We start from the raw sequence: 230,686 nt of genomic DNA on the forward strand, positions 1-230,686 counted from the left end.
ACGATGGACGGCGACGGACAGAATAATCCAGCCTATCTGCCAGCACTTGCAGACGCTTTGATCAATGCAGGCCCGGCTTTTGGTATCGCCGCCGGTCAGCGTCTCAAGCGCACCGACACCAAACTCAAGCAGCTTTCCTCACGCTTTGCCAACAATCTGCGCGGCGCGATCCTGAAGGACAAAACGCGCGATTCCGGTTGCGGCCTCAAAGCACTGCACACTGAACTTTTCCGCCAGTTGCCATTTTTTGACGGCTGGCATCGTTATCTGCCAGCGCTGGCCCTGCGTGAAGGCTTTGATGTCGTCCACATCGATGTCACCGACCGCGAACGCCGCCATGGCAAATCCAACTACGGCATTCTCGACCGTGGCCTGCGCGGCATTCTCGACCTTTATGGCGTATGGTGGCTGCGCAAGCGTCGCAAGGTTGTGCCGCGCGTGACGGAGATTACCCATGACTGATATTTTCAACAGCCTCGCTCAATGGCTGCACGATGTGTTCGTCGCACAATGGGACGGCTGGATCATTCTTGGCTTTATTGCACAGGCCTGTTTCACCATGCGCTTCGTCGTGCAGTGGCTGGCATCTGAGAAGGCCAAGAAAAGTGTTATGCCGGTAGCATTCTGGTTCTTTTCGCTGTTTGGCGGCGCGTTGCTGCTGATTTATGCGATACAGCGCAAGGATCCGGTCTTCATCGCGGGCCAGGCTCTGGGCCTTATCGTTTATGTCCGCAATCTCTGGCTGATTGCCAACGAGAAGAAGCGCGTGGCAGCGGCTGACTAGTTCGCTGTTCACCGCTCAAAATCAAAACGCCGATCTGATGAGTTCAGATCGGCGTTTTTGTTTTAGCTACTGGATTTTTAGAGTCCGCCCCACTGAGCGATAATCAAGTCCGGTTCCGGCCACATCATCGGCTTTATAGACATTGCGAAGATCAATCAGCACATTGCCTTCCATCGCATTGGCGACACGCTTCAGATCCAGTGCGCGATAGGCATTCCATTCGGTGAGCAGCGCCACAACGCCTGCGCCTTTTGCGGCCTCATAGGCGGAGCTGCACCAGGTCACATCCGGCAACACTGCCTTTGCAGCATCCATCGCTTCCGGATCGTGCGCACGAACAGAGAGGCCAGCCTTCTGGATAGCCGCAATGATATCGAGCGACGGCGATTCACGAATATCGTCCGTGTTCGGTTTGAAGGCGACACCAAGCACAGCAACCGTATTCGCGCCGCTTTCGCGAGCCGCTGTAACGATGCGCTCTGCCATTGCTTGCTTGCGCGCCTCGTTGACCGAAATCACTTCCTCGATCAGCGACTGCGGCGCATCGTATTTCTTGCCGGTTGCAGCAAAGGCGCGTGTGTCCTTCGGGAAGCAGGAACCGCCAAAGCCCGGGCCAGCATGGAGGAATTTCGAACCGATGCGGTTATCCATGCCGATGGCGCGCGCGACTTCCTGCACATTACCGCCGGTCTTTTCGCAAAGATCGGCTACCTGATTGATGAAAGTTACCTTCATCGCAAGAAAAGCGTTGGCCGCATATTTGATGATTTCCGCGTTCTCCAGCGACGTGACCACCATCGGCGTTTCACGCAGATAAAGCGGACGATAAAGCCGCTGCATCGCAGCCTTACCACGCTCATCATCAACACCAACGACAACGCGATCAGGGCGCATGAAATCTTCAATCGCAGAGCCTTCACGCAGGAATTCTGGATTTGAAACCATCGAAAAGGCAACGCCCGGACGCGCTTGCGCGATACGATCACGAATGCGCGCATTGGTGCCAACAACAACGGTCGATTTAATGACGACCACCGCCCCCGGCTTCATGGCCGCAGAAATTTCATCAGCAGCTGCCTCAATATATTGCAGGTCTGCTTCGCCATCGCCCCGCCGCGACGGCGTGCCAACGGCGATCAGGATGACATCGGCATCGGCAACGCTGCTCGCCAGATCAGTGCTGAACTCGAGCCGCCCGTCACGAATATTCCGGCCCATAAGCTCATCAAGCCCCGGCTCGAATATCGTAACCTTACCCGCTTCAAGCCGTTCGATGATCGACGGATTCTTGTCGACACAGGTGACGTGAAAGCCAAATTCGGCAAAACACACGCCCGAAACCAGACCCACATAGCCCGTCCCGATCATCGCCAGCTTCATAAGTTTAGACCTTTTTGTTCATCGCAAGCCTGCTGAACCAGTTGAGATTTCGGTTATGGCCTGTCGAAAATGTTGGTTTTCGAGACCCGGAGCGCAGCGTACTTTGGGGTACGTGAGCACCGGAAGCTCAAAAACCGACATTTGCAGACGGCCAGAGCCGGAGTATCGCTAGGTTCAGAGCCACTTATCATAATCTGATACCAGCAGATGTACTGGCTGTTCGTTTTCTTCAATATTGGAAAAACGTCCGATCGGCTCACGGAAAATATTATCCGTCAGATCGTCGTTCACTGTCGATACTTCACCGATCAGCACATCGGCGCCCTCACCCCAAAAAGCGTGCCAGTTGCCCGGCAGAAGCGTAACGCTTTCACCTGGGCTCAGTTTCAGATGAGCACCAGCCTTTTGCGTCACGAGACGGCCATCGGTTGCAACCGTTACATCGGTTTCTTCATCGACGCTGCCATCGGCGCGCGAATTGAAGAGTTCCAGTACCAACGTGCCGCCACCGCGATTAATGATGTCTTCTGCCTTCACCACATGACGATGCATCGGCGAAAGCTGATTCTTGCGCGAGATCATGATCTTTTCGGCATAAAGCATACCGCCACCGCGCTTGAGGTCCTCGGCATTGCCGTTGCGCGTGGTGAAGAGAAACAGGCCAAGATCCGCAAACTTGCCCTGACCGTAATCCGTAATGTCCCAGCCAAGACGACCATCGAGAATGGCCTTTGCATCGCTCGAAGTGCGCGTTTTCAGCTCTTCTGGCGACCAATAAGCAAAAGGAGGCATGACGTAGCCAAAGGAACGGATGAAGGCGTCGCTCTCGCGGATAATCTCATTGATTTCTGAACGTTTCATGGCCTCTGAACCTCCCATGGAATGAAACTGAATATATTTCGCAGTTTGGTAACTGCCTTTTTAGCCTCTTGGCAATCCCACAAGAGAGAGTCTCACACAATTGCGAAGTTCGGCATCATTCTCAGCGCGTCATTTTGGAGCATATCCCGAAAAGTATGGAGCGGTTTTCGGACAAGATACGCGTCTAAACAACGAGTTAGAGCACCGATCAGCTGGACGCGGATCGAAGCACGCTCTGGCGTGTCGTCTTTACGCGAAAATCATGTCGCATCCCAATGCGCGTTTAGAACATTTCGATGATTGAATCATGACAACGGGAGCCAGTCTGAACATCGGCAGATGAACAGACAAGCCATTGAGATAACGGGAAAAGCCGTGCTTCCGGAGGATTAAGGGAACACCGGATCGGGCCAAGGTCGCTGAGAGAACAGCAAAAGGCCAATCCAACGACAGAACACAGAGGGTTCGAGGCTATGGACGTTCGCAACGAAATGCTGGGGCTTTTGACCGGGCGCGACCCAAATTTCAGCCTGGAGCAGAAATTTTATACTGATCCGGATTTCTACAAGCTTGATCTGGAAAACATCTTCTATCGCGATTGGCTGTTTGTCGGCCACGATTGCGAGCTGCCAAAAACCGGCTCTTACATGACCGTTCAGGTCGGCGCATACCCTGTCGTCATCGTGCGCGATGCTCAGGGCGGCATCCGCGCGTTCCACAATTCCTGCCGCCATCGCGGCTCACGCATCTGCTCCGCCGAAAAAGGCACCGCAGCGAAGCTCGTCTGCCCTTACCACCAGTGGACCTACGAACTCGATGGCCGCCTGCTGTTTGCACGTCAGGTCGGCCCGGATTTCAAGCCTGCCGAATATGGTTTGAAGCAGGTTCACTGCGAAAACGTCGCGGGCTATATCTATGTCTGCCTTGCAGACGAAGCGCCGGACTTCAATGGCTTCCGCAATCTCGTTGAGCCTTATCTCGCACCGCACAATATCAAGGATGCAAAGGTCGCCTTTGAAAGCTCGATCATCGAGAAAGGCAACTGGAAGCTCGTATGGGAAAACAACCGCGAGTGCTATCACTGCGCAGCCAACCATCCTGAGCTTTGCCGCACCTATCCTGAAGCACCAAGCGCTACCGGCGTTCAGGGTGTGATGGAAGACCCGGAAATCAACCAGCTCTGGAAAAACTGCGCCTCCATCGGCCTTCCTGCTGAGTTTAACATGTCGGAAGACGGCCGCTACCGCATCACCCGAATCCCGCTTCTGCGCGATGCCGTGAGCTACACCATGTCGGGCAAACCAGCCGTCAAGAAGCCTTTGAGCGATCAGGTAGCGGGTAACACCAATATCGGCGCGATGCTGCTCTTCAACTACCCATCGACCTGGAATCACCTGATGGTCGATCACGCCATCTCGTTCCGCGTGCTGCCAATCAGCGCCGAGGAAACCATGGTGACGACAAAGTGGCTGGTTCACAAGGATGCCGTTGAAGGCGTTGACTACGACCTTGATGAGCTGACCCATGTATGGATTCAGACCAATGACCAGGATCGCCAGATCGTGGAAGAAAATGCGGTCGGTATTCGCTCACCCGCTTACCAGCCCGGCCCTTATTCGGTCGAGCATGAAGGTGGCGTGATGCAGTTCCTCGAATGGTACACCAACACTGTCACACCTCGCCTGAAGGGTGAAACGGCAAAGCTTAGCCGCGTCGCATAAACTGTAATACGTATTGAAGAAGTGAGAAGGCCATGCAGCCTCTGAAATATCTGGACGAGATGCTGCCGTGGAACGACAGGTTGCAGATGCTGCAATGCATCTCGGCCATCGAAGAAGCGCCAGACGTTATGACCTTCTCCTTCAAAACGCTGGAGGACAACTGGTTCCGCTATACGCCGGGTCAGTTCGTCACTCTTGAACTGCCGATTGAACGGGCCGATGGATTGGGGCCGGTGCTGCGGACCTACACGCTGTCATCGACCCCTTCGCGGCCCTATCATATCTCAGTCACCGTTAAAGCGCAGAAAGATAGCATCGGCACGCGCTGGATGCTCGACCATCTGCGCCCGCCGATGACCATCAAGGCCTATGGCCCAAATGGCGACTTTTCGCTCGCCAATCATCCGAGTGAAAAATATCTCTTCATTTCGGCTGGCTCCGGCATCACACCAATGGTTTCGATGACGCGCTGGCTGTTTGACTGCGCACCGGCAACCGATGTCGCCTTCATCAATTGCGCACGCTCCCCTGATGACATCATTTTCCGCAAGGAGCTTGAATTGCTCTCTGGCCGTATGGAAGCCATGCGCCTTGCATTCATCGTCGAGCAATCATCCGCCCGCCATGTCTGGCCCGGCCTGCATGGACGTATCGACCGTGCCCGGCTCGAACTGCTGGCGCCGGATTTTCTACATCGCAAAGTATTCTGCTGCGGTCCTGAGCCGTTCATGAATGGCGTGCGTGGCCTTTTGGAGCAATCCGGCTTCAACATGGCCAATTATCATCAGGAAAGCTTCCAGCCTGCGACCGAAATCTCTGCCGTGCCAGTGGCTTCTGCTCTGGCGGTGGATACACCGGCGGCACCGGTAAAGCCCGCTGTCGCACCAGCCAGCGTCGTCTTCAGCCTGTCCGGCGTTGAAGTCGAATGCACCGAGAATGACACAATCCTGCTGGCAGCGCGCAATGGCGGGCTCAAAATCCCGAGCGCCTGCGAGTTCGGCATCTGTGGCACCTGCAAGGTCAAATGCGTCGGCGGTGAAACCGAAATGAACCACAATGGCGGCATTCGTGACGACGAGATCGCGGAAGGCTACATTCTTGCCTGTTGCAGCCGTCCGCGTGGTCGTGTCGAAATTGATGCCTGATTAGGCTTTTTTCAAAAACTCAGTACGCAGCACGAGGCCTTTGACTTGCTTTGTGCTGCAATCAACTTCGTCTGGATTTCCGGTCAGACGAATGCCCTTGACCAGCGTACCACGCTTGAGCGTGGTTGATGTTCCTTTGACCTTCAAATCCTTAATAAGCGTAACGGAATCGCCGTCGTTCAGCTGCGTTCCGTTGCTGTCGCGCGTGATTTCATCAGTCATAACTACCCCCTATTCACGTAAAAGAAAGCAGGTCGGTAGCACCAAAGACAATGTAATACCAGAACGCGGATAATTGCTGGCAAGCACCCTTGCCGCTGATTATAATCGCATCAAAGCAGTCAGGAGCGTTTTATGATCGGTCATGCCCTTCTCGTCGTTGATGTGCAAAATGATTTCTGCCCCGGCGGTGCACTGGCTGTCGATAAGGGCGATGAAATTCTGCCCGCTATCAACCGGCTGATCGATGAGAGCGAACATGTCATTCTGACACAGGACTGGCACCCTGCGGGTCACTCAAGCTTCGCCACAAGCCATTCTGGTAAGAAGCCATTCGACACCATCGATATGCCTTATGGCCCACAAACATTATGGCCCGATCACTGTGTGCAAGGCACACATGGAGCCGACTTTCATCCAGATTTAAAGTGGACGCGCGCGCAGCTCGTTATTCGCAAGGGCTTCCGCATTGGCGTGGACAGCTATTCATCTTTTTATGAAAACGACCGGCAGACGCCGACCGGTCTTTCCGGATACTTGCGTGATCGCAACATTGGCTCTCTGACAATCGCCGGACTGGCAACCGATTTCTGCGTTGCCTATTCCGCGCTCGACGCCGTTTCGCATGGCTTTCGCGTGCGTGTTCGGCTCGACGCCTGTCGCGGCATAGACATAGGCGGATCGATGGATGCCATGCTCGATCAAATGCAAAAGGCGGGCGTTGAACTCATCAACGAACCCGCCCTTGCATCTCATTTCATCTGATTATTTTTCGATCTCGCCATCTGGCAGGACGACATAAATCAGCACGGCAATGATGGTGATGAAGAAACGGAAAGCGGATTCGATACCGTTCCAGGTAGAAGACATCCACATGCCAAACCATTCGCCGCCAATCGACATGAAGCCTACCTGCCAGACGAGGAAGCCAACAGACAGGCCAGCAATTGCCCATTTCTTAGAGTGATTGAAGCTCTTTGCATCACCACTCAGGCGACCGAACATGGCAAAAGCACCAATCCAGCAAAGAATTGCCGTCAACGTCTCTGCCGCGATAATCAGAATGTATCCGGCATTATGTAGGAAATTGCTATCGATCGCGCGATATTTGATGGTTGCGTCCGGAAAGATCGTATCCATCAGAAGCACATGCTGGACGAAAGCAAAATTGCTTCCGTAGTCTGTGATATTGCCGAACGAAACGAGTGTTGCGAAGAAAGCGATTGCCGCGACAAAGGCGGTTTTGCTCAAACGAGTAACGACCATGGAAGACCCCTCTCCAAAAAAGTCGTAGCCGCTGGCTTATAGGCTTGCGGCATATGCTGATATGCTCCGGCCTATCAGCGCCGGGAGCTCACCAAAGCTCGCTAACTCTGCTGATTCCGTCAAGCCTCAAGAAAAAAGGAGGCTTTCGCCTCCCTTTCTCGTTTCGCTTGTAAGCCGTTTATCAATGCAGTGCCGCTTCATCGGCCTCATTCTGCCACTCGGGGTTTTTCTTGTTGTAGCGAATGGATGACAGCAGCGAGAGACCGATCAGCACTGCGCCGATCAGACCAGTGATGACTTCCGGAATGTGGACAAGCGTCTGCACATACATGATCACGGCCAGCACCATAATCGCGTAAAACGCGCCGTGCTCAAGATAGCGATACTGGCCGAGCGTCTTACGCTCCACCAGCATAATGGTGAGCGAACGCACATAGAACGCACCGATGCCAAGACCAATTGCAATCACAAACAGATTAGTGGTGAGCGCAAAGGCACCGATCACACCATCAAAAGAGAAGCTGGCATCCAGCACTTCAAGATAGATGAAAGCTCCAAGACCGCCGCGATGAACCATGTCCACCTGTTCCTGCGAAGCGTCGAGCACTTCGCCCAAGCCCTCAACTGCAAGGAAGGTCAGCAGGCCGAACAACGCGGCGACTAGAAATGTGTGCGAATGCTCAGCATCAAGCTGATAGGAGAAGAAGAGAATGAGTGCGACGGCAACGCCGATTTCAACACCCTGAACCGACGCGAACTTCGACATGCGGCTCTCGATGATCTTGACCCAATGCACATCTTTCTCGACGTCGAAAAAGTATTTCATGCCAACCATCAGCAGGAATGTGCCGCCAAAGGCTGCGATACCCGTGTGAGACTCGGCAATGACCCGCGCATATTCATTAGGCTGCCAAATGGCGAGTTTCAGTGCGGAAATCGGGTCTGTCCACATGGCAACCGCAACGATTGCCAGCGGGAAGATGATCCGCATACCGAAAACGGCGATGATAATACCCCAGGTCAGGAACCGATGCTGCCACTTGGGCGTCATGTCACGCAGAATGCGTGCATTCACAATGGCATTGTCGAATGAAAGGGAAATTTCGAGAACACTCAGCACCGCACAGATGATGAAGACGGAGACCATGCCCCCGACGGTGCCGGTTGTCGAATAGCCCAGCCAGAGAGCGCAGAGAAGTCCAATGACCGTGAAAATCGCAGGCCAAATGAAATATTTATAAGTGGTCATCGGAAACCATCTGATTTTTATGTTTATGAGGCAGGCCGAACTATCGATCTGGCAAGGAGCCAGACAAACGGCATCCTCCTGCGGGAGTTCTTCTTTATGTAAGAAGCGACACCGCGGCGGACAAGAAAAACAATGGCGAAATTGTGTTCACGAAAAAACGCAAGCTTCAAGATTGCGTGATCGTTAACGGTCGCACTTCATTGCTAGCAAAAAGCCGCATGGTTTTCGTGGTTATTTGTCATAGACTTATCGACATCAGAGGCAGAAACCATGTCATCCGGATAGGAAGTTTACTATGATAACAGGGCCGCAATGCCGTGCAGCACGCGCACTCGTAGAATTCTCTCGCGAGCGACTGGCACAACTATCGGGTATCGACACCGGAACCATTGAACAGTTCGAACGGAAGCTCGGAACGCCTTCCGATAAACAAATACAGGCGCTGCAAGATACGCTGGAGAAGGTGGGCGCTCAGTTTATCTGGGAGAACGGTGGTGGACTTGGCGTGCGTCTGAAATTTAGCCGCTCCGAAGCAAAACGAATTGCCAATCTCGAAAACGAGGGCGGAGTAGTCGGTTACGACGACGTACCATAATTATAGCATTTCCAGCAAAAGTGCGAAGCGGTTTTGCGTCGGATAATGCGTAAAAACAAATAGTTACAGCGGTTCCAACGATTCTTTCCTAACTGGAACCGCTGAAAAAGGGCGACCTGATCGGCCGCCCTCATTTTCAGAGTTCTTACCAGCTTACTTTTTCTCAATAAGTGAAGCTGGCTCAAGCTTAGGATGCATCTTGATCGTCTGCATATCCTTGGCATCGAGGTCCAGATCTTTGAACGAAACGCCGCGAAGAACCGGATCATCGTAAGTCTTGATGTAATAGACCTGGTTCTTCAAATCGCCGATTGTGCTCCACTGTGTATATTCAGCAGGTGTATTCGGCTCTTCGATCCAGCCTTTTGGAATGTCGAAGTTATTGACGATATGCTCAGCAAGTCGCACGCTTTCGACGCCACTGGCAACCGGTTTGGCTGACAGGACATAAGCGCTAGCACGAACGAAACGCGATGGTGGTGTCGTGTCGCCCGGAATGCCCAACATGCCTGAACCCTCGCCAAGCGGCGTGATTTCAGCCCCGAGGATTTTCACAGGCTTCGCATTATTCGGCGACAATTTGACGTAATTCCGGAGATTGGTCATGTGCCAATCGAACGAAGGTGAATTCGTCATCACGCCAAGTGGATTGTCATAAACCTTCAGCTTGCCATCAACTGGCTCGATGACAATGGATGCGCCGGTGGCATCGTGAAGGGTGTAGTGCAGCGGCGGAGCGATGCCCATATTCTTCTGGATAACTGTAACGACTGAAATATTGCTCAGCGCTTCTTTCACTTCTGCAACAGTTGCAAAATTTGTCAAAGCCCAGGTCAGAACATCCCAAGGTGCAAGGCTGTCTTCAGCTTTGGCATCTGCAGGATCGGTGTATTTTGCAAAATCAGGGAAATAAAGAACGCCGCCGGTCAGGCCTTTTTCGTTCATACCATCCGCGAGTGCGGTGACGCCGAAAGCGTTCATGCCCACCGCCGCATATTTGGCTTTCCACGACTTGGCTTCCTTGCCATCTGCCGGTGTGGCTGAAATTTCAAAGTTGCGCGGCAGTACGATCAAATCGGAATCGATTGGGAAAGCGAATTCCATTGTGCGTCCGTAAACGACGCTACCGTCTGTTGTCGGCAATACAAAACTCGTGCAGGCTTGTGCCACCTGCGGGACGATGAGTGCCGAAGCAAGTGTTGCAACCGCTGCACCACGAGCCAACATTCGGTAAGAGGACTTCCAGATAGACCAATTCTTTTGAATGATAAACCTCATCACAAAATTAGATGCCTGGATTGATAAAATGCAGCCACTTGGGAGCTCGGCCACATTCGGAAGCCAGAAACATTCATTAATCCAATTGCATCGGAATAGAACGGTTGCCTCAGAGCAAAGTCAACAGACAAAACCTCTGTATTACATTCATTTTCTGGTTTATTTCTTGTCATGATTAACATAATTATGGATTAAGCCTTTAATGGCCGTGTCTTTTATATGTTTCTAAATTAGGTTCCGAGAGGATAATGCCGTGAACAGAAACAATTCGCGCATCGATAGTAATAATTTACTGAATACTACTTTTAGAAATATTATATTAGCTAGCTCTTTTATATTAACGGCTGCTGGGGCCACCCACGCTGCCGATATCGTCGCTGCTCCTCCTGTTCAGACCGATATTCAGGATCAACAGCGCTGGCGTGTGATTTTCAGCCCCTATGTCTGGGGTGCATCGTTGAACGGTAAAGCAGGCCTACTTGGGCTGAACACGAATGTTGACGTGCCGTTCAAAGACATTCTCGATAATCTCGATATGAGCTTCATGGGCAATGTCGAAGTGACGAATGGTACATTCGGCGCCTATTTTGATGGCCAATATACCAAGACCAGTCAGGGCGCGGATGTTCTTAATGAACAGCTCGACATGGACATCACATCGACAACCCTCTCAGGTGGCGTCTACTATCGCCTCTATGAACAGCAGCTCGAGGGCACTACACTTTTCGGCAGACAGCGCGTCTTCGCAATTGAGCCGACTGTGGGCGTTCGCTGGACCGAACTGAAAGCCAAGGTCAATATCGGACCATTCAGCGCATCTCGTAAAGCAGATTGGACTGATCCGTTCATCGGGACGCGTGTCTTCTACGATATCAATGATCGCTGGAACATCTTCGCAGAAGCGGATATTGGCGGCTTTGGCGCAGGAACCAAGCTGAGTGCGAATGGTCAGATCTATCTTGGCTATCGCACGCTGGTATTTGATGTTCCTACCACCTGGCGCGTCGGCTACCGTGCGCTCTACCAGGATTATCGCGACAATGATGGCGTCGAGAAGTTCAAATATGACGTGACCCAGCACGGCCCTGTCATCGGCCTCTCGGTCCAGTTCTGATACCCATTCAGCAGTTCTGCGATTGGTGAAGCCGTAACTCAAAGCCGCTGGGGTTTCCCGGCGGTTTTTGCTTGTCCATGGAATTGGACAGCCAAATAACCAGGATCGAGCGCAAGCCTTTGTTTAGCAAGAAATAATGGAAAGCCATTTCATACTTGCAAGATTTTCTAATATGGCCTCAACTACCTGAGCAGGTTATAGATTTTGGGGAACAGGGCGCGGGATGACATCAATATTCGAACTATCCGTGTATCTTTCGTTCGTAACGTTCGCGATACTCGGTGTTGCCGTCTATTTTGTGGGCCGCTTGGCACTCCACATACTGTCTCGCCATGCCAATCACGATATTTTATCAATCCCGATCGGTGCTTTCATCAGCACTATTGCCACGGCTTGGGCGCTCTCGCTTGGGTTTGTGGCCGCGGATATCTGGACAGCGAACTCGAAGGCTGATCAGGCTACAAGCGAAGAGCGGTCATCAATCTCGCGACTGATCGGAGCTGCAAGCCCCGACATTCTCAACGCGCCTGTGCTCGTGAATTCGTTGTCCGAATATCGCTCTGCAGTCATTAAGGACGAATGGCAGGGGAACAGTAACATTTATCCCGTTCATTCCGTTGAGGTTGCACTGCAAAATATTCGGCGTGAGATCGTACACCTCGCCAAAACTGACATTCCTGCACCGATCATATCCCAGCTCGTCCGCGATTTTGATGAATTGCAGGATGCGCGCAATGCACGGCTCTCTGTCGGCTCAACTTCGGTTGACATGTATAAGTGGTATCTACTGTTCTCACTAACGGTCCTGACGATAATTACAATTGCCGCAACACATGCGGACAGAGTAACGGCCGGGATAAAAGCTATGGTAATCTATTCGATCACGGCAGCATTTTGTCTATGGATTCTCGCCATTCATGCCAATCCTTATCAGGGGATAGAGCGTCTTGAACCATCGCTCTTGTTTACAAACCAGAAGCAAACCTGATCCGCAGCTTTGAAAGCGAAATAGGAAGTCGTTATGAAACCGCTTGCCGTAGCAATCACTGCACTGACGCTCTTTGTAGCTGCGCCAAAGGCCGAGGCTCAGACTTTCAGTGTTTGTCATGGCTATGAATGCTATTATCGAACCAAGGTGACTTTATCTGCCCAGGATCTGCGCCGAGTTCAAAGCCTCATGCGCCAGGGAGCGCAATCGCCCGCCGCCGAACGTAAAGCGTTGCGGTCAGCAATTGCCTTGTTTGAGCAACGCAGCACGGCTTTCATCGGCGTGCGCGACAAACCGCGAATGCAATTTGGCAAAGCGCGCATCAAAGGCCAGATGGATTGTATCGATGAATCGACCAACACTGATAATTTTATCCGATATCTGGATGCGCGAGGCTGGCTAAAACATCATTCGCCAGCACGCAAAACAACACGCGGCAGCTTTATTGACGGCCGCTATCCACACTGGACCGCCGTAATCCAAGCGAAGGATGGCGAGCGCTGGGCCGTTGATTCCTGGTATGAAGCAGGCGGCGGTCCGCCCGACATCATGCTGCTTGCCGAATGGAAACGCCGTGGTTATGGCGGTGAGAGATAAATACCGATCAAGTGCTGCAAGAGACTGCCGTCATAGGCGTCACGAATGCAGCGCATAAAGTTGAGAAATGCGTCGACCGTTTCAACAAGGGGGTTACCAATGGCTATTCTGAGAAAGTCCTTTGCCGCTGCATGCACCAGCGCTCTCGTCGCCGTCAGTATGTTTGTCGCACCTGTCGTCGAAGCCTGCACACGCGTAGTCTATCTCGGGGCGAATGATCAGGTAATCACTGCCCGCTCCATGGACTGGAAAGTTGATGTCGGCACCAATCTCTGGATTTTCCCCCGCGGAATGGATCGTTCAGGTGAAGCCGGACCAAACTCCGTCAAGTGGAAGTCTAAATACGGAAGCGTCATTTCCTCCGGCTACGACATTTCCACAACCGACGGCATGAACGAAGCCGGTCTTGTGGCCAATGTGTTATGGCTGGTTGAATCTGAGTATCCGAAATATGACGGAACGGGTCCCGGCCTGTCCATCGCGGCCTGGGCGCAATATGTGCTCGACAATTTCGCGACCGTCGATGAAGCCGTTAAAGCGCTCAGTGCCAACCCATTCACAATCGTCACTGACAAGGTTCCCGGTGAAAGCAGGCTAGCAACGCTGCATCTCTCCATGTCAGACGCATCAGGTGACAGCGCCATCATCGAATATATCGACGGCAAACAGGTCATTCATCACAGCCGTGAATATCAGGTAATGACCAATTCGCCGACCTTTGATGAACAGCTGGCACTTCACTCCTATTGGACACAGATCGGCGGAACGGTGATGCTGCCGGGCACCAATCGGGCTTCGGATCGCTTCACACGCGCGGCCTTCTACATCAATGCTATTCCGAAGTCAGAAGAACCGGTCGAAGCACTGGCGAGCGTTTTCAGCGTCATTCGCAACACGTCAGTACCTTTCGGCATCACCACACCTGATCAGCCGAACATTTCATCGACACGCTGGCGCACGGTCGCTGATCACAAACGTAAGCTCTATTTCTTTGAATCTGCGCTTACGCCCAACATCTTCTGGGTCGATCTGAACACAATCGATTTTTCAGCCGATAAAGGGAAGGTTCAGAAACTCGATCTGGGACCAGATCAGCGCAACATCTTTTCCGGCGTCGTAAACAAAGATTTCAAGGATTCCGAACCGTTCAAGTTCCTCGGTCTTTGAGTTCAACGAAACTGCAATCCGGCCAGGAGAGTTTGAAAAACGGCCCAATAATCTGAACCAAACAGCCTTTGACGCGTTGTTTAATCACAACTAACCAGAACGGAGGAAATCCAATGGACTGGAATCGCGTAGAAGGTAATTGGAAACAGGCTAAGGGTAAGGTCAAGGAACAGTGGGGTAAGCTTACTGACGATGATCTTGACCAGATCAATGGTCGCCGCGAACAGTTGGAAGGCAAGATTCAGGAGCGCTACGGTATCGCTAAGGACCGGGTGAAGTCCGACATCGATGACTGGTACAAGCACCAGCAGTGGCTGTCATAGCCCGCCCAAGCTCTAACGAAATGAAGCCCTGCCCTCTGGCGGGGCTTCATTTTTTCTTGCTTAGCAGCGATCAACGCGCTGAAGCGATGCCGACAGTCCCATAAGCGAGAATGTGTAGCGTGTCTGCGTGCCACGAACCGAAGTGGCCTGCACGTTAACCGAGCGGCCAGACCGCATTGCGTTGATAATGCGCGCCTCATCGCCTTCGTTCTGTGCCCAAGCCCGATTCCCTTCAGTGAAAAATGGGAACTGCGCACCGTCCACCATCACCCTCACCGTGCTATCGGCTTTAAGCTGATAACCCATAACGAGCTGGGGGCTGTAACCGCCTCCAGACTTGGAAATAATGATAAAATTATCGCCATGCCTGACGCCTGCCGGAAGGAAACTCGACGGCACAGTCAAAGCATAGCATTTGTTTCCGGGCAGCTGCGTGTTCTGATAAACGCCCCAATCCCGAAACTCACCAACATGACTTGTTTTAGCCGAAGCCGCGAAAGAACTCGCCACCAACCCTGCAAGCGCCAACGCAACAGTGGTTGTTTTTTTAGTCATTGCCTGAAACCTCCATAATATCGCCAATCACGCAGCATAAAAAATTGTTTCATTGCGTTACTATTTCCTTAACAGACCCCTAAAAAATTGTTGAACAGGTAAAATCGTCGCGGCCACGCGTAATTCGCGCATGAGAAAGCCCGCCTGGCGATTAAACCGGGCGGGCTACAACCGTATGAGCTTATGAAATCAACCAGATTAAATTCGGATTGAAATTCAATTCACTGCTTAGAACACGTTTCGCTCTGACTAAAGCGCACCAGCGCTCTAAAAGCGGAACTGAAGACCGAGAGAGTAGCCAACCTGATTTCCGTCGTCATGGCCAAAGCGCGCATTGATTTCGCTAAAGACGCCGACCTGTTCAGTTACAGCGAGCTGAGCACCAAGCTGCGCACGTCCAAAGTCTTTATCAACATTGCCCAAATCGGCGATACGCACACCGCCATCCGAGAGGCTTGTCAGCTGGATGCTGTCAGGACGACCATCTGCAAACTCATGCACCCACTTCACGCTGGAATATGGACGGAGAACCATTCCATTGCCGAGCGCAATTGTGCCATGCAAACGCCAGCCGATACTGGCCTCGAATGAATCAAACGTTTGTTTGTCATAGCTCATGCCGGTGCGGAAATCGCTGTCTTCGTCAAAGCCGTTGATGCGATACCGCATATAATCAAGACCAGCGACCGGGCCGCTTTTTACGCCGCCCAATGTGAAGTCATGGCCACCCTCAACCCGAGCGCCCCAAGACAAGGCTGACGTATCTGACGAAAGTCGTTGATCGAGTAGCACTGGGCCGTCAATCGCCTGTAGGAATATCGAGCGTTTATTATCGAAGCTGCTACGCCCGATATTCAAATCACCCGCAAGCCAATTTGAGGCGCTGTCTTGAAACAACGCATAAATGCCAGCCTGCCAGTTGTCGCTCTCGATGGAACCCTCGTGGTTGAGCTTATCGTGACTGCGTTGAAATCCGATACTGCCGCCGAAGGTCCAGGAATCGTTGTAACGATAATCACCGAGAAGATTGATGCCCAAACGCGTTGCATCGGATACGCCAGGTAGATCGAAGCCGCTACCGGGATAGATATCGCCTTCGATACTCGCTTCGCCCTTAAACGTCCCGACAGCGCGGTCGCTTTCAAGCAAACTAAGCCAGCGGCGGTTATGGAGGTTAACCAGAGCATCATGCTGACGGCCAAGCTGATCCGACATCTGCCTGATCATCGCGCCGCCTGAAGCTGTCGAAGCAAGAAGGTCGGCGTTGGTCAGCTCCAGCACAAGGCGGGTCAACAGCCGTGAATAATCGCGTAGGCGCTGTTCGACACGTTCTTCGCCAAAGGCGTCCGTTAAGACCTGTTCATTATCGCGCGCCGGATTATGCCAGGTGCTGCCTCCCGGGATCGCTGGATTATCGGTCTGTGTATAGCCATCAAGATCGCCAAGTTCCCAATTGGTTGATTCCATGTAGAGGACCGGAATGCCAAGACCAAGAAAACTATCACCGTCACTACAGCAGCCTGTACCGGCCGGATATGCCGGGTCCAATCCAGGATTGGTGAAGAGCGAGATATTCAGCTCATCCGCAATTCTGAAAATCTGCTCGCGATAAGACGCCAGAGCTGGATTAGCGACGCTGTTGCGGCCTGCATGCGCATACATTTTATCGCCGGTCATCAGACTGTCGATATTGATCATGCCGAGCATGTTGGCGCGCGCTTCAGCGCTTAACGAAGCGACGTAGGCACGCGATCCGCGCAAACCTTCTTCTTCCGCACCAAAGCCAACCACTTCCAACCCGTTTTCAAGCTGGATACCGGCCATGTTGCGCGCAATTTCGGTCAGAACGCCAGCGCCCGACGCATTGTCATCCAGACCCTGCAAGGTAGGCCGACCGAAGAACGTGTCGTAATGCGCGCCCACCACGAGATATTTTCCGGTCGTACCAGCTGCCGAAGCGATTACGTTCTTCGACGCACGGCTGGTGCCGCTAGCTGTCCAATTAAAGTTCTGGATTGATGTTTCATATCCCACACCAAGCCGCGACTGCATCCAGCTGGTTGCAGCTTCAAAATTAGCAGTTCCGCGATATCGGCCCGGATAATCATTTATCAGTTTATCGACTGTTTGATTGGCATATTGACCGTAATCATACGCAGCAGCATCGCTGCTCATTGATACGCCAGCGATCCCAACGGCTACAGCAAGAGCACCAGCAGCGCTGGTAAATGCCGAAGCACGCTTCAGTTTCTTACAATCAGACGCAATAATTCCCGCGGCCTGACCCTCGCCAGACCACCGTCCCATTTTATAACTCACTGTGATTCCCACCTGTTTTTATAGTTCACACAGGAATTTCTAATTAATGAAATACAATGCGTCACGCCGTTATTGCATCTAATCAACACTTAAACTGCGACGTTGTTGATTATGACTACCGTGGTCGAAAACTATTTCAAAACAGCTCACAAGGTTCCTTCGCTTGAGTAAGCGAAACCCATTGAAAATCGAGAATAAGTTTTGTGGAGAAAATGGTGGGCCCGGAGGGACTCGAACCCCCAACCAAGCGGTTATGAGCCGCCGGCTCTGACCAATTGAGCTACAGGCCCACGCAACACTGCACCTACCCTAAAGAAAGATACGACACAAGCTGTCAATTACACGAGTTGCCCTAATGCGCACATATTCGATTGTCATTCATGCAACTCAAGACACGATTCATCTGAATTGAACCGCCAGGTTGCAAATCAACTGCGTTTCAGGCCAGATATTGTGGCGTTTTGCTTTAGAGGGAACTTAAATACACTCAATGACAAAGCAGAAATGGCTTCTCAAGGAGTCTGCTTTGCACAAGCTGCCTCAACTTTCTCTACAGGAGATTTTATGAACAACCGCGCTACTACCCTTCTTGCCACTTCATTTTCGGCAATCATGCTTGCAGGTGCATTTTCACTGCCAGCTGCAGCGCAGGAGAATCACATGACGAAGCAGCCAGCACGCATTGCAGTGACCGGCGAAGGCAAGATGAACTCTGCCCCGGACATGGCAATTCTGAACCTCACTGTATTGCGCGATGCTGAAACGGCGCGCGAAGCAATGACGGCCAATAATGAAGCAATGGCCAAGGTGCTGGAAGCAATGAAAAAGGCCGGCGTCGAGGAGCGTGATCTCCAGACCAGCGGTATCAATATTCAGCCGCGTTATGTCTACCCAGACGACAAGAATGGCCTGAAAGAACCAAAAATAAGCGGTTATAGCGTATCCAACAGCCTGAGCGTGCGTGTGCGTGATCTGGCCAAGGTTGGCAATGTTCTCGATGAATCAGTAACGCTTGGCGTCAATCAGGGCGGCGACCTTACCTTCGTGAACGATAATCCAGCTTCCACGATCAACGAAGCCCGTAAGCGTGCCGTTGCTGATGCGATTGCCAAGGCAAAGACCCTTGCTGATGCAGCAGGCGTTGGCCTCGGTCGCGTCGTTGAAATCAACGAACAGAGCCGACCGCCTATGCCGATGCCGATCGCGCGTCAGGCCAAGATGATGGCAGCCGCTGCCCCTGAGGATTCAGTTCCAGTCGCAGCTGGTGAAAACAGCTATAATGTTTCGGTAAACGTCGTTTTCGAGATCAAGGAATAACGACAAAGAAGGGGCGCTCACGCGCCCCTTTACTCTACCAGTCTAAGACAACAGAAAAAGCCAGCCTGAGTTTCAGGCTGGCTTTTTGTTTAGTCACGAGGTCCGACTAACGGATGATTGGGCAACCGCGTACATTGGCGAATACAACGCCGGTCGGGCGACCATGGCGGAAGCCGCGCACCTGCACTGATTTTCCGCGATAAGCAACGCGTGCGTTACGAATACCCATGCGGTGTGCCTTCATCTTGGCGCCTTCAACCGAGCAGGCCGGACCGCGATAGGCAGGACGTCCATGATGACGATTACCACGATAATCGATGTTGATCACAGGCGAATGCGCTGCGGTGCTGACCGCAGGCACTGATGCAGGCGATGCAGCATTTGCCGAAGCACCAGCGGTGAAGACGGCAGCGAAACCGATTGCAGCAGTGACAACGAATGACTTGAGCGACATTGCGGACATCTTAAAACCCTTTCGAACTTTTATCAGGTGATCTTCACCTGAGACATCCGATAAGTAGGCCATCGAACATGAACGGAAAGCCAAGTTCACGTTCATATAGCGTTCAGTTTGGTAAACACCGCCAAGGACCGATACAACGCATCCTCATAAAAATAATATAAAACACTCACTTAAGTTGAAAGTAGCGCCAAACCAAAATCGCCAAAGACCGAACATTAAACTTACTTAATGCACCCTAATAAGACGATTAATCCAATGGCACCATGTGCTGGATGTATTCTTCTTCATCCTTGAGTTCATGATCAAAAGCCGTCACCTTGCCGCGAACGGAGACGCCGGCTTCGTAGATCGTATCTGGCGAACCTGATACCAGTGGGTGCCACCAATAGAGATCAGCACCTTCTGCAACCAAGCGATAAGCACAGGTAGCCGGAAGCCAATTGACTTCATGAACGATCTCAGGCGTCAGGAACACACAATCCGGCACCGTTTTGCGACGGTTCGGATAGTCGCTGCACTTGCAGCTCTCCGCGTCCAGAAGTGTACAGGCAACAGTCGTCCAGTAGACTTCCTCAGTGTCGTCATCCAGCAATTTATGCAGGCAGCACTGACCACATCCATCGCACAGGCTTTCCCATTCCTGTCGGTTGAGCTGCTCTAGAGATTTGGTTTGCCAGAAGGGTTTCTTATCCATGACGCTGCATATAGTGCAATTAGATACTTTTGGGCATGGGCAAATCGCCGCCCTTCCCTATTGAATGCTGAGCATTCTTGCGTTAGACAACCTTCGTCATCCTTATGACCGTAAGCGTCTTACGTTAGGCAACGCATCAATTTAGCTGGGAACGGCTATCCGCTTTGATGTTTCGTTGCGCGTTCCCCGCATAATATTCAGGAATACATATGTCTCAGTTTAACGGGTCACGCCGCAGAAAACTGCCAGCGCGTTATGCATCTATTGTGATGCCATTCATTCTTTCGGTCATGATGACCTTCGTCGTCTCGCTGATCGCAACGGCGAAAAGCCTTGGCTTTGCCCACCCTGATCTGGCCTATAGCTGGATGACTTCGTGGGCTCTGTCCTGGGCAATAGCCTTCCCGGTCCTGCTTGCCATCCTGCCAGTGGTTCGAAAGATGGTCGGCTTCGTCTGCCACCCGCATTAGAGCGCCGTGCGTCCATTCGGACGCACAAAGGACGCTCTAAACTATCGAATCTACGCATCGTGCTTTCCGAAAATCGATTCCGATCTTCGGGCCGATGCTGTGGAGCGCCGTGCGCCCTTTTGCGTAGGATAATGAGATAATAAATAACTAGGGCATACAAAAAAGCCGCGCAGTGTTCATGCGCGGCTTTTTCAATTTATTGTAGTTCGCTTAGCGGAAGATAGCTTCGCCCTGCTCATCCACGATCTGACGACCCTTATTAAGCGAAATGCTCGCGGCATCTTCAATGCCAGGGCAGCGATCAGCGCGCACAAAGCGATGTTCTTTCAGCTCACCATTGATCGTCTTCGAGATAACACCGCAAACCTGATACTGGCCGCCTTCGCTGTAAGGCGTCGCGATGATCAGAAAGTCTTTGTGTTCAAGACGCCCAGCTTCTTTCGGTGCTGCTGGGGTTTCTTCAACAGAGCCACCGCCAAAAAGACGCTTCAGAAAAGACATAACGCTCCCTCTTTATAAAAATCGCCCGAAACCGTATCCGGCATCGGGCGAGGAGTTATTAGCTGTCGAGGAACGAACGCAGCTTGCGCGAGCGGCTCGGATGCTTGAGCTTGCGCAGTGCCTTCGCTTCAATCTGACGGATACGTTCGCGCGTTACCGAGAACTGCTGACCGACTTCTTCAAGCGTATGGTCAGTGTTCATGCCGATACCGAAACGCATACGCAGCACGCGTTCTTCACGCGGTGTAAGCGATGCGAGAACGCGGGTCGTCGTATCGCGAAGGTTTGCCTGAATGGCCGCATCAATTGGCAGCAGCGCATTCTTGTCTTCGATGAAATCGCCCAGGTGTGAATCTTCTTCATCACCAACTGGCGTTTCAAGCGAAATTGGTTCTTTGGCGATTTTCAGAACCTTGCGCACTTTTTCAAGCGGCATGGCCAGCTTTTCAGCCAATTCTTCCGGCGTTGGTTCACGACCGATTTCATGCAGCATCTGGCGCGAGGTACGAACGATCTTGTTGATCGTTTCGATCATATGCACCGGAATACGTATGGTGCGGGCCTGATCGGCAATCGAACGGGTGATCGCCTGACGGATCCACCAGGTCGCATAGGTCGAGAACTTGTAACCACGGCGATATTCGAACTTATCGACCGCCTTCATCAGACCGATATTGCCTTCCTGAATAAGATCAAGGAACTGAAGGCCACGATTGGTGTACTTCTTGGCAATCGAGATAACGAGACGAAGGTTGGCTTCCACCATTTCCTTCTTGGCGATGGTTGCTTCGCGTTCGCCCTTCTGAACCTGATTGACGATGCGACGGAATTCGCCAATCGAAATCGCGGTTTCAGTAGCCAACATCTGAATTTCCGAACGCAGACGATCAATCGTGCGTTCTTCCTTCGTGGCGAAGTCTTTCCAGCCGCGAGCAGCCAGAGTGCCGACGCGCTCAACCCACTTTGGATCAAGTTCGTGACCCTGATATTCCTTCAGGAACTCTTCACGACGCACGCCAAACGATTCAGCCAGACGCAGCAGCTTGCCTTCGTTCTGAACGAGACGCTTGTTGATGTCGTAAAGCTGTTCAACCAGCTGTTCGATACGGTTCTGGTTCAGCGAAAGCGACTTAACCGCCTTGATCAGCTGATCCTTCAGTTCCTTGTAACGACGTTCCTGGCTGGAAGACAGATCAGCGGCAGCAGCCAGACGGCTTTCAACCTGCTGGTCCTGCAGCTTACGCAGCTTGCGATAGGTATCTGCGATCAGATCGAGTGTTTCCATGACCTGTGGGCGCAGTTCGGCTTCCATAGCCGCCAGCGACAGGTTGGCTTCATCCTCGTCTTCTTCTTCCTCTTCCGCAGGCATGTCACCGCCGACATTGGTAATGTCGTCGTCATCACGCGAACGGCGCGGACCCTTGTCATCACGCGGCTTTTCTTCTTCCACGCGCTCGACAATCGGAGCCTGCTTGGCTTCCGGTCCGGCATAAGTGGTTTCAAGGTCGATGATTTCACGCAGCAGAATGTTGGATTCATTCAGCTGTTCACGCCAGATGATGATCGCCTGGAATGTCAGCGGGCTTTCGCAAAGCCCTGCAATCATCGTTTCACGACCGGCTTCAATGCGCTTTGCGATGGCGATTTCGCCTTCGCGTGACAGAAGCTCGACGGAACCCATTTCGCGCAGATACATGCGCACCGGATCGTCCGTACGATCAGTCGGCTCTTTCTTGGTAGTGGTGGCAGCAACAGCCGTTCCGGTCGATTCGACCAGATCGCCACCTTCTTCATTGTCGTCGTCGCTGTTGTCGTCGCGATCGTTTTCCTGTTCGTCGTCTTCAACGACGTTGATACCCATGTCCGAAAGCATGGCCATCGTGTCTTCGATCTGCTCGGATGTCACTTCCTCGGAAGGCAGCACGGCATTCAGCTCGTCCATAGTGACGTAGCCGCGCTTCTTCGCGAGCTTGATCATCTTCTTGACAGCATCGTCAGAAAGGTCGAGAAGCGGCCCGTCGGTCGCACCTTCGCGCTCGACTTCGGCTTCTTCGTTTTCCTTAACCTTCGTTGCCATATTGCTCGTCTCCAGGCGACACCGGTCGCTTCTAAGATATATAGAGTGGTCAAACGGTTTTGCGAGAGCGCCGTTTAACTGTTGATTCTGCGAATAGCTGATTTCACGTTAATGCCGGATTAACCCTGCCGGTATTAACGGACCCTGTCGTCTCCAAATTCTTGTGGGTAGATCCGGGATCAATGGTCGCCTTCAAGGCCCTGCCCGGTCTTTTACTATCGCCCATCAAGGCTGATTTCAGGAGTCCACTTAGGGAACGTTTATCAATATCAGTTCTTTAATCCTTGCTCGAACTGTCGTGATTCCGTCATTTGTGCCGCACGTCAAGAGCGACTCACCTGATTCGGGTCTAAAAAGCGAATCATTTATTGTCGCGGCGCGTTCTCGGCCCTTTTCAACGCCCCAAATTCCCACAAACCCGCCATTTCCGGCAGTTTGAAGTCTTTCGCCGTTTCCAGGTGATTCGGGGTCTGTGACTTTAAACCGTTACGCGTTTACCTGATTGCAGGCAGCATGACTGAAATCACGAACTTCCCGGTGCGCGTCCCGATGAAAGTCCAAACCCGTCAATGAGGGCTTCGGTTGCTTCTGCCTGAGCAATCTGTTTCTGAATATCAATAAGTCGGGCGAAAATTTCACCCGTTTCATCACTATCAAGCGATGCTTCGACAGCGCGCAACTCCCTATGTAGGGTGCGCGCCCGCTGATGCAAGTGAAGCGCCTGTTTTAAGGCTTCACGAACATCATCCTCGGCGGCCTGCGCCGTGGCCGTCCACTCGCGGGTGCGCCTGACAACAGCTTCAAGCGTCTCGATCAATTCGACATGCCCCGCCGCAACCAGCGCCTTGCGCATCGCATAGCCATCTTCAACATGATTGGAGGCCAGCACATCCAGCATTGCCAGATGCAATACCTTCAAAGCATCGTGCTCAAGATCAAGTGCGGCCATCGTCTCAAAATCTTCTTCGATCAGACGAGGATGGTTAAGCAGCATCAAAACGATTGCCGTTTCGCGCAGCGGCGCGTTGCGGCCTTTGACCATGTTGGAGCGCGTCAGACTGTCAGAAAACGACAGACGACCGCCAAAGGCAGCACCGCCGCGACCTTGCTGAGGGCTTCGCGCCTTATCTTTGCCACGATTAAACGTATTTCCGCCATTATTTTGCCGTCGCTGCCCAAAAAATGCCTGAGCTCTGTCACGCATTTCCTGGCTATAATGGCGCCGAATGTCCTCATTTGCGATGCGGCTGGTGATTTCGCGCAAACGCGCTTCCAGTTCCGCACGGCGCTCCGGGGTGTCGTAAACGCCGCTGGCAGTCTCACGCGTCCAGACCATATCGACCAGCGGTTTGGCATCACGCAAAACGGAATAAAACGCTGACGGACCTTCTGCCTTCACCAGATCGTCCGGGTCCTGCCCTTCGGGAAGCATGGCGAAACGCAACGATTTACCCGGCTGCAACGTAGGCAATGCCAGATCAGCCGCACGATAGGCTGCACGAACACCTGCGCCATCGCCGTCAAAGCAGAGGATTGGTTCAGGACTGATGCGCCAGAGCAATTCAAGCTGCTCTTCTGTCAGTGCAGTTCCGAGCGGCGCCACGGCCTGCTCAATGCCCGCCTGTGCCAGCGCAATCACATCCATATAGCCTTCAACAGCGATGATCGGCTTTGCCGGTTCGCCGCCCTGTGGCTGACACGCCTTGCGTGCACGGAGGCCATTATAAAGAATGCGGCCCTTATGAAACAGCTCGGTTTCCGGTGAATTGAGGTATTTTGCAGGGGCATCAGCCGAAAGCGCACGACCACCAAAAGCGACAATGCGTCCGCGCAAATCCTCAATCGGGAACATGATACGATCACGGAAACGATCATAGGAAACCGCAATGCCTTCACCATGGACAACGAGACCGCAGGCTTCGATCTGATCTTTCGCTATACCTTTGCCCGCCAGAAACTCTTTCAACGCATTGCGCGATTCCGGCGCATAGCCAATGCGAAAAGTCTGCTGTGTTGCGCTGGAAAGTCCGCGATCGCGCAGATAAGCACGCGCCTTTGCGCCTGCAGCAACCTGCAGCTGGCTTTCAAAAAACTGCGCTGCAAGTTCCATCACATCATAAAGCGATGCGCGCTGCGCTTCGCGCTTTTCCATTTCCGGATCGCGCGCGGGCATCGGCACACCGGCCATGTCAGCGACGCGCTCCACCGCTTCAGGAAAGCTTGCACCTTCCAGCTCGGTCAGAAATTTGAAGTGATCGCCGGTTACTCCGCAACCGAAACAGTGGTAACGTCCCTTACGGTCTTCGCAGTGGAAGCTTGGCGTTTTTTCGCCATGGAACGGGCAACAGCCCCAGAAATCACCCTTCGGCGGATTGCTCTTTTTCCGATCAAACGAAACGCGCGTTCCGATCAGCGTCGAGATCGGCACGCGATCTCGGATCTCATCGAGAAAGGAAGGCGGAAAACGCATTACGATTGTCTCTTTCAGCTCAGCAGGCAATTTGTTCTTCAGCATATATAGGCGCGCGCGAACACGCAGTCCATGACACAGAAGCGGCCCTCCCCGCTAATCACAGTCCGCAGTACATAAGGACTGCGTCGCCCGATATGTCATAAAACTGTCACATATCTTTCACATTGAAGCGACGCCGCTTGATTTAGAGGGATTTCAGGCTCATATTCCCTCATTAATATAATTAGCCGGAACATATTTTTTCTCTTTTTGTTGTTTAGACTTAATTGAAAAATTTGATCCCCCAATCTCCAACCCGAAAGGAGTTCCAATGAACGGTTCTCTTGTCCTTTTGCATCTTGCTGGTGCTGTTGCTCTCCTTCTTTGGGCGACCCGCATGGTGCGAACGGGTGTGGAGCGCGCCTATGGTGATCGGCTACGCCGTCGTCTGCGCAATCAGATGCAGAACCCGCTGCTGGCGATAGCCTTCGGCCTTGTCATGGCAATTGCCCTGCAAAGTTCCACCGCAGTCACACTTTTGGTCGGCTCTTTTGTCGGATCAGGCATTGTGAGCGGCGTTGCGGGCTTGATGGCTGTGCGCGGTGGCGAACTTGGATCGGCGCTTGTCGTCAAGATCCTGAGCTATGATCTGACCTTGCTTGTGCCGCTCTGCCTTGTTTCGGGCACCGCCATTTTCATGACCACCGAGCGACGGGACTGGCGCCAGATTGGCCGCATCCTCGTCGGCATCGGCCTGCTCATCATGTCTCTGGAAATGACAGGACAGGCCACCGAGCCGCTGCGTCAGAGCGAGCTACTGCCAATTATCGTAGATTATCTCTCCAGCGATCCGGTGACGACTTATCTTCTGGCCGCACTGATGACCTGGTTGTTCCATTCGAGCATTGCAGGCGTCATCCTGCTGACCACATTCGCGTCCCGGGGACTAATCACGCCGGAGCTTGCAGTTATCATGGTGCTGGGTGTCAATCTCGGCTCGTCCATTATTGCCCCAATTCTGACCCGCAACGCGCCACCCGAAACTCGCGTCGTCCCGCTCGGCAATTTGCTGATGCGCGGTGCAGGTTCGATGATCATGCTGGTGCTGTTTGAAAGCTTCAAGCCTTCGCTCGGTTTCCTCGGCGGCGACCCTGTCTCGCAGGTAGTCAACGCGCATATCCTGTTCAATGTCATCATCATGCTTGCGGGCATTCCATTGTCTGGCCTGGTTCTGCGAGCAACAGAAGCATTGGTGCATCTCAACTCGGACAAGAATGCCCCCGTTCAGCCAATCGAGGTCGAAGAGTACAGCGCGCTCGATAATGCCGTTCTTGACCGCCCTTCGCAGGCGCTTGCCAATGCAACGCGCGAAGTTGTGGGCGTCTGCGACACGATTGAAGTAATGCTGCGCCGCATTATCGACCTTTACGAGAAGCCGGATCAGGCCCGCATTAATGAACTCGCAGCACTCGATGATCGGGTCGACAAGAAACATGCGGCGATCAAGCTTTATCTCACCAGGCTTGCAAGCAAGGATCTTGATGAGTTTGAAGCACTCCGTATGCAGGAGCTGATGGGTGCCTGCGTCAAGCTCGAACAGGTAGGCGACATCATCGTCCGCAACATGCTTGCGCATGTGCAAAAGAAGATGGACCACAATCTCGAATTCACCGAGGAAGGCTGGAAGGAGCTGAGCCACTTCCATGCCATGGTGCTGGCCAACGCGCATATGGCTTTCAACGTGATTGTTTCGCGTGATGGTCGCACGGCGCGCCTGTTGGTTCAGGAGAAAGACAACCTGCGCGATCTCGAAAAGCAGACGAGTATGCGTCACTTCTCGCGCCTTCGCGAAGGCTCAACGCGCAGTATCGAAACAAGCACCATCCATCTCGACACCATTCGCGATCTCAAGCAGATCAATTCATTGCTGGCATCGATGGCATATCCGGTTCTCGAAGAACAAGGACTGCTCAGTGCAACCCGCTTGAAGACAGCGAAACAAAGCTAACAAAAAGCCCCGCAGAAGCGGGGCTTTTTTATTCACAACAAAGGCGCTTCTATTGAAGCAGTGTCTTCACCAGAGCGCTGGCTTTGGTGAAGTCCATCTGGCCTGCATAGCGTTCTTTCAATGCGGCCATGACCTTGCCCATATCGCGAAGGCCCTGCGCACCGATATCTGCAATAACCGTTTCACAAGCCGTCTTGATCTCATCATCGCTCATCTGCGTTGGCAGGAAATCATTGAGGATCGCAATTTCCTGACGTTCGCCTTCAGCGAGCTCAATACGATTGCCTTCTTCATAGATGCGCGCGGATTCTTCGCGCTGCTTGACCATCTTTCCGAGAATGCCAAGCAGTTCCTCGTCGCCAACCGGATCTTTGCCAGCGCCGCGATTAGCAATGTCACGGTCCTTAACCGCAGCCATAATCAGACGCAGTGTCGACAAGCGCAGCTTATCCTGTGCCTTCATTGCATTGGTAAGTGCCTGAGAAATCTCCTGGCGAAGCATAACGTCTCTCCTGACGGTTAGGTAAGAAATATAGCTATACAGCAATGCTGCATATCCGCCGAGCTGTCGAAACCATCATCCCACAAGTAAAAACTCGGCAATTATCGCCGATATTACCGGAAACAATGGATCAAGACGATTGACCCCGCGCCCAACTTTCTCTATTGCTCGAGGCTTAGCAGGACATCGGCATGTGCTCACGGCGGAAGGTTTTTAACCCCGCTGCTTTTTGGCGCGTATATGGCTCTAAAAGTTCCAGTTTTCAAGCAGCCTCTCAACTGGCTGGCTGAAAACAGGCGCATGTCGCATACTGATAAACTCGAAACGTGCGCCAGACGGCAGCCGCGAAACCACACAGGAGTGCACCTATGACCGAAGCCACATCGAAAACCGCACCCTGGACGACGACCAAGCGAACCGCCATTCTGGTTCTGGCAGACGGAACCGTTATCGAAGGTCAGGGCCTTGGCGCAACCGGCGCGATTGAAGCAGAAGTGGTCTTCAACACCGCCCTCACCGGTTATGAAGAAATCCTGACCGATCCATCCTATGCCGGACAGATCGTGACCTTCACCTTCCCGCATATCGGCAATGTCGGTGCGAATGCTGAAGACATCGAAGACCTGACGCCAGCCAATCGCTACGGCGCAGTCGGCGCGATCTTCAAGGCAGACATCACAACGCCTTCGAACTTCCGTTCATCGGAAGACCTCAACACCTGGCTCAAAAACCGCGGCGTCATCGCGCTCGCCGGCATCGATACCCGCGCCCTCACATCGCTGATCCGTGAGCGCGGCGCGCAGAATGCCGTCATCGCACATGATCCTGAAGGTAAGTTCGACATCGACGCTCTCAAGGCCCGCGCTGCAAACTGGAGCGGTCTGGAAAATCTCGATCTGGCAAAGGATGTCACCATCGGTCAGAGCCTGACCTGGGACCAGACCCCGTGGACACTGGGCGAAGGCTATAGCGAACAGGCCGACAACCAGTATCATGTCGTAGCACTCGACTTCGGCGTGAAGCGTAACATTCTGCGTCTGCTTTCCGGCCTCGGCGCGAAGGTCACGGTTCTGCCTGCAACCGCTACTGCAGAAGATGTACTGGCCTATAATCCAGACGGCATCTTCCTTTCGAACGGTCCTGGCGATCCGGCTGCCACCGGTGAATATGCTGTGCCAACGATCCAGAAGCTGGTTGATAGCGAACTGCCTGTTTTCGGCATCTGCCTTGGACACCAGATGCTGGCACTGGCACTCGGCGCTAAAACCGAGAAGATGCATCAGGGCCATCACGGCGCAAACCATCCGGTCAAGGATTACACCACCGGTAAGGTTGAGATTGTTTCGATGAACCACGGCTTCGCGGTCGATTCCGACAGCCTGCCAGACCATGTAGAAGAAACGCATGTATCGCTGTTCGACGGCACCAATTGCGGCCTGCGCGTCATCGGCAAGCCGGTGTTCTCCGTACAGCACCATCCGGAAGCTTCTCCCGGCCCGCAGGATAGCCACTATCTCTTCCGTCGCTTCATCAATCTGATCCGCGAAAAGAAGGGCGAAGCTCTTCTGCCAGAACGCGAAGAGGCTGCGTGAATCAACGCTCTAGATTTACTATTTAAAACTCTGTTAAGAAAAGAAAAAGCCGGGATTTGATCCCGGCTTTTTTCGTTGTTTATATCGGCTTAAGCGATCAAACATCGCCGCTAAAAGTATCGCAGGATTCGATCTTGCCGCTCTGAAAACCGCGCTGGAACCACTTGGCGCGCTGTGCAGACGTTCCGTGATTGAAGCTTTCAGGAACGACGTAGCCCTGGCTGCGCTTTTGCAGCGTATCGTCACCAATCTGGTGCGCAGCATTGATCGCTTCTTCAAGATCGCCAGCTTCCAGAATGCCCTTCTGGTTTGTGTAATATCCCCAGACGCCAGCAAAACAATCGGCCTGCAATTCGACGCGAACTGACATCTGGTTGGCCTGAGCCTGACTCATCTGCTGACGCATCTGGTTGAAGCGCGGCAGGATGCCGAGCAGATTCTGAACATGGTGGCCGACCTCATGCGCAATAACATAGGCATTGGCGAAATCACCCGATGCACCGAACTTAGTGGCCAGTTCATTGAAGAAAGTCAGATCGATATAAAGCTTACGATCACCGGGGCAGTAGAATGGCCCCGAAGCCGCCGAAGCCATACCGCAGGCTGAACGAACACCGTCTGAGAATAAAACCATCGTCGGCGGTGTGTATGTCTGCCCGCGCGACTGGAAAATTCCGCTCCATGTATCTTCGGTTTCAGCGAGAATGGTGCGAGCAAATTGTGTCGCCTCGTCATTGGCGACCTTGCCGCCCTCAGCGGGCGTGCGACCACTGCTCTGCTGCGTCTGCGTGGACTGGATACTGCCATCACCAAACAGGAATGGCAGTGGATCAATGCCAATTGCACGCAACACGAAGAACATCACAACGAGAATGAGAATACCGGAAATGCCGCCGCCGCGAACGATGCGAAAGCCCGGTCCGCCGCCCATGCCGCCACCGCGACCAAAGCCGCCGCCGAGGCCGCCACTTTGTTGTCCACGCACATCCTCAACATTATCGCTTTGTCTACGGCCTTGCCAACGCATGGACCAACTCCCCTTCACCGTGCCAGCCGTTAAGAAGGCAGCACCAATCTGTTGCAAGCAATTGTCGCACAAACAGTTGGCGCGGCAACAGAAAAAGTAAATGAGCGAGGATCACAAACAAACACGTATCTGCAACAAACGCACCAATGAGTGGTTGCAATCTCGACGCTTGTTTGTGATTTTCCGTAAATGCCCGCATTTTCTTTTAAATAAGGGCATTTGTGGGGTTCCGCTTTGGGTCATCATTGCCTATAAGGCCAGCTTAGCCCACAGAATTTCTCTCTGCCAACCCGCCGGTAAACCGTGCGGGCTTTTCTGGCAGGCTAAGAACAAGGAAAACGCCCCCATGCCGAAACGTACAGATATCAAATCGATCCTGATTATCGGCGCGGGCCCCATTGTTATCGGCCAGGCTTGCGAGTTCGATTATTCCGGCACGCAGGCCTGTAAAGCGTTGAAAGAGGAAGGCTACCGCATCATCCTCGTCAACTCCAATCCAGCTACGATCATGACCGATCCTGATCTGGCGGACGCGACCTATATCGAACCAATCACGCCTGAAGTCGTCGCCAAGATCATTGCCAAGGAACGTCCTGACGCACTGCTGCCAACCATGGGCGGTCAGACCGCGCTGAACACTGCATTGTCGCTCCGCCGCATGGGCGTTCTTGAGCGCTACAATGTTGAGATGATCGGCGCACATGCAGAAGCCATCGACAAGGCAGAAGACCGCGCCCTTTTCCGCGAAGCAATGGAAAAGATCGGTCTCGACACGCCAGAATCGCGACTGGCCAATGCGACCGAAATTAAGGACGAAGACCGCAAGCGTCACGAAGCCAAGCGCGCTGAAGTGAAGTCGCAGTATTCTGGCGATGATCTCGACAAGGCGCTCGACAAGCTGGAAACCGAATGGCAGCTGGGCGAAGTTGAACGCAAGCAGCGCTACATGAGCCACGCGCTTGCAAAGGCTGCGCAGGCACTCGACGTGGTCGGCCTGCCTGCCATTATCCGCCCAAGCTTCACGCTCGGCGGCACCGGCGGCGGCATCGCTTATAACCGTCAGGAATTTTTTGAGATCATCGAACGTGGTCTGGATGCATCGCCAACCACTGAAGTTCTGATCGAAGAGTCGGTTCTGGGCTGGAAAGAATATGAAATGGAAGTCGTCCGCGACAAGGCGGATAACTGCATCATCATCTGCTCGATCGAAAACCTCGATCCTATGGGCGTCCATACCGGCGACTCGATCACCGTTGCGCCAGCGCTGACGCTGACCGACAAAGAATACCAGATCATGCGTAACGCCTCGATTGCGGTGCTGCGCGAGATCGGCGTTGAAACCGGTGGCTCCAACGTACAGTTCGCGATCAACCCGGCCAATGGCCGCATGATCGTGATTGAAATGAACCCGCGCGTGTCGCGCTCTTCGGCTCTCGCTTCCAAGGCAACCGGCTTCCCAATTGCCAAGGTCGCGGCCAAGCTTGCTGTCGGCTACACGCTGGACGAACTCGACAACGACATCACCGGCGGCGCGACACCTGCATCGTTCGAACCATCGATCGACTATGTCGTCACCAAAATCCCGCGCTTTGCATTCGAAAAATTCCCGGGCTCTTCGCCAATCCTGACCACCGCAATGAAGTCGGTCGGCGAAGTTATGGCCATTGGCCGTACTTTCCAGGAAAGCTTGCAGAAGGCGCTTCGCGGCCTCGAAACCGGCCTGACAGGTCTTGATGAAATCGCCATTCCAAATATTGAAGAAGGCGATGAAAAGAACGCGATCCGCGCCGCCATCGGCACGCCTACGCCAGACCGTCTGCGCATGGTCGCTCAGGCAATGCGCCTTGGTTTGACGACCGAGCAGGTTCACGATGCGTCCAAGATCGATCCTTGGTTCCTCGAACAAATCGAAGCCATTGTGAAGACCGAAGAGCGTGTTCGCGAACACGGTCTGCCACAGGATGCAGAAAACCTGCGTATGCTGAAAGCCATGGGCTTCTCCGATGCGCGCCTCGCCAGCCTGACGGGAAAGGACGCAGAGGATATCGCAAAACTGCGCGGTGAACTTGATGTGCATCCGGTTTACAAGCGCATCGATACCTGCGCTGCAGAATTCGCTTCGCCAACCGCCTACATGTACTCGACCTATGAAACGCCATTCGTCGGTCAGCCTCGCTCCGAGGCACAGGTTTCGGATCGCAAGAAGGTCGTCATTCTCGGCGGTGGTCCAAACCGCATCGGTCAGGGCATCGAATTCGATTATTGCTGCTGTCATGCCGCTTTCGCACTCGGCGATGCCGATTACGAAGCCATCATGATCAACTGCAACCCGGAAACAGTTTCGACCGATTACGACACGTCCGACCGCCTCTACTTTGAACCGCTTACAGCTGAAGATGTGTTGGAAATCCTGCGCGTAGAGCAGGAAAAGGGCACATTGCATGGCGTGATCGTACAGTTTGGTGGCCAGACCCCGCTCAAGCTTGCAAATGCACTGGAAAAGGCAGGCATTCCGATCCTCGGCACTTCGCCTGACGCGATTGATCTTGCAGAAGACCGCGACCGCTTCCAGAAGCTGCTCATCAAGCTCGGTCTCAATCAGCCAAAGAACGGCATTGCCTATTCGGTTGAACAGGCACGCCTGATCGCAGCAGACCTTGGTTTCCCGCTGGTTGTTCGTCCGTCCTATGTTCTGGGTGGCCGCGCCATGCAGATCATCCATGATGAACGCAGCCTGCAGGCCTATCTGCTCGATACCGTTCCGGAACTGGTCCCTGAAGACATCAAGGCCAAGTATCCAAACGACAAGACTGGTCAGATCAACACGCTGCTCGGCAAGAACCCGCTCCTGTTCGATACCTATCTTACACAGGCCATCGAAGTGGACGTCGACTGCCTTTGCGACGGCAAGACCAGCTTCGTTTCCGGCATCATGGAGCATATCGAAGAAGCTGGTATTCACTCGGGCGACAGCGCCTGCTCGCTGCCAGTTCATTCGCTCTCCGCTGAAACCGTTGCTGAGCTGGAACGTCAGACCGAAGCTCTTGCCAAGGCACTCAATGTCGGCGGCCTGATGAACGTCCAGTTCGCGATCAAGGACGGCGAAATCTTCATTCTTGAAGTGAACCCGCGCGCTTCGCGTACGGTTCCGTTCGTTGCCAAGACCATCGGCACGCCGATTGCCAAGGTTGCGGCCCGCATCATGGCTGGCGAAAGCCTTGAAGAAGCGCTCGGCGCGTATGGCGGCAAGCCGCAGGCTCCTTCACGCCCGCACATCGCGGTCAAAGAAGCCGTGTTCCCATTTGCACGCTTCCCGGGCGTCGATACGCTGCTCGGACCTGAAATGCGTTCGACCGGTGAAGTCATGGGCCTCGACTACGACTACGCACTGGCCTTCGCCAAGGCGCAGCTCGGCGCAGGCGTTGAACTGCCGCGCGAAGGAACGGTCTTCGTCTCAGTTCGCGATGAAGACAAGGAACGCGTACTGGGTGCAGTCCGCAAGCTTGCAAGCATCGGCTTCAAGGTAATGGCAACCGGCGGAACACAGCAGTTCCTCGTCGCCAATGGCGTGGAAGCAACCAAGATCAACAAGGTCATAGAAGGCCGTCCGCACGTTGAAGACGCGATCCGCAACCGTCAGATCCATCTGGTCTTCAACACGACCGACAGCGCAAGCGCTGTTTCGGACAGCAAGTCGATCCGCCGTGCAACACTGATGCAGAAGCTGCCTTACTACACCACCATGGCTGGTGCTGAGGCAGCGGCAGAAGCTATTGCAGCGCTTAAGGCCGGGTCGATGGAAGTCCGTCCGCTGCAGGATTACTTCCGCGATTAATTAAACTGAGAGACACGAAAAAGGCCGCAGATGAGAATCTGCGGCCTTTTTCTTTGGTAGCAGCCACCAATATCACGAACTCGACAATGCTCTATCTGTTTGTTTTTGCGCGCATCTTGCACTGAAAACCGCTTCGCACTTTTCTAGATAAGCTCTAGGGTCTGCGGGGAATTAGGTTTCGGGCGTGGCGTGCGACGGATTTTGTTCCTGAACAGGAGAAAAGACCGCCGTAGCTAATTCCCCACAGACCCTAGACCGTTGCTTCTGTTTGATGCGGCAGGCGAAGTGGATCAGCCTGCAAGTCCATCTCAAGATGGAGTTGGCGTGTGAACAAGCCATTATGCCCAAGACCTTTGCCGATATGAATGACGGATGCATCTTTTAATGGGCCGGTCAAAATTGCATAGGCGCGTTTGCGCGCTTCTTCATCCATACCGTCCAATGTGCCATCAATCACGATCCAGCTTGGATTTTGCAGAACAAGCCGCGCGAGTGCCAGGCTTTGCTGCTCGTCATCAGTGAGCGTCCTATCCCAACGCAACGTACGATCAATCTGTGGCTCCAGACGCTCCAGCCCCGCGAATTTCAGCACTTCCGCGACCTGATTTTTAGAGAAATCGGCAGCATTCAGTGGATATACAACGGCGTCATGCAGGTTGCCGGGTGGGATATAGGGAGCATGAGGGATAAACACCACGCGGTCACCAGCGGGCAGACCGATGCGTCCGCTTCCCCACGGCCACAAACCACCAAGAGCACGGAAGAACCGGCTGCGCTCGGTTTCAGTTGCCCCTGTCACAAACAGACGTTCGCCGGGGTTGATCGCTACTTGCTTCTCAACAAGATTGAGGCATCCATCAGGCACCGCAATCGACAAACCATCGATGGTCAAACGCTCGTCTTCGTTCGTTTCGAGCGTGATCTGGCGATCAATATGGCCGATATCATCCATTCGCAAGATGGCCTGACGGAAGCTTGCAACGCGCAAAAGCGTTGCACGCCAGTCTGCAATCGCGCCGAAATTATCGACGAACCAGCGCAGAGAATTATGTACCTGCGTGAAGGCACCCACAGCCATCATAAGGCCACCGAAGGTCAGCCCACCGGAAAAATAGACCGGTGCAGCGACAAGAATCGGCGCAATAATCGTGAACCAGCCATAGCCAGCAGTTACCCATGTGAGGTTCGTTGTCGCAATGACGATCCTCTTGATCGCGCTCAAAACGGCATCGAGATCGCGATCCAGCCTGCGGCGCTCATCAGCTTCACCGCGTGCGAGTGTTACGGCATCGATATGCTCGTTAACCCGCATCAGCGAGAAGCGGAAATCAGCCTCGCGCGCATAGCGATTGGCATTGTGATTGACGAGACTGCGACCGACGAACCACGAAAGCAGCGACGCAGAGCCCGCATAAAAAACAGCCGCCCAGACCATGTAACCGGGAATAGAAAAACTATAACCCCAGACATGGAAGACAAAGCCGCTTGAAAGCGACCATAAGACGCCGACGAAACTCACCAGAATGACTGTCGACTGCAGCAGATTGATGCCGAGATCGCTCGTCGTTTCGGCCAGATGGCGCGCATCTTCCTGCAAGCGCTGATCGGGATTGATGCCAATTTCGCCGGCCTTTGCCAGTCGAAACGCCCTCCCCGGCTGCAACCACTGACCAACCAGATCGCGCGCCAACCCATCTCGCAGCTTCAGCTTGAACATCTGGTTCAGCCAGGTCTGTGACACATTGAGGAGCAGAACTGAGCCCGCAATCGCCAAGAAAATTAATAGCTGATGGAAGAACGCACTCAGATTGCGGTCCGATAGCGCATTATAGAAAGGGACGTTCCAGCGGTTGATTGCAACCTGCCCGATAGCGATGAGAACGATCAGCACAAAGATACCCGTTCCCAAGGCGATCAGCTGATTGCGAACGGGAGACACCCAGAACGCGCTCATCATCATGCGAACTTGCGAGAAAAGATCGCTGCCGTCCTGCTTGCTCTTATCCGGATGACGACGAGGCGGGCGAGTAGCCCTATGCGGCTTATCCTGCTTTGATTTGGACACCACGTCTTTCCTCATCGGGCTTGTGTTTGGCAGATGCAAAACTTTGCTAGTGGATTGAATTTGACGTTTGAATTCCGGCTGACACTTATGTTGTTTCAAACGTCAAATTCGAAAAATCCACTAGATAGAAATACTTACTAGTGGTTCTTTTAAATTCCAACATTTGCTCAGCACATGAAACGAGGGAAGCAAATGTTGGAATCAGACCACTAGTAAATATAGGCGTAAATACCAAAGGTCATGGGATTGTTCTTAAACAATTCCGGCCTCACTCTGTAGCAACATTTTGGAACTTTTGTGTGAGAACCAGGCCGCTCACTTTATCGGATGCTTGCACCTGCTTATCCAGCTGACAGCATTATAAAATGCGTCCCAGTTTGAGGAATAAAACCATCTCTTTTCATCTCTTCCAGGTGCATTTGGCAGACGTTAGCGATCACATCTGGATCGGAATATGAAAAAGCATTTCAAAAATAGGCCTTTAGAGATATCAAAGCCTGTCTTGTATTGGTCAAATTTGTCGCATATAGTCGGGCAATCGATTTTTCGGTCAAGTGACTTTGCGACCCGCCCGGCCTGCCGTGCTTCCTGACGATCTCCTGTCCATAAATTCGATCCACAGGGACGTGTGCGAAGCATACGGACTACACGACTACTAATGTTACAAAGGAATTTCCCATGGCTACGGGAACTGTTAAGTGGTTCAACACGACCAAGGGCTTCGGCTTCATTCAGCCTGATCAGGGCGGCACGGACGTATTCGTTCACATTTCCGCTGTTCAGCGCGCTGGTCTGGCCACGCTCGATGAAGGCCAGAAGGTTACGTACGAAATCGTACAGGACCGTCGTTCGGGCCGTTCGTCTGCCGACAACCTCGTCGCAGCATAATTTTTGCCGCAAGGCAGAGGAAAGGCGGGACTTGTCCCGCCTTTTTTATTTGTCCGATTTCTTATTCGATAATATTCAGACTTTTATCAGCGCACTCGCTCCCAGCATAAGAGCCGCGACCAACGCTGCTACGGTGCGAACATGGTTCCAAAGAGTCCAGTCGCGCACATAAGCGATCCAGACATCCGCTGATGCAGCAGCATTAGCATCCATGACAGCAAGCTGATCATTCAGCGGCACATTCAGAATCATGGTTACGCCAATGGTGCCGATCAGATAGATGCCAGCACCGATCATCGTCCACTTCGACAGGCTGCCAAAACCCATCAGCCCCAGCGCAATTATCGCCAGACAGAGCAATGCCGTTCCGAAAAAGACAGCAAAAAATGTACCATTAATCACTGTTATGTTGATCGACTGCATTGCCGATATGCCTGCATTTGCCGGAATGCGTGCGAGAGCAGCCATCACAAAGCTTGAGAACGCATAGAAAATACCGCCTGTAATCGCACTACCCCATGCCGTCAGCAGCACAAGCAGTTGAAAACTCATCGTCATGATCCTTCCTTCCAAGCGCCTTCTTCAGCGGCCTTGCGGGCAAAATCTGCAAAGCGGCGAGGCTTTCGACCCAGAGCTTCCTCGACGCCCTTCGCCACTTTGGCGTTACGACCATCAAAAAGCTCAGTGAAAAGATAGCGCAGAAGCGCAATGGCATCTTCAGGCAGCGCCTGTTCGCGCAACGCCACTTCATAATCAGCAAACGAAGCAGAATAGAACGACAGTTCCCTCCCCGTAGCGCTTGCAAGCTCGTTCACTGCATCGTTAAAACTCAGCAGTTCCGGGCCTGTTAGCTCATAGAGGCGATTGCGGTGGCTCGATTGCGTCAGGGCTGCAACCGCCACATCAGCAATATCGTCGGCATCGATGAACGGCTCTTTTGTCTGCCCGACCGGTAACGTCAGCGAACCCGATACCAGCTCATCCCGCATGTAATTCTCACTGAAGTTCTGCATGAACCAGCTTGCGCGCAGCACGGTCCACCTGCTCTGCAGCTTCGGCCTCCTCCTCACCTCGTCCGGAAAGAAGCACGACATGCTTCACACCAGCCATCTTCGCGGCCATCAGAAATGCGCGGATTGCATCTACTGCACCCGGCAAAGCCAGATCCGGCTGATATGTGACATAGGCACGTGTGACACCTTCAAGCGCCGCAGCCCAACTGGATTGACTATTCCAGTCAAAGGCAATTTCCGTGCTTCGCGATACGGCACGAACAGACAGGCCCTTTTCCCGTAATTTCTCCGCAACGCGCCTGCCAGTTTTGCCGGTCGCACCGATCACCAGATAAAGATCATTCAAGTCCGTATTCATTTTCCATCTCCCAAAATATGAGCACCCCTCATATTTGCAATATGTGAGCAATCCTCATATTCTGTCAAGAGCGGATAATGTGAGTCGGTCATGAAGCAGAATTCGGGTACGGAAACAGAAGTAATCGGTGCGGCAATCCTGCGGCGCACGCCCAGTCAGAGCCGGGCACAGGAAAAAATCCGCCGCATAGCGGAATGCGCGACCGCGCTGATCGCCACAAAGGGCAGCGACAGTCTGAAGATGAGCGAAATTGCCCAGCAGGCCGGCATTTCGATCGGTGCGCTCTATCAGTATTTTCCCGATAAAAGCGCCTTGATCCGGTATCTGTTTGAAAGCTGTAACGCGCAATCGCGTCAGTGCATCGAAGATGGACTTGCCGCAGCAAATTCAAGCGACGAATTGATTGCTGCATTTAACGCCTTGATTGACGAATATCTGGCTTTGATGCGGCTGGAACCGGCAATGCGCGATATATGGTCGGCCACGCAGACCGATAAATCCCTGTCGAAGCTGGAGATTGCCGAAAGCCGCCAGAATGGCAAACTGCTAGCGGATACAATCCGTCGGATCGCACCCGATAAAGACACCGCCCAGCTGGACGAAACCGCTTTTCTGCTGATGCATTTTGGCGAATCCACCATGCGCATCGCCGTCGAGGTTGCGGAGGATGAATGTCATGCGCTGATTAAGGCTTACAAAGTCATGGCCACGCGCAGCTTGCGTGACCTCATGGGCCATTAAAGCATTTCCAGCAAAACTGCGAAGCGATGTTGCGTAGGGATAATACGTAAAACAAAAAGATGAAGCGGTTCCAACAATTTAATATTAACTGGAACCGCTCTGAACCTTAAGGCAGCCAGTCCATCGAAACATGCCCTTCATCGGCTGCTACGCGCTTAAGCCACGCATTCACTGCCGGATAGCGATCCATATTGAAGCCGCCCCGATGCGCCTCATGCGTATAAGCATAAAGAGCAATATCAGCCACCGTCAGACTGTCACCTGCCAGGAAAGGTGTCTTCTTCAATTGCTCTTCCATAACGCCGAGCGCCTTGTCGCCACCGGCAAGCGTCGATGCCAGACGTTCAGGCGTCGCGTCACGGGCGCGCTCCGGATAGACCATCAAGGCACGGCGCACAGCGACATAGGGCTCATGGCTATATTGCTCGAAGAATAGCCACTGATACACCAACGCCCGTTCATAAGCGTCTTTCGGCAGATAGGGCGTCCCTTCAGCCAGATGAAGAAGCATGGCATTCGATTCGGCAAGGAAGCGGCCATCTTCCAGTTCAAGCAGCGGAACCTTTCCATTCGGGTTTTTCGCCAGATATTCAGGTGTTCGCGTCGAACCGTCGAGGGATGAAACGGTGACGTGCTTGAAAGGCTTACCGAGTTTTGCAAGCAAAAGCCGTGGCTTATAGCAATTTCCGGAATCTGGCTGTGAATAGATCGTGAGCATTTGCGTCTCCTGTACCGGTATAACATGTCCGTCAGACTGAAAGCTGTCCAATCAGTTTCATTGAACGAATATGTGCGGATCTCTGATGGATCAGAACTTTTCAGCAACACAATCGCGCGAGAAACCGGAATTTCTTGCGAAAATGCAAAGCTTTTGTTGCGATTCGTGCGCCGATGCGACATAGAAAGTCCGCAAAACCGGACCGTGCCCGGTGCCGGTTATCTGATCCTGCCATCTATGGAGATCTATCATGGCATTTCTCGCCGACGCCCTTTCTCGTGTAAAGCCATCTGCAACCATCGCGGTCAGCCAGAAAGCACGTGAACTGAAAGCCAAGGGCAAGGACGTGATTGGTCTCGGAGCGGGCGAACCCGATTTCGACACACCAGACAATATCAAGAAGGCTGCCATCGACGCGATCAATCGCGGCGAAACCAAGTACACGCCAGTTGCTGGTATTCCTGAGCTGCGTCAGGCCATCGTTGCTAAGTTCAAGCGCGAAAATGGCCTCGACTATAAGCCGGAACAGGTCATCGTCGGAACCGGCGGCAAGCAAATCCTGTTCAATGCTTTCATGGCGACGCTGAACCCAGGCGATGAAGTGATCGTCCCAGCCCCTTACTGGGTAAGCTACCCGGAAATGGTTGCGATCAACGGTGGCACCCCAGTTTTCATCAACACGAAGATTGAAGACAACTTCAAGCTGACCGCTGCTGATCTCGAAAAAGCGATCACGCCTAAGACCAAGTGGCTGATCTTCAACTCGCCATCCAACCCAACCGGCTCGGCATACAGTGAAGCAGAACTGAAGGCGCTGACCGACGTTCTCGTCCGTCATCCGCAGGTCTGGATCCTCACCGACGACATGTATGAACATCTCGTCTATGGCGATTTCGTCTTCACGACGCCTGCACAGGTTGAACCTTCGCTCTATGATCGTACGCTCACCATGAACGGCGTATCGAAGGCCTATGCAATGACCGGCTGGCGTATTGGTTATGCCGCAGGCCCGCTACAGCTCATCAAGGCTATGGACATGGTGCAGGGTCAGCAGACCTCCGGCGCTTGCTCCATCGCTCAGTGGGCAGCTGTTGAAGCGCTCAACGGCACACAGGACTTCATTCCGGAAAACAAGAAGATCTTCCAGGCTCGCCGCGATCTGGTCGTATCGATGCTCAATCAGGCAACCGGCATTCATTGCCCAACGCCAGAAGGTGCATTCTACGTTTACCCATCCTGTGCAGGCCTGATCGGCAAGAAGACTGAAGCTGGCAAAGTCATCGAAACCGACGAAGACTTCGTAACTGAGCTGCTCGAAGCAGAAGGCGTTGCAGTCGTTCATGGTTCGGCTTTCGGCCTTGGACCAAACTTCCGCATTTCTTATGCGACATCCGACGAACTGCTTGAAGAAGCCTGCTCACGCATTCAGCGCTTCTGCGCAAGCCTGCGTTAAAAGCTAAAAATACAAATGACGAAGGGGCCGAAAGGCCCCTTTTTCGTATCTTCACCTCAAGAGAAAAACCAAGATCTGGCGAAAAGCCAAAAAAAAAGCCAGACAAATGTCTGGCTTTGAGTTTTGAAGGTGCCTTAAAGGCAAACCTCCAGAGGGGAACACTCAGCGCGCGCAAATGGGAGGAGGAAACGCAGCGCTGAGATGACTTATATATGCCTTGTGCTCATTGTTTTTGCAATGCAACTTTAGCGCAATACAGCTATGCGTTTTTTGCATGGCTAGAAAATCAATAAAAAGTCAATATATTCATAGTGTTAGAGATTAACCACTTATCCGACTTTCTTAACTGGCTATTATAGAGCCGCCCAAACAGAAGGCATAGCCGAACAATCACTGCCTCTAAAAATAGCAAATCACTTCCGTAAATCGCAAGCATCCGCCGCTGTCATGAAACTATCATGGCACTGAATCTGACTTGTCACAGAAGAGGCATAGAAGCCCTCGCAAGGCCGCAGCCATCCTTTTTGAATGCCGAAACGGCACATGCTGCAGCGCACCCCTTATCCAACAAGGAGCGCCATCTTGCGTATCGTCCAGATTACCGACACCCATCTCAGCCCGACCAAGTCGCACTTCAACAGCAATTGGGCACCCCTTGTTGCGTGGATTGAAGAACAAAAGCCGGATCTCATCATTCACACCGGCGACCTGACGGTTGACGGTGCAGATATGGAAGCGGATCTCGCTTTCTGCCGCGAACGTATCGCCGAACTTACCGCCCCTGTGCTGAGCCTTCCCGGTAATCACGACATCGGCCACCTGCCCGGCAGCCATCAACCTGTCAACATACAGCGCCTGAAGCGTTGGCGCGATCATTTCGGTCCAGATTACTGGGCTAAAGATCTCGGCGACTGGCGCATCATTGGGCTTAACAGCCTGATTATCGGTGCCGACTCCGCAGAGGAAGAAGAACAGTTCCAATGGCTTGAGGCAGAGCTGAATAACAGCGATGGCAAGCCTGTTGCTATTTTTGCGCATAAGCCGGTTTTCGTCGATCAGCCAGATGAAGGGGACACGGGCTACTGGGGTATTCGACCCGCTCCACGTCAGCGCCTCTACGATCTGTTTGCCGCCAATAATGTAAAGCTTCATGCAAGCGGCCATCTTCACCGCGCATGGGCTGGGGAAGCTTATGGTACAAGCTATATCTGGGCACCGGCAGCAGCATTCATAGTGGGTGCCATGGAACGTGACCTGCCCGGTGAGCGTATTCTGGGAGCAGCTATCCACGACCTCGGCGAAACAGTAAAAAGTGAAATCGTCCGTATTGAAGAGCTTACACCTTACGTCATTGATGATGTTGTGCATGAAGTCTATCCGCATCACACCGGCGATGGTGAGGCGGAAAAGCTTGCTGAGGAGGCTACTCAGTGAGCACGCTTGTCCTTCGCGATATCAGCAAGTCTTACGGCAACAATCAGATCCTTGACGGTATTTCCATTGATGCCGCAGAAGGCGAGTTTATTGCACTCGTGGGTCCGTCAGGTTGTGGCAAGAGCACGTTGCTGCGCATTCTTGCAGGCCTTGATCACGCCGATGAAGGCAGCATTGCCATTGCCGGACGCGATATCACAGGCGCCCATCCTGCTGACCGCAACATGGCGATGGTCTTTCAATCCTATGCACTTTATCCGCATTTAACGGCCGCGCAGAACATCGCGGTTCCTCTTGCCATGCGCGATATGACCACTCTGGAACGCTTTCCACTGGTCGGCGTACTCGTTCCGGGGCAACGCAAGAAGCGAGCAACCATCCAAAAGCAGGTCAAAGCGACAGCGACCAGCCTTAAAATCGATCATCTGCTTGATCGCAAGCCGGGCCAAATGTCGGGTGGCCAGCGCCAGCGTGTTGCGCTTGCCCGTGCTCTTGTCCGTCAGCCCGGCGCGTTTCTAATGGATGAGCCGCTGTCCAACCTCGACGCCAATCTGCGTGTTCACACCCGGGCGGAAATCGTGGAGCTTCATCGCCGCGCCGGTGTGCCGACAATCTATGTAACGCACGATCAGGCTGAAGCGCTGAGCATGGCCGACCGTGTGGCCGTCATGATGGGCGGTAAGTTACTGCAGATTGATACGCCAACTGCGATCTATAATGATCCAAAACATATTGAAGTCGCTCAGTTTATCGGCACACCGCGCATCAATATCCTTGACGCTCTGGTGAGCGACAATGGCATCGTCCATTTTGCTGGCCGCGCGATACTGCAAGGCATCGCTGCACATTCAGGCACGCAAATCCGCGTCGGCATCAGGCCGGAACATTTCCGCATCGTTCCACACGACAGAACCGGTATCACTGCCACGGTTTCGCGGATTGAGTTCCTGGGCTCGGAAGTGTTGATCTATGTAAAAGCTCCCGGCGCGTCACAAGATCTGACGGTCAAGCTTGATCCCGCGAACGCAAAACATATTGCAGCGGGTCTAGCCGTTGGCCTGCATTTTGATGCAGAAAACGCTTATCTTTTTGGTGGCGACGGTCTGCGTCTGCGTCAACCCACAGGAAATGCAATACAACTTGCCCCGCGGGAAAAGGCGCCAGCTCATGTCTGACGCCGCTCTTCCTCACACGGGTTTAACCAACGCTCGCACGGCTGCAGAAAAGGCACGCCGGCGTGAAGAACGCCTTGCCTGGAAGCTTGCGGCACCGGCCATTCTTCTCACAGCACTTTTGATCCTGTTACCGACAGCAGCTGTGATCTTCTGGAGCCTCACCAATTTCGAGTTGGGCTATGATGGCTTTGAATTTATCGGCCTTGATAACTACCGCGAGTTATTCACCGACCGCACGTTTTTGATCTCACTCAAAAACACGGCAGTTTACACAGCCATCGTAGCTCCGGCTTCCGTTTTTCTGGGCCTTGGCGTGGCGCTTCTTATTGAAAGCGAAGTTCGCGGCAAATCATTTTTCCGCACGGTTTACTTCCTTCCTGTCGCTTCGCTTCTCGTCGCCATGGCAACCGTCTGGCAGTATCTACTGCATCCAACGCTTGGTCCGGTAAACGCAATGCTTGGGATGATCGGCATTACCGGTCCCAACTGGCTAGGCTCCAGCGATACCGTGCTCTTTAGCCTTGCACTCATTGGCGTCTGGCAGAGCGTCGGTTTCAACATGGTTCTGTTTCTTGCTGGCCTGACCGCGATACCACGCGAACTTTATTCGGCTGCGGAAGTTGATGGCGTGAAAAGCAGCTGGGAACGGTTTCGTCTGGTCACTTGGCCTCTGCTCGGCCCCACCACGCTGTTTGTAACGACAATCAGCATTATCAATGCAGTCAAAGTCTTTGAGACAGTCAAAACACTGACCGAAGGCGGTCCAAATAAAGCATCCGAAGTGCTGCTCTGGACCATTTATCAGGAAGGCTTTGTCTATCTGCGCGTGGGCTATGCCTCTGCGATGACCGTGATTTTCCTCGCTGTGCTGATCGTTCTGATGATGCTGCAGTTCCGCGTGCTGGACCGTCGTACCCATTATTGAGGAGCCAGAAATGACTTTTGCCCGTTCCTTCCGTCTCGGCTTGCTTTCATTGGGTGCGCTTATTTTTCTGGCACCCTATATCTTCATGCTATCGACGGCCGCCAAATCGCAACAGGATATCTTTTCCTCTTCACTTTCGCTCATTCCGCAAAACTGGGCTCTTTGGGATAACCTCACCAAAGCTTTGACGCGCGTTCCGATGGGACTTCTGCTGTTTAACGGTGTCGTCGTCTGTGGACTGGTTCTCGTCGTACAGGTGGTGATTGCCATACCGTGCGCTTATGCAATGGCAAAGCTGCAGTTTCGCGGTCAGCGCACGATGATGATGCTAGTCATGCTTGGCCTTCTTGTTCCGATCCATGCAACGGCCCTCCCGTTCTATGTCGGCTTCAATCAGCTTGGCGTTCTCAATAGCTACTTCGCACTGAGCGCGCCGTTCTTCATTTCGGTCTTCGGCATTTTCCTGTTTCTACAGTTTTTCCGTGCTCTTCCGGATGACCTCATCAGCGCTGCTCGCCTTGATGGAATGTCCGAAGCAGGCATCGTCATGCGCGTCATTGTTCCAAATGCGTGGCCTGCCATCACCGCTTTCTCGATCTTTTCGGTGGTAGCGCACTGGAACGATCTGTTTTGGCCGCTCATCGTCGTCAATGGCATGGAACGGGCCACACCACCGCTCGGCCTCCTCTATTTCCGCGCAGCAGAAGCTGGCGACGACTATGGCGCACTGATGGCGGCAACGCTCATCATCACCCTGCCGCTTCTCCTCGCATTTCTCGCAGCCCAGCGCCGCTTCATCGAAGGCATTACTTTAACCGGCCTCAAAGGCTGAAATCCTCCCCGCCCTCCCTTATCCTCCCAAGGAGTTAAACCATGAAACGCCTTTCCAGCGCTCTTGCCGCTCTGGCTGTTGCGACCGGCCTCGTCTCTCCGGCTTTCGCAGAAACCACGCTTAACGTGCATTATCCGATGCCCGGCTTCTTTAAAGATGTCATGGCCGACATCTCGAAGAAGTTCATGGAAGAAAATCCAGATATCAAGATCAACTTCGTAAGCCCCTCAGTGACTTATGAAGAAGGCATCCAGACAATCATGCGTCAGGCTGGCACCTCGGAACTGCCAGACATCACCTTCACTGGCTTGAACCGTCTGCGCGTACTGGCTGAACGCAATATCGGCGTCGATATGAAGCCGCTCGTTGATAAGGAAGCAGACCTTGAAGCTCAGGGCTTCACCGATCACCTGCTAAGCCTTGCTCGCGTTGGTGATCGTCAGGTCGGCCTTGCTTTCGCAACGTCAAACCCGATCATGTATTACAATGCCGATCTGGTTAAGGCTGCGGGCGGCAACCCAGATACACCGCCAACCACTTGGGACGAGGTGATCGAGCTCGGCGGCAAAATCAAGGCACTCGGCAACGGCAATGAAGGCATCGACTTCCGCTGGCAGGGTGACGACTGGATGTTCTCAGCGCTGCTTTTCGGCGCGGGCGGCACCATGCTCACTGAAGACGAAAAGAAGGTTGCCTTTAATGGACCGGAAGGCCTTGAAGCCTTCAAACTCGTTGATCGCTTGGTGAAAGAAGGCGGCATGCCAGTTCTGACCAAGGCTGCGGGTGAACAGGCTTTTGCTGCTGGTAAGGTAGGCTTCGCATTCCAGACCACTGGCGCACTGCGCAACACGATCAAGAATGTTGGCGATAAGTTCGATATGCGCACCGCCAAGATTCCACTGCTTAACCCTGAAAAGGGTCGTTTGCCAACGGGTGGTAATGCAGTTGTCATCCTGACCGAAGACCAGGCAAAGCTTGATGCAGCCTGGAAATTTGCCAAATTTGCTGCAGGCCCATACGGCGCATCGGTCGTTGTACCAGGTACCGGCTATGTGCCGAACAATGAACTGGCTGCGAAGTCGGATGAATATCTCGGCAAATTCTATGAAGAAAATCCGCTCTTCAAAGCTGGTCTGAGCCAGATGTCGATCATGATCCCTTGGTATGCATTCCCAGGCTCGAACGGCGTCAAGGTAACACAGACCATTGTCGACAACCTCTCGCGTGTTGTTGAGCAGTCCGCAACGCCTGAAGATGCTCTTGCCGATGCATCGAAAGAAGTTCAGCGTCTGCTGCCACGCAAATAGCTTCACAAAACAAAAAGGCCGCGCGGGATTGTCCAGCGCGGCCTTTTCTTTTCAAAAACGAAGATCAGAAGGTCCAGTTTCTTGCCTTCGAGAACAGGAAATCACGGAAAGCATGAAGCTTGGCAGAATTCTTCAGCGCTTCCGGATAACAGAAGAACGTGTCGAAGGATGGGATTTCCTCAAGCTCAGGCAAAAGCTGAACGAGACCGGATTCCTTGTCCGCCATATAGTCAGGCAACACCGCAATTCCGACACCACGCTGGACCGCACGACGAATGGAAAGCAGATTATTCACCTGCAAAACCGGAATGCGTGAGCTGCCATCGGACCGACCAGCGATCTCGAGCCAGTTCAATCCTGTCAGATAGCTTGGAGCAGGCTCACCGAATGTCACAACCCGATGCTGGTCGATCTCGTCTATGGAATTCAGCTTCCCATATTTCGAGACATAACCCGCAGAGGCATAAACATGCATATGCACGGTGAACAGGCGGCGCTGGATGAGGTCAGGCTGCTGGGGCTGGCGCAAGCGGATTGCGCAATCCGCATGACGCATGGTCAGGTCCAGTTCCTCATTATCGAGGATCAGCTGCAGCTGAATATCCGGGTAAAGCTCGACGAACTCCTGAATGCGCTCGATCAGCCAGCCCGAGCCAAGACCAACCGTCGTGGTCACACGCAGGCGACCCGTCGGCTTTTCCTTGCTTTCCGCAAGTTTGGAGCGGACATTTTCGAGCTTCATCAGCACGTCATGCGCCGTGCGATAGAGCGTTTCGCCTTGTTCCGTCAGAATAAGCCCGCGCGCATGGCGATGAAACAGCGGAACGCCGACATCCTGCTCAAGCGCGCTGACCTGACGCGAAATAGCCGATTGCGACAGATGCAATGTCTGCGCGGCATGGGTAAAGGACCCCGCTTCCGCGGCAGCATGGAATATGCGCAGTTTATCCCAGTCGAGCGGTGCGACCACCTTCTCCCCCTCTCGTTACTCCGCAGCTTCGTGCAGCGGTTCCTGTGCAGCCAACCAGCGCTCTGCTTCCAGAGCAGCCATGCAACCCATACCTGCTGCCGTTACAGCCTGCCGGTAAATATCGTCCGTAACGTCACCGGCGGCAAAAATGCCTGGAACGTCAGTGGCCGTTGAATCAGGCGCAGTCCAAAGATAGCCGTTTGGCTTCTGCTTGAGTTTGCCCTCGAACAAAGAAACAGCAGGTGCGTGGCCAATGGCGATGAAAACGCCATGTACGTCGTGAACAGCCGTTTCGCCCGTGACAACATTCTTGAGGCGCACGCCGGTCACTGTCGCGCCCATCGGCGGCTTGGCCTCGGTGCCGACGATTTCGTCGATGACGCTGTTCCAGACGACCTTAACATTGTCGCGGTTCAGCAGGCGATCCTGCATGATCTTTTCTGCACGGAAGCCTTCGCGGCGATGAACAACGGTTACGCTCTTCGCAATATGCGAAAGGTAAAGTGCTTCCTCGACAGCGGTATTACCGCCACCGACAACCACAACTTCCTTGCCGCGATAGAAGAAACCGTCACAGGTCGCACAAGCTGAAACGCCGCCACCCATGAAGGTCTGTTCGCTCTCAAGCCCCAGCCATTTTGCCTGCGCACCGGTCGCAATGATCAGCGCATCACAGGTGTAAACCGTGCCGGAATCGCCAATCAGGCGGAATGGCCGCGATTTCGTATCGACCTCTGTGATGATGTCATAAAGAATTTCAGCGCCGACATTCTGAGCCTGCGTTGCCATCTGATCCATCATCCATGGACCCTGAACAGGTTCGGCATAGCCCGGATAGTTTTCCACATCGGTGGTGATCATCAGCTGACCACCCTGCTGCAAACCGGTAATGATGATCGGCTTGAGCATGGCGCGCGCTGCATAAATGGCTGCTGTATATCCTGCCGGACCTGAGCCGATGACAATGACGGGCGCGTGACGCTGTGACATGGGTAGTTCTCCGGTCCCAAAAATCGATTTAAATCGCGGACTTCAAGCTTACTAGAATCGCCTTCGCGCTCAGCTCTGCCAATGCCCTGATATTATGGCCAAGGTAGGTCTGCAAACTGGCCATTGCAAGGTTCGACCAGCATTTGAAGCCCGTTAGCCACAGCTTGTGACCTTTCGGCATGGCTATACGTCACACCACATTGCAGCTGGCAATTTCCCGCGTTAAACACACAGGATATGAAGCAGCTTCTAAAAAACGCTGGAGCCGACCGCCATCTATAAGACAGTCGCCAATATCTGTGCGCGTTTCGGCCTTGTTATGGCTGTTGCAATGCTGCTGCCTGCAGCCATCGATCTGCGCGACGGCAGCGATGACTGGCTGATTTTCGTGCGCTCTGCGGCAGCAACCGGCGCGCTATCCGCGCTGATCCTGTTTGCCACACAAAACCAAAACACACGCTTCACACCACGTCTTGGTTTTCTGTTGACTGCCTGCCTTTGGCTCACCGCAAGTTTTCTTGGCTCTATCCCGCTTTATTTTTCACATCTGCCGATCAGCTACGCGACGGCATTCTTTGAGGCCATGTCGGGTGTGACGTCTACAGGAGCTACAGCACTCACAGGCCTTGATGACATGCAGCGCGGTATTCTGCTGTGGCGCTCTCTGCTTTGCTGGATCGGGGGCGTTGGCTTCATCGGCTTGGCCCTCTTAATGCTGCCGTCGTTGCGAGCTGGTGGTCTGGCGCTGTTCCATATGGAAAACTCGGACAAGTCGGAAAAAATTCTGCCGCGCATGAACCAGATCGCGCTTGGCATTATTTTGGCTTATCTCACCCTGACAGCCGCCTGCATGATCGCTTATTTCGCTGTCGGGATGAGCATCTTCGATGCAATCAATCATGGTTTGGCGACGGTTGCGACGGCCGGTTTTTCGACCCATGATAATTCGTTCGGCTTTTATCAAGGCAACCGAATGTTGCTGGTTGTTTCGACAGTTTTCATGGTGCTGTCGGCCCTGCCGTTCGTTTTATACATCAAGGCATTTATGCCACGCCGTACAGAACTGCTGAAAGATCCCCAGGTGAAACTCTTCTTCACCATCGTAATCGGTTTCAGCTTCGTTCTCGCTGTCGTGCTGCGCCTTGGTTCTAACGTTCCATTTGGCGATGCTCTGATTTCAGCTTCGTTCCACTTTGTCTCGGTCATCACAACCACTGGCTTTACAACCGAAGATTACTCACTGTGGGGACCACCCGCGATAGGCATCTTTTTCCTCGCGTCTTTTCTGGGCGGCTGCGCAGGCTCGACGTCCGGCGGCATCAAGATGAACCGTCTCATCATCCTGTGGAGCTTGACACAAGCCAATCTGGCACGCCTCGTCATGCCCCACGCTGTCATCAAAATCCGGTACGGTTCATCAGAAGTGTCTGGCGAGATCGCCCAGAACGTATTGCTCTATCTGTTTCTCTATATCGCATCGCTCATTATCGGCGCGGTTTTGCTCGCTTCACTTGGCCTCGACTTCGTATCGGCCTTCACTGGCGCACTGACCGCATTATCCAATGTTGGCCCCGGATTCGGCGATACAATTGGTCCTGTGGGCAATTTTTCGACGATCCATGACCCCGCACTTTGGGTGCTCTCGTTCCTCATGTTGGTCGGCCGCCTCGAGCTCATAACCATATTTATCCTGTTCACACGTACTTTCTGGATGCGCTAACAACGCTTTAGGCGGTTTACATCCTGTCGTTTCTTTTGGTATGAGCAGGATTAGATTGCGCTATACCAGCGCTGAGTGTTTTATAATTACAACCGACTGAAATATCCTTGCGCGCGGAGTTTTGCATGCCTATCAAGGCTGATCTGGACGATATCGATTGGAAAATCCTTCGGGAGCTCCAGAATGACGGGCGCATCACCAATGTCGAACTCGCTGAACGGGTCGGAATCTCGGCCCCTCCTTGCTTGCGTCGTGTACGCAAACTCGAGGAAAGCGGCGTTATTCGTGGCTATCGCGCAATCCTGAATGGTAATGCGCTCGGCCAGGATCTGGTGGCTTTCTGCTCGGTTGGCTTGCACCGTCAGGCTGATGCCGATCTCAAGGCATTTGCGGAGAAAACGAAGCAGTGGCCTCTGGTACGCCGCGCATGGATGGTTTCTGGCGAATCCGACTTCCTGCTTCATTGCGTTGCACGCGACCTCAACACCTTCCAGACTTTCGTCATTGAAGAGCTGACCGCGGCCCCAAATGTGGATTCAGTACGCACAGCGCTGACAATTCGTCCGGTCAAGGACGAGCCGCTGATGATTCTCTGATAAGATAAGTATTCCATAGGAGAGCGACTGCGTTCCGGCGCAGTCGCTCTTTTTATTTGGAATTAAGTTCAGCTGTTAAAGACACGCTCATAAACGGCGCTGATAGAGTCCGCTTCTTTTTCGAGCGGAAATGCTTCATGCACATGGGCAAGGGCATTTTCACCATGGCGCTGCGCCATAGCCGGATCGGCAAGATATGGCTCAATCGCATCGCGAAGCGCATCGCCATCACCCGCTGCAACAAAGCTGCCTGTGCCATCCACGATCATTTCGGCATAAGCGCCGGCATCACTTGCAACGACCGCAGTTTTTGAAGCCATTGCTTCCAGCGGGGTCAGGCCAAAACCTTCGTTACGCGATGGCGCAACATAAAGCGTCAACCGGCGGTACCAGACACGGATATCTGGCACTTCACCTAAGATAAGAATACGATCCTGAAGACCTGCAGCAGCAATCCGCGCTTTCAGATCATCCTCGAACGACTGATGTTCGGACGTTGTGCGACCGGTAATAATTGCCGTCCATTCCGGATATTTGGGTAAAAGTGCGATCATGGCGTCGACAAAAAGGTCGGTGCCTTTGGAATGACGCACACGCCCAAAACAGCCAACGGCATATTTGCCCGGCAACCCTGATGCGCTGAATGCATCAGCCGCATCGACGGGCGGATGAAAACGCTCAAGATCGACACCATGCATAATCACATCATGCGGCACTTGAAGAAAACTGCCCGACCGGCCACTGGTCGCAATCACCGCATTCATACGACGGATCAGCCATTTGGTGAAAGGCTTGTGGTCACGCTGCGCAGCTGAGGTGAATACCAGTCGAAGCTTCATACGCAGAATATCGCGCATGAAAATACCCGCCAGCATTTCGATGTTGCGGCGTGCATGCCAGATACGAAAACGGCGTTTGGCAGGCTTCTTCCAGAACGAGAAAAGTGCTGACCAGCCCAGATGCGGCAGGCTGTCAGGAAGTCCCGGCCCCATTGTTGCAATGCCCAATCCCTTTGCGCGTTGCAAAGGGATGAGCTGTACGATGGTCGAAGTCACACCCGAAAGGCGGCGCTTGAAGTTCGGCGCTACGACTTCCACCTGTTCAATGGGAACGGGCACGTTCCGACTCAAGCGAACTTGAAGCCGAGAATTTCGTAGGAACGCGAACCGCCGGGTGCATTGACCTCAATGGTATCGCCTTCACCCTTGCCGATCAGCGCACGCGCGATCGGGGAAGAAATCGAAATACGACCTTCCTTCACATTGGCTTCCTGATCGCCAACGATCTGATAGATTTTTTCTTCTTCGGTATCTTCATCAATAAGCGTGACGGTGGCGCCAAACTTGATCTTGTCGCCGGTCAGCTTCGTAACGTCGATAACTTCTGCGCGGCCAACGAGGTCTTCCAATTCGTTGATTCGACCTTCATTGAGGCTCTGCGCTTCTTTTGCTGCATGATATTCGGCATTTTCAGACAGATCGCCATGTGCACGCGCTTCAGCAATTGCCTCAATGATCCGCGGGCGTTCATTTTGCTGACGCGTGCGGAGTTCTTCCTTGAGGTTTTCGAAACCGCGAGGGGTCATTGGGAACTTTTCCATACCCAGTCCAGTCCTTTCCATCGCCCGCCGCACGTCCCTCCAGGATGAGCGCGACGGCAGTTTGGTTGCCCGCCTGATCTTGAGCCATGTTTGGCACAAGACACCCGCCCGGGAGGTGAATTCACCCGCCGGTACACAAAAAGAAAACGGTCACCGAAGCACACGCTTCGGAACCGTTCAAAGTGATGTTGCTTAAACTATAGCATTTTCGTCGATCATTTCACGAAGAAAAATTTAAGCCTGTTAATTGTATCCAAAACCGCAGCTATTTTGCGGATACAGGCCAGCTCGCTGGCCACTTTTCGGGGCCGTCCGCATAATTGCCATCGCAATCGCCTTTCGAGCGTTCTTCAACGAGCACAAAGCGAACCTTGCCCTCCCCGTCGTCAGTCGCTTTCCAGACGTCATAGATGCCGCAATCACCCAATCCCCTGCCCTTGAAGAACGCTGTGATCGTTTTATTCGACTGCGACCAATCAATATTCCAGGCCTGGTCCGTTGTGCTTGGTCCAGCATCTGAAATGGTCGGCAGCGAAATTGGAACGACCTGATTCTCGCTCTGGCTATAGAATACGTAAGACTGATTATATGCCCCAGGAGAACCACAGGGCATTCCGATCAGATTAAGCCCATCCGCAATCTTTGCATTAAAACCGCCACCGGAGCTGAACGAATCCCCGTTCGATGTTCCGCAAACGCCATCCTCGTCAGTGAAGTCTTTGCGGACTTGTTCGGGAATCTGCTGAACATCCTTGATCAATGTCACATCAGGCGCAGGCGGGGCTGACTTGGCACCTTTGGCTTGAAGTGCATCAACCGTTCCCGCACGCGATTGCTGTTCGTCAATATAGATCAAGCCTCCCACAAAACCGGAAAGCGAATAGTTCGAAACCTTGCCTGCGAATTTAAGCTGCAGCTTCTGACCATTCCTCATCGCTTCAATCAATTTGGCGACCGCGTCCGCATCTCCATAGTTGAGTTGTTCATCCTGTAACTTCATGACTGACGCATCGACACTCAAAGCGGGCTTGCCATCAATCGATAGCTCCAGCTTACCCGACACTTTCGATGGGTCGATATAAGAGAGTTGAAGTTCAGGCTTTGCGCCCACAGCACGACCGCGATAAATGCCCAATCCCGGCGCACCGTCACTGGCAACTGGCGTCAGAGACAATGTGCAATTCTGCGCGAAATCACACAGGACGGATGTATCGCGGATCAACTTGTAGGCGGCGTAAGAGACGCCAAGACTGCTCAATATCGACGTAAAAACCGTCCCGGCCAGCAAGATAGCTTTACTGCTCTTTTTCAATGAAAGCATAAACAACTCCCCGCGTATAAATATTTGCTTTCTTATGTGCAGCAGTGTCGCAGTGAAACTACTACCTTGCCGATTATCCCGAATATTCTCTATAGCATATCCTGCCCCGGGAAGATGATCCAAATGAAAGAGGGCAGTTCTCTTTAGAGCACCCTCTGCGCTTCAAGAAGCCAAGAGCCGCTTAAAGAATTATTTGGTGGGATGAGGCAGCAATGACGCGCGTTCAGGCAAATTTACTTCTCCTTTTGGCGGGCGTCATTTGGGGTATGGGCTTCGTCGCGCAGTCTACCGCAATGGCAAGCATAGGCCCCTTTTTGTTTATCGGTGTCCGTTCAGCCATTGCCGCCCTGACCGTGCTACCATGGTCAATCGCCGAAAGCAGACGCTCACCGCACAAGCTCAAAGGCTCGAACTATCTTTACTTCATGGTCGTTGGAGCAACGCTTTTTATCGGTCTTGTGCTGCAACAGATCGGACTGATCACCACCTCCGTCACCAATGCCGGGTTCCTGACAGGTCTTTACGTCGTGATGGTACCGGTGCTCGGCGTGATTATTTTCCGCAGCTGGCCACATCCTGTTGTCTGGCCAAGCGCTATCGCCTGCCTCACAGGCATATTCCTGTTATCAGGCGGGGAACTAAGCGCTCTCAAGCAAGGCGACTGGCTTGTCATTGCCGGTGCTGTTTTCTGGGCCATGCAGGTTTTGTTGATTAGCCGTGCCAATCGCGCAGGCCGCCCGATCACGCTGAGCTGCGTTCAGTTTGCGACCGCCGCAGTCGCAGGCTTGCTGATCGCCGCAGCAATTGAAGACATTAACTGGAACGTCATCGCACTCACCTGGAAAGAACTGCTGTCCACAGGCGTCTTTTCATCCGGCATTGCCTTCACGCTGCAAGCCATCGGCCAACGCTACACCACCTCGGCGCAGGCTGCGATTTTCCTGTCGTCCGAAGCGATCTTTGCAGCAATGTTTGGCGCAATTTTCCTTGGCGACCGGCTGACATTCATTGGCTTTATCGGTTGCGGTCTGCTGTTTACAGCGATGCTTGCTGTCGAACTGGTTCCGATGTTCTGGAAACGTAAAGCGGAACCAATCCCGGCAGCTGCTGAATAATCACCCTCGGAAAATAAGGGCCGCCCCGCCTGCGATCAGCGCAAAGCCAAGAACATGATTCCAGGTGAAGGCTTCTTTGAGATAGAAGATCGAGAACAGGCTGAATATCACCAGCGTGATTACTTCCTGCATCGTCTTCAGCTGCGCGGCTGAATAGACTTCATGCCCGATGCGATTTGCCGGCACTGCCAGACAATATTCAATCAGAGCAATACCCCAACTGATGAAAATGACAGTGACCAGAGGCGTACTGGTGAACTTGAGATGCCCGTACCAGGCAAAGGTCATGAAAACATTAGAGCCGATCAGAAGCAGGATCGGCAGAACACTTGGCGACATCAGTGCTGACATGGAAAGAACTTTGGGGACCGGAAGAACACTGTCGCGGCTTGGCCCGAAACCGCTTTTAAGCGTTAGCACAAAGCCATGAAGATTTCGTCGGACTTATGACCATCAATTGGGCGATAAATCACCTTATTTGCGCCGCAGCTCTTAACAGGCTCACTGACTGTTCGTTTACGCTTATCGGCTAATATGAACGGAAGCCCGGTTCCAAAATGAAAGGCAGGGGCATGAGTTTTGCGTTGTCCGCTCGCTTTCAACATTACGTATTACCGGCATCTCTTGCGCTGTTCACACTTGTTGCAGGCTGCTCCGGAGAACGGCCGCCGCGACCGCAGGCAGATATTGGCAACGCCGATGTCATGGTCCCGCCTGCCCCTGTTGCTTCGGTGAACACACCGCAGGAACAACGTGTCGTGGGGTTGGCGGAGGAAATCGAAAACAACGCCAATGAAATGACGACACAGAGCCAGCCGCATTACACTGGCGATTACGGTTTTGCGACTTCTGTACAAAACCCCGTCAGCACTGCGGAAAACATCTATACGATGTCTAATTCCGAAGCCGCTTGCCGAACCCGGCTAAAGCGCCTCGGTGTTGTCTTCACTGAAAAATCACCCATTAATCAAAGCGGCAGCTGTCGTATCGATAACCCTATTGAAGTCAGCGGCTTCAACAGTGGGGCCATTGCTTTCAAACCTGCCGCGACTTTGAATTGTCAGGTGACAGAAGCCTTTGCGCGCTGGATCAAGGGCGACCTGCAGCCATCTGCACGCCTTCGTTATCTGTCCGGTATCAACACCATTCACAATGCCGGTGGCTATTCCTGCCGCACAATGAACCATCGCCGTGGCGCCAAGATGTCGGAGCATTCTCGCGGCAATGCGATCGATGTCACCAAGATCGTTCTGAATAACGGCAAGAGCATCACGGTGCGCAAGCCCGGCTTCTTTGCTTTCCGCGAAAAAGGCTTGCTCAACAGCGTGCGCTCGGACGCCTGCTCCTATTTCACAACCGTTCTCGGGCCTGGCTATAACCGCGAACATGCCGACCATTTTCACTTCGACCTGATGCAGCGACGCAGCGGCCACCGTGCCTGCAAGTAGTAAAAAAGCCCGGATCACCCGGGCTTTTTCGATTCTATTTCATCAGCTTAGCGAAACAGGCTGAATCAGTTCCCGAACTTGCTTACTCAGCCGGAACTGGTGTCGGCTGGCCACTCTTGTCGAGCGCCACCATGACGAATTCGCCATGTGTAACCAGATCCATTTCGTCAGCTAGATAACGCTGAGCCCACGCTTCAACGCGCAGCGTAATCGAGGTGCGACCAACGCGCGTAATCTCGGTATAAACACAAAGAACGTCGCCAATCTTGACCGGCTTGGCGAAAGACATTTCACGCACCGCAGCTGTTACAACGCGGCCCTTGGCACGTTCTGCAGCACGAATGCCGCTGGCCGTATCCATCTGCGCCATAACCCAGCCGCCGAAAATATCACCAGCCGAATTGGTATCTTTGGGCATGGCCTGCGTGCGTACAGTCAACATGCCCTTTGGCGCATTAATATCGTTCATCAGTAGGTCCTTCGATCACCAGAGGCGCATCCCAAACCGCATGAAGCGGTTTCGTAAAAGATGCACGTCAAAACAGAAAACTAGAGTCATCGCTGAGTATGCTGCAAGCCTCTCCAAAGGGAAAGTGCGACATGCGCACCGCAGCCATGCAAATCAGGCACGAAACACCTATAAAAGTTAAACTCTTAATTATTAATCATACCGTAAATATTCATATTGGCTTTAAAGTAATAATAACAATTATCTGCTATGTATAAATTCATGTAATACATATCAGGGGCTAAAATGAAGATTATTATTACATCATCTATTGCTACATTAGCAGTTTTATTTGCAACGAATGCTGAAGCATATAGTGGCCTTGCAACCGCGAATATAAATCTCCGCACTGGCCCCGGCACACAATACCCATCAATGGGTAGAATTCCGAATGGTGTCCTTCTCAACGTTGCAGGCTGCACCAGCGGATATGGTTGGTGTCGCGTCAACTATGCCGGCCTCGACGGCTGGGCTTCTTCAAATTACATCGCTGTACAAACCGGTGGTGGCGGCTACACGACCAACGACAATTTCGGCTCGACTGCCGCAGCCGTCGGCATTCCCCTGATTGCCGGACTGGTGGTCGGTTCGGCAATAAACAACAATCGATGGGACGATGGTCCAAATTGGGGACCAGGATGGGGTCCACGCCCATACCGTTCCGGCTGGGGCCCCGGTCCTTATCGTCCGGGCCCAGGTTGGCGCGGGCCCGGCCAGTGGGGTGAACCACATCCACATTGGGGCGATCGTCCCGGCTGGCGCGACCACCCCGGCTTTCACCCAAATGTCTACGGCCCCGGTGATCGCTGGCGTCCACGCGGGCCACGGTGATTGCCACCTCCTGACAGCCTGATGTCAGGAGCCATATAGAATTGCGACGCGGCGCACCGGATTTGTTCCATATTTTGATCCGGGCGCCCTTTTCATTTGTGCCGTGAAATTCCATATTGGGACCATGGCTTCCTCAAAAGACAAATACACTCAGGATTCGCATGATGAAACTCGCGGCTTTGGCGAAGCGCCTCAGTCCGGTTTCTCAGGTGCGCCGCTTTCAGGTTCAATTTCCGACTGGGCGAAAGAGATAGGGGATGAGGCTGAAAAACCTCAACCTAAAGCCAAATCACCCAAAGCGGCGAAGACACCGAAAAAGGTGCCTGAACGCAGCAAAGAAGCGACGCGCAGCGCGCGCGGTACATCCATGGGCGGCGCGGCCTCCGCTAAGGAACGCGCAGCCGCGGGTCTTAATCCCGTGGCGGGCCTTGATATAAGCCTCGAAGACGCCACGGCTCTTAATCCTTCAGGCGCCACGGCTACCGTCAAAGCGCTGTCTGATCTGATTGAATCCGGCAATCCGCTGTTCAAGAATGGTGAGCTTTGGACACCGCACCGCCCTGCCCGTCCGGCCAAATCCGAAGGCGGGATTGCGATTGAGATGGAATCGAGCTTCGAGCCATCTGGCGACCAGCCGACAGCGATCCGCGACCTGATCAGTGGCTTGAACGACGAAGATCGGACACAGGTTTTGCTCGGCGTCACCGGCTCCGGTAAGACCTTCACAATGGCGAAGGTCATTCAGGAAACGCAGCGTCCGGCGCTTATTCTTGCGCCGAATAAGACGCTTGCGGCGCAGCTTTACGGCGAATTCAAAAACTTCTTCCCGAACAATGCCGTCGAATATTTCGTTTCCTATTACGATTACTATCAGCCCGAAGCCTATGTGGCGCGGTCGGACACCTATATCGAAAAAGAATCGACCGTAAACGAACAGATCGACCGGATGCGCCACGCAGCAACGCGAGCGCTGATCGAGCGCGATGACGTCATCATCGTGGCATCAGTTTCGTGCATTTACGGTATCGGTTCGGTCGAAACCTATACGGCCATGACGTTTGAGATGAAGATCGGCGACCGGCTCGACCAACGCCAGCTTCTCGCCGATCTTGTGGCACAGCAGTATAAGCGGCAGGACATCAACTTCGTCCGCGGCTCATTCCGCGTGCGTGGCGATACAATTGAAATCTTCCCGGCCCACTTGGAAGACCGCGCATGGCGTATCTCGCTGTTTGGCGACGAGATTGAAACCATCGCCGAGTTTGACCCGTTGACCGCTCAAAAGACCGGCGATCTTCAGTCAGTCAAGATCTATGCGAATTCGCACTATGTGACACCACGCCCAACGCTCAATCAGGCTATCAAGTCCATTCAGGAAGAGCTGCAGCATCGTCTTGCGGAACTCACCCGCGCAGGTCGTCTGCTCGAAGCGCAGCGCCTTGAACAGCGCACGAATTTCGACCTTGAAATGTTAGAGGCAACCGGCGTCTGCAACGGCATCGAAAACTATTCGCGCTATCTCACCGGACGCCAGCCGGGCGAGCCGCCACCGACCCTATTCGAGTATATCCCGGACAATGCTCTGGTCTTCCTCGACGAAAGCCACGTCACTGTTCCACAAATTGGTGGCATGTATCGCGGCGACTTTAGGCGCAAAGCAACATTGGCCGAATATGGTTTCCGCCTGCCATCCTGCATGGATAACCGCCCGCTGCGCTTCGAAGAATGGGACGCCATGCGTCCGCAGACCATCGCGGTTTCGGCAACGCCCGGTAAATGGGAAATGGAAGAAGCTGGCGGCGTATTTGCCGAACAGGTCATCCGCCCGACCGGCCTGATCGATCCGCCAGTAGAAGTGCGTCCTGCGAAAAGTCAGGTAGATGATGTGCTGGGCGAAATCCGCGAAACTGCGCGCAAGGGTTATCGTACGCTCTGCACGGTGCTGACCAAGCGCATGGCGGAAGACCTGACCGAGTATCTCCACGAACAGGGTGTTCGCGTGCGTTATATGCACTCGGACATCGACACGCTGGAACGCATCGAAATCATTCGCGATCTGCGCCTTGGCGCTTTCGACGTGCTGGTGGGTATCAACCTGCTGCGCGAAGGTCTCGATATTCCCGAATGCGGGTTCGTCGCCATTCTTGATGCTGACAAGGAAGGTTTCCTGCGTTCGGAAACGTCTCTGGTGCAGACGATTGGTCGTGCGGCGCGTAACGTTGACGGCAAGGTCATTCTTTACGCCGACAATATCACCGGTTCTATGCAGCGCGCGATGGATGAAACCAGCCGCCGCCGCGAAAAGCAGGAAGCCTACAATCTTGAGCATGGCATCACGCCTGCCTCGGTGAAGAAGAATATATCGGACATTCTGAACTCGGTTTACGAGCAGGATCACGTCCGCGCCGATATTTCGGGCTTTGCCGAAGAAGGCTCGATGATGGGCAACAATCTTGCTGCCCATCTCGAACATCTTGAAAAGCAGATGCGCGATGCCGCCGCCGATCTCGACTTCGAAAAGGCAGCGCGTCTGCGTGATGAGGTCAAGCGTCTGCGCGAAATGGAACTGGCGATTGCCGACGATCCAATGGCGCGGGAAGTGGAACTTGAAAGCCCTGTAACTGGCCGTACCAAGGGCCGTCACAACGCGGGCCGTAAGGTTCACCGCACGGTCGATGACGAGCCGAAGAAGTCGCTTTTTGCCAAGCCTTCGCTCGACAACATGGGACCGGGCACGGACATGGCCAAACCGCTGTTCCGCAAGAACACGCTGGATGAAATGACTGTCAAGCGGACAGAAAAACCGGCAGGTGCGGATGAAGCTCTTCTTCGCCGCGAACGTTCAGGCATCGGCTCTTATGAAGACCCGGCTGAAACCGCCCGCAAGAAGCGTCGCCCCGGCAAGACTGGCCGACCGGGGCGGTAATATCGCAAAGCTCGGAGGCTGCTTCTTACCAGCCTTCGATTACGATCTTACCCTTGGCCTTACCGCTTTCAAGCACAGCATGAGCTGCCTTGAGATTTGTGGCGTTGATCGGGGACAGCACGTCCGTCACAGTCGTTTTGATTTTGCCTGCATCGATCAGGCGTGCAACTTCATTCAGAAGTTTGCCCTGCTCATCCATGTCGGCAGTTTCAAAAATTGGACGTGTGAACATCAGTTCCCAGTGCACTGACACGGACTTGCGCTTGAATGGCATGATGTCAAGCTTGTCCGGATCGTCAATCAGACCGAACCGTCCCTGTGGTGCGATCAGTTCAACGATTTCGCTAAGATGATCCAGCGTTTGCGTGGTCGAGAACACAAAGGCTGGCGCACCAATCCCCAAAGCCTCGACCTGCTCTGCCAAAGGCTTACTGTGATCGATGACATGGTGCGCGCCGAGCTGCTTGACCCATTCCTGGGTTTCAGGACGCGATGCTGTCGCAATTACAGTCAGATCGGTTAATGCACGAACGAGCTGGATCGCGATAGAACCCACACCGCCTGCCCCACCAACAATAAGCACCGCGTTTGCGGCACCGGGCACAGGCTTGCGCACATCAAGCCTGTCAAAGAGCATTTCCCAGGCAGTAATCGACGTAAGCGGCAAAGCTGCAGCCTCACTCTTGGCAAGCGATACCGGCGCTTGTCCAACAATACGCTCGTCCACGAGGTGATATTCACTGTTTGCACCCTGACGGATAAGTGACCCGGCATACCAGACCTTGTCGCCAGTCTTGAAGTTCTGGACCGCCTCACCGGTTTCAACCACCGTTCCAACCGCATCCCAACCCAGCACTTTCCATGTGCCTTCGTCTGCCGACGCACGGTTCCGGATTTTGTAATCGACGGGATTGACCGATATCGCCTCGACCTGCACCAGCAGATCACGGCCTTTCGCAACAGGCTTATCCAGTTCGACATCAACCAGCGAATCTGCACGGTCCAGCTTTCCGGCAGTTTGATAGGCTACAGCTTTCATAGTCTTTGCTCCATTTGCTATGGATCAAATATTAGACTACTATCTAAAAATGAAAATACGCACAAAAATCGCCCATAGTGACGATATCTGTACTTAGTATATAAAGGTTACTGTAATGACCAAGCCAAAGCACTCACGCTTCGATTGCAGTCCCGGCTGCGCAGTCGAGGCTGCCATCAGCCTCATCGACGGCAAATGGAAGAGTGTGGTGCTTTATCATCTTCTGGATGGAACGCTGAGGTTCAATGAATTGAGACGGCAGATACCGGGCGTTACGCAGCGTATGCTCACCAATCAGCTACGTGAGCTGGAAGAAGATGGCCTGATTGAGCGCAAGGTCTATGCGCAGGTTCCGCCCAAAGTGGAATATAGCCTCTCCCCACTTGGCCGCAGCATTGAGCCCATTCTTCTTGCGCTCAAAGACTGGGGTGACACCAATATCGAACGATTCAGCAAGCAACAGTCAACACAAACTGCGGCTTAAAAAAAGCGGCCCATGAAGGCCGCTCTTTTAGTTCAGTTATCTTACCGGCACTGACCACCGCCAGTAATGCGATAGCCTGCGCGTTCTGCTTCACAGCGGTTAGGGAATGTCTGCCTGTCGTTACCCCTGCGGGCGCAAACTGGCATATATTCCCGCGTGCAGGCACCAGCACCCGGCCCCGGACGACCCGGCCTGTTGCCTTGATGCGGCGGGCGTCCTGGCCGCTCTCCTCCCCAGCCCGAACCAGGTCCCGGCCTTGATGTGCATTGCCCGTTGCCGACGATACGATAGCCATCGGCCCGCGCCTGACAGGCATTACCAAACGTCTTGCGCGAAGACCCGCGCTCACCGCAAACCGGCGCGTAAATCATCGGGCACATTTGCGGCTGCGATGGGCCCGGCCTGACTGGTGGCCGATAATCAGGCCCACCTTCAGCGACGCAACCTGCAAGAAACAAGGCACCTGCCAATAGGCTCAAACGACTGATTCTGTTTAGAAGCATTGCTCTCTCCCTCTCCTGTTAACTGCTAAAATGGCACAGCGAAGAGGAAGAACAAGGATATATTCGCGTATATTCCGCTTCCCTCCGCGAAACTCATATCGACAAGTCAGAAACTTCCTTTACTCTGTCGGTAGCTTTCGGGGATGAATGGCGGAAAGGCTGCATGAAGCGTTCGCATCTGGCTATAGCAACTGTCGCAGTTTTCCAGCTTCTTTGCTGGCCAGAAGCTATCAATTCCGCCTTTGCTGAAAATGGATCGGAAGCCGAAATCTATGGTCCACCGATGCCCCCCAAGAAAGCAGAACCCACGGTCGCACGAATCTGCGAATTGATTGAAGCGAGCGCCGAAAATCGCGGCATTCCAAAAGACTTCTTTGCACGGCTGATCTGGAAGGAAAGCCGTTTTGATCATCGCGCTGTCAGCCCTGTGGGCGCACAGGGCATTGCACAATTCATGCCCTATACGGCCAAAGAACGCGGTTTGGCAGACCCATTCGATATCGAACAGGCCATCCCGGCTTCAGCCAGTTTTCTCAGTGAACTGAAAGGCGCTTTCGGCAATTGGGGGCTCGCAGCTGCAGCCTATAATGCCGGGCCGACACGCGTCTCCAACTGGATGCGCTCAGGCGGCTTTCTTCCATTGGAAACCGAAGATTACGTGCTGGATCTGACTGGCGCTCCTGCCGATAACTTTGCGTCGGGCAATGAAATTACCAATCGTCCGCTTGATGCAAAACTCACCTTTACGGAAGCCTGCAAGCGTCTGCCCATCGTTAGAACAGCAACGATTCCCATGTCGCAGATCAAGCCGAAGCCATGGGGTATTCAAGTTGCCGGTAATTTCCGACGCAGCGTTGCCGTTAATCAATGGAGCAGGTTGCGTAAACAATTCTCGTCAGTACTCGCCGGGCATAACCCTGTCATCAGCCGCGTTCGCACACCGATGGCGCGACGTGGAATCTATGCGGTTCGTATCGGTGCAGATAGCCGTTCCGAGGCTGATAACATTTGCAGTAAACTTCGCGCAGTTGGTGGAGCCTGCATAGTTTTGCGTAATCGCTAAGCATATTCGAATGCTATACCATAGTATGATACGATATATTGCGACCAGAATGTTCTATTTTGGTATTAAACCGTCGTTATTCTCGTAATTTTTGTACAAATTCGTGACGATACCGTTTCAAAGATAACCAATCACATATTCTGTGAAGAATTTGCTTGCCAAACTACGCGGCATAGATCAGTCTTCGTTCGTCCGGGCAATTTGAGTACAAACGGAAGACTGGAAGAACGGCGCGCCGGAACCGCTAGAAGTTCCGGGTCGGGGAGTAATCTCTGGCAATGATCGGTTCCTTTCCAATGTCGAAAACTGCCTGCATGACCCTCTGCCGGGTGTGTGGTGCGTTCGGCAGAAGTTGTAATTCCACTGTTTTCTAAAAAAGCAGTGGCGCCAAGGAAAAGGAACGGATCCCATGGCACAGACCGGACAGGTCAAATTCTTCAACTCCGAAAAAGGTTTCGGATTCATCAAGCCAGATGATGGCGGCGCAGACATTTTCGTGCACATCTCCGCTGTTCAGGCGTCGGGTTTGGCCGGACTTGCTGACAATCAGAAGGTTTCCTACGAGACGGAACCGGATCGTCGTGGCAAAGGCCCTAAGGCTGTAAACATTACCGTTACTGAGTAATCGTTTACCCAAAAAGATCTATGCCCCGGCCAACGCCGGGGTTTTTTATTGGCCAATCATTGGCCCAATATGCGCTCTAAAAACCCCTAGCTTAAAACGCGCGAAATATTACCAGCACGGTATTTAATTTACCGCTCATCAGCAGATTTCGCCGCGCCTTCACCATTGTTCAGCCTCCATTCATGTCGAGAATATTAACTTGATATTCATGATTGATGCGATGTGCCGACCGGCCCGCAGCATCGCCGAAATTGCAGTTGTGCTTCTGAAGGAGCGGACAATGAACAAACTACTTAAAACAGCTATTCTGGCAGTTGCCTCGATAGCAGCAGTCTCAGCACCGCTGGCAGCGGCTTCGGCAGACTCCTGGGGCCGTCGCGGCTGGGATCGCGGCGACTGGAACCGTGGTGGATGGGATCGCCCATACCATCGTCATCGTGACCGCACGGGTGATGCTGTTGCAGCTGGTGTAATTGGCCTCGCAGCAGGCGCATTGCTCGGCAGCGCTCTGAGCCAGCCACAGCCAACGTATGTGCAGCCAGCTCCGGTTTATGCGCCGCCACCACCGCCTCCAGCCTATTATCCAGCGCCGCCAGCACGCAGCGTGCAGTATCGCGTTGGGTATGAACCATGGAGCCGTGGCTGGTATCAGTATTGCTCGGACCGCTATCGCTCGTTCAATGCAAATACCGGAACCTATCGTGGTTACGACGGTCGGGATCATTTCTGCTCAGCAAACTAATCCTATACCAGACTAAAAAGAAAAATCCGTCTAATACAAAAACTCCATGAGTATGACTCATGGAGTTTCGATTAAGCCCGAGTGGCGATTGAATTTTTACAAAGCTTGATGCGTGAGCATCTTGAGCCGCCTTGTTATAAAAGGGCGGCTTTCTTGTATTCTTGTCCGAATATCATGCATATCCGATATTGTTCAGAAACGGATTGTTGCGGCGCTCTTCACCAAAACGGCTTCCCGTACCATGTCCGCATAGAAAGCCGACATCGTCGCCCAGCGGTAAAAGCTTTTCTTTGATCGAACGGATCAACGCGTCATGGTCTCCGCCCGGAAGATCGGTTCGACCCACAGACCCGTTAAACAGAACATCACCAACAATCGCAAAACGCGCTTCAGGGTTATAAAAAACCACATGACCCGGTGCGTGACCCGGGCAATGGAAAACGTCAAACACATGGCCAGCAACGGTGACTGTGTCACCTTCTTCGAGCCAGCGATCGGGCGTTATATTTCGTACACCTTCGGTTAAACCGTATTTCAGGCCAGTCGTGACCAGACTGTTGAGCAGAAACTCATCATCCTTGTGCGGGCCGATAACATCAACGCCCAAAGCGTCTCTAAGCTCAGATGCCGCGCCAGCATGATCGATATGACCATGCGTGATCCAGATCGCTTCAACTTCGACATTCTGAGAAGCGATTGCTTCCTTGATGCGCTCAAGATCGCCACCCGGATCAATCACCACACCCTTTTTCGTTTCCGCATCAAAAAGGATTGTGCAGTTCTGCTGAAATGGCGTCACCGGAACGATTATGGCCTGAAGTTGCCCCATGAAATACTCCATTTGGTCAGCATGATTGAAAAGGCTGCATATATTGCCGCCCCCCATCACATAATGCGGCATGACATGCTTGCAAAGCCCCTCAAACAAAACGGGCGGCCTTAAGCCGCCCGTTTTCCCCTCTCTCACGAAGGTCTGAAGCACATCTTGCCGGAAAACAGTTATTCTGCAGGATGCACTCAAAATCGGTTGTTGTCCCCACAACCGCGCTATTTGCTTACACTCAGGCTTTGCTTGCCAGCGAGTTCTTGATCAGCCCGATAATTGCCGTGAGGACGATACCGCCCACACCACCACCGGCCAGCTGGCCAACGACACCATTAAGAACAGAGTCCAACCCGCCACCGGACAGTAAAGGCAGAAGCTGACCAAGAATAACGCCACCAATGCCACCGGCAACAGTGTTTCCTGCGGTACCGAGGCTCAGATTCTTGACAGCACCAGCAATGTTGCCGCCGACTGCACCTGAAACAAGCTGGAGAATGATAGGCAGTAGAGATTCCATAATCGTCACCCCATCTGAGTTAAAAGCCGGAATAACGCGAATCCGACTTGGAAAATCTTGAACCGAAACTTCCCAATGTCAAACAATAAGCATTCACATAGTAAAAAAGCGGCTTAAAAGCCGCTTTTTTCTGTTTAAAACCTTATTACTCAGCAGCTATTCGCTTGGGCTGAACTTCGGCTGTATAGTCATTCATCAGCAAATTCGTAATTTCGCCTGGCTTGAAATGGTACTTGCCGATTTCAGAAACCGGCGTCACTTCGGCAGCCGTGCCGCACAGGAAGCATTCGCTGAATGTTTCCATTTCTTCTGGCATGATAACGCGCTCGATAACTTCCAGACCACGGCGCTTGGCGAGATCAATGATCGTGCGGCGCGTAATACCGTCGAGGAAGCAATCAGGCTTTGGCGTATGCAAAGCACCATCCTTCACGAAGAAGACATTGGCACCCGTGGCTTCAGCAACCTGACCACGCCAATCCAGCATCAACGCGTCGGCATAACCCTTGGCTTCTGCCGCGTGCTTGGAAATGGTGCAGATCATATAAAGACCGGCAGCCTTCGAGCGCGAAGGTGCAGTACGTGGGTCTGGGCGGCAATATTCAGCAATATCGAGGCGAATACCCTTCATTTTCTCTTCTGGCGAGAAATAGCTTGGCCACTGCCAGATCGCGATTGCCAGATGAATGCGATTGTTCTGTGCGGAAACACCGAGCGACTCCGAGCCGCGCCATGCAATCGGACGCACATAGGCATCTTCTGAGCCCTGCTTTTTCAGCAGCTCGCGGCAGGCATCGTTGATTTCATCCACGCTGTAGGGAATCTCGAAACCAAGAATTCGCGCCGATTCATGCAGACGCTCGGTATGCTCCGTCAGCTTGAAGATTTCGCCGCCATAAGCGCGTTCGCCTTCAAACACTGCACTCGCATAGTGCAGACCATGGGTCAGCACATGAACCTTTGCATCCTTCCAGGCGACGAACTCGCCGTCCTGCCAGATAAACCCTTCCCGTTGATCGAATGAAATCGCAGCCATTTTAGCTTCCTCAAAGTTGGGCTACGGTTTTTCCGCCCGCCCGTTTGCCCTGATGGGCCTTTCCCTAGTCTTTTCTCACCATTTAAATCGATATAACTGGTAAGATAGAGACGTTTTTCTTTGCCAAGACTGGCATTTTACAATCAAACACGCTGAGGTCAGCTCAAACAATTATGCTGAGATCAGACAAAGAATGCATGTAAAACAAAGATATTTCCGGCAATTACGGAAAATAACGCTCGCTATTGGTCATTACCGTCCTTAAGGGACAGTATGACACAGCTAACCGCGTAATTATCTCTCCTCCAACATGCAGCAGCGCAAACTTTATTCCAAAAAAACCGGTCTGCACTTCCCAAAAATTATCTTGGCGATTGAGTTATGTCAACAATGCTGACATATTTATCGCAACAGGATGGAGCTTCGATGTGAACTCGACGAATGATATGAACTACATAAGCAACCCTCTAACCTCTCTGGAGGCTGATGACCTCAACGTCATTGAGTTGCTGTTCTTTTCCTATCGCGATTTCACCGCCGACCCGGATCTGATCCTTGAAAAGATTGGTTTTGGACGCGCGCATCACCGTGTGCTGTATTTTATCAACCGTAAGCCCGGCATGACAGTAGCAGAGCTACTTGATGTTCTTCGTATCACCAAGCAAAGTCTGTCGCGTGTTCTCAAACAATTGATCGACACAGGTCACGTTGTTCAGGCTACCGGACTTCACGATCGCCGCCATCGCAAACTTTATCCCACGAACAGCGGACGACAACTCACACTCGCGCTTGCTCTGCCACAGTCGCGCCGCATCGCACGGGCATTGGAAGAATCCGGAGCGGCAGAACGCGAAGTTATTGAACGTTTTCTTTATAATATGGTCAATCCTGAGCGCCGCGCCCAGATCGATGATTTTGCAGCAACCGAAACGGCTGTGGAAGCATCTTAACCCCAACCTGAGAAGGCTGGGGGAGAACGCGCAACAATATAAGCCCCGCATAGACGCGCCGTCTTGCAGTGGCTAAGATGCGGTATGTTATGGAAGATCATGAAATGGTTTTCCTCCATATACGTGAAGTAAAAAGCCCAATGCCGTGCGGCATCCTTTGCACGGTAATTTGGCACAGGATGGGATCAAACGACGCCATGGCTGTAGAAGAATCGAACCTATCGGATGACGCGCCACATCTTCTTGTTGTCGATGACGACACGCGAATCCGTAGCCTTCTTTCACAATATCTGACGACGAGCGGCTTCCGCGTCACCATGGCAGGCAGCGCTGCAGAAGCGCGCCGCAAGCTTGAAGGCATCGACTTTGATCTTCTGATCCTCGACGTCATGATGCCAGGAGAAACAGGCGTTTCGCTGACCCGCTCGCTGCGCGAGCAGAAGAGCGTGCCGATCCTCATGCTGACAGCTCTGTCGGAAACAGACAGCCGCATTGACGGCCTTTCGGCCGGTGCAGATGACTATTTGCCAAAACCTTTCGATCCGCGTGAGCTGATCCTGCGTATCAACAATATTCTTCGTCGTGGCGCCACACCGGCCCAGCCGAAGATCGAGCAGATCGTTTTCGGCCCTTACACTTTCTTCATTCCACGTCGCGAACTGAAGAAAGGCACGGAAACGATCAAGCTTACGGATCGTGAGCAGGACATAATGGCGATTTTCGCCGAGCGTGCTGGCGAAACCATTCCACGTCATGAACTGACTGGTCAGGATGGCGATGTCGGCGAGCGCACGATTGATGTGCAGATCAACCGTCTGCGCCGTAAGATCGAACAGGACCCGGCCAACCCGGTCTGGCTGCAAACAGTTCGCGGCATCGGCTACAAGCTGAGCATCGAATAGTAATTCGAAGAGAGAAAGCGGAGCCTCGCAAATTTCAGAGCGTGACAAAAGCCATGCAACTAGCAGAACCGTCTGGAGTTATCTGAGACGATGAAGTCACCCTGGAAATCGATAACACGCTGGTTTGCGCGCAGAATGCCTAAAGGGCTTTATGCGCGCTCGCTCATCATCATCATTGCACCGATGGTTCTCCTTCAGTCAGTGATCGCTTATGTCTTCATGGAAAGACATTGGCAGATGGTGACTGAGCGGCTTTCAACAGCCGTTGTCCGCGACATTTCTGCGATTATCGACATTCTTGAAACCTATCCGCAGGAACCCGGATACGACAATCTAATCCGCCTTTCGCAGCAGCGCCTCGGGCTCAACATTTCGATCCTGCCTCCTGACCCGCTGCCCCCGCCGGGGCCAAAACCATTCTTTGCTATTCTTGATTACTTCCTGAGTGAAGAAATCACACGCCAGATCAACCGGCCCTTCTGGGTCGATACGGTGGGCGATTCTGATCTCATTGAGATCCGCATCAAGCTCGATGATAAAGTGCTGCGCGTCTTTGCACGCCGCAGTCAGGCTTATGCCTCCAATACCGGCATCTTCCTGACATGGATGATCGGCACGGCGCTTGTGTTGCTGATCATCGCCATCGCCTTCCTGCGCAACCAGATCAAGCCAATACAGCAGCTTTCACAGGCCGCTGAAAGCTTCGGTAAGGGCCGTCCAATGCCGGAAGGCTTCCGTCCGCATGGCGCGGAAGAAGTTCGCCGCGCAGGCATTGCCTTCATTCAGATGCGCTCGCGTATCGAACGTCAGATTGAACAGCGCACGGCAATGCTCTCAGGCGTCAGCCACGATCTGCGCACGATCCTGACCCGCTTCAAACTCCAGCTGGCGCTGGCTGGTCACTCTATCGACACGGAGCCGCTTAATCAGGATATTGCTGATATGCAGACCATGCTTGAAGGCTATCTGGCCTTTGCGCGCGGTGAAGGATCGGAAGAAGCAGCGACCTATGATGTGCGCCTACTTTGCGACAAGCTGGCCAATGAAGCGCGGTTGCGGGAGCGCGGGTTCAAGTATTCGATTGAAGGCGACAGCGAAGTGAATGTGCGCCCCAATGCCTTCTCGCGCCTTGTCAGCAATCTTGTATCGAACGCTTTCCGCCATGCGCAAAATGTCGAGTTGGCAATCACACATGATGAAGGCTGGCTGAAGATCGTCGTGGACGACGACGGTCCAGGCATTCCGGAAGATCGCCGAGAAGACGTGTTCAAGCCCTTTGTGCGCCTTGATGAAGCACGTACGCAGGATTCAGGCGGCACGGGTGGCCTTGGCCTCGCTATCGCGCGTGATATTGCACGAAGCCACGGCGGCGACATCGATCTGGAAGATGCACCAATAGGCGGGTTGAGGGCGATTATCCGCATTCCGGCTTAGAGCGCATCCCGAAAAGTGCGAAGCGGTTTTCGGAACAAGATGCGCGCAAAAACAAACAGATGTTGCGGCCCGAAAAGTGCGAAGCGGCTTTCGGAGCAAGGTGCGTTCAAAAACAAAGAGGTAGAGCATTTCCAATAATTCAATGAAAACCGGAAATGCTCTTAGTGATTGCACTAAACAGTGTCACGCACTCTAAACCTTGCTGATCGCCTGTCCCACAACATAACCGAGCGCCGTTGCAGCCAGGCAGACGAAGAGCGAAATGCCGACATTCATAAGAGCGCGACCCGGCATCCCAAGCCGCAGCAACTCGAACGTCTGTACACTGAATGAGGAAAAGGTGGTGAAGCCACCACAAATACCGACCATAAAGGCAATACGCCATATTTCGGGCACTTCGAAACGGCTTGATGCCATCGTCATGGCGCCAAAAAAGGCGATAGCAAATGAACCGATGATGTTGACGACGATCGTACCCCACGGCAAATCTTTGCTCACCGGTGTCAGCCAGATGGCAAACCAGTAGCGCAAAACACTGCCAAGTGCTCCACCGATGGCGACGACGATCGTTCCCTGCATCTGTTCCATTCCTATCCGTTGCTTGCGCGATCAATCGCACAGAACATGCGATATGCACAAATCACAGATAGAAGATCAGAATAGCTTAACGCCGTCTTGGACTTTTTTATCGATTGCGGCGAGAACAACATCGCCATTTTCGTCAGGAAAACCAAGTGTCAGCACTTCGGACATGAAAGGTCCGATCTGCCGTGGTGGAAAATTGACCACAGCCATGATCTGCCGACCGACCAGATCCTCCGGCTGATAATGCTTGGTGATTTGTGCAGACGACTTCTTAATACCGATCTTGTCGCCAAAATCGATCTTCAGCTTAAAAGCTGGCTTGCGTGCTTCCGGGAATGGCACGGCCTCAACGATGGTTCCTGTGCGAATATCGACCTTCTCGAAATCGGCCCAGTTGATCGTTTCAGTTCCGCTCATTTTATCCCCCCCGAAAGTAAAATCCCGGCGAACCCTGCCGGGATTTGAATTGATTATGCGCGTCCGACCGTCTCGAACAGCACGCTTTCCAGCGCTTCACGCGCACTGACACCGGACCAAACGACAAACTGAAACGCCTGGAAGTAGTTTTCGCAAGCTTCAAGCGCTGCCGAAAGCAACACTTCAACCTGACGGCTGGTCGGCTCCGCACCACCAGCAAGCAGAAGCGACTGACGATACATGATCGCGCCTTCCTGCTGCCAGAGATCGAAGTGGCCCATCAAAAGCTTTTCGTTGATGAGCGACAGCAACCGCATCACTTCATTGACCCGAGGTTCAGCAACCTTGATGTCAAAGGCACAGGCCAGATGCAGAGCTTCAAAGTCCTCCATCCAGGAGAACGAGATGTGGTAGTCAGTCCAGTTACCTGCTACCGAAATTGCAATTTCGTCGTCGCCAGTCCGCTCGAACGTCCAGTCGTTTGAATTCGCAACATGCTCGATCACATCCACTGGATGTGCTTCGCGTGCAAATTCAAGCTCAAGAAGGCTCATGTCCGTTTCCTGTTCTGGGAAGCGCCTCGAAAGACACCTCCAAATTCCCGGCGCGCAAGTTACTGCTCGCCCGTACCCGGCCCTGCACAAGAATAAGTGCAGAAAAACAGGCACGAATTGATCGGTTGAGGAACTGACATGCTTAGACAGCATGCAACGCCTCAATGGCACACGCACATACGCAACTGATACTGGAAAGCAGCCTGGAAGACGCGAAAACTAAAACTACAGCCTCTCGCCGCTGCCTACATGACCACATTACGAATCATGTAGTGTTTTCAGTCTATTGATGCTGAATCTGAACGCCAGCCCCTTTTATAAAAAGAGGCATTAAAGCATGTGGAAATATGATTTGAGCGGACCGCAACCCCTGCCTTAAGCGACTCTAAGACAAGGGTTTTTGGCACTTACAGCCTGTTAATAAAAAATTATGAATTATCTTTGGATTTAGCAGCCGAAGCAGAGGTTTTTGCCGTTTTGGCAGTCGAATCAACTTCGAATTTGGCAAGACGGGCTTCCAATGCTTCAATTTTAACAAGCAGAGCAGCGTTTTCAGCACGCGCCTTGATTGCCATTTCACGCACCGCTTCGAAGTCTTCACGCTGCACGACATCGAACGTATTGAGCACGCGTTCGCTCTGCGAGCGCAATGCTGTCTCTACTTCGCGGCGTACGCCTTGCGCAGCGCCTGCCGCATCAGTCACAAGCTTGGCGAGTTCATCGAGAACCCGGTTTGATCCGCTGGTCATGGCATTCTTTCCTATCTTCGATACGGTCTTGTTGAAAACCTGATTTTGAAATAGGGCCGTCTCGGTTCTGATGCAAGTGAAGCTGTATAAACGTGATGACTTGACCACTCAGATATCGTCGCGCATCTTCCGCCGGAAAATGGAGTAATTGAATGATAGAGACGTTGCTGCCGGTTTCGGCTCTGGCTTTTCCAAATATCGATCCGGTGATCTTCTCGGTCGGCCCCCTCGCCGTTCATTGGTATGGGCTGGGATATGTCGTCGGCATCATGTTCGCATGGTGGTACGGCAAGAAACTGCTACGCAATCATCGTCTGTGGGGTAATAATCAGCCGCCAATGCAACCCGAAGCGCTTGATGATTTCGTCATCTGGGCAGCGCTTGGCGTCGTGCTCGGCGGGCGTATCGGCTATGTGCTGTTCTATAACTTCTCCTATTATCTCTCCAATCCGCTGGCCATTCCTGCGGTATGGGATGGCGGCATGTCGTTCCATGGCGGAACCTTAGGCACCACAATCGCGATGATCTGGTTCGCGCGCTCGCGCGGCATCAAGGTCTGGAGCATGTTCGATGTGATTGCAGCAGGCGTCCCCGTCGGACTTGGCGTCGTGCGCGTGGCAAACTTCATCAATTCCGAGCTCTGGGGCCGTGTCAGTGATGTGCCATGGGCTTTCTATTTCCCAAATGGCGGACCAGAACCACGTCACCCAAGCCAACTCTATGAAGCATTCCTCGAAGGCTTTGTGCTGTTCTTCGTTCTTCTTCTGCTCGTGTGGGTTGGAAAAAAGCTGAAAGCCCCAGGCTTTATCGCTGGAACATTCGTCCTTGGTTATGGTCTCAGCCGCATTATCGTCGAGTTCTTCCGCGAACCGGATGCCCAGCTTGGCTATCTCTTCGGCGGCTGGCTGACCATGGGGATGATCCTATCGCTGCCAATGATGATCATCGGCCTTTGGGCCATGTGGCGTGCCAATCGGGCAGCAGCGAAGAATGCCTGAGGCAACACTGAAAGACCGGTTGAAACGATTGATCGGCACCACAGGGCCGATCAGCGTCGCCGACTACATGGCCGCCTGCCTTGGTGATCGGGAACAGGGTTACTACACCACACGCGAACCCTTCGGGCGGGACGGCGATTTCATCACCGCCCCAGAAGTGAGCCAGATGTTCGGCGAACTCATCGGCATCTGGTGTGTCGGCGTGTGGGACGCTCTCGGACGCCCTGATAACGCTGTACTTTGCGAAATTGGCCCCGGCCGCGGCACATTGATGAGTGACATTCTGCGCACGCTCGCCAAGCTCGCACCGCAAATGGCCGCTTCAATTCGTGTCGCCATGGTCGAGACCAGTCCGCGCCTCATTGAAAAGCAGAAGGAGAAGCTTTCAAACACCGGATATTCAATCGACTGGTTTGAACGCTTTGCAGATATTCCTGATGGCCCGCTGATCCTCGTTTCCAACGAATTGTTCGACGCGATCCCGATCAGGCAGTTCGTGAAAGCCGATGGCCGCTTTGTCGAACGGCTGATAGCACTCAATGAACAAGACGAGCTCCAGTTCGTCAGCGGCGCAGGCGGTATAGATGCAGCCCTGTTGCCCACAGGCCATCAGACAGTGCCCGACGGCACGATCTTTGAAGCTGCCCCTGCTCGCACCGCTTTGATGCAGGAAATTGCGCAGCGCATTGCCGCAACGCGAGGTGCAGCACTCTCCATCGATTATGGCCATCTGCAATCAGGCTTTGGCGATACGCTGCAAGCCATGCTGAAACACGCCTATGATGACGTCTTCGCAAACCCGGGAGAAGCAGACCTGACCAGCCATGTCGATTTCGACATGCTGGAAAAAACCGCGCGCAATTGCGGCTGCCTGACCGCAACCATGACGCAAGGTGACTTTCTGCTCGCTATGGGCCTCATCGACCGTGCCGGTCGCTTAGGTGCCGGGCGTGACGAAACTTTCCAGAATAAAATTCGCGAAGACGTCGAACGATTGGCGGCACCGGACCAGATGGGAACACTTTTCAAAGTGCTGGCAATTGCTGACCAACAAACAAAAATCTTCCCCCTTGATACATCCCAATAAATTGTATCGTCAAAAAGCTTCAATTGACAAGCCAATCTTGCTCCCCCACCATCCAGCCGTTTGAAAAGAGAAAGCTAATGATCGATAAGCCGCAACCGCTTCGCTCCCCTTTACTGGACGGCCCTGCCGGACCAAACGGCAAGCGTATTGCGCATGGCTTTTTCACCCGCAAAGGTGGCGTTTCAGATGGCATTTACGCTGGCCTCAACGTTGGCAGCGGCTCAAATGACGTGCCGGAACTCGTGACCGAGAATCGCCGCCGCGTTGCCGAAACACTTGGTATTGCGTCCGACCATCTGATGACTGTGCATCAGGTTCATTCGCCCGACGTGGTTTACGTCACAGAACCGTTGAGCTCACCACGTCCAAAGGCCGACGCAATGGTGACGAATGTTCCGGGCATTGCGATTGGCGCGCTGTCGGCTGATTGTGGCCCGGTGCTGTTTGCCGATCATGAATCAGGTGTCATCGGCTCGGCCCATGCAGGCTGGCGCGGTGCCTTTACGGGCGTACTTGAAAACACCGTTGAAGCGATGATCAAGCTGGGTGCCAGACGCGAGAACATTGTTGCCGTTCTTGGCCCAACGATTGGCCCCGAGAATTATGAAGTCGGTCCGGAATTCTACTCAGAATTCACCGGCAAAGACGCATCCTACACGAAATATTTTGAGCCTTCGGACAAGGAAGGTCACAAGCTTTTCGATCTCTGGGCCTTCATCACCGACCGTCTGACCAGCGCAGGTGTCAGAGCGGAAGCACTGCGTCAGTGCACCTATGCCGATGAAGACCAGTTTTATTCCTATCGGCGCACGACGCATCGCGGCGAGCCGGATTACGGTCGTCAGATTGCTGCCATCGCCATTGTAGAAGATTAAGGAGAACCGCATGGCCCTTCACTTCGAGCCGGAAGAATTCGCCGCACGTCGCGACCGTCTGATCTTGAAGATGGAGGAAGAGAAACTGGATGCTTTGCTGCTTTTCGCGCAGGAAAGCATGTATTGGCTGACCGGCTATGACACGTTCGGCTTTTGCTTTTTCCAGTGTCTCGTTGTCAAAGCCGACGGTACAAGCGTGTTGATGACGCGCTCCGCCGATCTAAGGCAAGCGCGCCATACCTCTAACATCGAGAATATCGTTGTCTGGACTGATCGCGACAATGCGAACCCGGCAATCGATCTGCGCAACATTCTCACTGAGCTTGATCTGCTCGGCACGCGCATCGGTATCGAATACCAAACCCACGGCCTCACCGGTGCCAATGCCCGCAAACTTGATGAGCAGTTGCAGAGCTTTGCCAAGCTCTATGATGCATCGGGCATGGTCGACAGTTTGCGCCTTCTCAAAAGCCCTGCTGAAATTGCTTTCACCAAGCGCGCAGCGGAACTCAGTGATGATGCGCTTGATGCGGCCCTGAAACTGGTCAAGGCTGGCGCGAGTGAAGCCGATATTCTCGCTGCGATGATGGCAGCTAATTTTGCAGGCGATGGTGACTATCCGGCCAATGAATATATTATCGGCTCTGGAGCAGATGCCCTGCTTTGCCGCTACAAAGCGGGACGCCGCACGCTTTCCGCTAATGACCAGCTCACGCTCGAATGGTCAGGCGTTTATCGCCATTACCATGCACCGATGATGCGCACGATCATCATTGGTCAGCCAAGGCCTGAACATCAAAAGCTTTATGACGCCGCACGCGAAGCGTTGGAAGCCGTTGAAGAAGCCATGACACCTGCTTCGACATTCGGCGATGTATTCGACGCGCATTCGCGCACGATGGAGGCGCATGGCCTTACCCGGCACAGGCTCAATGCCTGTGGTTATTCTGTGGGCGCACGCTTTACGCCATCATGGATGGACCCGCAGATGTTCTATTCGGGCAGTCCTGAAAGCATCCAGCCTGATATGACGCTCTTTGCGCACATGATCATCATGGATTCCGACACGGAAACGGCGATGACACTGGGGCAAACATATCTCACCACAAATGGTGCAGCTCTGCCATTGTCCCGCCATTCTCTTGATATCATTGCCAAGTAGCGCACAATCGGCGATAAATCCGACTGGCGCGGGAGTGGTCTGCGCTTTCAGGAGATGAAGCTGAACATGAACAAGGCACATCTTTCCGTGATGCTGTTGCTTGCTGGACTGCTTGCCGCCTGCAATAGCACTGAATCTGCATTGAACGTGCAGGGCGCCAATCAGCAATCCGGACAAACCACAACGCCACCTACGGGCCAAACGACTGACCCGGCAGCGACGCCTGCTGCCACAACGCCCGCACAGACAACGACGCCGACAACACCGCAGCGTTCAGCATCGCTGAAGCCGGGCAAGCTTTATATTGCTCCCATTATCGGAGCACCGGTTAATGTGGTCACGCCCCTCACCCATCGCATCAATGACGATGCGCGTGCAAAGGGCGTAGAGCTTTCAGGCAACAATGGCGCCGATGCAGCCTACGTCATGAAGGGCTATTTCTCGGTCTTGTCCGAAGATAATCAGACGACCGTACTCTATGTCTGGGACGTTATGGATGCCACCGGTAACCGCCTGCATCGCATTCAAGGGCAGGAAAAAGTGCCGGGAGCTGCGGCAGACTCATGGAGCATCGTCCCGCCTTCTGCCATGCAATCAATCGCCGACAAGACCATGCAGGAATATTCGACCTGGCTTGCGGCAAATCGCGCATGAGAAAGCACTTATGCGGCAAAAGACTGAAATCTTTTGCTGAATCATGGGTGAAGCCCTGTGGGAAAGCACTTTGCGGAGGCTTTTTACTGTAATTGTGGCCAGACAGGACTTGCAATGACGGTGACTCTTTGCAATAGGCCGCTCATTCGAGAAAACCTTGAAAGCTGCGGCACTTGACACCTTGTGAAAGAGTACGCGGCTTTAAAGTTTTTAAGAGTGGCATAGCGTAACCGAACTTGCTTCGGCTCACGTTCACATAAGAGATTACGTCCGTTTCACGGACTTTTTGCGACAGAACGAAACTGCTCCGGCTTCAGAGGCAAAAAGAATGAAACTTTTCGCAGGCAACTCCAACCGGGTTCTTGCCGAATCCGTTGCTCAATATCTCAACATCCCGCTCGGTAAGGCCAGTGTTCGCCGTTTTGCCGATCAGGAAATCTTCGTAGAGATTCAGGAAAACGTGCGCGGCGAAGACGTATTCGTTCTGCAATCGACCTCCTACCCGGCAAACGACAATCTGATGGAACTGCTGATCATGATCGACGCGTTTCGTCGTTCGTCAGCACGCCGCATCACTGCCGTTCTCCCTTATTTCGGCTATGCTCGTCAGGATCGTAAGCCAGGCCCACGCACGCCGATCTCGGCAAAGCTGGTTGCCAACCTCATCACCGAAGCCGGTGCAAACCGCGTGTTGACGCTTGATCTTCATGCAGGTCAGATTCAGGGCTTCTTCGATATTCCTACCGACAACCTCTATGCTGTTCCGGTCATTGCGCGCGATGTGAAGGCAAACTACCCGACCGGCAATTGCATGGTCGTTTCGCCAGACGTTGGCGGTGTTGTTCGTGCTCGCTCGCTCGCAAAGCGTATCGATGCTCAGCTCGCAATCGTTGATAAGCGCCGTGAACGTCCGGGTGAATCGGAAGTCATGAACGTCATTGGTGACGTCAGCGGCAAAGACTGCCTGCTGTTCGACGATATCGTCGATTCCGGCGGCACGCTCTGCAATGCGGCCGAAGCTCTGCTTGCCAAGGGCGCGAAAAGCGTCACCGCTTACATCACACACGGCGTTCTGTCGGGTGGCGCTGTTGCCCGTATCGCTTCTTCAAAGCTGAAAGAGTTGGTCATAACCGACTCGATCCAGCCAACAACCGCCATCAACGACGCTCCAAATATCCGCGTTCTGTCGATCTCCAGCCTCATCGGTGAAGCTGTTGCGCGCACCGCCGCTGAAGAGTCGGTTTCAAGCCTGTTCGATTAATTTAATTACAATGCCCAGACATGCCGCAAGCAATAGCACGAGCGGCATGTTGAGCCTCAGAACGATAAGCAATAATGCCGCCGCGCCTGCGATCAGGACGGCGGCATTGTCTATTGTGCTCCACACTGGCGTTGGCAGCGTGAAGGCACCGAGTGGCACTTCCCGAACCTGTGCAAACAAGACGTGCAGCGAGAACCAGAGCGCCAGATTGGCAATCACGCCGACCACCGCCGCCGTGATCCCGCCAAGCATGGCGGACAGCCAGCGCAGCTGACGCAGACGCTCCACAAAGGGCGCACCAGCCAGTATCCAGAGAAAGCACGGCACGAAGGTAAACCAGAGGGCGATTAACCCGCCCACAAGCCCGCCGACCAGTGGCGGCAGGCCAGACAGATTGGCTGCACCCACAAAACCGACGAAGACCAACACTAATATCAATGGCCCCGGTGTGGTTTCGGCCAGTCCCAGACCGGTCAGCATTTCACCGGGTTGCATCCAGCCGAAATGCTCGACAGCTTGCTGCGCTGTATAGGACAGCGCTGCATAGGCTCCGCCAAAAGTGACGGCTGCAAGCTTAGAAAAGAACGCGGCCTCAGCTGTGAATACATGCTGCTCGCCCAAGATCAGATACAGCGCAATGAGTGGCGCCAGCCACAGGCCACCCCAGATGAGAGTTTGCAGCGAAAACTCTCGAAATGCATGGGGAGCTGCGTGTGTAACAGAAGTAGCCACACCACCGCCTTGCAGCAAATGACGCAAACCGCCAGCTAAAGCTGCGAGCAGCACGACAATAGGAAAAGGTAGCTTCAGAAGCGCAATCGCAACAAAGGCGGCAATCGCTATCACATAAGAAAAGCCGGAAGCCAATGTGCGCTTCGCCATCCGGTAAAGCGCTTCAAACACCACCGCCAGCACTGCCGCCTTGAGGCCGAACAACAGACCAGCAACAATATCGACGTGTCCAAAGGCAACATAAAGCGCCGACAGAGCCAGCATCACGCTCGCACCGGGCAAAACAAACAAAAGCCCTGCCAGCAACCCGCCGCGCCAGCCTTTGACAGCCCAACCCGCATAGGTCGCAAGCTGCATGGCTTCAGGTCCCGGCAGCAACATACAGAAATTAAGGGCGTGGATCAGCCGTTCCTGATCCATCCAGCGCTTTTCATCAACAAGGATGCGCTGCAACATGGCAATCTGCGCAGCTGGTCCGCCAAACGACAAAAGCCCGACTTTGCCAAAAGTAACAAACAATTCTCGGAAATCAGGCTGCGGCGCTGTCGTCATTCTTGCTCTCTGTAAAATCCTCCCAGCAGTTACCGAGGATCATTACAGGTTCATGACGGTTTGCACAGAGCCGCTTTATTCAGCGGCAGTCGCTTCCTCCGCCTGATCATCGGGAGCATTTGGGTCGCCCGGTGCCGTCTCACATTCGAGATCCGGGAAGTTCACAATGCGCAAGCCTTTGAAATCATTGCGCACGACCAGCAATCCACGCTCTTCGAAATAGGTCAGCAAACGTCGGGCACGACTTAGCGAATGGGTGCCGTAAGCACGCGCGAGTGCCGCATCCGAAGGGCATATAGCGCCCGTTACCGCCGCCTGTGCGACAATCAGAAACACACCCTGCACGTCATCTGTGAGGCTTTCAGACAGCGCCAATGCCTTCTGCCATGTCTCACCGGTGGCTACATCGCTCTCAATGCTTGCTTGCGCAACCGCAAGACGACGACGGAAAGCAGGCAAAGCCAGCGGCTCACCCGGAACGCGGTGAATGCGGCAGCGCACAAGAAAATCCTGATAAAGCACCGCGACCGAACGGAAAGACGCTTCGGGATCATCAACGATCTCGCGCATCACCTTCTCAAGCAGACTGTCGCGCTCGGCTTCCACAATGCCGGGAAACAATGGCGCTTCAACCGGCTCTGCTTCCGGCTTTGGCTTTGCCACCTGCGCCAGAATTTCTGCCGTCGATGGTGGCGGAGGCGGTGGTGGCGTGCGGCGAACAACAGTCCGGATTTCTTCAGGCGCTGGTGTGAAGATCAGATCGCGCGCGTCTTCCGGTGCATCAGGCAACGGCATGAGTTTTGGCGACGATGAACGCGCAGAAGTTTCGACCTTTCCGATTTTGATCGGCAACGGGCGGCGCGATAAGGCCGGTCCAAGCGCAATGAAATGACCGCGTTGCAGATCGCGGAACTGCTCTGCCTGCTTACGCTCCATCCCGAGAAGATCAGAGGCGCGCGCCATATCAATATCAAGAAAGGTGCGGCCCATCAGGAAGTTCGATGCTTCGGCAGCGACATTCTTGGCAAGCTTTGCAAGGCGCTGTGTGGCAATCACACCGGCCAGACCACGCTTGCGGCCACGACACATCAGGTTCGTCATGGCACCCAGCGAGAGCTTACGCGCTTCATCTGATACTTCGCCTGCAGCAGCAGGCGCAAAGAGCTGAGCTTCGTCAACCACAACCAGCATCGGATACCAGTAATCACGCTCTGCATCGAACAGTCCGCCGAGGAAAGCAGCTGCCGCACGCATCTGCTGCTCGACATCCAGACCTTCGAGATTGAGCACGACCGACACGCGATGCTGGCGAATGCGGCTCGCAATACGCGTGAGTTCCGCTTCCGAGCGGGCAGCATCGACAACCACATGGCCGTAAAGATCGGCAAGCGTTACGAAATCGCCTTCAGGATCGATGATGCACTGCTGCACCCATTGCGCGCTCTGCTCTAGCAGGCGGCGCAGCAGATGCGACTTGCCGGAGCCGGAATTACCCTGCACCAGAAGACGTGTTGCGAGAAGCTCTTCAAGATCAAGCATGGCCTGCTTGCCACCACCAAGCGCCGCTGCCGAGGCAGAGCCGCTTCCAGCAACAGAACCCATGTCGATACCGACCTGCATCTCGTTTCCTTTGTTTCATAAATGATATAACGACTCGCAATACAAAGGCGGTCGATCAGCGATGCGCTTAACATTTTTGACGTGGCCAATGCCACCCGTTAAGACAAAAGCCCACAGAAGCTGTGTTTCACAGGCAAAAAACTTGCACATGGAATGCCTATGGTCTATAGGCCTGCCATCCGCGTAGACACCCTTGGAGGCAACGCGGAATGGAGCGGTCCGGTCTTTCACTCTGTGAGGGGCATTTCGGGCTGTTTCATGTCGTTCGCTGGAGCATGAAAATGCTCAGTTAAAACTGCGATCGACACTCCAGTAACTTTGAAAGGTAATGCCATGAGCGATACTTACGTGCTCAAGGCCGATCTGCGCAGCCGGGTTGGTAAGGGGTCCTCCCGCGAACTTCGCCGCAACGGCCTGATTCCTGCAGTCATCTATGGCGACAAGCAGGAGCCAATCTCGATTGCTGTTTCCTATAAGGAAATCTTCTACAAGATCCACGGCGGCGGCTTCAAAACCACTGTTGCTACGATCGAAGTAGACGGCAAGAAGATCCAGGTTCTCCCTAAAGACTACCAGCTGGATCCAGTTCGCGACTTCCCACAGCACGTTGACTTCCTCCGCGTTTCCGCGAAGTCGGTTGTTCACGTCAACGTTCCAGTTCACTTCAAGAACGAAGAAGCAGCACCGGGCATCAAGCGCGGCGGCGTTCTCAACATCGTTCGTCACGACGTTGAACTGATCGTTCCAGCGAACGCGATTCCAGAAGCTCTCGAATTCGACCTCACCGGTCTCGAAATCGGCGATTCGGTTCACATTTCGGCTATCAAGCTGCCGAAGGGTGCAACTGCTGCTATTCAGGACCGTGACTTCACGATCGCCACCATTGCTGCACCTGCCGGCCTCAAGTCGGAAGAAAATGCAGAAGGCGAAGCAGAAGCCAACGAAAGCGAATAATCGCTTTACGCATTATAGGGGCTCTGAACCATGCTGCTCATCGCAGGACTTGGCAATCCCGGCCCCCAATATGCGCATAACCGACACAATATCGGTTTCATGGCGGTGGATGAAATATTCCGCCGCCATAGATTTTCTAACTGGCAGAAGAAGTTCAAGGCCGAGATCGCCGATGGCGTGATTGACGGCGAAAAAGTGCTTCTCATCAAGCCAATGACTTTCATGAACCTTTCCGGCCAGTCAATTGGCGAAGCCATGCGCTTCTACAAGCTGACCCCTTCCGATCTCGTCGTGATCTATGACGAGCTTGACCTTGCGCCTGCAAAGCTGCGCATCAAGACGGGCGGCGGTTCCGGTGGTCATAATGGTATCAAATCAATAGACGCCCATGTGCAGGCTTTCCCCGGCGGCAAAGACTATCGCCGTATGCGCCTTGGCATCGGCCATCCGGGCGCAAAAGAGCTGGTTCACAACCACGTTCTGGGCGACTTCGCCAAAGTCGATAATGAATGGCTGGATAAGCTGTTTGGCGCCATCTCGGACAATATTGGCCTGCTGGCCAAAAAAGAAGACAACAGCTTCATGAACCGCGTGGCAGTCGTCATGGGTGATGGCAATCAGCGTCCCAACGGCTTCAAAGCTGACCCTGAACAGGCAGCCAAAGCTCCACCAAAAGCACAGAGCCACATTCGGCAGGCGCGCCAGAGCGCAGCCAAGTCGAACATTCCGGCGAGTGGTCCGATGGCTGAAATGCTGAAAAAGCTTCTTGGCAAAAAGGACTAAGCTATGAGCGATGTCGTTTATATGTTTGCAATGAGCCTTGATGGCTTCATCGCCAATGATGATGGCAGCTTTGACTGGCTGGAACAGTTTCCGCCGGATGACGGCTTCGGCTTCGATGAGTTCATGGCTGGCACCACCGGCATCGTCATGGGACGTGACACTTTTGATGTGGTTCGTACTATTCCGGAATGGCCTTATGGCCCACTGCCAGTCGTTGTTGCAACGCATCAGAAATTCGACAATCTGCCAGCAAGCACCGCCACTATGGCTGGTACGCCAGATGAACTTCTCGCGAAGTTGAAAGCCATGGGAGCGGATGGCCGCATATGGCTCATGGGCGGCGGTGATCTGGCGCGGCAATTTCTTGATGCTGGCCTGCTTGACATCATCGATATAGGAACTATTCCGGTCATTCTGGGAAGCGGCAAACCGGCTTTCAAAAAATCATCACGCCACTGGCTGGATCTGCAATCCGCCAAGGCGCTTCATAATGGCGCCGTGCGCTCAATTTACCGCGTAAAGCGATAAAGGACGAATATCATGGGTTTCAAATGCGGCATCGTCGGTCTGCCTAATGTCGGCAAGTCCACGCTTTTTAACGCGCTGACCAAGACTGCGGCAGCACAGGCTGCAAACTATCCATTCTGCACCATTGAACCTAATACTGGCGAAGTGGCAGTTCCCGATCCTCGCCAGAATGGCATTGCGAAGATTGCAGGTTCCAAGGAAATCATCCCGACCCGCATCAACTTCGTTGATATTGCAGGTTTGGTGCGCGGCGCGTCCAAGGGTGAAGGTCTGGGCAACCAGTTCCTCGCCAACATCCGTGAAGTCGATGCGATCGTGCATGTTCTTCGTTGCTTTGAAGACGACGACATCACCCATGTTGAAGGCCGTATCGATCCTGTATCGGACGCTGAAACTGTTGAAACGGAGTTGATGCTGTCGGACCTCGAAAGCATTGAGCGCCGCATCGTTCAGATCCGCAAGCGCGCTTCGTCCAAGGACAAGGAAGCAACGACTGTTCTGCCAGTGATGGAACAAGCACTTGAGCTGCTGCAGAACGGCAAGCCGGTTCGCCTGATGCTGAAAGACATTGCACCAGATGATCTGTTGATCCTCAAGGGTCTTAACCTGCTCACCTCCAAGCCTGTGCTTTATGTCTGCAACGTCGCTGAAAGCGATGCTGCCAATGGCAATGAGTATAGTGCTGCTGTTGCAAAGATGGCTGCAGAACAGGGTGCTGAAAGCGTCATTATTTCAGCTGCGATTGAAGCTGAAGTTGCACAGCTCGCTGACGAGGAAGCCAAGGAATATCTCGACGCCATGGGCTTAGAGGAACCGGGCCTCGACCGTCTTATTCGTGCAGGCTACAAGCTGCTCGACCTCATCACCTATTTCACCGCTGGCCCCAAGGAAACCCGCGCATGGACTATCCGTCGCGGAACCAAAGCTCCGGGCGCTGCTGGCGTGATTCATACGGATTTTGAGCGCGGCTTCATTCGTGCACAGACCATCGCCTATGAGGACTACATCAAGTTCAATGGTGAAGTCGGCGCCAAGGAAGCAGGCAAGGCGCGGGACGAAGGCAAGGAATACATCGTCCATGACGGCGATGTGATGCTGTTCCGCTTCAATACCTGATAAAACAAAGGCCGCTACAAAATAGCGGCCTTTTTTTCTACGCATGTCTCCCTAAAGTGGGAACCGGTTTTGGGGTTATAGACATGCGCAGGCAAAGAAACAGGGCGGCGAATGCCGCTCTGGTGGGAGGAGACCGGATTGACTGATAAGACGCCCAAATATGCGTATGAAGATTTCACGCAAGGACTGAAGCTTCCCTTCGGACCACGCACCGTTAGCAAAGAAGAGATTATCGAATTCGCCCGAGAGTTCGACCCTCAGCCATTCCACCTTGATGAGAGAGCTGGCAAGGCAAGCGTCCTTGGAGGTCTGGCTGCTTCGGGCTGGCATACCGTGTCGCTTTTCATGCGCATGGTCTGGGATGCCTATCTTAAAGATTCGACCTCGCAAGGCAGCCCCGGCATAGAATTCAACCGCTGGAAACGGCCTGTTCTTGCAGGCGATACATTGAGCGGTTTCTCAACCGTCCTTGATCGCCGCCGCTCTAAATCCATGCCGCATGTGGGATTCCTCACGGTCTATAACGAGATCGTCAATCAGCGTGGCGAGGTTGTTTGCGAACTACAGCACACCGCCATGGTCGGCCTTCGCAATCCTGAGCGCGAAGGAGACGAAGCATGAGCTTTATTGAAGAGCATCTTGGTGAAGAACTAACCATCGGCAGCTATACATTCACCGCAGAAGAAATCATCCACTTCGCTTCAAAGTTCGACCCGCAGCCGTTTCATCTGGATGCGGAAGCAGCCAAGAACAGCGTACTGGGCGGCCTCTGTGCGTCGGGTTGGCATACCACAGCAGTCTTCATGAAGCTGAACGTGGCATCCATTGTTGAGGCAACAAAAGATGCAATGAAGCGCGGCGAAGTTCCGCCGACATTTGGCCCCTCACCCGGCTTTGAAAACCTTAAATGGATGCGCCCGGTCTATGCAGGCGACACGATCACCTATAAGCGCATCGTCCATGCGGTCCGCCCTCTCAACTCGCGCCCCGGCTGGTCGATGCTGAGTATGAGCACCAGTGCTTATAACCAAAACGGCGACAAGGTTTTGTCCTTTGACAATGCCGCCATGGTAAAGCTGCCCGCTTAACGAAAAAGGCCCGGAAAACTCCGGGCCTTTTCTTCTGAGGGTGAGGTGAATCAATCACCTTCAAATTCGACAAGTGTGCGGACCGGCACGCCGAGCGCTTCGAGCTTCTTGCGTCCGCCAAGGTCTGGCAGATCGATGATAAAGCAGGCCGCTACGATATTCGCACCCATCTGTAGAAGCAGCTTGGCTGCAGCTTCTGCCGTGCCACCAGTAGCAATCAGATCGTCAACGAGAATGATGCGTTCGCCCTTCTCGATGGCGTCGCGGTGCATTTCCATTTCGTCGATGCCATACTCCAGGCTGTAGGCAATACGAACGGTATCGCGCGGCAACTTACCCTTCTTGCGGATCGGCACAAAACCAGCCGAAAGCTGGTGCGCAATCGCGCCGCCAAGAATGAAGCCACGTGCTTCGATACCGGCAACCTTATCGACCTTGTTTCCGGCATAAGGATAAACCAGCTCATCCACCGCACGGCGAAATGCCTGTGCATCGCCCATAAGCGTGGTGACATCACGGAACTGAACACCGGGTTTTGGATAATCGGGAATGGTTCTGATCGCGTCCTTCAAAGTGGCTTTGAACCCGGATTCCATTTTCAGTCCTTTCGATGCGAATAAATCTAAGGTGCTTTTCTCATTTCAAAAGCACTTCTTTTTTCAGATTATCTTCAATCACGATATGGCCGCTACGCCAAGCTTATTCAAAGCCGTTCCCGATCATTCTCGACAGTGTATCCCGGGAATGGTGGTTCACTGATCAAAACCGCGAGATCGCTGATGTCATACGGGCAAAAGAAAAGGGCGCCTCGCAGCGCCCTTAACATTCAACTTTAATCAGAAGATCAGTGCTTCACATCAGACCAGACCGAACGCTTGGCAATGTAAACAAGGCCGGCGAACAGAATGAGGAAGATGATGACGCGGAAGCCAGTCTTCTTGCGATCTTCCAGATGCGGCTCTGCAGCCCACATCAAAAACGCAGAAACGTCACGTGCATACTGGTCCACCGTCTGTGGAGAACCATCATCGTAAGTCACCTGATCGTCACTGAGTGGCTTAGCCATGGCCAGCGACTTGCCTGCGATGAAATACGGATTGTAGTGCGTGCCTTCCGGTACATGCATACCTGCAGGCGGCTGTTCATCATAGCCGGTCAGCAGAGAGTGGATGTAATCCGGACCCGCTTCAGCATATTGCGTAAATATGTCGAAGATAAAGGTCGGGAAACCACGCTCAACCGCACGCGCCTTCGCAATCAGCGAGAAGTCAGGCGGAGCTGCACCGTTGTTAGCTGCAGCCGCTGCATTCGCATTCGCAAATGGCGATGGGAAATGATCAGTCGGGATTGCCTTACGGGTGAACATTTCACCGTCTGCATTCGGGCCATCCTGTACTTCATATTCCGCAGCAAATGCCTTTACCTGCTCAGGTGAATAGCCAAGGTCTTCCAGCGTGCGGAAGGCCACCAGGTTCATCGAATGGCAAGCAGAGCAGACTTCCTTATAGACCTTGAGACCGCGCTGAAGCTGTCCCTTGTCATAAGTTCCGAATGGGCCAGAGAAGGTCCACTTTTCCTGCTTTGGATGGTGGATCGGAAAATGCTCCGGCTCCCCCTCACCGCCACCGGCGGCAAAAGCACCACCCATCGTCACACCCAACGCAACCAGCGGAGCGATGCCGAAAGCAGCGAAACTCTTGAGGATGTTTTTCATTGATACGTCCTTCATCTCTCGCTGCTTCAGCCCTTGATTTCCACTGGGGCGATCTCGGCCTTGCCTTCATTCTTTTCCAGCACGGCCTCGGTAATCGAGTTCGGCAGACGCTTCGGCGTTTCGATCAAGCCAAGAACGGGCATGATGACGATGAAGAATGCGAAGTAGTAGAGCGTGCCAAACTGGGCCATCAGCGTGTAGACGCCTTCAGCCGGACGCGAACCCAACCAGCCAAGGAAGATGGCATTGATGACAAACAGCCAGAAGAACAACTTGAACAACGGGCGGTAAACTGCCGAACGGACCTTCGATGTATCGAGCCAAGGCACGACAAAGAGGATCGCGATCGAACCGAACATGGTCAGAACGCCGCCAAGCTTTGAGTCGATCGGGCCGATATTGAAGGTGATCGCACGCAGCATCGCGTAGAACGGCAGGAAGTACCATTCAGGAACAATGTGAGCTGGCGTCTTCAGCGAGTCAGCCGGAATGTAGTTATCCGGATGGCCCAGGAAGTTTGGCATGTAGAAGACGAAGTAAGCGAAGAAAATGAAGAACACGAGCGCGCCGAAAGCATCCTTGATGGTTGCATAAGGCGTGAACGGCAGCGTGTCTGTCTTCGACTTCACTTCAATCCCTGTCGGATTGGTCTGCCCGGTTACGTGCAAAGCCCATACGTGCAGGATAACAACGCCCACAATCATGAACGGCAGCAGGTAATGCAGCGAGAAGAAGCGGTTGAGCGTTGGATTATCAACGGCAAAGCCACCGAGCAGCAATTGCTGGATCGGCTCGCCTATTATCGGAAAGGCCGTAAAGAAGCCCGTGATAACCGTCGCGCCCCAGAAAGACATTTGTCCCCAAGGCAGAACGTAACCCATGAAGGCGGTTGCCATCATGAGAAGGAAGATCACCACGCCGAGGATCCACAGCAGCTCGCGCGGTGCCTTGTAGGAGCCGTAATAAAGACCACGAGCAATATGAAGATAAACGGCGATAAAGAAGAATGATGCACCGTTTGCGTGCATGTAACGCAGCAGCCAACCGGAGTTGACGTCACGCATAATCTTTTCAACGGAGTTGAATGCAATGCCCGTATCCGCAGCATAATGCATCGCCAGCACGATACCGGTGATGAGCTGCGCAATAAGCATGAAGCTGAGAATGCCACCAAAGGTGTACATATAGTTCAGGTTACGCGGCGTCGGATAGGCAACAAAGGAATCATAGACCAGGCGCGGCAAAGGAAGCCGTTCGTCGACCCATTTTTCGATGCCGGTCGAGGGCGTATATGTGGAGTGATTACCACTCATGTTTTCTCTCCCCAAGATCTGTCTTAGCCGATCCTGATGACCGTATCGGAAGCAAATGCGTATTCCGGAATGTGCATGTTTTCCGGTGCCGGACCGCTGCGGATACGACCCGCAGTGTCATAGGTCGAGCCATGGCACGGGCAGAACCAGCCGCCGAACGAACCAGACTCACCCAGAGGCACGCAACCAAGGTGGGTACAAACACCGATCATGATGATCCAGTTTTCTTTACCCTCGCCCGCAGAACGCGCAACGTCGGTCGCCTGTGCGTCCGAAGCAAGATTGGCGTTACGGGCATTCGGATCTTTAAGATCGCCAAGCGCTGTTGTCTTTGCGTCTTCTATTTCCTTGGCCGTACGGTTACGGATGAAAACTGGCTTACCGCGCCATTTGACGGTGAGCGATGCGCCTTCTGCGAGAGAAGAAACATCAACCTCAATAGACGCTGCAGCAAGCGTCGAAGCGTCGGGGCGCATCTGGTCGATAAACGGCCATGCCAGTCCGCCGACACCGACGACACCCGCCATTCCCGTCGCAATATACAAAAAATCACGCCGTGTCGGCTCAGCCGTGTCGTGTGCGCTCACGTGCCAATTCCTTTTTAACCTGGATATCCAATTGAAATCTCCCCTCGTTCCCTTGCGCTTAGGCAAAAGCAGTCCAGCCTTTCGCGTTCACGCAAAAAGCAGTTCTACAATTGCTTGCAGAACGAAATTCCCTCCATCTCAACATTCAGGTTTAGGCAGGTTGAAATGCCTTGTCCAGACGCCAACCCCATAGGACGGCACCATGTCGCAGGCTGATTTATTGGGATGTTTTAAAAGCGACAAAACAAACCAAGTCGCTCAAATCTTACTTTGAGCGGCTTGGTGAGTGTCGTCTGAAAATGCCTGAAATTAGCTGTTTATACCGAGAAAACCGCCCGACTGACGGGCCCAGAGGCCCGCATAGATTCCGCCTTGCGCAATCAATTCCTCATGGGTGCCTTCTTCTACAATCCGGCCCTTATCCATGACGATGAGGCGATCAAGAGCTGCAATAGTCGAAAGCCGATGTGCAATTGCGATAACGGTCTTGCCTTCCATGAGCTGACGAAGATTCTCCTGGATCGAGGCTTCAACCTCTGAGTCGAGTGCCGAGGTTGCTTCATCCAGAATGAGGATCGGTGCGTCTTTCAGGATCGCACGCGCAATCGCGATACGCTGACGCTGACCGCCCGAAAGCTTGACGCCACGCTCACCGACAAAAGCATCGAAGGATTTCCGTCCATTGAAGTCTTCCAGCTTCGCGATGAACTCGTCTGCTTCGGCCTGTCGTGCAGCCTGAGCAAGCTCTTCATCCGTGGCATCATCACGCGCGAGCATAATGTTGTCGCGCAGCGAGCGGTGCAGCAGCGCTGTTTCCTGACTGACGACCGCAAAGGCGCGTCGCAGAGAGGATTGCGTCACATCGCGAATATCCTGACCATCGACAAGGATCGCGCCCTTCTCAACATCGTAAAGACGCAGGATCAGATTGATGAGCGTCGACTTGCCCGCCCCTGAATGGCCAACAAGCCCGACCCGCTCGCCACCCCTGATGGAAAAGTTGATACCGTCAAGAACACCTGCTGCCTTACCATAATGAAACGTGACATTCTGAATATCGATGCGCGCTTCGGTAATCTGCAACGGTTTTGCACCGCGCTTGTCTTCCAAGCCCAATGGTTCGGAAACAAGCTTCATCGAATTTTCGATCAGCCCCAGCTGACGCAGCATACCATTCAGCTGCATCATCAGACGGCCAAGCAGCATATTAAGGCGCAACACCAGACCGAGCGTGAACGACACCTGCCCAACCGTGATGGCATCTTTGGTCCACAGGTCGATGGTAATTGCTGCCACAGTCACAATCATCAGACCTGACAAGGCGGTCATGGCAAGACGCACGCCGGTCAGTGAGCGCATAAACGGCAGGATTGCCCCGAGATAGCGCATAAAACCGTCGCGCATATAGCGCTCATCGTCATCGACGGTGTTGAGCTTGATGGTTTGGATATTGGAATAGCTATCAACGATACGGCCGTTGATCAGGGAGCCCGCTTCGGCGGAGGCTTCAGCATTCTTTCGAATGCGAGGCAAATAGTGCCGGGCAATCAGGCCGAAAGCCACGATCCATGCGATCACCGCAGCAGCCAGCCGCCAGTCGAGGCGACCCACCAGAAACAGCGTCGTCACGCTATAGATCGCCATGAACCAGACGACCTGAATGAGACTTTCAATCAGATCACCTGCCGCCTGCCCCGCCTGCCAGACCTTGGTGGCAATGCGCCCGGCAAAATCATTCTGAAAAAATGCATAGGATTGCCGCTGGACATAGGAATTCGCCTGCCAGCGGATCATGTTGTAGAAACCGGGCGAAAGTGTCTGTCCCTCAAGAAGGGTGTTTATGGCCGTGACGACAAAACGGATCACAAGAACCGTGATCCCCATGAACAGAAGTTCCGGACCCGCCGCCTGAAACAGTGCCGACCAGCTACGCTCGACACCGCCCTTGCCTGCCTGATCGAGAATATCGACAAGCCTGCCCGTAAAATAAAACAGCCCCGCCTCCACAAGAGGCAGAAGACCGCCAACAGCCAGCGAGGCTGCAAGCGGCCATTTAGCCTGTCGCGCAAAATGCCAGAGGAAGGCCAATGTTGTTGAAGGCGGTCTAAGCTTGTCCGGTTCGCGGAAGGGATTAACCCAACGCTCGAACAGGCTATAAACCGCTTTCATCAATTGCGTATTCCTTACTTTGCCATTTCCGCTTCGGTCTGCTCGTCAAAACCAAGGAACCCGCCCGACTGACGTGCCCATAGTCCGGCATAAATGCCGCCGAGCGCAACAAGTTCCTCATGCGTGCCATCTTCGACAATCTGTCCCTTGTCCATCACAACGAGGCGATCAAGGGCGGCGATAGTCGAAAGGCGATGGGCAATCGCAATAACGGTCTTGCCTTCCATCAGTGTGTTGAGACTGTCCTGAATGGCTGCCTCCACTTCCGAGTCGAGTGCAGAGGTTGCCTCATCCAGAATGAGGATCGGCGCATCTTTCAGCATCACGCGCGCAATCGCGATACGCTGGCGCTGGCCACCGGAAAGCTTCACACCCCGCTCACCAACATGAGCATCCAGTCCACGTCGGCCCTTGGCATCAGTCAACAGAGGAATGAACTGGTCAGCTTGAGCGAGACGGATTGCCCGTTCGACCATTTCTTCTGTCGCATCCGGACGGCCATACATGATGTTCTCGCGCACCGAGCGATGCAGCAAAGACGTGTCCTGCGTAACCATGCCGATGCTTGCGCGAAGCGAATCCTGCGTGACCTTGGAAATATCCTGCCCATCAATCAGGATGCGGCCTTTCTCAAGATCGTAGAAACGCAGCAGCAGATTGACGAGCGTGGATTTACCCGCACCGGAACGTCCAACGAGACCGATCTTCTGCCCGGCCTGAATGTCGAGCGACAGGCCTTCGATAACACCTTTGCCCTTGCCGTAGTGGAAGCCGATCTTGTCGAAATCCAGCGCACCCTTGCTCACTTTCAGCACAGGCGCATTTGGCGTATCCACCACTTCATGTGCGCGCGAAATCGTCGTGATGCCGTCTTCCACCGTGCCGATATTTTCGAACAATGCAGACATTTCCCACATGATCCACTGCGACATGCCATTAAGGCGCAGCACAAGGCCGATGCCGACAGCAACAGCACCCACGGAAATGGCTTCATTCATCCAGAGCTTGATGCCGATCACACCCACAGCAAACAGCAGGATGCAGTTCGCCATATAAAGCGTGAAGTGGAACATCGTTATCAGACGCATCTGTCGATGCACCGTGACGAGGAAGCCATCGAGGCTTTCTTTCACATAAGACTCTTCACGGCTTGAATGCGAGAACAGCTTCACGGTCGCGATGTTGGTATAGCTATCGACGATACGTCCGGTCATGGACGAACGCGCATCAGCCTGCTGTTCGGAAATCACCCTGAGACGCGGAATGAAGAAACGCAACAGGATGATGTAGACGATCAGCCAGACCGCAAACGGGATCATCAGAACAATATCCGCCGAGGCCGCGATAAACAGCGTACCGGCAAAATAGACGATGACGTAGTTCAGCACGTCGAGCAGCTTCATCACCGTTTCACGCACAGCGAGAGCAGTCTGCATCAGCTTGGTTGAGATACGTCCGGCAAACTCGTCCTGAAAGAACGACATGGACTGACGGATCAAATAGCGATGCATCAGCCAGCGCACACGCATCGGATAGTTGCCGAGCAACGTCTGGTGAATAAGCAGCGAGTGGATGAGAACCACGCCCGGCAAACCGACCAGAACGACGCCCGCGATCAGCGCAAGCCGCCAGCCTTCATTGCTCAGGAATGTCTCACGCGACTGGTGCGAAAGCCAGTCGACGATATTGCCCATGAAGGCAAAAAGCGACACTTCGATAATAGCGATCAGTGTCGTGAAAATTGCCATGCCGATAATCCATGGCCATGCGCCACGGGTGTAATAAAGGCAAAAGGCTACCAGCCCGCGCGGAGGCTCGCGCGGCGGTTCTTCGGGATAAGCTTCGAGTCGTTTTTCAAACCATTTGAACATGGCGATCCTTTTACGGGCACCTTGCAAAATTTCCAAGTCGGAACAGGAACAAAAAGGGAATATTTTCGTGATGCGAGAATGATTGTATTCTTGCAGGCACCATCCCGCGAATTGATGTGTTGACGTGTGCGACACAACCAATCTGAACACTTGCAGCCGTCGGATTTGTGAGCTACCCGCCTTATATGGATCTGCGTATCGCCCTTTACCAGCCCGACATTCCCGGCAACACGGGAACCATTCTGCGCATGGCCGCCTGCCTCGGCTTCGCGGTGGACCTGATCGAGCCTGCAGGCTTCGACGTTTCCGACAGATCATTGAAACGCGCAGGCATGGATTATCTCGAACAGGCCGCCCTCACCCGCCATGCGGACTGGGAGCATTTCAACGATTGGCGCAGCCAGGCAGGCAAGCGCCTCGTGTTGCTGTCGACCAAGGCCGCAATCCCCTATACGGAATACGCGTTTCAGGAAAATGACATCCTGTTGTTCGGGCGTGAGTCCGCAGGCGTCCCTGACAGCATTCAGGACATCGCGGATGCGCGACTGATTATCCCCATGGTGCCGGGTGCCAGATCCCTCAATCTTGCGGTTTCTGTTGCGATCACGGCAGGCGAAGCTCTGCGCCAGCAAAATTTAAAAAGCGATTCCGTTTCAACCGTGTAGACGGACAAACGGAATCAGTTCCCGAAGCAGATTTAATATTCAGTCAGAAAAGGTTCTTCTCCGATGAAGCCATCGTTCCGCACTTCTGTTCTTACGGCCTCTCTTCTGGCAACCGCAGTTGCCGCTCCTGCATTTGCACAGACTGCTGAAACCATTTCGCCAAAGGTCATGGTCATCACCATGTTCGGTGAGGAAGCAAAGCCTTGGCTGGAAGGTGAAACGTTCACGCAGAAGCTGAAGCTGCCGGGCTTGAGCCCTGAATATCCTGAGATCGATTGTACGGCTGAAGGCCTCTGCCACATGACCACGGCCATGGGTTTTGCCAATGCAGCCAGTGCGGTCTCGGCAATGGCGCTGAGCGACAAGCTTGATCTGAGCCACACCTATTTCCTCATCGCCGGTATCGCAGGCGTTGATCCAAAACATGGCACACTCGGTTCTGCGCATTGGGCAAAATACGCAGTCGACGCCAACCTCAACCATCGCATTGATATCCGCGAAGCACCTGAAGGCTGGGCGACTGATTTCTTCGGTCTCGGCGCAGCAAAGCCGGGCGAAAAGCCGAAATGGGCTGCAGGCACGGAAGTCTTCGAACTCAATGGCAAGCTTGCCGATTACGCGCTCAAAACAACCAAGGGCGTTGAACTTCTCGACAGCGACGATGCCAAGGAATATCGCAAGCATTACACGGAAGAAGCAGCCACCAGCGCGCCTCAGGTCACAATCTGCGATACCGCATCGGGTGACACATACTGGCACGGCACCAAGCTCGGCGAAGCCATGGAACAGTGGGCAAAGCTCCTGACCGATGGCAAAGCGAACTACTGCACCTCACAGATGGAAGACAATGCAACGCTGACCTCGCTCAAGCGCGCAGCCGATGCAGGCAAGCTCGATTATGACCGTATTGCGCTGCTGCGTACGTCTTCCAACTTCGACCGTCAGGGCAAAGACCAGACGGCGGCAGAATCCCTTGCTGCGAAGTCGGGCGGTTTCCCGCTGGCAACGACCAATGCCTATCGCGTTGGCAAGGCATATGCTGACAGCATCATCAAGGATTGGAAGTCGTGGGAGCAGGCCCCTCAGACGGAAGCGAAATAACGCTGTAACGCTATAACGACTCAGAAATGAAAGCGCCCTTCGGCAAAACCGGAGGGCGTTTTCACAAATGCCTGATTTGAATCTGGTTTCAATGGCTTAAAGCGTCTCGTTGACTCAGATCTCTAATCCGATGTCGGCAGGCGACGCATCGTAAATTCGATGACATCATCAGGCCGTTCACACCAGCTTTCGATTTCAGTCCAATAGGCAGCTTTGGGGAAAGCCTCAAACCATTCCCGCGCTTTATCGCGTGCGGCCTGTCGCGGTAGGGTGAATGTCTCGCGGACAAACCCGTCGCGTGGCATACGGCTCTTCTTGGCACGACCTTTTTCTAGCTGCTTGCGCAAGCCTTCAAGTGGTGGGCGGGGCGAAGATGCGGTCATGCAATTGCCTCCCGAAACAAGGGAAAACTCGAAACTTCCAATCCCTTGGAAGCTTAAGATAGGGAAGCAACGACTTCATGACGAGTCTTTTCTTGGGGAGAGGAATTCGCACCCGCAAGCCGCACACTCTTCGCGCTTTGCCAGATTGCAGGACTTTGCTAAGTCAAGAAGATAGACTTTTGAATTTTTGCGGCCTTTCGGTCGCTCGGTACATTGCGTGAGAGGATATCCAAAATGCAGCGCGACGAAATTCCGGCAATCATCCCGCAAGATATCGAAGAGAAAAAGCAAGCCGCCCAGAACTGGTTTGAAGAACTGCGCGACCGTATCTGCGCGAGCTTCGAACAGCTCGAAGACGATTTGCAGGGCCAGCTTTCCGATCAGGAGCCAGGACGCTTTGTTCGCACCCCATGGCAGAAGGATGAAGGCAAAGGTGGTGGCGGTGTCATGTCCATCATGCATGGCCGTGTCTTTGAAAAAGTCGGCGTGCATGTCTCGACCGTCTATGGCGAATTTTCTCCTGAGTTCCGCAAGCAGATACCGGGCGCCGAGGAAGACCCACGCTATTGGGCAAGCGGCATTTCACTGATCGCGCATCCGCAGAACCCGAATGTGCCAGCCGTCCATATGAACACCCGCATGGTCGTGACCACACGCCAATGGTTCGGTGGTGGTGCCGACCTTACGCCCGTTCTCGATGACCGCCGCACACAGGAAGATCCGGACACCCTCGCCTTCCACAAGGCGTTCCGCTTCATCTGTGAAAAGCATAAGGACATTGTCGATTATCAGCGTCTGAAAGAATGGTGCGACGAATATTTCTACCTGCCACACCGCAATGAAGCCCGCGGCATCGGTGGCATCTTCTATGACTGGCTGCATTCAACCGAAGAACAGGGCGGCTGGGATAAGGATTTCGCTTTTACCCGCGATGTCGGTCGTGGTTTCTCAGTGGTCTACCCGCATCTCGTGCGCCAGAACTTCAACAAGGACTGGACACCAGAACAGCGCGAGGAACAGCTGATCCGTCGCGGACGCTATGTCGAATTCAACCTGCTTTATGATCGTGGAACGATCTTTGGTCTCAAGACCGGCGGTAACGTGAATTCCATTCTGTCGTCGATGCCACCCGTGGTGAAGTGGCCGTAACAGATAGTATGAACCAAACAAAAGGGCGGGAGTTTCCCGCCCTTTCTTTATGCATCAAATGCTGAGTGATAGGTCACTTTGCCTTTCGGCATTTCGCCTTCAATCACAAGGCATTGGAAATACTCAGCCGGAACACCGTCAAGTGTTAGCCTTTCATCGGCTTTAAAACCAAACCGTTGATAATAGCCCGGGTCACCGAGCAGCACACAACCTCTGGCACCCACTTCATGCAAGCACGTTAGACCTTGCCGGATGAGCGCACTGCCAATGCCCTCACCCTGCCTGTCCGGCCGCACTGAGACGGGGCCAAGCCCGTACCAGCCACAATCAACACCATTGATGAGAACCGGCGAGAATGCCACATGCCCGACAAGAGCCTCTCCCTCTTCGGCAACCAGCGATAAGGTCAGCGCCGATGCCGAACGAAGAGCGTCGACAATTGCCGCCTCTTTCTGGTTGCTATAGGGCACCGTACGAAAGGCTTCACTCGTCAAATGCCGGATTGAGGAAATATCCTTCGGTTGTTCCTTGCGGATATGCATCATGCACTCCTCATCGATTGTTGGCTTGTGCTCGGACGTTGGTGCGTCCTTTGAGCGAGATGCGATACGCACTTCCCGCACGCGATTCGATCAGCCGTTTTCGTCGCAATTGCTGGAAAACAACCATCGTGCAATCGGAAAGCAGATAGCCTTCACGCGTATAGCATTCGATTTCGCAGATGCGTCCGTCTTCGCGCAGATGGCGAATGTAGCCGCCCTGCGCCAGCACGTGAAGCACGCGCTGTTCAATACGTGAGATATTCATTGTTGTTATGCCTGGATGGAAACCATGACAAGCATCAGCGCACGCGGACAGCCAATACCTGTCCACGGCCAATGCCATTTCCGTCCCTGAACATCTGCGCTCTACTCAAGGCGCAGCAATCGTTCGGAACGATCAGAGGCTTCCTACAATCTCCGGCATCAACAATTCCTTCTGGAGCACACTCGAAAAGTATGCGGCCCACTCATTTGGGGCACAAACAACTGGAGGGCTGAAAAGCCCTCCAGAAGATTATTTAAAAGCGGCGAGGCTTGAAGTCAAATCCTCAGGCTTTTGGCTGGTTGCGAAGCTGTTCAGCTTGCGCATAGAACTTCTTTTCCCACTCATTGTGGTTATCCAGCCCTTCCTTAATGAAGGGCGTGAAGATCGCGAGATTCATCAGTGCCCAGTTCACAAAACGGGCAGGGAATCTCAGCGGCTTCACAAAATCAACGAACAGCACTACGCGCGTATGCTCGGTGTGGTTCCAGGCTTCATGCTCATAAGCATCGTCGAAAATCAGAACCTTGCCTTCCTGCCAATGGCAAACCTGCTTATCCACGCGGATCGCAAGCTTATCGGCCGGTTCCGGCACGATCATGCCCATATGCAGACGCAGCACGCCATTATAAGGACCGCGATGCGGTGGCAGATGCTTGCCCGGCTCGAAGATCGAGAACATGGCAGTCGTCAGACCCGGAATATGCTGCACCGCATTCCATGTGTTGGGACAGGCTTTAATGTTCTGCTCCGACTTCACACCAAAGCCCAGCAGGAAGAATGTCTTCCAATGATTATCTGTCGAGATCGTCTTCACGTCGGACGAAATATCCTGAAACGAAGGAAGCTCACTCTGACGCAGCAGAACCTTTTCAAGTTCCTTGCGAATAGCCGGATAGGCCTTCTCAACCTCTGCTGCCCATGGGAACGTGGCATTGTCATAAACAGGCGGATTGCCGAGCTTCGCATATTTCAGATTAAGGCTCTCTGCCCAGGCAACAATCCCCATAAAGAAGCGCGTTACAGCACCCGGACGCTCCATCGGCGCGATACCGCTGGTGCCAAAATTCTGCTTGGGATCTGAGCTGGCATTCTGCGAAGTTGATGTATCAGGATTGGACATGCCAAGACGCTTTCAAAACAAAACTAAAAACATTCGATCATAAGTTAATGAAACTATGGCTGAATTTTGCAAGCCATCAGCCGTTCATTTTATTGCGATCAAGTTTGTCCAGAAGCGCTTCGCGGTCAAGACTAAATCCGGAGTCAATCCATAGAGTTTCGAGATCACGCAATGCTTCACCAAGCCCCGGCCCCTTCTCGACACCAAGCGACAGCAGGTCTCCGCCGGTCACTGGAAAGACCAGCGGTTCATATTTCTCAACCGCATCCAGAAGACGTGAATATCCGCCAGCGCGGATCATCGCTTCATCACTGGCAGCCGCTTCCTGTCGCGCAGACGCATAGGCAAGACGGATACGGTCCGCGACTGCCTGCGAACTGCCGCGATAGATCAGCTTCTTCAATGCCTGTTCAGACGTTTCCAACTTGATGGCATCGGCCCGCGCCCATGCTTCAAGACGAGCGCGCTCTGCGTTCGACATTTTCAGCCGTTTGCCAAGTTCTGTCATACGGGCAGCATCGGGTGGCACAATGCTTTCAAGACGCAAAAGCGCATCTACCTGCCAGTCGAGATCAGCTTCTGCACGAACGAGGCCGTGAATGGCATCAATGCCCCATTTCTCGCTTTCAGGCAGAATGGCGCTCAACACACCCGATTGCCGCATCCAGAGCATCGCACGAGAAGGGTCAGGCGCGGATAGCAGCTTCTTGAGCTCCGACCAGACGCGCTCCGCTGAAAGCTGGTTCAACCCGTCTTTCAAACGAGCGCTCGCCCGCAATCCGTCGGTCTCGGGCCGACCCGAGCCATACCAGGCAAAGAAGCGGAAAAAGCGCAGAATGCGCAGATAATCCTCTCGGATACGTTCTTCAGCATCGCCAATAAAACGCAGCGTCTTAGTTTCAATATCAGCGAGACCGCCGACATAATCGATCACATGGCCGTCAGAAGTCGCATAAAGCGCATTGATTGTGAAATCACGCCGCTCAGCATCCGTCTTCCAGTCGGTGCCAAACGCAACTTTGGCGTGGCGACCGTTGGTCTCAATATCCTTACGCAAAGTCGTGACTTCAAAAGGCTGCCCCTGCACCACAACGGTTATCGTGCCATGCTCAATCCCGGTCGGCACCGGCTTGAAGCCAGCTTCCTTGGCAAGCCGAACCGTTTCTTCCGGCAAATGCGTGGTCGCCAGATCGACATCGCTGACTTTCGTGCCAAGCAGGGTATTGCGAACTGCACCACCCACCACGCGCACCTCGCCACCATCGCGGTTGAGCGCTGCAAACAGCACCTGCAACGGCTTGGAGCGAAGCCAGTTGGCCCGATCTGAAATATTCACTGTATCGCTCAACGGTAGAGCCTTTCATAAAGTCCGCGAATAATGCCTGCGGTCACGCCCCAGATGAATCGCTCGTGATAAGGCATCGCGTAATAAAAGCGTTCCGTGCCATTGAACAGCCTGCTTTCGCGCCGGTGATTGTCCGGGTTCATTAGGAAGGACAACGGCACTTCAAAAATATCCGCAACCTCATCAGGGTTCGGATGAACATCGAAAGGTGTGTTGACGACCGCCAGAACCGGCGTAATCGAAAAGCCGCTGCCGGTGAGATAACGCGGCAGACTGCCGAGAATTTCGGCGCGTTCCGACACAAGGCCAATCTCTTCATTGGCTTCGCGCAAAGCGGCATTTTCCGCCGTCCCATCCTCCGGGTCGATTGCACCGCCCGGGAAAGCGATCTGACCCGAATGTTTACGCAAAGTGTCCGTGCGACGCGTCAGCAAAAGGGTTGCTTCCGAACCGCGATCAACCACCGGCACGAGCACGGCGGCATCGCGCATCTTCGCCGTCACCATGGCTTGTGTGAAATCCGGATTAAGCGAATGATCGCCGGTCAGATCATCTTGATCAGGCTGCCAGTGGCGAACACGCTCAGCAAAATCACCGGCCGAAAATCGGGTGTTTAGATGCAATGCACGGTCCATCATTTCAGCGAAGCCTCAAGAGCTTCCGCTGGCATGATAGGGAAAACTGTGCCGCCAGAGCGTATTGCAAACATCACAACGCCATTCACTTCGATTTCTTCGCCCAATGCCACAAGATCATACATAACTGAACGCCCAACCAGCGCCTCAAGCCGTCCACGCACGTTGATATAGGGCTTCAACCCACCGCTTTCATCCTCAACGACAAAGCGCAATGGATGCTCGGCGTCGGCGTCAACCACATCGCCAACATTGGTGCGGAAGGTCAATTTCCGATCGTCACCTTCACCTGAAACCTGCATTTCAACGGCTATGAAATGCGCGTCTTCGACACTGATTTCAATCTTCTCCACCGGCGTTACGAGATAGGTTTTACCGTCTTCATCCTTGCGCAACACGGTTGAAAACAAGCGCACCAGCTGTTTACGCCCGATAGGCGTGCCCATGTAAAACCATGTTCCATCGGCCTTGATGTCGATATCAAGCGCGCCACAAAACTCCGGATTCCAGCGCTCTACCGGCGGAATTCCACGTTCTTTCGTAGCCGGTCCGCTTTGCGCGTCCGCATGAGCGCGTGCAATCAGGGCCTCCAGTCCGCCCATTCCTTCAGTGCCCGGCTTTGCGCTTTGCGGCGTTTCATTGCCTTCAGGGGTGCTTTTTGTCATCCGACTCGGTTATCCCTGTCTGAATGTGAATTTAACTCGTAGAGCGCATCCCGAAAAGTGCGAAGCGGTTTTCGGAGCAAGATGCGCGTAAAAACAAATTGATAGAGCATTTCCAATGACTCAATCAAAACAGGAAATGCTCTAAAGTCATGAAATAGTCACCGTTTCACGGCTTGTCAGTATATATAGTGATTTAACCGATCACATGCAGGTGCGGATATTTTTGCGAGGTTCTTATGAGTGTTGTTGTTACGCCCGAAGCCGTCAACCCCGATCAGATCGTCGCCGAAGCTGAACGTGCACTTGCAGATATTGCGCGGATCAAGGAAAGCATCGGCACCGTTATCTTCGGACAGGAAAGCGTTATTGAGCGCACGCTCGTAGCGGTTCTGGCTGGCGGTCATGCTCTGCTTGTCGGCGTACCCGGCCTTGCAAAAACCAAGCTGGTCGAAACATTGGGAACCGTGCTTGGCCTTTCGGGCCAGCGCATCCAGTTCACGCCCGACCTGATGCCATCCGACATCATCGGTTCGGAAGTGATGGAGCAAGATGCCGATGGTCGCCGTTCTTTCCGTTACCTCAAAGGCCCAATCTTCGCACAGCTTCTGATGGCCGACGAAATCAACCGTGCTTCGCCGCGCACGCAGTCAGCCCTTTTGCAGGCCATGCAGGAATACCACGTCACGGTCGCCGGTCAGCGTTATGATCTGCCTGCCCCCTTCCATGTGCTTGCAACACAAAACCCGCTGGAACAGGAAGGCACCTATCCGCTGCCGGAAGCCCAGCTCGACCGCTTCCTCATGCAGATCGATATTCTCTACCCGGAACTCGACGCCGAACGTCGTATCCTTCTGGAAACCACCGGCGTTGCGGAAGCAAAGGCCTATGAAATTCTCGATGCCGAGCGTCTGCGTCAGATGCAGGCGCTGGTGCGCCGTATGCCTGTTTCTGAAAGTGTGGTGGATGCAATTCTCAAGCTGGTTCGTTCGGCACGACCTGACGCTGATAATGAACATGCGAAAAAGCATATTGCATGGGGTCCGGGCCCGCGTGCCAGTCAGGCGCTGATGCTCTGCGCACGTGCGCGCGCACTTTACGAAGGCCGCCTTGCTCCATCCGTTGACGATGTCAAAGCGCTGGCCGAGCCTGTTCTTCAACACCGCATGGCGCTCAATTTCGCAGCGCGCGCCGATGGTATGCATGTCCGTGATGTCATTGCTAATCTGGTGAAGGCAGCAGCCTGATGGCGGTTGGCGCACAGGTTTCAGCTACAGACCGCAAGGATACGCTCGCTCGTGCTCGGGCGCGAGCTGCAAGCATTCCCGATCTGCTGGTAGAGGCCCGGCGCGTCGTCAACACCGTCATGAATGGCTGGCACGGACGGCGCAAACGCGGCCCCGGAGAAAACTTCTGGCAGTTCCGCCCTTATGTTGAAGGCGATGCACTTGCACGCATCGACTGGCGGCGTTCGGCCCGCGACGACCATACCTATGTTCGCGACCGGGAATGGGAATCAGCCCATACGGTCTGGCTGTGGTGCGATTTCTCGCCATCCATGCTCTATCGCTCCAATCTGACGCCGATCTCCAAGGAAGCACGCGCATTGGTCCTGACGCTGGCTATGGCCGAGCTTCTCTCAAGATCAGGCGAACGCATTGCCTTTCCGGCCCTGCTGCCACCTTTCTCCGCCCGCAATGGTGCCGAACGCCTTGCTGGAGCCCTGATGGGTTCAATGATGAATGAAGCATCTGAAAGCGCTCTGCCGGACATCAACCAGATCCGCCGCTTTTCCGAAGTGGTGCTTGTTTCAGACTTTCTGCATCCGTTCGATGAACTGACCGATTTACTCGATCAGCTCGCACGTCGCGGCGTCCGCGCGCATCTTGTTGAAGTGGCAGATCCTGCAGAAGAAACATTCCCCTATGCGGGACGTACAGAGTTTCGCGACCCTGAAACAGGCAGCACCCTTGTTGCCGGTCGCGCAGAAACCTATGCCGAGGACTACCGGCGCTTATACATCGCGCGTCGGGAAACATTGTCTGATTTCTGCAAACGACTTGGCTGGAGCTATACGGTGCATCGTACAGATCGACCAGCGACAGAAGCGCTATCTCGATTGCATAGTTCTTTAAGCGCGTCCTCTCTTAGTGGAGCACGCGCATGAATTTTCTGCCACTCGCCTTTGGATCACCGCTGATCCTCGCAGGCCTTCTCGCTTTGCCGGTTATCTGGTGGCTGCTGCGTATGACGCCACCGCGCCCGCAGGAAGAGAGCTTCCCGCCTTTGCGTATTCTGGCGCAAGTTTTCAAACGCGAGGAAGTGCCGTCAAAAAGCCCCTGGTGGATGACGCTGCTACGCCTGCTGATCGCAGCACTGGTTATTCTGGCTCTGGCATCCCCTGTCTGGAACCCGCGTGCCACCGCGATTGCAGGCGATGAGCCGCTTGCAATCATGATCGATAACGGCTGGGCCTCGGCTGAAGACTGGTCGCAACGTGTGGCTGCTGCGGAAAAACTCATTTCCGATACAGATGAAACCAACACGCAGATTTATATTATCGGCACCGCAGAACCAGCCAATGCTGCAATCGGACCTTATGATCGTACTGGAGCAACCGAACGTTTGCAGGCGTTGCAGGCACGCCCACTTCCTGTGAACCGCAAAGCCGCCACTGAACGCCTCTCTTCAGCCTTGCCTGAAGGCGTAAAAATTCGCCTCGCTTTCCTGAATGACGGCCTTGCCAGCGAGAACGACACCGAAAGCTTCGGCGCGCTCGACAAGACCGGCCATCTGGGTTCGGTCCTCTGGTATAGGGCGAGCCTCGGTCGCACCTTTGCCCTTACCGGCATCGACAACAAAGCCGACAGTCTGGATGCGATTGCAGTCCGTCCGGAAGGGGTACAGGCGCCGCGTTCGTTGACTGCCGCAGCTTATGACGACAAGGGACGCCGCATTGCCGAAGCACCACTTACCTTTGCGCTCGGCAGCGTCGAGGGTTCAGCGCGTTTTAATCTGCCGGTGGAATTACGCAATGATTTCCGCCTGATCCGCGTTGATGGTGTTGAACAGGCAGGCGCAACCCATCTGATCGATGCGGGATCAGAGCGCCGTACCATTGGGCTTCTTGCAAGTGGTGATGGCGATCTCGCCCAGCCACTGCTGTCACCGCTGCATTATATTTCGCGCGCCCTTTCCCCTTACGCAAATCTGGTTGAGCCACGCTCCGCCGACCTCCTGCAATCCGTACCGGAATTGCTCGATGGCAAGCCTTCCCTGCTCATCATGGCCGACATCGGCACGATGCCCCAGCCAGTCATCGAACAGCTTTCAAAATGGGTGGAAGATGGCGGCACGCTTGTGCGTTTTGCGGGTCCACGCCTTGCCGGTGCAAATGACAACGATCCGCTGCTTCCGGTTAAACTGCGCAAAGGCGAACGCGCTTTGGGTGGTACGCTGTCATGGTCTGAGCCGCAGAAACTCCGTACCTTTCCGCAGCAAGGTCCATTTGCTGGACTGACTATTCCCGACGATGTGAATGTCTCGCGACAGGTGCTGGCTGAACCGTCTTTTGATCTGAATGACAAGACCTATGCCGTGCTTCAAGACGGCACTCCGCTTGTAACCGGCGAAAAACGCGGACGCGGCAATATCGTGTTGTTCCATATTTCGCCTGACGCAACATGGTCGACGCTGCCTATTTCCGGCTCATTTGTCGACATGCTTCGCCGCATCGTCTCATTGTCCAACCGCGCAGGCGGACAGGACAATCAGGACGCAGTTTCGCTGCCGCCGTTCCAGCTTCTTTCTGCTTCTGGAGCGCTTGTGCCGCCGACATCGGAGGCCAAGCCTTTGATCGTTGAGAAAAACAAGCAGGCCAGTGTCAGCATCAACACGCCGCCCGGTTTCTACGGCAATGAGGATGGCTTGAAAGCACTCAATATTTTTGATGGCAGCAACATCAAATTGCAGCCAATCGAGCAACCAGCATTTTCCACGGGCGTCACCGAAGCATCCTACACGTCGGATGAGTCGATCTCGCTCGCAGGACCATTTCTTGGCTTCGCAGCTATGCTTTTGGCACTCGATACATTGTTGATGCTCTGGCTGCGCGGTGCCTTCCGTCGTCGCATGAAGACACGGGCCAAGGCTGCAAGCATCGCCCTGCTACTGGCAGGTGGACTGGCATTCAGTTTTGCGCCTGCAACCGTCAATCATGCGCGAGCCCAAGAGCCACAACAAACACACGACGACAGCAAACCCGGCGATGAAGCGATCATCAACTCGGTTTCGCAAACCCACCTTGCCTATATCATCACCGGCAATGCCGAGACCGACGATATCAGCAAGGCAGGTCTGCGTGGCCTTACCTTCGCTCTCAACGACAAAACCGCGCTTGAGCCGGGCGATCCGATTGGCGTTGATCCTGCCAAGGATGAACTGGCTTTCTATCCGTTGATTTACTGGCCGATTGATCCAAATTCAGCCATGCCAAGCGCTGAGGCCATCGCCAAGGTCGATGCCTATATGCAGCAGGGCGGAACAGTTCTTTTCGATACCCGTGACCAGCTTCAGGCGGGCGCAAGCCTTGATGCATCCGCGTCGCCTGCAAATCAGCGGCTAAGGGCGATCCTCGACAACATGAACGTGCCACCTCTGGAACCTGTTCCGGACGATCATGTCCTGACCAAGTCCTTCTTCATCATGCCAGATTTTCCGGGTCGATATGAGGGAAGCCCGCTGTGGGTCGAAGCAACGACACCCAACAATGCCACACAGGATCGCCCCGTTCGCACCGGCGATGGTGTGACACCAATCATGATCACCGCAAATGATTTTGCGGGCGCATGGGCAGTCGATGAACAGGGCAATCCTCTGTTGCCAACCGTTCCGAACGATCCAATGCAGCGCATCTATGCCATCCGTGGCGGTGTCAATATCGTGATGTATATGCTCACCGGCAATTACAAATCCGATCAGGTCCACGTCCCGGCCCTGCTTGAACGGCTGGGGAATTAAAGCATGTTTCGGAAAAGTGAAAACCGGCTTTCCGGTAAAACATATGCGGAAAGGAGATCGGCATGAATGTTGAATTCGAACCGTTCCTCTCTCTGCCGTGGCTCACTGGTATTCTCGTGCCATTGGCGCTTCTCGTTTTGGCGACTATTGCGCTTCGTATGCGTGGCGGTCTTATCCGTCTGGCTGCCGCAGCCGCTCTCGCACTGGCCCTGTTCAATCCGGTCATCATCAATGAAGAGCGTGAACCGTTAAAGAGTGTCGTAGCTGTCGTTGTTGATCGCAGCCAGAGCCAGGAGCTGGGCGAACGCAGCAGCGATACGGATGCCGCACTGAAAGCCGTTCAGGATCAGTTGTCAGCAATGCCGCAGTTTGAAACGCGCGTGGTTGAAGCTGGCAAGCCTGATGACAATGAAGACGGCTATGCAACGCGCCTGTTTGGTCCGCTTGCACGCACGCTTCTCGACGTACCGCCATCGCGTGTAGCTGGCGCGATCATGATCACCGATGGTCAGGTCCATGATATTCCGGCCAATGAGAATGCACTTGGCTTCGATGCACCGGTGCATGGTCTTATCACCGGAAAGCCCGACGAATTCGACCGCCGGATCAAATTCAACAAGGCGCCGCGCTATGGCATCAGCGGCAAGCCGCTGGAAATGTCCTTTACGGTGATGGACGAAGGCAAAAGCCTCGGAAATCCCGCACAGGTTCAGATCAGTGTTAATGGCGAAGTCGTCAGCGAAGAAGAAGCGCAGGTTGGACAGGAAACAACGACCAGCATCAACCTGCCTCGCGCTGGCGTGAATATCGTCGAGATAACAACGCCTACACTTCCGGGCGAAGTAACGGATGCCAATAACCGCGCAGTCGCAACCATTGACGGCATTCGCGAAAACCTGCGTGTGCTTCTGGTTTCCGGCGAGCCCCATAACGGCGAGCGCACATGGCGCAATCTTCTGAAATCCGACGCCGCTGTGGATCTCGTCCATTTCACGATTCTGCGTCCGCCTGAAAAACAGGACGGAACGCCGATCAACGAGCTGTCACTGATTGCCTTTCCGACGCGCGAACTCTTTGTCGACAAGGTCAACGAGTTCGACCTTATCATTCTTGATCGCTATCAGCACCGCGATGTGCTGCCGCTCCTCTATTACGATTATATCGCTCAATATGTGGAGAATGGCGGCGCACTGTTGATTGCAGCTGGTCCGGAGTATGCAGGCGATATGTCGATTGCCCGCACGCCGCTTTATAGCGCGCTGCCAGCCATGCCGACCGGCACAATCACCGAGAAGGCTTTCTATCCGCGACTGACCAACCTTGGCAAACGCCACCCAGTCACGCGCGGGCTTGATGGAGCCGAACAGGAGCCGCCGCATTGGAGCCGCTGGTTCCGCACCATCGATATCGGTCAGCCGCAAGGTGAAACCGTGATGAGCGGTGCCGACAACAAGCCGCTGCTGGTACTCAATCGCGTTGGCAAAGGTCGCGTTGGCATGTTCCTTTCTGATCAGGGCTGGCTTTGGGCGCGTGGCTTTGAAGGTGGAGGCCCATACGCCTCGCTTTATCGCCGCATCGCACACTGGCTGATGCAGGAACCGGAACTGGAAGAAGAAGCACTGACTGCAAGCGGCAACGGCCGCACCCTTTCAATTCGGCGTCAGTCGATGGGCGACAATCCGGGCATTGCCACCGTCACATCACCATCCGGCAAGCAATTGCAGGTTAATCTCGCACAGGGAAAACCTGGCCTGTTCGAGGGTTCGCTGCAAACCGATGAAATCGGCATTTTCCGTGTGAAGAATGGCGATCTGGAAACACTTGCGCATGTCGGCCCTGTCGATGCGCCGGAATTTGCAGACAGCATTTCGACAGCTGATCGCCTGAAGCCACTGGCCGATGCAACGGGTGGCTCAGTTCACCGTGTTCATGAAAGTGCTAATAGTTCAGTTCAGGTGCCAGCAATCACCGCCGTTGCAGCCAATCGTACAGCCGCAGGCAATGACTGGATCGGCCTGCGTGAAACGACGGATACACAACTGAAAAGCGTCAACCGTCTGCCGTTGTTCTCTGGATTGTTTGCGCTCGCCGCCCTGCTCTTTGTCTTCGGCGGCATGTGGTATCGCGAAGGGCGGTAGAGCGCATCCCGAAAAGTGGGAACCGGTTTTCGGAATAAGATGCGCGTTAAAAATGAGATAAAAGCGTGTTGCTTCAATAAGATAAATGCAACACGCTTTCCCCTCTTTTTAACTTTTAAACTCTGCTTGCGTGACGCACTATGCCGGTTGCGCCGTTCAGCGCATTTGGCGCAAGCTCACAGGCGAGCATCCGGCGCGGATCAACTGGCGCTGGCATAATCATCGAACCCGGCTGCACCATCTTGAAGCCAAAAGGCGCATAATAAGGCTCGTCACCTACCAGAACGATCAGCTTGTGACCGGCATTCTGAGCCGCCTCGATCGACATCCGCATCAAGGTGCCACCGATGCCGCGCTTCTTCCATTCCGGCCTTACAGCGAGCGGTCCGAGCAGCAGAGCCGGTTTCTTGCCAACCATAACAGGCGTCTGCCGGACTGATCCGACAACGATGCCCCCCATCAGTGCGACGAAGGACAGGTTCAGATCGTGAGGGCCACCTTCACGAATGAAATGCGCTGCCTTGGTAAAACGGGCAGGACCGAAAGCCTCGGCATTGATGGCTTCGATTTCGATGTCGTGCGCCGGGTTTGCCTGCGCGTATGTCAGTTCAAGCTGCTGCATGGGGCTTTGATCGCAATAGGAGATGTCGGTGACCGTTCGATGGTCAATGGAATGCATACCGCGCATTTTACGCAGTCCAGATTTCATCGTCGGAGGATGAAAAGCATTTCCATTACACGGCTCTCCTGATTGGTCGGAATTATCCAACCGCAATTTGGAAGCTGCGTATCACCAAAATGATCACAGGTAAAACAAAATCTTTCAAAACGGCGGTTCAAATTTAGCTTTTTGGCACCGTTACGCACTGTTCACGCCTTAATAGGCTGTCAAACGGCAGTTTTGCGGCTATTTTCCTTATCAAAAGGAGAAATCACATGGGACTTCTGGTTGACGGCAAATGGCAGGATGTCTGGTATGACACGAAAGCCACCAAAGGCCGTTTCGAGCGCTCGAAATCGCAGTTCAGAAACTGGGTTACAGCAGATGGAAGCGCAGGCCCAACTGGCGAAGGCGGCTTCAAGGCCGAGCACGGCCGCTATCACCTCTATGTCTCCTACGCCTGCCCATGGGCACACCGCACGCTGATATTCTGTGCATTGAAGAAGCTTGAAGATGTAATTTCCGTCTCGGTTGTCGATTATCTCATGGTCGAAGAAGGCTGGACCTTCTACGGCACAACCGGCAGCTCGGGTGACGCTCTCTACGGCTCTAAACGCCTGCATGAGATTTATACCCGCGCCGATCCAACCTATTCCGGTCGCGTGACCGTACCGGTTCTCTGGGACAAGCAGCGCGAGACGATTGTTTCAAATGAGTCATCTGAGATTATCAGAATGCTCAATTCGGCTTTCGATGCGTTCGGCGATGCGTCGCTTGATCTTTATCCGGAGGCCCTGCGCGGCGAGATCGACGCACTCAACGAGTTTGTCTATCCAAACATCAATAATGGGGTTTACCGGGCTGGCTTTGCGACCTCACAGGAAGCCTATGAAGAAGCCTTCGGACAGGTCTTCGCAGCGCTCGATACGCTGGAGGAAAAACTTTCAAAGAGCCGCTATCTGGCAGGCTCCAGCCTGACAGAAGCCGATTGGCGGCTGTTCACCACGCTGTTGCGCTTTGATCCGGTCTATGTCGGGCATTTTAAATGCAACCTGCGGCGCATCGCCGACTATCCGAACCTTTGGAATTACACGAAAGAGCTTTATCAGGTGCCGGGCGTTGCTTCGACCGTCAATATGGAACACATCAAGGGCCATTATTATTGCAGCCACAAGACGATCAACCCAACAGGCATTGTTCCGCTTGGACCGGAAATCGACTTCTCAGCACCACATGACCGGGACCGTCTCAGCAACTGAGCTTTTCCTGCAACAGTCCCATCAGAACATCCTTACTTTCTAAAATCTTGGGCGCCTCTTTGATCCTGATCAATGGGGCGCTTTGCTGTGCGGTCCAGAGTGCGCGCATCACTACCCCAGACTACCGGGATCAGGACTGTTAGACCAAGACTTTTAGGAGAGACTGATGAACCGCTTTGCCAAAGGGCTTCTCGCAGCAACAGCACTGACATTCGCAGCACCTGCAGCTTTTGCTGCTGATGCGATTGTTGCGCAGCCAGCGACCGAGATCGTTGCCGTGCCACAGGCTTTGTCGCCATGGCAGATCCGCGTGCGCGCGCTTGGCGTTATTGCCGAGAATAAAGGCTATGTGAACGGCGTCGATGGTTCTGGTCTTGATTACTCGAAGTCGATCACGCCAGAACTCGACATCACCTACTACTTCACCGACAATCTGGCCGCTGAACTCATCCTCGGCACCACCTATGCCAATATCAATGGCACTGGTTCGATTGAAGGTCTGGGCAAGGTCGGCAAGGTATGGATGCTGCCTCCAACGCTCACCATGCAGTACCACTTCACCAATTTCGGCGCTTTCAAGCCTTATGTCGGTGCGGGCGTGAACTATACCATCTTCTACAATCAGGATGCAGCCGGCGTTGACTATCTCAAGGTCAAGAACACGTTTGGCGGCGCGCTTCAGGTCGGCTTCGACTACATGATCGATGAACATTGGGGTATCAACTTCGATGTGAAGAAGCTGTTCCTCGAACCCAAGTTCGATGCGACTCTGGCTGGCGGCACACAGGTTAGCGGTAAGGCCAAGCTTAACCCTTGGCTGATCGGTACGGGTATCATCTACCGCTTCTAATATCTGAATATGAGGGCGCGGAAGCGCCCTTTCCTTTTACCAGTTTGGTAGCGGATCAAGATCGTGAAGCGCTTCCTGCAGGCGGCGCTTGGTTGAAGGCGTCGTTCCTTCAGGCAGGTTATCGAGCGGAAAGAAACCGGCTTCCGCTATTTCCCTGTCTCGCTGTTTCGGCTCTGTCTGCTCAAACGCCCGACAGACATAAAGTGCCACATGATCCCGCTTCGAGGCGTGAGCATTTTTGTAAAGCGCGAAAAGCTCGGGCCGTCCGGTGAGGAAAATATTACCTTCCTCACGCAGTTCCTTTTCAAGAGCCTGTCCGAATGTCTCGCCACTATCCACGCCACCGCCCGGCAATTGCCAGCCGGGTACGTAAGTGTGCTTCACCAGAAAAACTGAATTTTTCTGCTCATCAAGTACAATTGCCCTGACCCCGAGGGTCATCGGGCGGCGTAATAGAAAATAGGTATGAAATAAAAAATGGCGGAAGCGCATACCGTCGATCCTGAACAAATTTCTTTGCAGCATCATTGCTACAGGCACATCAATAAAAAGTCGCTAAACACGGTTTCGATTTAAAAAATAATACAGTACACCGACTATATGTTTCGCCTCGCCCATATTTCCGACATCCACCTGTCACCTCTGCCCCGCATTCGCTATCGCGAATTGGCGTCGAAACGTATCACAGGTTACATCAACTGGCTGCGTAATCGTAAAAACGCCATGCACGGCACAGTGCTTGACAGTCTGATTGCCGACATGCTGGCACAAAAGCCTGATCATATCTCAGTGACTGGCGATCTGGTGAACCTTGCCCTCAATCTGGAAATCGACATCGCCCATGACTGGCTGTTGAAGCTTGGCAATCCAGATAACGTATCTGTCGTTCCCGGCAATCACGATGCCTATGTTCCCGGTGCGCTGGATAAATCCTGCCGCAAATGGGAGCCATGGATGCGTGGCGATGGCGTCAACAATGAAGGCAAGCGGCCTCAGTTTCCTTATATGCGCGAACGCGGGCCGGTAGCGATAATCGGCGTCTCGTCTGCACGCGCGACGGCTCCCTTCATGGCCAGTGGTGACTTTAAATCCGCACAGGCCAAGCGCCTGGCCAACGCGCTTGATGAAGCTGGCGCACGCGGACTTTTCCGCGTTGTGATGATCCATCATCCGCCAATACATGGCGCTACACCCACGCATAAGCGGCTGTACGGTATTCGCAGATTTCAGAAAGTTATTCGCAAGCATGGTGCCGAGCTGGTCATTCATGGCCACACGCATCTGGCAACGCGCTATGATATTGACGGGCTGAACGGAAAAGTTCCGGTTATCTGCGTGCCATCTGCCAGCCAGAATTTCGGCGGGCATAAGCCGCCTGCACGCTACAACATCTTCAACATCGACCGGAAACCGGAAGGCGGATGGCTATGCCAGTGGGAACAGCACGGCATTGAAGATGAAAGCGAAAGAATAATCGAGCTCAGCCGGCAAGAGCTGAAAATTCCATAGTTCAACACTACGATTAATGGATGTTTCGCATTTATAGCATTTCCAGCAAAAGTGGGAACCGGTTTTGCGTCGGATAATGCGTAAAACAAATAGTTACAGCGGCTCCAACGATTTAGTCTTAACTGGAACCGCTGTAACGTCTGACGCAGTGTTTCAACCGACGATATCAAACGCTAAATTCAAACCACTCATTACATCATTAAAGTTCAGCGAGAGCGAAACGTGATATTGCAGCTCTTCTGGGCTCCAGCGACCTCCAATGCCTGCATTTCACCTTTCAAGCGGGCAACATCGGCGGCTTTTGCACCATTACCTTCATTGAAGAAAAGTACGGGCCAGAACAGGACAAGACCAACCCCTGTTTTTACTGCGTCTCCAGTCGCCGCTGAATCTTGGCGCCCTGAAGCCGCGGCTGCACTATATGAAACACGCACGGCCTCTTCTTTCAGAGCGGCACATGAAAGCGAGCTGTATGCCGAAGGAGATACATAACTCGCCGAAATACTACTGGAGCGCGATGCACAACCGGCAACAACAGATAAAAATACTACTAACATTAGAATATTCTTCATAAACATACCCAATAAATAAAATAATTCACTGGGCCTTATATTTATAAATATGAATATATGATGACAATCCCAAACTATAAATAAACATAAAGGCACATATAATAGATACGTAAATTAAAGGCGACGCATAGCGCCGCCTTTAATAGAATAAATTGCCCGTATTATTTTCCGATTACGCGATTGGCTGCCGAAACAATTGCTTCGAGCGAGGCGCTCACGATGTTGTCGTTGATACCGGCGCCGAACAATTTGCCGTCCGGGTATGCAACTTCAACATAGGAAATAGCAGCCGCGTCCGAACCTTGCTTTAGCGAATGCTCGGAGTAATCGATAACCGACATCTTCACGCCCAGATATTTCGACAGCGCATCGATGAAGCCATCAATCGGGCCTGTACCCTTGCCTTCGATATTCTTGGTCACGCCGTTATCGGTGATTTCAGCGGTCAGAATACGACGACCCTTCTGTTCAGGATCTGGATAGGTGTGGTGATCCACGAACTTGATGCGGCCTTCTGCCTGTTCGACATAGAGCTTCTGGAACTCTTCATGAATGCGCTTTGATGGCAGTTCCTTGCCTTCATCATCCGTGATGTTCTGGATGATTTCGCGGAACTCGACCTGCAGATTGCGCGGCAGGTTCAAACCGTAATCAGCCTGCAGAATATAGGCGATACCGCCCTTACCAGACTGCGAATTAATGCGGATGATCGCTTCATAGGAACGGCCAACATCCTGTGGATCGATTGGCAGATAAGGCACTTCCCAGACCGGCGAATTGGCGGTCTTGCGAACCTTCATACCCTTGTTGATCGCATCCTGATGCGAACCCGAGAAAGCCGTATAGACCAGCTCGCCCACATAGGGATGACGCTCGGCAATCTTCAGCTGGTTTGAATATTCGTAGACATCCTTCATGCGATTGATGTCCGTGCAATCCAGCTCTGGATCAATGCCCTGCGTGTACATGTTGAGCGCCAGCGTCACCACATCAACATTGCCGGTGCGTTCGCCATTGCCGAACAGCGTGCCTTCAACGCGATCAGCCCCCGCCATCAGGCCGAGTTCCGTTGCAGCGATGCCCGTTCCACGATCATTGTGCGGGTGCAGCGAAATGATCAGGTTTTCGCGATTGTCGAGATTGCGGCACATCCATTCTATCTGGTCGGCGTAAACATTTGGCGTGTTCATTTCGACAGTGGATGGCAGGTTGAGGATCAGCTTGTGCTCTGCTGTCGGCTTGACGATTTCCGTCACCGCATTGCAGATTTCCAGCGCCACTTCCAGCTCGGTGCCGGTGAAGCTTTCTGGCGAATACTGGAAACGATAACCACCACCTGCCTTGGAAGCCATGTCCATGATCATCTTTGCGGCATCGGTCGCAATCTGCTTGATGCCCTTAACGTCCTTGTTGAAAACAACGCGGCGCTGCAATTCACTGGTCGAATTGTAGAAGTGGATGATTGGCGTCTTAGCACCTTCCAGCGCTTCAAACGTACGCGTGATCAATTCAGGACGGCACTGCACCAGCACCTGCAGATCAACTTCGTCAGGCGTGTCGCCCTGCTCGATTGCCCAACGGCAGAAGTCGAAATCTGTCTGCGAAGCCGATGGAAAGCCGATTTCAATTTCAGGGAAACCCATATCGACCAGCAAGCGGAACATGCGTTCCTTACGGTCGTGGCCCATTGGGTCGATCAGTGCCTGATTACCGTCGCGCAAATCGACCGAACACCAGATCGGCGCCTTTTCGATGCGCTTTGCAGGCCAAGTGCGGTCGTCGAGTTTTGGGTAAGGAAACGGCGAATATTTCACGGCCGCGTCTGGCATACCTTTATGCTTAGCAGCGGAATTCGGCGTGTTTACGTTCTGATTCATGGTCATCTCATCCTCCCGGCGTACTAAGCAGTTCTGTACTGCTGTAACGACACGGATATCTCGTCTTAAAATTCAAATTTGGATTTTGAGAAAGGAGCATGCGTCAGCGGGACTTCAATCGACCGCCGGACGCTCCTTTCAACGAGCCCGACGATCGCCGCTAAGGCCGAGGGTAAGAAGCGAGTTTAGAACGCAAACGTTCACGCGCGCGCTGGAAGCGGCGCTCGAATGTTCCATAGATGTTGCGTTCTTCATAACCATGGAAACGCTTTTACACTCGAGGTTCAAAACGCGCAAGCCGCTATTTGTTTCATGCGCACCCCGAAAAGTGCGTAGCGGTTTTCGGATAGGATGCGCATCAAATATAAAGATTAGAGCGCCGATCTGATAAAATCAGATCGAAACGCGCTCTAGGCGAAAGGCACTGAACTCGTGCCAATCGGCAGTTTTGCCTCATCTTCCGGCTCAACATGGATCACAACACGCGCGCTTTCGATCTGCGTCTTCAGTGCGTCTTCGATTCGGTCGCATATGACATGCGCGTCGCCCACGCTCATTTCGGCAGCCACAACCAGATGAAACTCGATGAAAGTTACACGGCCTGCAATGCGGGTCTTGAGATCATGAACCTCAATCGCGCCACCGGCATTTGCTGAAATAACGTCGCGAATCCGCATTTCCTCAGAGGGTTCGACACCGATATCCATCAAGCCCTGTACGGATTTATTGATAACGCCCCACCCCTGCCAGAGAATGTTGATAGCAACCAGAATGGCAAGCAGCGGATCGAGGATCGCCCAGCCTGTTATGACGGCTCCAACCAGACCAACCAGAACACCGACCGATGTAAACACGTCAGTCATAATATGCTGACCATCTGCTTCCAGCGCTGGCGAACGCGCACTGCGACCCGTGCGAATAAGCAGCATGGCCCAGAAAGCATTTATCACAGCAGCGCCCGTATTGATCGCAAGACCCAGCCACGGCTCATCAAGCTGACGCGGATTCTCAAGCGCAGACCATGCTTCTTTTGCAATCAAAAGCGCCGCAATCGTAATCAGTACGCCTTCGACAACTGCCGAAATATACTCTGCTTTATGATGGCCAAACGGGTGGTTTTCATCCGCTGGCTTATAGCTGACACTGATCGCCCACCAGGCGCCAAGTGCCGCAATCACATTGACGATGGATTCCAGAGCATCCGAATAGAGTGCCACGGAGCCGGTCACTGCATAGGCCAGATATTTCAGCCCCATTACGCCCAGCGCAACAGGAATCGACCAAGCGGCGAGCCGCCGAACTTTTACACTCGCGTCCATCACAAACCTTCAGATACTTTAATTCTTATCCCGACAGGCGGGTTCAGGCTAACAAGAAGCCTATTGCGCATTCACTCCGGCGTGGCCGGTAAGCAGCATTTCGATAGCCGTTCTATAGCCCATAAAATCCAAATTTCGAAACCCTGTTTTTTTACTTCGCGCATTTAATTTTCTCTTGCGAATGCAATGCATTACAGTTGCAAATGGTTCGCCAAAGCAGCTCTGAAAAACCATGATTTTATAAGGCCATAAACGAAAAAACCGGCCGCGGTTTTCACCACGACCGGCTCATTGTTTTGCAACTGAGGAAATCGATTAGAGCGCATCCCGAAAAGTGCGAAGCGGTTTTCGGAACAAGATGCGCGCAAAAAATAGATAGAGCATTTCCAATGACTCAATCAAAACAGGAAATGCTCTAGTAATTGCTGCGACGCGCTTTGTGCTTTGCTGCAAAATGCACCACGACATTTTCGATCATTCGCATCCCCGCATTATGACCAAGCGTCATGATGGATTCGGGGTGGAACTGAACGGCTGCCACAGGCTCTTTTTTATGTTCAAAAGCCATGATGACGCCGTCCTCTGTCTCCGCCGTGACCAGAAAATCATCCGGCAGACGTTCAGGATCAGCAAAGATCGAGTGATAGCGGCCAACCGTTACTTCCTTCGGCAGGCCCGAGAAGATGCGTTCAGGCTTTGAAACCCGGATACGCGAGGGCTTGCCATGCATCGGAATGCGCAGCTGACGCAGCGTGCCGCCATAGGCTTCTGCCAAAGCTTGAAGCCCAAGGCAGACACCGAAGATCGGCAGCTGACGCTTACGCGCCTTGTCGATGGTCGCCTTGCAATCGAAGTCCTGCGGTGTACCCGGTCCGGGCGACAGCACAACAAGATCAGGATTAATGCGGTCGAACACTTCCTCGGCGACCGGCGAGCGTACCGTAGAAACCGTAGCACCCGTCTGGCGGAAGTAATTGGCGAGCGTGTGCACGAAGGAGTCTTCGTGATCGACCAGCAGGATCGAAATCCCCTCGCCCACCTTTGCAGCAACACGTTCTTCAGCAACCTGATTGCTCTTCTGTGCTTCACGCACAGCAGCGATCATCGCGGATGCCTTCAGTTCGGTTTCTGCTTCCTCCTCTTCAGGATTGGAATCAAACAGCAGCGTCGCACCGGCGCGGATCTGTGCCACACCATCCTTAACGCGGATCGTGCGCAGCGTAAGCCCGGTGTTCATGTCGCCGTTGAAGTGCATCATGCCGATGGCACCGCCATACCATGCGCGTGGGCTACGCTCGTTTTCTTCGAGAAAGCGCATGGCCCAAAGTTTTGGCGCACCGGTTACGGTTACAGCCCATGCATGACTGAGGAAGCCGTCAAAGGCATCCATACCGTCACGCAGACGGCCTTCGATATGGTCAACAGTGTGGATCAGACGCGAGTACATCTCGATCTGACGACGACCGATCACCCGCACCGAACCTGGCTCACAAACCCGGCTTTTGTCATTGCGATCAACGTCCGAACACATGGTCAGCTCGGACTCGTCTTTCTTGGAATTGAGCAGTTTCAGAATCTGTTCCGAATCCGAAATTGCATCTTCACCTCGCTTGATGGTGCCGGAAATCGGGCAGGTCTCGATGCGACGGCCATTGACGCGCACGAACATTTCCGGCGAAGCGCCCACCAGATACTCGTTCTCTCCAAGATTGATGAAGAACGAATAAGGCGATGGATTGATCGACTTCAGGCGACGGAAGATTTCCGAAGGGGCCGTGTGGCAGCGCTCATAGAAAGTCTGCCCCGGCACGACTTCAAACAGATCGCCGCGCTTGAAGCTTTCCTTCGCGCGTTCGACCAGCTTGGCATATTCGCCCGGATTATGATCGCCACGCGGCAGATCGCGCTCTGCGGGCTTGAATGGCTGCACCGGTGTCGCCCGTGCAAGATCATGCGTTGAAGAGCCGCCGCAGACAAATTCGTAGCGATCCACCCATGCGCGCGCCGAATAGTGGTCGGCCACAAAAATTTCGTCCGGGATGAAAAGCACCAGATCACGCTGATCATCCGGGCGCTTCAACTTGTACTGAATTGGATCGAACTGGAATGCCAGATCATAGCCAAACGCACCGTAAAGGCCGAGATTTGCATCTTCCTCAGAGAAGAAAAGGCCCACAATCGCGCGCAATACAGTGAAGACCGAAGGCATACGCGAGCGTTCTTCTTCGGTGAATGTGCCGGTCGGTTCAGCAATCGTCAGCTCGATAAGATCTTCACTGGCCTTATCGACCTTCACTTCGGCAAGCGCCTGAACCGTCTTGAGGATCGGGCGCAGCAGGATCGTTCCGCGCTTGTTCAGCGCTTCAATGCGCATCTGGCGATTGCGGGAGGTAATCACGACTGGCGGATCGACAATTGCCGTGTCCCATCGCGTGTAGCGGCCGGGATATTCGTAGTTGGAAGAAAAGACCGCGCCTCGCCGCTCATTGAGAGCATCGATATAAGTCTCGATAGCTCCCTTATAAGCAGTCAAATGGCGCACACGTTCGACAACAATGCCGCCCGCTGTCTCGTGCGTGAATATCTCGCTATCCGCAATCTTCGCATTCATGACTGGCAATTCCCAAGTGTTATTCGTTATCGAGCACTTCCAAAGCTCAGGCCCCTCAACCAAAGCGCATCGTGCTTCGGCTTTTTATTCTCGTATGTCTTAGCCCAAAACCGGTTTCCGCTCTTGGGCAACATGCGGTGGCATTATTCAAACAGCCAAACAAAAAGGCCGCCCGGATAATCCCAGCGGCCTTAACTAAAACGCAAATGCACAAACGCCTGCGTGGCCGCTTTTAGCGAGCCCACCACCAGATTTTTGTGTCAATGCGCGAAATGTTCATGGCGATACTGTTAGCCTTCCCTCGCATCGCTTGCAACTGGAAAATTCAAAGCTTCAAATCACTGATGTCGACCTGTCAGAATTGACGTGTTTCAGCGGCGCAAAATTTCTAGAATGTATCATCCCGCACAAAAAGAAAATCCGGACTGCTTTAAATAGTCCGGATTCTCCCTAGTCCTTGATAAGGACAAATTGACTAAAGGTTGGAGTACCTTTTCCGGCCCGCCGTGGGTATAACACCTGCCAAAAGTCTTAACTCTATGCGTGCAATATCACTTTAAGTACACCTATTTACTACTATGGATTGCACATTTCCGCAACTGTCAAGTCTATCGTCGTAGCCTTCTACCAAACCGTGTAATGCAGCTGTAATTTAAGTATGTTTCAAAAATTTTGCCTTGCGTGCGAGACGGATTTCGGATTCATTTCGCAAGCAAATCATTTATAAACTAACAATAAAAAGCCGCCATCGCAGGCGGTCGAGTGGGGACACCAATGAAGAATCTTGATGTAATGGACAGGAGTATTCTGCACGCCCTTCAAGAGAACGGGCGACTGACCAATACTGAACTTGCCGATCGTATTAATCTGTCTCAGACAGCCACCGCAGAACGCGTCAAACGCCTCACCCGCGAAGGCTATATTCTCGGCTACTCTGCCCATCTGTCGCCAAAGATGCTTGATCGGTCCATGCTGGTTTTCATTGAAATCAAGCTTGATCGCACCACGCCAGAGGTCTTTGAAACCTTCTCCGCCTTCACGCGCGGCAATCCCGATATTCTCGAATGTCATATGGTTGCAGGCGGCTTCGATTATTTGATCAAGGCACGCGTCTCCGATATGGATCACTATCGCCGTTTTCTCTCGGAAGCACTTCTATCCCTGCCTGGCGTAAGGGAATCCCACACCTACGCCGTAATGGAAGAGGTCAAGGAAACGTCACACATCGCTGTGTGACGTCGCTATCGTCGGCTATCGACCTGAATTTATTGCCAGCGTGATGACAATATAGATTGGCTTATTGCCGATACAGGCTTGCCAATAATTATTTACGGGTATATACCCGCATTATGTCTAATCCTTGTTTCTGCATCCTTCTGCGGCAGGCCGCGAGAAAATCATCCAGCGTTTACGACAGGGCGCTGGCGCCGCTCGGCATCAATGTCGCGCAGTTCAGTCTGCTGCGAAAAATTGCGCGTGCGCAATCCATCTCATTGACCGAGCTTGCCCGGCTTGCCGACCTTGATCGATCAACCATGGGCCGCAATGCGAAGGTGTTGCAGCGTATGGACCTTATCGAACAGACACCGGGCGAAGATCATCGTGAGACGCACATCGCTTTGACGTCGACAGGCCGTGACCTTGTCGAACGCGGTGGGCCGCTCTGGGATCAGGCACAAGATGAAATAGAAGCAAAACTTGGCAGCGAAGGCGTGGAGCAATTGCTTACCCTTCTCCGCGCCTTTGACTGAAAACAATGACCAAAACCCATTGAGCCTGTAACTGGCGAACTGGGTTGACCTTCAACTTTGCGGCTGTTCAAAAATCAGCCAGTCTCCGAAAGCGCCGAAGATGATTTCTGCCAGCCTTGCAAGCTTTCTTCAAAAGCGAAACATCCACTATGGATGGGTTGTTGCTGCCATCACGTTTCTGACCATGCTTGCAACCGCTGCAGCCATGGGCTCGGCGGGCATCCTGATCGAGCCATTGCAGAAGGAATTCGGCTGGACCAATGCCAATATTTCCTTCGCCATGGCGCTGCGTCTGGTGCTGTTTGGTTTGATGGGGCCTTTTGCTGCTGCTTTGATGAACCAGTTTGGCCTGCGACGCGTTGTGTCCGCAGCACTCGTCATGATCGCCTGCGGACTGGTCGGCTCGATCTTCATGACTGAAGAATGGCAGATGGTCGGCCTTTGGGGCATCGTTATCGGCCTTGGCACCGGCATGACCGCACTTGTCCTGGGTGCGACTGTTGCTGCTCGCTGGTTTGAAAAGCGCCGGGGTCTCGTGGTTGGCCTCATGACAGCCAGCAATGCAACCGGCCAACTTGTTTTCATGCCGATCCTCGCCAGTGTGAGCCAGAATATCGGCTGGCGCACGTCGCTAACCATTGTCGTCGGCTTTCTTATCGCAGCACTCGTGCTGGTGCTTGCCCTGATGCGCGATCATCCCGCAGATATCGGGCTGAAGCCTTATGGCCGAACCGCCCCTCTCCCTGCCCCAGAGCCTAAGAAAAGCTTTGCTTCGCTGCTCGCTTCCCCGCTGATTACCTTGCGCGAAGTATCGTCCACATCAACCTTCTGGGTGCTGTTCGTCACCTTCTTCGTCTGCGGCTTTTCCACCAACGGTCTGATCCAGACCCATTGGATCGCATTGTGCGGCGATTTCGGCATCGTACCTGTGGGTGCAGCAGGCATTCTGGCCGTCATCGGTGCTTTCGATTTGATCGGCACCATCGGCGCCGGCTGGCTTTCCGACCGTTTTGACAACCGCTGGCTGCTGTTCTGGTTCTACAGCCTGCGCGGCTTGTCACTGATCTACCTGACCTTTACCGATTTCACGCTCTATGAACTGGCACTCTTTGCCGTCTTCTATGGTCTCGATTGGGTTGCAACCGTACCGCCAACGGTCAAGCTTGCCGCAGAACGTTTTGGTCCGGAAAAGGCTGGCATGGTGTTCGGATGGGTATTCACCGGCCATCAGGTGGGTGCAGCTGCAGCCGCAGCTTTTGCAGGCTTCGTCCGCACCGATTATGACAGCTATACACCTGCCCTCATTCTGGCAGGGGCGATGTGTTTCGCTGCAGCCGCCATGGTGTTCATCATCAGCAGGCCAGCTCCAAGACCCGCTTTGCAGGCATCATAATACTCAACGCTTCCTGCCCTTTCTGTTCAGCGCCAGCACACCCAAGCTGATCAGAAGGGCAGCAGCGGTGTCGGTCCATCCCGGCACCTCACCAAGCAGCAAGAGCCCCAAAACCAGTGTCGCAACCGGTATGAGTGCGGATAAGGCCGCTCCTGCGGCTGTTCCCAACAGCACAACAGCACGATTAAAGGCAAAAACACCGAAAGCCGACGTCAGCACACCCTGATAAAAGCCCTGCAAGGCAATATCACCCCACGAAGTCTGTCCGATGCCTTTGTCGAGCAACAGGATGTAAATCGGCAGAAACACCAGTGCAGAGGCAACCGCTGCAATCGCAGTGGCATGAAGGCCGTCCATGCCTTTCCGGCGAAAGACCATCACGTAGATCGACCAAACCAGCGCAGCTGCAAAAAACGAGAGATGACCCATCATCTCCTGCCCGCCAAGTTGTGACAGGCCAGCGATCAAGCCACTACCGATCAGGATCAGTATCACCCCGACCCAGCGCGACAGCGCCAATCGCTCCTGAAGCAGCAACACGCCAAGGACCGCAACAAGTGCTGTCATCAGGCCGGGAATAAGCGCTGCCGCGTGCGATGCAGGCGCGAATTGCAGCCCATAAACCGTCAGAAGCGCATAGGGAAATCCGGCACCAGATGCGAGCAGCACGAAGCCAAGCAGCCCCAATTGCCGGAAGCCAAACCCTTTGGCGAATACAACCGGCAGCAGAACCAGTCCAGCCACCCCAAATCGCAATGCGATGATGTCGGAAGGCATGAGCGCCGTCTTGAATCCAAAGCGGGTCAAAACGAATGAGCCAGACCAAACGAGAACTCCTGAGAGGCCCCAAACAAGGCCTTTCACTGTGTCGGAGGTTGAAACGGGAATGGTCGTATCGGTGGTCGCCGTCATATTTGCTGTGCTCTGCTTCGTGAATAGTCGGGCGACTATTACAGAAACCATGAATGCATACGGCACGGATAAATCAGATATCAGATATTAGAAATTCTTATGCCGCTTTGACATTTGCTTGTTTGGCAATCGCGCAGAAACTGTCAATCAAATGCCTGACCGGACTATCTGCACGATAGACGATATAAACGGTTCTGAATGTCGGTGGATCCAGCTTGATCGCCCTGAGATCGTGCAGATTGGACCCCGGAAGGCTGATTTCCGATAACAGCGTCAAGCCGATCCCATGGCGTACCATTTCAAGCACGGTCGCAACGTCTCGCGTTCTGACCTGCTCGCTGCGTGCGCCGCCGTCTGCATGAATGATGCGGTCGATAATCAGCTCACAGCCTGCAGCCGCAATCAGCTGTCGATCACGCAAATCACCGGGAGAGATGAGATCGCGGCGCATGAACGGATCGTCACGACGCCCCACGACGACCAGCTCTTCCTGCCCGACTTCGTCTGCTTCAAGGCCGGAAGTCGGTAATGAGGTAATGCCCAGATCGGCAATTCCTTCGCTGACCCAAAGGCTCACATCGTCATGACCACCTTCAAAGGTGCTGAACTCAACACGCGGATGAAGCCGCAAAAAGTTTTTGCGCAGCTCCGGCACCACATATTCGAGCTGGCTGGGAATAGCCGCCACACGCAACTTGTCGGGCGCATTCGTGACCATCTTGCGTGCCCGCGCTTCGATCCGATCAACCGCCGATAAAGCGCTGCGTGCATCATCGAGAATGGTCTGTGCGAAAGCAGTCAGCATCGCACCGTCGCGTTTGCGCGCAAGCAGATCCAGCCCGAGGATTTTCTCCAATGTCGCCAGCGCCTGACTTGCACCCGACTGGGTGAGGCCAAGCTTGCGCGCTGCGGCACCGACACTGCCGGTTTCGGCTACCGCTTCAAGCAAACGCAGCTGCACGAGACTGATCTTCATCGCTTAGTTTCCCAGTGCTGCGTCGCCCCAATCGGCACGACGCGCCCAACGGAAAAACTCGCCATCCCGCTTGGTGACAAGACGCTCTTCGGCGCTGCCATCATCGTTGCAGAGCTTAAGTGAAACCTTGCCGCCGCCAACGCGCGTAGGCGCAATCACACGCGCCGTGGCACTCATCGACGGATCACGCGTTGCAGCCAGATAGATGAACTTCTCGTCTTCCCACGGCACTTCAGCATCCTTCGTCAGGCGATGGATACGGGACCGGGCAACACGGCGCGAAAAATGGCACCAGTCAGGTGCAATCAACGGACAGTCGTGCTGATGCGTGCATGGCGCTGCGATATGCGCACCTTGCGCAATCAGTGCGGCCCGTGCATCAAGAATGCGTTGCCAACCGGCAGGTGTTCCCGGCTCCACAATCACAAACAGATGGCGAGCCGAGGCCCATAACCGCTCGACAAGTGCTTTGCGATCAAGGGGAGCGAGTTCATCCAGAACATAGGCGATCGTCACGAGATCGGCTTTCGGAAAATCGATCTTTTCCTTAACCAGATCGCCTGCACGCCACTCGGTTTGAAGCCCAACATTTTCTGCAAGCTTGCTTCCCACAGCACGGATTGCCGGGCTTGCTTCGATCATCGTGGCTGATTGCAAGTCAGACCAGCATCCGCGTGCGGCCCAGAGTGCGGTCCCTGGTCCACAGCCAACATCAAGCATGGTGGCAGGGGTAAAATCCGGGCACATTTCCGCAACACTCTCAAGGCTTGCGCGCACAGCCGCATAGGTCGCAGGCAGTCGCGCAGCCAGATAGGCTTTTGCGGCGAGTTCATCCGAAATATGCAGACGACCATCGCGCGTTTCCGCGCGATAGCGCCGCGAAAGAACCTCAGACGCACGCTTGAGGTCAGCCAGAGCAACCCCTTCAAGCGACGCGTCCACAGCCTGACGCAATAGTGATGGCAGTTCCATTAGAAATTAGCGCTCCAGAACCTGCTTCACGTCCACCAGATTGGAGCGAACGCGCAGGATGTAAAAGCCCATGGTCGTCAGATGCGACGGTGTAAACCAAGCATCCGGGCTACCATTGGAAACGATAAATGGCTGCATATCGAGCGCCGAGCGCAGCTGTCGCTCCATTTCGTCCCAAACGCCATCAAGATGCTTTTCCGCCAATACATTACGGAAATCCGAATGCGACGCACGCAGCAGGCCGTAATAGGCATAGAGCTGGCCATAGGCGAACCAGAAGCGATCATCGGCACGCGTATCGAACCAGCCAGCATGATAGTTTTCGGCACGATCCTTGAGGATTGCAGAGGTCGAACCCAGATCGCTCGCAATACGATCAACAAACTGGATCAGATTGTCTGCGCGTGCATCAAAGGTTGCCTGACAGTTTTCAAGACGGGTGTTGAACGAGCGCAGATCCTTGATCGCCGAACGATAATAGCTCGGCGTCGGGGTCTTTGGACCAAACGGGCTCAGGCCAAAATACCAGGCGTCTTCTGCAAACTGCAGATTGCCGCGTGCTTTCTGCAGGTCGCCATCAATTTGCGAGGTGCCGCGCAGACGGCCGATATTGTCCACCAGTTCGATTGCCGTGCGGCGCACAGCTGCATTGATACCGCGCTGGAACGACGCCTTGTTGTCGAGGAAAGGCGTTCGATCCCAATCAACACCGAAGAAGCCAACCTTGTAGAGCAGCATGGAAGAAATCCACGCGTTCTGGTTCACATTGAAATCGGTAAGATCAGCGGCGACTTCAGCAATCGCGGAAGGCGAACACTTGCGCGCAGTCGACGGAATTTGCGCTGCCTGCATGGGCGGTGTCTGCGTTGACGTGTCACCATCATCCGTTGCAGGCGTGGTGTCTGTCCCGCTCGCACTGTTTTCGGAAGGCGTTGAGGTTGCAGGCTCCGGCGTTCCAGACTCTGGTGTTGAAGTCAGGGGCTGAGGTGTCGTCTGCACCACTTCACCAGGCGTCACAGCATTCTGGTAGCTATACTTGGCTGGATAATCAGGATTGAAGTTGGTCCAGACCTGCGTTTGCCAGATAAAATAGACATAAAGGCCGCCAAGTCCGATCACGATCACCGCAATCGCAACTTTCCACAAATTTCCCAACTTGAGAAAAAGTCCCCACAGACCGCCGAGTGGCACTGCAATCACGCGAGCCAATGCCGCGATAAAACGACCAAGGAAGGAGAAAACGCCCCGAACTGCATTCCACACTGTAACGAATCCTTCCTGTTACCTGCAATTGCAGGCTCTCCGACACTTTTACCCATCCGGATCACAGACCCGGAAAATCGCCGATTACCAAGCAGCATATGCTGATAAGTTTCACACTTCTCAAATAGAGTGCGTCAGGCTTTTCGACAACCATCAACCAGACAGGTTCGGACTTTATTGGGTGTTTTCAAGCCTTCATGGGTTGAAACAAGACGGGCTGTGCGTAACATGGCGCCACTTCGCACTGCTTCGGCTTTTAACGCTTTATCTGCAGAACCTTTTGTCTGACGGTCCAGAAAAACGAGTACAACACACCCCAAAGTCGCAATCAGAAATATTTTCGCCGCAATGGTACTTGATCGGCGAAATCTTTGGTGTTTGCTAAAAGCCGGAACCGGAAAAACAATCAACCGTTAAAGCGGCCCGGTTAATGGAGAGAAAAATGAAGTCCACTTCGACGCCTACGCTCAAATATGCCTTGAGTATGTTAGCCATCACGACAGCGATCTTTGCGCTGCCCGCAACCGCCTCGGCTGCGGAGCCTGCAAGCTGCTCGACTGTCCGCTTTTCCGATGTGGGCTGGACCGACATCACCTCCACCACGGCAGTAGCCACCGAGATCCTCAAGGGCCTTGGCTACAAGACCGACATCAAGGTTCTTTCCGTGCCGGTGACCTATGCGTCGCTCAGCAAGAAGGACATTGACGTTTTCCTCGGCTATTGGAACCCATCGATGAGCGCTGATCTCAAGCCTTATCTGGATGACAAGAGCGTCGAAACCCTCCGCACCAACCTGACGGGCGCAAAATACACCCTCGCCGTGCCGAAATATGCCTATGACGAAGGCCTGAAGGACTTCAAAGACATCGCCACTTTCAAGGACAAGCTCGGCGGCAAGATTTACGGCATTGAACCGGGCAATGACGGCAATCGTCTGATTCTCGACATGATCAGCAAGGATGCGTTCGGCCTCAAGTCGTTCGAACTGGCAGAATCGTCTGAACAGGGAATGCTGGCGCAGGTCGCCCGCAGCATCAAAAGCAAAGACCCGGTCGTCTTCCTCGCCTGGGAACCGCATCCGATGAACAAGCGCTTTGAGATCGCTTATCTGACCGGCGGCGACGACTTCTTCGGACCAAACCTTGGTGGCGCCAAGGTCGAAACCAATGTCCGTGCTGGCTATACGCAGGAATGCACGAATGTCGGCAAGTTCCTGACCAATCTTGAGTTCCAGCTTGAAATGGAAAACGAGATCATGGGCAAGATTCTCGACGATGGCGAAGATCCGGCAAAGGCCGCAACTGCCTGGCTCAAGGCAAATCCTGCTGTGCTCGACAAGTGGCTTGACGGTGTGACCACCGTTGACGGCAAGGAAGGTCTGCCAGCCGTTAAGTCGGAACTGGGCCTGTAATCCTTAGAAAGTCAGGCCGCGGATTACCGCGGCCTACTCTTTTGTAGGTAAACTATCGAAGCGCATCCCGAAAAGGGTGAAGCGGTTTTCGGACAGGATGCGCGTTAAGATAAACAGCTGGAGCAGCGAAGCGATCTGATAAAGCAGGTCGCACCACGCTCCACGACTGAAAGAACGCGGCAGGAGACATAATCGTTGAACTGGCTGACGGACTATAAAATTCCGGTCGGACCCACCGCAAAGTCGGTGGTCGATTGGCTCACGGACAATATGGGTGGCTTTTTCGATGGGCTGGCTGCGGTTATGCAGTGGCTTATCGACGGCCTGTTGTATCTGTTGCAACTGCCGCATCCGCTTGTCCTGATCGTCATTTTTGCAGTGATCGCCTGGTTTATCCAGCGCCGCATCTCGGTGGTGATCCTCACCATCCTGGGTTTTCTGTTCATCATCAATCAGGGCTATTGGGATGGCACACTCAAGACACTGACGCTGGTTCTGTCGGCCTGTTTCCTCTGTATGGCAATTGGCGTCCCGCTCGGCATCGCCGCAGCGCACCGCCCTACCCTTTATGCAGTCCTGCGACCGATTCTCGATCTGATGCAGACGTTGCCAACCTTCGTCTATCTGATCCCGGCCATCGTCTTCTTCGGCATCGGCATGGTTCCCGGCCTGCTGGCAACCGCGATCTTTGTGCTGCCCGCGCCGGTACGACTGACCCATCTCGGTATCTCATCGACACCTTCGTCATTGATCGAAGCCGGTGAAGCTTTCGGCGCATCCCGCACACAGCTTCTCTGGAAAATCGAGCTGCCTTACGCCATGCCGCAAATTCTGGCTGGCCTGACACAGACGATCATGCTGTCGCTTTCCATGGTGGTGATTGCGGCGCTTGTCGGTGCTGACGGCCTCGGTGTGCCGGTCGTTCGAGCCCTGAACTCGGTCAATACCGCACTGGGCTTTGAATCGGGCTTTGTCATTGTCGTGGTCGCTATCGTGCTCGACCGCATCTTCCGCGCCGGACGCGAGAAATAGGAGCCGATCATGACAATCATTGCACTGGAAGATGTCAGCATCATTTTCGGCAAAAATGTCGATAACGCACTGGAACTTGCGGACCGAGGCGCTTCACGTTCGGAAATTCAGGCTGAAACCGATCTCGTTCTGGGCGTGCATGACTGCGCGCTCAATATTCAGGAAGGCGAGATTCTCGTCCTGATGGGGCTCTCGGGTTCTGGAAAATCGACGCTCCTGCGGGCCATCAACCGGCTCAACCCGATTTCACGCGGCCGCGTGCTGGTGCGTGATGGCGAGCGGACTATCGATGTCGGCAAAGCCGATCGGGGAACGCTTCGCCATCTGCGCACGGAACTTGTTTCAATGGTGTTTCAGCAGTTTGGTCTGCTGCCATGGCGCACGGTTGAAGAAAACGTCGCGTTTGGGCTGGAAATCTCCGGTATGCGCAAGGATGAGCGGCTGGCACAAGCGCGTAAGCAGCTTGAGCTGGTGGGCCTGCAGGACTGGGCCAAGCGCAAGGTGGGCGAACTTTCCGGCGGTATGCAGCAGCGCGTCGGTCTGGCGCGTGCCTTTGCAACCGGCGCACCGATTCTGCTCATGGATGAGCCGTTTTCCGCACTCGATCCGTTGATCCGCGCGCGTTTGCAGGATGAACTGCTGGCTTTCCAGTCACGGCTCAAGAAAACAATCGTTTTCGTGAGCCATGATCTCGACGAAGCCATGAAAATCGGCAATCGTATCGCCATCATGGAAGGCGGCCGCATCGTTCAATGTGGTACGCCGCAAGAAATTCTTCTGCAGCCGGCGGATCAGTATGTCGCCGATTTCGTAGCGCATATGAACCCGCTCGGCGTTTTGTGTGCAGGCGATATCATGACGCCATTTGACCGCACTGCCGCACCTCGCCCCTTTGCCGCAACCGCTCGACGCGAAACCCTTATTCGCGACCTGATGGGCGCAGTTGCGGATAGCAGCGGGGATGTGGGGATTGTCGAGAATGGCGCCATCATCGGCAAAATTGCCGCAGATGACATTGTGCGCGCCCTTGCCTGGCACCAGCAACGTGGTCAGCATTAGAGCGCATCCCGAAAAGTGCGAAGCGGTTTTTGGAACAAGATGCGCGTAAAAACAAATGGATAGAGTACCGTGCGCCCTTGTGGGCGCACAAAGTCGCTCTACAACAAGGGCTTCAAACAAAAACGCCGCCTCAAAGGGCGGCGTTTTTTATTATCGATTGAAGGCTTTAAGCTTGTGCGGCCTCGCGTGCAGCGGCACGCGCTTCAACACGGGCGCGGATCGCATCCACATCCGCACGCGGCGTGGCTGCAAAAAGCTTCTTCGTATAGTCGTGCTGCGGGTTGTTAAACACGTCGTCACGCGAGCCATATTCAACAACTTCACCGAAATACATCACCATCACATCGTCAGCGATGTAACGGACAACCGACAGATCGTGGCTGATGAAAACGTAAGTCAGGCCAAATTCTTCCTGCAGATCAGCAAGAATATTAAGCACCTGCGCCTGCACAGAAAGATCGAGCGCCGAAACCGGCTCATCGAGAATGAGCAGCTTCGGATTGAGCATCAATGCGCGTGCAATAGCGATACGCTGACGCTGGCCGCCCGAGAACATGTGCGGGTAGCGATTGAAATGCTCCTTGCCAAGACCAACCTTGAGCAGCATTTCCATCGACTTTTCACGACGTTCCTTGGCAGACATATTGGTGTTGAGCAGCAGAGGCTCAGCCAGCACATCGCCAATCTTCTGGCGCGGATTCAGCGAACCGTAAGGGTTCTGGAACACGATCTGCACCTTCTGGCGCATTTCGGCTGTCAGACCATCACGGGCAATGTTCACATCCTTGCCGCCGATCATCAGATCGCCAGAGGTCTGCGGGTCGATCATGGTCAGGATGCGGGCGAGCGTTGACTTGCCGCAACCTGATTCACCGACGATTGCCAGCGTCTTGCCTTTTTCAAGCTTGAAGCTCACGCCCTTGACGGCATGAACAACCTTGGGCTTGCCAAAAAGACCGCCGCCAACATGGTAGTCGCGCTTGATATCGCGCGCTTCGAGAACGATCTCGCTCATCACGCTTCTCCTGCGGCATTGTTTGCAAAGACGAAATCGGAAACCGTCGGCAGACGGTCGCCGGTCGCATTTTCCGGCAAAGCCGAAAGCAACGCACGCGTATATGGGTGCTTTGGCGCGGAAAACAACGACAACACGTCAGCGTCTTCCATCTTGTGGCCCTTATACTGCACGATCACTCGGTCAGCAGTTTCGGCAACAACGCCCATATCATGGGTAATCATGATGAGGCCCATACCGTGCTCCACCTGAAGACGCATCAGCAGATCGAGGATCTGCTTCTGGATCGTCACGTCAAGCGCGGTTGTCGGCTCGTCGGCAATCAACAGCTTCGGATTACAGGCGATTGCAATTGCGATCATAACGCGCTGGCACTGACCGCCAGACATCTGATGCGGGAAGCTGGACAGGCGCTCGGCAGCATCACGGATGCCAACGAGTTCCAGCAGCTCAATCGCGCGGGCACGGCTTGCAGAACCTTTAAGCCCCATATGGCGCTTAAGCACTTCTTCAAGCTGATAGCCCACCGTGAAACACGGATTGAGGCTTGCAACCGGCTCCTGAAAGATCATCGAAATATCGCGCCCGATAATCTTGCGGCGTTCCTTGTCGGACATCCCTTTCAGGTCTTGCCCGTCAAACGTCATGCTGTCAGCAGTTACGGTTGCAGTCTTGGGCAGCAGGCCCATGACAGCAAGCATGCCGACGGATTTACCAGAGCCTGACTCACCCACGATGGCAAGAACTTCACCCTTGTCCACCGAGATATCGATGCCATCGACAGCCTTGAACGGGCCAGTCGAGGTATCAAACGAAACCGTAAGGTTCTTGATTTCAAGCAGAGCCATCGATCAGCTCCTCTTCAGTTTCGGGTCAAGCGCATCGCGCAGACCATCGCCGACCAGATTGATCGCGAGAACGGTGATCAGGATCGCTAGACCCGGGAAAGTCACAACCCACCATGCACGCATGATGAATTCACGCGCTTCTGCAAGCATTGTGCCCCATTCCGGTGTCGGCGGCTGCGCACCCATGCCAAGGAAGCCAAGCGCTGCAACGTCGAGAATGGCGTTGGAGAACGACATGGTTGCCTGAACAACCAGAGGTGCAAGGCAGTTTGGCAGAATGGTCTTGAACATCAGACGCAGTTTGCTTGCACCGGCAAGCTTGGCTGCGGTCACATATTCACGTTCCTTTTCGGCCATGACAGCGGCGCGGGTCAGACGTGAGAAGTGCGGAAGCAGAACCAGCGTGATCGCAAGAACGGCGTTGATGAGGCCTGGTCCCAGAATCGCCACCAAAACCAGTGCGAGCAACAGCGATGGAAACGCCAGAATGACGTCCATGATACGCATGAAAATCGTATCGACACCGCCGCCAAAATAGCCGGAGAGAAGGCCGATGGTGATGCCAAGGCACATCGAAATGATGACGATGACAAAGCCGACCAGCAGCGAATACTGAGCGCCATAGATCAAACGCGAAAGCATATCGCGACCTACAGCATCCGTGCCAAGCAGGAACTGCGTTGTGCCGCCCTGTTCCCAGAAAGGAGGAACCAGCATGAAGTCACGGAACTGTTCCGAAGGATTGTGCGGTGCGAGAACCGGCGCGAGGATCGCGACGATGACAAGCGCCAGAAATACAAAAAGACCGATGACAGCGCCGCGATTGACGCTGAAATAGAACCAGAAATCTTTCAAAGCACGGATTTTTCCGACTTCGTTTACGGCTTCCGGCTGAATTGCTGAGTGTGTCATGATACCCTCACTTGTGCCGGATACGCGGATTGATCAGGCCGTAAAGCAGATCGACAACCAGATTTACGATCATGATGATGAAAGCGATAATCAGTAGTCCGCTCTGCACGACCGGATAGTCGCGACGCGAAATGGAATCGAGCATCCATTTGCCAATTCCGGGCCATGAGAAGATAGTCTCAGTCAGGATAGCACCCGCCATAAGCACACCGACCTGAAGGCCGATGGTGGTGATGACCGGGATCATTGCGTTACGCAGCGCATGAAGACCGATAACGCGGCGAACCGGCAGGCCTTTTGCACGAGCAGTACGCACATAATCTTCACCCAGCACTTCCAGCATTGCCGAACGTGTCTGGCGCGCAATCACCGCAAGCGGGATCGTTGCAAGCACGATGGTCGGCAGGATGAGATGCGAAGCCGCAGAAGCGAAAGCGCCCTTCTGACCTGACAGCAGGCTGTCAATCAGCATGAAGCCTGTTACTGGCGGGAAGAAATACAGCAATGAGATACGGCCCGAAACCGGCGTCCACTGCATCATGCCCGAGAAAAAGATGATGAGCAGCAAAGCCCACCAAAAGATCGGCATCGAATAACCAACGAGCGAGATGCCCATCAGGCCCTGATCGAACCATGAACCGCGCTTCACAGCCGCGATGACACCTGCGGGAATACCAACCAGGATAGCCACGATAATCGCGCAGATTGAAAGCTCGACAGTTGCAGGGAACAGGGCGAAGAATTCGGTCAGAACCGGCTTTTTCGTGACCAGAGACTGGCCGAAGTCACCATTGAGAAGGTTCCAGACATAGTTGATATATTGCTCCCACAACGGGCGGTCAAAGCCGAGCTGAGCCAGCAGCTGTGCATGGCGCTCAGGACTGACGCCGCGTTCGCCTGCCATCAACAGCACGGGATCGCCCGGTAGAACGCGGACGAATGCGAAAGCAACGATCGTGATGCCAATGAAAGTCGGCACCAGATAGATGAGTTTGTTTAATATAAAACGAAACATACAAAAACTCCGACCGGGTGCGGAGGAAACCTCCACACCCGGCCGCTGGTGTTGTTAGATTTTACTCGGAGATATCGACATCTTCGAAGCGATAATCACCAAGCGGGCTCTGCTTGAAGCCCGTAACCTTGGCCGACATCGGCACGAATACGGTCGAGTGAGCGATGGTGTTCCATGGAGCCTGCTCCTTGAAGATCACCTGAGCTTCTTCATAAAGCTTGACGCGTTCTTCATGGTTGGTCGAGACCTTTGCCTTCTGGATCAGGTCTTCGAACGGCTGGTAGCACCACTGTGCACGGTTGTTCGAACCAACGCCGGCGCAGCCCAGAAGCGTGCCGAGGAAGTTATCCGGATCACCATTGTCACCGGTCCAGCCGAGGATGACGGCACCGTCGCGGTCCTTTTCGCCGGACTTCTTGAGATATTCACCCCATTCCATCGAAACGATTTCAGCGCTTACGCCAACCTTGGCAAGATCGGACTGCATGAGTTCAGCAGTACGACGTGCGTTTGGCATGTAAGGACGGCTCACAGGCATTGCCCAGAGCTTCATTTTCAGATCCTTGACGCCAGCGGCTTCGAGAGCCTTCTTGGCAGCTTCCGGATCGTACTTGTCGTCCTCGATCTTGTCGTTGTAGCTCCACATTGTCGGTGGGATCGGGTTCTTAGCAACCTGTCCCTGACCCTGGAACACTGCATCAACGATAGCCTGCTTGTTAACAGCCTGGTTGAGTGCCTTACGAACTTCCGGCTTGTCGTATGGAGCGACAGTCGTGTTGTAAGCGAAGTAAGCAATGTTCAGACCAGCCTGTTCGTCAACCTTAAGGTTGGAATCAGCCTGAAGGTCCTTGATGTCTGCTGGAGCAGGATAAGACATCAGGTGGCATTCGCCAGCCTTGAGCTTCTGCGCGCGGACTGCAGGATCGGTCGTGATTGCGAAAACCAGATCGTCGATCTTTGGCTTATCGCCCCAATAATCCTTGTTAGCCTTGAAGCGAACAACAGCGTCCTTCTGGTAGGCTACGAACTGGAAAGGACCAGTGCCGACAGGAACCTGATTGAGATCGTCCTTCTTACCGTCAGCTGCGAGCTTGTCGGTATATTCCTTCGAGATGATCGAAGCGAAAGGCATCGAGATATTGGCGAGAAAAGCAGCTTCCGAACGGTTCAGAACGAACTTGACGGTGTTGTCGTCGATCTTCTGAATTTCCTTGATCAGCGAGCCCATTTCCATCGAATCGAAATATTCGTAGGAAATGCCAGCCGTATATTCGTGCCAAGGGTTTTCCTTGTTACCCATACGGTCGAAGGAAAGGATCACGTCGTCGGCGTTGAAATCACGGGTTGGCGTGAAGTAATCGCTCGAATGGAACTTTACGCCCTTACGCAGATGGAAGGTATATTCCTTACCGTCTTCCGAAACTTCCCAGCTTTCTGCCAGACCCGGTACGACTTCGGTCGTGCCGTTCTTGAACTCTGCAAGGCGGTTGTAGACCGGATGCGCCGACGCATCGAACGTGTCACCACCGGTGTAAGCTGCCGGATCAAAGCCCTCAGGCGATGCTGGCGAGCAATATACAAAGGTCTTAGCCGATGCAGCGCCGCTCATTAGAGCGACAACTGCAGTTGCCGCCAAAAGTTTCTGGTAGAATTTCATTGTAGTGCCCGCCTCCACGGAAAATAATATTGCGCGCACCCTAAGCACGCAATTGGACCTTATCGAAACGCTTGGCTTGCCACAATGCAAGCGCAATTTTTAGAATCGCGTCATATTCTCAACCGATTTTACCCAGTTTTATTAGATTTTTATTCCATGACAGCGTTGGGTTTTAGAAAATTGCGCTAAACGGCATGGAATTATAATAATCTTCGCATCTAAAATATGTGCGACAACAGCCACCTGACATCCCGTCAGAGGTGTACTGTTCGGCACATTATGCATTCGTACTCCAAACATAATTTAGCAAAAGATTGGATATTGCTACAGGCTATCACTCTTCGATAAGCAAAAATTGATCCGCTTCTATACTCCAATATGCGGATGAGCTATTAACTGGATAAATTCACTCACATTTGAGCTGCGTTCCATGCCCGAAGAAAAAAGCCCTATTCGGCCCACCACGCCAGAAGCGATCCAGTTGGCCAAAGCCTTGCTGCGCACGTCCCGTTATGGCGCAATCGCAGTTCTTGATCCCAAGACGGGCAGACCGCTTGCAAGCCGAGTGGCTGTCGCCACGGACATCGACGGAACGCCGATTATTCTCATTTCGGCACTGGCAGCACATACCCCCGGGTTAATCGCCAATCCCGCCTGCTCGCTGCTGCTTGGTGAGGCAGGAAAGGGAGATCCGCTCGCCCATCCGCGCATCACCCTTCACTGTAATGCCAACAAAATTGAACGAATCTCTAGCGAGTATCCTCGTGTAAGACGGCGTTATCTCAACCATAATCCCAAGGGCGCTTTATATGTCGACCTGGGAGACTTTGCCTTTTTCCGACTGACAATTGAGTCTGCCAGCCTGAATGGCGGCTTCGGCAAGGCATTTAATCTGACCAATAACGACCTCACAAACCCGCCTGAGAGCGTCGGTGCAATCGCGGTTTCCGAACAGGACACGATTGATGACCTCAACAACAAATATGGTAACGAAATCAATCTTCACGCCGCCCGTCACAAAGACGTGGCAAAAAACTGGAAGATAACGAGTTTCGATCCCGACGGCTTCAATATGTCGAGTGGTGACCACATCATCCGCTCTGATTTTTCAGCTCGGGCCGATTCTGGTGAGAACGCAATGAAAATGCTGCAAGGCTTGTTCAAAGCCGAGCGCTGAAACAAAACCCAGCTATTTTTGGGACAAATCGATGATTTTTTGAGCTGGTTAATATAAGCAAGCCCTTTTCAATTTCTCGGTATAGTATTAATTTTGGGGTGTCTGCGGCTAATGAACCACAGGCATTTTTTTAACCGAATGCTGTCTTACGGGGGTATGACTGCAAATGACCAATGAACATAATTTTTTTGATTTAATAGAAAACGTTGATCAAGCGGCTGATTTTCTTTCAGCTCTTGCTAACAACAAAAGACTACTCATTTTGTGCAAGTTACTTCACAATGAAATGTCTGTTGGTGCTTTAGCAAAAGCAATTGATCTTAGCCAATCCGCGCTATCCCAGCACCTCGCAAAACTACGGGCACTTGACCTCGTATCGACGCGGCGTGACGCGCAAACCATATATTACATGGTATCTTCACCACACATCGAGTTGATGTTGTCTACGCTTTCAAGTCTCTATATGAGTCCTGCACCGCGTCGACGTGAGATTGCTGCGGTCGTTCACCAATAACGCACCTATATGAGGCATAAGTCGTGCGATGAAGGAACAAACCGGATCGCACGACTTTGTCGTAAGCATCTCTGATTCTGCCGATGCTCGTTTATCCCCCTACACGAACATTCGCGAAAAAGATCTTGTCGGTCGCCAGCAGCGTTTCATCGCTGAGGGAAAAGTGGTCGTCAACGTTCTGTTCTCCTCTCATGCACGCTTTCAAACAGAATCCTTGCTCGTTCTGGAAAATCGCCTGAACGGGCTTGAGGAGCAATTAAAACAGCGTCCCGATGGCGTCGTTGTCTATTGTGTGCCTCAATCCGTTATGGATGAAGTTGCGGGATTTCACGTCCATCGCGGCATTCTCGCGGTCGGACGACGCAAAACTCAGCCAACCCTTGAAGAAATGGTCGGCCAGCTACCAGAGAATGCTCTGGTTGTTGTGCTGTGTGGCATTTCCAATCACGACAATGTCGGCTCGATCTTCCGCAATGCGGCAGCATTTGAAGCAGATTGCGTTCTTATGGATGAGACCTGCTGCGATCCACTTTACCGAAAAGCCATTCGCGTTTCTGTCGGCGCCACGCTGAAAATGCCATATTTCCACGGTGCTTCTATCGAAGATATCATTGCAGCGCTGCAAGCTGCCAACTTCAATCTATTGGCGTTAAGCCCTTCTTCTGAAACAAGCATCTTCAAGGCACCGGACCATAAAAAACAGGCTTTGCTGTTAGGTACGGAAGGCGAAGGTTTGCCCCCTCACCTATTACAGCGATTAGCAACGGCACGCATACCGATGTCCAAGGAGTTCGATAGCCTCAACGTGGCAACGGCGTCGGGCATAGCATTATCCCGCTTCAGTCGTTTCGATTAAAAATAACTATCCAAATGAAAAAGCCTCCGAACAATGTCGGAGGCTTTTGATTTTATAGCATTTCCAGCAAAAGTGCTAAGCGGTTTTGCGTCGGATAATGCGTAAAAACAAACAGTTACAGCGGTTCCAACAATTCTTTCTTAACTGGACCGCTGTAAACGCATATGTCGCGCTCTAAGCTGCAGATACCTTTGACGTATTGGCAACCAGACGACGCAGCATTTCTTCTGCCTGCGGTTCACGTTCGGAGCGACCGATGAAACCGCCGCCAAACACACGCGCAGTGTTCGAATCATCTGAATAGAGAACGCACGCCTGTCCGGGTGCGATACCGCTTTCGCCGTCGACCAGCTCCACCCATGTCTTGCCATCTGCATGATGCAGAACAGCTGGACGTGGCGGACGCGTCGAGCGAACCTTTGCGAAGACTTCAATACCGCCCTTTGGCAGCGCGTCCATCGCACCATCGCCGAGCCAGTTAACATCGCGCAAGAAAACCTTATGGGTTTCAAGGGCTTCACGCGGGCCGACAATCACACGCGTATTGGCAGCATCAAGATGCACCACATAAAGCGGTTCACCGGTTGCAACACCAATGCCACGGCGCTGGCCGACCGTATAATGAACAATGCCATCATGGCGACCGAGCACACGACCATCAATATGAACGATATCGCCCGGCGTTGCCGCTTCAGGCTTCAGCTTGGAAATGATGTCGGAATATTTGCCCTGCGGAACAAAGCAGATGTCCTGGCTATCCTGCTTCTTGGCAACAGTCAGGCCCATTTCTTCGGCGATTTCGCGAACCTGTGCCTTTGGCAGATGGCCCAGCGGGAAACGCAGATAATCGATCTGGTCCTGCGTGGTCGCAAACAGGAAGTAGCTCTGATCACGGTCCGAATCGACCGGGCGGAACATCGCACGATGGTCGCCATTCTGACTGCTGCGGATATAGTGGCCGGTTGCCAGCGCATCGGCACCAAGCTCACGCGCAGTCTGCAGAAGATCGGAAAACTTTACAGTCTGGTTGCAGGATACGCATGGAATCGGCGTTTCACCGCTCACATAGGAATTTGCGAATGGATCGATCACAGCTTCACGAAAGCGTGCTTCATAATCCAATACATAATGAGGAATGCCGAGGCTTTCTGAAACGCGGCGGGCATCTTCAATGTCCTGGCCAGCGCAGCAAGAACCGGCGCGATGCACTGCCGCACCATGATCGTAAAGCTGCAGCGTTACGCCAACAACATCATAGCCTTCACGTTTGAGAATGCCTGCCACAACAGAGGAATCGACGCCGCCCGACATGGCGACGACAACGCGCGTGTCTTCCGGCTTTCCCGGTAGATCGAGGCTGTTCAGGCTCATGATTATTTCCAGCTTCCGGGCAAATGCCCTGCTTTTAAAAGTTTAGGTTTGTGCCCTATATAGGTCACACAACGGGTACTTGCCAAGATGTCGCAGCAAAAACAGTGGCCGTTTTGCGGCATTGCAACCACAAATTCCCGTGAGACTTTTTATCAAATGCCTGCCAAGCCTGGTTTTTTTATGACTTTCTTTCAAAATAAGTCATTTTTTTGCAAGTGTTACCAGAGAGTTACCGCCTGTTTAGGTAATTCTTAAAGCTGTGGCGTTAGTCTCGGTCTCGATTAGGTCCTTGAGTGTTGTGTAGAGAGTACAATGACCGATCTGACAAGACCGCGTATAAAATATGTTATCGGTCCTGATGGCAGTCCACTGACCATCGCGGACCTCCCGCCCGCCACTACAAGGCGCTGGGTCATTCGCCGTAAGGCTGAAGTTGTCGCCGCTGTACGCGGTGGGCTTCTCAGCCTTGAGGAAGCATGTCAGCGTTATACCTTGACGGTGGAGGAGTTTCTTGGCTGGCAGTCCTCGATCGATGAGCATGGTCTCGCCGGTCTCAGGACCACACGTATCCAGCAATATAGACACTAATAATCTGCCGGTTTCTCCGGAAAAGGCAGATACGCAAATTAAGCCCCGGCCGGGTTAACCGGCCGGGGTTTTTCTTTGGCCATTCATGACTATATCAATGAGAACTGAAACCCTCATGGGGAGACTGGAATGGCCGAAAATATTCAGATCCAGAAAGCTGACAGCACCGATAGTGGTCGTTACTTTGCCAATATCGATGGCGACGAAGCGGAGATGACTTATACAAAGCTCGGGCCTGCACTGATCTCTATCGATCACACCTTCGTGCCCGATTCCATGCGTGGCAAAGGTGTAGCGCAGGCCTTAGCGCTAAATGCTGTCGAAGACGCCCGTAAAACCGGCTGGAAAATCATCCCACGCTGCAGTTTCATGCAGGCACAGGTCAAGCGCCATCCAGATTGGTCAGACGTTATAGCCAGTGATTGATATCAGCGCAGATCGCGGATGCGACTGGCAAGGCTCTTTGGGCTGGCATTTTTGCCCTTGCCAACTGAACCTTCAGCGTCAAGCAACTTATGGATAGGCGAGTTTTCGCCTTCCTTCTCTGCGGTGACTGCAACCATGCGCGCGGCCAAGGCTGCCATCTCTTCGCGAAGCGCCGCATTTTCTTTTGAGAATTCTGCGGGTTGCTCTGTTTCGGCGTTTGATGCCGAACCCTTGCGGGTAAAGCGCTCGAGCTTTTCCTGAGCGTCGGAGAAATCGGTAATCAGCTTGTCGAGTTTGGCCTGCAATTCAGTATTGCGGCGCTTCTCGCTCTTTAATTCAGTCTGTGCTGTCGTCAATTGCGTCGAAACCTCATTATAGCGGGCAGATGCATCTTTACGTTCCCGACGCATTTCGCTCATCTCATTCATCAGACGACCATGTTCGGTCTCTTTGGCACTCATTTCGATACGTAGCGTATCGGCCAGTTCTTCGAGAGATGAAAGATGTTTCTGCAGCCGCTCAACCTCGGCCTCAACAATTTCTGCTTTTTCAGCAGCAGTGTCGCGTTCCGATATCGTTTCTGCGACCTGCTTTGCACGTTCCGCCAGTGTCTCTTTTAGCTGTGCGATATCATTTTCCAATGAAGCGAAACGCTTGAGTTCATCATTCTGCTTGCCGAGCTCGATCAGCTGGCCGGATGATTTATCACGTTCAAGCTTGAGCTGCTGTGCAAGCTTGCTGGCCACCACCGCATGTTCGGCTCTCAGGCCATCCCGATCCGCTCTGATTTCAGCAAGCGTTATCGGCAGTTCGGCTTGAACCTGCCGACGCGCCAGAAAGAAAGCGCGGCGCCAAACCGAAGGACCAAGCAGAACCACGACGAAAACCGCCACGAGAACGCCAAGTATGAAAATGAGCGCAGACTGGATCACGGCTTTGTCACTAAATGGGAAAATGGACCAGCCAAAAGACTTGGCTGGTTGTTATTCATAATGGAGCGGCGTTCCGCTTTCCAGCTCGAACGCCAGTCCAAATCAGAATGGGTTCCAGGTCGGAGCCGCAGAAAGCTTCAGATAACCAATATTGACGCCAAGGCGGGCACCAACGCCCGTACGAATTGGCACCAGCATGATATTCTGACGCTTTAGCACGTTGAAGCCTGCTCCGGCGATCACATAAGCAGAACCTGCAACGCCGGCATAACGCCCATAAAGGCTCTGAATATCGTCGAGATTATAGACGAGCATCATGACGCGCGAGCCTTGCCCGCCGAAATCCCAGCCGAGCGACGGACCCTGCCAGAACGTGCGATGATCGCCAGCATTCTTGGTGTAGAGCGTACCTTCGCCATAGGTGAGACCACCTATGAAGGCACCAGACCCCTCTTCACCCAGAATATAGCCATTGGGAAGACCGAAGCTCTGGAACGCCTTTTCGACTGCGCTGGCGATACCGCCAGATGTCGAACCGAAGAACCGGTGTCCGGATTCAACAACTTCCTCAGCCGAATATGTGTTGCTGCTCTGTGCCTGCGCTTTGTGCGGCACGGCGATGATGGAGATCAGAAAGGCCGCAAAGAACGCTACAATATACGCCGCGTTGCGGAACCTGATCTGCGACAGGGACGGTATGGCCATCTATAATTCCTTTTGCCTACCAGCTTCTCTGTCTGACGGCCCTGTTAAAAGCCTGGCAGCGCTTCTTGCGAGCACTTTGCCGAATCGCGCGTAGTTTAACCGCGAATTTATTGTCTAAATCTTTAAGCGCCGAAATTGGCTTTAGAATGGCGGCAAAAAACAGCTTTCTTGCGGCAACAGGACGTCGCGTGTATCCAGATTCCTAAGGTTCCCGGTGGTGATTCGTCGGGATTATGCTCATCAACTGATTGCCGCCTGACATTCGATTACAAAGTCGATTCGCAGAGCCGGTTCGCGCCTGGAGAAAACACCATGCCATTGCCCGTTACCCTGTCCGCACTCGATCTTGGTGCGCTTCTGTGCAGCCGGATCTGTCATGACATCATCTCGCCGGTTGGCGCCATTAACAATGGTCTCGAACTGCTCGAAGAAGGTGGCGCTGACGAAGACGCAATGGCGCTCATCAAGTCGAGCGCGCGCAATGCTTCGGCCCGCCTTCAGTTTGCCCGCATCGCGTTCGGTGCAGCCGGTTCCGCAGGCGTACAGATCGATACCGGCGATGCCCAGCACGTCGCAACCGAATATTTCAAGAATGAAAAGCCGGAATTGACCTGGGAAGGTGCCCGCGTTCTGCTGCCAAAGAACAAGGTCAAGCTTTTGCTCAACCTGCTTCTGATCAGCAATGCAGCCATTCCACGCGGTGGTTCGCTGGCTGTTCGCCTCGAAAATGGCGACACCAATCCACGTTTTGTCATCACCGCCAAAGGCCGGATGCTGCGCGTACCGCCAAAGTTCCTCGAACTGCATTCAGGCGCAGAGCCGGAAGAGCCAATCGACGCCCATGCGGTTCAACCATACTACACACTGCTTCTGGCTGAAGATGCAGGCATGACCATTTCCATCCATGCGACTGCCGAAGACATCGTCTTCGCCGCAGAATAAGACGCATTTCTTTACGGAAAAGGCGCAGGGTAAAACCTGCGCCTTTTTTGTTTGCGACCCCATAAAAGAAAAGGCCCCGCTTGCGCGGAGCCTTATTCAATCAGGTATTTCCAGCAAAACTGCTAAGTGCTTTGAAAACGCTTATGCGCTTTCACGCAGTTCTGTGCCATCTGGCTCGCGCAGCACATAGCCGCGACCCCAAACGGTTTCGATGTAGCTCTGGCTGCCGGAAACGGCATCAAGCTTCTTGCGCAGCTTGCAGATAAACACGTCGATGATCTTCAGCTCAGGCTCGTCCATACCGCCATAAAGGTGGTTGAGGAACATTTCCTTGGTGAGCGTCGTGCCCTTGCGGAGCGAAAGAAGCTCGAGCATCTGATATTCTTTGCCGGTCAGGTGAACGCGCTGACCACCAACCTCAACCGTCTTGGCGTCGAGGTTAACAATCAGGTCGCCAGTGGTGATGACCGACTGGGCATGGCCCTTGGAGCGACGAACAATCGCATGAATACGGGCGATCAGCTCGTCCTTGTGGAACGGCTTCGTCATGTAGTCGTCTGCACCGAAGCCCAGACCACGAACCTTGTCCTCAATGCCAGCCATGCCGGAGAGGATGAGGATTGGTGTCTTGACCTTCGAAAGGCGCAAGGTACGCAGAACTTCATAACCGGACATGTCCGGCAAATTCAGGTCCAGCAAGATGATGTCGTAATCATAAAGCTTGCCGAGATCGATGCCTTCTTCACCCAGATCGGTGGTGTAGACATTGAAGCTCTCGGACTTCAGCATCAATTCAATGCTCTGTGCGATAGCACTGTCGTCTTCAATCAAAAGGACGCGCATATCTTATCCCCTTTCCGCCGCTGATCAGTTTTCCCTCACGGCAGCTGACGGAACTGTCGTTGCCTTAGCATGAAGGTGCCTGCAAATGGTTAACAAAATATGATTCCGGTTGGCAAGTACAATTCTTTCCAGTTTAGAAAAAACTCTTATCCAACTGAATCATATGTAATTATTCGACTCATTAGACCCTTATGAATCACATTAAGAAAACTTCCTAAGTGATTCATTTGACTCTAGCTTTCACCTGTTACTCAAAAACCACACCAGATTTACCGAGCCTTAATTCCTAACGCGTATGATTAACGTTGCCGGTAAAGGAATGGTTACCAAAAGGGCGAAATCTTAACTTTTTGTTTCGCTTATTGAGGCTGTTCTTAAAATTGGTGGCAGAGCTGGAGCCCTTAAAAGCCAGGCATTGCAACGGATTTCACGGCATATTGTGGGAAAACCGCCCGCATATATGCCTGTTAATAAAGTCGGGGGGAACGCCCCAACGTTAAGAGAGCTGGTTGGTGTTCAAGGAGTATTGCGTATGAAGCCACGTGAAAGCCTCGTCAGGCTGAAATTGTTCCAGGTGAAGGAAAAGCGCCGTCAGCTGGGCCAACTTGACTTGATGATCGGCGAGTTCGAGCGGATGGCCGGAGAACTCGACGCCCAGATTCTATCGGAAGAGAAGAAGGCAGGCATCACTGACATCAATCATTTCGCCTATCCGACCTTCGCAAAGGCAGCGCGCCAGCGGCGCGATAACCTGTTTGGTTCGATTCGCGATCTGATGCAGCAGAAGGAAGGCGCCGAGGCCGAACTGGTTGTGGCCGAGGCTGACCTTGCGAAAGCCGAAGCACTGGAAGAACGCGACGGCGTAAAAGCCCCGCGTGATGTCGTGGAACGCCCGGTCAATCAGCGCCGCGCGATGATCGGCTAAGATTACGAACTGCGAAGTCTTTGGATTGCAGAAAAATGAGGCGCGGCTTCTGCGGGGGAGCCGTGCCTTTCGTATTTTTTAGCCTTGAGAGCGCTAGAGCTCCGTGCGCCCTTCCAGGCGCACAAGGTCGCTCTAAAACTTTATATTTACAGCATAATTTTACCTTAAACTGATTCAAGTTTAAGGAATTATGCTTAGTCTGCGTAGCCAAATCAAAGGCGCTCTAAAGCGTGAGCAGATAGTCCTCGAAGCGCTGCCCCTTCTGATGCCGAAACACCTGACCGGCAGTTTCAACCTTACTGATGCGGTCGAGACGGAAATTCCGGAAATCATTGCGACTTTCACACCAACCCGTCAGCAGCCAGACCGCATCGAACATCGTTAAACCAAGTGGCCTTACAATACGCTCTGTGATTTTGTCTTTCAGATCAAGATATTCGAGCGTAACAACTACGCGATCACGAACCGCACGCCGCAGAAATGAAAGATGCAGGTTCGCCTTGCTGTGTTCCTCGGTCAATTTCGACACAGCCCTCAATGGCAGGTTCTTGTAACGATCCCCCGCCCCGGCCTGCATCGTTGAGCTGATTTTTCCCGAAACGCGCTGCGCTGCGGCACCAAGATCGCCATCACCTCTGGCCATAACAAGCCTCACACCGAGCATAATGGCTTCCAGCTCATCCGCATCGAAGTGAAGCGGCGGCAGAAAGTAACCTTTCTCAAGCTGATAACCCAACCCGGCTTCACCTCTGACCGGCGCGCCCATTGCAACCAGCGTCGCCATATCGCGATAGATCGTGCGCGGTGACACTTCCAGCATATCCGCAAGCGCCTCCGCCGAAACGGGTGTGGAAGCCGAACGAAGTCTATCGAGCAGAGAAAAGAGCCGCAGTGTTTTCATGCCAAGCCTATAGCACGCCCCTGACAGGAAATGTCAGGGGTTCCGTGTATGTGCAGCACACCAAACACACAGGAGCTTTTCGTGAACATGCCATACTTCGAAATTGTAACATATAAGGTCAACGACATAACCAGCGCAGACAACGAGCGCGAAAATGCACGCGAACAAATCTGTGCTCTGCCAGGCTTCATCTCTTGGGTGCCATTTAGCGGCATAACGGATGCGGGAGATCGTGTTGATCTCGTTTCCTGGTCCACGCTGGATGATGCGCTGGCTGCAGCATCGCTCGTTGGCACCGCACCTGAATTTGCCGCCTTTAGAGAAACGCTAAAAGAAATGGTATCGATAGGCCATTACCGAGCCCAGACAGAGCCTCAGCCGCTGGTAACATCAGGCAACGGCATAGAACTCGGGCGCTTCCGATTGAAAGCCGGCGTGGATGAACAAGCCATGCGAGACGCCTATACCGCGATGGTGAGCAACCACCTCTCGTATCAGCCGGGCTGGCTTGCACAGCATCTCGTAAAGCTCGCGGATGGGACATTTGTCGATCTGGCCTTCGCCGATAATCAGACCACCGCCACCGAAATTTGTGCAAGCTGGCAAGGCAATGCAGATTGCGATGCATTCCTGTCGCTGATTGATCCCATCAGCATGGAATTCGGTACCATCGTTTGATGGCACGAACCGCGTGAGTTTCTTCTCGCAGCATATATGCCCTTGGGGGAAAAACGCGTTTGCATTCTCACCTTCGCTAGTTGTAGGGAAGAAGCGCGATGCAAAAACCCGTCCCCCCCGGGCAAGAAAAGGCCCGCAATACGTTCACGTTCAGCAATATACCGAAGCCAGTCCAGTGGGGCGTGCTGCTGATCGCCTCTGCCTTGCTGATCTTCCTCGGAGAACTGCTGGGACTACCCGCAGCATTGCTGCTGGGCGCGATGCTGGGCGCCATCTTTCTCGCGTCTCGTGAGAGCACGATCAAGGTTCACAAGAATTTCTCCCTGCTCGCACAGGCGATTGTCGGCCTGTTGATTGCCCGTGCCATGACCGCTGAATTCTTCAGCAATATGGGGCAACATCTGCCGATCATCCTGTTTTCGACGGGCTTCACGCTGCTCGCCAGCACCACAATAGGCTATCTTCTGGCACGCTTTCGCGTTTTGCCCGGAACAACCGCCGTCTGGGGTGTCTCGCCGGGGGCTGCGACAGCAATCGTGCTCATGGCTGAATCCTTTGGGTCTGACGCACGCCTTATCGCCTTCATGCAATATTTGCGCGTGGTGCTGGTGGCAACCACTGCATCGCTTGTTGTCATGTTTACAGCCGATGTCGAAACAGTCGTTCCAGCGGCCGTAGAATGGTTTCCAGCAATAAACTGGCATACGCTTGGCCCAACCCTCGCTTTGATCGTCTGCGGCGCCTTTCTGGGCCAAATATCACGCATTCCAACCGGAGCGATGCTCGTACCGCTGGCGCTCGGTGCCTTGTTGCAGGATTTCGGCCTTATGGTCATTGATCTGCCGCCATGGCTGCTGGCTGCGAGCTATATATTCATCGGCTGGCGCATTGGCCTTGGCTTTACCCGTGCGATCATTGCACACGCTGCCCGCGCCTTCCCGGCTGTGCTCGCATCAGCGCTTATTCTGATTGCCGTTTGCGGCCTGTTCGGCATGACACTCGGCCATGTGCTGGACCTTGATCCACTCACCGCTTACCTCGCCACCAGCCCCGGCGGCGCAGATACCGTGGCCATTATCGCAGCATCGAGCAATGTCGATCTGCCATTCATCATCGCCATGCAAACCAGCCGCTTTTTCATCGTGCTGCTTGCTGGTCCGGCAATTGCCCGCTTCGTTGCGTCGCGCATTGCCAGAAGGCAAAAATAAGAAAGCCCGACTTTCGCCGGGCTTTTCTCAATCACTGGTAAATCAGGCTTACTTGCCGTGGAAACCACGGATCGCGCCGATGATCTTGTCCTGATCTTCTTCCGAAAGGTAAGGATGCATCGGCAGGCTGAGGATTCGTGCAGGCAGCGCTTCCGAAACAGGCAGACCACCCGGTGCAATCGGATAATGCTTGTATGCCGTCTGCAGATGTAGCGGCTTCACATAGTAGATGACCGATGGAACGCCGGCTGCCTGAAGATGCGCCTTCAGACCATCGCGGTTTTCGCTTTCAATCGAATACTGTGCCCAGGCCGAACGATTGCCAGCAGGCAGACCCGGAACCTTGACCACATCCTTGAGCAGCTCATTGTAGCGCTTGGCGATACGGTCGCGCGCTTCCATTTCGTCTTCAAGGATCGCCAGCTTTTCCAGAAGAATAGCTGCCTGGATGGTGTCGAGACGCGAGTTGAGGCCAATGCGAACATTGTCATACTGCGTTTCGCCCTTGCCGTGGAACAGCACGGAACGCAGCGTGTCGGCCAGTTCGGCATCGTTGGTGAACATTGCACCGCCGTCGCCATAGCAGCCGAGCGGCTTGGCAGGGTAAAAGCTCGTTGCACCGACATGGCCGAAAGCACCGCACATGACGTTGTCGCGCTTGCCGCCAATCGACTGAGCCGCGTCTTCGATCACAAACAGGTTTTCGCGATCAGCAACTGCGGTGATGCGGTTGTAATCGGCAGCAAGACCAAACAGATCGACAGGAATGATTGCCTTTGGCTCAAGACGACCTTCCTTGCGGACAGCATCAATGGCAGCTTCAAGCTGTTCGATATTCATGTTGTAGGTGTCGGCATCGACATCGACGAAAACCGGCTCTGCACCAACAAGCGCAACAACTTCAGCAGTCGCTGCAAACGTGAACGACGGAACGAAAACTGCATGGCCCGGGCCGATGCCGCGCGCCATCAAAGGCATCTGCAAGGCGTCGGTGCCGTTGGCGCAAGCGATCACATGTTCCACGCCCAGATATTCACCGAGCTTATTTTCGAACTCAGCCACTTCAGGACCGAGAATGTAACGGCCTTCCGCAACAACCTTGGAAACGGCGGCATTAAGACGGTCTTCGATACGCGCGCGTTGCGCTCCAAGATCAATGAACTGCATGTTGGCTCCAATTTATCTGGTTTACTGAGAATGCTCAGCGAATCCACGACAATTCTCTTATTCCTTCGCGCCCCGCCCTGCCATGGGTGGAGCGTTCAAAGTTTTGCTATTCCCGTAACACCGCTTGACAGAAATTTCCGTCAAGTGTGTGTTATCTGGAATGAATGACCGATCCTTCGGTCAGAATGCGCAATACGTTGATTGCTTCCTGCCCATCAGTGCGCGGATTTTCGCGCGTTTCGATGCAGTGCAGGAAATGCTGCAACTCGCGTGTCAGCGGCATTCCTTCTTCGACGGGGATATAGATCGGATCGACCGATTTGAAAGCCCACTGATCATTCTCGCGCCATACTTCGTGCTTGTAGAATGCAAGCTTCCGATCCCAAGGTTCGGCATCGTCAAAGACAAGCATACCCTTGGTTCCCGTCACGCTCAGGCGGCGCTCACGATAGGAATTCATTCGGGAAGCGAAGAGATGGCCGCGAATGCCGCTCGGGAATTCGAGATGCACATGCGCAAAATCGCTGATCTTGTCGATGATCGCCGTGCCTTCGCCGCGAACAGCTGACGGTTCTTCGCCAGTGATGGCGAGGATCATCGAAAGGTCGTGCGGGGCGAGATCCCACAGCGCATCGAACTTGTCGTGGAATTTTCCGAAACCGACGCGGTGAGAATGCACATAGCGAATATCGCCGAGCTCTCCGCCCTTCACCATGTCGAGCAGCTTCTCAAATGCCGGATGGAAGCGCAGAATATGCCCGACCATGAACACGCGACCATTTTCGCGTGCAGCCGCAACTTCTGCTTCCGCATCGGCAACTTCCAGCGCGATCGGCTTTTCAACCAGAACGTCTTTGCCGTTTTTCACTGCTTCAATCGCATATTGCGCATGAAACTGCGCAGGCAGCGCCAAAACGATGCCATCAATATCAGGATGCGAGAAGAGTTCATCGACCGGAATGTTGGGAACACCGAACTCAGAAGCGAATCGTTCCGCATTCTGTGGATTGGCGTCAGAAACACCCTGAAGGACACCGAGCCCCTTCAAGGTACGAATATGGTTGCCGCCCCAATAGCCACAACCCAAAACCGCAATACGAGGTGCCATAAAACTAAGCCTTTGCTTTCCGCTAGTTACTTATCTACGCAAAACGTGGAAAACAAGACGAAAGCTATGCGAAGAGTGCTTGACAGGGTCCCGTTCCCCACATATACCGCCGCCATTCCTTGCGAAATCATTCGTTCAAAACACTGGAAACGGTGGTGAACAGAGTTCGCAGAAAACGTGGCGGAGTAGCTCAGTAGGTTAGAGCAGAGGAATCATAATCCTTGTGTCGGCGGTTCGAATCCGTCCTCCGCTACCATCACTTCAAAGTGAAGTAACTTTCTCCCGACAAAACAAATTGATTTCCTAAAGCTACAACTGCTTTGCGCAGGTCTCTGCTTGTTTCAGGCCGATATCGTCACGCAGTTTATGGTATTGCGGCGGAAAAGCGCCGTAAGTCATAAGCTGTGCGGAATATCCATTCCCATTCAACAAATCGACAAAACGGCGCTGCAAAACAAATGGCGCAACGCGATCCCTCGGATTTCCAATCACAATAATCTTCAGCTGCGGATTTCGTACGATTCCACGGATATGTTCCATCGGATCATAGGGCATAGGCAGTCCCGTTGCGTCACGTCCGGGCCGTTGCTTCAGCCCGGATTCAGCACGCAACATCTGCGCACGTTCCAGAAGACCGAATGCACCCGACGTCAACACCGCACAAGATACATCATTGCGCCCAAGCGTGAGCAAAGCTGCAGCCGCAGTTGCACCGCCGCTATGCCCCATCAGCACAAACTGCTGGATGTTATATCAGCATCAGCATCCGCATCGGCGTCAGCATCCGCGTCGGCATCAGCGTCGGCATCGGCGTCTGCGTCGGCATCCGCGTCAGCATCGGCATCTGCGTCGGCATCTGCGTCGGCATCAGCATCAGCATCCGCATCGGCGTCAGCGTCTGCGTCAGCATCGGCATCCGCATCGGCATCCGCATCGGCATCAGAATCTGCGTCCGCGTCATTATCATCATCACCGCGCGACGATGCTCCGATCGCGGCACCTATGGCGCCCAGACCAGCAAGGCCCAGCAGAACTGGGCCCAAACCACCACCGTCGCCACCGGCAAGCTGATCAACAGATTGTATCTCGGAAAAAGTGAAATCAGCTAAGCCTTCACTGTGATTACCGGCCCACAGGTTGCCATGAACATCCTGCAGGACGAGGTCGTTATCTTCACCGTTTTGATAATGCGTATAGAAATGAACAATTCGGATTGTTTCGCCATTATGCAGTCGAATAAGGAGATCGTTGCCAACCTTCTGGTATTCCGCAATCGCATCTGGATTGAGCGACAGTTTAACAATGCTAGGTCCTGAAAGGACGATGTTATCACCAGTAATGGTACGCGAGCTGCCGCTCACCTTATTCGTAACAACTGCAACCATGACTCTCTCCTCAACCGAAACTGAGCTTCAAGGGCCTATGTGAAACAGAACTCGAACTATTGAGAGAGCGCTTATCTATGGCATCAATATTATTTAAAATGTGAACTAAATATTAAATACAAACAGGACCAACCGCAAAGTATAAACCTTGCATAAAGTAAAGCCATAAATCTGTACTTCATAATAGTTGCTGAGAACACCCCTCGAAGACGATAAATACCCGTCTCAAAATTTCGTTATCGGTAGAGGTTTGTCTATGCTGATATCGACTCCTTTTGTATAATAAATACAAAATGTACTAATTAAGTTGTATGTTTTGGACTACCTATCGTTGAGCTCTTCTCCTGAAGGATGCCGGGCTTGTTCCGATAATTCTCCCAAAAAAACGAGTAAGATGGACCTGATCTGCGAAACCGCACTCATGCGCGATTTCAGCAATCGGCATCTGCGTTTCCATCAAAAGGTCGCGCGCCTTATCAACCCGGCGGCGAATGATGTATTGGTGCAGCGTGACATTCGTTGCCCTCTTGAACAGACGGGCAAATTGCGCAGCCCCCACTCCGGCGGTATTGGCAAGCTTATCGATAACAATGCGACGATGTAGGTTTTCATCGATGTAATCGAATGTCTTTTGAAGTGTAGGAAGAGAAAGACCAGCATCAGGGTTAAGATCACCCGATGTCAGTGTAGAATATTTCGATACGACACGCGCAACAAGAAGACGCGCTATATATTGCACTTCAATGGATGAAAACCGTCCACCGACATACAATATATCTTTAACGGAATTAATTGTCTGTTCCAGGAATTCGTCATAGATGGAAAGACTGTAGTCAAGCTTGAATAGATTATTGCTAACGGATGAAAATTCTAGAAAAACATCATCCATTAGGTTCTTGGATATATATATATTTATAACTTCAGCATTACTATTTATCGAAACTTTCAAACTCTCGTCCGGAGGAATTACAATAATTGATCCGGGCTGCAGATAGAGTTCCGATAACTCTCCACCTATCTGCCAAGCTCCTTGCAGATGCCCTTTAAGGACCATGGCAACCAATAGCGAATCGACGGGCTGGAATACGGAATTAAATGGTTGCAGACGTGCCGTGTAGGCAAACAAGTTTTTCCAGCCGTGATCAGAACTTGTCTTTAGAATTTCAATAGCTTCAACGTTTCTTACATCATGGAATGCAACCAAATTCCCCTCTGTATTTGGCATATATCCTCCATAAACATTGATATTTCGGATTATCCTAAACTAATAATATCTATTAAAAAATCAAACCTATCTCCTTTCATTTTTGTGAATATCTTTAAAACTAAATCATAATAAATAGATAGCAATAAGCATATTGCCCGAAATCATGAGCAAACACTTTAATTAGTAAATACTAAAATTAGAAGTAATGTTATTTTTTACATCAGCCGTTATTTTTTCGCTTTGTTCAAAGCTAAACTCCGGTCGCGAAAACTTAAATTAAATGGAAATAATTTCCATATTTGAGATCCCGCACGAAACTCGTCGGTAACTGCAGTCGTAAAACGCGAACGATTCCAAATATTTCAGCCTCACTTGGCTCATCAAATTACACCCAAAGCGTGATTAAAAATCAGATATGTCTTGAAACCGCTTAAAGACGTTATTGCCAGCAGCTTCCGGGCATGTGCGGCAAAGCTTCTCTGGCATCAAGGGAATTGCAGGCCTATATCAGGCTCGAAGGCCGTTCTTGCGGCAGCAATCCAATTGGCACCGAAAATGACCGCTCTTATAAACCAGCCCCATCCATCCATCGACAAAGCGTCTATCAAACAACTGGTCGACACGTTTTATGGACGTGCGCGGGAAGATGCCGTCATTGGCCCAATCTTCACGCAAGCGGTGGCGGATTGGGATCACCACCTTGATCAAATCGCGGAATTCTGGTCATCGGTCATTCTGAAAACCGGCAGCTATGAAGGGCGCCCCATGCCGCCGCATCTGCGACTTGGCCTGAAAGGCGATCATTTCGACCGCTGGCTGGAGCTGTTTGAACAGACGGCGCGCGAGGTTTTCCCGCCCGAAGGCGCCATTGTCTTTATTGATCGCGCCCGACGTATCGCCGATAGTTTTGAAATGGCAATCGCAACCCATGGCGGGACGATTTCTACCCCGCGCCATTCACGTAAGCCGCTATAGCGCATCCTGAAAAGTGCGAAGCGGTTTTCAGATAAGATGCGCGATAAACGAATAAATAGAGCATACTGAAAAGTAGGAACCGATTTTCGGATAAGATTGGCGTCTAAGACAAAACAAAAAGCCTGCCTCTGATGAAGAGGCAGGCTTTGAAGTTTTATGCGGCAGGCTTGGACTGTTCCGCCTTAAGCTGCTGCTTGTGTCGCAGCAACATGCCGTAAAGATCGCGCGGCTCATCCGGGTCAGCCAGAAGATCGAGCTGCTCATAGAAGCCCTTATCCTGGAGCTTATCGCGAACATAGCGCAGTGCCGAAAAGTCTTCCGTAGCAAAGCCGACCGAATCGAACAGCGTAATCTGGCGCGCATCCTTGCGGCCTTCAGTCTTGCCAGTAATCACTTCCCACAATTCATTGACGGGATAATCTTCCGGAAGCTGCTGAATTTCGCCTTCGATGCGGGTCTGCGGTGGATATTCGACAAAAATATCCGAGCGACGCAGAATATCGCCATGAAGCTCGGTCTTGCCGGGACAGTCACCACCAACTGCGTTGATATGCACGCCAGCGCCAACCATGTTGTCTGTCAGGATCGTGGCATTGAGCTTGTCGGCGGTTACGGTGGTGATGATGTCCGCACCTTCGACCACTTCTTCGACATCCTTGCAGATCACGATATCAATGCCTGCGCCTTCGAGATTGCGCGCGCATTTTTCCGAAGCCGTGCGGTCAATATCGTAAAGACGCAGCTTGTCGATGCCGAGAATTGCCTTGAACGCCAAAGCCTGAAATTCGCTCTGCGCGCCATTGCCGATGATCGCCATCGTGCGTGCGTTCTTTGGTGCAAGATGCTTGGCCGCAACGGCCGATGTTGCAGCAGTGCGAAGCGCCGTCAAAATGGTCATTTCGGTCAGAAGCATCGGGTAGCCACTGCCAACATCCGAGAGAACGCCAAAAGCTGTCACCGTCTGCAGGCCGTCGCGCGTGTTCTTCGGATGACCATTCACATATTTGAAGCCGTACATCGTACCGTCGCTTGTCGGCATCAGTTCGATCACGCCTTCATCGGAATGCGAAGCCACGCGCGGTGTCTTGTCAAAGCTTTCCCAGCGACGGAAATCCTCTTCCACGTAATCGGCGAGTTCCTTGAGGAAGGTCTCGACACCGACGGAAAGCACCAGCTTCATCATGTGATCGACACTGACAAAAGGGACGATATTGAGGTTCGGTTGGGTCATTCTTGCTCCTTAGCATTCAGCGGCAGATCAATTGATCTGCCAGCAGCGAATGCGGTTTCTGAATTCAATAATTGATGGTTGGACGGTCCATGACGCTGCGGCCCAACAGGCTCGCCATCAGGTCGACCATCACCGTTGCGGTGCGTCCGCGTTCATCGAGAAACGGGTTAAGCTCAACCAGATCGAGGCTTGTCACCAGATCGCTGTCGTGCAGCATTTCCATGATGAGATGCGCTTCACGGAAGGTCGCGCCGCCCGGGACCGTGGTGCCGACAGCTGGCGCAATCGACGGCTCAAGGAAATCGACGTCCAGGCTCACATGCAGAAGACCGTTTTCGTCCTTCACGCGCTGCAGGAAGCGGCGCAGCAGCGCTGCCACACCGTGCTCATCGATAAGGCGCATATCAAAAACAGAAACAGCAGTTTTCTGGATCGCATCGCGTTCTGCCGGATCAACACTGCGAATACCCATCATGCAGACATTGGCCGGATCAATCGGTGCTGCCAATGCCGGGAAATAGCCTTCAAAGCCCTTCTGGCCCGTGTAATAGGCCACAGGCGTACCGTGCAGATTTCCACTGCCCGTTGTTTCCAGCGTATGGAAATCCGTATGCGCATCAAGCCACAGCACAAATTGCTTGCGACCCTTTTCCGCGGCGCGACGTGCAATGCCGGGAACAGTGCCTGCTGCAAGCAGATGATCGCCGCCGAGGAAGATCGGGAAACCGTCTTCGCTCTCACGATAAGCGGCTTCACTGATGGCTTCGATCCAGGCGACAGCTTGCGGCAAAGCCTTGATCACAGGATTGGGATGGGTCAGCGGGCGCTGTTCAGCCGGGGCCAGATTTCCCAGATCGGTAAACTCATGACCGAGTTCACGAATCGCATCCGCAATGCCAGCGGCTCGATAACCGTCGGGCCCCATATTGCAGCCCAGACGTCCAGTGCCTTCCTGAACCGGCAATCCCAAAATCTTGCAATGCATAAAGTGCTACTCCTGAGAAATTAAAGCATTTCCAGCAAAAGTGCGAAGCGGTTTTGCGTAGGCAAATGCATAGTAACAAAAAGATGGAGCGGCTCACGATTCTGTAGCAACTGGAGCCGCTCTATCGCCATAGATTGACCATTTAAGCTTGGCGATGTGAAGCAACCGGATTGGCAATTTTAACGGTTTGGTTTATCAGAATGTCGGATTGGCTTTTCAAAATGGAGAAAACATGGACGATCTGGATGAAAAGCTTATTACGCTTTTACGTCACAATGGCCGGCGCAGCATTTCGGATGTGGCGATCGATCTCGGCGTTTCGCGCGCAACCGTCCGCTCCCGCATGGAGCGTCTGGAACAGTCCGGCGACATCATCGGCTATACGGTGATCCTGCGGTCTGACGCGGTTGATCTGCCGGTGCGTGGTATCATGATGATCGAAATCGAAGGCCATGTCGCCGACCGTGTGGTCAAGGCGCTTGGCGGCTTCTCCGAAATTTCAGCCATCCACACCACCAATGGTCGTTTCGATCTGGTGGTGGAGCTGGGTGCTGCAACGCTGACAGATTTCGATGCTGTGCTGCGCCGCATCCGGCTGGTGCCGGGGATCAAGGCCAGCGAAACCAATCTATTGTTGGCAACACCGCGCTCAACGCGCGCACGTCTGTAATAAAAAAGCCCGGCTCAAAGCCGGGCTTTTTATTTTATGAGTAAGTGTCTGAATTAAAAAGCGGCAGGCCGTGGCGAAAATGGTGATTTTCGAGCACCGAAGCGGAGTGTACTTTCGGGTACATGAGCATCGGAACGCAAACAAATTGCCATTTGCAGACTGGCATGGCGGCTTTTTTCACTTCTATTAGGCGAGGATCGGATAATCCGTGTAACCCTTAGCGCCACCGCCATACATATGCTGCTGATCCAGCTCGTTGAGCGGTGAATTGTCCTTCAAACGACGGACAAGGTCAGGGTTGGAGATGAACGGCTTGCCAAAGGCAACCACATCAGCGCGGCCGCTTTCGATTTCCTGTTCAGCCAGTTCACGATCATAGCCATTATTGACCATCCAGGCAGCTTCGCCACCGGCATCGCGATAAACCTGCTTCAGACGCGCATAATCGAATGGCTGTGGACCCTGCTGGAAATCGCGTGGGCCGCCGGTCGCACCTTCGATGATATGAACATATGCAAGACCGTAAGAGGCAAGCTTTTCGAGCACATAGTCAAACAGCGGCTGCGGATCGGAATCCGATGCATCATTGGCAGGCGTTACCGGCGAAAGACGAATGCCAACCTTGCCCGGCGCAACCGACTTGGTGATTGCGTCTACCACTTCAAACAGGAATCGTGCGCGGTTTTCGATGGAGCCGCCATATTCATCGGTGCGATGATTGCTGTCCGAACGCAGGAACTGGTCGATCAGATAGCCGTTTGCAGCATGGATTTCGACGCCGTCAAAACCAGCCACTTCAACCGCATCCTTTGCAGCCTTGGCATAGGTCGCAACGATTTCTGGAAGCTCGCTCTTTTCAAGCGCGCGTGGCTCTGAGGTTGGTGCAAATTCGCCGGTGCCGTCTGGATGCACGAGATAGGTCTTCGACTTGGCTGTGATGGCCGAAGGCGCAACCGGCTTGCCGCCATTTGGCTGCAGGCTGTCGTGCGAAATACGGCCCACATGCCACATCTGCACGACGATCTTGCCGCCTGCGCTGTGAACAGCGTCAGTGACGCGCTTCCAGCCAGCAAGCTGCTCGTCCGAATAAAGGCCCGGCACATCGGCATAGCCCTGTCCCTGATGGCTGATCGGCGTTGCCTCGGTGATGATGAGACCAGCACTTGCGCGCTGTTCATAATAGGTGACGTTGAGGTCGTTTGGCACAGCGCGGGGCGAGCGATTGCGCGTCAGCGGTGCCATAACGATACGGTTGGCAAGCTTGAGATCGCCGACTGTAACTGGATCGAACAATGTGGCCATAGATACATTTCCTTCAAGTGGGAACGATTGGGCAAATGGGATTAAAGATCGGACAGTGATTTGAGCAAGGCGGCAATCGCCTCCTCATCGCGCTTGTAGAAGGTCCATTGGCCAACGCGGTGGGGCGTAATCAGCCCCGCTTTCGTCAGCACGGACAAATGAGCAGAAACGGTGGACTGGGAGAGGCCGCACCGCTCGAACTGACCGGCGCACACACCCATCTCCAGGGGCATGTGCTGAGAGGAGAAATGCTTCTCCGGCTGCTTGAGCCAGCTTAAAATGTCGAGACGAACTGGATGGCCAAGTGCTTTGAGTATCTCGTCCAACGGCATAGCCAATGAATTAGGCTGTGCTACAGATTGAATGTCCGACATCATGGTCACCTCGCTGATCTTCATTCATATCGTCATTTCACGATATATGTATCGCTCAATTCCGATTTTAAAAGACCCTACGCGTTCACAGGCGCGTGAACAAAGAATATACATGCTTTCCTGTGGACCATTATGGCGGTCGTGATTGCGTCAAAAACCTATCCGACTATGTTCGCGTAAAGATTTGAGATTGGAATGAATATGGCCAACGATATTAAGCGAATTGCCGCAATCATTGCAGCGGAGATCAACGCAAAGCCCGAACAGGCCATAGCAGCCATTGGTCTTCTCGATGAAGGCTCGACTGTGCCGTTCGTCGCCCGTTACCGCAAAGAAGTAACCGGCGGCCTTGACGATACGCAGCTGCGCACGCTGGATGAGCGACTTTCTTATCTGCGTGAGCTTGAAGCACGGCGCACTTCCATTCTGGAATCGATCCGCGGGCAGGAAAAGCTGACGCCGGAACTGGAGCTGAAAATCGCAGGCGTCCAGACCAAGGCCGAGCTTGAAGATCTGTATCTTCCATATAAGCCTAAGCGCCGCACCAAAGCAGAAATCGCCCGCGAACGTGGTCTTGGACCGCTTGCCGAAGCTATTCTGAGCGACCGCAGACTGGTCCCCGCAGAGATTGCCACACAATATGTCACGGGCGACGTTGCCGATGTCAAAGCAGCTCTTGAAGGCGCGCGCGACATCATCGCCGAAGGCTTCACCGAGAATGCTGAACTGATCGGTAATCTGCGTAACTATCTCAAAGATCGCGCTGTTCTGCGCTCCAGAGTTGTGGATGGCAAACAGGACGCAGGCGCGAAGTTCTCCGATTATTTCGACCATTTCGAACGCTGGGCAAATGTTGCAGGCCACCGCGCTCTGGCCATGCTGCGCGGTCGCAACGAGGATTTTCTGTCGCTCGACATTGAAATCGACGCCGACGACACCTCGCCTGTAAAGCCGGTCGAATGCAAAATTGCAGCCGCCTATAATATCGGCGCAACCCTGCCCGGTGACCGCTGGCTGATGGAAGTTGCAGGCTGGGCATGGCGCGTCAAGCTCTCACTCTCCTTGTCACTCGACCTCATGCGCGACCTGCGTGAACGCGCGGAGGAAGAAGCCATCAACGTCTTCGCCCGCAACCTCAAAGACCTGCTGCTCGCCGCCCCTGCCGGTTCGCGTGCCACCATGGGCCTTGATCCGGGCATCCGCACCGGCGTCAAAGTCGCAATCGTCGATGGCACTGGCAAACTGCTCGACACAACAACGGTCTATCCGTTTCCGCCAAAGAACGATGTGCGTGGCACACAAGCCGAGCTTGCAAGCCTCATCCGCAAACACAAGATCGAGCTGATTGCGATTGGCAACGGCACAGGCAGCCGCGAAACCGAACGTCTTGTCGTGGATATGCTCAACGACCTGCCAGCGCCAAAACCGCTCAAAGTCATCGTGTCGGAAGCAGGTGCATCGGTCTATTCGGCGTCAGAAGCAGCAGCGAACGAATTTCCGCAGCTCGACGTATCGCTGCGCGGTGCCGTTTCCATCGCCCGCCGCCTGCAGGACCCACTGGCAGAACTCGTCAAGATCGAGCCTAAATCTATCGGTGTTGGCCAGTATCAGCATGATGTCGATCAGTCTCGTCTGGCACGTTCGCTCGATGCAGTGGTCGAAGATGCGGTGAACGCTGTCGGCGTTGATCTCAACACGGCATCCGCCTCACTGCTGGCGCGTGTATCGGGTCTGGGAAAGTCTCTTGCCGAAGCAATTGTTGCGCATCGCGATGGCGCAGGCGCCTTCAAGAACCGCAAGGAACTTCTGAAAGTCGCTCGCCTCGGCAACCGCGCTTTTGAACAATGTGCAGGCTTTCTGCGTATCGCCAACGGCACCGAGCCGCTTGATGCGTCCTCCGTTCACCCGGAAGCCTATGGCGTTGCCAAAAAGATCGTTTCCGCCTGCGGCCGCGATGTGCGCAGCCTCATGGGTGATAGCGCAGCACTCAAAAGCCTTGATCCGCGCGTCTTTGTCGATGAGCGTTTTGGTCTGCCAACCGTGCGCGACATTATTGCCGAGCTTGATAAGCCGGGCCGAGATCCCCGCCCTGAATTCAGGACAGCGACTTTTGCCGATGGCATCGATGACATCAAGGATCTGAAACCCGGCATGATGCTGGAAGGCACCGTCACAAATGTTGCGGCCTTTGGTGCCTTTGTCGATATCGGTGTGCATCAGGACGGACTTGTCCATGTTTCGCAGCTCGCTGATAAGTTTGTCAAAGACCCGCATGAAGTGGTCAAGGCTGGCGATGTGGTGAAGGTGCGCGTGACCGAAGTGGATGTGCCACGCAAGCGCATCGGCCTCACAATGCGCAAGGACGGCGGCGAAGCCCCTGCCCCGCGCAACAATGCGCAGCGCGACACGAAACCTGCACAAAAGCAAAACTTCACCCCGCGCAAACAGGAACAGCCGTCAACCGGCGGTTTCGGTGCAGCCCTTCTGGAAGCGATGAAGAAGAAATAAGCTAAATCTTGTTACCGATTGGAAAGCCGGTTGAGACTTTTCTCACCGGCATTTCATCGGTGGGAATGATCCAGCCACCGCGAATAGCGATGCGAACCTCATCGCCTTCTTCCAGTCTTACCGGATCGCGCACTTCGAAATGCAGGTGAATATCCGGCTTGGTGAGCGGATTTGCCTCGATGCGCGAACCGCCACCGCGATAGACTGAACGCTTGACCCGCACAGGGATGCCGCCGGTTTCAGTCAATGCCAGATCTTCTGCGCGAATGCAGAGCTGCGCATTGGCACGCGGCATTTCAATGCCGGAACAACGCACCTCAGCACGGCTTCCCAGCACCAGCGCCTCACAATGTCCCGCCTGCGCAAAGGACACGACCTCCGCAGGCAGAACCATGCCATGCGCGATGAAGGACGCGACCATTTCACTGGCCGGTTCCTCGTAAAGCTTGCGCGGCGTATCGAACTGCTGAAGCTTGCCGTGATCGAGAACTGCAATCCGGTCAGCAAGCGCCATGGCCTCGGCCTGGTCATGCGTGATGTAAATAATCGTCGTACCGGTGCGCTTGTGGAAAGCCGCAAACTCGTCTTCCATCGAAGCACGCAAATGCACATCAAGATTGGCAAGCGGTTCGTCAAACAAGACCAGCGAAGGGGCTGCTACCAGACAGCGAGCCAAAGCCACACGCTGCCGCTGACCACCCGAAAGATTGGCCGGGCGGCGATCACCAAAACCGTCCAGATCGACCAGCGCCAGCGCTTGGCGGACGCGGGCCTCGCGCTCGGCTTTGGCAACCTTTGCCACTCGCAGACTATAGCCGACATTCTCAGCGACCGTCATATGCGGCCACAGCGCATAATTCTGGAAGACGATGCCAACCTGCCGCTTTTCCGGTGGCACGTTGCCGTCAACATGAGAAACGCGGCTGTCCCCAATATGGATTTCGCCGCCGTCAACATCTTCAAAACCTGCAATCATCCGCAGAAGCGTGGTCTTGCCGCAGCCCGATGGTCCGAGAATGGCAACGAACTCGCAGTCCTTCACATCGAGCGACACTTCAGACAGGGCCTGAAACTCGTTGAAGGCCTTGGAAACAGAAGCGATTTTCAGTCGCGCCATGGCAGCACCCCGTTTGGAAGACGCCGCGCAAACAGATTTGTTGCAAGCATCAGCATGAATGTCACCGCAACGGCCAGAATGGATATGGCAGCCGCATAGGCGGAATCGCCCGCCTGTTCAAAAGAAAACATCACCACGCCCAGCGTTTCCGATCCCGACGCCCAGAGAAGCGCTGAAACCGTCAGCTCACAGAATGCGGTCATGAAAATGAGCACGCCGCCTGCAAGCGTCGCTGGTGCGACAAGAGGAAATATAATGGTCCTGAGCCGATAGAAAAGACCAGCACCTGCAATTCGCGCGGCTTCTTCCAGCGCACGGTCAATCTGGTGGAGGCCAGCAACCGTTGGCCGCAGCGCCAGCACGAAGAAGCGCGCAAGATAGGCAAACAGGATGATCCAGAGGGTATTATAGAGACTGACACCCACCACCGGCAGCGGCTTTAAGAACATCAGCAGACAGGCGATGGCCAGCACCACGCCCGGTAACGCATAGGGCATCTCGGCTGCAAAATTGAGGATCGGCGTCCAGCGCCGTTTGCGCCAAGCGAGCATATAGGCAAGCGGAACCGCAATCAGCACAGCAAAAACAGCCGCCGCAAAGGACAGCATCAGGCTATTGCCAAAAGCGCGGGCTGAACCGCTGTGTTCAAGCATCACAAAGCGGAAATTTTCAAGCGTTGCCGTCGCAAATGTAAGCGGCACGCCATAGGCCGGAACCAGTGCTGAAAGCGTCAAACCGATCAGCGGCAGAAACAGCACGATCACGATCAACAGCCAAGCAGCCAGTTCCGCCCACACACGCCATACGCCAAGCGCAAAAGGTGCAGCTGGAAGCGACGTTGAAACGATGCGGAAATCGCGACGGCGCGAGGCATAATCCTGTGCTGCGATCCCTGCCAAGGCGATCAGACCGATCAGCACAGAAAGCACCGCGACGCTGGAGAGCACCGCTGGCCCACCGCCCGCAAGACGCTGATAAATCAACGTTGGCAAAACGAGGTAATTCGATGGAATCCCCAGAAACGCCGGGATGCCGAAATTGCCGACGCACGACACGAAAGCCAAGGCAGCAGCACCGATGATCGATGGCGTCATCAGCGGCAGAATGATGGTTCGCAGAACGGTCCATTTGCTGGCACCGGCACTCAGACCGGCCTCCACCAGCTCGCGTGGAAGCTTGCGCAGACCAGCGCGCGCAATCAGAAAGACCAGCGGTCCATATTGCACGCCCAGCAGAAAGATAATGCCCCAGACGGAATAGAGCGGATTGCGGCTTCCCAGCGGCGGCGCCATGCCAATGATCTTGAGGAACTGGCTGGAAGGCCCGAAAAGCTGGAGCCAAGCCAGCGCTGTCACCTGCGGGGCAATCAGCAGCGGGGTCACATAAAATAGCACAAAGACATTGCGCCCGCGCATGTCTGTGAGGCCGACGAGCAACGCCGCAATAATGCCAAATACCAACGCCAGCAGCGTGCCGCCAATACCGATCTGCAGAGAATGCCATGTGGCAATCCATGTCGAGCGGCTGCTCAATGTTTCAGAAAGAACGGATGTCGAAAGCTGTCCCTGCGGCGCAACAAGCTCAACAAGCAGACGCGCCATCGGTGAGAGCGACAGCACCGCAACAATCAGCGTTACACCAACAATCAGGGCCGTATCACGGCCCTGAAGATCTCGAAACATCCGCATTTTCGCTTTTTATCCGCCAAACAGCTCGGAGAACTGCTTCTTGTCGGCATCAGTCTGATCGAGAACCTTCTGAGTGTCGATAGACATGATGTTGATCTTGGTGCCTTCCGGCAGCCATGCAGGGCGACCGACGCCGTCCTTGGCAGGCAGATAGCCCTGCTCAAGTGCCAGCTTCTGGCCATCGTCCGACAGGATAAAATCAACGAACTTCTTGGCACCATCGACGTTCTTGGCGGTCGCCATGATCGCAACGGGTTCGGTCACGGCAGGCACACCTTCCGACGGGAAGACGAACTCGATCGGCGAACCCTTGGCCTTGGCATTGAGCGCCATGAAGTCAACGAGAATGCCATATGGCTTTTCGCCACTTGCAACCGACTTCAGAACCGCGCCATTGCCCTTGACGCTTGCCAGTTCATTGGACTTGAGGTTCTTGAAATAATCCCAGCCGAGATCCTTGTTGAGCGCGAAACCGCTCAGGAGATAGGCCGCAGCACCCGAATAAAGCGGGCTTGGCATGACAACCTGGCCCTTATAGTCAACCTTTGCGAGATCGGCCCAATGTTCAGGCTTCTGGCTTGCACCGGTATTATAAGCGATACCGGTGGTGATCAGCTTGGAGCCGAAATAGGTCTTGTCGGCGTCATAGCTATCCGCAGCAAAACCATCAACCTTGGCGTCCGTGTAAGGCAGAAGGCGCTTGTCCTTCTTGAGACCTTCCATCGTCACCGCATCAGCGATCAGCAGAACGTCAGGCTGTGGCGCGCCAGCTGAAAATTCAGCGGCAAGCTTGGTGAGGAGTTCGCTCGTTCCCGAACGGAAAATCTGCACATCCGTGTCCGGATTGGCCTTGCGGAAAGCTTCAACCGTCTTGGTCGCATCGGCTTCCGGCTGCGACGTGTAAAGCGTCAGCGTGTCAGCCTGTGCGACAGCCATGGACAGAGCAAGAAGAGCTGGAATGGCCGTAGCCCGCTTCAACATCTTGGTCATGGAGTTTGCTCCTCGAATTTCTGTGTGATTTTCAGCAGCATGTGCCGCTGCTCCAGCGTGATTACGCTGCATACGAGCTGAAATGGCGCAGATACTGTCATATCGAGAAGCGCGATCATTCCTGTTCATGACTCACCTGTCAAACAAGTCTGTAAAACATCTGCCAGAAAATCGGAAACGATTTCAGAAAGCAAAATGCCCTCCGGCAGATATACGGTCTGCGAAGGGCATTTCAGATTGATTTGCCTTCCGCATCTCTTCCACCCCGGAAGCGATGCGGATGCCATAAAGGGCTTAGGCTTCAATTATATGACAATGTGAAGCAGCTTTAGATAATTATCTCAGCCGCGTGTGCTACCTGAGCGCCCGCTTCATAATAGGCTTCGCGCAGACCACGGAAACTCTGTTCCCTCGGATCGCTAACCGGCAGTGGCAGATCAGCTTCCCCGATCTCGCCTGAAACGAGCTTTGCAAGATGCTTGCCGAACACTGTGCCCGGCGCAATACCGCGTCCGTTATAACCCGAGAAGCCAACAACATTGCGTGCAAGGCGATGGAACTTCGGCAGACTGTCATTGGTCATACCGATCTTGCCGTACCATTCCGACTCAAATTCCACTTCACCGATTTGCGGGAAGAGACGTTTCAGCGACTTCTTTGCCCATGCCTTATGCACACTCGCACCTGTATTGCGCAGCGCACCGACGCTGCCAAACACAAGACGGCCCTGCTGGTCAAAGCGGAAAGACGACAAAACTTCCTTGGTGTCCCATGCACCTTGACGCTCCGGCAGAATGGAACGCTTAATATTGTCCGAGAGAGGCTTGGTGGCCATGTTGAAATATGGAAGGTGCACAAGCTCGGCGCGTACTTCCGGCCATGGCACATTGGTATAGGCGTTGGTTGCAACCACTATCCAATCGGCTGTCACCGTGCCGGAAGCAGTCTTGACCACCCATTTGCCGTTTTGTTCGCTGGCGCCGGTCACAAGGCTTCCCGTGAAAATCCGGGCACCGGCAGCAACGGCTGCATGTGCAAGCCCGCGCACATAGGCAAGCGGCTGAATTGTACCGGCGCGCAGATCGAGCAGCGACCCGGAATAGGCCTTGGTGCCGACCTTGGCTTCGGTTTCCTGCGCGTCGAGCAACTTCACATTGGCACCGCGCCGCGCCCACTGTTCATAGCGGTCTTCAAGTTCCTTGAGACCCTTCTTGCCAACAGCGCAATGCAGCGTACCCTGCTTTTCAACTTCGCAGGCAATCTTGTGTTTCTCGATGATTTCAAAAACCAGCTTCGGCGCATTGCCGAGTACATCGAGCAGACGGTCGCCATATTGATGACCAAGCACGCCCGGCAGATCATCCGGCATAACCCACATGCCCGCATTGACGAGGCCCACATTGCGGCCCGAGCCGCCGTAGCCGATTTCAATGCCTTCCAGCACGACGGCGTTGGTGCCTTTTTCAGCCAGATGCAAAGCCGTCGAAAGGCCGGTAAATCCGCCGCCCACAATCACCACATCGGCAGACAGATCACCTTTCAGCGATGTGGTCTTGGGTGCGGCTGGAGCGGTCTTCTCCCAAAGACCATGCGAGCGAGGATCGTTCAACATTGATGGCAACCATTTCTTATTTTGGAAAACTGGCGGTTTTTACCGTCGCAACTATTTCATGCTGTGGAAGCCACAAGAACAGCAATATTTCTGCAACATTTCATGCCGGTTGGGAATGACCTATACTAAAGAACGACGTTCCCCACCTGTCCTGCGATCCACTGACAGAAAACCTGCGTCAGCGGGTTCTCAAGTTTGCCTTCCGGAACCACCAGATAATAGTCATTTTCGGTCCGCATCGGCTGCTCGAAAAGCATGACCAGTTCGCCGTTACGCAATTCCTGTTCAATCAGATAAAGCGGCAACAGTGCGAAGCCAAGGCCTGCAAGTGCCGCCCCGATCACCATCGAAAACTGATCAAAACGGTGGCCACGATAAGCGGACTTGCCTTCAACACCACAGCTTTCAAACCATTGCGCCCACATTTTAGGCCGTGTCGCGAGATGCAGCAGCGGCTCGTTTTCCAGCTCTTCCGGGGTTGCCGGATGGCGCGCTTTAAGAAGGCTCGGGCTTGCAACAGGCACAATCACCTCTGAACATAGGAAAGTGCAGGTCGCATGTGCCCAGACCGGCTGGCCATAATGGATGGCAAGATCGAAAGGCTGCTCTTCAAAGTCAAAAACGCCGGAACGCGAGGCCACATTGATTGCAATGCCGGGATGTTTTTCGACGAAATCCGGAATACGCGGCATCAGCCAGCGCGTACCGAATGTCGGCAGCGTTGCTACACTGAATGAAGAGGTCGACTGCGCCGACGCCATGGCGCGCAGCATCGTGTCCTCAGTCTGGTTGAGCAGACGCCGCACTTCCGGCAGGAATTTTCGCCCTGCATCTGAGAGAAGAATGCGCTGGCGGATGCGCTCAAACAGCAATACACCGAGCTGGCTTTCGAGATCCTTGATCTGACGACTGACAGCACTCTGCGTGAGGTTCAATTCGTTGGCAGCCTGCGTGAAACTGCCATGTCGAGCCGCACATTCAAACGCTTGCAGCGTGGCAATGTCGGGGATCAGTCTCCTGCTAAGCTTCATTCCAATCTCGCATTAACATAGTTGCGTTCGTCGCGATCATAACGGCAAAACGGCTGATATGATACATTTTCATCATAATCGCGGTGTGTTTTTTATTTTCTAACATACCTCCCAAGCAGACGATCCAACTTCTACGGAAGCTCTTGCAATGAACGCGCAGAAATTCGTTTCACCGGACGCCATTCGCTCCGCCTTTTCGGCAGCCATGTCGGCCATGTATAAGGAAGAAGTGCCTGCTTATGGCACATTGATGGAACTCGTCTCCGATGTGAACGCAAAGGTTCTCGCAGACGACAAGCATCTGCATGAGCGTCTGACGGAAACAGATTCGCTCGAACGCATTTCCGAAGAACGTCACGGTGCAATTCGTTTGGGCACTGCCGCTGAGCTGTCGATGATGCGCCGCGTTTTCTCGGTCATGGGCATGTTCCCGGTTGGCTACTACGATTTGAGCGCTGCTGGCGTGCCAGTGCATTCCACCGCCTTCCGCCCGATCGACGATGCAGCACTCAAGCACAATCCGTTCCGTGTTTTCACCTCGTTGCTGCGCCTTGATCTGATCTCTGATGCGAAACTGCGCGCAGAATCGGAAGACGTGCTCGCGAAGCGCAACATCTTCACGCCGGGCGCGATTGCGCTTGTCGAAAAGGCGGAAGCCAATGGTGGCCTCGATGAAGCTGATGCGAAGACCTTCGTTGCAGAAGTGCTCGAAACGTTCCGCTGGCACGATCATGCCAATGTCAGTGCCGAGCTTTACCATCGCCTCCACGATGCGCATCGCCTGATCGCCGACGTTGTTTCCTTCAAGGGTCCGCACATCAACCACCTGACACCACGCACGCTCGACATCGACGCCGTGCAGGTTCAGATGCCAGATCGCGGCATCAACCCGAAGGCAGTTGTCGAAGGTCCACCAACCCGCAAATGCCCGATCCTTCTGCGCCAGACCTCGTTCAAGGCACTGGAAGAAGAAGTTTCGTTCGTAAGCGCAGACGGCACCTGGACACCAGGCTCCCACACTGCCCGTTTCGGTGAAATCGAACAGCGTGGCGTAGCGTTAACACCAAAGGGTCGGGCGCTTTACGACAAGCTGCTCAATGACACCCGCGCAGTTGCGCGCCCAGCGCCAGATGGTTCAAACTCGGCTGAATATGTGAAGGCACTGAGCGACACCTTTGCCGCTTTCCCTGACACATGGGCAGGCGTGCGTGAAGAAGCGCTTGGCTATTTCGCCTATTCGGTCAAGGATGCCGCACGTCTTGCAGCATTCAAACCCGATACCGATATTGAAACTCTGATCGAAGGCGGCGCAGTCCAGTTCGATCCGATCATCTATGAAGACTTCCTGCCGGTCAGTGCCGCTGGTATCTTCCAGTCCAATCTTGGCGACGACGACGCGCAGGATTTTGTGGAAAGCCCGAACCAGAAGCGTTTCGAGGAAGACCTTGGCGCCAAGGTTCTTAATGAATTCGAGCATTATGCCCGTATCGAACGCGAATCCATCGAAGCTGTACAGGCCCGCCTGAGCGGTCTTGAAGCAGCAGAATAATAATTAGACAGGCTAAGAGGATTAATATGAACACCGCTGTTAAAAAACTCGACGTGAAAAAAGAAGCCGCTGATCTGCTTTCAAAGCTTGGCGTTGACGCAGCCATTTACACGTCGGGCGACCTCGCTGGCTTCAGCCCGGTCTCCGGTGAACAGATCGCTTCGATCAAAACCCACAGCAAAGAAGATGCAGTCAAGATCATCGACAAGGCTGACGAAGCTTTCCGCGCTTGGCGCACTGTTCCAGCTCCAAAGCGTGGCGAACTGATCCGCCTTCTGGGTGAAGAACTCCGCGCTTCCAAGGAAGATCTCGGCCGTCTCGTTTCGCTCGAAGCTGGCAAGATCCCTTCGGAAGGCCTCGGCGAAGTACAGGAAATGATCGATATCTGCGATTTCGCAGTCGGTCTGTCGCGTCAGCTCTACGGTCTCACCATCGCAACCGAACGCGCTGGCCATCGCATGATGGAAACCTGGCATCCGCTTGGCGTTGTCGGCGTTATCTCGGCCTTCAACTTCCCTGTTGCTGTCTGGGCATGGAACTCCGCTCTTGCTATCGTTTGCGGTAACTCGGTTGTCTGGAAGCCATCTGAAAAGACCCTGCTCACCGCTATTGCATGTGACGCAATCCTGAAGCGCGCCATCAAGCGTTTTGGCGACGCTCCAGAAGGTCTGGCTGAAGTTGTACTCGGCGACCGTACGGTTGGTGAAGTTCTCGTTGACAGCCCGAAGGTTCCTGTTCTTTCGGCAACCGGTTCGACCCGCATGGGCCGCGAAGTTGGTCCACGCCTTGCAAAGCGTTTTGCGCGTGCAATCCTCGAACTCGGCGGCAACAATGCCGGTATCGTCTGCCCATCGGCCGATCTCGACATGGCGCTGCGTGCAATCGCTTTCGGTGCAATGGGCACCGCTGGTCAGCGTTGCACCACGCTCCGTCGTCTGTTCGTGCATGAAAGCGTTTACGACGCTCTCGTTCCACGTCTGCAGAAGGCATATGCCAGCGTTACCGTTGGTTCGCCGCTCGAAACCACAGCTCTGGTTGGTCCATTGATCGACAAGGTTGCTTTCGACAACATGCAGAAGGCACTCAAGGAAGCAGCCGCTCACGGCGGTAAGGTACAGGGCGGCGAACGCGTCGACGCTGGCCATGAAAACGCTTACTACGTGCGTCCGGCTATCGTCGAAATGCCAAAGCAGCAGGGTCCGGTTCTCGAAGAAACCTTCGCACCGATCCTTTACGTCATGAAGTATTCCGACTTCGACGACGTGCTCGCGAGCCACAATGAAGTTGGCGCAGGCCTGTCCTCGTCGATCTTCACGCTGAACCTTCAGGAAGCAGAGCGCTTCCTTTCGGTTGAAGGTTCGGATTGCGGCATTGCAAACGTCAATATCGGTACTTCGGGTGCTGAAATCGGCGGCGCATTCGGCGGCGAAAAGGAAACTGGTGGCGGCCGTGAATCGGGTTCGGATGCGTGGAAGGGCTATATGCGCCGCGCAACCAACACCATCAACTACTCGAAGGCTCTGCCGCTCGCACAGGGCGTTTCCTTCGACATCGACTAATTGGTCTCACGATAGATCAAAAGAAAACCCCGCTTTTGGCGGGGTTTTTTATTGGCTTAAACTTTGAATTGGCACAACGCATTGACCGATGCTTCCCTAAGCCATGCTATTAGCGAGATTGTCGTTATGACGTGCCGAAAATCGTGGCTTTTGAGAACCGGCGCGCAGCGTACTTGAGTACGTGAGCACCGGAAGCGCAAAAAGACGCGATTTGCAGGCCGTCAGAGCGGCAATATCAGCCCATGCGTTCGGAGGCGAATGACCCGGGTGACGCCGGGAATACTACGGTACGATTGCCGTTGAGGAATGAACGGTGATGAATATGTGCGTGAACGGCGCGCGCCAGAACCTGCGCTTCAACATCACGGCCAATCGACACGTAATCAGCGGCACTCTGCGCGTGCGTGATACGGGCGACATCCTGCTCGATGATCGGACCTTCATCAAGATCGGCGGTTACATAATGCGCCGTGGCACCAATCAGCTTCACACCGCGCTCATAAGCCTGCTTGTAAGGGTTTGCACCCTTAAACGACGGCAGGAAAGAGTGGTGGATGTTGATGATCTTGCCCGACATCTTTTGGCAAAGCTGATCGGAGAGAACCTGCATGTAACGCGCAAGAACCACCAGCTCGGTGCCCGTGTTATCGACGATATCCAGAAGACGTTGTTCGGCTTCCGGCTTGTTGGCTTTGGTGACAGCCACATGATGGAAAGGAATGTCGTGATTGACGACGACCTTTTGATAATCGAAGTGGTTCGACACGACACCAACGATATCGATTGGCAGGGCGCCGATTTTCCAGCGATAGAGAAGATCGTTCAGGCAATGACCAAAACGCGACACCATAAGCAGCGTCTTCGTGCGATGGGCATTGTCGTGGAAATCGAAATCCATCTCGAACGGCGCTGCGATAGGCTGAAAGCCTTCGCGCAGAACATCAAGCGCCACGCCGTCTTCGGAAATGAAGCTGACACGCATAAAGAAGCGACCAGTGTCCAGATCGTCGAACTGGGCGCTGTCGATGATATTGCACCCTTTGCCCGCAAGATAACCCGATATGGCGGCAACAATACCGCGAGTGGATTTACAGGTGACGGTCAGGACAAAGTTATGCATCGGACTTCCTTCATTACGCAGGCTCAATGGCATCGTGATTTTTACTCTACGATGTGATGATCGCCATGCCAGAATGCGTAATGCACTGACCGGATTGCGCTATCAAGTCGATAATGCGTGAATATTGGAATTGTGGGAGTATTCTTTAGACCGTCGACGTTACCTTGTTCAAATGACGTGGCTTATCGGGATCGTAGCCCTTGCGGCGCGTCACCGTCTCGATGATCCGATAATAGTTGATGAGCGAAACCAGCGGGTCGAGTTGACCATTACCGGTGCTGGCAGACGGCACCCGATGGCCCGGCACCGAAGCATCACCGAACGAGACAAGGTTTGCGCCGAACGACTGAAGCCTGCTCAGTGCCTGAATGCTTGTTTCAAGCGCTTCATCCTGCGGTATGAATGACAGAATTGGGAAGCCGGTTTCCACCAGCCGCATCGGTCCATGCATCAGCTCGGCAAGTGAGAACGCTTCCGCATGAATATTGGCGGTTTCCTTGGCCTTGAGTGCTGCTTCGAGCGAAATGGCATAGGCCGTACCACGTCCGCCAGTGAACAGTGACTTTGCCTCAACCAGCAGGTCTTCCACCACCTCTCGGCCTTCCGGCTTTGTTGCAGCCAACGCTTCCGGCAAGCGGCTCAAACCGTCTTTCAGCCGGACATCGTTGCTGGCGGCAGCCACCACACCTGAAAGCGCTGCGACTGATGCAATGAAGGACTTGGTGGCGGCAACGCTTTTCTCTTCGCCTGCATGAAGGGAGAGCACAATGTCCGCACCCTTCGCAAGCGGACTATCGGTCACGTTAACAACGGCAACTGTCGTCGCGCCACCCCGCTTTGCTGCATCCTGCACCGCGATAATGTCCGGGCTTGCACCCGATTGCGACACGGTGAAATGCAGACCACCCTCCAGTTTCAGCTTCGCGCCATAAACGGAAGCCACCGATGGTCCGATAGAGGCAACCGGAATGCCCGTGGCAATCTCCATCAGATACTTGAAGAAAGTCGCCGCATGATCGGACGAGCCGCGCGCAGCTGTCGTAATCATGGTGGGCGACTTTTCAAACAACCGACCGATCTCAGCAAATGTCCCAACTTCTGCTGCAAGAAGTTTCGCCACCACAGATGGTGACTGTTCGGTTTCCTGTAGCATCAGGGATGGGGCAGTCTGCATAATCATTCTCCGGTTGGGTCGTCCAACTCATATCAATGTTGCGGTTGCGGCTCCACTGCTGTTTCAACTTCTTTGGCGTCAGGCTCCTTGATGCGGAACCAGGCCACATAAAGTGCTGGTAGGAACAGCAGAGTGATGCCCGTACCGGCAATGATGCCGCCCATCATGGCATAGGCCATCGGTCCCCAGAACACTTCACGCGCAATCGGGATCAGCGCCAGACTTGCAGCCGCTGCCGTCAATGCAATGGGCCGCATACGGTGCTGACTTGCCTGAACAACCGCATCCCAAGGATGCATTCCATCGGTAATATGCTCTTCGACCTGCACGATCAGAATGACCGAGTTTCTGATAAGAATACCGATCAGCGCCAGCACACCGAGGATTGCCACGAAGCCGAGCGGTTTGCCACTCGGAAGCAGTGCCGCGACCACGCCGATCAGCCCCAAAGGTGCAACGGCAACCACAAGGAACAGGCGCTGAAAGCTCTGCAATTGCAGCATCAGAACGGTTGCCATCACGAACAGCATCAGCGGCACAACGGCAGCAATCGGCCCCTGGCTCTTGCCGCTTTCTTCAACCGTACCGGCTGTCGCAACCGAATAACCCGCTGGAAGCTTGTCGACGAATGCCTTCACCGCAGGCTCAAGCTCCTTCACAATCGTGTCCGGCATCGTTTTATCAACAATACCAGCTGCAACCGTGATGGTTGGAATGCGCGAACGGCGATAAACGACCGGCTGTTCCAGCTCGTAACGGAAATTCGCAATGGCTGCGAGCGGCACGGAACTGCCGTTGCCAGTTGCAATCTGAAGGCTCTGAAGCGTGTCGATGGAATCGCGCTCATGCTTTTGCGCCCGCACAATCACATCGATCAGATAGATGGAATCCCGTACCTGTGTGATGCTGATACCGCCCACAACACCGTTGAGCGTCGTCGCAATATCCTTGGATGAAATGCCAAGCTTGCGTGCCTTGTCCTGCATGACATCTACGCGGATGACACGACCCGGCTCGTTCCAGTTATAGCTGACGACGCCTAAGCGTTTATCGGCACTCATGATACCGGCAAAGTCCTGCGCAACGCCGCGCAGTTTCTGGATATCAGGACCGGAAATACGATACTGCACAGGGCGCCCGACCGGCGGTCCGAGTTCGAGGAACTTCACATAGGTATCGGTGCCGACATAATCCTTGCGCAACGCTTCGTCGAACTTCTGTTTCAAGCGATCACGCGCTTCCACGTCCTTGGCGACAACCACCATCTGCCCGAAATACGGATTTGCTGGCTGCACATCAAACGAGAGAATGAAGCGGATCGCACTTTGCCCGACATAGGTACTCCAGTGGTCGATATCCGGATTATCCTTGAGCATCGTCTGCTCGAAGCGTTCCATCTGCGCCTTGGTATCGGCGATGGAGCTGTTCTGGGGCAAGGTCCAGTCGATCACCAGTTCCGGTCGGTCGGATTGCGGAAAGAACTGTCGTTCGATGAAGCCCATACCGAAAACGGACACCACAAACAAAGCGATCGTCGTGATGATGGTGATCCACTTGTGCCGCATCGCCAGAAGCAGCGTCTTCGAGAAAGCTTCGAAAAAGCGGCTGCGCTTTTCCTCATGATGCTTCATTTTCTTGGGCAGGAAGGTGACACCAAGAAGCGGCGCAAACAACACAGCCACAATCCATGAAACGATCAGCGAAACAGCAATCACCACGAAAAGCGTGAACGTATATTCGCCCGCCTGACTGGTGTTGAGGCCAATCGGGATAAAACCTGCGATGGTTACAAGCGTTCCCGTGAGCATCGGGAACGCCGTGTGCGAATAAACATAAGTCGCGGCCTTGTTGATCGGATCGCCTTGCTCCAGCCGCGCGACCATCATTTCGACCGCAATCATCGCATCATCGACCAGCAGCCCCAGCGCGATAATCAATGCACCGAGCGACACACGTTGCAGCGAAATATCCATCAGCGACATGGCAAGGAAGGTGATAGCCAGCACCAGCGGGATCGACAGCGACACAACAAAACCGGCGCGCAAGCCAAGGCTGATGAAGCTCACGGCGAGAACGATGACAACCGCTTCAAACAGCGCCTGTGTGAACCCCGACACCGCGTCCTGCACGACCTCCGGCTGATCAGCAACCTTGAAGACATTCACGCCAACCGGCAACTCAGCCTTCGCCTGCTCCATCAGGGCATCAAGCTTTTCACCAAATTCGAGCAGATTGCCGTTTGGCTTCATGCCGATGCCAAGGCCAATCGCATCATGGCCGTTCACACGGAAAATCGATGTCGGTGGATCAACATAGCCGCGCGTGATCGTCGCCACATCGGAAAGACGGAAGAAGCGGTCATTCACGCGCAGATTGACGGCTCTGAGATCGGCTTCCGAATTGAACTGCCCGCTTACACGTACGCTGATCCGCTCAGGTCCGGCCTGCACAACACCCGAAGGCGTGATCGCATTCTGATCCTGAAGCGCCTTGAGAATTGCCTGCTGGTCGAGGCCAAGGGCTGCCACCTGCCGCGTCGAGAATTCGAGATAGATCGCCTCATCCTGCGCGCCGATCAGCTCAACCTTACCGGCATTGGGAATAGTCAGAATTTTGGTGCGAACATCTTCGGCGTAATCGCGCAATTGGCGCATCGACAAGCCATCGGCGGTAAACGCAAAGATATTGCCGAACACATCGCCGAACTTGTCGTTGTAATATGGGCCGTAAACGCCTTCCGGCAGATTAGGCTTGATGTCGTCAAGCATGTGACGCACTTCGGACCAGGCTTTTGTCACCTGTTCCTTGCGCACGGTATCTTTCAAAAACACGAAGACAACGGATTTACCCGCCGTCGTCACACTGCGCGTATAGTCGAGCGTATCAAGCTCCTCGAGCTTCTTCTCGATGCGGTCTGTGACCTGGTTCATGGTTTCGTCGATGGATGCGCCGGGCCAATTGGCCTGCACCACCATGGTTTTCACCGTGAATTCGGGGTCTTCCGCGCGGCCAAGGTCGAGATAGGAGATAAGCCCTGCGACCAGAAACACGAGCATAAAATACCAGACAAGCGACCGGTGGTTCAAAGCCCAGTCAGAAAGATTGAAACCCTTTTTCACAGGCTGTTTCCTTTCGCATCCAAACGGACTTTTTGCCCTTCCTTGAGCTCGTTCACGCCAGCCGTTGCCACATAGCTGCCGACCTCGACATTATTGGCAACAAAACTGTCGCTGCGACGCTCAACAACCTGAATGTCATGAAGGCTTACAGTCTGCGTCTTTGGGTCAATCACCCAGATTTCGGTCTTTCCGTCTTTTTCAAGCAAGGCCTGAATCGGCAAAAGCACATGATCTTTTTCCGCTCTTGCAAGCCCTGCCCTTATCGTCGCTCCTAACCGGAAACCCTCCGGCGGGTTTTCAAGTGCAATGCGGACCCGGCGCGTGCGCGTCTGCGCGTCCGCCTGCGGGGCGACTTCCCGCACCGTACCCTGCCCGGTTACGGTCGGGTCAGCCTGCAGCTGGACATTAAACGGCGTTCCAGCCACGAAATACTCGGTCATGCTGTCGGGAATATCGAGAACCGCTTCACGAATGTCCGGTCTCGCAACTGTCATCACCGCTTGTCCGGCAGCGACCACCTGCCCCACTTCGGCATTGGTTGCTGAGATGACGCCATCAAAATCAGGGCTTAACACGGCATAGCCGCGCTGATCTTCCGCTTTGCGCAATCCAGCCTGTGCTTTTTCAAGCCCCGCCTGTGCGCTGTCACGCGACTGTTTGGCAGCATCGTAATCAGCCTGAGAAATGTTGTTGCCCTTGAGCAAAATGTGCAGACGCTCTTCGCTGGCAGCGGCATTGGCATATTGCGCTTCCGCACTTGCGAGATCAGCCTTGGCAGACTGAACCGAAAGATCGAGTGTGGAGGGATCAAGCATCGCAACCATCTCATCTTTTTTGACGAGATCGCCAACAATAACCTGACGCGCGATAATGCGACCGAGAACACGGAAGGCCAGATCAGTCGAATAACGCGGCTCGATCGTACCAGCAAAGCTGGTCTGGATTGCAGGCTTCGGCGTTGCAATCGTGTAAAGAACAGGGCGGGCGGACTCTGCTTGCGATGACTTGTCGTCATCTTTGCCACAAGCCGCCAGCGTTACAAGCGAACCAACAATGGCAACGCAGCTTAAAAATTTCATCGTCGATTTCATTGTGCGTCCGCCTTTTCGAGACCCTTTATAATCTCGGTTTGAGCACCGGATCGCAGCATCTGCGCGCCTTTGGTCACGATCAGCTCGCCAACATTCAAACCAGACGCAACAATCACCCGTTCCTTTTCATAGGCCAGCACCTTGACCGGAACGAGCGTTGCAACCTGCGTGTCCTTTGCTACGCGCCAAACAGCCGTGCGACCTGAATCGGATGTCATGGCGCTCCATGGCAGGATTACGACCTGCTGGTTTTCCATATGAACCGTGCCTGTCACTGTTGCCCCAAGGGCCATTTGCTCAGGCGTATCGGCAATGCCAACTTTCACCCGCACGGTGCCCGTCTGTGCATCGACCACCGGTGAGATTTCCCGGATTTTCCCTTCTGCCTGAACGCTATCGTCAGAAAGCAAGGCCAGAGTTACGTCCATGCCGATCTTGGCATAATTGACCAGCGTTTCCTGAACATCGAAGATCGCATCACGCGGACCGTCTTCGGCAATCGAGAACGCAGTTTGCGCAGCCTGAACCACCTGGCCGGTTTCGATATTACGAGCCGTCAGCACACCTGAAACCGGCGCATGAAGCTCGGTATAGGAAAGCTCGTCACGCGCATTACTGAGCTGACTTTCCGCATTCATCAATGTGCTTTGAGCGGTGCGAAACACCTGCTCAGACTGATCATATTGCGAGCGCGTGGTGAAGCCTTGTGCCAAGAGCGCCTGCTGGCGTTTGAAACTTGCTTCCGCCTGCACAAGCTGGGCCTGTGCCGCATCCTTGGATGCCTGTGCAACGCGCATGTTGGACTGCTGTTCGGCATTGTCGATCCGTGCGAGAAGCTCGCCTTTCTCGACATGCTGGCCGATTTCGACCTTGCGCTCCACAACCTGTCCGTTGACGCGGAAAGAAACATTGACCAGTGAGCGTGCTGCAATTGCACCGGAGAGCGTCAGCTTGGGCTGATAGTCGACCAGCTTGCTCTCCGTCACGGCCACCGGAACGACGCCGCTCATTTCGGAATGCGCATAATTGCTTGAAGCCATAACCATCGTCGTAACGACGAGAACACTCGCAATCGCTTTCAGCGCACCATATCCCGCTTGTGCGAGAGGGGAAAATTTTGTGGCCATTGATACGATTCTCACTGGTTTCTTTGACAACAACATGCAGCCAAAAGAATGCTGAGAAAAGCGTGCTTTAATAACATTATTAATCATCATATTCGCATATAGAAATGCGTCTCTCAAATAGCTTCGCGAAAGAGCTTAGAGCGCGTTCCGATCTGATAAATGAGATCGGCGCTCTAATCATCTGCTGTAACGCGCATCTTTTCCGATCGAAGCGGGACCAGAAATCAGTCCAGTGGACTGATTTCCCCGCGTAGGCGTTTCACACTTTTCGGGATGCGCTCTAAATCAAAAACAATAAAACAAAATAATTATAAACTGACTTCTTCGACAAGCCGCTCGCCTGCAGCGTTTAACTGATAATAAGTGCGCTGTGTCCGAGCATCGCGTTGCCGGACCGTGATATAGCCACCATTGGTTTCAAGTACAATAACCTCCCTCAGCACAAGAGCGTGAGCAACGCCAAGTATGCGAGAAAAACTGCGGCTATCCTTGGCAATGTCCAGTGCAGCCGCAGCAATAATTCCCGCGCCAAGCCGTGAGACTTTGCCCGATGCAGCCTCCAGCGCATCGACCAATGCCATATATTCAGCTTCTTCCATCAGGCGTTAGCTGCGTTAACCGCCTGAACCGGACGGAACGAAACGATGACCGACTTCGATGTTGGCGTATAGCTTTCGTCACCCGCGCTTGCCAAAGGCACAAGCACATTCATTTCCGGGTAGTAGCCCGCAATGCATCCACGCGGAATATCATAAGGGACAAAGCGGAAATCACGAGCCACGCGCTCAACACCGTCCTCGAAATCACCGACTATATCGGCCCGATCTCCGGCTTCAACTCCAATATCCGACATATCGGCGGGGTTCATGAACACCACCTGCCGTTCGCCATAGACACCGCGATAACGATCATCCATGCCATAGATCGTGGTATTGTACTGGTCATGGCTGCGGAATGTCTGGAGCACATAACGCCCCGGCTTGCCGCGTGCCTGCTGATGCTCGACAGCTTCAGGCAGTGCACCGCTCCAGAACGTAGCCTTGCCAGCCGGTGTTGCCCATTCCAGTTCTCGCGCCGTGTTGCGCAAATGGAAACCACGCGGCACACGAACGCGCGCGTTGAAGTCGTAGAAGTCCGGCAATACCCGTGAGATGTGATCACGGATCAGATCGTAATCATCGGCCAGTGCCAGCCAGTCAACCGGCTTTGGGCCCAATGTCGCATTTGCCATGCCGGCAATGATCGCAACTTCCGAACGAAGCAGCGGCGAAGCTGGGTTATTGATACCGCCCGATCCATGCACCATGCTCATCGAATCCTCGACGGTGACAATCTGCGCCACGCCCTTGGAGTTGAGATCAATCTCAGTGCGGCCAAGGCATGGAAGGATAAAGGAATCCTGCCCCGGCAAAAGATGCGAATGGTTGAGTTTGGTTGCGATATGCACAGTCAGTCTTTGGCCGGACAGTGCTTTGATAATCATCGGACTGTCAGGTGTTGCACGCGCAAAATTACCGCCCAGGCCGATAAAAGCTTTTGCTGAGCCATCAAGCATGGCACCAATCGCGCCAAGCACATTATGGCCGGGCTCACGCGGCGCTTTGAAACCAAATTCCTTTTCCAAAGCATCAAGGAATGCAGTCGACGGACGCTCATTGATGCCGACCGTGCGATCTCCCTGCACGTTGGAATGTCCACGCACCGGACAAAGCCCGGCGCCCGGCTTGCCTATATTGCCACGCAGCAACATGAAATTGGTGATTTCGCGGATCATGATCACCGAATGACGATGTTGGGTAATGCCCATCGCCCATGTGCAGATAACCCGACCAGCCTTCATGTAAATGCGAGCGGCATGTTCAAGCGATTGACGCAGAAGACCGGATTGATCTTCAATCGCTTCCCATGAAGTTGCGTCGACAGCCGCACGATAAGCTTCAAATTCTGCCGTATGCGCTGCCAGAAATTCGCGATCCAGAACCGACGGCTCTCCAGCCGCAAGCGCTGCATCATCGGCCGCAAATACTGCCTTGGCCATTCCGCGGAAGGCGGCCAAATCGCCACCCAGACGCGGCTGGTAATAATCGCTGGCTATGGCTTCGCTGCCGCCATGCATCATTTCAAGTTTGTTCTGCGGATCGGCAAACCGCTCCAGCCCGCGCTCACGAACGGGATTAAAAACAACGATCTGCGCACCGCGTTCGGCTGCGCGGCGCAGATCGCCCAACATGCGCGGATGATTGGTGCCGGGATTTTGACCGACCACGAAAATCGCATCAGCCTGCTCGAAATCCTCAAGCAAAACCGTGCCTTTGCCAACACCAACCGATTGCTTCAGAGCAACACCACTGGCCTCGTGGCACATATTGGAACAGTCAGGGAAATTGTTGGTGCCATAGGCGCGCACAAAAAGCTGATACAGAAATGCCGCCTCATTGGAGGCGCGACCCGATGTATAGAATTCGACACGATCCGGCGTATCGAAACCCTGCAAAATACCGCCGATGGCCGCAAAGGCTTCGTCCCATTCGACCGCTTCATATTTATCGGTTGCCGCGTTGTAACGCATCGGATGTGTAAGACGACCAGTGTTCTCCAGCGCATAATCCGTCCAGGATTGCAGCTCGGAAACCGTATGTTCAGTGAAAAACTTTGGCGTCGTGCGTCGTTCGGTTGCCTCCCAGGCAACAGCCTTCACGCCATTTTCGCAAAACTCGAAAGACGAACCATGTTCCGGATCACCCCAGGCACAGCCGGGGCAGTCGAAACCATCGGGCTGATTGGCTTTCAGAAGAGCACGCGCGCCAGTCAATGGCGCACCGCTGGCCAGCAACTGCTTGCCGCAACTCTTCAAAGCGCCCCATCCGCCAGCGGCACTTGATCGTTTGCCAATAAATCGGGTTTCCGAAGCCTTGCTCATATTGCTATCCTCGACTGCATAACGCGCTGCACCCAATGAATGTCGTACTACGATGCAGTATTCTAGAGCGCATCCCGAAAAGTGCGAAACGATTTTCGGAGAGGATGCGCGTGAATACAAATAATTAGGGCGCCAAATGCGACGCACCCCTGTCGTAAAATATCTTTGCGGCAATTTCTGACAATCGCCATATCAGCTGCAGAAATAAGCCGATAGTATAGTTGCACTTCGCAAACCATCAAATTAGCGCGAGCCAATTGTTATTCCATGCGGGTTCACTCTTGATTTCAGCCGCGCAATCCGTCATGCGATTGGTAAAGAAAACTGACCACAAGGGGTGGGAGAATGCCTAACATCGTCGAGATCGCCGATCTGAAGCGACTGGCCAAGCGCCGCGTGCCGAAAATGTTCTTCGATTATGCAGATTCGGGTGCCTGGACGGAATCAACCTATCGCGCCAATGAAACCGATTTCGCCAAGATCAAGCTGCGTCAGCGCGTTCTGGTCGATATGACCAATCGTTCGCTTGAAACAACGATGGTTGGCGAGAAGGTCGCAATGCCTGTGGCCCTAGCCCCGACCGGCCTAACCGGTATGCAACACGCAGATGGTGAAATGCTTGCGGCACAGGCGGCAGAGGCTTTTGGCGTTCCTTTCACCCTCTCGACCATGAGCATCTGCTCCATCGAAGACGTGGCATCCGTCACCAAGAAGCCATTCTGGTTTCAGCTCTACGTGATGAAAGACCGCGAATTCGTCAAAAACCTGATCACCCGTGCGAAAGCTGCCGGTTGTTCGGCTCTGGTGCTGACGCTTGATCTGCAGATTCTCGGTCAGCGCCACAAGGATCTGCGCAACGGCCTTTCCGCCCCGCCAAAGTTCACGCCAAAGCACATCTGGCAGATGGCAACCCGTCCGGGCTGGTGCATGGGCATGATGGGCACGCAGCGCCGCACCTTCCGCAACATTGCCGGTCACGCGAAAAATGTTACCGACCTGTCGTCGCTTTCCTCCTGGACGGCAGAGCAGTTCGATCCGCAGCTAAACTGGAATGACGTTGCATGGATCAAGGAACAATGGGGCGGCAGGCTGATTCTCAAGGGCATCCTCGACGTTGAAGACGCGAAGATGGCCGCAAAATCCGGTGCCGATGCGATTATCGTTTCTAACCACGGCGGTCGCCAGCTTGACGGTGCTGTCTCGTCCATCTCCATGCTCAAGCCAATTGTCGACGCTGTCGGCGATCAGATCGAAGTGCATATGGATGGCGGTGTTCGCTCAGGCCAGGATGTTCTGAAAGCGCGCGCACTGGGTGCGCAGGGCGTGTTCATCGGCCGTCCGTTCCTATACGGACTTGGCGCCATGGGTAAGGAAGGCGTTACACTCGCTCTCGAGATCATCCGCAAAGAACTCGACATCACGATGGCTCTCTGCGGCAAGCGCAACATTAACGATATCGACCAGTCCGTCATACAGTCAGTCGATTTCAAGTAAAGATTGCAGAACCCGGCTCAGGCCGGGTTTTTCTTTCCCGGTTAGACGACACTTCTCAAGATAAATACTACCGCAAGTTTAGTGCTCGCTAATAAGAAGTAACGATAGCTTAAGCATATTCATTTACCATCTTTTTCCAACGGTTCGGGAACCGCAATTATTTCGGTTGGAGTTGGGTAGATGAAATATGTTTCCGCTATAGCGCTCATGACATGCAGCATGTTGATCGGTGCAAACGGAGCGCGCGCAGCTGACATTATTCTAGAGGAGCCAGCGCCCGTCGTTGTGGCACCTGCTCCTTTGGCGTCCGGGTGGTACATCCGTGGCGACATCGGTTACAACTTCAAAAACAAAACCGATGGCGAATGGGATTTCTGGAACCAGGAAAATCCACCCTATCGCGGCATCGACGACACGTTGAAATACGATAGCTTCAAACTGAAAGGTGGCGCAGCCTACGGCGTCGGCGTCGGTTATCGTTTCAACGAAATGTTCCGCACAGACGCAACGCTGGATTTCTTCCGCGCCAATATTAACGGCCGTACAAACTGCACCAGCTACGTAAAGAGCGCCCACGGCCTCAACCCGGTAGAAGATAATTGCCATTATGAAGACGCATCGACGGCAAATATCTGGACAGCAATGGCCAATGCCTATGTCGATCTGCCAAAGGTTGGAGCGGTCACGCCTTATCTTGGCGCCGGTCTGGGTGCTGCCTATGTGAAATACGGCAATTGGGATACGCGTCAGGTATGCTCTGACTTCACAACCCGCAATTGCGATTACCAGTCAGACAAAGGCGGCCTCGACAGCTGGCGTTTTGCCATGGGCCTGATGGCTGGTGTGAGCTACGACCTCACCGAGCAGCTGAAGTTTGACCTTGGCTATCGCTATCTGCGCATCAACGGTGGCAAAGCCTATGGTTATGATGCCGCAGACAGCAGCACAAACCCCTACGGCAACTCCGAAGGTCCGGGCGCAACAGGCGCACAGGCCAAGGACAATGGCTTCAACATCCATACGGTCCGCGCCGGTCTTCGCTACGAATTCCGCTAAGCGGCAGCCGTCCTAACAAATCAAAAGCCCGGCCAAATGCCGGGCTTTTTCTATGCCCGTGACGCCGGCGCTTTCGAGAGCAGCACCGTGCGGATTGCAAAGCTCGAATGAATGCGCGCAACACCCGGCAGCCGCGATAGAATTTCCTTGTGAATGATTTCATAGGAAGCGGCATTTTCCGCCTCAACCCGCAGAATATAATCGGCATCGCCGGTCATTAGATAACATTCCTGCACTTCTGGATGGCGACGCACCGCCTCTTCAAAGCGGTTGAGATATTCTTCCGTCTGCCGGTCCAGCGTGATGCGAACAATCGCCACCAGCCGCTCATCCCCGCCGGAAGATCCAACAATCGCGGTATATCCGCGAATGACGCCACTTTCTTCGAGAATCTGTACACGCCGCAGACAGGCCGACTGTGAAAGCCCCACTTCGGCGGCAAGCTGGCTGTTCGTCATCCGGCCATCGCGTCGCAGCGAACGGATGATATTGCGGTCTATGCTATCCAGTGTCGCCATGAATATTCTTCGAATGATGAGCTAATAAGTGCGTAAATCATGCTAAAATTCGCATAATCTACGACAAAATGCAAAAACATTCGAATAGTCTTCGACTATCATTATCGCTATTGCTTTGGGGGCAAGGAATAGCGATCCGTCAGTCGCCGAAACCCGACATCGAAGCAATGTGCTTTTGGGAGGAAGCGGATTAGATTCCAGGCATCCCACCAACAAACCGAGTGCACTGGAAATGACCGATATGTCGATGCATTTTTCTCAAACTGAACGAGACCTCGCCGCAGGCGGCGTTCTAACCATCGACCTCAAAGCCCTGCGCCACAATTATTCGACCATCGCAAAGCGCATCGCGCCAACCCGCACAGCCGCTGTTGTGAAAGCTGATTCTTACGGTCTTGGTGCAAACCGCGTCGCGCCGGCTTTTTATGAAGCAGGTTGCCGCGATTTCTTCGTCGCCCATCTTGGCGAAGCAATTACGCTCCGCCCTTTTCTCAATCCAGATGCGACGCTTTACGTGCTGAACGGCCTTCAGCCCGGCACAGAAGCGGCCTGCGCACGCGAGAAAATCCTGCCTGTTCTCAACTCGCTGGAGCAGATTGAAAACTGGTCGGCACTTGCCGCAAGCCTGAACGAAAAGCTGCCTGCGCTGCTACAGATCGATACCGGCATGTCGCGCCTTGGCCTGTCGGCCAAAGAACTCGATCAACTGGTCGATGACCAGCATCTTCTGGACCATATCGACATCAAATTTGTCATCAGCCATCTGGCGAGCGGCGATGAACCGGAAAATCCGGCCAATGCCCGTCAGCTTGCCGCCATGAATGCAGCGCTCGCACGTTTGCCAAAAATGCCGGTGGCATTTTCAAATTCCGGCGGCTGCTTTCTCGATAACACTTACCACTTCAATCTCGCACGCCCGGGCGTGGCCCTTTATGGCGTCGGCCCTGAAACGGGCGAAAATCCTATGAAGCAGGTCCTTGAGCTATCAGCGCGCGTCATTCAGGTGCGCGATATCGATAAGGGTGCGGCAGTCGGTTATGGCGGCACATTCGTAGCAAGCAAGCCCATGCGGATTGCAACCATTGCAGTCGGTTATGCCGACGGCTGGTTCCGCGCTTTGAGCAACAAGGGCTCCGCCTTTTACGGTGACACGCGTCTGCCGATTGTCGGTCGTGTTTCGATGGATTCGATCACGCTTGACGTAACGGCTCTGCCGGAAGGCGCAATCAAGCTTGGCAGTCTGGTTGAACTCGTCGGCCCGCATCAGCGACTCGAAGATGTGGCCCGCGATTGCGACACCATTCCTTATGAAATCCTGACTTCGTTAGGCCACCGCTATGCCCGTGTTTACGTGGATGGCGCAGCATCTGAAACAAAAGCATAATAATTAAGAGGCGAACATGCAGATCACCATTCTCGGCAGCGGCGTCATCGGCGTCACCAGCGCGTACTATCTGGCCAAGCTTGGCCATGAAGTCACTGTCGTTGACCGCGAGGAAGGCCCTGCACTGGAAACCAGCTTCGCCAATGCCGGACAGGTTTCGCCGGGCTATGCATCGCCATGGGCAGCACCCGGCATTCCATTGAAAGCTGCCAAATGGCTGTTTCAGAAACATGCGCCGCTGGTTCTGCGCCTGACCACAGATCCGAAGCAGTACTCTTGGCTGTTGCAAATGCTCGCGAACTGCACCGAGAGCCGCTACAAGGTCAATAAAACCCGCATGGTTCGTGTGGCCGAATATAGCCGCGATTGCCTTGTCGCACTGCGCGAGGAAACCGGCATTCAATATGACCAGCGCACACAGGGCACTTTGCAGCTGTTCCGCGAGCAGTATCAGCTCGACGGCATCGGCAAGGATATCGAAGTTCTGCGTCAGGACGGCGTGCCGTTTGAAGTGCTCGACCGCGAAGATTGCGTGCGGGTTGAGCCTGCTCTGGCCCGCGCCAGAGACAAGTTCGTCGGTGGCCTGCGCCTGCCGCATGATGAGACCGGCGACTGCTTTAAATTCACCAATGAACTGGCCAAAATCGCCCAAGGTCTCGGCGTCAAATTCCGCTTTGGCGTCGACATCAAATCGCTGCTGATCTCTGGCGGCAAGGTGTCGGGCGTTGAAACCTCGGAAGGCGTTCTGACGGCCGATCGCTATGTGGTGGCGCTCGGCAGTTACACGCCCGCTCTGGTCAAGTCGCTTGGCCTGAATGCTCCGATCTATCCGGTCAAAGGCTATTCGATCACCGCTCCGATCATCAATGAAGAGCTGGCACCTGTCTCGACCGTGCTTGATGAAAGCTACAAGATTGCCATTACCCGCCTTGGCGACCGTATCCGTGTAGGCGGTATGGCCGAAGTCTCCGGCTTCACCAAAGACCTGCCTGCTGCACGTCGCGCAACGCTTGATCTCTCGGTGAGCGACCTGTTCCCGGGCGGTGATCTCAAGGCTGCGACCTTCTGGTCGGGCCTGCGTCCAATGACGCCGGATTCAACCCCGATCATCGGTGCAACACGCTATGACAACGTGTTTATCAATGCAGGCCACGGTACGCTCGGCTGGACCATGGGTCCGGGCTCGGGCAAGCTGCTCGCCGACCTCATCTCCGGCAATAAGCCGGATATCCGTGCCGACGATCTTAGTATCGCCCGCTACGCATAAATCACGGCGGCGAGGAAGCGAAACCAGAAATCAGTCCAGTGGACTGATTTCCCCGCATAGGCATGTGCTCTTGGCGCACAAAGATCGCCCTAGCCAATGAGATGGCGCAGAAGCCCGGCTGATGCGATTGCCACCACGACCGTTACAAGCATCGGAAACCGCGTTGCGGCGGCAATTGTCAGCGCAAGCGCAATCATATCCGCTGGTTTGCCGGTAAAAAATTCCGGCGCGATAACGCTAATCAGCACGCAGCCGGGCGCGCTTTCCAGCAGCATTTGCGCCCGCGGACTCAGAGTGCGATTGCGCAGGAAAATATAACCGCCGATGCGGGTCATGTAAGTGACCGTCGCCATCAGCAATATGGTCAGAGCGTGAATAGGGTCGATCATCATTCTGGCTTCGCCTGCTTCCAGGCCACGATAAGACCCGCCACAACACCAGCTGGCACATACCAGGCGCCAGGAACGCTCAGATAGGTTACGCCCGCAACGATGAGGCTCACCAGCCATGGCAGAGCGGCAACCGGTCCCTTCCACATGCTGGCAAGGATAACGATAAAGACTGCTGGAAACGCCATATCGAAACCGAAGCGTTTCACATCACCCAGAACCGGACCAACCAGCGCACCTATAGTCGTGAAGACAATCCAGGTTGCGTAAAGACCGAGTGCGGCTCCAAAATAATAGCGAATGCTGAAGCGGTTTCCCGACTTGCGCGCATCGGCAAGACCAAGCGCCCAGCTCTCGTCACACATGAAGAACAGCGCCAGAAATGCCTTGCGCTTCGGCAAATGCTTGATGAGCGGCGCAAGCGCTGCACCCATCAGGAAATGTCGGCTGTTTACCAGAAATGTGATCGCGACAATCAGCAGGATATGCGGCGGAGAAGTCCAAAGTCCAATGGCAGCAAATTCCGAACCTCCGCCAAAATTCAGGCCGGTCATCATCGGCACTTCAAACGGGCTCAGACCCTTTTGTGTGGCCTGTGCGCCCAAGAGCAGTGCGAACGGAACAAAACTCAGACAGACGGGAATGGCTTCCCGCAGGCCACGCAGGCCTTCAGATCGCCGGGAGACGCCGCTTTGCCCCTCGACAAAATCCATACTACGCATCGACTATTTCCTTTTTGAAGAGCAACAATGCGCTCATTCCGAACCGGGAAAATACGTCAATTCGCGCAGATTATTGTTGCTTTTACACTCTCTATACACAAAATATTGGCTGTAAATATCAACAATTTGTCATTAGGCGCATTATAATGCCAACATCAATTGATGCAATTGATCGTGCCATCCTTCGGGTGCTCCAACAGGAAGGCAAGATTAACAACACCGAACTTGCCGAACGTGTTGGCCTATCCCCATCCCCGTGCCTTCGCCGGGTGAAGCAGCTGGAAGATGCAGGCTTCATCGAACGCTATGTCGCACTGGTCGATGCTGCGAAGCTCGGAATGGGCTTCACCGTTTATGTGCGCATATGGTTGACCGGTCAGGACGAAGAGACTGTCACAAGTTTTGTGAAGGCGATTGAAAAGCTGCCGCAGATCGTCGAATGCCATTTGATGGCAGGTGATTGCGATTTTCTGCTGCGCGTCATTACGCCTGATCTGGAAGGTTTCAGAAAATTCCAGATGGAATATATCGGCAAGATAAAGGGCGTTCGGAACATAAAATCCGAAATCCCGATGCAGCAAATCAAGCGCTCATGGGTCGTGCCACTATAGGCGCTTTGTCTGACGCATCAGAAACTCGGTGGTGTGCAGGCGCTCACCACTTCGCAGGCTACTGGCCCCACGCATTTGAACCGATGCGGCAGTTTGCTTGAGAAGTAATAGGCATCGCCCGGCCCCAGAATTCGGCGCTCGCTACCGACCGTCACTTCGATGCGACCCGAAATGACGATGCCCCCCTCCTCGCCCTCATGCATGAGCAGAACCTTGCCGGTATCCGATCCCGGCTCGTAACGCTCTTTAAGGATTTGCAGCGAACGGGCAAAGAGGTGGTCGCCCACCTGTCGATAGGAAATCGGCCCCTTGCCGATCTCTACCAGTTCATCCGCCTGATAGAAGACCTTGTGCGGCGCATCCGGCTCAAGCGCAAAAAACTCGGCCATTCCGATAGGAATTCCATCCAGAATGCGCTTTAATGCACCAACCGACGGATTGGATTGATTGGCTTCGATCAGCGATATGGTGGAATTGGTCACGCCAGCACGTTTTGCAAGCTCTCGCTGAGACAGATTCTGCCGCATTCGCACATAGCGAAGCCTGCCTCCGATATCGATGATCATCGATGGTTCCCCTAATTGTTTATGATGTTCGATATATCACAAACTTCCCTTTCAAAGCACATAATTTCAATGGCTTAAATTTCTGAAGAAAAGGACTTGTTGCCCTCAGGAAAGCGTGTCCTCCTGCTCTCAAAATAGGAGGTTTTAATGCTTAACAACACCAACGCGCCAAGTCTTGATAACTTCTGGATGCCGTTTACGGCAAACCGCCAGTTCAAGGCAGCCCCACGCCTGCTCGCAAGCGCTTCGGGCATGTATTACACCGATGTCGACGGCCATCAGGTTCTGGATGGCACGGCTGGCCTTTGGTGCTGCAATGCCGGTCATGGCCGCAAACAGATCACCCAGGCTGTCGAGCGCCAGATCTCGACCATGGACTTCGCGCCGACCTTCCAGATGGGCCACAACATTGCTTTCGACTTTGCTGAAAAGCTCGCAGCCATCGCGCCTGGCGGCCCAGATGCCAAGCTTGATCGCGTGTTCTTCACCAATTCCGGCTCGGAATCGGTCGATACCGCACTAAAGATCGCCATCGCCTATCAGCGTGCCATTGGTCAGGGAACCCGTACCCTCATCATCGGTCGTGAAAAAGGCTATCACGGCGTTGGCTTCGGCGGCATTTCTGTCGGCGGCCTCGTCAACAACCGCCGCGTCTTCCCGCAGATTCCTGCCGATCATATGCGTCATACGCTCGATATTGGCCGCAATGCATTCTCCAAGGGCTTGCCGGAACACGGCATTGAACTCGCCGACGATCTGGAACGTCTGGTTCAGCTGCACGGCGCAGAAAAAATTGCCGCCGTCATCGTTGAGCCAATGTCCGGCTCTGCCGGTGTTGTGCTTCCGCCAAAGGGCTATCTCGAACGCATCCGCGCGACCGCTGACAAGCACGGCATTCTGGTGATCTATGACGAAGTCATCACCGGCTTCGGACGCCTCGGCACACCATTTGCTGTCGATTATTTCGGCGTAAAGCCTGATCTCGTCACCACCGCCAAGGGCCTCACCAACGGCGCAATTCCAATGGGTGCTGTCTTTGCCAGCCGTACAGTGCATGATGCGCTGATGACCGGCCCGGAAAACGCCATCGAGCTCTTCCACGGCTACACCTATTCCGGCCATCCGGTCGCCTGTGCTGCCGGTCTTGCCACGCTTGAAATCTACGCCGAAGAAGGTCTTCTGACCCGCGGCGCAGAACTGGCCGAGCATTGGCAGAACGCGCTTCATTCGCTGAAGGGCGCGCCAAATGTCATCGACATCCGCAACCTCGGCCTCGTTGGCGCAATCGAACTGTCGTCACGCGAAGGCGCCATCGGCGCACGCGCTTACGATGTCTTTGTCGATTGCTTCAAGAAGGGTCTTCTGATCCGCGTCACCGGCGATGTGATCGCGCTTTCGCCACCGCTCATCGTGGAAAAAGAACAGATCGACACAATCGTTTCCATGATCGGAGATGCGCTTAAACGCGCGGCCTGATCACCACCCAGATCGAGCCGCAACTTGGCCGCCGCTTTCCCCTGCGGCGGCTTTTTTCTTAAGCATTTCTAGCAAAAGTGCGAAGCGGTTTTGCGCAAGATAATACGTAAAAACAAACAGATAGAGAAGTTTTGGCATTATGCATAACCAGAATTTCTCTATGAATCACATTCTGCGGAAAGTGGTCCAAGAGATTCTGCGCATTATCATTTTAGCGGCCACTATGTGCGAAGCCGCCAAAAGCGTAATAACGTTACGTTACATCGCTAAATTCAGCTCTGCGACGGCGTAAATTTTGCCACAAGCGCATGACTATCGCCCGGATAAGTGAAGCGTACATGCGTCACCGGCTGATCGGCATTCCAGGTCTGACGCTCAACGACAAGACAAGGCGAACCGGCAGGCACGCCAAGCGTCGCAGCGTTTTCCTCGGTTGAGACAACCGCACGGATGGAATGCTGCGCATTGCTCCACGGCACGCAGGAAACAAGCCAAGGGCCGGGTGATTGCTCTGCAAAATCGGTTTCTGCCGCGCTCGGCACAGCATCAAGGCTGATAATGCGTTCTTCCAGCGCAAAGACCCGCTTCCCTGCATAATGACGGCAGACAAGTTCGACCAGCGGCGTGTGTCGCGGCATGTCGATATGACGCGCATCGGCAGGGCCACTCAACCGCTCATTTCGTTTCAGCAGCTCAAAACGATAAGGCTGCCCAAGCGCTGCAACCTCATCGCGAATATCATGGATTTCGAGAATCGCGGCTTGCGACTGCGGGAAGGAAACAAAGCTGCCCGAACGGCGCTTTCGCTCAATCAGACCGGCTTTTGCCAGCTGCGTCAGCGCCTTATTCACGGTCATGCGCGAGCAATTATAATACTCGGTCAGCTCGTGCTCGAACGGGATGCGATGACCGGGCTGCCATTCGCCAGAAATAATGCGCGTTTCAATATCATCCAGAATACGCTGATGCAGCGATAATGTCGGCTCGTCTTTTCCGGATGGATTGTCCTGCACGTCCCGCTCGCCCCATTTATTAGTTCAGCAATTCGCCGATTGCTTTCTGGAAAGCACGCTCTGCCGCATCGCGCAAGCGGTGATGTCCGCCCTCCACCTGTTTCACGCCGCGCACCCACACATCAGAGGCACGCGCACGACCGGCAAAAATCCAGCCATCGAGAACCGCATCCCCTTTTGCATGGGGCAGACGCTCAACATCAAGCGATACAAAATCTGCCGAGGCGCCCTGTCTCAAACCATCGCCTTCGCGACCCATAGCAATATTGCCGCCCGCCAATGCACCATCAAACAAGGCGCGTCCGGTCGAGCCTTCGTTTTTCGCCAGCACATTGCGCGCTCGATGCAGCAAACGCTGCGAATATTCATATTGCCGCAACTCATCGCCAATGCCGATCAGCACATTGGAATCGGACCCGACGCCGAAACGGCCACCATTGGCATCAAACACGGTGGCATTGAACGTGCCATCGCCGAGATTGGCTTCCGTAACCGGACAAAGACCGGCAATCGCACCAGACTGAGCCATGCGCACAGTTTCCGTGTCACTCATATGCGTTGCGTGGATAAGGCACCAGCGCGACGACAATTCCTGATGGTCAAGCAGCCATTCAACAGGCCGCTGTCCGGACCACGCAATGCAGTCCTCCACTTCCTTGACCTGCTCGGCAATGTGAATATGCACTGGCGCGCCGGGCAACAGCGATGCCGCAAATGTCAGCTCATCCGGGGTGGCAGCACGCAAACTGTGCGGCGCCACGCCAAGCACAGCCCCATCAAAACCGGAAAGAGCCCTCTCGCAGCCCTCGATCAGGCGCGCAAAACTCTGCTGATCATTGATGAAACGGCGCTGCCCCTCATTGGGTTCGGCACCGCCAAAACTCGAATGCGCATAAAGCACCGGCAACAGGGTCAGACCGATGCCAGCCGTTTGCGCTGCCGAGACAATGCGGTCCGCCATTTCCGAGATATTGCTGTAAGGCGTGCCGTCGCGATCATGATGCAGATAATGAAACTCACCGACGCGTGTAAAACCGGCTTCCAGCATATCAACATAAAGCCGCAATGCGACTGCTTCCGCCTGTTCCGGCGTCATGGTCAGCGCGAACTTATACATGATCTCGCGCCAGCTCCAGAAACTGTCAGCCGATGGGCCGCGCCGTTCAGCAAGGCCAGCCATGCCATATTGAAACGCGTGGCTGTGGAGGTTTGGCATCCCCGCTACGATCACCTTATAGCGCTCGTCTCCCGTTTTGGCTTCGACGCCAATCTCCACAGAAGCAATTTTTCCCTGAGCTAAACCAAGCCGCACATCCTCTGCCCAGCCCGTCTGCAAAAGCGCCTGACCAGCATGGATAAATTGCGTTGTTGGGACTGCGGCTGACATTCGATGAAGCTCCTCATTCCGCCCAATTTGCACACCCGTTTTTCAACAGATCGCGATTGGATGCATTTTTTCTCTTGGCGGTTCCGTTAATATGTATATACATTATTGAAAACTAGGGGAAGCGAGAAAACGCTCATGACACAGAAATCGAACTTCATTTTAACGCAGGCACGCATCGCCACTCTATCGGAAAAGGCAGATGGACTTGGTTTGATCGAAGCAGCAGCAATTGCCGTCAAGGATGGCAAAATCGCTTATGTCGGCGCAGAAATTGATCTTCCCGCTGAATATGCGTCGCTTGAGAAGATTGACTGCGAAAACCGCCTGATCACGCCCGGTCTGATTGACTGTCACACGCATCTGGTCCACGCAGGCAATCGCGCACACGAGTTTGAACTGCGCCTGAACGGTGCAACTTATGAAGAAGTTGCACGCGCGGGCGGCGGCATTGTTTCATCGGTCAAGAATGTTCGCGCGGCCAGCGAAGACGATCTGGTCCGTGAAACCCTGCCACGCCTTGATGCGCTCATTGCTGAAGGCGTGACGACGGTTGAAGTCAAATCGGGTTATGGTCTCGATACGAACAGCGAAGCAAAGTCATTGCGTGCGGCTCGCCGTCTTGGGCATGAACGCGATGTTGCTATCCGCACCACCTTTCTGGGCGCTCACGCCCTGCCGCCGGAAATGAATGGCGACAAAGCTGCCTTCATCGACAAGATCATCAACGAAATGCTACCTGCTATCGCCGATGAAAATCTGGCCGACGCAGTGGATGGTTTCTGTGAAGGCATTGCCTTCCTGCCGGATGAAATCACCCGTGTTTTCGATGCCGCCAAGGCGCATAACTTGCCGGTAAAGCTCCACGCCGACCAGCTTTCCAATCTACATGGCGCAGCACTTGCCGCTTCATATGATGCGCTTTCCGCCGATCATCTCGAATATACCGATGCGGAAGGTGCAGCCGCTATGGCAAAGGCCGGAACTGTCGCGGTTCTACTTCCCGGCGCTTATTATTTCATCCGCGAAACGCAAAAGCCGCCAGTCGATCTTTTCCGTGCGGCTGGCACCAAAATGGCGCTTGCCACCGACAACAATCCCGGCACTTCGCCGCTGACCTCGCTTCTGCTCACCATGAATATGGGTGCAACTCTGTTCCGCATGACAGTCGATGAATGCATTGCAGGTGTCACTCGCGAAGCAGCCCGTGCCCTTGGCGTGCTCGACAAGACCGGCACGCTGGAAGTCGGCAAGGACGCGGATCTCGCCATCTGGAACGTCGAGCGTCCGGCAGAGCTTGTTTACCGCATTGGCTTCAACCCGCTCTGGAAGCGGGTTTTCAAAGGCCGCTATCAGTAATTTTCAATGGAGCTTTCCATGTCCTTCGTTCTTCATCCCGGCAGCGTTTCGCTTGGCATACTTGAACAAATCTATCGCGGCAACCTCGCTGCCCGTATTGATCCGTCCTTTTATAAGGGCGTTGAAAAGGCTGCGGCACGCATCGCCGAAATCGCTGCGGGCGATGCACCGGTTTATGGCATCAATACTGGCTTTGGTAAGCTCGCCTCTATCCGCATCGCGCCCGAAGACGTGGCAACGCTTCAGCGCAATCTCATTCTGTCGCATTGCTGCGGTGTCGGTGAGCCGCTGAGCGAAGACATCGTGCGCCTCATCATGGCGCTGAAGCTTATCTCGCTTGGCCGTGGCGCATCGGGCGTGCGGCTCGAACTCATCACCCTCATCGAAGCCATGCTGGAAAAAGGCGTGATCCCGATGATCCCGGCCAAGGGTTCGGTCGGCGCTTCTGGCGATCTCGCACCGCTCGCTCATATGGCAGCGGCCATGATCGGCGAAGGTGAAGCCTTCTATCAGGGCGAACGCCTGCCATCTGCTGAAGCACTGAAGAAAGCAGGCCTCAAGCCCGTCGTTCTGGCTGCGAAGGAAGGTCTCGCCCTCATCAACGGTACACAGACCTCGACTGCACTGGCATTGGCCGGCCTTTTCCGCGCGCATCGCGCATTGCAGGCAGCCCTCATCACTGGCGCACTTTCGACCGATGCGGCGATGGGTTCAACCGCTCCGTTCCATCCAGATATTCACACATTGCGCGGTCATCAGGGCCAGATCGATACGGCTGCAGCACTGCGCAATCTGTTGTCTGGTTCGGTCATTCGCGAGAGCCACCTTGAAGGCGACCAACGCGTGCAGGACCCTTATTGCATCCGCTGTCAGCCACAGGTCGATGGTGCTTGCCTCGACATTCTGCGCCAAGCAGCGCGCACACTTGAAATCGAAGCCAATGCCGTCACCGATAACCCACTCGTCCTCTCCGATGACAGTGTAGTTTCCGGCGGCAACTTCCATGCCGAACCAGTTGCTTTCGCAGCCGATCAGATCGCGCTTGCTATCTGCGAAATCGGCGCAATTGCACAGCGCCGCATTGCACTTCTGGTTGATCCTGCGCTTTCCTTCGGCCTCCCAGCCTTCCTTGCAAAAAAGCCTGGCCTCAACTCTGGCCTTATGATTGCGGAAGTCACTTCGGCCGCACTGATGAGCGAAAACAAGCAGATGGCGCATCCGGCATCGGTTGATTCAACACCAACCTCCGCCAATCAGGAAGACCATGTTTCCATGGCCTGCCATGGCGCGCGCCGCCTGTTGCAGATGACTGAAAACCTCAACGCTATCATCGGCATTGAAGCATTGACCGGCGCGCTCGGCGTCGAGCTGCGTGGCCCGCTTGAAACCAGCCCGGAACTGAAAGCTGCCGTCGCTGTTCTGCGCGCGAATGTGCCGACGCTGGAAGTTGATCGCTACATGGCCAACGATTTGGCAAGCGCAAGCGCCATCATCGCCGATGGTTCTTTTACCGGCAGCATCAGCGCAAGCATTCTGCCATCTCTGGAGGTCTGATATGGCTGCTTTTGAAGTCCATCAGGGTTCGTCACCCGTCATTCTCGGCCTGCCCCACACCGGGACAGACGTGCCGGAAGATATCTGGGCGCGGCTCAATGACAATGGCCGTATTCTTGCCGACACCGACTGGCATATCCATCGGCTCTATGACGGGCTGCTGGACAATGTCACGACAGTCCGCGCCACCTTTCATCGCTATTGTATCGATGCCAATCGCGACCCAGCAGGCGTCAGCCTCTATCCGGGCCAGAACACCACAACGCTGATCCCGGAAACCGATTTCGATGGCCTTGCCATCTGGAAAGACGGCGAAGCACCGAAAGAAGCCGATATTGCCGATCGCATCACCCGCTTCCACAAGCCGTATCACGATGCGCTTACAGCCGAAATCGAACGCGTGAAAGCAATCCACGGCGTAGCGATCCTTTATGATTGCCACTCGATCCGCTCGCATATCCCGTTCCTGTTTGAAGGCAAGCTGCCGGATTTCAACATCGGCACAGACCTCGGCAAGACCTGCGATCCAAGGATCGAAGCCGCAACCGTAGACGTGACTCAAAACGCCACCGGCTACACATACATCCTCAATGGCCGCTTCAAAGGCGGCTGGACAACGCGCCATTACGGCAAGCCCGAAACTGGTGTCCATGCCATCCAGATGGAACTGGCGCAATCCACGCATCTGGCGACCGAGGCCGTGCCCTTCGACTACGACGAAGCCAAAGCTGAAAAGCTCCGTGTGCATCTCAAAACAATTCTTGAGCGGCTCGAAAACATTGCCGCCGAACTGAAACTCTGAGGAGAACATCATGTCCAACCCACGTCATAATGAGCGCGAAATACGCGCTCCACGCAGCACTGAACTCAACGCAAAAAGCTGGCTCACAGAAGCGCCGCTGCGCATGTTGATGAACAATCTCGACCCGGATGTTGCCGAGCGCCCGCATGAGCTGGTCGTTTATGGCGGCATCGGTCGTGCAGCCCGTACGTGGGACGACTTCGACAAGATTGTTGCAACACTGAAGACTCTCAACGACGACGAAACCTTGTTGGTGCAGTCGGGCAAGCCGGTCGGCGTGTTTCGCACCCACAAGGATGCGCCACGCGTTCTGATCGCCAATTCCAACCTCGTGCCACATTGGGCAACATGGGATCATTTCAACGAACTGGATAAGAAGGGTCTCGCCATGTATGGCCAGATGACCGCCGGTTCGTGGATTTACATCGGCGCACAGGGCATCGTTCAGGGGACTTATGAAACCTTCGTTGAAGCTGGTCGCCAGCATTATGACGGCAACCTCAAGGGCAAATGGATTCTGACCGGTGGTCTTGGTGGCATGGGCGGAGCACAGCCTCTCGCAGCCGTTATGGCTGGTGCTTGTTGCCTCGCAGTCGAATGCGACGAAACCCGCGCCGATTTCCGCCTGCGCACTCGTTATGTCGATGAAAAGACCCACAGCCTCGATGAAGCTCTGGCAAAGATCGACGAATGGACCAAGGCAGGCGAAGCCAAATCCATTGCACTCATCGGCAATGCCGCTGATGTTTTCCCGGAACTCGTCAAGCGTGGCGTGCGCCCTGACATCGTGACCGATCAGACCTCGGCACATGATCCGGTGCATGGTTATCTGCCAATCGGCTGGAGCGTTGCTGAATGGCGCGCCAAGCAGGAGAGCGATCCGAAGGGCGTTGCAAAAGCCGCCCGCGCTTCGATGAAGGTGCAGGTTCAGGCCATGCTCGACTTCTGGAATGCTGGCATTCCAACGGTGGATTACGGCAACAATATCCGCCAGATGGCGCTTGAAGAAGGTCTGGAAGACGCATTTGCCTTCCCGGGCTTCGTGCCTGCCTATATCCGCCCGCTGTTCTGCCGCGGCGTTGGACCTTTCCGTTGGGCTGCTCTCTCCGGCGATCCAGAAGATATTGCAAAGACCGATGCCAAGGTGAAGGAACTGCTGCCAGACAACAAGCATCTGCACAACTGGCTCGACATGGCGAAGGAACGTATCGCGTTTCAGGGCCTGCCAGCACGCATCTGCTGGGTTGGCCTCGGTGATCGTCACCGCCTCGGCCTCGCCTTCAACGAAATGGTCCGCAATGGCGAACTGAAAGCCCCAATCGTCATTGGCCGTGACCACCTCGATTCAGGCTCGGTTGCTTCGCCAAACCGCGAAACCGAATCCATGAAGGACGGCTCGGATGCCGTGTCCGACTGGCCGCTGCTCAATGCGCTGCTCAATACGGCGTCGGGCGCAACATGGGTATCGCTCCATCATGGTGGTGGCGTCGGCATGGGCTTCTCCCAGCATTCGGGCATGGTCATCTGCTGTGATGGCACGGAAGATGCCGAACAGCGCATCGGCCGCGTGTTGTGGAACGATCCGGCAACCGGCGTCATGCGCCATGCCGATGCGGGCTATGAAGAAGCGCTCGACTGGGCAAAGCAGCAGGGCCTTCGCCTCCCGGCAATCCTTGGCAATTAAGAACTTGATGAAAGGCGGCTCCTTTGGAGGCCGCCTTTTTCATAGCTACATAAAACATGCAAATACTGGGGAATAACGATGACAGACGTAACGCTTGGCCGAAATGAGCCCTCTCGTGGATCGGCGGCACTAAAACTGGTCATATACAGCTTTATAGGCATCTTTTTCTTTTTCGTGCCCGTCACTATCGGCGGCAAATCGACCATCCTGCTCGATCATGCAGCAACCGTGATAGCCACGGAGCTCCGTCCTGCCGCTCTCGTTTTTGTCTGCCTGCTGATCGCTTACGGTGCCTTTGCCCCTTTCGTAACAGGTACGTGGAAAAAGAACCTGACCGAAAGAATTTTCTCGGTCTTGCGTCTGTTCGGCCTTATCGCAACCGCCATGTATCTCGCCGATATCGGCCCGGCGCCACTTTTCACGCCAGACATGCTTCCATTCCTTTTCGACAAGCTCGTTCTATCAGTTGGTCTAATCGTTCCGATTGGCGCTTTGGCGCTCGCATTCTTGATCGGTTATGGCCTGCTCGAATTCACCGGAGTTATTGTGCAGCCCGTTATGCGTCCGATCTGGCGCACACCCGGTTGGTCGGCTATCGACGCTGTGGCTTCTTTTGTCGGTAGCTATTCACTGGCCCTTCTCATCACCGACCGTGTCTATAAGGAAGGCAAGTACACAGCCCGCGAAGCAGCAATCGTTGCTACCGGGTTCTCAACTGTTTCCGCCACTTTCATGATTATCGTCGCAAAAACTCTGGGTTTGATGGATTCATGGAATCTTTATTTCTGGACCACTTTTTTCGTCACATTCATTGTATCGGCAATAACTGCGCGCCTTTGGCCATTGAGCCGCATGGATCATCCTGGAGACCGTGATACACCACTGCCTGAGGGCAAAGGCCGTATCGAAACAGCAATTGACGCTGGCATTACGCAGGCTCAAAGTGCTCCGCGAATTCTGCCCCTGCTCTGGGCCACTTTCCTTGATGGCTTGCGTATGGCAGCCATGATTCTACCGAGCATTATGGCCGTGGGTCTTCTTGGTCTTCTTGCCTCCAAATATACGCCGATTTTCGATGTTCTTGGTCTTGCACTCTATCCATTCACTTGGATCGCTCAGTTCTCAGATCCTATGCTTGCAGCCAAATCGATGGCCGCCGGTCTTGCTGAGATGTTCCTGCCTGCTATTCTTCTGAAGGACGCAGACGTGGCCCTCAAATTTGTAGCCGCTGTTGTGTCAGTCAGTCAGGTTCTGTTCCTTTCGGCCTCGATCCCTTGCGTACTGGCAACGTCAATTCCGCTCAAATTCCGTGATCTGATTATCGTCTGGTATATTCGCACAGCGCTCAGCATCCTGCTGACAGCGCCAGTCGCATTCTGGGCAGCGTCCAACGGATGGCTCGGCTGATGATTACGGTTCTCAAAGCCAAAGAACACCGCCGCATGCCATGGAAAAACGGCGGCGGTGTTACGGTCGAAATTGCGATCCATCCTGAAAATGCGTCAGTCGATAATTTCGACTGGCGCATTTCCACAGCAACCGTTGCCAATGACGGCCCCTTCTCGGTTTTCACTGGCATTGATCGCACATTGTCGGTGCTGGAAGGCAACGGCATTGTTCTCGATGTTGAAGGTGTGGAAACCACCCTCACCCGCGAGACAGCACCCTTTGCGTTTGCCGCCGATGCCAGCTCTGGTGCCCGCCTCATCGACGGAACAATCACCGATCTCAACGTCATGACGCGACGCGGGCGCTTCACGCATCACGTCGAACGCATCGCCATTGATGATTCGAGAATTGTTGCATCCAATCGCGGCGCCATGCTTATTTTCTGTGCAGAAGGCAATTTCGATCTAAAAACAGACAGTAGAATCGCGCATCTGAGCCTGCATGATTGCTTGGTCATGTCGGGAGAGGCTCAGTTTTCTCTAGAACTTATTGGTAAGGGGATCGTCTATCGGATTGCGATTATCGAAGTATAATCAATAATCTACGGGAAATTTGAACAGTTTGGCGGCCAAAGGATTCTTTATACGCCTCTCTGGACAGAAATTTCCGCCCTGCTAATTTGTCTGCCAGAATATGTATATGCTTAAAACAAAAAAGGGGTTCACATATGAGAAAATCTTGGTTGGCAGGCGCAGCCCTCGCAGCGCTCACCTTCGCTTCGAGCGCACAGGCAGAAACAAAAGTCGCAATCGGCTTTTCCGGCTGGACCGGCTTTGGTCCGCTGACGCTTGCGAAAGAAGCAGGTATCTTCAAAAAGAACGGCCTCGACGTCACGCTCAATAAAATTCCGCAGGCAAGCCGCCACCTGGCGCTCGCATCCGGTGATATTCAGTGCGCGGCAACCACCGTTGAAACATGGATTATCTGGAACGCGGCTGGCGTGAAGTCCAAGCAGATTTTCCAGATGGACAAATCCTATGGCGCTGACGGCATCGCCGTGCGCGCCGATGTCAATTCCTTTGCCGATCTGAAGGGCAAGACCATTGCCGCTTCCGCTCCCGGCACGTCGCCATACTTCTTCCTTGCCTTCATGCTGGCCAAGAACGGCATGACCACCAAGGACGTGAAGATCGTCAACATGGAACCGGGACCAGCAGCGCAGGCTTTCGTTGCAGGCCAGAACGACGCTGCCCTGACCTACGAACCATATCTGTCGACGGTGCGTGCAGCACCCGACAAAGGCAAAATTCTCGCCACAACACTCGAATATCCGGCTGTTATGGACACCGTTGGCTGCACCCCGGATTTCCTTGAAAAGAACCCGGAAGCTGCCAAGGCACTCGCCACCAGCTATTTCGAAGCGCTTGAAATGATTGCAGCCGATCAGGCCAAGTCCTACGAAATCATGGGCAAGGACGTGAAGCAGTCGGGCGAAGAATTCGGCAAATCCGCGGCCTATCTGCGCTGGCAGGACAAAGCCGCCAACCAGAAGTTCTTTGAAGGCGAGTTCAAGGAGTTTTCGGAAGAAGCCACCAAGCTCCTGCTTGACGCTGGCGTGATCAAGAACAAGCCGAACCTCGACGATATTGTCGACACAAGCTTCATCAAGTAATCACATCGAAAAAGCAGGCTCGGAGTTCGCTCCGGGTCTGTTTCATTTCAGCCTCACGTAGTGCCTGACTAAACGGATATATCTATGCAGCCTATGCAACCGATTGGAAACGGAGCCCGAATTCTTCTGGGAATTCTGTTCTTCGTGCTTTTCTTTGCTTTCTGGGGCGTTGCAACGCTCGGAGGCTTTGTTTCGCCCACCTTCCTCGCCGATCCGATCACGATGGTGAAGGATGGATATGATCTCATCGCCAATCAGGGTTTCCTTTCGGATATCGGCATGACTGTCTGGCGCGTGCTGGGCGGCTTCATCATGGCCAGCATCGTTGCCATTCCGCTTGGCATTGCGATGGGTGCATATAAACCCATTGAAGCGCTGCTCGAACCGTTCGTCTCCTTCGCACGCTATTTGCCTGCCTCGGCTTTCGTACCGCTTCTCATTCTCTGGTCGGGCATTGGCGAAACGCAGAAGCTGCTCGTCATCTTCATCGGCGCAGTCTTCCAGCTCATTTTGATGATCGCTGTCATTGTTTCCAACACGCGCCGCGATCTGGTTGAGGCTGCCTATACACTCGGCGCCAAGGATCGCGGCGTTATTCGCCGTGTGCTTATGCCGTCAAGCGCTCCCGATATTGCTGAAACGCTGCGCCTCGTGCTTGGCTGGGCATGGACCTATGTAATCGTCGCTGAGCTGATCGGCGCATCATCGGGCATCGGCTATATGATCATCAATTCGCAGGCGCTTATGGCCACCGGACAGATCATTTTCGGCATCATTGTAATCGGCGTTATCGGCCTGATTTCTGATCTGGCGTTCAAATACATCAACCGCTGGCTCTTTGCGTGGAGGTTTGCGTAATGGTTACGACAACCGAACAAGAACTCGTCGTTAAAGGCGTGAGCCGCACCTTTCCGGGTGTTCATGGCGGCAAACCAACACTTGCTTTGCAATCAACTGATCTCATCATTCCGAAGAATGATTTCGTCACCATTCTTGGTCCATCAGGTTGCGGCAAGTCCACGCTTCTGCGCATCATTGCCGGTCTCGACAAGCCGACCACTGGCACGGTGACGCTAGAAGGTCAGCCGGTCAAAGGACCGGGTGCTGATCGCGGCATGGTGTTCCAGTCCTACACGCTGTTTCCATGGCTGACGGTCCGGCAGAATGTCGGTTTCGGCCTGCGCGAAAAAGGTATGCCGGAAAAGCAGGCCCGCGAAATTATCGATAGCTACATCGATAAAGTCGGTCTGCGCGGATTTGAAAACCACTGGCCGAAGCAGCTTTCAGGTGGGATGCAGCAGCGCACTGCAATCGCCCGTGCACTTGCCAATGACCCAAAGATCCTGCTCCTTGATGAGCCTTTCGGCGCGCTTGACAACCAGACGCGTGGACTGATGCAGGAACTCCTGCTCGGCATCTGGGAACGTGAGCAGAAAACCGTGATCTTCGTCACCCACGATATTGAAGAGTCGATCTTTATGGCGACCCGCGTGGTTACGATGACAGCCCGTCCCGGCAAGATCAAATCGATCACGCCGGTCAATATTGAGCATCCGCGTTCCTATCAGGTCAAAGCCAGCCCAGAATTCTCGGAACTGCGCCTGAAGCTGACCGAAGAAATCCGCAGCGAAGCAATTACAGCGGCAAAGCAGGCTGCCTGAAAATTATTGTTCCTTCTGATGAGATGGTATCTTAAGAAAAGGCTGCGATGTTCTTCGCAGCCTTTTCTTTTTAGCGTTTGCGCGCATCTGTTCCGAAAATCGCTTCACACTTTTCGGGATGCGCTATTTTCAGGACCGTTCCAACATGGCCGTTTCAGCAGAACTTGAAGACCGCATCGTTTATGTGAATGGCGATTATGTCGCCGCGCGCGATGCAAAAATCTCGATCTTTGATCGTGGTTTTCTCTTTGGTGACGGAATTTACGAAGTAACCGCAGTCCTTGACGGCAAGCTGGTCGATAGCGACCCGCATATGAAGCGTCTGCGTCGTTCGACAGGTGAAATCGGCATTCCTATGCCGATGAGCGAAGATGAGATTGTCGAGATCGAGCGCGAACTGATCCGCCGCAACAATCTCACCGAAGGACTGGTCTATTTGCAAGTTACGCGAGGCGATGGTCGCGACCGTGATTTTGTCGCTAAAGGCTTGAAGCCATCGGTGGTTCTGTTCACTCAAGTTAAAGCTCTTGCCGACCGGCCGGAAGTAGCAACAGGTATCCGCGTGCTTTCACTGGATGATCTGCGCTGGAAGCGTCGCGACATCAAAACCGTCTGCCTTCTGCCACAGGCTCTCGCCAAGGAAATCGCCCAGAATGCCGGTTGCAGCGAGGCCTGGATGTTAGAGGACGGCTATGTCACTGAAGGCGCATCTTCGACCGGCTATATCGTCACGCAGGATGATGTCATCGTCACCCGCCCGAACAGCAATGCGGTCTTGCCGGGTTGCACACGTTTGTCACTGTTGCAGCTCATCGCTGAAACCGGCATGAAGCTTGAAGAGCGTCTTTTCACGATTGATGAAGCCTATGCTGCGAAAGAAGCTTTCATGACCAGCGCAGGTACTTTTGTAACGCCGATTTCGTTTATCGACGACAAGCCTATCGGTGGCGGCAAGCCCGGTCCAGTCGCTCTCAAGCTGCGCGAGATTTATCTCGACCACGCGCGCCGTACGGCAATCTAAAAAAATACAAATCGGGCCGGAACAATGTTCCGGCCCGAATGGCTTCTGCCTCCCTCTCCCAAAAGGCGAAGCACCAGCGCGATAACGCGCCGATTGTGAGCTTTTTTTTCGCAAAATCGGCCTCTGAAACACGTTATATCGTGTCAAACCCGTGTCAGAAATATGGCCATTTCATGGCCAAAGCCCGTTTAGCGGCGCTGGTTATAGACGTCGATGCAGACGGCACCCAGCAGCACAATGCCCTTAATGACCTGCTGATAATCGATACCAATACCCAAGATCGACATGCCATTATTCATCACGCCCATGATGAGCGCGCCAATCACCGCACCCGTCACACGCCCCACACCACCGTAAGCCGATGCACCACCGATGAAGCAGGCGGCAATGACGTCAAGCTCAAAACCAAGGCCAGCCTTTGGTGTCGCCGTGTTGAGACGAGCCGCGAAAACCAGACCCGCAAGCGCTGCCAGCACGCCCATATTCACGAAGACGAGGAAGGTCAGCCGCTCGGTTTTAACACCCGAAAGCTTGGCCGCATGGCGATTGCCACCCACCGCATAAATCTGACGACCGATCACTGTTCGGTTGGTTAGGAACGCATAGGCAGCAATCAAAACAGCCATGATAATCAGGACGTTAGGCATACCGCGATGTGATGAAATCAGCAGCGCGAGATAAGCAATACCTGCAAAGAACAGAATATTCTTGGCCACGAACAGGCCGAACGGTTCTGTCTCCACTTCATGCGCGATATGGCGCGCGCGCGATCTTGTATTCTGCCAGACGATGAAACCCGCAATGACCACACCGAGGATCAGCGATGTGAGATAGATACCGCCTGATGTTGTGCCAATGAACTCCGGAATGAAGCCGGATGAAAGCTTCTGGAAAACCTGCGGGAATGGCCCGACCGACTGCCCACCAAGAACGGCAAGCATCAGCCCCTTGAAAACCAGCATCCCCGCGAGCGTCACGATGAAGGACGGGATGTTGAAATAAGCGACCCAGAAGCCCTGCATCGCGCCGATAATCCCTCCTACCAGCAAGCACAGAATAGCTGCGATCGGAAATGGAATTCCCCACCGCACCATCATGACAGCTGCCAGTGCGCCGATGAAACCGCAGACCGATCCGACCGAAAGATCGATGTGCCCGGTCACGATAACCAGCAGCATTCCGAGCGCCATAATGACGATATAGCTGTTCTGCAATACGAGATTGGTAAGGTTTAGCGGCTTCATCAGCACGCCGCCGGTCACGATCTGGAAAAAGATCATGATCGCGATGAGCGAGAGCAACATTCCCGATTCACGCAGATTGTTTTTGAGATAACGCCCCACACCGCTCGGCGCTTTCGGGCCGCTCTGAATTACGTTCTCGCTCATTATTGTTTTCCCTTGTTCCGCATGATGGCGCGCATGATGTTCTCCTGCGTCGCTCCTTCGCCAGCCACTTCGCCGACGAAAGCTCCCTCATGCATGACGACAATGCGGTCGCAGATACCGATCAGTTCCGGCATTTCGGATGAAATGACGACCACGCCCTTGCCGCTGTCAGCCAGTGAATTGATGATTGTGTAAATGTCGTATTTCGCGCCCACATCGATGCCGCGCGTCGGTTCATCGAGGATCAGCACATCCGGCCCGGTGAACAGCCATTTCGACAGCACCACCTTCTGCTGGTTGCCGCCTGAAAGCGTGCCCGTTTCCTGATAGACGTTGTGGCAGCGGATGCTCATCTGATCGCGATAGCTGTTCGCAACCTTCATTTCGCGAATACTGTCGATCACACCCTTGGGGCTGACACCGCGCAAATGTGCAAGCGATATGTTGCGCGAGATGTTCTCGCCAAGAACAAGGCCCAGCTTTTTGCGGTCCTCAGTCACATAGGCCAGCCCCGATTTGATGGCGCGGGCGACCGTGGAAATATCAACCGGAGTGCCGTTCATACGAGCTTCACCGGAAATATTCGTACCCCATGAACGCCCGAAGAGGCTCATGGCAAACTCGGTACGACCAGCGCCCATCAGGCCGGCAATACCGACGATCTCACCGGCTCGCACCTTAAACGAAACGTTCTTGACGGAGTGGCGCTCCGGATGAAGCGGATGATAAACGGACCAGTTGTCGACCTCGAAAATCACATCGCCAATGTTCGGATCGCGCTTTGGATAGCGGCTTTCCAGATCACGATCGACCATCTTGCGGATGATATCGTCTTCCTCGACCTCGCCAGCATTGCAATCAAGCGTTGCGACAGCGCGACCATCGCGCAGCACCGTGATCTTGTCGGCTACTTCACGAATTTCATTGAGCTTGTGCGAAATCAGGATCGAAGTGATGCCCTGCGCGCGAAACTCGCGCAGCAATGCCAACAAGGCCGCACTATCGGTTTCGTTGAGGCTTGCCGTTGGCTCATCAAGGATCAGAAGGCGCACACGCTTGGAAAGCGCCTTGGCAATTTCGACGAGCTGCTGTTTGCCGACGCCAATATCCGTCACCAGCGTATCCGGCGATTCCGTCAGGCCAACCTTCTTCAAAAGCGCCTTTGTGCGGCTATGCACCTCGCTGCGGTCAATAACACCATAGCTTGCAGGCGGATTGACGAGAAAAATATTCTCGGCAATCGTCATGAGCGGCACCAACGCCAGCTCCTGATGGATGATGACAATGCCAAGCGCTTCGGAATCATTGATATCGCGGAAGTGTCGCTCTTCTCCGTCAAAAAAGATCGAACCTTCATAGCTGCCAGAGGGATAAACACCCGACAGCACTTTCATCAGCGTTGATTTGCCCGCGCCATTTTCGCCGACAAATGCGTGAATCTCTCCCGGCATCACGGTAAAATTGACATCGCTCAACGCCTTCACGACACCGAAGGATTTGCTGATGCCGCGCATCTCAAGCAGGGGTTTACCGGCAATATCCGGCTGACCGCTGTTCTGCTCAAGCGGGACAGGATTGGCTACGTTCATCGCTCGCTCCCATTACTAGAGCGCCGCGCGCCCTCTGGGGCGCACAAATATCGCTCTAAATATCTGTATTTACAGCATAATTTTACCTTCACTTACTCAAGTCGAAGGAGTTAAGCTGTAGCCTGCCATGCCATCATTCTGCGAACCCTCAGCCCTCAAAAAGACAACGCTGTCAATCTGTTAGCCTAACCCAGTTCGAAAACTGGGTGGCGGGGATGGTGGCAATGAGCAGGCATTCCGGACGCGCTTATCAGCACGCGTCCGGGCACAAATTTACTGGATCTGGTCTTCTTTGTAATAACCGCTATCGACAAGAACCTGCTTCCAGTTCGACTTGTCGACAATAACCGGCTTGAGCAGATAAGACGGCACAACCTTGACGCCATTGTCATAGGTCTTGGTGTCGTTCACTTCTGGTTCCTTGCCGCTCATCAGCGCGTCAACCATATCGACAGTCACCTTGGCGAGTTCGCGCGTATCCTTGAAGATGGTCGAGTTCTGCTCGCCAGCAAGGATCGACTTGACCGAAGGCACTTCCGCATCCTGACCGGATACGATCGGCATTGGCATATCGCCGCTGCCATAGCCTACACCCTTGAGCGAGGACAGGATACCGATGGAAATACCATCATAAGGCGACAGCACTGCATTGAGCTTCTTGTCGGAATAGAAAGCCGAAAGGATCGAATCCATACGGGCCTGAGCGGTCGCACCATCCCAGCGCAGCGTTGCTACCTTGTCCATGCCGGTCTGGCCGCTGGCAACAACGAGCTTACCGCTGTCGATATATGGCTGGAGAACCGACATTGCGCCGTTGTAGAAGAAGTAGGCATTGTTATCGTCAGGCGAACCACCGAAAAGCTCGATATTGAACGGGCCTTCCTTGTTCTTGAGATCAAGAGCAGTCTCAATGGACTGTGCCTGAAGTACGCCGACCTGGAAGTTATCGAAGGTCGCATAATACGACACATTCGGCGTATCGCGGATCAAACGGTCATAAGCGATGACCTTGATGCCTGCTTCATTGGCCTTGGCCAGCACATCGGAAAGCGTTGTGCCGTCGATCGATGCCACAACAAGAACCTTGGCGCCCTTGGTGACCATGTTTTCGATCTGGGCCAGCTGGTTTGGAACATCGTCTTCAGCATACTGAAGATCGGTCTGATAACCGCGCTCTTTGAGCACCTTTACCATGTTGTCGCCGTCTGCAATCCAGCGCGCCGACGACTTGGTTGGCATTGCTACACCCACAAGACCTTTGTCCTCTGCCTGTGCAAAGCCGGTAAAGGCAAAGGCGGCCATAGCCACTGCCAGTGTTAATGATTTTATGCCTGCCATTGTCTCACTCCCAAATTGGGACAGGCTCTATAAGCCTGCCGTTCTCCCAAAATTTCCGCCCCCGCCGTTAGGCCCTGCGGAATTCCTCCAAAAAACAAGATGCTTTAAGCTTTCGTTTTTACGCATGTCTTTGTCCCAAAACCGGTTCCCACTTTTGGGAGACATGCTCTAGCCCGCGATCTTGTCCCATGCCTCAACCGCACGCTGCGCGCGTTCACGCACGTCAGCGACCGTCAAACCAGCCTTGTAAAGACTGGAACCAAGCCCGAAACAGCTCACTCCCGCTGCCCGATAAGTCGCAAAATCATTTTCCGAGACACCACCCACGGCGCCCACCGGAATATCCCTCGGCAAGACCGCGCAAATGGCCTTGATACCGTCAGCACCCAGCACGCTTGCCGGGAAAAACTTGAGCGCCGATGCGCCAGCATGAATGGCGCTGAAAGCCTCGGTCGGCGTAAACACGCCAGGCATCGTCACCATGCCATGTCTGCTCGCGCGGCGAATGACATCAGGCTCGACATTGGGGCTGACCAGAAGTCGGCCACCAACATCATTGAGCCGATCCACATTCTCGACCGAAAGCACTGTCCCAGCACCAATCAGCACATTGTCTGGCGCAAGCTTGACAGCCTTTTCAATGGATACGAACGGCTCCGGCGAATTGAGCGGAATTTCAATCGCCTCAAAACCCACCTCGATCAGAGCGGAAACAACGCCTTCCGTTTCTTCTGTCCGAATGCCGCGCAGGATTGCCACCAGCGGATAGCGAAGCTTCGGCCATGCGATACGTTCGCTCATCGCGCGCCTCCCGCAAATGCGTGTTTTGCCGCCATAAACAGCCCATCGCGCACCAGCTCATCGCCTTCGATGCGGTTCACTTTCACACCGGCAATCTCAAGTGCAGAAGCATAAAGCGCACCCATCATGCCGTCGGAAAGCAGCAGAACCTCGCTTGGTTTACCAAACAATGTGCGGCCACCGGCAACTTCCAGCCCGATCAACAGACCCGACAGACGTGCAAGCTGATCTGTCGGCTTATAGTCATGCACCAGCCAGCCAGCGCGCACCGTAAAGAGCGCATTGGCAATAAGCTCAGGCGTCTCAAGCGAGGCTTTGACACCGGCCGCAAAGGCTGCACTCTTTAGATCGACCGGCCCAGCTCCTTCAAGCGCACCAGCCAGAACCGATTTGTCTTTGAGAAGCGCGAACAATTCGCCCGTCATGAAAGAGCGGTAATCGTTGAGCTTGCCGTCTGCGATATGCACCCACTTCGCATGCGTGCCGGGCATCACCACCACGGCATCACGCGTGCCGCGATGCACCAGACCAAGCAGCTTGGTTTCTTCGCCGCGCATTACGTCGGGCGCATCCTCGCTGCCCCGGGCAACACCCGGCAGCATGATGACATGGCGTTTCGCAGGCACGCGCACCGCAGCAGCGACCACTCCTTCAAGCCCGGCGGGCAAGTTCATATAGGGTGCTTCGATCCAGCCGGTCCGCGAACCGGCCATGCCGCAGATCACCACCGGCAGATCATCCGGCGCATCCACGGAGGCAAGATGCCGTTCGAGCAGCGTCTCAAAACCCGTTTCTTTTGCTGAGATCAACCCGTCGTCGCCACGGCTTTCCTTGAGCACATTGCCATCAAAATCCAGCGTCCAGAGGCGGAACCGGGTTGTTCCCCAATCCGCCACTGCCGCAAATGGTGTTTTTGCGCCGGACATTTAGTGGTTATCTCGCGGCAGGCCACGCGTATGCGCGATGTCCTGATATTTGACTGCGTTTTCGAGAACGGCACCTGTTTCCATCTGGCCAACAACCGCGCGCTGAATTTCCTGCCACGGCGTCTGGCTTTCGGGATATTTATAACCGCCAGCAGCTTCCAAAGCCTTGCGGCGTTCTGCCAGTTCGTCGTCGGAGATCAGAATATCCGCCGTACCGCGACCAAGATCGATACGCACGCGATCACCCATTCTGAGCAGCGCCAGACCACCGCCAGCAGCTGCTTCTGGTGATGCATTGAGGATTGATGGCGAACCAGATGTGCCCGACTGACGGCCATCGCCAATGCAAGGCAGCGAGCTGATACCCTTCTTGAGAAGATAATCCGGCGCGCGCATGTTCACGACTTCTGCGGCACCCGGATAACCGATTGGGCCTGCACCACGCATGAACAGCACGGTATGCTCATCGATTTCCAGCGACGGGTCGTCGATGCGGTGATGATAATCTTCCGGGCCGTCAAACACGACAGCCTTGCCTTCAAAGGCATTCGGGTCTTTCTCGTCAGTGAGATAGCGATTGCGGAATTCTTCCGAAATAACGCTCAACTTCATAATCGCCGACGAGAAGAGATTACCGCGCAACACGCGGAACCCGGCATGTTTCTTCAATGGATCATCATAATTCTTGATGACATTGCTGTCTTCAATCGTGGCATTCTTGCAGTTTTCACCGATGGTCTTGCCGTTAACAGTCAGCGCATTCTCATGAATGAGGCCCTGCCCCATCAGCTGATTGACGACTGCTGGCACACCACCCGCATGGTAATAATCTTCACCGAGATACTCACCCGCTGGCTGAAGGTTGACCAGCAGCGGAATTTCCTCGCCATATTTCTGCCAGTCGTCGATCGTCAGATCGACGCCAACGTGACGCGCCAGCGCATTCAAATGGATCGGTGCATTGGTCGAACCACCAATTGCCGAATTCACGCGAATTGCATTGATGAAGGCTTCTTTGGTCATGATGTCTGTTGGCTTCAGATCTTCATAGACCATCTCGACAATACGGCGACCGGTCAGATAGGAGACTTCCTGACGATCACGATAAGGCGCTGGAATTGCCGCCGAACCCGGCAACTGCATACCGAGCGCTTCGGCAAGCGAATTCATCGTCGTTGCCGTGCCCATCGTGTTACAATAGCCGGTCGATGGTGCCGACGAAGCAACCAGCTTGATAAAGCCCGCATAGTCGATCTCGCCCTTGGCCAGCAGCTCGCGCGCCTTCCAGACGATGGTGCCCGAACCCGTGCGTTCGCCACGGAACCAGCCATTGAGCATCGGACCAACCGACAGCGCAATCGCAGGAATATTGACGGTTGCAGCAGCCATCAGGCAGGCAGGCGTGGTCTTGTCACAACCAATCGTCAGCACAACACCATCGAGCGGATAGCCATAAAGCACTTCGACAAGGCCGAGATATGCGAGATTGCGATCAAGGCCCGCAGTCGGACGTTTGCCAGTTTCCTGGATCGGATGAACCGGAAATTCGATCACGATACCGCCCGCTTCACGCACACCTTCACGCACGCGATTGGCCAGCTCCAGATGATGCCGGTTACACGGTGAAAGGTCAGAGCCCGTCTGCGCAATGCCGATGATCGGTCGACCGGATTGCAGCTCTTCCTGACTGAGACCGTAATTCATGTAGCGCTCAAGATAGAGCGCGGTCATATCGACATTGTCCGGATTATCGAACCATGCGCGTGAACGGAACTTTGGCGTTTGAGGAGTAACGGGCTTATTCATATCACTGTCCTGCGTGGGTAAGAGACCGCCGGGCGGTCCCATTTCCTAATCTTCAAAAGCTTCAACCACATGCCGCTGTCCCAGAAGGAAGGCATCGGCAACATGGGTCAGAGGCGCCAGATCAACATCGCTCTGCCCTTCGCCAACCAGCTTCACAAAATTCTGGTAAAGACGCTGATATTCACGATCAGGCTCGGCCATTTTCTCCGTGCCTGCGATGGTCAACCGGCTACCGCCATGGCTCAACAGCAGCGTACCTTTATCGGTCTCGACACGAATATCCCATGTCTGCGGACCCGTCTGGCGCCAGTCGAGTTCAAAGGAAACAGGCACAGCGCTTTCCGTCTCGAAGCTGAGATCTGCTGCAATCGGTGCCGCATGATTTTCAGGGAAATAAAGATCGGACTTCGTCAGGAAAAACCGTTCCGGCAAAATATGCGTGACAATCGACAGCGCATTGATGCCCGGATCGAACACTCCAAGACCACCCGGCTCCCAGATCCACTGCTGGCCGGGATGCCAATGGCGCACATCCTCTTTCCACGACACTGCAACAGATTTGATTACAGCGCCTTTCAGAAATTCGCGGGCAGGTTCAACAGCTGCAGCTTCGCGTGAATGCCAGGTCGCATAAAGCGTAACGCCCTGCTTTTCAGCAAAACGCGTCAGCGCCTGCACTTCCGAAATCGTCGCACCCGGAGGCTTCTCCAGCATCACATGCTTGCGCGCCTTAAGTGCTGCATAGGCTTGCTGAAATCGGCCCTGCGGTGGCGTGCAAAGCGACACCGCGTCAATGGCGACATCACTCTCCAGCAGCTGGTCGATATCGTGAAAGGATGGCAACCCATCAAGTCCGGCATTGCGGCTGGCAATGGCTTTGAGCTCAATGCCATCAATGGCTTCGATGGAAGGCAGATGCTGATCGCGAGCAATCTTGCCGAGACCAACAATTGCCAGATTGATATTGGATGCGGCCGCCATTTCAGAGCGCCTTCACGGCGATGTCAGCGGCTTTCGCCTGTGCCAGCCGGTTGACCAGCGGATAACGGAAAGGCTTTGCTGAAATTTCGAACTGGTCGCCATTTTCTGTCTTCACACCTTCCGAGAAAGACAGTGTCGCGGTGCCGAAGAAATGCACATGAAGGTCGCCCGGGCGACGGAACAGTTCATACTTGAAATGATGATGTTCCAGATTGGCAATCGTGTGCGACATGTTCGCTTCGCCCGAAAGGAACGGCTTTTCAAAGATCACCTGATCGCCGCGACGAATCCGCGAAACGCCTTCAACATGATCAGGCAGATCACCCACATAAAGCTCTGGCCCCAGCGACGCCTGACGCAGCTTGGAATGCGCGAGCCAGAGATAATTCTGCTTTTCCGTCACATGATCGGAAAATTCATTGGCAAGGCAGAAGCCGAGGCGGAACGGCGTACCGTCCGGGCCGATCAGATAGATGCCTGCGAGTTCCGGTTCTTCACCACCATCTTCGGCAAAAGATGGCGAGACCAGCTCGCCGCCCGTTCCAACCAGCGCCGAACCATCGCCCTTATAGAACCATTCCGGCTGCACGCCGGTTTGACCGGGCTTTGGCTTGCCACCTTCAACACCCATCAGGAACATACGCATGGAGTCGGTCGGCTTTTCAGCAGCCTGTGCTGCCTTGTGCATCTTGTCGCGACCATCCGCTGAACCAAGATGTGTGAGGCCCGTACCTGCAACAATCAGATGTGCCGGATCTTCATGGGTAATCGGCAGGCCAACCTGACCACCTGCAAGTGCTGCGTGAATATCGACAGCCTCGCCCTTGCCATTCTGCTCTACCTGTTCAGCGAGACTGATGCCTGCGGAAATTGCAGCCCATGCCAGTTCGTAAGTCGTAGTCACGCCATTGACGACATGTGCAGCGCCTTCATCATCACAAGCAGCCACACGCGTTTCTCCGCGCATGTCGCGGAACTGTACAAGACGTAACATTGAACCTCCCATTTTCCGCAAAACTCTTGCGGAACATTCTTCCCGACCGTTCAAAAACACAGATGTGTCAATCGACGGCTCCTTCTTATTAATATGACTATTTTGTCCAACACCCACTTGTCAAGCAAGCGAAACACGGTGCAGACCCCCCTTCGAGATGCACCACCCCCAAAAGCCTATTAACACCATGATTTAGCTATATAATTGCATCATATGCACGTTTGTCGCACCCCCAATTTCCAGCGAACACACGAAATGCGCTTGCCATAAAGTAATATTATATGCTTCATAAACGGGAAGGCTGGGAGAGCCTTTTATTGGGAGGAACTAATATGAAACGCAGTCTGAAGGCTCTGACGGCCGCCCTGATTACAGCATCGTCTCTTGCTCTTATTTCGAGCGCATCCGCTGCTTCACTCACAGTCGGCTTTTCGCAGATCGGCTCAGAATCGGGCTGGCGCGCTGCCGAAACAAGCGTCACCAAGCAGGAAGCTGAAAAGCGCGGCCACACGCTGAAATTTGCCGACGCACAGCAGAAACAGGAAAACCAGATCAAGGCCGTTCGCGGCTTCATTGCACAGGGCGTTGACGCGATCCTGATCGCGCCGGTTGTTGCAACCGGTTGGGATGCGGTTCTGAAGGAAGCCAAGGAAGCAGAAATTCCTGTCGTGCTTCTCGACCGCCAGATCGATGCACCGGAAGACCTTTATCTCACCGCTGTCACTTCCGATCAGGTCCATGAAGGCAAGGTCGCGGGCGACTGGCTGGTCAAGGAAGTGGGCGACAAGCCTTGCTCGGTTGTCGAGCTTCAGGGCACCACCGGCTCTTCTCCCGCAATCAACCGCAAGAAGGGCTTTGAAGAAGCGCTTGCAGGCCATGACAATATCAAGATTTCCCGCTCGCAGACCGGCGACTTCACCCGCACCAAGGGCAAGGAAGTCATGGAAAGCTTCATCAAGGCCGAAGGTGGCGGCAAGGATATCTGCGCCGTTTACGCCCATAATGACGACATGGCGGTAGGCGCTATTCAAGCGATCAAGGAAGCTGGTCTCAAGCCAGGCACCGACATCAAGATCGTGTCCATCGACTCCGTGCCGGATATTTTCCAGGCAATGGCCAATGGTGAAGCCAATGCTACCGTTGAGCTTACGCCAAATATGGCTGGTCCGGCTTTCGACGCGATTGAAGCTTTCAAGGACAAGGGCACCGTTCCGCCGAAGTGGATCCAGACCGAATCCAAGCTTTACACACAGGCTGATGATCCAAAGGCCGTTTATGAAGCTAAAAAGGGCCTCGGCTACTGATCTTCACATTTAACCTTCGGGCCACGTTGCATCATGGCCCGAGGCAAGTTTTGCAATTCGCAAGCGGAAGACTGCCATGGCTCGCCCCGACATCGCTGCGCGAGAGACGCCAGCAACGCCGCTTCTTGAAGCGCGCTCAATAACCAAATCCTTTCTGGGAGTGACTGCGCTTGATCACGTTGATTTCGTGCTCAATCGTGGTGAAATCCATGCCCTGCTCGGCGAAAACGGTGCAGGAAAATCAACGCTCATCAAGATATTGACCGGCGCCTATCATGGCTTTGACGGCTCAATCTTACTTGAGGGGCAAGCAATTGCTCCGGCATCAGTCGCGGAAGCGCAGACGCTCGGCATCGGCACGGTCTATCAGGAGGTCAATCTTCTTGAAAATCTGACGGTCGCCGAAAATCTGTTCCTCGGTCGCCAGCCGCGACGCCTCGGCTTCATTGACCGTCGCCGCATGGAAAAAGATGCAACCATCCTGCTCGCCCGATACGGCCTCACAATTGACGTCGGCGCCCCCTTGTCGGCCTATTCGGTGGCCATCCGGCAGATCATCGCAATCGCCCGCGCCGTCGATGTTTCCGGCAAGGTTCTGGTGCTTGATGAGCCGACCGCCAGTCTTGATGCGCGCGAAGTCGAAATGCTGTTTGGCGTGCTGCGTCAGCTGAAAGCTGAAGGCCTTGGCATCATCGTCATCACGCATTTTCTGGATCAGGTCTATGCCATAGCCGATTGCGCTACCGTGCTGCGCAATGGCCGGCTGGTCGGCAGTCGCACCCTTTCAGACCTGCCGCGCACCGATCTGATTTCGATGATGCTCGGGCATCAGTTGCAGGAGACTGTGCGCCGACAACTGACTGAGGAAGTCAGCGACAACACATCTGCCCCCATCCGCTTTTCAGGCTTTGGCAAGAAAGGCAGTGTCGCGCCGTTTGATCTCGCCATCAAGCCGGGCGAAGCTGTCGGCATTGCGGGTCTGCTCGGCTCTGGCCGAACCGAAACCGCATTGCTCATGTTCGGCGTCGATCAGGCAGACAGCGGCGCGCTTACGGTCGACAGTAAGGAAACAAAGCTGCCATCGCCTGTTGCCGCCATTGCCGAACGCTTTGCCTTCTGCCCCGAAGAACGCAAATCCGATGGCATCATCGGCGATTTTTCGGTGGCCGAGAATATTGCGCTCGCCATACAGGCAAAGCGTGGCTGGTCAAAGCCGATTTCGTCGCGCGAAAAGGCAGCCCTCGCCCAGCGCTATATCAAAGCGCTTGATATCCGCCCGCCTGATCCTGACAAGCCGATCAAGTTTTTATCGGGCGGCAACCAGCAGAAGGCCATTCTGGCGCGCTGGCTGGCCACCGATCCGCGCCTGCTGATCCTTGATGAGCCGACGCGCGGCATCGACATCGGTGCACATGCAGAAATCCTCAAGCTTATCGGCGAACTCTGCACCGAAGGCATGTCTCTAGTCATCATCTCTTCGGAATTCGAGGAACTTGCAGCCGTAGCAAACCGCGTTGTTGTACTCTCCGACCGCCGCCATGTGGCGGAACTCAAGGGCGAAGAAATCACCGCCGACAACATCGTGCGTGCGATTGCTGAGACCGGAAGCGAAAAGGAAGCTGCAGCATGATCGCTCGCATGGCCAAGAAACTTAAAAGACTGAGCCCCCAGCTGGCAGCCCTCGCGCTTATTCTGGCAGCAAACACCATCATCGCGCCAGGCTTTCTCGGCATTTCCTTTCAGAACGGACGCCTCTACGGAAGCCTGATCGATATTCTGGTGCGCGCTGCACCTGTCGCCATTCTTGCAGTTGGTATGACATTGGTGATCGCAACCCGCGGCATCGATCTGTCGGTCGGCGCGGTCATGGCAATCAGTGGCGCAACGGCTGCATCGCTTATCGTTGCAGGCTATCCGCTGGCGATCGTCATTCCTGTCGCACTCGGCGTTGGCCTGGTCTGCGGTTTGTGGAACGGCTTTCTTGTGGCCGTTTTCGACATTCAGCCGATCATCGCAACGCTGATATTGATGGTCGCGGGGCGTGGCATCGCTCAGCTTATCACCGAAGGCGCAATCCTCACCTTCAACAATGATTCCTTTGCAACCCTTGGCTCCGGCTCGTTCCTTGGCATACCCGTGCCGGTGCTGATCTGGATACTTGCGGGTCTTGCCGTCGGACTTGCCGTGCGCTCGACAGCGCTCGGCTTCCTGATTGAAGCAACCGGCATCAACCGCCGCGCTGCCATGCTGGCAGGCGTTAAAGCCCGCTTTCTCCTGTTCAGTGTCTATGCAGTTTCAGGCGTTTGTGCAGCGCTTGCCGGGCTGATCGCCACCGCTGATATTCGCGGCGCAGATGCCAACAATGCCGGTCTCTGGCTCGAACTCGACGCCATTCTGGCGGTCGTCATCGGCGGCACATCGTTGAATGGCGGGCGTTTCTCGATCATGGCATCGCTGCTTGGCGCGCTGATCATCCAGTCGATCAATACCGGCATTCTGATGGCTGGGTTTCCGCCGGAGTTCAACCTCATCATCAAGGCAGGCATTATCGTGATCGTGCTGACATTCCAGTCGCCCGCAATCGTCAGCTTTTTCACCTTCCTGCGTGCTGAACGCAAAAACAACGCCGCAAAGCCAACGCACCAAGGAGCACGGCAATGAGAGTGCTTCGCAATCTGCCTTTCGTCACAACGGTCGCGATTTTCCTGCTCGCCTATGCGATCTGCGTCATCCAGTTTCCGAACATGCTTTCAACACGGGTGATCGGTAATCTTCTGACGGACAATGCCTTTTTAGGCATCGCAGCCGTTGGCATGACCTTTGTGATCATCTCTGGCGGCATCGATCTTTCGGTCGGATCGGTCATCGCCTTCACCAGCGTTTTTGTGGCGGTCCTTGTCGGGCAGCTTGGCGTGCATCCGCTGATCGCCTTCGCGCTCATTCTGGTGATTGCTGCCCTGTTTGGCGCCTGGATGGGGATGATGATCCATTATCTCGGCATCCCGCCCTTTGTGGCAACACTTGCGGGCATGTTTCTCGCACGCGGTGCGGCATTCCTGATCTCGACGCAGTCTGTGCCGATTTCACATCCGTTCATCGATACGCTGCAAGGGCTCTATTTCCGGCTTCCGGGCGGCGGCAGACTGACTTTTGTCGCTATGCTGATGCTGGCCGTCTTCATCATCGGCGGTATCATTGCGCATCGCACGCGCTTTGGCGCAAACATCTATGCGCTCGGTGGCAATGCGCAATCTGCAGAGCTGATGGGCGTTCCCATTGGCCGCACGACTATCGGCATCTATACGATGTCGGGCGTGCTTTCCGGCTTAGCTGGCATCGTCTATACGCTCTACACTTCATCGGGCTATTCGCTGGCAACTGTTGGGGTGGAACTTGATGCCATTGCATCGGTGGTTATCGGTGGCACACTTCTTACCGGCGGGGCCGGTCTGGTGGCAGGAACTTTCGTCGGCATTCTGATACAGGGTCTGATACAGACCTATATTGTTTTCGATGGAACCCTGTCTTCGTGGTGGACAAAAATAGCAATCGGTATCTTGCTGTTCCTGTTCATTGCGCTACAGCGAGGACTTGTATGGTTTTCCGATATAAGACTCGCGCGTCAACGCATGAAGGAGGCCTGAATTGGGATTACTGGAAACGGCCATAACCGGACGCAAGCGCCATAACAGCCACGCTGTTGTCGTGGGTGAACTGGGTCGCGGCATTGTTGCGGGCACCATTCCCGAAGGCTCCATACTTCCGGGCGATAACGAATTATCGTTGCGTTTTGGCGTTTCCCGTACCGTTCTGCGAGAAGCCATGAAAACACTCGCAGCAAAGCGGCTGGTCGAACCCAAGGCCAAGGTCGGAACCCGTGTGCTGGGTGCCAGCTCCTGGAATTTCTTCGATCCCGATGTGCTGACATGGCGTTTCGAAGCAGGCTTCGACGAAGTGTTCGTCGACCATCTGGCCGAAATGCGCATGGCGCTTGAGCCCGCTGCCGCCGCTGCCGCCGCACAAAATGCGACCAGCGACGAACTCATTGAACTCTATGCTTTGGCTGCAAAATTTGATGATCCCAAGCATACGCCGGAATCCATCGCCAAGGTCGATCTGGATTTTCACCTTGCAATCGCCCGCATGTCTGGAAATCCGTTCATGCGTTCGGTCAGCGGTTTGATTGAAGCAGCACTGGCTATTTCATTCCAGCTGTCTTCGCCTGCCGCATCACCGGAAGGCATTGCGGAGTGCGCTGCCAATCATCTGCGCATAGCCCATGCAATCGCGTCGCGTGATCGCCTGAAAGCACGCGCCGCAATGGAAAGCGTCATCACACTTGGCGTTGAACGCATCCGCGCTGAAATCTGAGCACGGATCAAGAGACCTTGAGATCGAACTTCGGATCACCACGCAGCGTATTGCTGACGGTGCAGATTTCCTCGGCCATCTCTGCAAGACGATGCTTTTCATCTGCCGTGAGATCGCCGTCGAAATGGAATGTTATATCGAATCGTTCGATGCGTGACGGGCCTTCATGTGCCTTATCACCTTTTACTTCCACCCGAACATCGCTGAGTTTTTCACGCAGCTCGAGCTTGGTGGCAGCAATGCGCGCACTTAACGCCATGCAGGCAGCAACTGATGCATAGATCAGATCGAGCGGATTAAACCCCGGCTGACTGACACTGGTGACAATCTCCACCGAGCCGCCCGTCGGCGTTGTGATCGTCGGCAATTTGCCATGCGGCATCTCTGCGACCGCTCCGGTTTCACGGGTTCTGACCTTCAGTTCACTCATGGCTGAATTCTCCTGTATTCAACTCCGCGTGCAAGCCAGCAGCCGACGCTCAAATCTGTTATTGCACCCTTGTCGTCACGGCGGAAAACAAGCTTCCACTCGCCGGGCGATGGTGCATCCATCGAACGCTGAACAGGCATCAGCCAGACATCAGCACCGACACTATAAAGTGGGTACATGTCGCTCTTGCCAAGGAACCCTTCAAAAGCGCCATAGATCGCATCGCCTTCGGAAACCAGCAGCAGATCGGCATCAAGCTCATTGCTGTGATAACGACCGATGATATCCTGCCGGGCTTCACCTTTGATGCGGCTCATCGTCAGGCAGAGATTTTCATCCTCGCGAGAAAGCTCGATCATATCGCCATCGCGCCGGATCGTCGTCATCGACGAACGCGCTTCATTCGCGCTCACCACATCCATCATTTCCGGCCCGGTGCCAAAGCGCGCTTTCATGCGGCCACGACCGGCATCCTCAAGGCTCAGAACCAGCCCTGTTTCATCATCCAGCCACGAGCCAAACCAAGCCGGATCAGCCTCAACCCGCGACACTTCGGATGACGATGCGCCCAAAGCAATATTCATCAGCTTGAAGGCAACGTCTGAAGCCCCGCCTTCAAAATTGAACATGGCGATTGTCGAGAGGCGTTCATCCGCACAATGCCAGCGCTGGCAGCGCCAGCCGCGCAATGCACCACCATGGCCTGTCAGGCGCTTTCCGCCTGCTTCTTCAAATTTGAGGCCAAAGCCATAAGGTGCCACGGCACCGTCATTGAATGTTTGCGGCCCGCTGAGCCGACGATAGAGACCCTGTTCTTCATCGCGCGTTGCATCGATGTACTGCTCCCATGCAATCATATCATTGAGCGATGCACAAATGCCGGCATCGCCCATCCAGTGAATGCGATTGGTTGCAGGCAGAAAGCCCCGAACCGTATCGCCTTCATAACCCGTACATTCGTCAAACAGCGCCGTGTCGGGAATAAGCTCGGCACGCTTCATGCCAGCAGGCTTGAATATCCGCTCAGACAGAAGATCGACCAGCCTGCGCCCGGTATGCGCTTCGATGAGGTCTGCAAGAATACGGAAATTGCCGTTGCAATAAGAGTAATGTGAACCCGGTTCAAAATGTGTGGTCTTCAGGCGGCGCAACAGACTTTGTGCCTGTTCAGGCAGAAACACACCTTCCGGATCGGCACCACACAAAACTGTCAGCGCCCAATAATCGCGCAGACCGGACTGGTTGTTGCAGAGATCGCGAACAGCGGGGCGCTCTCCTTCGAACTTGTCGAGATAGGCTTCAAGCGCATCATCGAGCAACTCCGGCTCGCCCACCGCATCAAGCAGCACACCACAGGTAAACTGCTTGCTGACCGAACAGATCGGCATCCGCGTTTCTACCGTCATCGGCTTGCGCGAGCGAAGATCTGCAAAACCCCAGGCGTGCTGCAACACGACCTCGCCGTCCTTCAAAACGGCAACAACGCCGCCCGGACCTTTGTAATTTTGGGGAATGTGACGAACAAAGGCTTCAAGGGCAGACGTATCAAATTTCGACATGATCGACTCAGGACTCACATAATTTAATGTTTGGTAAGAGCCATCATTTCAAACGATCAATCAAGGCCATGGCAGCGTGCGGGTTATGCGCCTTATGGCCGCTGATAACGTAAAGATAGACATCACGCGCCACATTATCAGGAAGCGGCGGTGTGATGGTTTTAAGACTATCCGGCACATGACCAACCGCTATTGCTTTGGCCCGCTCTGCCCAATGGTCGAGCTCGCCCTCACTGCAACCGAGCTTCTTGCCTTCCTGTGTACCCATGATGCGCAGATAGGCAAAAGGCGCAGTCATGTCGGCAATTTCCAGGAATTTGCTGTCGCCCGCAATCACCACCGCAACGCCATATTCCCGCAGCAACGCGATGAAATCCGGTGAATTGAAACTGTCGTGACGCACTTCGACAGCATGGCGCAGATCGCGCCCATCAACACGTTTTGGCAGAAGCTTGAGGAAAGCTTCAAAGTCGGCTGGATCGAATTTTTTAGTGCCCATGAACTGCCAGTTGATGACGCCGAGCTTGTCTTTCAGCTCAAGAAGGCCACCGGTCACGAATTTCTCGATACCCTCGCCTGCTTCAGCCAAAACACGTTTGTTGGTCGAAAAGCGCGGGGCTTTGAGCGAAAAAACGAAGTCATCCGGCGTTTCGTCATGCCATTTGGCAAAAGTCGCAGGCTTCTGCGGACCATAATAGGTACTGTTGATTTCGATGGAGGTCAGCTTGCTCGAAGCATATTCGAGCTGACGTTTTTTGGAGAGCTTTTCCGGATAGAAACTCTTGTCCCACTCCTCAAAAGCCCAGCCGCCAATACCCACACGGATTTTGACTGAATTGTTCTGGCTCATTTTATCCATACCTCCACGACATGAGTTCATGAGTGTTGCTCATGATGTTTAAGCTGTTTTCACAGCCTCCGCTATGCTGTTATCACTGTGCTTTACTGGAGGAGTAAACAAATGTCGGAAACAAAAGATCCGATCGTTATCGCCAGTGCGGTACGAACACCGATCGGAAGTTTTCAAGGCGCGCTCAAGGGGGAGAGTGCAACAGCGCTGGGCGCTGTCACAATCAAGGAAGCGGTCCACAGGGCTAAGCTTAGCCCTGATCAGATCGACGAAGTGCTTATGGGCTGTGTATTGCCCGCAGGGCTGGGACAGGCACCCGGACGTCAGGCCGCAATTCATGCCGGTCTCCCGCAGACAGTGCCCTGCTCGACCATCAACAAGGTTTGCGGATCGGGCATGAAGACCGTCATGCTGGGCGCTGATCTCATTTCCGCAGGAAGTGCGGACATTGTGGTTGCTGGCGGCATGGAAAGCATGACCAATGCACCTTATCTGCTTGAAAAAGCACGCGGTGGCTATCGCATGGGCCACGGCAAAATCTATGATCATATGTTCCTCGACGGCCTCGAAGACGCCTATGACAAAGGTCGCGCTATGGGAACATTCGCGGAAGAAACCGCCGACCGATACCAGTTCACGCGTCAGCAGCAGGACGAATTTGCCCTCCGCTCACTTTCGCGTTCACTCAAAGCCACCGAAGCAGGTTCTTTCGCGAAAGAGCTGGTCAATGTTGCAGAGCTTGACCGCGATGAGCAGCCAACCCGCGCAAAGCCTGAAAAAATACCAAACCTCAAGCCTGCCTTCCGCGAAGGCGGCACAATTACAGCCGCCAATTCCTCATCGATTTCAGATGGTGCGGCATCGCTTACCCTGATGCGCCTGTCCAAAGCTGAAAAGCTTGGCATAGAACCGCTTGCCATTATTCGCGGTCATGCAAGCCAGGCACAACAGCCTGCCCTTTTCACCACGGCCCCGATTTTTGCGATGAGGAAACTCTTCGACAAAACCGGCTGGAATGTACGCGACGTTGATTTGTTTGAAATCAATGAAGCTTTCGCCGTTGTTGTTATGGCTGCAATGCAGGAACTCGACCTCCCCGCCGACAAGGTGAATATCCATGGCGGTGCCTGCGCTATGGGCCATCCGATTGGCTGCTCTGGCGCACGCATCATCGTCACGCTGCTTCATGCCATGAAGCAGAACGATCTTAAGCGTGGAATGGCTTCAGTCTGCATCGGTGGCGGCGAAGCAACTGCCATTGCACTGGAAGCGCTTTAAGCGGGGGAACAAATGGATATTGAAGGAAAAATCGCCATCGTCAGCGGTGGTGCATCAGGTCTTGGTACTGCAACTGCACAGGCTCTAGCGGCCAAGGGCGCGAAAGTTGCAATCCTCGACTTCAACATTGACGGTGCAAATACGGTAGCAGCCGCAATTGGCGGCATCGCCATCCAATGCAACGTATCGGACGCAGCGAGTGCAGAAGCAGCTTTTAAGGCAATCGGCGAAAAGCTCGGATCACCGCATATTCTGGTCAATTGCGCAGGCGTGGCACCAGCGAAGAAAATGCTGGCGCGTGATGGCAGCGTCATGCCGCTTGATGATTTCCGTCGCGCTGTTGAAATCAACCTGATCGGTTCGTTCAATCTGCTGCGGCTTTTTGCCGATGTCGCATCCAAAAGCGAAGCCCTGCCAACGGGCGAGCGCGGCGTTGTCATCAATACAGCATCGGTTGCGGCCTTTGACGGCCAGATCGGCCAGACAGCCTATGCAGCGTCTAAAGGCGGTATCGTTGGCCTGACCCTGCCTGCTGCGCGCGAGTTAGCGCCGCTTGGCATTCGGGTATGCGCCATCGCGCCCGGTATTTTTGAAACCCCCATGCTCAAAGGCCTGCCGCAACCTGCACAGGATGCGTTGGGCCAGATGGTTCCTTTCCCCCCGCGTCTGGGTCGGCCAGACGAATATGCGGCACTCGCGCTGCATATTATCGAAAACAGCATGCTCAACGGCGAAACCATTCGGCTCGATGGTGCGCTGCGTATGCCTCCGAAATAGAGCGCATACGCGCCAAAGTCGTTCAGACATTTTGAGAGTAGGGAAATGCACAAATCCACGACCAACTCCAACACACGCAATGGCGGTCAGATACTGGTGGATGCACTCGGCATTCATGGCGTCGACCGCGTTTTCTGCGTGCCCGGCGAAAGTTACCTTGCAGCGCTGGATGCTTTTCATGACGTAAGCGAACAGATTGATTTGATTGTCTGCCGTCAGGAAGGCGGTGCTGCTTACATGGCGGAAGCCTATGGCAAGCTGACCGGTAAGCCCGGCATCTGCTTTGTCACGCGCGGCCCCGGTGCGACGAATGCCTCCGTCGGCGTTCATACCGCCTTTCAGGATTCCACACCGATGCTTCTGTTCATCGGACAGGTCGCAAGCGATCAGGTGGAACGTGAGGCATTTCAGGAAGTTGATTATCGCCGGATGTTCGGTCAGATGGCCAAATGGGTGGTGCAGATCGATGATCCCGCCCGTATCCCGGAACTGGTTAGTCAGGCTTTCCATCGCGCAGTCAACGGGCGCCCTGGCCCTGTGGTCATCGCCCTGCCTGAAGATATGCTGACATCACACGCAACCGTCAGTGATGCACCGGCTTACAAGCATGTCGAGATGCATCCGGGAAGCGATCAGTTACAGGACATGAAATCGCTTATCGAAAAGGCCGAGCGGCCACTGATGATCGTCGGTGGCGGCGGCTGGAATGCGCAAGCGGTTCGCGACCTGCAAACATTCGCTGAAAACATGTCGCTGCCTGTTGCAGCATCCTTCCGCTGTCAGGATATGTTCGACAATCATCATCCGCTTTATGCCGGTGAAATGGGAACATCTATCAGCCCGAAACTTGCAGCGCGGGTTAAAGACTCAGACCTTTTGCTGGTCGTGGGCGCGCGCCTTGGTGAAATGACCACGCAGGGCTACGAGCTTATCAATATCCCTGTTCCAAAGCAGAAGCTCATCCATGTCCATCCGGGTGCGGAAGAACTTGGCCGTGTCTATCATGCTGATATTCCAATCAATGCCAGTATGGCGGCCTTCACCAAAGCAGCTTCAAAGCTTGAGCCTATCGCCAATCCCGGCTTCAAAGCATGGGCTGAAAGCGCCAATGCCGACTATCGCTACAATCTGAAAACGCCGACAATTCCCGGTGACGTTCAGATGGGCGAGATCATGGAATGTCTGCGCGCGCATCTCACTGATGATGCCATCATCACCAATGGCGCTGGCAATTATTCGGCATGGCCGCACCGCTTCTATCAGTATCGCACCTATCGCAGCCAGTTGGCGCCAACCAACGGTTCGATGGGCTATGGCGTGCCTGCGGCAGTTTCTGCCAAACTGACGGCACCAGAGCGAACCGTCGTCTGTTTCGCTGGTGACGGCTGTTTTCTGATGAACGGGCAGGAACTCGCAACGGCTGCCCAATATGGTGCCAATGCGATTTTCATCGTCGTCAATAACGGCATGTATGGCACGATCCGTATGCATCAGGAACGCACCTATCCGGGTCGCGTTTCCGGTACTGGCCTTGCAAATCCTGACTTTGCAGCGCTTGCCCGCGCCTATGGCCTGCATGGAGAAACGGTGGAAAAAACCGCAGATTTTGCGGAAGCTTTCCAGCGGTGCGAGCAATCGGGCAAGCCGGGTCTCATTGAAATCCGCATCGATCCGGAAGCGCTTTCGCCCAAGATGACGCTGAGCCAGATGCGCGAACAGGGACTGGCGAAGCAGCGCTAACAGTGTTCAATTATCGAATCTTTAGGCCGGGTTTTCGTCTCGACGAACGCCCGGTCTGACTTCCCTGACACCAATTCAATCCATTTAAATGCGGAGAATACCCCTAAAATTTACAGGTATCGCCGCGATGTCACTTATGAACAGGCTGCAATGTAGGAAATACAACTTTAGTTTGGATCGATACAATTCAGAGTAGACATTCCCGTCCAAGTCGCACATAAACCGCCCGGGTTGCAATGGGAGGGGAAATTGCGAACACTTAATCTATTCATTATTGGCTTTGGCTTTAGCGCACTTATCATCACCTGCATTTACGCGATTGGTGGCGGATTACTTTAAGATCGAAGAAGGCTCTCGCCTAAAAAGTTTGCCGACGCTTCACGCACCGCACCAAGCATAAAATCGCTGATCACTCTGATACGCGGCGCGGCCATGACATCCACATGGCAATTCATCCAATATTCGCGTTCAAGATGCATTTCCTTTGGCAACACCGGCACCAGCTCGGAATGCATATCGGCTATGTAATATGGAAGCACGCAAAGCCCATAACCCGTTTGTGTGGCGGTCAGTTGTGCGTGAATACTTGAACTTTGATAGTTACAGCGCTGTCCGGGCAATATCTCGCGCATATAGTCCAGACCGGGCGTGAACACCATGTCGTCGATATAGCCGATGAAGGGATGTCGAGACAGATCCTCTCGCGACCTTATCGGCGGATGGCAGTTCAGATAATCCCGATGACCATAGATAAACAGCCGATAAGACGTCAGCTTTTCACTGTGATACGGCCCGGTGCGAGGCATATGCAGCGTGATCGATAATTCGGCCTCGCGACGCGACAACGACATGATCTGCTGAATCGTCACAACCTCTACGGAAAGGCTGGGATAGGATTGCGCCAGCACCGGCAGGCGATCGGCCAAAAAGAAATTGCCGAAGCCTTCAAGGGTTGAAAGCCGCACCACACCTGACAGTGCCGAGAAACTTCCTGTGGCTTCTGTCTGGAACTTCAGCGCCTCGCGCTCCATCACCTCCGCAGGTTCAACCAGTCTTTCGCCCATCGGCGTCAGCAGATAGCCGCGCGGATTGCGCTCAAACAACTTGGTTGCAAGCGCCTGCTCCAGACGATCAATCCGCCGCAGCACCGTGACGTGACTGGTGCGCAATTGTCTTGCTGCGGTAGAAAGCTGGCCGGTCCGTGCAACCGCCAGAAAATACTGCAGATCATCCCATGTAAACTGCCGCATCTCTTCCTCCCAAAAGATAGCCATCGCCCGCTCAACAAGTTCTGTACGTTTTTGAACAGACGATGTTCAAAAATTGTTATTCTTGTACGCATTTGTCAATGCTACCGTTCTCAAGAACAGCCCGACCGGAGGAACAAAATCGGGCAGAAGCAGAGGGATGTGCAATCATGAGGAAGATTGCCAACCCGGTCTGAAAAGACTGCTTCAGAGGGCATCCCGAAAAGTGTGAACGGTTTTCGGAAAAAGATGCACGTTAGAACAAACAATGAGAGCGCCAGTCTGATCCTGTCAGATCGAAACGCGCTCTAACGGAGGATACCGTTCGATTCTATCGCGACGGACACAAGCTTTTTGGGAGGAGCACTGAATGAAACTTTTTGCACTTGCTACGGCTGCACTTTTGGCTGCAACCGCAATTTCATCTGCAGCAGAAGTATCCGACGGCAAAGTCAAGATCGGCATCCTGAACGACCAATCGGGTGTTTATGCGGACTTCGGCGGCAAGTGGTCGTTTGAAGCTGCAAAAATGGCTGCCGAAGATTTCGGCGGCAAGGTGCTGGATGCGCCGATTGAAATCATCACTGCCGACCATCAGAACAAGCCGGATGTTGCAGCCAATATCGCTCGTCAGTGGTACGATACCGAACAGGTCGACGCCATTATGGAGCTGACCAGCTCTTCCGTGGGCCTCGCCGTTCAGGCGCTCTCCAAGGACAAAAAGAAAATCACCATCAATACAGGTGCGGCGACATCGGAACTCACAGGCAAGCAATGCACGCCATATGGTTTCCATTGGGCCTATGACACGCACGCGCTGGCTGTTGGCACCGGCGGATCGCTCGTCGAACAGGGCGGCGACACCTGGTACTTCCTGACAGCCGACTATGCTTTCGGTTATTCGCTGGAAGAACAGACGTCGAAATTCGTTGAATCCAAAGGCGGTAAAGTTCTTGGCTCGGTTCGCCATCCATTGAGCACCACCGACTATTCCTCGTTCCTGTTGCAGGCCCAGTCATCGGGCGCAAAGGTCGTTGGCCTTGCCAATGCCGGCCTTGATACATCCAATGCGATCAAACAGGCTGCGGAATTCGGCATCGTGGCCGGTGGCCAGCGCCTTGCGGCATTGTTGTTCACGTTAGCTGAAGTTCACGGACTTGGCCTTGAAGCCGCACAAGGCCTGACGCTCACCGAAGGCTTCTATTGGGATCGCGACGATGAATCGCGTGAGTTCAGCAAGCGCTTTTTCGACCGTACCGGCCGTATGCCGAACATGATCCAGGCAGGCACTTATTCGGCTGTGCTTCAGTATTTGAAAGCCATCAAGGAAGCAGGCACAGACGAGACAGAAGCTGTCGCCAAGAAGCTTCATGAAATGCCGGTCAATGACGTCTTCGCCCGCAATGGCAAGGTCGGTGCCAATGGCCGCATGATCTACGACATGTATCTCATGGAAGTGAAAAAGCCTGACGAAAGCAAGGCACCATGGGACTATTATAAGGTGCTGGCCACCATCCCCGGCGATCAGGCCTATTTGAAGCCTGAAGAAAGCGGCTGTCCTCTGGTCACGCAGTAAGAGGCTGATGGCATGAATACAGCAACCCAAAATACTACGGCTCTGCGAGAAGCAGAGCCGTCGAGGATTGTTCTTTCTGCTCGTGGGCTGGGCAAGTCGTTTGGCGGCTTTCATGCGGTGAAGAATGTCGATCTTGATGTAGAGCACGCCCGCGTTCATGCCCTGATCGGGCCAAATGGTGCAGGCAAGACGACCGTTTTCAACCTGCTCACCAAATTCCTCCAGCCGACAAGCGGCGAGATTACGCTTCTTGGCGAAAACATCACCAAAACCAACCCTGCCAAGGTAGCGCGGATGGGTCTGGTACGTTCGTTTCAGATCTCCGCAACCTTCCCACATCTGACGGTGCTGGAAAACGTGAAGGTCGCGCTTCAACGCCCAAATGGTCTGGCAACGCAGTTCTGGCGTTCGCTGTCTGCACTGGATCAGCTCGACGCAAAAGCGATTGATCTTCTTGAGCGCGTCGGTCTTAGCGATGCCCGCCATGCGCTGGCCGCCGATCTTTCCTATGGCCGCAAGCGCGCGCTTGAAATCGCCACCACACTGGCACTCGATCCGAAAGTGCTGCTGCTTGATGAGCCAATGGCAGGCATGGGGCACGAAGACGTGCACATCATTGCCGCCCTCATCACCGATGTAGCAAAAGATCGTGCGGTGCTGATGGTCGAACACAATCTCAAAGTGGTGGCCGACATCGCCCATCACGTCACGGTGCTGCAACGCGGCGAAATTCTCGCATCGGGCAATTATGCCACCGTCGCACAAGACGAGCGCGTCCGCACTGCTTATATGGGAACCGAACATGAATAGAGG

At 53.9% G+C, this 230,686-nt stretch carries 215 protein-coding genes, 2 tRNA genes and 1 pseudogene (2 of these 218 cut by a window edge); 107 read left to right on the top strand and 111 right to left on the bottom strand.

What is annotated here, in order from left to right:
- On the top strand, positions 1 to 462 hold the 3' portion of the coding sequence (locus tag KMS41_07225; GenBank protein QWK76907.1) for a glycosyltransferase family 2 protein. The gene continues 270 nt to the left of window position 1, outside the view; 462 of the gene's 732 nt are visible here — the last part of the coding sequence; its start codon lies off the left edge, out of view; it ends in the stop codon at positions 460 to 462.
- Positions 455 to 784, top strand: coding sequence for a lipid-A-disaccharide synthase N-terminal domain-containing protein (locus KMS41_07230; protein ID QWK76908.1), 330 nt, complete (start codon positions 455 to 457; stop codon positions 782 to 784). Before KMS41_07225 ends, KMS41_07230 begins: the two co-directional genes overlap by 8 nt.
- Positions 785 to 850: 66 nt before the next feature.
- On the opposite strand, the gene KMS41_07235 is transcribed toward KMS41_07230, so the two are convergent.
- Positions 851 to 2,164 carry a UDP-glucose/GDP-mannose dehydrogenase family protein gene (locus KMS41_07235; GenBank protein ID QWK76909.1) on the bottom strand — a complete coding sequence of 438 codons (1,314 nt, stop codon included), beginning with the start codon at positions 2,162 to 2,164 and terminating at the stop codon, positions 851 to 853.
- 174 nt (positions 2,165 to 2,338) lie between these two features.
- The gene (locus KMS41_07240; GenBank protein QWK76910.1) at positions 2,339 to 3,025 is read right to left on the bottom strand and encodes a D-lyxose/D-mannose family sugar isomerase; all 687 of its coding nucleotides are present in this window, start codon (positions 3,023 to 3,025) and stop codon (positions 2,339 to 2,341) included.
- A 473-nt stretch (positions 3,026 to 3,498) separates the two neighbouring features.
- On the opposite strand from KMS41_07240, the gene KMS41_07245 reads away from it, so the two are divergent.
- Positions 3,499 to 4,746 carry an aromatic ring-hydroxylating dioxygenase subunit alpha gene (locus tag KMS41_07245; GenBank protein ID QWK76911.1) on the top strand — a complete coding sequence of 416 codons (1,248 nt, stop codon included), beginning with the start codon at positions 3,499 to 3,501 and terminating at the stop codon, positions 4,744 to 4,746.
- 32 nt (positions 4,747 to 4,778) lie between these two features.
- Complete coding sequence (locus KMS41_07250) at positions 4,779 to 5,891, top strand: hybrid-cluster NAD(P)-dependent oxidoreductase (protein ID QWK76912.1); 1,113 nt, start codon at positions 4,779 to 4,781, stop codon at positions 5,889 to 5,891.
- Here the strand turns inward: KMS41_07250 and KMS41_07255 are convergent, their stop codons facing one another.
- Positions 5,892 to 6,113, bottom strand: a complete 222-nt coding sequence (locus KMS41_07255; GenBank protein QWK76913.1) for an alkylphosphonate utilization protein — start codon at positions 6,111 to 6,113, stop codon at positions 5,892 to 5,894.
- Between the two features lie 132 nt (positions 6,114 to 6,245).
- On the opposite strand from KMS41_07255, the gene pncA reads away from it, so the two are divergent.
- Complete coding sequence (gene pncA / locus KMS41_07260; protein QWK76914.1) at positions 6,246 to 6,875, top strand: bifunctional nicotinamidase/pyrazinamidase; 630 nt, start codon at positions 6,246 to 6,248, stop codon at positions 6,873 to 6,875.
- Here the strand turns inward: pncA and KMS41_07265 are convergent, their stop codons facing one another.
- Together KMS41_07265 and KMS41_07270 are read right to left on the bottom strand one after the other, a co-directional pair.
- Positions 6,876 to 7,376, bottom strand: a complete 501-nt coding sequence (locus KMS41_07265) for a DUF2165 domain-containing protein (protein QWK76915.1) — start codon at positions 7,374 to 7,376, stop codon at positions 6,876 to 6,878.
- Positions 7,377 to 7,557: 181 nt separating this feature from the next.
- The gene (locus KMS41_07270; GenBank protein ID QWK76916.1) at positions 7,558 to 8,625 is read right to left on the bottom strand and encodes a DUF475 domain-containing protein; all 1,068 of its coding nucleotides are present in this window, start codon (positions 8,623 to 8,625) and stop codon (positions 7,558 to 7,560) included.
- A gap of 295 nt (positions 8,626 to 8,920) precedes the next feature.
- Here KMS41_07270 and KMS41_07275 point away from each other — a divergent pair, with 295 nt between their 5' ends.
- On the top strand, positions 8,921 to 9,220 hold the full coding sequence (locus KMS41_07275) for a helix-turn-helix domain-containing protein (GenBank protein QWK76917.1): 300 nt from the start codon (positions 8,921 to 8,923) through the stop codon (positions 9,218 to 9,220).
- A gap of 153 nt (positions 9,221 to 9,373) precedes the next feature.
- Here KMS41_07275 and KMS41_07280 read toward each other — a convergent pair whose 3' ends face one another.
- Complete coding sequence (locus KMS41_07280) at positions 9,374 to 10,486, bottom strand: choloylglycine hydrolase family protein (GenBank protein QWK78805.1); 1,113 nt, start codon at positions 10,484 to 10,486, stop codon at positions 9,374 to 9,376.
- A gap of 325 nt (positions 10,487 to 10,811) precedes the next feature.
- Between KMS41_07280 and KMS41_07285 the strand changes: the two genes are divergently transcribed.
- From KMS41_07285 to KMS41_07305, 5 genes are all read left to right on the top strand, one after another.
- Positions 10,812 to 11,612, top strand: a complete 801-nt coding sequence (locus tag KMS41_07285; protein QWK78806.1) for a hypothetical protein — start codon at positions 10,812 to 10,814, stop codon at positions 11,610 to 11,612.
- A 223-nt stretch (positions 11,613 to 11,835) separates the two neighbouring features.
- Positions 11,836 to 12,600 carry a hypothetical protein gene (locus KMS41_07290; protein QWK76918.1) on the top strand — a complete coding sequence of 255 codons (765 nt, stop codon included), beginning with the start codon at positions 11,836 to 11,838 and terminating at the stop codon, positions 12,598 to 12,600.
- Positions 12,601 to 12,654: 54 nt separating this feature from the next.
- Positions 12,655 to 13,197, top strand: a complete 543-nt coding sequence (locus KMS41_07295; protein ID QWK78807.1) for a hypothetical protein — start codon at positions 12,655 to 12,657, stop codon at positions 13,195 to 13,197.
- Positions 13,198 to 13,296: 99 nt separating this feature from the next.
- Positions 13,297 to 14,364, top strand: coding sequence for a linear amide C-N hydrolase (locus KMS41_07300; GenBank protein QWK76919.1), 1,068 nt, complete (start codon positions 13,297 to 13,299; stop codon positions 14,362 to 14,364).
- A gap of 113 nt (positions 14,365 to 14,477) precedes the next feature.
- Positions 14,478 to 14,687, top strand: coding sequence for a CsbD family protein (locus KMS41_07305; protein QWK76920.1), 210 nt, complete (start codon positions 14,478 to 14,480; stop codon positions 14,685 to 14,687).
- A gap of 60 nt (positions 14,688 to 14,747) precedes the next feature.
- Here the strand turns inward: KMS41_07305 and KMS41_07310 are convergent, their stop codons facing one another.
- From KMS41_07310 to KMS41_07320, 3 genes are all read right to left on the bottom strand, one after another.
- The gene (locus KMS41_07310) at positions 14,748 to 15,242 is read right to left on the bottom strand and encodes a nitroreductase family deazaflavin-dependent oxidoreductase (GenBank protein ID QWK76921.1); all 495 of its coding nucleotides are present in this window, start codon (positions 15,240 to 15,242) and stop codon (positions 14,748 to 14,750) included.
- Positions 15,243 to 15,509: 267 nt separating this feature from the next.
- Entirely contained in the window at positions 15,510 to 17,549 is a 2,040-nt protein-coding gene (locus KMS41_07315; protein QWK78808.1) for an autotransporter domain-containing protein, read from the bottom strand.
- A 225-nt stretch (positions 17,550 to 17,774) separates the two neighbouring features.
- Positions 17,775 to 17,851: transfer RNA gene (locus KMS41_07320), tRNA-Ile, on the bottom strand.
- A 274-nt stretch (positions 17,852 to 18,125) separates the two neighbouring features.
- Here KMS41_07320 and KMS41_07325 point away from each other — a divergent pair.
- Positions 18,126 to 18,878, top strand: a complete 753-nt coding sequence (locus KMS41_07325) for an SIMPL domain-containing protein (GenBank protein QWK76922.1) — start codon at positions 18,126 to 18,128, stop codon at positions 18,876 to 18,878.
- Positions 18,879 to 18,984: 106 nt separating this feature from the next.
- Here KMS41_07325 and KMS41_07330 read toward each other — a convergent pair whose 3' ends face one another.
- Both KMS41_07330 and KMS41_07335 read right to left on the bottom strand, forming a co-directional pair.
- Positions 18,985 to 19,341, bottom strand: a complete 357-nt coding sequence (locus KMS41_07330) for an antifreeze protein (GenBank protein QWK76923.1) — start codon at positions 19,339 to 19,341, stop codon at positions 18,985 to 18,987.
- 247 nt (positions 19,342 to 19,588) lie between these two features.
- The gene (locus tag KMS41_07335; GenBank protein ID QWK76924.1) at positions 19,589 to 20,035 is read right to left on the bottom strand and encodes a YcgN family cysteine cluster protein; all 447 of its coding nucleotides are present in this window, start codon (positions 20,033 to 20,035) and stop codon (positions 19,589 to 19,591) included.
- Positions 20,036 to 20,244: 209 nt separating this feature from the next.
- On the opposite strand from KMS41_07335, the gene KMS41_07340 reads away from it, so the two are divergent.
- A complete protein-coding gene (locus KMS41_07340) occupies positions 20,245 to 20,505 on the top strand; it encodes a DUF2798 domain-containing protein (GenBank protein ID QWK76925.1) in 261 nt (86 codons plus the stop codon).
- A gap of 210 nt (positions 20,506 to 20,715) precedes the next feature.
- Here KMS41_07340 and KMS41_07345 read toward each other — a convergent pair whose 3' ends face one another.
- From KMS41_07345 to dnaG, 3 genes are all read right to left on the bottom strand, one after another.
- Positions 20,716 to 21,006, bottom strand: coding sequence for a hypothetical protein (locus KMS41_07345; protein QWK76926.1), 291 nt, complete (start codon positions 21,004 to 21,006; stop codon positions 20,716 to 20,718).
- Positions 21,007 to 21,064: 58 nt separating this feature from the next.
- Complete coding sequence (gene rpoD / locus KMS41_07350) at positions 21,065 to 23,083, bottom strand: RNA polymerase sigma factor RpoD (protein QWK76927.1); 2,019 nt, start codon at positions 23,081 to 23,083, stop codon at positions 21,065 to 21,067.
- A 523-nt stretch (positions 23,084 to 23,606) separates the two neighbouring features.
- Positions 23,607 to 25,553 carry a DNA primase gene (gene dnaG, locus KMS41_07355; protein QWK76928.1) on the bottom strand — a complete coding sequence of 649 codons (1,947 nt, stop codon included), beginning with the start codon at positions 25,551 to 25,553 and terminating at the stop codon, positions 23,607 to 23,609.
- Between the two features lie 313 nt (positions 25,554 to 25,866).
- Between dnaG and KMS41_07360 the strand changes: the two genes are divergently transcribed.
- The gene (locus KMS41_07360; GenBank protein QWK76929.1) at positions 25,867 to 27,543 is read left to right on the top strand and encodes a Na/Pi cotransporter family protein; all 1,677 of its coding nucleotides are present in this window, start codon (positions 25,867 to 25,869) and stop codon (positions 27,541 to 27,543) included.
- A gap of 49 nt (positions 27,544 to 27,592) precedes the next feature.
- Here KMS41_07360 and KMS41_07365 read toward each other — a convergent pair whose 3' ends face one another.
- A complete protein-coding gene (locus KMS41_07365; GenBank protein QWK76930.1) occupies positions 27,593 to 28,045 on the bottom strand; it encodes a GatB/YqeY domain-containing protein in 453 nt (150 codons plus the stop codon).
- A gap of 368 nt (positions 28,046 to 28,413) precedes the next feature.
- On the opposite strand from KMS41_07365, the gene carA reads away from it, so the two are divergent.
- The gene (gene carA, locus KMS41_07370) at positions 28,414 to 29,637 is read left to right on the top strand and encodes a glutamine-hydrolyzing carbamoyl-phosphate synthase small subunit (protein QWK76931.1); all 1,224 of its coding nucleotides are present in this window, start codon (positions 28,414 to 28,416) and stop codon (positions 29,635 to 29,637) included.
- 97 nt (positions 29,638 to 29,734) lie between these two features.
- Here carA and KMS41_07375 read toward each other — a convergent pair whose 3' ends face one another.
- Positions 29,735 to 30,664 (bottom strand): zinc metallopeptidase, encoded by a 930-nt coding sequence (locus tag KMS41_07375; protein ID QWK76932.1) that lies wholly within the window; start codon positions 30,662 to 30,664, stop codon positions 29,735 to 29,737.
- A gap of 346 nt (positions 30,665 to 31,010) precedes the next feature.
- Between KMS41_07375 and carB the strand changes: the two genes are divergently transcribed.
- Positions 31,011 to 34,499, top strand: coding sequence for a carbamoyl-phosphate synthase large subunit (gene carB, locus KMS41_07380; GenBank protein ID QWK76933.1), 3,489 nt, complete (start codon positions 31,011 to 31,013; stop codon positions 34,497 to 34,499).
- 250 nt (positions 34,500 to 34,749) lie between these two features.
- Here the strand turns inward: carB and KMS41_07385 are convergent, their stop codons facing one another.
- Complete coding sequence (locus tag KMS41_07385; GenBank protein QWK76934.1) at positions 34,750 to 36,567, bottom strand: ABC transporter ATP-binding protein/permease; 1,818 nt, start codon at positions 36,565 to 36,567, stop codon at positions 34,750 to 34,752.
- 675 nt (positions 36,568 to 37,242) lie between these two features.
- On the opposite strand from KMS41_07385, the gene KMS41_07390 reads away from it, so the two are divergent.
- On the top strand, positions 37,243 to 37,452 hold the full coding sequence (locus KMS41_07390) for a cold-shock protein (GenBank protein QWK76935.1): 210 nt from the start codon (positions 37,243 to 37,245) through the stop codon (positions 37,450 to 37,452).
- Between the two features lie 75 nt (positions 37,453 to 37,527).
- Here KMS41_07390 and KMS41_07395 read toward each other — a convergent pair whose 3' ends face one another.
- Both KMS41_07395 and KMS41_07400 read right to left on the bottom strand, forming a co-directional pair.
- Positions 37,528 to 38,010, bottom strand: coding sequence for a DUF1772 domain-containing protein (locus tag KMS41_07395; GenBank protein QWK76936.1), 483 nt, complete (start codon positions 38,008 to 38,010; stop codon positions 37,528 to 37,530).
- Positions 38,007 to 38,823, bottom strand: a pseudogene (locus KMS41_07400) (NAD(P)H-binding protein). Before KMS41_07400 ends, KMS41_07395 begins: the two are co-directional and overlap by 4 nt.
- A 90-nt stretch (positions 38,824 to 38,913) precedes the next feature.
- On the opposite strand from KMS41_07400, the gene KMS41_07405 reads away from it, so the two are divergent.
- On the top strand, positions 38,914 to 39,564 hold the full coding sequence (locus KMS41_07405) for a TetR family transcriptional regulator (GenBank protein QWK76937.1): 651 nt from the start codon (positions 38,914 to 38,916) through the stop codon (positions 39,562 to 39,564).
- 106 nt (positions 39,565 to 39,670) lie between these two features.
- On the opposite strand, the gene KMS41_07410 is transcribed toward KMS41_07405, so the two are convergent.
- On the bottom strand, positions 39,671 to 40,282 hold the full coding sequence (locus KMS41_07410; GenBank protein QWK76938.1) for a glutathione S-transferase family protein: 612 nt from the start codon (positions 40,280 to 40,282) through the stop codon (positions 39,671 to 39,673).
- A gap of 250 nt (positions 40,283 to 40,532) precedes the next feature.
- On the opposite strand from KMS41_07410, the gene KMS41_07415 reads away from it, so the two are divergent.
- From KMS41_07415 to KMS41_07440, 6 genes are all read left to right on the top strand, one after another.
- Positions 40,533 to 41,735, top strand: a complete 1,203-nt coding sequence (locus KMS41_07415) for a pyridoxal phosphate-dependent aminotransferase (GenBank protein ID QWK76939.1) — start codon at positions 40,533 to 40,535, stop codon at positions 41,733 to 41,735.
- A gap of 582 nt (positions 41,736 to 42,317) precedes the next feature.
- Entirely contained in the window at positions 42,318 to 43,169 is an 852-nt protein-coding gene (locus KMS41_07420) for a metallophosphoesterase (GenBank protein QWK76940.1), read from the top strand.
- A complete protein-coding gene (locus tag KMS41_07425) occupies positions 43,166 to 44,344 on the top strand; it encodes an ABC transporter ATP-binding protein (GenBank protein ID QWK76941.1) in 1,179 nt (392 codons plus the stop codon). Before KMS41_07420 ends, KMS41_07425 begins: the two co-directional genes overlap by 4 nt.
- Entirely contained in the window at positions 44,337 to 45,269 is a 933-nt protein-coding gene (locus KMS41_07430; protein ID QWK76942.1) for a sugar ABC transporter permease, read from the top strand. The genes KMS41_07425 and KMS41_07430 overlap by 8 nt, the downstream gene beginning before the upstream one ends.
- A gap of 10 nt (positions 45,270 to 45,279) precedes the next feature.
- Positions 45,280 to 46,101 carry a carbohydrate ABC transporter permease gene (locus KMS41_07435; protein QWK76943.1) on the top strand — a complete coding sequence of 274 codons (822 nt, stop codon included), beginning with the start codon at positions 45,280 to 45,282 and terminating at the stop codon, positions 46,099 to 46,101.
- A 41-nt stretch (positions 46,102 to 46,142) separates the two neighbouring features.
- Positions 46,143 to 47,408 carry an ABC transporter substrate-binding protein gene (locus KMS41_07440; protein QWK76944.1) on the top strand — a complete coding sequence of 422 codons (1,266 nt, stop codon included), beginning with the start codon at positions 46,143 to 46,145 and terminating at the stop codon, positions 47,406 to 47,408.
- Between the two features lie 64 nt (positions 47,409 to 47,472).
- Here the strand turns inward: KMS41_07440 and KMS41_07445 are convergent, their stop codons facing one another.
- Positions 47,473 to 48,378: a LysR family transcriptional regulator gene (locus KMS41_07445; protein ID QWK76945.1), complete on the bottom strand. Its 906-nt coding sequence runs from the start codon at positions 48,376 to 48,378 to the stop codon at positions 47,473 to 47,475.
- Positions 48,379 to 48,393: 15 nt separating this feature from the next.
- Complete coding sequence (gene trxB, locus KMS41_07450; protein ID QWK76946.1) at positions 48,394 to 49,368, bottom strand: thioredoxin-disulfide reductase; 975 nt, start codon at positions 49,366 to 49,368, stop codon at positions 48,394 to 48,396.
- A 319-nt stretch (positions 49,369 to 49,687) separates the two neighbouring features.
- Here trxB and KMS41_07455 point away from each other — a divergent pair, with 319 nt between their 5' ends.
- On the top strand, positions 49,688 to 51,088 hold the full coding sequence (locus KMS41_07455; protein ID QWK76947.1) for a TrkH family potassium uptake protein: 1,401 nt from the start codon (positions 49,688 to 49,690) through the stop codon (positions 51,086 to 51,088).
- A gap of 125 nt (positions 51,089 to 51,213) precedes the next feature.
- Positions 51,214 to 51,684: an Lrp/AsnC family transcriptional regulator gene (locus tag KMS41_07460; protein ID QWK76948.1), complete on the top strand. Its 471-nt coding sequence runs from the start codon at positions 51,214 to 51,216 to the stop codon at positions 51,682 to 51,684.
- Between the two features lie 68 nt (positions 51,685 to 51,752).
- On the opposite strand, the gene KMS41_07465 is transcribed toward KMS41_07460, so the two are convergent.
- The 3 genes from KMS41_07465 to KMS41_07475 all read right to left on the bottom strand — a co-directional run bounded on the left by KMS41_07465 (position 51,753) and on the right by KMS41_07475 (position 54,605).
- The gene (locus tag KMS41_07465; protein QWK76949.1) at positions 51,753 to 52,814 is read right to left on the bottom strand and encodes a glycosyltransferase family 4 protein; all 1,062 of its coding nucleotides are present in this window, start codon (positions 52,812 to 52,814) and stop codon (positions 51,753 to 51,755) included.
- Positions 52,811 to 53,284 (bottom strand): transcription elongation factor GreA, encoded by a 474-nt coding sequence (greA, locus tag KMS41_07470; protein QWK76950.1) that lies wholly within the window; start codon positions 53,282 to 53,284, stop codon positions 52,811 to 52,813. The genes KMS41_07465 and greA overlap by 4 nt, the downstream gene beginning before the upstream one ends.
- A 265-nt stretch (positions 53,285 to 53,549) precedes the next feature.
- Entirely contained in the window at positions 53,550 to 54,605 is a 1,056-nt protein-coding gene (locus tag KMS41_07475) for a DUF1176 domain-containing protein (GenBank protein QWK76951.1), read from the bottom strand.
- 212 nt (positions 54,606 to 54,817) lie between these two features.
- On the opposite strand from KMS41_07475, the gene KMS41_07480 reads away from it, so the two are divergent.
- Entirely contained in the window at positions 54,818 to 55,720 is a 903-nt protein-coding gene (locus KMS41_07480) for a DMT family transporter (protein QWK76952.1), read from the top strand.
- Here KMS41_07480 and KMS41_07485 read toward each other — a convergent pair whose 3' ends face one another.
- Positions 55,721 to 56,071 (bottom strand): DMT family protein, encoded by a 351-nt coding sequence (locus KMS41_07485; protein QWK76953.1) that lies wholly within the window; start codon positions 56,069 to 56,071, stop codon positions 55,721 to 55,723.
- A 221-nt stretch (positions 56,072 to 56,292) separates the two neighbouring features.
- Here KMS41_07485 and KMS41_07490 point away from each other — a divergent pair, with 221 nt between their 5' ends.
- Positions 56,293 to 57,168, top strand: a complete 876-nt coding sequence (locus KMS41_07490) for an extensin family protein (protein QWK76954.1) — start codon at positions 56,293 to 56,295, stop codon at positions 57,166 to 57,168.
- Positions 57,169 to 57,250: 82 nt separating this feature from the next.
- Here KMS41_07490 and KMS41_07495 read toward each other — a convergent pair whose 3' ends face one another.
- Positions 57,251 to 57,637 (bottom strand): acyl-CoA thioesterase, encoded by a 387-nt coding sequence (locus KMS41_07495; protein QWK76955.1) that lies wholly within the window; start codon positions 57,635 to 57,637, stop codon positions 57,251 to 57,253.
- Between the two features lie 285 nt (positions 57,638 to 57,922).
- Here KMS41_07495 and KMS41_07500 point away from each other — a divergent pair, with 285 nt between their 5' ends.
- On the top strand, positions 57,923 to 58,507 hold the full coding sequence (locus KMS41_07500) for an SH3 domain-containing protein (GenBank protein QWK76956.1): 585 nt from the start codon (positions 57,923 to 57,925) through the stop codon (positions 58,505 to 58,507).
- A gap of 124 nt (positions 58,508 to 58,631) precedes the next feature.
- Positions 58,632 to 61,433: an excinuclease ABC subunit UvrB gene (gene uvrB, locus KMS41_07505; protein ID QWK76957.1), complete on the top strand. Its 2,802-nt coding sequence runs from the start codon at positions 58,632 to 58,634 to the stop codon at positions 61,431 to 61,433.
- A gap of 25 nt (positions 61,434 to 61,458) precedes the next feature.
- On the opposite strand, the gene KMS41_07510 is transcribed toward uvrB, so the two are convergent.
- Entirely contained in the window at positions 61,459 to 62,472 is a 1,014-nt protein-coding gene (locus KMS41_07510; GenBank protein ID QWK76958.1) for a zinc-binding alcohol dehydrogenase family protein, read from the bottom strand.
- A gap of 115 nt (positions 62,473 to 62,587) precedes the next feature.
- On the opposite strand from KMS41_07510, the gene KMS41_07515 reads away from it, so the two are divergent.
- Complete coding sequence (locus KMS41_07515; GenBank protein QWK76959.1) at positions 62,588 to 62,956, top strand: helix-turn-helix transcriptional regulator; 369 nt, start codon at positions 62,588 to 62,590, stop codon at positions 62,954 to 62,956.
- A 41-nt stretch (positions 62,957 to 62,997) separates the two neighbouring features.
- Here KMS41_07515 and KMS41_07520 read toward each other — a convergent pair whose 3' ends face one another.
- Entirely contained in the window at positions 62,998 to 63,459 is a 462-nt protein-coding gene (locus KMS41_07520; GenBank protein ID QWK76960.1) for a protease inhibitor, read from the bottom strand.
- A 163-nt stretch (positions 63,460 to 63,622) separates the two neighbouring features.
- On the opposite strand from KMS41_07520, the gene KMS41_07525 reads away from it, so the two are divergent.
- From KMS41_07525 to KMS41_07535, 3 genes are all read left to right on the top strand, one after another.
- Entirely contained in the window at positions 63,623 to 64,522 is a 900-nt protein-coding gene (locus tag KMS41_07525; protein QWK76961.1) for a lytic transglycosylase domain-containing protein, read from the top strand.
- Between the two features lie 409 nt (positions 64,523 to 64,931).
- Positions 64,932 to 65,147 (top strand): cold-shock protein, encoded by a 216-nt coding sequence (locus tag KMS41_07530; GenBank protein ID QWK76962.1) that lies wholly within the window; start codon positions 64,932 to 64,934, stop codon positions 65,145 to 65,147.
- A gap of 280 nt (positions 65,148 to 65,427) precedes the next feature.
- Entirely contained in the window at positions 65,428 to 65,889 is a 462-nt protein-coding gene (locus tag KMS41_07535; protein ID QWK76963.1) for a BA14K family protein, read from the top strand.
- 172 nt (positions 65,890 to 66,061) lie between these two features.
- Here the strand turns inward: KMS41_07535 and KMS41_07540 are convergent, their stop codons facing one another.
- The 3 genes from KMS41_07540 to KMS41_07550 all read right to left on the bottom strand — a co-directional run bounded on the left by KMS41_07540 (position 66,062) and on the right by KMS41_07550 (position 68,268).
- Positions 66,062 to 66,718: an MBL fold metallo-hydrolase gene (locus KMS41_07540; protein ID QWK76964.1), complete on the bottom strand. Its 657-nt coding sequence runs from the start codon at positions 66,716 to 66,718 to the stop codon at positions 66,062 to 66,064.
- Between the two features lie 232 nt (positions 66,719 to 66,950).
- On the bottom strand, positions 66,951 to 67,232 hold the full coding sequence (locus tag KMS41_07545; protein QWK76965.1) for a hypothetical protein: 282 nt from the start codon (positions 67,230 to 67,232) through the stop codon (positions 66,951 to 66,953).
- A 145-nt stretch (positions 67,233 to 67,377) separates the two neighbouring features.
- On the bottom strand, positions 67,378 to 68,268 hold the full coding sequence (locus KMS41_07550) for a branched-chain amino acid aminotransferase (GenBank protein QWK76966.1): 891 nt from the start codon (positions 68,266 to 68,268) through the stop codon (positions 67,378 to 67,380).
- Between the two features lie 428 nt (positions 68,269 to 68,696).
- On the opposite strand from KMS41_07550, the gene KMS41_07555 reads away from it, so the two are divergent.
- The 3 genes from KMS41_07555 to KMS41_07565 all read left to right on the top strand — a co-directional run bounded on the left by KMS41_07555 (position 68,697) and on the right by KMS41_07565 (position 71,554).
- A complete protein-coding gene (locus KMS41_07555) occupies positions 68,697 to 69,218 on the top strand; it encodes a MarR family transcriptional regulator (protein ID QWK76967.1) in 522 nt (173 codons plus the stop codon).
- Between the two features lie 179 nt (positions 69,219 to 69,397).
- Positions 69,398 to 70,120, top strand: a complete 723-nt coding sequence (locus tag KMS41_07560; GenBank protein ID QWK76968.1) for a response regulator transcription factor — start codon at positions 69,398 to 69,400, stop codon at positions 70,118 to 70,120.
- Between the two features lie 90 nt (positions 70,121 to 70,210).
- Entirely contained in the window at positions 70,211 to 71,554 is a 1,344-nt protein-coding gene (locus tag KMS41_07565) for a two-component sensor histidine kinase (GenBank protein ID QWK76969.1), read from the top strand.
- Between the two features lie 192 nt (positions 71,555 to 71,746).
- On the opposite strand, the gene crcB is transcribed toward KMS41_07565, so the two are convergent.
- The 4 genes from crcB to KMS41_07585 form a co-directional block, all read right to left on the bottom strand.
- Entirely contained in the window at positions 71,747 to 72,142 is a 396-nt protein-coding gene (gene crcB / locus KMS41_07570; protein QWK76970.1) for a fluoride efflux transporter CrcB, read from the bottom strand.
- A gap of 66 nt (positions 72,143 to 72,208) precedes the next feature.
- Positions 72,209 to 72,556, bottom strand: a complete 348-nt coding sequence (locus KMS41_07575) for a tRNA-binding protein (protein QWK76971.1) — start codon at positions 72,554 to 72,556, stop codon at positions 72,209 to 72,211.
- A 53-nt stretch (positions 72,557 to 72,609) separates the two neighbouring features.
- Positions 72,610 to 73,110: a YbjN domain-containing protein gene (locus tag KMS41_07580; GenBank protein ID QWK76972.1), complete on the bottom strand. Its 501-nt coding sequence runs from the start codon at positions 73,108 to 73,110 to the stop codon at positions 72,610 to 72,612.
- A gap of 428 nt (positions 73,111 to 73,538) precedes the next feature.
- Positions 73,539 to 73,859: an accessory factor UbiK family protein gene (locus KMS41_07585; protein QWK76973.1), complete on the bottom strand. Its 321-nt coding sequence runs from the start codon at positions 73,857 to 73,859 to the stop codon at positions 73,539 to 73,541.
- 152 nt (positions 73,860 to 74,011) lie between these two features.
- Between KMS41_07585 and lgt the strand changes: the two genes are divergently transcribed.
- The 6 genes from lgt to KMS41_07615 all read left to right on the top strand — a co-directional run bounded on the left by lgt (position 74,012) and on the right by KMS41_07615 (position 79,896).
- Positions 74,012 to 74,857 carry a prolipoprotein diacylglyceryl transferase gene (lgt, locus tag KMS41_07590; protein ID QWK76974.1) on the top strand — a complete coding sequence of 282 codons (846 nt, stop codon included), beginning with the start codon at positions 74,012 to 74,014 and terminating at the stop codon, positions 74,855 to 74,857.
- Positions 74,850 to 75,944, top strand: coding sequence for a class I SAM-dependent methyltransferase (locus tag KMS41_07595; protein ID QWK76975.1), 1,095 nt, complete (start codon positions 74,850 to 74,852; stop codon positions 75,942 to 75,944). Before lgt ends, KMS41_07595 begins: the two co-directional genes overlap by 8 nt.
- Positions 75,945 to 76,021: 77 nt before the next feature.
- Entirely contained in the window at positions 76,022 to 76,819 is a 798-nt protein-coding gene (gene pgeF / locus KMS41_07600; protein ID QWK76976.1) for a peptidoglycan editing factor PgeF, read from the top strand.
- Positions 76,820 to 76,829: 10 nt separating this feature from the next.
- Positions 76,830 to 77,981: a Xaa-Pro peptidase family protein gene (locus tag KMS41_07605; GenBank protein ID QWK76977.1), complete on the top strand. Its 1,152-nt coding sequence runs from the start codon at positions 76,830 to 76,832 to the stop codon at positions 77,979 to 77,981.
- A 54-nt stretch (positions 77,982 to 78,035) separates the two neighbouring features.
- Positions 78,036 to 78,635 (top strand): hypothetical protein, encoded by a 600-nt coding sequence (locus tag KMS41_07610; protein ID QWK76978.1) that lies wholly within the window; start codon positions 78,036 to 78,038, stop codon positions 78,633 to 78,635.
- A gap of 328 nt (positions 78,636 to 78,963) precedes the next feature.
- Positions 78,964 to 79,896 carry a ribose-phosphate pyrophosphokinase gene (locus tag KMS41_07615; GenBank protein ID QWK76979.1) on the top strand — a complete coding sequence of 311 codons (933 nt, stop codon included), beginning with the start codon at positions 78,964 to 78,966 and terminating at the stop codon, positions 79,894 to 79,896.
- Here KMS41_07615 and chrA read toward each other — a convergent pair.
- Both chrA and KMS41_07625 read right to left on the bottom strand, forming a co-directional pair.
- Positions 79,879 to 81,180: a chromate efflux transporter gene (gene chrA / locus KMS41_07620; GenBank protein QWK76980.1), complete on the bottom strand. Its 1,302-nt coding sequence runs from the start codon at positions 81,178 to 81,180 to the stop codon at positions 79,879 to 79,881. The two genes, KMS41_07615 and chrA, sit on opposite strands and share 18 nt — an antisense overlap.
- A 75-nt stretch (positions 81,181 to 81,255) precedes the next feature.
- Positions 81,256 to 82,800: an ATP-binding protein gene (locus KMS41_07625; protein ID QWK76981.1), complete on the bottom strand. Its 1,545-nt coding sequence runs from the start codon at positions 82,798 to 82,800 to the stop codon at positions 81,256 to 81,258.
- Positions 82,801 to 83,133: 333 nt separating this feature from the next.
- Here KMS41_07625 and KMS41_07630 point away from each other — a divergent pair, with 333 nt between their 5' ends.
- From KMS41_07630 to KMS41_07655, 6 genes are all read left to right on the top strand, one after another.
- A complete protein-coding gene (locus tag KMS41_07630) occupies positions 83,134 to 83,754 on the top strand; it encodes a 50S ribosomal protein L25/general stress protein Ctc (GenBank protein ID QWK76982.1) in 621 nt (206 codons plus the stop codon).
- 30 nt (positions 83,755 to 83,784) lie between these two features.
- Complete coding sequence (pth, locus tag KMS41_07635) at positions 83,785 to 84,537, top strand: aminoacyl-tRNA hydrolase (GenBank protein ID QWK76983.1); 753 nt, start codon at positions 83,785 to 83,787, stop codon at positions 84,535 to 84,537.
- 3 nt (positions 84,538 to 84,540) lie between these two features.
- Positions 84,541 to 85,065, top strand: a complete 525-nt coding sequence (locus KMS41_07640) for a dihydrofolate reductase family protein (GenBank protein QWK76984.1) — start codon at positions 84,541 to 84,543, stop codon at positions 85,063 to 85,065.
- Between the two features lie 12 nt (positions 85,066 to 85,077).
- On the top strand, positions 85,078 to 86,181 hold the full coding sequence (gene ychF / locus KMS41_07645; protein ID QWK76985.1) for a redox-regulated ATPase YchF: 1,104 nt from the start codon (positions 85,078 to 85,080) through the stop codon (positions 86,179 to 86,181).
- A gap of 138 nt (positions 86,182 to 86,319) precedes the next feature.
- Positions 86,320 to 86,802 (top strand): MaoC family dehydratase, encoded by a 483-nt coding sequence (locus KMS41_07650; protein ID QWK76986.1) that lies wholly within the window; start codon positions 86,320 to 86,322, stop codon positions 86,800 to 86,802.
- Entirely contained in the window at positions 86,799 to 87,269 is a 471-nt protein-coding gene (locus KMS41_07655) for a MaoC family dehydratase (protein ID QWK76987.1), read from the top strand. Before KMS41_07650 ends, KMS41_07655 begins: the two co-directional genes overlap by 4 nt.
- A 50-nt stretch (positions 87,270 to 87,319) precedes the next feature.
- Here the strand turns inward: KMS41_07655 and KMS41_07660 are convergent, their stop codons facing one another.
- The 6 genes from KMS41_07660 to KMS41_07685 all read right to left on the bottom strand — a co-directional run bounded on the left by KMS41_07660 (position 87,320) and on the right by KMS41_07685 (position 94,923).
- Positions 87,320 to 87,865 (bottom strand): adenine phosphoribosyltransferase, encoded by a 546-nt coding sequence (locus tag KMS41_07660; protein QWK76988.1) that lies wholly within the window; start codon positions 87,863 to 87,865, stop codon positions 87,320 to 87,322.
- Positions 87,866 to 88,113: 248 nt separating this feature from the next.
- Positions 88,114 to 88,983, bottom strand: a complete 870-nt coding sequence (locus KMS41_07665) for a cytochrome c1 (GenBank protein ID QWK76989.1) — start codon at positions 88,981 to 88,983, stop codon at positions 88,114 to 88,116.
- 26 nt (positions 88,984 to 89,009) lie between these two features.
- The gene (locus tag KMS41_07670) at positions 89,010 to 90,296 is read right to left on the bottom strand and encodes a cytochrome b N-terminal domain-containing protein (protein ID QWK76990.1); all 1,287 of its coding nucleotides are present in this window, start codon (positions 90,294 to 90,296) and stop codon (positions 89,010 to 89,012) included.
- Positions 90,297 to 90,319: 23 nt separating this feature from the next.
- Positions 90,320 to 90,883: a ubiquinol-cytochrome c reductase iron-sulfur subunit gene (gene petA, locus KMS41_07675; GenBank protein ID QWK76991.1), complete on the bottom strand. Its 564-nt coding sequence runs from the start codon at positions 90,881 to 90,883 to the stop codon at positions 90,320 to 90,322.
- Between the two features lie 309 nt (positions 90,884 to 91,192).
- On the bottom strand, positions 91,193 to 93,052 hold the full coding sequence (locus KMS41_07680) for an ABC transporter ATP-binding protein/permease (protein ID QWK76992.1): 1,860 nt from the start codon (positions 93,050 to 93,052) through the stop codon (positions 91,193 to 91,195).
- A 14-nt stretch (positions 93,053 to 93,066) separates the two neighbouring features.
- Positions 93,067 to 94,923, bottom strand: coding sequence for an ABC transporter ATP-binding protein/permease (locus KMS41_07685; protein ID QWK76993.1), 1,857 nt, complete (start codon positions 94,921 to 94,923; stop codon positions 93,067 to 93,069).
- Positions 94,924 to 95,108: 185 nt separating this feature from the next.
- Between KMS41_07685 and KMS41_07690 the strand changes: the two genes are divergently transcribed.
- Both KMS41_07690 and KMS41_07695 read left to right on the top strand, forming a co-directional pair.
- On the top strand, positions 95,109 to 95,588 hold the full coding sequence (locus KMS41_07690; protein QWK76994.1) for a tRNA (cytidine(34)-2'-O)-methyltransferase: 480 nt from the start codon (positions 95,109 to 95,111) through the stop codon (positions 95,586 to 95,588).
- A gap of 63 nt (positions 95,589 to 95,651) precedes the next feature.
- A complete protein-coding gene (locus KMS41_07695) occupies positions 95,652 to 96,689 on the top strand; it encodes a purine nucleoside permease (GenBank protein ID QWK76995.1) in 1,038 nt (345 codons plus the stop codon).
- Positions 96,690 to 96,811: 122 nt separating this feature from the next.
- Here the strand turns inward: KMS41_07695 and KMS41_07700 are convergent, their stop codons facing one another.
- A complete protein-coding gene (locus KMS41_07700; GenBank protein QWK76996.1) occupies positions 96,812 to 97,072 on the bottom strand; it encodes a hypothetical protein in 261 nt (86 codons plus the stop codon).
- Between the two features lie 234 nt (positions 97,073 to 97,306).
- Between KMS41_07700 and hemF the strand changes: the two genes are divergently transcribed.
- Positions 97,307 to 98,221 carry an oxygen-dependent coproporphyrinogen oxidase gene (gene hemF, locus KMS41_07705; protein QWK76997.1) on the top strand — a complete coding sequence of 305 codons (915 nt, stop codon included), beginning with the start codon at positions 97,307 to 97,309 and terminating at the stop codon, positions 98,219 to 98,221.
- A 47-nt stretch (positions 98,222 to 98,268) separates the two neighbouring features.
- On the opposite strand, the gene KMS41_07710 is transcribed toward hemF, so the two are convergent.
- From KMS41_07710 to KMS41_07735, 6 genes are all read right to left on the bottom strand, one after another.
- A complete protein-coding gene (locus KMS41_07710; protein QWK78809.1) occupies positions 98,269 to 98,763 on the bottom strand; it encodes an N-acetyltransferase in 495 nt (164 codons plus the stop codon).
- Positions 98,764 to 98,773: 10 nt separating this feature from the next.
- A complete protein-coding gene (locus tag KMS41_07715) occupies positions 98,774 to 99,028 on the bottom strand; it encodes a YjhX family toxin (GenBank protein ID QWK76998.1) in 255 nt (84 codons plus the stop codon).
- A gap of 283 nt (positions 99,029 to 99,311) precedes the next feature.
- Positions 99,312 to 100,148 (bottom strand): aspartyl/asparaginyl beta-hydroxylase domain-containing protein, encoded by an 837-nt coding sequence (locus KMS41_07720; GenBank protein QWK76999.1) that lies wholly within the window; start codon positions 100,146 to 100,148, stop codon positions 99,312 to 99,314.
- 76 nt (positions 100,149 to 100,224) lie between these two features.
- A complete protein-coding gene (locus tag KMS41_07725; protein ID QWK77000.1) occupies positions 100,225 to 101,496 on the bottom strand; it encodes a CCA tRNA nucleotidyltransferase in 1,272 nt (423 codons plus the stop codon).
- Entirely contained in the window at positions 101,493 to 102,128 is a 636-nt protein-coding gene (locus tag KMS41_07730; protein ID QWK78810.1) for a CoA pyrophosphatase, read from the bottom strand. Before KMS41_07730 ends, KMS41_07725 begins: the two co-directional genes overlap by 4 nt.
- Complete coding sequence (locus KMS41_07735; GenBank protein QWK77001.1) at positions 102,128 to 102,793, bottom strand: DUF1285 domain-containing protein; 666 nt, start codon at positions 102,791 to 102,793, stop codon at positions 102,128 to 102,130. The genes KMS41_07730 and KMS41_07735 overlap by 1 nt, the downstream gene beginning before the upstream one ends.
- 236 nt (positions 102,794 to 103,029) lie before the next feature.
- On the opposite strand from KMS41_07735, the gene KMS41_07740 reads away from it, so the two are divergent.
- The 4 genes from KMS41_07740 (at position 103,030) to KMS41_07755 (ending at position 109,947) form a co-directional block, all read left to right on the top strand.
- Positions 103,030 to 104,037: a MoxR family ATPase gene (locus KMS41_07740; GenBank protein ID QWK77002.1), complete on the top strand. Its 1,008-nt coding sequence runs from the start codon at positions 103,030 to 103,032 to the stop codon at positions 104,035 to 104,037.
- Positions 104,037 to 104,957, top strand: a complete 921-nt coding sequence (locus tag KMS41_07745; GenBank protein QWK77003.1) for a DUF58 domain-containing protein — start codon at positions 104,037 to 104,039, stop codon at positions 104,955 to 104,957. The genes KMS41_07740 and KMS41_07745 overlap by 1 nt, the downstream gene beginning before the upstream one ends.
- Positions 104,954 to 107,809: a DUF4159 domain-containing protein gene (locus KMS41_07750; protein QWK77004.1), complete on the top strand. Its 2,856-nt coding sequence runs from the start codon at positions 104,954 to 104,956 to the stop codon at positions 107,807 to 107,809. Before KMS41_07745 ends, KMS41_07750 begins: the two co-directional genes overlap by 4 nt.
- Before the next feature lie 62 nt (positions 107,810 to 107,871).
- Positions 107,872 to 109,947, top strand: a complete 2,076-nt coding sequence (locus KMS41_07755) for a hypothetical protein (protein ID QWK77005.1) — start codon at positions 107,872 to 107,874, stop codon at positions 109,945 to 109,947.
- A 115-nt stretch (positions 109,948 to 110,062) separates the two neighbouring features.
- Here KMS41_07755 and KMS41_07760 read toward each other — a convergent pair whose 3' ends face one another.
- On the bottom strand, positions 110,063 to 110,569 hold the full coding sequence (locus KMS41_07760; protein ID QWK78811.1) for an N-acetyltransferase: 507 nt from the start codon (positions 110,567 to 110,569) through the stop codon (positions 110,063 to 110,065).
- Between the two features lie 314 nt (positions 110,570 to 110,883).
- On the opposite strand from KMS41_07760, the gene KMS41_07765 reads away from it, so the two are divergent.
- The gene (locus KMS41_07765) at positions 110,884 to 111,867 is read left to right on the top strand and encodes a glutathione S-transferase family protein (protein QWK77006.1); all 984 of its coding nucleotides are present in this window, start codon (positions 110,884 to 110,886) and stop codon (positions 111,865 to 111,867) included.
- 166 nt (positions 111,868 to 112,033) lie between these two features.
- Positions 112,034 to 112,717, top strand: a complete 684-nt coding sequence (locus KMS41_07770; GenBank protein ID QWK77007.1) for an OmpW family protein — start codon at positions 112,034 to 112,036, stop codon at positions 112,715 to 112,717.
- A 36-nt stretch (positions 112,718 to 112,753) separates the two neighbouring features.
- Here KMS41_07770 and KMS41_07775 read toward each other — a convergent pair whose 3' ends face one another.
- Positions 112,754 to 113,209: an NUDIX domain-containing protein gene (locus tag KMS41_07775; GenBank protein QWK77008.1), complete on the bottom strand. Its 456-nt coding sequence runs from the start codon at positions 113,207 to 113,209 to the stop codon at positions 112,754 to 112,756.
- A 108-nt stretch (positions 113,210 to 113,317) separates the two neighbouring features.
- On the opposite strand from KMS41_07775, the gene KMS41_07780 reads away from it, so the two are divergent.
- A complete protein-coding gene (locus KMS41_07780) occupies positions 113,318 to 114,226 on the top strand; it encodes a metallophosphoesterase (GenBank protein QWK77009.1) in 909 nt (302 codons plus the stop codon).
- Between the two features lie 206 nt (positions 114,227 to 114,432).
- Here KMS41_07780 and KMS41_07785 read toward each other — a convergent pair whose 3' ends face one another.
- From KMS41_07785 to KMS41_07800, 4 genes are all read right to left on the bottom strand, one after another.
- Positions 114,433 to 114,798, bottom strand: coding sequence for a hypothetical protein (locus KMS41_07785; GenBank protein QWK77010.1), 366 nt, complete (start codon positions 114,796 to 114,798; stop codon positions 114,433 to 114,435).
- A 161-nt stretch (positions 114,799 to 114,959) separates the two neighbouring features.
- Positions 114,960 to 116,675, bottom strand: a complete 1,716-nt coding sequence (gene leuA, locus KMS41_07790; GenBank protein ID QWK78812.1) for a 2-isopropylmalate synthase — start codon at positions 116,673 to 116,675, stop codon at positions 114,960 to 114,962.
- Positions 116,676 to 117,085: 410 nt separating this feature from the next.
- A complete protein-coding gene (locus KMS41_07795; protein ID QWK77011.1) occupies positions 117,086 to 117,994 on the bottom strand; it encodes a cation diffusion facilitator family transporter in 909 nt (302 codons plus the stop codon).
- 415 nt (positions 117,995 to 118,409) lie between these two features.
- Positions 118,410 to 120,605 (bottom strand): anthranilate synthase component I, encoded by a 2,196-nt coding sequence (locus tag KMS41_07800; GenBank protein ID QWK77012.1) that lies wholly within the window; start codon positions 120,603 to 120,605, stop codon positions 118,410 to 118,412.
- A gap of 774 nt (positions 120,606 to 121,379) precedes the next feature.
- Between KMS41_07800 and KMS41_07805 the strand changes: the two genes are divergently transcribed.
- The 3 genes from KMS41_07805 to KMS41_07815 all read left to right on the top strand — a co-directional run bounded on the left by KMS41_07805 (position 121,380) and on the right by KMS41_07815 (position 123,749).
- On the top strand, positions 121,380 to 121,841 hold the full coding sequence (locus KMS41_07805) for an Lrp/AsnC ligand binding domain-containing protein (protein ID QWK77013.1): 462 nt from the start codon (positions 121,380 to 121,382) through the stop codon (positions 121,839 to 121,841).
- Positions 121,842 to 121,954: 113 nt separating this feature from the next.
- Positions 121,955 to 122,356, top strand: coding sequence for a MarR family winged helix-turn-helix transcriptional regulator (locus tag KMS41_07810; GenBank protein QWK77014.1), 402 nt, complete (start codon positions 121,955 to 121,957; stop codon positions 122,354 to 122,356).
- A 100-nt stretch (positions 122,357 to 122,456) separates the two neighbouring features.
- The gene (locus KMS41_07815) at positions 122,457 to 123,749 is read left to right on the top strand and encodes an MFS transporter (protein QWK77015.1); all 1,293 of its coding nucleotides are present in this window, start codon (positions 122,457 to 122,459) and stop codon (positions 123,747 to 123,749) included.
- Between the two features lie 3 nt (positions 123,750 to 123,752).
- Here the strand turns inward: KMS41_07815 and KMS41_07820 are convergent, their stop codons facing one another.
- The 4 genes from KMS41_07820 to KMS41_07835 form a co-directional block, all read right to left on the bottom strand.
- The gene (locus KMS41_07820; protein QWK77016.1) at positions 123,753 to 124,661 is read right to left on the bottom strand and encodes a DMT family transporter; all 909 of its coding nucleotides are present in this window, start codon (positions 124,659 to 124,661) and stop codon (positions 123,753 to 123,755) included.
- Between the two features lie 97 nt (positions 124,662 to 124,758).
- Positions 124,759 to 125,637, bottom strand: coding sequence for a LysR family transcriptional regulator (locus KMS41_07825; protein ID QWK77017.1), 879 nt, complete (start codon positions 125,635 to 125,637; stop codon positions 124,759 to 124,761).
- 3 nt (positions 125,638 to 125,640) lie between these two features.
- A complete protein-coding gene (locus KMS41_07830) occupies positions 125,641 to 126,609 on the bottom strand; it encodes a methyltransferase type 11 (GenBank protein QWK77018.1) in 969 nt (322 codons plus the stop codon).
- Positions 126,610 to 126,615: 6 nt separating this feature from the next.
- Positions 126,616 to 127,872 carry a DUF2333 family protein gene (locus KMS41_07835; protein QWK77019.1) on the bottom strand — a complete coding sequence of 419 codons (1,257 nt, stop codon included), beginning with the start codon at positions 127,870 to 127,872 and terminating at the stop codon, positions 126,616 to 126,618.
- Between the two features lie 430 nt (positions 127,873 to 128,302).
- On the opposite strand from KMS41_07835, the gene KMS41_07840 reads away from it, so the two are divergent.
- From KMS41_07840 to choV, 3 genes are all read left to right on the top strand, one after another.
- Positions 128,303 to 129,283 (top strand): choline ABC transporter substrate-binding protein, encoded by a 981-nt coding sequence (locus KMS41_07840; protein QWK77020.1) that lies wholly within the window; start codon positions 128,303 to 128,305, stop codon positions 129,281 to 129,283.
- 195 nt (positions 129,284 to 129,478) lie between these two features.
- Positions 129,479 to 130,315 (top strand): choline ABC transporter permease subunit, encoded by an 837-nt coding sequence (choW, locus tag KMS41_07845; protein ID QWK77021.1) that lies wholly within the window; start codon positions 129,479 to 129,481, stop codon positions 130,313 to 130,315.
- A gap of 9 nt (positions 130,316 to 130,324) precedes the next feature.
- Positions 130,325 to 131,374, top strand: a complete 1,050-nt coding sequence (gene choV / locus KMS41_07850; GenBank protein ID QWK77022.1) for a choline ABC transporter ATP-binding protein — start codon at positions 130,325 to 130,327, stop codon at positions 131,372 to 131,374.
- Between the two features lie 166 nt (positions 131,375 to 131,540).
- Here the strand turns inward: choV and KMS41_07855 are convergent, their stop codons facing one another.
- The 5 genes from KMS41_07855 to KMS41_07875 form a co-directional block, all read right to left on the bottom strand.
- A complete protein-coding gene (locus tag KMS41_07855) occupies positions 131,541 to 132,389 on the bottom strand; it encodes a dipeptide ABC transporter ATP-binding protein (protein ID QWK77023.1) in 849 nt (282 codons plus the stop codon).
- Positions 132,389 to 133,237: an ABC transporter ATP-binding protein gene (locus KMS41_07860; protein QWK77024.1), complete on the bottom strand. Its 849-nt coding sequence runs from the start codon at positions 133,235 to 133,237 to the stop codon at positions 132,389 to 132,391. The genes KMS41_07855 and KMS41_07860 overlap by 1 nt, the downstream gene beginning before the upstream one ends.
- A 3-nt stretch (positions 133,238 to 133,240) precedes the next feature.
- Positions 133,241 to 134,149, bottom strand: a complete 909-nt coding sequence (locus tag KMS41_07865; protein QWK77025.1) for an ABC transporter permease subunit — start codon at positions 134,147 to 134,149, stop codon at positions 133,241 to 133,243.
- A 7-nt stretch (positions 134,150 to 134,156) separates the two neighbouring features.
- Complete coding sequence (locus tag KMS41_07870; protein QWK77026.1) at positions 134,157 to 135,164, bottom strand: ABC transporter permease subunit; 1,008 nt, start codon at positions 135,162 to 135,164, stop codon at positions 134,157 to 134,159.
- Positions 135,165 to 135,225: 61 nt separating this feature from the next.
- Positions 135,226 to 136,821 carry an ABC transporter substrate-binding protein gene (locus KMS41_07875; GenBank protein QWK77027.1) on the bottom strand — a complete coding sequence of 532 codons (1,596 nt, stop codon included), beginning with the start codon at positions 136,819 to 136,821 and terminating at the stop codon, positions 135,226 to 135,228.
- 430 nt (positions 136,822 to 137,251) lie between these two features.
- Between KMS41_07875 and KMS41_07880 the strand changes: the two genes are divergently transcribed.
- From KMS41_07880 to KMS41_07890, 3 genes are all read left to right on the top strand, one after another.
- Positions 137,252 to 137,998 carry a pyridoxamine 5'-phosphate oxidase family protein gene (locus KMS41_07880; protein QWK77028.1) on the top strand — a complete coding sequence of 249 codons (747 nt, stop codon included), beginning with the start codon at positions 137,252 to 137,254 and terminating at the stop codon, positions 137,996 to 137,998.
- A gap of 166 nt (positions 137,999 to 138,164) precedes the next feature.
- Positions 138,165 to 138,512 carry a metalloregulator ArsR/SmtB family transcription factor gene (locus KMS41_07885; protein ID QWK77029.1) on the top strand — a complete coding sequence of 116 codons (348 nt, stop codon included), beginning with the start codon at positions 138,165 to 138,167 and terminating at the stop codon, positions 138,510 to 138,512.
- A 28-nt stretch (positions 138,513 to 138,540) separates the two neighbouring features.
- On the top strand, positions 138,541 to 139,368 hold the full coding sequence (locus tag KMS41_07890; GenBank protein QWK77030.1) for an RNA methyltransferase: 828 nt from the start codon (positions 138,541 to 138,543) through the stop codon (positions 139,366 to 139,368).
- Positions 139,369 to 139,542: 174 nt separating this feature from the next.
- On the opposite strand, the gene mnmA is transcribed toward KMS41_07890, so the two are convergent.
- Positions 139,543 to 140,739, bottom strand: coding sequence for a tRNA 2-thiouridine(34) synthase MnmA (gene mnmA / locus KMS41_07895; GenBank protein QWK77031.1), 1,197 nt, complete (start codon positions 140,737 to 140,739; stop codon positions 139,543 to 139,545).
- 312 nt (positions 140,740 to 141,051) lie between these two features.
- On the opposite strand from mnmA, the gene KMS41_07900 reads away from it, so the two are divergent.
- Both KMS41_07900 and KMS41_07905 read left to right on the top strand, forming a co-directional pair.
- On the top strand, positions 141,052 to 141,327 hold the full coding sequence (locus tag KMS41_07900) for a DUF1153 domain-containing protein (protein QWK77032.1): 276 nt from the start codon (positions 141,052 to 141,054) through the stop codon (positions 141,325 to 141,327).
- A 129-nt stretch (positions 141,328 to 141,456) separates the two neighbouring features.
- Entirely contained in the window at positions 141,457 to 141,753 is a 297-nt protein-coding gene (locus tag KMS41_07905; protein ID QWK77033.1) for an N-acetyltransferase, read from the top strand.
- A 2-nt stretch (positions 141,754 to 141,755) separates the two neighbouring features.
- On the opposite strand, the gene KMS41_07910 is transcribed toward KMS41_07905, so the two are convergent.
- Both KMS41_07910 and KMS41_07915 read right to left on the bottom strand, forming a co-directional pair.
- Entirely contained in the window at positions 141,756 to 142,661 is a 906-nt protein-coding gene (locus KMS41_07910) for a hypothetical protein (GenBank protein QWK78813.1), read from the bottom strand.
- Between the two features lie 126 nt (positions 142,662 to 142,787).
- Positions 142,788 to 143,390, bottom strand: a complete 603-nt coding sequence (locus KMS41_07915) for a DUF1134 domain-containing protein (GenBank protein QWK77034.1) — start codon at positions 143,388 to 143,390, stop codon at positions 142,788 to 142,790.
- A 312-nt stretch (positions 143,391 to 143,702) separates the two neighbouring features.
- Here KMS41_07915 and KMS41_07920 point away from each other — a divergent pair, with 312 nt between their 5' ends.
- On the top strand, positions 143,703 to 144,332 hold the full coding sequence (locus KMS41_07920; GenBank protein QWK77035.1) for a histidine phosphotransferase: 630 nt from the start codon (positions 143,703 to 143,705) through the stop codon (positions 144,330 to 144,332).
- A 141-nt stretch (positions 144,333 to 144,473) separates the two neighbouring features.
- Here KMS41_07920 and KMS41_07925 read toward each other — a convergent pair whose 3' ends face one another.
- A complete protein-coding gene (locus KMS41_07925) occupies positions 144,474 to 145,175 on the bottom strand; it encodes a response regulator transcription factor (GenBank protein ID QWK77036.1) in 702 nt (233 codons plus the stop codon).
- 532 nt (positions 145,176 to 145,707) lie between these two features.
- On the opposite strand from KMS41_07925, the gene KMS41_07930 reads away from it, so the two are divergent.
- Positions 145,708 to 146,100 (top strand): flagellar export protein FliJ, encoded by a 393-nt coding sequence (locus KMS41_07930; protein ID QWK77037.1) that lies wholly within the window; start codon positions 145,708 to 145,710, stop codon positions 146,098 to 146,100.
- Between the two features lie 223 nt (positions 146,101 to 146,323).
- Here KMS41_07930 and KMS41_07935 read toward each other — a convergent pair whose 3' ends face one another.
- On the bottom strand, positions 146,324 to 147,001 hold the full coding sequence (locus tag KMS41_07935; protein ID QWK77038.1) for a YafY family transcriptional regulator: 678 nt from the start codon (positions 146,999 to 147,001) through the stop codon (positions 146,324 to 146,326).
- A 48-nt stretch (positions 147,002 to 147,049) separates the two neighbouring features.
- Between KMS41_07935 and KMS41_07940 the strand changes: the two genes are divergently transcribed.
- Positions 147,050 to 147,679: a hypothetical protein gene (locus KMS41_07940; GenBank protein ID QWK77039.1), complete on the top strand. Its 630-nt coding sequence runs from the start codon at positions 147,050 to 147,052 to the stop codon at positions 147,677 to 147,679.
- Positions 147,680 to 147,777: 98 nt separating this feature from the next.
- Positions 147,778 to 148,887, top strand: coding sequence for an AbrB family transcriptional regulator (locus KMS41_07945; GenBank protein QWK77040.1), 1,110 nt, complete (start codon positions 147,778 to 147,780; stop codon positions 148,885 to 148,887).
- Between the two features lie 48 nt (positions 148,888 to 148,935).
- Here KMS41_07945 and KMS41_07950 read toward each other — a convergent pair whose 3' ends face one another.
- Both KMS41_07950 and KMS41_07955 read right to left on the bottom strand, forming a co-directional pair.
- On the bottom strand, positions 148,936 to 150,054 hold the full coding sequence (locus tag KMS41_07950) for a DegT/DnrJ/EryC1/StrS aminotransferase family protein (GenBank protein ID QWK77041.1): 1,119 nt from the start codon (positions 150,052 to 150,054) through the stop codon (positions 148,936 to 148,938).
- Positions 150,055 to 150,205: 151 nt separating this feature from the next.
- On the bottom strand, positions 150,206 to 151,162 hold the full coding sequence (locus tag KMS41_07955) for a Gfo/Idh/MocA family oxidoreductase (GenBank protein QWK77042.1): 957 nt from the start codon (positions 151,160 to 151,162) through the stop codon (positions 150,206 to 150,208).
- 179 nt (positions 151,163 to 151,341) lie between these two features.
- Here KMS41_07955 and KMS41_07960 point away from each other — a divergent pair.
- A tRNA-Met gene (locus KMS41_07960) sits at positions 151,342 to 151,418 on the top strand.
- A gap of 53 nt (positions 151,419 to 151,471) precedes the next feature.
- On the opposite strand, the gene KMS41_07965 is transcribed toward KMS41_07960, so the two are convergent.
- From KMS41_07965 to KMS41_07975, 3 genes are all read right to left on the bottom strand, one after another.
- Positions 151,472 to 151,891: a hypothetical protein gene (locus KMS41_07965; GenBank protein QWK77043.1), complete on the bottom strand. Its 420-nt coding sequence runs from the start codon at positions 151,889 to 151,891 to the stop codon at positions 151,472 to 151,474.
- Positions 151,891 to 152,547, bottom strand: coding sequence for a BapA prefix-like domain-containing protein (locus tag KMS41_07970; GenBank protein QWK77044.1), 657 nt, complete (start codon positions 152,545 to 152,547; stop codon positions 151,891 to 151,893). The genes KMS41_07965 and KMS41_07970 overlap by 1 nt, the downstream gene beginning before the upstream one ends.
- Before the next feature lie 325 nt (positions 152,548 to 152,872).
- A complete protein-coding gene (locus tag KMS41_07975) occupies positions 152,873 to 153,772 on the bottom strand; it encodes an AraC family transcriptional regulator (GenBank protein ID QWK77045.1) in 900 nt (299 codons plus the stop codon).
- 537 nt (positions 153,773 to 154,309) lie between these two features.
- Between KMS41_07975 and KMS41_07980 the strand changes: the two genes are divergently transcribed.
- Positions 154,310 to 154,729, top strand: a complete 420-nt coding sequence (locus tag KMS41_07980) for a group III truncated hemoglobin (protein QWK77046.1) — start codon at positions 154,310 to 154,312, stop codon at positions 154,727 to 154,729.
- 154 nt (positions 154,730 to 154,883) lie between these two features.
- Here the strand turns inward: KMS41_07980 and KMS41_07985 are convergent, their stop codons facing one another.
- Together KMS41_07985 and rocF are read right to left on the bottom strand one after the other, a co-directional pair.
- Positions 154,884 to 155,960, bottom strand: a complete 1,077-nt coding sequence (locus KMS41_07985) for an ornithine cyclodeaminase (GenBank protein ID QWK77047.1) — start codon at positions 155,958 to 155,960, stop codon at positions 154,884 to 154,886.
- A 64-nt stretch (positions 155,961 to 156,024) separates the two neighbouring features.
- Positions 156,025 to 156,945, bottom strand: a complete 921-nt coding sequence (rocF, locus tag KMS41_07990; GenBank protein ID QWK77048.1) for an arginase — start codon at positions 156,943 to 156,945, stop codon at positions 156,025 to 156,027.
- Positions 156,946 to 157,177: 232 nt separating this feature from the next.
- Here rocF and KMS41_07995 point away from each other — a divergent pair, with 232 nt between their 5' ends.
- Positions 157,178 to 157,615, top strand: a complete 438-nt coding sequence (locus KMS41_07995) for an Lrp/AsnC family transcriptional regulator (protein ID QWK77049.1) — start codon at positions 157,178 to 157,180, stop codon at positions 157,613 to 157,615.
- A gap of 186 nt (positions 157,616 to 157,801) precedes the next feature.
- Here KMS41_07995 and KMS41_08000 read toward each other — a convergent pair whose 3' ends face one another.
- Together KMS41_08000 and KMS41_08005 are read right to left on the bottom strand one after the other, a co-directional pair.
- Positions 157,802 to 158,917 (bottom strand): alkene reductase, encoded by a 1,116-nt coding sequence (locus tag KMS41_08000; protein QWK77050.1) that lies wholly within the window; start codon positions 158,915 to 158,917, stop codon positions 157,802 to 157,804.
- A gap of 41 nt (positions 158,918 to 158,958) precedes the next feature.
- Positions 158,959 to 159,291 (bottom strand): metalloregulator ArsR/SmtB family transcription factor, encoded by a 333-nt coding sequence (locus tag KMS41_08005; protein ID QWK78814.1) that lies wholly within the window; start codon positions 159,289 to 159,291, stop codon positions 158,959 to 158,961.
- Positions 159,292 to 159,492: 201 nt separating this feature from the next.
- On the opposite strand from KMS41_08005, the gene KMS41_08010 reads away from it, so the two are divergent.
- Positions 159,493 to 161,799 (top strand): RNA-binding transcriptional accessory protein, encoded by a 2,307-nt coding sequence (locus tag KMS41_08010; GenBank protein ID QWK77051.1) that lies wholly within the window; start codon positions 159,493 to 159,495, stop codon positions 161,797 to 161,799.
- A gap of 1 nt (position 161,800) precedes the next feature.
- Here KMS41_08010 and KMS41_08015 read toward each other — a convergent pair whose 3' ends face one another.
- The 5 genes from KMS41_08015 to KMS41_08035 all read right to left on the bottom strand — a co-directional run bounded on the left by KMS41_08015 (position 161,801) and on the right by KMS41_08035 (position 168,237).
- Positions 161,801 to 162,916 (bottom strand): ABC transporter ATP-binding protein, encoded by a 1,116-nt coding sequence (locus KMS41_08015; protein QWK77052.1) that lies wholly within the window; start codon positions 162,914 to 162,916, stop codon positions 161,801 to 161,803.
- Positions 162,904 to 164,604 (bottom strand): iron ABC transporter permease, encoded by a 1,701-nt coding sequence (locus KMS41_08020; GenBank protein QWK77053.1) that lies wholly within the window; start codon positions 164,602 to 164,604, stop codon positions 162,904 to 162,906. Before KMS41_08020 ends, KMS41_08015 begins: the two co-directional genes overlap by 13 nt.
- 9 nt (positions 164,605 to 164,613) lie before the next feature.
- Complete coding sequence (locus KMS41_08025; GenBank protein QWK77054.1) at positions 164,614 to 165,594, bottom strand: ABC transporter substrate-binding protein; 981 nt, start codon at positions 165,592 to 165,594, stop codon at positions 164,614 to 164,616.
- Between the two features lie 328 nt (positions 165,595 to 165,922).
- Positions 165,923 to 167,206, bottom strand: coding sequence for an FAD-binding oxidoreductase (locus KMS41_08030; GenBank protein ID QWK77055.1), 1,284 nt, complete (start codon positions 167,204 to 167,206; stop codon positions 165,923 to 165,925).
- 125 nt (positions 167,207 to 167,331) lie between these two features.
- Positions 167,332 to 168,237, bottom strand: coding sequence for a LysR family transcriptional regulator (locus KMS41_08035; protein QWK77056.1), 906 nt, complete (start codon positions 168,235 to 168,237; stop codon positions 167,332 to 167,334).
- A 148-nt stretch (positions 168,238 to 168,385) separates the two neighbouring features.
- Between KMS41_08035 and KMS41_08040 the strand changes: the two genes are divergently transcribed.
- Positions 168,386 to 169,786: a VOC family protein gene (locus tag KMS41_08040; GenBank protein ID QWK77057.1), complete on the top strand. Its 1,401-nt coding sequence runs from the start codon at positions 168,386 to 168,388 to the stop codon at positions 169,784 to 169,786.
- Positions 169,787 to 169,812: 26 nt separating this feature from the next.
- Positions 169,813 to 171,345: an aldehyde dehydrogenase family protein gene (locus KMS41_08045; GenBank protein ID QWK77058.1), complete on the top strand. Its 1,533-nt coding sequence runs from the start codon at positions 169,813 to 169,815 to the stop codon at positions 171,343 to 171,345.
- 235 nt (positions 171,346 to 171,580) lie between these two features.
- Here the strand turns inward: KMS41_08045 and purU are convergent, their stop codons facing one another.
- The 7 genes from purU to KMS41_08080 form a co-directional block, all read right to left on the bottom strand.
- Entirely contained in the window at positions 171,581 to 172,465 is an 885-nt protein-coding gene (gene purU, locus KMS41_08050; protein QWK77059.1) for a formyltetrahydrofolate deformylase, read from the bottom strand.
- 145 nt (positions 172,466 to 172,610) lie between these two features.
- Complete coding sequence (locus KMS41_08055) at positions 172,611 to 173,639, bottom strand: SIS domain-containing protein (GenBank protein QWK77060.1); 1,029 nt, start codon at positions 173,637 to 173,639, stop codon at positions 172,611 to 172,613.
- 32 nt (positions 173,640 to 173,671) lie between these two features.
- Positions 173,672 to 176,758, bottom strand: a complete 3,087-nt coding sequence (locus KMS41_08060) for an efflux RND transporter permease subunit (GenBank protein QWK77061.1) — start codon at positions 176,756 to 176,758, stop codon at positions 173,672 to 173,674.
- Positions 176,755 to 177,849: an efflux RND transporter periplasmic adaptor subunit gene (locus KMS41_08065; protein QWK77062.1), complete on the bottom strand. Its 1,095-nt coding sequence runs from the start codon at positions 177,847 to 177,849 to the stop codon at positions 176,755 to 176,757. Before KMS41_08065 ends, KMS41_08060 begins: the two co-directional genes overlap by 4 nt.
- Positions 177,846 to 178,976: an efflux RND transporter periplasmic adaptor subunit gene (locus KMS41_08070; GenBank protein ID QWK77063.1), complete on the bottom strand. Its 1,131-nt coding sequence runs from the start codon at positions 178,974 to 178,976 to the stop codon at positions 177,846 to 177,848. The genes KMS41_08065 and KMS41_08070 overlap by 4 nt, the downstream gene beginning before the upstream one ends.
- A gap of 308 nt (positions 178,977 to 179,284) precedes the next feature.
- Positions 179,285 to 179,578: a hypothetical protein gene (locus KMS41_08075; GenBank protein QWK78815.1), complete on the bottom strand. Its 294-nt coding sequence runs from the start codon at positions 179,576 to 179,578 to the stop codon at positions 179,285 to 179,287.
- Complete coding sequence (locus KMS41_08080) at positions 179,575 to 181,896, bottom strand: FdhF/YdeP family oxidoreductase (GenBank protein QWK77064.1); 2,322 nt, start codon at positions 181,894 to 181,896, stop codon at positions 179,575 to 179,577. Before KMS41_08080 ends, KMS41_08075 begins: the two co-directional genes overlap by 4 nt.
- A 345-nt stretch (positions 181,897 to 182,241) precedes the next feature.
- Here KMS41_08080 and KMS41_08085 point away from each other — a divergent pair, with 345 nt between their 5' ends.
- Both KMS41_08085 and KMS41_08090 read left to right on the top strand, forming a co-directional pair.
- Positions 182,242 to 183,390 carry an alpha-hydroxy-acid oxidizing protein gene (locus KMS41_08085; GenBank protein ID QWK77065.1) on the top strand — a complete coding sequence of 383 codons (1,149 nt, stop codon included), beginning with the start codon at positions 182,242 to 182,244 and terminating at the stop codon, positions 183,388 to 183,390.
- Between the two features lie 180 nt (positions 183,391 to 183,570).
- On the top strand, positions 183,571 to 184,446 hold the full coding sequence (locus KMS41_08090) for a porin family protein (protein ID QWK77066.1): 876 nt from the start codon (positions 183,571 to 183,573) through the stop codon (positions 184,444 to 184,446).
- 50 nt (positions 184,447 to 184,496) lie between these two features.
- Here the strand turns inward: KMS41_08090 and KMS41_08095 are convergent, their stop codons facing one another.
- Positions 184,497 to 184,964, bottom strand: a complete 468-nt coding sequence (locus KMS41_08095) for an Lrp/AsnC family transcriptional regulator (protein QWK77067.1) — start codon at positions 184,962 to 184,964, stop codon at positions 184,497 to 184,499.
- 232 nt (positions 184,965 to 185,196) lie between these two features.
- On the opposite strand from KMS41_08095, the gene alr reads away from it, so the two are divergent.
- Positions 185,197 to 186,348 carry an alanine racemase gene (gene alr / locus KMS41_08100; protein QWK77068.1) on the top strand — a complete coding sequence of 384 codons (1,152 nt, stop codon included), beginning with the start codon at positions 185,197 to 185,199 and terminating at the stop codon, positions 186,346 to 186,348.
- A 16-nt stretch (positions 186,349 to 186,364) separates the two neighbouring features.
- Complete coding sequence (locus tag KMS41_08105; protein ID QWK77069.1) at positions 186,365 to 187,615, top strand: D-amino acid dehydrogenase; 1,251 nt, start codon at positions 186,365 to 186,367, stop codon at positions 187,613 to 187,615.
- Between the two features lie 89 nt (positions 187,616 to 187,704).
- Here the strand turns inward: KMS41_08105 and KMS41_08110 are convergent, their stop codons facing one another.
- Together KMS41_08110 and KMS41_08115 are read right to left on the bottom strand one after the other, a co-directional pair.
- A complete protein-coding gene (locus tag KMS41_08110; GenBank protein QWK78816.1) occupies positions 187,705 to 188,004 on the bottom strand; it encodes an AzlD family protein in 300 nt (99 codons plus the stop codon).
- Positions 188,004 to 188,717 (bottom strand): AzlC family ABC transporter permease, encoded by a 714-nt coding sequence (locus KMS41_08115; GenBank protein QWK78817.1) that lies wholly within the window; start codon positions 188,715 to 188,717, stop codon positions 188,004 to 188,006. The genes KMS41_08110 and KMS41_08115 overlap by 1 nt, the downstream gene beginning before the upstream one ends.
- Before the next feature lie 155 nt (positions 188,718 to 188,872).
- On the opposite strand from KMS41_08115, the gene KMS41_08120 reads away from it, so the two are divergent.
- On the top strand, positions 188,873 to 189,337 hold the full coding sequence (locus KMS41_08120) for an Lrp/AsnC family transcriptional regulator (protein ID QWK77070.1): 465 nt from the start codon (positions 188,873 to 188,875) through the stop codon (positions 189,335 to 189,337).
- A gap of 17 nt (positions 189,338 to 189,354) precedes the next feature.
- On the opposite strand, the gene KMS41_08125 is transcribed toward KMS41_08120, so the two are convergent.
- On the bottom strand, positions 189,355 to 189,903 hold the full coding sequence (locus KMS41_08125) for a cupin domain-containing protein (GenBank protein QWK77071.1): 549 nt from the start codon (positions 189,901 to 189,903) through the stop codon (positions 189,355 to 189,357).
- A 147-nt stretch (positions 189,904 to 190,050) separates the two neighbouring features.
- On the opposite strand from KMS41_08125, the gene KMS41_08130 reads away from it, so the two are divergent.
- Entirely contained in the window at positions 190,051 to 191,379 is a 1,329-nt protein-coding gene (locus tag KMS41_08130) for an aspartate aminotransferase family protein (GenBank protein QWK77072.1), read from the top strand.
- On the opposite strand, the gene KMS41_08135 is transcribed toward KMS41_08130, so the two are convergent.
- The 3 genes from KMS41_08135 to KMS41_08145 form a co-directional block, all read right to left on the bottom strand.
- Complete coding sequence (locus KMS41_08135) at positions 191,380 to 191,517, bottom strand: hypothetical protein (protein ID QWK77073.1); 138 nt, start codon at positions 191,515 to 191,517, stop codon at positions 191,380 to 191,382.
- A gap of 134 nt (positions 191,518 to 191,651) precedes the next feature.
- Complete coding sequence (hutC, locus tag KMS41_08140) at positions 191,652 to 192,392, bottom strand: histidine utilization repressor (protein ID QWK77074.1); 741 nt, start codon at positions 192,390 to 192,392, stop codon at positions 191,652 to 191,654.
- Positions 192,393 to 192,411: 19 nt separating this feature from the next.
- Positions 192,412 to 193,779 carry a formimidoylglutamate deiminase gene (locus tag KMS41_08145; protein ID QWK77075.1) on the bottom strand — a complete coding sequence of 456 codons (1,368 nt, stop codon included), beginning with the start codon at positions 193,777 to 193,779 and terminating at the stop codon, positions 192,412 to 192,414.
- 135 nt (positions 193,780 to 193,914) lie between these two features.
- On the opposite strand from KMS41_08145, the gene hutI reads away from it, so the two are divergent.
- From hutI to KMS41_08195, 10 genes are all read left to right on the top strand, one after another.
- Positions 193,915 to 195,135 (top strand): imidazolonepropionase, encoded by a 1,221-nt coding sequence (gene hutI, locus KMS41_08150; protein QWK77076.1) that lies wholly within the window; start codon positions 193,915 to 193,917, stop codon positions 195,133 to 195,135.
- Positions 195,136 to 195,153: 18 nt separating this feature from the next.
- On the top strand, positions 195,154 to 196,689 hold the full coding sequence (hutH, locus tag KMS41_08155) for a histidine ammonia-lyase (protein ID QWK77077.1): 1,536 nt from the start codon (positions 195,154 to 195,156) through the stop codon (positions 196,687 to 196,689).
- A gap of 1 nt (position 196,690) precedes the next feature.
- A complete protein-coding gene (gene hutG / locus KMS41_08160) occupies positions 196,691 to 197,491 on the top strand; it encodes an N-formylglutamate deformylase (GenBank protein QWK77078.1) in 801 nt (266 codons plus the stop codon).
- Between the two features lie 10 nt (positions 197,492 to 197,501).
- Positions 197,502 to 199,175, top strand: coding sequence for a urocanate hydratase (locus tag KMS41_08165; protein ID QWK77079.1), 1,674 nt, complete (start codon positions 197,502 to 197,504; stop codon positions 199,173 to 199,175).
- A 78-nt stretch (positions 199,176 to 199,253) separates the two neighbouring features.
- Positions 199,254 to 200,582, top strand: a complete 1,329-nt coding sequence (locus tag KMS41_08170) for a YjiH family protein (protein QWK77080.1) — start codon at positions 199,254 to 199,256, stop codon at positions 200,580 to 200,582.
- On the top strand, positions 200,579 to 201,157 hold the full coding sequence (locus KMS41_08175) for a HutD family protein (protein QWK78818.1): 579 nt from the start codon (positions 200,579 to 200,581) through the stop codon (positions 201,155 to 201,157). The genes KMS41_08170 and KMS41_08175 overlap by 4 nt, the downstream gene beginning before the upstream one ends.
- A gap of 134 nt (positions 201,158 to 201,291) precedes the next feature.
- Positions 201,292 to 202,236 carry an ABC transporter substrate-binding protein gene (locus KMS41_08180; protein ID QWK77081.1) on the top strand — a complete coding sequence of 315 codons (945 nt, stop codon included), beginning with the start codon at positions 201,292 to 201,294 and terminating at the stop codon, positions 202,234 to 202,236.
- An 84-nt stretch (positions 202,237 to 202,320) separates the two neighbouring features.
- Positions 202,321 to 203,094 (top strand): ABC transporter permease, encoded by a 774-nt coding sequence (locus KMS41_08185; GenBank protein ID QWK77082.1) that lies wholly within the window; start codon positions 202,321 to 202,323, stop codon positions 203,092 to 203,094.
- Entirely contained in the window at positions 203,094 to 203,897 is an 804-nt protein-coding gene (locus tag KMS41_08190; protein QWK77083.1) for an ABC transporter ATP-binding protein, read from the top strand. Before KMS41_08185 ends, KMS41_08190 begins: the two co-directional genes overlap by 1 nt.
- Before the next feature lie 145 nt (positions 203,898 to 204,042).
- Positions 204,043 to 204,918, top strand: a complete 876-nt coding sequence (locus KMS41_08195; GenBank protein ID QWK77084.1) for a D-amino-acid transaminase — start codon at positions 204,043 to 204,045, stop codon at positions 204,916 to 204,918.
- Positions 204,919 to 205,106: 188 nt separating this feature from the next.
- Here the strand turns inward: KMS41_08195 and KMS41_08200 are convergent, their stop codons facing one another.
- The 8 genes from KMS41_08200 to KMS41_08235 form a co-directional block, all read right to left on the bottom strand.
- Positions 205,107 to 206,306, bottom strand: a complete 1,200-nt coding sequence (locus KMS41_08200) for a sugar ABC transporter permease (protein ID QWK77085.1) — start codon at positions 206,304 to 206,306, stop codon at positions 205,107 to 205,109.
- Positions 206,306 to 207,895, bottom strand: coding sequence for a sugar ABC transporter ATP-binding protein (locus KMS41_08205; protein QWK77086.1), 1,590 nt, complete (start codon positions 207,893 to 207,895; stop codon positions 206,306 to 206,308). The genes KMS41_08200 and KMS41_08205 overlap by 1 nt, the downstream gene beginning before the upstream one ends.
- A gap of 273 nt (positions 207,896 to 208,168) precedes the next feature.
- Positions 208,169 to 209,233 (bottom strand): sugar-binding protein, encoded by a 1,065-nt coding sequence (locus tag KMS41_08210; GenBank protein ID QWK77087.1) that lies wholly within the window; start codon positions 209,231 to 209,233, stop codon positions 208,169 to 208,171.
- 168 nt (positions 209,234 to 209,401) lie between these two features.
- Positions 209,402 to 210,034: a 2-dehydro-3-deoxy-6-phosphogalactonate aldolase gene (locus tag KMS41_08215; protein ID QWK77088.1), complete on the bottom strand. Its 633-nt coding sequence runs from the start codon at positions 210,032 to 210,034 to the stop codon at positions 209,402 to 209,404.
- Entirely contained in the window at positions 210,031 to 210,960 is a 930-nt protein-coding gene (locus tag KMS41_08220; GenBank protein ID QWK77089.1) for a 2-dehydro-3-deoxygalactonokinase, read from the bottom strand. The genes KMS41_08215 and KMS41_08220 overlap by 4 nt, the downstream gene beginning before the upstream one ends.
- On the bottom strand, positions 210,961 to 212,766 hold the full coding sequence (locus KMS41_08225; protein ID QWK77090.1) for a dihydroxy-acid dehydratase family protein: 1,806 nt from the start codon (positions 212,764 to 212,766) through the stop codon (positions 210,961 to 210,963). It abuts the gene before it with no gap.
- A 45-nt stretch (positions 212,767 to 212,811) separates the two neighbouring features.
- Positions 212,812 to 213,747, bottom strand: a complete 936-nt coding sequence (locus KMS41_08230) for a Gfo/Idh/MocA family oxidoreductase (GenBank protein QWK77091.1) — start codon at positions 213,745 to 213,747, stop codon at positions 212,812 to 212,814.
- A 1-nt stretch (position 213,748) separates the two neighbouring features.
- Positions 213,749 to 214,741: an FAH family protein gene (locus KMS41_08235; GenBank protein ID QWK77092.1), complete on the bottom strand. Its 993-nt coding sequence runs from the start codon at positions 214,739 to 214,741 to the stop codon at positions 213,749 to 213,751.
- Positions 214,742 to 215,073: 332 nt separating this feature from the next.
- On the opposite strand from KMS41_08235, the gene KMS41_08240 reads away from it, so the two are divergent.
- The 5 genes from KMS41_08240 (at position 215,074) to KMS41_08260 (ending at position 220,416) form a co-directional block, all read left to right on the top strand.
- Entirely contained in the window at positions 215,074 to 216,045 is a 972-nt protein-coding gene (locus KMS41_08240) for an ABC transporter substrate-binding protein (GenBank protein QWK77093.1), read from the top strand.
- Positions 216,046 to 216,121: 76 nt separating this feature from the next.
- Positions 216,122 to 217,675, top strand: a complete 1,554-nt coding sequence (locus tag KMS41_08245; GenBank protein QWK77094.1) for a sugar ABC transporter ATP-binding protein — start codon at positions 216,122 to 216,124, stop codon at positions 217,673 to 217,675.
- Positions 217,672 to 218,706: an ABC transporter permease gene (locus KMS41_08250; GenBank protein QWK77095.1), complete on the top strand. Its 1,035-nt coding sequence runs from the start codon at positions 217,672 to 217,674 to the stop codon at positions 218,704 to 218,706. The genes KMS41_08245 and KMS41_08250 overlap by 4 nt, the downstream gene beginning before the upstream one ends.
- Positions 218,703 to 219,689, top strand: coding sequence for a sugar ABC transporter permease YjfF (gene yjfF, locus KMS41_08255; protein ID QWK77096.1), 987 nt, complete (start codon positions 218,703 to 218,705; stop codon positions 219,687 to 219,689). The genes KMS41_08250 and yjfF overlap by 4 nt, the downstream gene beginning before the upstream one ends.
- Position 219,690: 1 nt before the next feature.
- Positions 219,691 to 220,416, top strand: a complete 726-nt coding sequence (locus KMS41_08260) for a FadR family transcriptional regulator (protein QWK77097.1) — start codon at positions 219,691 to 219,693, stop codon at positions 220,414 to 220,416.
- Between the two features lie 7 nt (positions 220,417 to 220,423).
- Here KMS41_08260 and KMS41_08265 read toward each other — a convergent pair whose 3' ends face one another.
- Genes KMS41_08265 through KMS41_08275 form a run of 3 tightly spaced genes read right to left on the bottom strand, consistent with a single transcriptional unit; the run spans position 220,424 to position 223,255 of the window.
- Positions 220,424 to 220,846, bottom strand: coding sequence for an OsmC family protein (locus KMS41_08265; protein QWK77098.1), 423 nt, complete (start codon positions 220,844 to 220,846; stop codon positions 220,424 to 220,426).
- Positions 220,843 to 222,405, bottom strand: a complete 1,563-nt coding sequence (locus KMS41_08270) for a D-aminopeptidase (GenBank protein ID QWK77099.1) — start codon at positions 222,403 to 222,405, stop codon at positions 220,843 to 220,845. The genes KMS41_08265 and KMS41_08270 overlap by 4 nt, the downstream gene beginning before the upstream one ends.
- A gap of 43 nt (positions 222,406 to 222,448) precedes the next feature.
- Positions 222,449 to 223,255: a DUF72 domain-containing protein gene (locus KMS41_08275; GenBank protein ID QWK77100.1), complete on the bottom strand. Its 807-nt coding sequence runs from the start codon at positions 223,253 to 223,255 to the stop codon at positions 222,449 to 222,451.
- Between the two features lie 111 nt (positions 223,256 to 223,366).
- Here KMS41_08275 and KMS41_08280 point away from each other — a divergent pair, with 111 nt between their 5' ends.
- The 3 genes from KMS41_08280 to KMS41_08290 are packed head-to-tail and all read left to right on the top strand — an operon-like array spanning position 223,367 to position 227,050.
- The gene (locus KMS41_08280) at positions 223,367 to 224,533 is read left to right on the top strand and encodes an acetyl-CoA C-acyltransferase (GenBank protein QWK77101.1); all 1,167 of its coding nucleotides are present in this window, start codon (positions 223,367 to 223,369) and stop codon (positions 224,531 to 224,533) included.
- Positions 224,534 to 224,545: 12 nt separating this feature from the next.
- Positions 224,546 to 225,310, top strand: coding sequence for an SDR family oxidoreductase (locus tag KMS41_08285; protein QWK77102.1), 765 nt, complete (start codon positions 224,546 to 224,548; stop codon positions 225,308 to 225,310).
- Positions 225,311 to 225,355: 45 nt separating this feature from the next.
- A complete protein-coding gene (locus KMS41_08290) occupies positions 225,356 to 227,050 on the top strand; it encodes a thiamine pyrophosphate-binding protein (GenBank protein ID QWK77103.1) in 1,695 nt (564 codons plus the stop codon).
- 335 nt (positions 227,051 to 227,385) lie between these two features.
- Here the strand turns inward: KMS41_08290 and KMS41_08295 are convergent, their stop codons facing one another.
- Positions 227,386 to 228,300 (bottom strand): LysR family transcriptional regulator, encoded by a 915-nt coding sequence (locus tag KMS41_08295; protein ID QWK77104.1) that lies wholly within the window; start codon positions 228,298 to 228,300, stop codon positions 227,386 to 227,388.
- A 367-nt stretch (positions 228,301 to 228,667) separates the two neighbouring features.
- Here KMS41_08295 and KMS41_08300 point away from each other — a divergent pair, with 367 nt between their 5' ends.
- The 3 genes in view from KMS41_08300 to KMS41_08310 are tightly spaced (at most 12 nt apart) and all read left to right on the top strand, a layout consistent with a single transcriptional unit that may run on beyond the window.
- A complete protein-coding gene (locus KMS41_08300; GenBank protein ID QWK77105.1) occupies positions 228,668 to 229,873 on the top strand; it encodes an ABC transporter substrate-binding protein in 1,206 nt (401 codons plus the stop codon).
- Positions 229,874 to 229,885: 12 nt separating this feature from the next.
- Positions 229,886 to 230,683 (top strand): ABC transporter ATP-binding protein, encoded by a 798-nt coding sequence (locus KMS41_08305; GenBank protein QWK77106.1) that lies wholly within the window; start codon positions 229,886 to 229,888, stop codon positions 230,681 to 230,683.
- Positions 230,676 to 230,686 carry the 5' portion of an ABC transporter ATP-binding protein gene (locus KMS41_08310; GenBank protein QWK77107.1) on the top strand. The gene runs 706 nt beyond the window's last position, so only the first 11 of its 717 coding nucleotides appear in the window; its start codon is at positions 230,676 to 230,678; its stop codon lies off the right edge, out of view. Before KMS41_08305 ends, KMS41_08310 begins: the two co-directional genes overlap by 8 nt.

The organism is Ochrobactrum sp. BTU1 (assembly GCA_018798825.1).
In the GTDB taxonomy this organism is placed as follows: Bacteria; Pseudomonadota; Alphaproteobacteria; order Rhizobiales; family Rhizobiaceae; genus Brucella.

Coding starts and splice junctions, on each gene's coding strand:
- KMS41_08125 (QWK77071.1), bottom strand. CDS start 189,903: ATGATCATCGATATCGGAGGCAGGCTTCGCTATGTGCGAATGCGGCAG.
- KMS41_08280 (QWK77101.1), top strand. CDS start 223,367: ATGTCGGAAACAAAAGATCCGATCGTTATCGCCAGTGCGGTACGAACA.
- KMS41_08230 (QWK77091.1), bottom strand. CDS start 213,747: ATGGCGGCCGCATCCAATATCAATCTGGCAATTGTTGGTCTCGGCAAG.
- KMS41_07430 (QWK76942.1), top strand. CDS start 44,337: ATGTCTGACGCCGCTCTTCCTCACACGGGTTTAACCAACGCTCGCACG.
- KMS41_08285 (QWK77102.1), top strand. CDS start 224,546: ATGGATATTGAAGGAAAAATCGCCATCGTCAGCGGTGGTGCATCAGGT.
- KMS41_07625 (QWK76981.1), bottom strand. CDS start 82,800: ATGCAGGTCGGTATCGACATGGGTTCTGTTGCTGGAAGCGGCTCTGCC.
- KMS41_08105 (QWK77069.1), top strand. CDS start 186,365: ATGCAGATCACCATTCTCGGCAGCGGCGTCATCGGCGTCACCAGCGCG.
- KMS41_07525 (QWK76961.1), top strand. CDS start 63,623: ATGAAGCGTTCGCATCTGGCTATAGCAACTGTCGCAGTTTTCCAGCTT.
- mnmA (QWK77031.1), bottom strand. CDS start 140,739: ATGAGCCTGAACAGCCTCGATCTACCGGGAAAGCCGGAAGACACGCGC.
- KMS41_07815 (QWK77015.1), top strand. CDS start 122,457: ATGATTTCTGCCAGCCTTGCAAGCTTTCTTCAAAAGCGAAACATCCAC.
- KMS41_08180 (QWK77081.1), top strand. CDS start 201,292: ATGAGAAAATCTTGGTTGGCAGGCGCAGCCCTCGCAGCGCTCACCTTC.
- KMS41_07480 (QWK76952.1), top strand. CDS start 54,818: ATGACGCGCGTTCAGGCAAATTTACTTCTCCTTTTGGCGGGCGTCATT.
- KMS41_08235 (QWK77092.1), bottom strand. CDS start 214,741: ATGTTACGTCTTGTACAGTTCCGCGACATGCGCGGAGAAACGCGTGTG.
- KMS41_07360 (QWK76929.1), top strand. CDS start 25,867: ATGAACGGTTCTCTTGTCCTTTTGCATCTTGCTGGTGCTGTTGCTCTC.
- KMS41_07230 (QWK76908.1), top strand. CDS start 455: ATGACTGATATTTTCAACAGCCTCGCTCAATGGCTGCACGATGTGTTC.
- KMS41_08165 (QWK77079.1), top strand. CDS start 197,502: ATGTCCAACCCACGTCATAATGAGCGCGAAATACGCGCTCCACGCAGC.
- choV (QWK77022.1), top strand. CDS start 130,325: ATGACAATCATTGCACTGGAAGATGTCAGCATCATTTTCGGCAAAAAT.
- KMS41_07495 (QWK76955.1), bottom strand. CDS start 57,637: ATGAACGATATTAATGCGCCAAAGGGCATGTTGACTGTACGCACGCAG.
- KMS41_07245 (QWK76911.1), top strand. CDS start 3,499: ATGGACGTTCGCAACGAAATGCTGGGGCTTTTGACCGGGCGCGACCCA.
- KMS41_08085 (QWK77065.1), top strand. CDS start 182,242: ATGCCTAACATCGTCGAGATCGCCGATCTGAAGCGACTGGCCAAGCGC.
- KMS41_07565 (QWK76969.1), top strand. CDS start 70,211: ATGAAGTCACCCTGGAAATCGATAACACGCTGGTTTGCGCGCAGAATG.
- KMS41_07975 (QWK77045.1), bottom strand. CDS start 153,772: ATGCCAAATACAGAGGGGAATTTGGTTGCATTCCATGATGTAAGAAAC.
- KMS41_07745 (QWK77003.1), top strand. CDS start 104,037: ATGGCGGTTGGCGCACAGGTTTCAGCTACAGACCGCAAGGATACGCTC.
- KMS41_07740 (QWK77002.1), top strand. CDS start 103,030: ATGAGTGTTGTTGTTACGCCCGAAGCCGTCAACCCCGATCAGATCGTC.
- KMS41_08090 (QWK77066.1), top strand. CDS start 183,571: ATGAAATATGTTTCCGCTATAGCGCTCATGACATGCAGCATGTTGATC.
- KMS41_08225 (QWK77090.1), bottom strand. CDS start 212,766: ATGAATAAGCCCGTTACTCCTCAAACGCCAAAGTTCCGTTCACGCGCA.
- hutG (QWK77078.1), top strand. CDS start 196,691: ATGGCTGCTTTTGAAGTCCATCAGGGTTCGTCACCCGTCATTCTCGGC.
- leuA (QWK78812.1), bottom strand. CDS start 116,675: ATGAATCAGAACGTAAACACGCCGAATTCCGCTGCTAAGCATAAAGGT.
- KMS41_07585 (QWK76973.1), bottom strand. CDS start 73,859: ATGACCAGCGGATCAAACCGGGTTCTCGATGAACTCGCCAAGCTTGTG.
- KMS41_07940 (QWK77039.1), top strand. CDS start 147,050: ATGTGCAGCACACCAAACACACAGGAGCTTTTCGTGAACATGCCATAC.
- KMS41_07475 (QWK76951.1), bottom strand. CDS start 54,605: ATGCTTTCATTGAAAAAGAGCAGTAAAGCTATCTTGCTGGCCGGGACG.
- trxB (QWK76946.1), bottom strand. CDS start 49,368: ATGTCACAGCGTCACGCGCCCGTCATTGTCATCGGCTCAGGTCCGGCA.
- KMS41_07415 (QWK76939.1), top strand. CDS start 40,533: ATGGCATTTCTCGCCGACGCCCTTTCTCGTGTAAAGCCATCTGCAACC.
- KMS41_07485 (QWK76953.1), bottom strand. CDS start 56,071: ATGTCAGCACTGATGTCGCCAAGTGTTCTGCCGATCCTGCTTCTGATC.
- KMS41_07870 (QWK77026.1), bottom strand. CDS start 135,164: ATGTTTCGTTTTATATTAAACAAACTCATCTATCTGGTGCCGACTTTC.
- KMS41_08095 (QWK77067.1), bottom strand. CDS start 184,964: ATGGCGACACTGGATAGCATAGACCGCAATATCATCCGTTCGCTGCGA.
- KMS41_08145 (QWK77075.1), bottom strand. CDS start 193,779: ATGTCAGCCGCAGTCCCAACAACGCAATTTATCCATGCTGGTCAGGCG.
- KMS41_08275 (QWK77100.1), bottom strand. CDS start 223,255: ATGAGCCAGAACAATTCAGTCAAAATCCGTGTGGGTATTGGCGGCTGG.
- KMS41_07520 (QWK76960.1), bottom strand. CDS start 63,459: ATGCTTCTAAACAGAATCAGTCGTTTGAGCCTATTGGCAGGTGCCTTG.
- KMS41_08250 (QWK77095.1), top strand. CDS start 217,672: ATGATCGCTCGCATGGCCAAGAAACTTAAAAGACTGAGCCCCCAGCTG.
- KMS41_08055 (QWK77060.1), bottom strand. CDS start 173,639: ATGCAGACTGCCCCATCCCTGATGCTACAGGAAACCGAACAGTCACCA.
- KMS41_07770 (QWK77007.1), top strand. CDS start 112,034: ATGAACCGCTTTGCCAAAGGGCTTCTCGCAGCAACAGCACTGACATTC.
- KMS41_08185 (QWK77082.1), top strand. CDS start 202,321: ATGCAGCCTATGCAACCGATTGGAAACGGAGCCCGAATTCTTCTGGGA.
- KMS41_07980 (QWK77046.1), top strand. CDS start 154,310: ATGACCGCTCTTATAAACCAGCCCCATCCATCCATCGACAAAGCGTCT.
- KMS41_07750 (QWK77004.1), top strand. CDS start 104,954: ATGAATTTTCTGCCACTCGCCTTTGGATCACCGCTGATCCTCGCAGGC.
- KMS41_07730 (QWK78810.1), bottom strand. CDS start 102,128: ATGGACCGTGCATTGCATCTAAACACCCGATTTTCGGCCGGTGATTTT.
- KMS41_07560 (QWK76968.1), top strand. CDS start 69,398: ATGGGATCAAACGACGCCATGGCTGTAGAAGAATCGAACCTATCGGAT.
- KMS41_08040 (QWK77057.1), top strand. CDS start 168,386: ATGAACGCGCAGAAATTCGTTTCACCGGACGCCATTCGCTCCGCCTTT.
- KMS41_08265 (QWK77098.1), bottom strand. CDS start 220,846: ATGAGTGAACTGAAGGTCAGAACCCGTGAAACCGGAGCGGTCGCAGAG.
- KMS41_08115 (QWK78817.1), bottom strand. CDS start 188,717: ATGGATTTTGTCGAGGGGCAAAGCGGCGTCTCCCGGCGATCTGAAGGC.
- KMS41_08170 (QWK77080.1), top strand. CDS start 199,254: ATGACAGACGTAACGCTTGGCCGAAATGAGCCCTCTCGTGGATCGGCG.
- hemF (QWK76997.1), top strand. CDS start 97,307: ATGCAGCGCGACGAAATTCCGGCAATCATCCCGCAAGATATCGAAGAG.
- alr (QWK77068.1), top strand. CDS start 185,197: ATGACCGATATGTCGATGCATTTTTCTCAAACTGAACGAGACCTCGCC.
- KMS41_07240 (QWK76910.1), bottom strand. CDS start 3,025: ATGAAACGTTCAGAAATCAATGAGATTATCCGCGAGAGCGACGCCTTC.
- KMS41_07330 (QWK76923.1), bottom strand. CDS start 19,341: ATGTCCGCAATGTCGCTCAAGTCATTCGTTGTCACTGCTGCAATCGGT.
- rocF (QWK77048.1), bottom strand. CDS start 156,945: ATGCATTGCAAGATTTTGGGATTGCCGGTTCAGGAAGGCACTGGACGT.
- KMS41_07780 (QWK77009.1), top strand. CDS start 113,318: ATGTTTCGCCTCGCCCATATTTCCGACATCCACCTGTCACCTCTGCCC.
- KMS41_07405 (QWK76937.1), top strand. CDS start 38,914: ATGAAGCAGAATTCGGGTACGGAAACAGAAGTAATCGGTGCGGCAATC.
- KMS41_07935 (QWK77038.1), bottom strand. CDS start 147,001: ATGAAAACACTGCGGCTCTTTTCTCTGCTCGATAGACTTCGTTCGGCT.
- KMS41_07880 (QWK77028.1), top strand. CDS start 137,252: ATGCCCGAAGAAAAAAGCCCTATTCGGCCCACCACGCCAGAAGCGATC.
- KMS41_07490 (QWK76954.1), top strand. CDS start 56,293: ATGAGTTTTGCGTTGTCCGCTCGCTTTCAACATTACGTATTACCGGCA.
- KMS41_07800 (QWK77012.1), bottom strand. CDS start 120,605: ATGAATGCGAAGATTGCGGATAGCGAGATATTCACGCACGAGACAGCG.
- KMS41_07670 (QWK76990.1), bottom strand. CDS start 90,296: ATGAGTGGTAATCACTCCACATATACGCCCTCGACCGGCATCGAAAAA.
- KMS41_07860 (QWK77024.1), bottom strand. CDS start 133,237: ATGGCTCTGCTTGAAATCAAGAACCTTACGGTTTCGTTTGATACCTCG.
- KMS41_07810 (QWK77014.1), top strand. CDS start 121,955: ATGTCTAATCCTTGTTTCTGCATCCTTCTGCGGCAGGCCGCGAGAAAA.
- KMS41_07235 (QWK76909.1), bottom strand. CDS start 2,164: ATGAAGCTGGCGATGATCGGGACGGGCTATGTGGGTCTGGTTTCGGGC.
- KMS41_08245 (QWK77094.1), top strand. CDS start 216,122: ATGGCTCGCCCCGACATCGCTGCGCGAGAGACGCCAGCAACGCCGCTT.
- KMS41_07925 (QWK77036.1), bottom strand. CDS start 145,175: ATGCGCGTCCTTTTGATTGAAGACGACAGTGCTATCGCACAGAGCATT.
- KMS41_08045 (QWK77058.1), top strand. CDS start 169,813: ATGAACACCGCTGTTAAAAAACTCGACGTGAAAAAAGAAGCCGCTGAT.
- KMS41_07315 (QWK78808.1), bottom strand. CDS start 17,549: ATGGGACGGTGGTCTGGCGAGGGTCAGGCCGCGGGAATTATTGCGTCT.
- KMS41_07915 (QWK77034.1), bottom strand. CDS start 143,390: ATGGCCATACCGTCCCTGTCGCAGATCAGGTTCCGCAACGCGGCGTAT.
- purU (QWK77059.1), bottom strand. CDS start 172,465: ATGCATAACTTTGTCCTGACCGTCACCTGTAAATCCACTCGCGGTATT.
- KMS41_08005 (QWK78814.1), bottom strand. CDS start 159,291: ATGTCGGACATTCAATCTGTAGCACAGCCTAATTCATTGGCTATGCCG.
- yjfF (QWK77096.1), top strand. CDS start 218,703: ATGAGAGTGCTTCGCAATCTGCCTTTCGTCACAACGGTCGCGATTTTC.
- KMS41_08195 (QWK77084.1), top strand. CDS start 204,043: ATGGCCGTTTCAGCAGAACTTGAAGACCGCATCGTTTATGTGAATGGC.
- KMS41_07665 (QWK76989.1), bottom strand. CDS start 88,983: ATGAAAAACATCCTCAAGAGTTTCGCTGCTTTCGGCATCGCTCCGCTG.
- KMS41_07270 (QWK76916.1), bottom strand. CDS start 8,625: ATGACCACTTATAAATATTTCATTTGGCCTGCGATTTTCACGGTCATT.
- KMS41_08065 (QWK77062.1), bottom strand. CDS start 177,849: ATGAAATCGACGATGAAATTTTTAAGCTGCGTTGCCATTGTTGGTTCG.
- lgt (QWK76974.1), top strand. CDS start 74,012: ATGATAGAGACGTTGCTGCCGGTTTCGGCTCTGGCTTTTCCAAATATC.
- KMS41_07290 (QWK76918.1), top strand. CDS start 11,836: ATGACATCAATATTCGAACTATCCGTGTATCTTTCGTTCGTAACGTTC.
- KMS41_07830 (QWK77018.1), bottom strand. CDS start 126,609: ATGGAACTGCCATCACTATTGCGTCAGGCTGTGGACGCGTCGCTTGAA.
- KMS41_08015 (QWK77052.1), bottom strand. CDS start 162,916: ATGGCGCGACTGAAAATCGCTTCTGTTTCCAAGGCCTTCAACGAGTTT.
- KMS41_08205 (QWK77086.1), bottom strand. CDS start 207,895: ATGAACGTAGCCAATCCTGTCCCGCTTGAGCAGAACAGCGGTCAGCCG.
- crcB (QWK76970.1), bottom strand. CDS start 72,142: ATGGAACAGATGCAGGGAACGATCGTCGTCGCCATCGGTGGAGCACTT.
- KMS41_08020 (QWK77053.1), bottom strand. CDS start 164,604: ATGCGGATGTTTCGAGATCTTCAGGGCCGTGATACGGCCCTGATTGTT.
- KMS41_08200 (QWK77085.1), bottom strand. CDS start 206,306: ATGAGCGAGAACGTAATTCAGAGCGGCCCGAAAGCGCCGAGCGGTGTG.
- KMS41_07795 (QWK77011.1), bottom strand. CDS start 117,994: ATGGACGCGAGTGTAAAAGTTCGGCGGCTCGCCGCTTGGTCGATTCCT.
- KMS41_08025 (QWK77054.1), bottom strand. CDS start 165,594: ATGACCAAGATGTTGAAGCGGGCTACGGCCATTCCAGCTCTTCTTGCT.
- KMS41_07575 (QWK76971.1), bottom strand. CDS start 72,556: ATGAGCGGAACTGAAACGATCAACTGGGCCGATTTCGAGAAGGTCGAT.
- KMS41_08030 (QWK77055.1), bottom strand. CDS start 167,206: ATGTTGAACGATCCTCGCTCGCATGGTCTTTGGGAGAAGACCGCTCCA.
- KMS41_07615 (QWK76979.1), top strand. CDS start 78,964: ATGAAACTTTTCGCAGGCAACTCCAACCGGGTTCTTGCCGAATCCGTT.
- KMS41_07765 (QWK77006.1), top strand. CDS start 110,884: ATGGGACTTCTGGTTGACGGCAAATGGCAGGATGTCTGGTATGACACG.
- KMS41_07995 (QWK77049.1), top strand. CDS start 157,178: ATGGACGATCTGGATGAAAAGCTTATTACGCTTTTACGTCACAATGGC.
- KMS41_07700 (QWK76996.1), bottom strand. CDS start 97,072: ATGACCGCATCTTCGCCCCGCCCACCACTTGAAGGCTTGCGCAAGCAG.
- KMS41_07945 (QWK77040.1), top strand. CDS start 147,778: ATGCAAAAACCCGTCCCCCCCGGGCAAGAAAAGGCCCGCAATACGTTC.
- KMS41_07595 (QWK76975.1), top strand. CDS start 74,850: ATGCCTGAGGCAACACTGAAAGACCGGTTGAAACGATTGATCGGCACC.
- KMS41_07690 (QWK76994.1), top strand. CDS start 95,109: ATGGATCTGCGTATCGCCCTTTACCAGCCCGACATTCCCGGCAACACG.
- KMS41_07500 (QWK76956.1), top strand. CDS start 57,923: ATGAAGATTATTATTACATCATCTATTGCTACATTAGCAGTTTTATTT.
- KMS41_07710 (QWK78809.1), bottom strand. CDS start 98,763: ATGCATATCCGCAAGGAACAACCGAAGGATATTTCCTCAATCCGGCAT.
- KMS41_07785 (QWK77010.1), bottom strand. CDS start 114,798: ATGAAGAATATTCTAATGTTAGTAGTATTTTTATCTGTTGTTGCCGGT.
- KMS41_07275 (QWK76917.1), top strand. CDS start 8,921: ATGATAACAGGGCCGCAATGCCGTGCAGCACGCGCACTCGTAGAATTC.
- KMS41_07605 (QWK76977.1), top strand. CDS start 76,830: ATGGCCCTTCACTTCGAGCCGGAAGAATTCGCCGCACGTCGCGACCGT.
- KMS41_08215 (QWK77088.1), bottom strand. CDS start 210,034: ATGAGCGAACGTATCGCATGGCCGAAGCTTCGCTATCCGCTGGTGGCA.
- KMS41_07920 (QWK77035.1), top strand. CDS start 143,703: ATGCCATTGCCCGTTACCCTGTCCGCACTCGATCTTGGTGCGCTTCTG.
- KMS41_07685 (QWK76993.1), bottom strand. CDS start 94,923: ATGTTCAAATGGTTTGAAAAACGACTCGAAGCTTATCCCGAAGAACCG.
- KMS41_07305 (QWK76920.1), top strand. CDS start 14,478: ATGGACTGGAATCGCGTAGAAGGTAATTGGAAACAGGCTAAGGGTAAG.
- KMS41_07455 (QWK76947.1), top strand. CDS start 49,688: ATGGCTGTTGCAATGCTGCTGCCTGCAGCCATCGATCTGCGCGACGGC.
- KMS41_08190 (QWK77083.1), top strand. CDS start 203,094: ATGGTTACGACAACCGAACAAGAACTCGTCGTTAAAGGCGTGAGCCGC.
- KMS41_08210 (QWK77087.1), bottom strand. CDS start 209,233: ATGGCAGGCATAAAATCATTAACACTGGCAGTGGCTATGGCCGCCTTT.
- dnaG (QWK76928.1), bottom strand. CDS start 25,553: ATGCGTTTTCCGCCTTCCTTTCTCGATGAGATCCGAGATCGCGTGCCG.
- KMS41_08035 (QWK77056.1), bottom strand. CDS start 168,237: ATGAAGCTTAGCAGGAGACTGATCCCCGACATTGCCACGCTGCAAGCG.
- hutI (QWK77076.1), top strand. CDS start 193,915: ATGACACAGAAATCGAACTTCATTTTAACGCAGGCACGCATCGCCACT.
- KMS41_07580 (QWK76972.1), bottom strand. CDS start 73,110: ATGAGCCTTCTTGAGCTTGAATTTGCACGCGAAGCACATCCAGTGGAT.
- KMS41_08110 (QWK78816.1), bottom strand. CDS start 188,004: ATGATCGACCCTATTCACGCTCTGACCATATTGCTGATGGCGACGGTC.
- KMS41_07300 (QWK76919.1), top strand. CDS start 13,297: ATGGCTATTCTGAGAAAGTCCTTTGCCGCTGCATGCACCAGCGCTCTC.
- KMS41_07540 (QWK76964.1), bottom strand. CDS start 66,718: ATGGGGCAACTTCAGGCCATAATCGTTCCGGTGACGCCATTTCAGCAG.
- KMS41_07735 (QWK77001.1), bottom strand. CDS start 102,793: ATGACAAAAAGCACCCCTGAAGGCAATGAAACGCCGCAAAGCGCAAAG.
- KMS41_07655 (QWK76987.1), top strand. CDS start 86,799: ATGAGCTTTATTGAAGAGCATCTTGGTGAAGAACTAACCATCGGCAGC.
- KMS41_08130 (QWK77072.1), top strand. CDS start 190,051: ATGCTTAACAACACCAACGCGCCAAGTCTTGATAACTTCTGGATGCCG.
- hutH (QWK77077.1), top strand. CDS start 195,154: ATGTCCTTCGTTCTTCATCCCGGCAGCGTTTCGCTTGGCATACTTGAA.
- KMS41_07775 (QWK77008.1), bottom strand. CDS start 113,209: ATGCGCTTCCGCCATTTTTTATTTCATACCTATTTTCTATTACGCCGC.
- KMS41_08270 (QWK77099.1), bottom strand. CDS start 222,405: ATGTCGAAATTTGATACGTCTGCCCTTGAAGCCTTTGTTCGTCACATT.
- KMS41_07720 (QWK76999.1), bottom strand. CDS start 100,148: ATGTCCAATCCTGATACATCAACTTCGCAGAATGCCAGCTCAGATCCC.
- KMS41_08135 (QWK77073.1), bottom strand. CDS start 191,517: ATGCCAAAACTTCTCTATCTGTTTGTTTTTACGTATTATCTTGCGCAA.
- KMS41_07875 (QWK77027.1), bottom strand. CDS start 136,821: ATGAAATTCTACCAGAAACTTTTGGCGGCAACTGCAGTTGTCGCTCTA.
- KMS41_08300 (QWK77105.1), top strand. CDS start 228,668: ATGAAACTTTTTGCACTTGCTACGGCTGCACTTTTGGCTGCAACCGCA.
- KMS41_07390 (QWK76935.1), top strand. CDS start 37,243: ATGGCTACGGGAACTGTTAAGTGGTTCAACACGACCAAGGGCTTCGGC.
- KMS41_07890 (QWK77030.1), top strand. CDS start 138,541: ATGAAGGAACAAACCGGATCGCACGACTTTGTCGTAAGCATCTCTGAT.
- KMS41_07535 (QWK76963.1), top strand. CDS start 65,428: ATGAACAAACTACTTAAAACAGCTATTCTGGCAGTTGCCTCGATAGCA.
- KMS41_07900 (QWK77032.1), top strand. CDS start 141,052: ATGACCGATCTGACAAGACCGCGTATAAAATATGTTATCGGTCCTGAT.
- KMS41_08220 (QWK77089.1), bottom strand. CDS start 210,960: ATGTCCGGCGCAAAAACACCATTTGCGGCAGTGGCGGATTGGGGAACA.
- KMS41_07680 (QWK76992.1), bottom strand. CDS start 93,052: ATGAAAGCGGTTTATAGCCTGTTCGAGCGTTGGGTTAATCCCTTCCGC.
- KMS41_07905 (QWK77033.1), top strand. CDS start 141,457: ATGGCCGAAAATATTCAGATCCAGAAAGCTGACAGCACCGATAGTGGT.
- KMS41_08120 (QWK77070.1), top strand. CDS start 188,873: ATGCCAACATCAATTGATGCAATTGATCGTGCCATCCTTCGGGTGCTC.
- KMS41_07715 (QWK76998.1), bottom strand. CDS start 99,028: ATGAATATCTCACGTATTGAACAGCGCGTGCTTCACGTGCTGGCGCAG.
- KMS41_07805 (QWK77013.1), top strand. CDS start 121,380: ATGAAGAATCTTGATGTAATGGACAGGAGTATTCTGCACGCCCTTCAA.
- uvrB (QWK76957.1), top strand. CDS start 58,632: ATGGCTTCCTCAAAAGACAAATACACTCAGGATTCGCATGATGAAACT.
- KMS41_08080 (QWK77064.1), bottom strand. CDS start 181,896: ATGAGCAAGGCTTCGGAAACCCGATTTATTGGCAAACGATCAAGTGCC.
- KMS41_07660 (QWK76988.1), bottom strand. CDS start 87,865: ATGGAATCCGGGTTCAAAGCCACTTTGAAGGACGCGATCAGAACCATT.
- KMS41_07460 (QWK76948.1), top strand. CDS start 51,214: ATGCCTATCAAGGCTGATCTGGACGATATCGATTGGAAAATCCTTCGG.
- pncA (QWK76914.1), top strand. CDS start 6,246: ATGATCGGTCATGCCCTTCTCGTCGTTGATGTGCAAAATGATTTCTGC.
- KMS41_08000 (QWK77050.1), bottom strand. CDS start 158,917: ATGGCCACATTGTTCGATCCAGTTACAGTCGGCGATCTCAAGCTTGCC.
- KMS41_07550 (QWK76966.1), bottom strand. CDS start 68,268: ATGGCTGCGATTTCATTCGATCAACGGGAAGGGTTTATCTGGCAGGAC.
- KMS41_07610 (QWK76978.1), top strand. CDS start 78,036: ATGAAGCTGAACATGAACAAGGCACATCTTTCCGTGATGCTGTTGCTT.
- KMS41_07965 (QWK77043.1), bottom strand. CDS start 151,891: ATGGGGCATAGCGGCGGTGCAACTGCGGCTGCAGCTTTGCTCACGCTT.
- KMS41_08010 (QWK77051.1), top strand. CDS start 159,493: ATGGCCAACGATATTAAGCGAATTGCCGCAATCATTGCAGCGGAGATC.
- KMS41_07345 (QWK76926.1), bottom strand. CDS start 21,006: ATGTCTTTTCTGAAGCGTCTTTTTGGCGGTGGCTCTGTTGAAGAAACC.
- KMS41_07375 (QWK76932.1), bottom strand. CDS start 30,664: ATGCGTTGGCAAGGCCGTAGACAAAGCGATAATGTTGAGGATGTGCGT.
- KMS41_07695 (QWK76995.1), top strand. CDS start 95,652: ATGAAGCCATCGTTCCGCACTTCTGTTCTTACGGCCTCTCTTCTGGCA.
- KMS41_07310 (QWK76921.1), bottom strand. CDS start 15,242: ATGACTAAAAAAACAACCACTGTTGCGTTGGCGCTTGCAGGGTTGGTG.
- pgeF (QWK76976.1), top strand. CDS start 76,022: ATGATCGATAAGCCGCAACCGCTTCGCTCCCCTTTACTGGACGGCCCT.
- KMS41_08290 (QWK77103.1), top strand. CDS start 225,356: ATGCACAAATCCACGACCAACTCCAACACACGCAATGGCGGTCAGATA.
- KMS41_07640 (QWK76984.1), top strand. CDS start 84,541: ATGAGCGATGTCGTTTATATGTTTGCAATGAGCCTTGATGGCTTCATC.
- KMS41_08295 (QWK77104.1), bottom strand. CDS start 228,300: ATGCGGCAGTTTACATGGGATGATCTGCAGTATTTTCTGGCGGTTGCA.
- KMS41_07985 (QWK77047.1), bottom strand. CDS start 155,960: ATGACCCAACCGAACCTCAATATCGTCCCTTTTGTCAGTGTCGATCAC.
- KMS41_07255 (QWK76913.1), bottom strand. CDS start 6,113: ATGACTGATGAAATCACGCGCGACAGCAACGGAACGCAGCTGAACGAC.
- carA (QWK76931.1), top strand. CDS start 28,414: ATGACCGAAGCCACATCGAAAACCGCACCCTGGACGACGACCAAGCGA.
- KMS41_07515 (QWK76959.1), top strand. CDS start 62,588: ATGACCAAGCCAAAGCACTCACGCTTCGATTGCAGTCCCGGCTGCGCA.
- KMS41_07630 (QWK76982.1), top strand. CDS start 83,134: ATGAGCGATACTTACGTGCTCAAGGCCGATCTGCGCAGCCGGGTTGGT.
- pth (QWK76983.1), top strand. CDS start 83,785: ATGCTGCTCATCGCAGGACTTGGCAATCCCGGCCCCCAATATGCGCAT.
- rpoD (QWK76927.1), bottom strand. CDS start 23,083: ATGGCAACGAAGGTTAAGGAAAACGAAGAAGCCGAAGTCGAGCGCGAA.
- KMS41_07440 (QWK76944.1), top strand. CDS start 46,143: ATGAAACGCCTTTCCAGCGCTCTTGCCGCTCTGGCTGTTGCGACCGGC.
- KMS41_07955 (QWK77042.1), bottom strand. CDS start 151,162: ATGGCACCTCGTATTGCGGTTTTGGGTTGTGGCTATTGGGGCGGCAAC.
- KMS41_07760 (QWK78811.1), bottom strand. CDS start 110,569: ATGCAGCAGCTTGAACTGACATACGCGCAGGCAAACCCGGCGCACGAC.
- KMS41_07530 (QWK76962.1), top strand. CDS start 64,932: ATGGCACAGACCGGACAGGTCAAATTCTTCAACTCCGAAAAAGGTTTC.
- KMS41_07395 (QWK76936.1), bottom strand. CDS start 38,010: ATGACGATGAGTTTTCAACTGCTTGTGCTGCTGACGGCATGGGGTAGT.
- KMS41_07340 (QWK76925.1), top strand. CDS start 20,245: ATGTCTCAGTTTAACGGGTCACGCCGCAGAAAACTGCCAGCGCGTTAT.
- KMS41_07930 (QWK77037.1), top strand. CDS start 145,708: ATGAAGCCACGTGAAAGCCTCGTCAGGCTGAAATTGTTCCAGGTGAAG.
- KMS41_07510 (QWK76958.1), bottom strand. CDS start 62,472: ATGAAAGCTGTAGCCTATCAAACTGCCGGAAAGCTGGACCGTGCAGAT.
- KMS41_07325 (QWK76922.1), top strand. CDS start 18,126: ATGAACAACCGCGCTACTACCCTTCTTGCCACTTCATTTTCGGCAATC.
- KMS41_07825 (QWK77017.1), bottom strand. CDS start 125,637: ATGAAGATCAGTCTCGTGCAGCTGCGTTTGCTTGAAGCGGTAGCCGAA.
- KMS41_07755 (QWK77005.1), top strand. CDS start 107,872: ATGAATGTTGAATTCGAACCGTTCCTCTCTCTGCCGTGGCTCACTGGT.
- greA (QWK76950.1), bottom strand. CDS start 53,284: ATGGAAAAGTTCCCAATGACCCCTCGCGGTTTCGAAAACCTCAAGGAA.
- KMS41_08240 (QWK77093.1), top strand. CDS start 215,074: ATGAAACGCAGTCTGAAGGCTCTGACGGCCGCCCTGATTACAGCATCG.
- KMS41_08305 (QWK77106.1), top strand. CDS start 229,886: ATGAATACAGCAACCCAAAATACTACGGCTCTGCGAGAAGCAGAGCCG.
- KMS41_07885 (QWK77029.1), top strand. CDS start 138,165: ATGACCAATGAACATAATTTTTTTGATTTAATAGAAAACGTTGATCAA.
- KMS41_07820 (QWK77016.1), bottom strand. CDS start 124,661: ATGACGGCGACCACCGATACGACCATTCCCGTTTCAACCTCCGACACA.
- KMS41_07265 (QWK76915.1), bottom strand. CDS start 7,376: ATGGTCGTTACTCGTTTGAGCAAAACCGCCTTTGTCGCGGCAATCGCT.
- KMS41_07335 (QWK76924.1), bottom strand. CDS start 20,035: ATGGATAAGAAACCCTTCTGGCAAACCAAATCTCTAGAGCAGCTCAAC.
- carB (QWK76933.1), top strand. CDS start 31,011: ATGCCGAAACGTACAGATATCAAATCGATCCTGATTATCGGCGCGGGC.
- KMS41_08070 (QWK77063.1), bottom strand. CDS start 178,976: ATGGCCACAAAATTTTCCCCTCTCGCACAAGCGGGATATGGTGCGCTG.
- KMS41_07950 (QWK77041.1), bottom strand. CDS start 150,054: ATGCAGTTCATTGATCTTGGAGCGCAACGCGCGCGTATCGAAGACCGT.
- KMS41_07855 (QWK77023.1), bottom strand. CDS start 132,389: ATGAGCGAGATCGTTCTCGAAGCGCGCGATATCAAGCGCGACTACCAT.
- KMS41_07250 (QWK76912.1), top strand. CDS start 4,779: ATGCAGCCTCTGAAATATCTGGACGAGATGCTGCCGTGGAACGACAGG.
- KMS41_07365 (QWK76930.1), bottom strand. CDS start 28,045: ATGCTTCGCCAGGAGATTTCTCAGGCACTTACCAATGCAATGAAGGCA.
- KMS41_07545 (QWK76965.1), bottom strand. CDS start 67,232: ATGGAATCTCTACTGCCTATCATTCTCCAGCTTGTTTCAGGTGCAGTC.
- chrA (QWK76980.1), bottom strand. CDS start 81,180: ATGACGACAGCGCCGCAGCCTGATTTCCGAGAATTGTTTGTTACTTTT.
- KMS41_07865 (QWK77025.1), bottom strand. CDS start 134,149: ATGACACACTCAGCAATTCAGCCGGAAGCCGTAAACGAAGTCGGAAAA.
- KMS41_07970 (QWK77044.1), bottom strand. CDS start 152,547: ATGGTTGCAGTTGTTACGAATAAGGTGAGCGGCAGCTCGCGTACCATT.
- KMS41_07840 (QWK77020.1), top strand. CDS start 128,303: ATGGAGAGAAAAATGAAGTCCACTTCGACGCCTACGCTCAAATATGCC.
- KMS41_07410 (QWK76938.1), bottom strand. CDS start 40,282: ATGCTCACGATCTATTCACAGCCAGATTCCGGAAATTGCTATAAGCCA.
- KMS41_07435 (QWK76943.1), top strand. CDS start 45,280: ATGACTTTTGCCCGTTCCTTCCGTCTCGGCTTGCTTTCATTGGGTGCG.
- ychF (QWK76985.1), top strand. CDS start 85,078: ATGGGTTTCAAATGCGGCATCGTCGGTCTGCCTAATGTCGGCAAGTCC.